General features: G+C 67.2%; 209 protein-coding genes, 1 tRNA gene and 3 pseudogenes (1 of these 213 running past the window's edge). 98 read left to right on the forward strand and 115 right to left on the reverse strand.

The genetic code is table 11. The features are described from left to right. Nucleotides 1–174: 174 nt before the first annotated feature. The 3 genes from SI859A1_RS14905 to SI859A1_RS14915 all read left to right on the forward strand — a co-directional run bounded on the left by SI859A1_RS14905 (nt 175) and on the right by SI859A1_RS14915 (nt 5405). Nucleotides 175–1365 (forward strand): efflux RND transporter periplasmic adaptor subunit, encoded by a 1191-nt coding sequence (locus SI859A1_RS14905; protein ID WP_009210546.1) that lies wholly within the window; start codon nt 175–177, stop codon nt 1363–1365. 152 nt (nt 1366–1517) lie between these two features. Then, nucleotides 1518–4697, forward strand: coding sequence for an efflux RND transporter permease subunit (locus tag SI859A1_RS14910; protein ID WP_009210547.1), 3180 nt, complete (start codon nt 1518–1520; stop codon nt 4695–4697). Between the two features lie 81 nt (nt 4698–4778). Further along, a complete protein-coding gene (locus tag SI859A1_RS14915; protein ID WP_009210548.1) occupies nt 4779–5405 on the forward strand; it encodes a TetR/AcrR family transcriptional regulator in 627 nt (208 codons plus the stop codon). A gap of 165 nt (nt 5406–5570) precedes the next feature. Here the strand turns inward: SI859A1_RS14915 and SI859A1_RS14920 are convergent, their stop codons facing one another. Next, nucleotides 5571–6299: a GntR family transcriptional regulator gene (locus SI859A1_RS14920; RefSeq protein WP_050767555.1), complete on the reverse strand. Its 729-nt coding sequence runs from the start codon at nt 6297–6299 to the stop codon at nt 5571–5573. Between the two features lie 312 nt (nt 6300–6611). On the opposite strand from SI859A1_RS14920, the gene SI859A1_RS14925 reads away from it, so the two are divergent. From SI859A1_RS14925 to SI859A1_RS15015, 19 genes are all read left to right on the forward strand, one after another. Next, nucleotides 6612–7844 carry a branched-chain amino acid ABC transporter substrate-binding protein gene (locus SI859A1_RS14925; protein WP_009210550.1) on the forward strand — a complete coding sequence of 411 codons (1233 nt, stop codon included), beginning with the start codon at nt 6612–6614 and terminating at the stop codon, nt 7842–7844. 74 nt (nt 7845–7918) lie between these two features. Then, the gene (locus tag SI859A1_RS14930; RefSeq protein WP_040325875.1) at nt 7919–8860 is read left to right on the forward strand and encodes a branched-chain amino acid ABC transporter permease; all 942 of its coding nucleotides are present in this window, start codon (nt 7919–7921) and stop codon (nt 8858–8860) included. Nucleotides 8861–8864: 4 nt separating this feature from the next. Further along, nucleotides 8865–10148 (forward strand): branched-chain amino acid ABC transporter permease, encoded by a 1284-nt coding sequence (locus SI859A1_RS14935; protein ID WP_202797892.1) that lies wholly within the window; start codon nt 8865–8867, stop codon nt 10146–10148. Then, nucleotides 10145–10912: an ABC transporter ATP-binding protein gene (locus SI859A1_RS14940; RefSeq protein ID WP_009210553.1), complete on the forward strand. Its 768-nt coding sequence runs from the start codon at nt 10145–10147 to the stop codon at nt 10910–10912. The genes SI859A1_RS14935 and SI859A1_RS14940 overlap by 4 nt, the downstream gene beginning before the upstream one ends. Next, the gene (locus SI859A1_RS14945; RefSeq protein ID WP_009210554.1) at nt 10909–11619 is read left to right on the forward strand and encodes an ABC transporter ATP-binding protein; all 711 of its coding nucleotides are present in this window, start codon (nt 10909–10911) and stop codon (nt 11617–11619) included. The genes SI859A1_RS14940 and SI859A1_RS14945 overlap by 4 nt, the downstream gene beginning before the upstream one ends. Before the next feature lie 39 nt (nt 11620–11658). Continuing rightward, nucleotides 11659–12447 carry an SDR family oxidoreductase gene (locus SI859A1_RS14950; protein ID WP_009210555.1) on the forward strand — a complete coding sequence of 263 codons (789 nt, stop codon included), beginning with the start codon at nt 11659–11661 and terminating at the stop codon, nt 12445–12447. A gap of 23 nt (nt 12448–12470) precedes the next feature. After that, entirely contained in the window at nt 12471–13406 is a 936-nt protein-coding gene (gene kce, locus SI859A1_RS14955) for a 3,5-dioxohexanoate:acetyl-CoA acetone transferase (RefSeq protein ID WP_009210556.1), read from the forward strand. 23 nt (nt 13407–13429) lie between these two features. Continuing rightward, nucleotides 13430–14338 carry an SDR family NAD(P)-dependent oxidoreductase gene (locus SI859A1_RS14960; RefSeq protein ID WP_040326620.1) on the forward strand — a complete coding sequence of 303 codons (909 nt, stop codon included), beginning with the start codon at nt 13430–13432 and terminating at the stop codon, nt 14336–14338. Nucleotides 14339–14880: 542 nt separating this feature from the next. Beyond that, nucleotides 14881–15981, forward strand: coding sequence for a MurR/RpiR family transcriptional regulator (locus SI859A1_RS14965; RefSeq protein ID WP_244401020.1), 1101 nt, complete (start codon nt 14881–14883; stop codon nt 15979–15981). 140 nt (nt 15982–16121) lie between these two features. Then, on the forward strand, nt 16122–17279 hold the full coding sequence (locus SI859A1_RS14970) for a mandelate racemase/muconate lactonizing enzyme family protein (RefSeq protein WP_009210559.1): 1158 nt from the start codon (nt 16122–16124) through the stop codon (nt 17277–17279). A gap of 19 nt (nt 17280–17298) precedes the next feature. Then, entirely contained in the window at nt 17299–18078 is a 780-nt protein-coding gene (locus tag SI859A1_RS14975) for a creatininase family protein (RefSeq protein WP_244401022.1), read from the forward strand. 3 nt (nt 18079–18081) lie between these two features. Next, the gene (locus SI859A1_RS14980; protein ID WP_009210561.1) at nt 18082–19620 is read left to right on the forward strand and encodes an ABC transporter substrate-binding protein; all 1539 of its coding nucleotides are present in this window, start codon (nt 18082–18084) and stop codon (nt 19618–19620) included. A gap of 60 nt (nt 19621–19680) precedes the next feature. Beyond that, a complete protein-coding gene (locus SI859A1_RS14985; RefSeq protein WP_009210562.1) occupies nt 19681–20622 on the forward strand; it encodes an ABC transporter permease in 942 nt (313 codons plus the stop codon). Continuing rightward, complete coding sequence (locus SI859A1_RS14990; RefSeq protein ID WP_009210563.1) at nt 20622–21488, forward strand: ABC transporter permease; 867 nt, start codon at nt 20622–20624, stop codon at nt 21486–21488. Before SI859A1_RS14985 ends, SI859A1_RS14990 begins: the two co-directional genes overlap by 1 nt. A 1-nt stretch (nt 21489) precedes the next feature. After that, nucleotides 21490–22539 carry an ABC transporter ATP-binding protein gene (locus SI859A1_RS14995; protein ID WP_009210564.1) on the forward strand — a complete coding sequence of 350 codons (1050 nt, stop codon included), beginning with the start codon at nt 21490–21492 and terminating at the stop codon, nt 22537–22539. Further along, entirely contained in the window at nt 22536–23549 is a 1014-nt protein-coding gene (locus SI859A1_RS15000) for an ABC transporter ATP-binding protein (RefSeq protein ID WP_009210565.1), read from the forward strand. Before SI859A1_RS14995 ends, SI859A1_RS15000 begins: the two co-directional genes overlap by 4 nt. Beyond that, entirely contained in the window at nt 23546–24010 is a 465-nt protein-coding gene (locus SI859A1_RS15005; protein ID WP_009210566.1) for a RidA family protein, read from the forward strand. The genes SI859A1_RS15000 and SI859A1_RS15005 overlap by 4 nt, the downstream gene beginning before the upstream one ends. A 207-nt stretch (nt 24011–24217) precedes the next feature. Further along, nucleotides 24218–24733: a FecR domain-containing protein gene (locus SI859A1_RS15010; RefSeq protein WP_009210567.1), complete on the forward strand. Its 516-nt coding sequence runs from the start codon at nt 24218–24220 to the stop codon at nt 24731–24733. Between the two features lie 46 nt (nt 24734–24779). After that, nucleotides 24780–26600, forward strand: a complete 1821-nt coding sequence (locus SI859A1_RS15015) for a CHASE2 domain-containing protein (RefSeq protein WP_161600140.1) — start codon at nt 24780–24782, stop codon at nt 26598–26600. A 141-nt stretch (nt 26601–26741) separates the two neighbouring features. On the opposite strand, the gene SI859A1_RS15020 is transcribed toward SI859A1_RS15015, so the two are convergent. Beyond that, nucleotides 26742–28364, reverse strand: a complete 1623-nt coding sequence (locus tag SI859A1_RS15020) for an ABC-F family ATP-binding cassette domain-containing protein (protein WP_009210569.1) — start codon at nt 28362–28364, stop codon at nt 26742–26744. A 257-nt stretch (nt 28365–28621) separates the two neighbouring features. Next, the gene (locus SI859A1_RS15025; RefSeq protein ID WP_009210570.1) at nt 28622–29527 is read right to left on the reverse strand and encodes an AraC family transcriptional regulator; all 906 of its coding nucleotides are present in this window, start codon (nt 29525–29527) and stop codon (nt 28622–28624) included. A gap of 98 nt (nt 29528–29625) precedes the next feature. Here SI859A1_RS15025 and SI859A1_RS15030 point away from each other — a divergent pair, with 98 nt between their 5' ends. Continuing rightward, nucleotides 29626–30381 (forward strand): SDR family oxidoreductase, encoded by a 756-nt coding sequence (locus SI859A1_RS15030; RefSeq protein ID WP_009210571.1) that lies wholly within the window; start codon nt 29626–29628, stop codon nt 30379–30381. A 170-nt stretch (nt 30382–30551) separates the two neighbouring features. Here the strand turns inward: SI859A1_RS15030 and SI859A1_RS22170 are convergent. Beyond that, nucleotides 30552–30844: pseudogene (locus tag SI859A1_RS22170) on the reverse strand (IS21 family transposase); the annotation flags it as partial. A 187-nt stretch (nt 30845–31031) separates the two neighbouring features. Between SI859A1_RS22170 and SI859A1_RS15040 the strand changes: the two are divergent. From SI859A1_RS15040 to SI859A1_RS15055, 4 genes are all read left to right on the forward strand, one after another. Further along, nucleotides 31032–31499 carry an Rrf2 family transcriptional regulator gene (locus SI859A1_RS15040; protein WP_009210572.1) on the forward strand — a complete coding sequence of 156 codons (468 nt, stop codon included), beginning with the start codon at nt 31032–31034 and terminating at the stop codon, nt 31497–31499. After that, nucleotides 31489–32385, forward strand: coding sequence for an NAD(P)/FAD-dependent oxidoreductase (locus SI859A1_RS15045; RefSeq protein ID WP_009210573.1), 897 nt, complete (start codon nt 31489–31491; stop codon nt 32383–32385). The genes SI859A1_RS15040 and SI859A1_RS15045 overlap by 11 nt, the downstream gene beginning before the upstream one ends. A gap of 8 nt (nt 32386–32393) precedes the next feature. Continuing rightward, nucleotides 32394–33152, forward strand: a complete 759-nt coding sequence (locus tag SI859A1_RS15050) for a methyltransferase domain-containing protein (RefSeq protein ID WP_009210574.1) — start codon at nt 32394–32396, stop codon at nt 33150–33152. Between the two features lie 191 nt (nt 33153–33343). Further along, on the forward strand, nt 33344–33961 hold the full coding sequence (locus SI859A1_RS15055; RefSeq protein WP_202797871.1) for a class I SAM-dependent methyltransferase: 618 nt from the start codon (nt 33344–33346) through the stop codon (nt 33959–33961). Between the two features lie 142 nt (nt 33962–34103). Here SI859A1_RS15055 and SI859A1_RS15060 read toward each other — a convergent pair whose 3' ends face one another. Continuing rightward, nucleotides 34104–34994: a LysR family transcriptional regulator gene (locus SI859A1_RS15060; protein WP_009210576.1), complete on the reverse strand. Its 891-nt coding sequence runs from the start codon at nt 34992–34994 to the stop codon at nt 34104–34106. 103 nt (nt 34995–35097) lie between these two features. Between SI859A1_RS15060 and SI859A1_RS15065 the strand changes: the two genes are divergently transcribed. The 3 genes and pseudogenes from SI859A1_RS15065 (at nt 35098) to SI859A1_RS21045 (ending at nt 37208) form a co-directional block, all read left to right on the forward strand. After that, nucleotides 35098–35838, forward strand: a complete 741-nt coding sequence (locus SI859A1_RS15065; RefSeq protein WP_040326624.1) for an SDR family oxidoreductase — start codon at nt 35098–35100, stop codon at nt 35836–35838. A 119-nt stretch (nt 35839–35957) separates the two neighbouring features. Continuing rightward, complete coding sequence (locus SI859A1_RS15070; protein WP_040325879.1) at nt 35958–36170, forward strand: tautomerase family protein; 213 nt, start codon at nt 35958–35960, stop codon at nt 36168–36170. 80 nt (nt 36171–36250) lie between these two features. Then, nucleotides 36251–37208: pseudogene (locus SI859A1_RS21045) on the forward strand (IS630 family transposase). A gap of 269 nt (nt 37209–37477) precedes the next feature. On the opposite strand, the gene SI859A1_RS15085 reads toward SI859A1_RS21045, so the two are convergent. From SI859A1_RS15085 to SI859A1_RS15145, 13 genes are all read right to left on the reverse strand, one after another. Continuing rightward, nucleotides 37478–38086 (reverse strand): dihydroxyacetone kinase subunit L, encoded by a 609-nt coding sequence (locus SI859A1_RS15085; protein ID WP_040325880.1) that lies wholly within the window; start codon nt 38084–38086, stop codon nt 37478–37480. Between the two features lie 10 nt (nt 38087–38096). Then, nucleotides 38097–39050, reverse strand: coding sequence for a dihydroxyacetone kinase subunit DhaK (locus tag SI859A1_RS15090; RefSeq protein ID WP_244401024.1), 954 nt, complete (start codon nt 39048–39050; stop codon nt 38097–38099). Nucleotides 39051–39121: 71 nt separating this feature from the next. Next, nucleotides 39122–40135 (reverse strand): ABC transporter permease, encoded by a 1014-nt coding sequence (locus tag SI859A1_RS15095; RefSeq protein WP_009210580.1) that lies wholly within the window; start codon nt 40133–40135, stop codon nt 39122–39124. After that, nucleotides 40135–41622 carry a sugar ABC transporter ATP-binding protein gene (locus tag SI859A1_RS15100; RefSeq protein ID WP_009210581.1) on the reverse strand — a complete coding sequence of 496 codons (1488 nt, stop codon included), beginning with the start codon at nt 41620–41622 and terminating at the stop codon, nt 40135–40137. The genes SI859A1_RS15095 and SI859A1_RS15100 overlap by 1 nt, the downstream gene beginning before the upstream one ends. A gap of 65 nt (nt 41623–41687) precedes the next feature. Next, a complete protein-coding gene (locus SI859A1_RS15105; RefSeq protein ID WP_009210582.1) occupies nt 41688–42680 on the reverse strand; it encodes an autoinducer 2 ABC transporter substrate-binding protein in 993 nt (330 codons plus the stop codon). 45 nt (nt 42681–42725) lie between these two features. Further along, nucleotides 42726–44222 carry an FGGY-family carbohydrate kinase gene (locus SI859A1_RS15110; RefSeq protein ID WP_009210583.1) on the reverse strand — a complete coding sequence of 499 codons (1497 nt, stop codon included), beginning with the start codon at nt 44220–44222 and terminating at the stop codon, nt 42726–42728. Further along, a complete protein-coding gene (locus SI859A1_RS15115; protein WP_009210584.1) occupies nt 44219–45328 on the reverse strand; it encodes a M42 family metallopeptidase in 1110 nt (369 codons plus the stop codon). Before SI859A1_RS15115 ends, SI859A1_RS15110 begins: the two co-directional genes overlap by 4 nt. After that, complete coding sequence (locus SI859A1_RS15120) at nt 45325–46314, reverse strand: ABC transporter permease (protein WP_009210585.1); 990 nt, start codon at nt 46312–46314, stop codon at nt 45325–45327. The genes SI859A1_RS15115 and SI859A1_RS15120 overlap by 4 nt, the downstream gene beginning before the upstream one ends. Before the next feature lie 5 nt (nt 46315–46319). Beyond that, a complete protein-coding gene (locus SI859A1_RS15125) occupies nt 46320–47129 on the reverse strand; it encodes a BtpA/SgcQ family protein (RefSeq protein ID WP_009210586.1) in 810 nt (269 codons plus the stop codon). A gap of 51 nt (nt 47130–47180) precedes the next feature. Further along, the gene (locus tag SI859A1_RS15130) at nt 47181–47957 is read right to left on the reverse strand and encodes a DeoR/GlpR family DNA-binding transcription regulator (protein ID WP_009210587.1); all 777 of its coding nucleotides are present in this window, start codon (nt 47955–47957) and stop codon (nt 47181–47183) included. Nucleotides 47958–48393: 436 nt separating this feature from the next. Further along, nucleotides 48394–49386, reverse strand: a complete 993-nt coding sequence (locus SI859A1_RS15135; protein ID WP_009210588.1) for an SLAC1 anion channel family protein — start codon at nt 49384–49386, stop codon at nt 48394–48396. 200 nt (nt 49387–49586) lie between these two features. Next, the gene (locus SI859A1_RS15140; RefSeq protein ID WP_009210589.1) at nt 49587–50201 is read right to left on the reverse strand and encodes a pyridoxamine 5'-phosphate oxidase family protein; all 615 of its coding nucleotides are present in this window, start codon (nt 50199–50201) and stop codon (nt 49587–49589) included. 184 nt (nt 50202–50385) lie between these two features. After that, nucleotides 50386–51405 carry an alpha/beta fold hydrolase gene (locus SI859A1_RS15145; protein WP_009210590.1) on the reverse strand — a complete coding sequence of 340 codons (1020 nt, stop codon included), beginning with the start codon at nt 51403–51405 and terminating at the stop codon, nt 50386–50388. A 355-nt stretch (nt 51406–51760) separates the two neighbouring features. Between SI859A1_RS15145 and SI859A1_RS15150 the strand changes: the two genes are divergently transcribed. Next, nucleotides 51761–52687 carry a LysR family transcriptional regulator gene (locus tag SI859A1_RS15150; protein ID WP_009210591.1) on the forward strand — a complete coding sequence of 309 codons (927 nt, stop codon included), beginning with the start codon at nt 51761–51763 and terminating at the stop codon, nt 52685–52687. A gap of 360 nt (nt 52688–53047) precedes the next feature. Here the strand turns inward: SI859A1_RS15150 and SI859A1_RS15155 are convergent. Beyond that, nucleotides 53048–53122, reverse strand: a tRNA-Gln gene (locus SI859A1_RS15155). Nucleotides 53123–53393: 271 nt separating this feature from the next. Between SI859A1_RS15155 and SI859A1_RS15160 the strand changes: the two genes are divergently transcribed. Next, nucleotides 53394–54620: a DUF3616 domain-containing protein gene (locus SI859A1_RS15160; RefSeq protein ID WP_009210592.1), complete on the forward strand. Its 1227-nt coding sequence runs from the start codon at nt 53394–53396 to the stop codon at nt 54618–54620. Next, a complete protein-coding gene (locus SI859A1_RS15165) occupies nt 54613–55515 on the forward strand; it encodes an MBL fold metallo-hydrolase (protein ID WP_009210593.1) in 903 nt (300 codons plus the stop codon). The genes SI859A1_RS15160 and SI859A1_RS15165 overlap by 8 nt, the downstream gene beginning before the upstream one ends. A gap of 28 nt (nt 55516–55543) precedes the next feature. On the opposite strand, the gene SI859A1_RS15170 is transcribed toward SI859A1_RS15165, so the two are convergent. Together SI859A1_RS15170 and SI859A1_RS15175 are read right to left on the reverse strand one after the other, a co-directional pair. After that, nucleotides 55544–56452 carry a DUF1499 domain-containing protein gene (locus SI859A1_RS15170; RefSeq protein ID WP_040325881.1) on the reverse strand — a complete coding sequence of 303 codons (909 nt, stop codon included), beginning with the start codon at nt 56450–56452 and terminating at the stop codon, nt 55544–55546. An 81-nt stretch (nt 56453–56533) separates the two neighbouring features. Beyond that, entirely contained in the window at nt 56534–58162 is a 1629-nt protein-coding gene (locus SI859A1_RS15175; protein WP_009210594.1) for a fatty-acid--CoA ligase, read from the reverse strand. A gap of 159 nt (nt 58163–58321) precedes the next feature. Here SI859A1_RS15175 and SI859A1_RS15180 point away from each other — a divergent pair, with 159 nt between their 5' ends. Together SI859A1_RS15180 and SI859A1_RS15185 are read left to right on the forward strand one after the other, a co-directional pair. Further along, complete coding sequence (locus SI859A1_RS15180) at nt 58322–58726, forward strand: hypothetical protein (protein ID WP_050767556.1); 405 nt, start codon at nt 58322–58324, stop codon at nt 58724–58726. 183 nt (nt 58727–58909) lie between these two features. After that, a complete protein-coding gene (locus SI859A1_RS15185) occupies nt 58910–60703 on the forward strand; it encodes an SLC13 family permease (RefSeq protein WP_009210596.1) in 1794 nt (597 codons plus the stop codon). On the opposite strand, the gene ppdK is transcribed toward SI859A1_RS15185, so the two are convergent. From ppdK to SI859A1_RS15200, 3 genes are all read right to left on the reverse strand, one after another. After that, a complete protein-coding gene (gene ppdK, locus SI859A1_RS15190) occupies nt 60700–63363 on the reverse strand; it encodes a pyruvate, phosphate dikinase (RefSeq protein ID WP_009210597.1) in 2664 nt (887 codons plus the stop codon). The genes SI859A1_RS15185 and ppdK overlap by 4 nt on opposite strands. Nucleotides 63364–63659: 296 nt before the next feature. Then, nucleotides 63660–64433, reverse strand: a complete 774-nt coding sequence (locus SI859A1_RS15195) for a DsbA family protein (RefSeq protein ID WP_009210598.1) — start codon at nt 64431–64433, stop codon at nt 63660–63662. A 123-nt stretch (nt 64434–64556) separates the two neighbouring features. Further along, entirely contained in the window at nt 64557–65075 is a 519-nt protein-coding gene (locus SI859A1_RS15200) for a DUF721 domain-containing protein (protein ID WP_040325883.1), read from the reverse strand. 251 nt (nt 65076–65326) lie between these two features. Between SI859A1_RS15200 and mutY the strand changes: the two genes are divergently transcribed. Beyond that, the gene (mutY, locus tag SI859A1_RS15205; RefSeq protein ID WP_009210600.1) at nt 65327–66433 is read left to right on the forward strand and encodes an A/G-specific adenine glycosylase; all 1107 of its coding nucleotides are present in this window, start codon (nt 65327–65329) and stop codon (nt 66431–66433) included. Beyond that, nucleotides 66430–67056, forward strand: coding sequence for an HAD family hydrolase (locus tag SI859A1_RS15210; protein WP_009210601.1), 627 nt, complete (start codon nt 66430–66432; stop codon nt 67054–67056). Before mutY ends, SI859A1_RS15210 begins: the two co-directional genes overlap by 4 nt. Before the next feature lie 33 nt (nt 67057–67089). Here the strand turns inward: SI859A1_RS15210 and SI859A1_RS15215 are convergent, their stop codons facing one another. After that, a complete protein-coding gene (locus tag SI859A1_RS15215) occupies nt 67090–68229 on the reverse strand; it encodes a site-specific DNA-methyltransferase (protein WP_009210602.1) in 1140 nt (379 codons plus the stop codon). Between the two features lie 199 nt (nt 68230–68428). Between SI859A1_RS15215 and SI859A1_RS15220 the strand changes: the two genes are divergently transcribed. After that, entirely contained in the window at nt 68429–69115 is a 687-nt protein-coding gene (locus SI859A1_RS15220) for an HAD family hydrolase (RefSeq protein WP_040325884.1), read from the forward strand. Between the two features lie 12 nt (nt 69116–69127). Here the strand turns inward: SI859A1_RS15220 and SI859A1_RS20445 are convergent, their stop codons facing one another. Beyond that, complete coding sequence (locus SI859A1_RS20445) at nt 69128–69784, reverse strand: hypothetical protein (RefSeq protein ID WP_009210604.1); 657 nt, start codon at nt 69782–69784, stop codon at nt 69128–69130. A 159-nt stretch (nt 69785–69943) separates the two neighbouring features. On the opposite strand from SI859A1_RS20445, the gene thrC reads away from it, so the two are divergent. The 4 genes from thrC to SI859A1_RS15245 all read left to right on the forward strand — a co-directional run bounded on the left by thrC (nt 69944) and on the right by SI859A1_RS15245 (nt 76280). Next, nucleotides 69944–71353, forward strand: a complete 1410-nt coding sequence (thrC, locus tag SI859A1_RS15230) for a threonine synthase (protein WP_009210605.1) — start codon at nt 69944–69946, stop codon at nt 71351–71353. Next, nucleotides 71350–72666 (forward strand): M16 family metallopeptidase, encoded by a 1317-nt coding sequence (locus tag SI859A1_RS15235; protein WP_009210606.1) that lies wholly within the window; start codon nt 71350–71352, stop codon nt 72664–72666. Before thrC ends, SI859A1_RS15235 begins: the two co-directional genes overlap by 4 nt. A gap of 7 nt (nt 72667–72673) precedes the next feature. Continuing rightward, nucleotides 72674–73297, forward strand: coding sequence for a GNAT family N-acetyltransferase (locus SI859A1_RS15240; RefSeq protein ID WP_009210607.1), 624 nt, complete (start codon nt 72674–72676; stop codon nt 73295–73297). Nucleotides 73298–73391: 94 nt separating this feature from the next. After that, nucleotides 73392–76280 (forward strand): EAL domain-containing protein, encoded by a 2889-nt coding sequence (locus SI859A1_RS15245; protein ID WP_040326629.1) that lies wholly within the window; start codon nt 73392–73394, stop codon nt 76278–76280. A gap of 12 nt (nt 76281–76292) precedes the next feature. On the opposite strand, the gene SI859A1_RS15250 is transcribed toward SI859A1_RS15245, so the two are convergent. Beyond that, nucleotides 76293–76901: a YqgE/AlgH family protein gene (locus tag SI859A1_RS15250; RefSeq protein WP_009210609.1), complete on the reverse strand. Its 609-nt coding sequence runs from the start codon at nt 76899–76901 to the stop codon at nt 76293–76295. A 193-nt stretch (nt 76902–77094) separates the two neighbouring features. Here SI859A1_RS15250 and SI859A1_RS20450 point away from each other — a divergent pair, with 193 nt between their 5' ends. Both SI859A1_RS20450 and SI859A1_RS15260 read left to right on the forward strand, forming a co-directional pair. Next, complete coding sequence (locus SI859A1_RS20450) at nt 77095–77913, forward strand: protein-disulfide reductase DsbD domain-containing protein (protein ID WP_050767557.1); 819 nt, start codon at nt 77095–77097, stop codon at nt 77911–77913. Between the two features lie 79 nt (nt 77914–77992). Continuing rightward, complete coding sequence (locus tag SI859A1_RS15260) at nt 77993–78478, forward strand: peroxiredoxin (protein ID WP_009210611.1); 486 nt, start codon at nt 77993–77995, stop codon at nt 78476–78478. A 63-nt stretch (nt 78479–78541) separates the two neighbouring features. Here the strand turns inward: SI859A1_RS15260 and rnhA are convergent, their stop codons facing one another. The 11 genes from rnhA to coxB all read right to left on the reverse strand — a co-directional run bounded on the left by rnhA (nt 78542) and on the right by coxB (nt 87898). Next, nucleotides 78542–79003, reverse strand: coding sequence for a ribonuclease HI (gene rnhA, locus SI859A1_RS15265; protein ID WP_009210612.1), 462 nt, complete (start codon nt 79001–79003; stop codon nt 78542–78544). Further along, entirely contained in the window at nt 79000–79980 is a 981-nt protein-coding gene (locus tag SI859A1_RS15270) for a homoserine kinase (protein ID WP_009210613.1), read from the reverse strand. The genes rnhA and SI859A1_RS15270 overlap by 4 nt, the downstream gene beginning before the upstream one ends. Before the next feature lie 2 nt (nt 79981–79982). Next, nucleotides 79983–80948 (reverse strand): 4-hydroxy-3-methylbut-2-enyl diphosphate reductase, encoded by a 966-nt coding sequence (gene ispH / locus SI859A1_RS15275; RefSeq protein ID WP_050767726.1) that lies wholly within the window; start codon nt 80946–80948, stop codon nt 79983–79985. Nucleotides 80949–81144: 196 nt separating this feature from the next. Next, nucleotides 81145–81945, reverse strand: a complete 801-nt coding sequence (locus tag SI859A1_RS15280; RefSeq protein WP_009210615.1) for an SURF1 family protein — start codon at nt 81943–81945, stop codon at nt 81145–81147. Then, nucleotides 81935–82324, reverse strand: coding sequence for a DUF983 domain-containing protein (locus tag SI859A1_RS15285; RefSeq protein WP_040325885.1), 390 nt, complete (start codon nt 82322–82324; stop codon nt 81935–81937). Before SI859A1_RS15285 ends, SI859A1_RS15280 begins: the two co-directional genes overlap by 11 nt. A 121-nt stretch (nt 82325–82445) precedes the next feature. Then, nucleotides 82446–83321 (reverse strand): cytochrome c oxidase subunit 3, encoded by an 876-nt coding sequence (locus SI859A1_RS15290; protein WP_009210616.1) that lies wholly within the window; start codon nt 83319–83321, stop codon nt 82446–82448. A gap of 113 nt (nt 83322–83434) precedes the next feature. Beyond that, a complete protein-coding gene (locus SI859A1_RS15295; protein WP_009210617.1) occupies nt 83435–84058 on the reverse strand; it encodes a cytochrome c oxidase assembly protein in 624 nt (207 codons plus the stop codon). Beyond that, a complete protein-coding gene (locus SI859A1_RS22330; protein WP_040325886.1) occupies nt 84055–84189 on the reverse strand; it encodes a cytochrome c oxidase system small membrane protein in 135 nt (44 codons plus the stop codon). Before SI859A1_RS22330 ends, SI859A1_RS15295 begins: the two co-directional genes overlap by 4 nt. 1 nt (nt 84190) lies before the next feature. Beyond that, nucleotides 84191–85099 (reverse strand): heme o synthase, encoded by a 909-nt coding sequence (locus tag SI859A1_RS15305; RefSeq protein WP_050767727.1) that lies wholly within the window; start codon nt 85097–85099, stop codon nt 84191–84193. A 258-nt stretch (nt 85100–85357) separates the two neighbouring features. Continuing rightward, nucleotides 85358–86959, reverse strand: coding sequence for a cytochrome c oxidase subunit I (gene ctaD / locus SI859A1_RS15310; protein ID WP_009210619.1), 1602 nt, complete (start codon nt 86957–86959; stop codon nt 85358–85360). Nucleotides 86960–86986: 27 nt separating this feature from the next. Continuing rightward, nucleotides 86987–87898 carry a cytochrome c oxidase subunit II gene (coxB, locus tag SI859A1_RS15315; protein WP_009210620.1) on the reverse strand — a complete coding sequence of 304 codons (912 nt, stop codon included), beginning with the start codon at nt 87896–87898 and terminating at the stop codon, nt 86987–86989. Between the two features lie 362 nt (nt 87899–88260). On the opposite strand from coxB, the gene SI859A1_RS15320 reads away from it, so the two are divergent. The 3 genes from SI859A1_RS15320 (at nt 88261) to SI859A1_RS15330 (ending at nt 91073) form a co-directional block, all read left to right on the forward strand. Then, complete coding sequence (locus SI859A1_RS15320; protein WP_009210621.1) at nt 88261–88773, forward strand: invasion associated locus B family protein; 513 nt, start codon at nt 88261–88263, stop codon at nt 88771–88773. Between the two features lie 123 nt (nt 88774–88896). After that, on the forward strand, nt 88897–90312 hold the full coding sequence (gene tldD / locus SI859A1_RS15325) for a metalloprotease TldD (RefSeq protein WP_009210622.1): 1416 nt from the start codon (nt 88897–88899) through the stop codon (nt 90310–90312). 56 nt (nt 90313–90368) lie between these two features. Then, the gene (locus tag SI859A1_RS15330; protein ID WP_009210623.1) at nt 90369–91073 is read left to right on the forward strand and encodes an NAD-dependent deacylase; all 705 of its coding nucleotides are present in this window, start codon (nt 90369–90371) and stop codon (nt 91071–91073) included. An 18-nt stretch (nt 91074–91091) separates the two neighbouring features. On the opposite strand, the gene pdxH is transcribed toward SI859A1_RS15330, so the two are convergent. Continuing rightward, nucleotides 91092–91715 carry a pyridoxamine 5'-phosphate oxidase gene (gene pdxH / locus SI859A1_RS15335; protein WP_040325887.1) on the reverse strand — a complete coding sequence of 208 codons (624 nt, stop codon included), beginning with the start codon at nt 91713–91715 and terminating at the stop codon, nt 91092–91094. A 73-nt stretch (nt 91716–91788) separates the two neighbouring features. On the opposite strand from pdxH, the gene SI859A1_RS20455 reads away from it, so the two are divergent. From SI859A1_RS20455 to SI859A1_RS15355, 4 genes are all read left to right on the forward strand, one after another. Continuing rightward, entirely contained in the window at nt 91789–92226 is a 438-nt protein-coding gene (locus SI859A1_RS20455; RefSeq protein WP_050767559.1) for an RT0821/Lpp0805 family surface protein, read from the forward strand. Nucleotides 92227–92354: 128 nt separating this feature from the next. Further along, on the forward strand, nt 92355–93323 hold the full coding sequence (locus tag SI859A1_RS15345; protein WP_009210625.1) for a DnaJ C-terminal domain-containing protein: 969 nt from the start codon (nt 92355–92357) through the stop codon (nt 93321–93323). A 134-nt stretch (nt 93324–93457) separates the two neighbouring features. Continuing rightward, the gene (fabI, locus tag SI859A1_RS15350; protein WP_009210626.1) at nt 93458–94282 is read left to right on the forward strand and encodes an enoyl-ACP reductase FabI; all 825 of its coding nucleotides are present in this window, start codon (nt 93458–93460) and stop codon (nt 94280–94282) included. Nucleotides 94283–94319: 37 nt separating this feature from the next. Beyond that, the gene (locus SI859A1_RS15355) at nt 94320–94913 is read left to right on the forward strand and encodes a histidine phosphatase family protein (RefSeq protein ID WP_009210627.1); all 594 of its coding nucleotides are present in this window, start codon (nt 94320–94322) and stop codon (nt 94911–94913) included. Nucleotides 94914–94920: 7 nt separating this feature from the next. Here SI859A1_RS15355 and SI859A1_RS15360 read toward each other — a convergent pair whose 3' ends face one another. Further along, nucleotides 94921–95169, reverse strand: coding sequence for a DUF1344 domain-containing protein (locus SI859A1_RS15360; protein WP_040325888.1), 249 nt, complete (start codon nt 95167–95169; stop codon nt 94921–94923). Nucleotides 95170–95389: 220 nt separating this feature from the next. Here SI859A1_RS15360 and aroC point away from each other — a divergent pair, with 220 nt between their 5' ends. From aroC to dxs, 4 genes are all read left to right on the forward strand, one after another. Next, a complete protein-coding gene (aroC, locus tag SI859A1_RS15365) occupies nt 95390–96484 on the forward strand; it encodes a chorismate synthase (RefSeq protein WP_009210628.1) in 1095 nt (364 codons plus the stop codon). A gap of 77 nt (nt 96485–96561) precedes the next feature. Beyond that, on the forward strand, nt 96562–97488 hold the full coding sequence (locus SI859A1_RS15370; RefSeq protein ID WP_009210629.1) for a histone deacetylase family protein: 927 nt from the start codon (nt 96562–96564) through the stop codon (nt 97486–97488). Between the two features lie 65 nt (nt 97489–97553). Then, the gene (locus SI859A1_RS15375) at nt 97554–97826 is read left to right on the forward strand and encodes an exodeoxyribonuclease VII small subunit (protein WP_009210630.1); all 273 of its coding nucleotides are present in this window, start codon (nt 97554–97556) and stop codon (nt 97824–97826) included. Nucleotides 97827–97981: 155 nt separating this feature from the next. Continuing rightward, a complete protein-coding gene (gene dxs, locus SI859A1_RS15380; protein WP_009210631.1) occupies nt 97982–99898 on the forward strand; it encodes a 1-deoxy-D-xylulose-5-phosphate synthase in 1917 nt (638 codons plus the stop codon). 35 nt (nt 99899–99933) lie between these two features. On the opposite strand, the gene SI859A1_RS15385 is transcribed toward dxs, so the two are convergent. Both SI859A1_RS15385 and SI859A1_RS21050 read right to left on the reverse strand, forming a co-directional pair. After that, a complete protein-coding gene (locus tag SI859A1_RS15385) occupies nt 99934–100197 on the reverse strand; it encodes a BrnA antitoxin family protein (protein WP_040325889.1) in 264 nt (87 codons plus the stop codon). After that, nucleotides 100160–100450: a BrnT family toxin gene (locus SI859A1_RS21050; protein WP_081451414.1), complete on the reverse strand. Its 291-nt coding sequence runs from the start codon at nt 100448–100450 to the stop codon at nt 100160–100162. The genes SI859A1_RS15385 and SI859A1_RS21050 overlap by 38 nt, the downstream gene beginning before the upstream one ends. 145 nt (nt 100451–100595) lie before the next feature. Here SI859A1_RS21050 and SI859A1_RS15390 point away from each other — a divergent pair, with 145 nt between their 5' ends. The 3 genes from SI859A1_RS15390 to SI859A1_RS15400 all read left to right on the forward strand — a co-directional run bounded on the left by SI859A1_RS15390 (nt 100596) and on the right by SI859A1_RS15400 (nt 103291). Continuing rightward, entirely contained in the window at nt 100596–101360 is a 765-nt protein-coding gene (locus tag SI859A1_RS15390; RefSeq protein WP_009210633.1) for a TlyA family RNA methyltransferase, read from the forward strand. Further along, a complete protein-coding gene (locus SI859A1_RS15395) occupies nt 101357–102583 on the forward strand; it encodes a class I SAM-dependent RNA methyltransferase (RefSeq protein WP_009210634.1) in 1227 nt (408 codons plus the stop codon). The genes SI859A1_RS15390 and SI859A1_RS15395 overlap by 4 nt, the downstream gene beginning before the upstream one ends. A 63-nt stretch (nt 102584–102646) precedes the next feature. Further along, nucleotides 102647–103291 carry a DedA family protein gene (locus tag SI859A1_RS15400; RefSeq protein ID WP_009210635.1) on the forward strand — a complete coding sequence of 215 codons (645 nt, stop codon included), beginning with the start codon at nt 102647–102649 and terminating at the stop codon, nt 103289–103291. 42 nt (nt 103292–103333) lie between these two features. On the opposite strand, the gene SI859A1_RS15405 is transcribed toward SI859A1_RS15400, so the two are convergent. Continuing rightward, the gene (locus SI859A1_RS15405; protein WP_009210636.1) at nt 103334–104074 is read right to left on the reverse strand and encodes a crotonase/enoyl-CoA hydratase family protein; all 741 of its coding nucleotides are present in this window, start codon (nt 104072–104074) and stop codon (nt 103334–103336) included. A gap of 10 nt (nt 104075–104084) precedes the next feature. Then, entirely contained in the window at nt 104085–105881 is a 1797-nt protein-coding gene (locus tag SI859A1_RS15410; protein ID WP_009210637.1) for an acyl-CoA dehydrogenase family protein, read from the reverse strand. Between the two features lie 147 nt (nt 105882–106028). Here SI859A1_RS15410 and SI859A1_RS15415 point away from each other — a divergent pair, with 147 nt between their 5' ends. Then, the gene (locus SI859A1_RS15415) at nt 106029–106871 is read left to right on the forward strand and encodes a fumarylacetoacetate hydrolase family protein (RefSeq protein ID WP_009210638.1); all 843 of its coding nucleotides are present in this window, start codon (nt 106029–106031) and stop codon (nt 106869–106871) included. Between the two features lie 17 nt (nt 106872–106888). Here the strand turns inward: SI859A1_RS15415 and SI859A1_RS15420 are convergent, their stop codons facing one another. From SI859A1_RS15420 to purD, 5 genes are all read right to left on the reverse strand, one after another. Continuing rightward, the gene (locus SI859A1_RS15420; RefSeq protein WP_009210639.1) at nt 106889–108760 is read right to left on the reverse strand and encodes an acetyl-CoA hydrolase/transferase C-terminal domain-containing protein; all 1872 of its coding nucleotides are present in this window, start codon (nt 108758–108760) and stop codon (nt 106889–106891) included. Then, entirely contained in the window at nt 108760–110859 is a 2100-nt protein-coding gene (locus SI859A1_RS15425; RefSeq protein ID WP_009210640.1) for a 3-hydroxyacyl-CoA dehydrogenase NAD-binding domain-containing protein, read from the reverse strand. The genes SI859A1_RS15420 and SI859A1_RS15425 overlap by 1 nt, the downstream gene beginning before the upstream one ends. A gap of 68 nt (nt 110860–110927) precedes the next feature. Next, nucleotides 110928–112211: an acetyl-CoA C-acetyltransferase gene (locus SI859A1_RS15430; protein WP_009210641.1), complete on the reverse strand. Its 1284-nt coding sequence runs from the start codon at nt 112209–112211 to the stop codon at nt 110928–110930. Continuing rightward, the gene (locus tag SI859A1_RS15435) at nt 112211–114481 is read right to left on the reverse strand and encodes an acyl-CoA dehydrogenase (RefSeq protein WP_009210642.1); all 2271 of its coding nucleotides are present in this window, start codon (nt 114479–114481) and stop codon (nt 112211–112213) included. The genes SI859A1_RS15430 and SI859A1_RS15435 overlap by 1 nt, the downstream gene beginning before the upstream one ends. A gap of 182 nt (nt 114482–114663) precedes the next feature. Then, nucleotides 114664–115932 carry a phosphoribosylamine--glycine ligase gene (gene purD / locus SI859A1_RS15440; protein ID WP_040326636.1) on the reverse strand — a complete coding sequence of 423 codons (1269 nt, stop codon included), beginning with the start codon at nt 115930–115932 and terminating at the stop codon, nt 114664–114666. A 264-nt stretch (nt 115933–116196) separates the two neighbouring features. Between purD and ubiA the strand changes: the two genes are divergently transcribed. Further along, the gene (gene ubiA / locus SI859A1_RS15445) at nt 116197–117204 is read left to right on the forward strand and encodes a 4-hydroxybenzoate octaprenyltransferase (protein ID WP_040326637.1); all 1008 of its coding nucleotides are present in this window, start codon (nt 116197–116199) and stop codon (nt 117202–117204) included. Between the two features lie 60 nt (nt 117205–117264). On the opposite strand, the gene SI859A1_RS15450 is transcribed toward ubiA, so the two are convergent. The 8 genes from SI859A1_RS15450 to SI859A1_RS15485 form a co-directional block, all read right to left on the reverse strand. Next, on the reverse strand, nt 117265–117834 hold the full coding sequence (locus tag SI859A1_RS15450) for a DUF6101 family protein (RefSeq protein ID WP_009210645.1): 570 nt from the start codon (nt 117832–117834) through the stop codon (nt 117265–117267). Between the two features lie 170 nt (nt 117835–118004). Next, complete coding sequence (locus SI859A1_RS15455; protein ID WP_009210646.1) at nt 118005–119438, reverse strand: FAD-binding oxidoreductase; 1434 nt, start codon at nt 119436–119438, stop codon at nt 118005–118007. A gap of 85 nt (nt 119439–119523) precedes the next feature. Beyond that, a complete protein-coding gene (locus tag SI859A1_RS15460) occupies nt 119524–120492 on the reverse strand; it encodes an L-threonylcarbamoyladenylate synthase (RefSeq protein ID WP_009210647.1) in 969 nt (322 codons plus the stop codon). A 194-nt stretch (nt 120493–120686) separates the two neighbouring features. Continuing rightward, nucleotides 120687–122213: a glycoside hydrolase family 25 protein gene (locus SI859A1_RS20460; RefSeq protein ID WP_009210648.1), complete on the reverse strand. Its 1527-nt coding sequence runs from the start codon at nt 122211–122213 to the stop codon at nt 120687–120689. Nucleotides 122214–122612: 399 nt separating this feature from the next. Continuing rightward, nucleotides 122613–124787, reverse strand: coding sequence for a glycine--tRNA ligase subunit beta (gene glyS, locus SI859A1_RS15470; RefSeq protein WP_009210649.1), 2175 nt, complete (start codon nt 124785–124787; stop codon nt 122613–122615). A gap of 213 nt (nt 124788–125000) precedes the next feature. Continuing rightward, nucleotides 125001–125444, reverse strand: coding sequence for an endonuclease domain-containing protein (locus SI859A1_RS15475; RefSeq protein WP_081451415.1), 444 nt, complete (start codon nt 125442–125444; stop codon nt 125001–125003). A gap of 34 nt (nt 125445–125478) precedes the next feature. Continuing rightward, a complete protein-coding gene (gene ypfJ / locus SI859A1_RS15480) occupies nt 125479–126375 on the reverse strand; it encodes a KPN_02809 family neutral zinc metallopeptidase (protein WP_009210650.1) in 897 nt (298 codons plus the stop codon). Between the two features lie 115 nt (nt 126376–126490). After that, a complete protein-coding gene (locus SI859A1_RS15485; RefSeq protein WP_009210651.1) occupies nt 126491–127441 on the reverse strand; it encodes a glycine--tRNA ligase subunit alpha in 951 nt (316 codons plus the stop codon). A gap of 251 nt (nt 127442–127692) precedes the next feature. Between SI859A1_RS15485 and SI859A1_RS15490 the strand changes: the two genes are divergently transcribed. Further along, the gene (locus SI859A1_RS15490) at nt 127693–129492 is read left to right on the forward strand and encodes an ATP-dependent nuclease (protein ID WP_040326640.1); all 1800 of its coding nucleotides are present in this window, start codon (nt 127693–127695) and stop codon (nt 129490–129492) included. A gap of 142 nt (nt 129493–129634) precedes the next feature. On the opposite strand, the gene SI859A1_RS15495 is transcribed toward SI859A1_RS15490, so the two are convergent. The 5 genes from SI859A1_RS15495 to SI859A1_RS15515 form a co-directional block, all read right to left on the reverse strand. Beyond that, nucleotides 129635–130804, reverse strand: coding sequence for a zinc-dependent alcohol dehydrogenase (locus tag SI859A1_RS15495; RefSeq protein ID WP_009210653.1), 1170 nt, complete (start codon nt 130802–130804; stop codon nt 129635–129637). Nucleotides 130805–131032: 228 nt separating this feature from the next. Further along, complete coding sequence (locus SI859A1_RS15500) at nt 131033–131227, reverse strand: hypothetical protein (protein WP_081451416.1); 195 nt, start codon at nt 131225–131227, stop codon at nt 131033–131035. A 131-nt stretch (nt 131228–131358) separates the two neighbouring features. Then, the gene (locus tag SI859A1_RS15505) at nt 131359–132234 is read right to left on the reverse strand and encodes a S49 family peptidase (protein WP_009210654.1); all 876 of its coding nucleotides are present in this window, start codon (nt 132232–132234) and stop codon (nt 131359–131361) included. 88 nt (nt 132235–132322) lie between these two features. Continuing rightward, nucleotides 132323–133084, reverse strand: a complete 762-nt coding sequence (locus tag SI859A1_RS15510; protein WP_040325890.1) for an SAM-dependent methyltransferase — start codon at nt 133082–133084, stop codon at nt 132323–132325. A gap of 31 nt (nt 133085–133115) precedes the next feature. Continuing rightward, the gene (locus SI859A1_RS15515; protein ID WP_024349950.1) at nt 133116–133334 is read right to left on the reverse strand and encodes a putative signal transducing protein; all 219 of its coding nucleotides are present in this window, start codon (nt 133332–133334) and stop codon (nt 133116–133118) included. Nucleotides 133335–133628: 294 nt separating this feature from the next. Here SI859A1_RS15515 and SI859A1_RS15520 point away from each other — a divergent pair, with 294 nt between their 5' ends. The 4 genes from SI859A1_RS15520 to moaB all read left to right on the forward strand — a co-directional run bounded on the left by SI859A1_RS15520 (nt 133629) and on the right by moaB (nt 138096). Further along, entirely contained in the window at nt 133629–134588 is a 960-nt protein-coding gene (locus tag SI859A1_RS15520; RefSeq protein ID WP_081451485.1) for a polyprenyl synthetase family protein, read from the forward strand. A 207-nt stretch (nt 134589–134795) separates the two neighbouring features. After that, complete coding sequence (locus SI859A1_RS15525; RefSeq protein ID WP_148233865.1) at nt 134796–136613, forward strand: tetratricopeptide repeat protein; 1818 nt, start codon at nt 134796–134798, stop codon at nt 136611–136613. Nucleotides 136614–136630: 17 nt separating this feature from the next. Beyond that, the gene (locus tag SI859A1_RS15530) at nt 136631–137554 is read left to right on the forward strand and encodes a 4-(cytidine 5'-diphospho)-2-C-methyl-D-erythritol kinase (RefSeq protein ID WP_009210658.1); all 924 of its coding nucleotides are present in this window, start codon (nt 136631–136633) and stop codon (nt 137552–137554) included. Then, nucleotides 137551–138096, forward strand: coding sequence for a molybdenum cofactor biosynthesis protein B (moaB, locus tag SI859A1_RS15535; RefSeq protein ID WP_009210659.1), 546 nt, complete (start codon nt 137551–137553; stop codon nt 138094–138096). The genes SI859A1_RS15530 and moaB overlap by 4 nt, the downstream gene beginning before the upstream one ends. A gap of 9 nt (nt 138097–138105) precedes the next feature. On the opposite strand, the gene SI859A1_RS15540 is transcribed toward moaB, so the two are convergent. Next, nucleotides 138106–138642, reverse strand: a complete 537-nt coding sequence (locus SI859A1_RS15540; protein WP_009210660.1) for a glycosyltransferase family protein — start codon at nt 138640–138642, stop codon at nt 138106–138108. A 125-nt stretch (nt 138643–138767) separates the two neighbouring features. Between SI859A1_RS15540 and SI859A1_RS15545 the strand changes: the two genes are divergently transcribed. Then, nucleotides 138768–139925: a PA0069 family radical SAM protein gene (locus tag SI859A1_RS15545; protein WP_009210661.1), complete on the forward strand. Its 1158-nt coding sequence runs from the start codon at nt 138768–138770 to the stop codon at nt 139923–139925. A 96-nt stretch (nt 139926–140021) separates the two neighbouring features. Beyond that, nucleotides 140022–140729 (forward strand): ribonuclease HII, encoded by a 708-nt coding sequence (locus SI859A1_RS15550; protein WP_148233866.1) that lies wholly within the window; start codon nt 140022–140024, stop codon nt 140727–140729. 122 nt (nt 140730–140851) lie between these two features. Here SI859A1_RS15550 and SI859A1_RS15555 read toward each other — a convergent pair whose 3' ends face one another. The 6 genes from SI859A1_RS15555 to SI859A1_RS15580 form a co-directional block, all read right to left on the reverse strand. Next, the gene (locus SI859A1_RS15555) at nt 140852–141331 is read right to left on the reverse strand and encodes a F0F1 ATP synthase subunit B (RefSeq protein ID WP_009210663.1); all 480 of its coding nucleotides are present in this window, start codon (nt 141329–141331) and stop codon (nt 140852–140854) included. A 10-nt stretch (nt 141332–141341) separates the two neighbouring features. Next, a complete protein-coding gene (locus SI859A1_RS15560) occupies nt 141342–141944 on the reverse strand; it encodes a F0F1 ATP synthase subunit B (protein ID WP_009210664.1) in 603 nt (200 codons plus the stop codon). A 74-nt stretch (nt 141945–142018) separates the two neighbouring features. Then, nucleotides 142019–142246: a F0F1 ATP synthase subunit C gene (locus SI859A1_RS15565; protein WP_024349941.1), complete on the reverse strand. Its 228-nt coding sequence runs from the start codon at nt 142244–142246 to the stop codon at nt 142019–142021. A gap of 81 nt (nt 142247–142327) precedes the next feature. After that, nucleotides 142328–143092 carry a F0F1 ATP synthase subunit A gene (locus tag SI859A1_RS15570; protein WP_009210665.1) on the reverse strand — a complete coding sequence of 255 codons (765 nt, stop codon included), beginning with the start codon at nt 143090–143092 and terminating at the stop codon, nt 142328–142330. Between the two features lie 133 nt (nt 143093–143225). After that, nucleotides 143226–143618 (reverse strand): AtpZ/AtpI family protein, encoded by a 393-nt coding sequence (locus tag SI859A1_RS22175; protein ID WP_009210666.1) that lies wholly within the window; start codon nt 143616–143618, stop codon nt 143226–143228. A gap of 42 nt (nt 143619–143660) precedes the next feature. Further along, the gene (locus SI859A1_RS15580) at nt 143661–144710 is read right to left on the reverse strand and encodes a TerC/Alx family metal homeostasis membrane protein (protein WP_244401029.1); all 1050 of its coding nucleotides are present in this window, start codon (nt 144708–144710) and stop codon (nt 143661–143663) included. A gap of 363 nt (nt 144711–145073) precedes the next feature. Here SI859A1_RS15580 and SI859A1_RS15585 point away from each other — a divergent pair, with 363 nt between their 5' ends. Beyond that, complete coding sequence (locus SI859A1_RS15585; RefSeq protein WP_040325892.1) at nt 145074–147569, forward strand: heavy metal translocating P-type ATPase; 2496 nt, start codon at nt 145074–145076, stop codon at nt 147567–147569. Between the two features lie 60 nt (nt 147570–147629). Here SI859A1_RS15585 and mmsB read toward each other — a convergent pair whose 3' ends face one another. From mmsB to SI859A1_RS15600, 3 genes are read right to left on the reverse strand one after another with little or no spacing between them, the layout of a single operon-like run. Further along, entirely contained in the window at nt 147630–148493 is an 864-nt protein-coding gene (gene mmsB, locus SI859A1_RS15590; protein ID WP_009210669.1) for a 3-hydroxyisobutyrate dehydrogenase, read from the reverse strand. Beyond that, a complete protein-coding gene (locus SI859A1_RS15595; RefSeq protein WP_009210670.1) occupies nt 148490–149572 on the reverse strand; it encodes an enoyl-CoA hydratase/isomerase family protein in 1083 nt (360 codons plus the stop codon). Before SI859A1_RS15595 ends, mmsB begins: the two co-directional genes overlap by 4 nt. Further along, entirely contained in the window at nt 149569–150711 is a 1143-nt protein-coding gene (locus SI859A1_RS15600; RefSeq protein ID WP_040325893.1) for an acyl-CoA dehydrogenase family protein, read from the reverse strand. Before SI859A1_RS15600 ends, SI859A1_RS15595 begins: the two co-directional genes overlap by 4 nt. A gap of 300 nt (nt 150712–151011) precedes the next feature. Between SI859A1_RS15600 and SI859A1_RS15605 the strand changes: the two genes are divergently transcribed. Next, the gene (locus SI859A1_RS15605) at nt 151012–151227 is read left to right on the forward strand and encodes a hypothetical protein (RefSeq protein WP_148233867.1); all 216 of its coding nucleotides are present in this window, start codon (nt 151012–151014) and stop codon (nt 151225–151227) included. Nucleotides 151228–151376: 149 nt separating this feature from the next. On the opposite strand, the gene SI859A1_RS15610 is transcribed toward SI859A1_RS15605, so the two are convergent. The 3 genes from SI859A1_RS15610 to SI859A1_RS15620 all read right to left on the reverse strand — a co-directional run bounded on the left by SI859A1_RS15610 (nt 151377) and on the right by SI859A1_RS15620 (nt 154625). Continuing rightward, complete coding sequence (locus SI859A1_RS15610) at nt 151377–152387, reverse strand: aldo/keto reductase (RefSeq protein WP_009210673.1); 1011 nt, start codon at nt 152385–152387, stop codon at nt 151377–151379. A gap of 76 nt (nt 152388–152463) precedes the next feature. After that, nucleotides 152464–153648 (reverse strand): CaiB/BaiF CoA transferase family protein, encoded by a 1185-nt coding sequence (locus SI859A1_RS15615; protein ID WP_009210674.1) that lies wholly within the window; start codon nt 153646–153648, stop codon nt 152464–152466. A 5-nt stretch (nt 153649–153653) separates the two neighbouring features. Next, nucleotides 153654–154625: a hydroxymethylglutaryl-CoA lyase gene (locus SI859A1_RS15620; protein WP_244401031.1), complete on the reverse strand. Its 972-nt coding sequence runs from the start codon at nt 154623–154625 to the stop codon at nt 153654–153656. A 267-nt stretch (nt 154626–154892) separates the two neighbouring features. Here SI859A1_RS15620 and SI859A1_RS15625 point away from each other — a divergent pair, with 267 nt between their 5' ends. From SI859A1_RS15625 to SI859A1_RS15635, 3 genes are read left to right on the forward strand one after another with little or no spacing between them, the layout of a single operon-like run. After that, a complete protein-coding gene (locus tag SI859A1_RS15625; protein ID WP_009210676.1) occupies nt 154893–155867 on the forward strand; it encodes a Bug family tripartite tricarboxylate transporter substrate binding protein in 975 nt (324 codons plus the stop codon). Continuing rightward, nucleotides 155854–156315, forward strand: a complete 462-nt coding sequence (locus tag SI859A1_RS15630; protein WP_050767560.1) for a tripartite tricarboxylate transporter TctB family protein — start codon at nt 155854–155856, stop codon at nt 156313–156315. Before SI859A1_RS15625 ends, SI859A1_RS15630 begins: the two co-directional genes overlap by 14 nt. A 30-nt stretch (nt 156316–156345) precedes the next feature. Next, a complete protein-coding gene (locus tag SI859A1_RS15635; protein ID WP_009210677.1) occupies nt 156346–157878 on the forward strand; it encodes a tripartite tricarboxylate transporter permease in 1533 nt (510 codons plus the stop codon). Nucleotides 157879–157911: 33 nt separating this feature from the next. Here SI859A1_RS15635 and SI859A1_RS15640 read toward each other — a convergent pair whose 3' ends face one another. Then, nucleotides 157912–158601: a GntR family transcriptional regulator gene (locus SI859A1_RS15640; protein ID WP_009210678.1), complete on the reverse strand. Its 690-nt coding sequence runs from the start codon at nt 158599–158601 to the stop codon at nt 157912–157914. Between the two features lie 88 nt (nt 158602–158689). Next, on the reverse strand, nt 158690–161794 hold the full coding sequence (locus tag SI859A1_RS15645; RefSeq protein WP_040325895.1) for an FAD-binding and (Fe-S)-binding domain-containing protein: 3105 nt from the start codon (nt 161792–161794) through the stop codon (nt 158690–158692). Between the two features lie 158 nt (nt 161795–161952). Here SI859A1_RS15645 and SI859A1_RS15650 point away from each other — a divergent pair, with 158 nt between their 5' ends. The 7 genes from SI859A1_RS15650 (at nt 161953) to SI859A1_RS15680 (ending at nt 168678) form a co-directional block, all read left to right on the forward strand. Further along, the gene (locus SI859A1_RS15650) at nt 161953–163149 is read left to right on the forward strand and encodes a pyridoxal-phosphate-dependent aminotransferase family protein (RefSeq protein ID WP_202797872.1); all 1197 of its coding nucleotides are present in this window, start codon (nt 161953–161955) and stop codon (nt 163147–163149) included. A gap of 65 nt (nt 163150–163214) precedes the next feature. Next, a complete protein-coding gene (locus SI859A1_RS15655) occupies nt 163215–164186 on the forward strand; it encodes a TRAP transporter substrate-binding protein (protein WP_040325896.1) in 972 nt (323 codons plus the stop codon). A 143-nt stretch (nt 164187–164329) separates the two neighbouring features. Further along, the gene (locus SI859A1_RS15660) at nt 164330–164860 is read left to right on the forward strand and encodes a TRAP transporter small permease (RefSeq protein WP_009210682.1); all 531 of its coding nucleotides are present in this window, start codon (nt 164330–164332) and stop codon (nt 164858–164860) included. Further along, the gene (locus SI859A1_RS15665) at nt 164860–166140 is read left to right on the forward strand and encodes a TRAP transporter large permease (protein ID WP_009210683.1); all 1281 of its coding nucleotides are present in this window, start codon (nt 164860–164862) and stop codon (nt 166138–166140) included. The genes SI859A1_RS15660 and SI859A1_RS15665 overlap by 1 nt, the downstream gene beginning before the upstream one ends. Nucleotides 166141–166144: 4 nt before the next feature. Next, a complete protein-coding gene (locus SI859A1_RS15670) occupies nt 166145–166927 on the forward strand; it encodes an enoyl-CoA hydratase/isomerase family protein (RefSeq protein ID WP_009210684.1) in 783 nt (260 codons plus the stop codon). After that, nucleotides 166927–168141, forward strand: a complete 1215-nt coding sequence (locus tag SI859A1_RS15675; RefSeq protein ID WP_009210685.1) for a CaiB/BaiF CoA transferase family protein — start codon at nt 166927–166929, stop codon at nt 168139–168141. Before SI859A1_RS15670 ends, SI859A1_RS15675 begins: the two co-directional genes overlap by 1 nt. Before the next feature lie 168 nt (nt 168142–168309). Next, nucleotides 168310–168678, forward strand: coding sequence for a YbaN family protein (locus SI859A1_RS15680; RefSeq protein WP_040325897.1), 369 nt, complete (start codon nt 168310–168312; stop codon nt 168676–168678). Between the two features lie 25 nt (nt 168679–168703). Here the strand turns inward: SI859A1_RS15680 and SI859A1_RS15685 are convergent, their stop codons facing one another. The 5 genes from SI859A1_RS15685 to SI859A1_RS15705 all read right to left on the reverse strand — a co-directional run bounded on the left by SI859A1_RS15685 (nt 168704) and on the right by SI859A1_RS15705 (nt 174879). Beyond that, a complete protein-coding gene (locus tag SI859A1_RS15685) occupies nt 168704–169960 on the reverse strand; it encodes an NAD(P)/FAD-dependent oxidoreductase (RefSeq protein ID WP_009210686.1) in 1257 nt (418 codons plus the stop codon). Between the two features lie 167 nt (nt 169961–170127). After that, nucleotides 170128–171084, reverse strand: a complete 957-nt coding sequence (gene egtD, locus SI859A1_RS15690; RefSeq protein ID WP_040325898.1) for an L-histidine N(alpha)-methyltransferase — start codon at nt 171082–171084, stop codon at nt 170128–170130. A 2-nt stretch (nt 171085–171086) separates the two neighbouring features. Then, complete coding sequence (egtB, locus tag SI859A1_RS15695; RefSeq protein WP_009210688.1) at nt 171087–172355, reverse strand: ergothioneine biosynthesis protein EgtB; 1269 nt, start codon at nt 172353–172355, stop codon at nt 171087–171089. A gap of 207 nt (nt 172356–172562) precedes the next feature. Further along, nucleotides 172563–173390 (reverse strand): alpha/beta fold hydrolase, encoded by an 828-nt coding sequence (locus tag SI859A1_RS15700; protein ID WP_009210689.1) that lies wholly within the window; start codon nt 173388–173390, stop codon nt 172563–172565. Nucleotides 173391–173535: 145 nt separating this feature from the next. Then, nucleotides 173536–174879, reverse strand: coding sequence for a L,D-transpeptidase family protein (locus tag SI859A1_RS15705; RefSeq protein ID WP_009210690.1), 1344 nt, complete (start codon nt 174877–174879; stop codon nt 173536–173538). A 454-nt stretch (nt 174880–175333) separates the two neighbouring features. Between SI859A1_RS15705 and SI859A1_RS15710 the strand changes: the two genes are divergently transcribed. After that, nucleotides 175334–175573, forward strand: a complete 240-nt coding sequence (locus SI859A1_RS15710; protein ID WP_009210691.1) for a DUF3297 family protein — start codon at nt 175334–175336, stop codon at nt 175571–175573. A gap of 54 nt (nt 175574–175627) precedes the next feature. On the opposite strand, the gene SI859A1_RS15715 is transcribed toward SI859A1_RS15710, so the two are convergent. The 3 genes from SI859A1_RS15715 to SI859A1_RS15725 all read right to left on the reverse strand — a co-directional run bounded on the left by SI859A1_RS15715 (nt 175628) and on the right by SI859A1_RS15725 (nt 176869). Further along, complete coding sequence (locus SI859A1_RS15715; protein ID WP_040325900.1) at nt 175628–176068, reverse strand: hypothetical protein; 441 nt, start codon at nt 176066–176068, stop codon at nt 175628–175630. A gap of 79 nt (nt 176069–176147) precedes the next feature. Next, complete coding sequence (locus tag SI859A1_RS15720) at nt 176148–176507, reverse strand: hypothetical protein (protein ID WP_040325901.1); 360 nt, start codon at nt 176505–176507, stop codon at nt 176148–176150. A 26-nt stretch (nt 176508–176533) separates the two neighbouring features. Next, the gene (locus SI859A1_RS15725) at nt 176534–176869 is read right to left on the reverse strand and encodes a hypothetical protein (protein WP_040325902.1); all 336 of its coding nucleotides are present in this window, start codon (nt 176867–176869) and stop codon (nt 176534–176536) included. 276 nt (nt 176870–177145) lie between these two features. Between SI859A1_RS15725 and SI859A1_RS15730 the strand changes: the two genes are divergently transcribed. Next, complete coding sequence (locus SI859A1_RS15730; protein ID WP_009210693.1) at nt 177146–177517, forward strand: PRC-barrel domain-containing protein; 372 nt, start codon at nt 177146–177148, stop codon at nt 177515–177517. Nucleotides 177518–177589: 72 nt separating this feature from the next. Here SI859A1_RS15730 and clpB read toward each other — a convergent pair whose 3' ends face one another. The 6 genes from clpB to SI859A1_RS15760 all read right to left on the reverse strand — a co-directional run bounded on the left by clpB (nt 177590) and on the right by SI859A1_RS15760 (nt 187617). Beyond that, nucleotides 177590–180214, reverse strand: coding sequence for an ATP-dependent chaperone ClpB (gene clpB, locus SI859A1_RS15735; RefSeq protein ID WP_009210694.1), 2625 nt, complete (start codon nt 180212–180214; stop codon nt 177590–177592). Nucleotides 180215–180488: 274 nt separating this feature from the next. After that, entirely contained in the window at nt 180489–181493 is a 1005-nt protein-coding gene (locus tag SI859A1_RS15740) for a DUF4167 domain-containing protein (protein ID WP_050767561.1), read from the reverse strand. A 356-nt stretch (nt 181494–181849) separates the two neighbouring features. Further along, nucleotides 181850–182746 (reverse strand): peptide chain release factor N(5)-glutamine methyltransferase, encoded by an 897-nt coding sequence (gene prmC / locus SI859A1_RS15745; RefSeq protein WP_009210696.1) that lies wholly within the window; start codon nt 182744–182746, stop codon nt 181850–181852. Next, the gene (prfA, locus tag SI859A1_RS15750; protein ID WP_009210697.1) at nt 182739–183818 is read right to left on the reverse strand and encodes a peptide chain release factor 1; all 1080 of its coding nucleotides are present in this window, start codon (nt 183816–183818) and stop codon (nt 182739–182741) included. The genes prmC and prfA overlap by 8 nt, the downstream gene beginning before the upstream one ends. A gap of 86 nt (nt 183819–183904) precedes the next feature. After that, the gene (ptsP, locus tag SI859A1_RS15755; protein ID WP_040325903.1) at nt 183905–186148 is read right to left on the reverse strand and encodes a phosphoenolpyruvate--protein phosphotransferase; all 2244 of its coding nucleotides are present in this window, start codon (nt 186146–186148) and stop codon (nt 183905–183907) included. A gap of 215 nt (nt 186149–186363) precedes the next feature. Continuing rightward, nucleotides 186364–187617, reverse strand: a complete 1254-nt coding sequence (locus SI859A1_RS15760) for an aspartate kinase (protein WP_009210699.1) — start codon at nt 187615–187617, stop codon at nt 186364–186366. Between the two features lie 254 nt (nt 187618–187871). On the opposite strand from SI859A1_RS15760, the gene ubiG reads away from it, so the two are divergent. Together ubiG and SI859A1_RS20465 are read left to right on the forward strand one after the other, a co-directional pair. Continuing rightward, complete coding sequence (gene ubiG / locus SI859A1_RS15765) at nt 187872–188621, forward strand: bifunctional 2-polyprenyl-6-hydroxyphenol methylase/3-demethylubiquinol 3-O-methyltransferase UbiG (RefSeq protein WP_009210700.1); 750 nt, start codon at nt 187872–187874, stop codon at nt 188619–188621. A 144-nt stretch (nt 188622–188765) separates the two neighbouring features. After that, nucleotides 188766–189116: a hypothetical protein gene (locus SI859A1_RS20465; RefSeq protein WP_009210701.1), complete on the forward strand. Its 351-nt coding sequence runs from the start codon at nt 188766–188768 to the stop codon at nt 189114–189116. Between the two features lie 33 nt (nt 189117–189149). Here SI859A1_RS20465 and SI859A1_RS15775 read toward each other — a convergent pair whose 3' ends face one another. From SI859A1_RS15775 to SI859A1_RS15790, 4 genes are all read right to left on the reverse strand, one after another. Next, nucleotides 189150–189626: a DUF1178 family protein gene (locus tag SI859A1_RS15775; RefSeq protein WP_009210702.1), complete on the reverse strand. Its 477-nt coding sequence runs from the start codon at nt 189624–189626 to the stop codon at nt 189150–189152. Then, nucleotides 189623–190501 carry a carbon-nitrogen hydrolase family protein gene (locus SI859A1_RS15780; RefSeq protein ID WP_009210703.1) on the reverse strand — a complete coding sequence of 293 codons (879 nt, stop codon included), beginning with the start codon at nt 190499–190501 and terminating at the stop codon, nt 189623–189625. The genes SI859A1_RS15775 and SI859A1_RS15780 overlap by 4 nt, the downstream gene beginning before the upstream one ends. A 61-nt stretch (nt 190502–190562) precedes the next feature. Next, nucleotides 190563–190820 carry a glutaredoxin 3 gene (grxC, locus tag SI859A1_RS15785; RefSeq protein ID WP_024349899.1) on the reverse strand — a complete coding sequence of 86 codons (258 nt, stop codon included), beginning with the start codon at nt 190818–190820 and terminating at the stop codon, nt 190563–190565. A 40-nt stretch (nt 190821–190860) separates the two neighbouring features. After that, entirely contained in the window at nt 190861–191610 is a 750-nt protein-coding gene (locus tag SI859A1_RS15790; RefSeq protein WP_009210704.1) for a ComF family protein, read from the reverse strand. A gap of 162 nt (nt 191611–191772) precedes the next feature. Here SI859A1_RS15790 and SI859A1_RS15795 point away from each other — a divergent pair, with 162 nt between their 5' ends. Continuing rightward, nucleotides 191773–192669 carry a methyltransferase domain-containing protein gene (locus SI859A1_RS15795; RefSeq protein WP_009210705.1) on the forward strand — a complete coding sequence of 299 codons (897 nt, stop codon included), beginning with the start codon at nt 191773–191775 and terminating at the stop codon, nt 192667–192669. Between the two features lie 50 nt (nt 192670–192719). On the opposite strand, the gene SI859A1_RS15800 is transcribed toward SI859A1_RS15795, so the two are convergent. Continuing rightward, nucleotides 192720–194276: a winged helix-turn-helix domain-containing tetratricopeptide repeat protein gene (locus SI859A1_RS15800; protein ID WP_009210706.1), complete on the reverse strand. Its 1557-nt coding sequence runs from the start codon at nt 194274–194276 to the stop codon at nt 192720–192722. 166 nt (nt 194277–194442) lie between these two features. Between SI859A1_RS15800 and SI859A1_RS15805 the strand changes: the two genes are divergently transcribed. After that, nucleotides 194443–194676: a tautomerase family protein gene (locus SI859A1_RS15805; RefSeq protein ID WP_040325904.1), complete on the forward strand. Its 234-nt coding sequence runs from the start codon at nt 194443–194445 to the stop codon at nt 194674–194676. 154 nt (nt 194677–194830) lie between these two features. Here the strand turns inward: SI859A1_RS15805 and SI859A1_RS15810 are convergent, their stop codons facing one another. From SI859A1_RS15810 to SI859A1_RS15840, 7 genes are all read right to left on the reverse strand, one after another. Continuing rightward, nucleotides 194831–195586 (reverse strand): pseudouridine synthase, encoded by a 756-nt coding sequence (locus SI859A1_RS15810; protein ID WP_009210708.1) that lies wholly within the window; start codon nt 195584–195586, stop codon nt 194831–194833. Then, nucleotides 195583–196509 (reverse strand): class I SAM-dependent methyltransferase, encoded by a 927-nt coding sequence (locus SI859A1_RS15815; protein WP_009210709.1) that lies wholly within the window; start codon nt 196507–196509, stop codon nt 195583–195585. The genes SI859A1_RS15810 and SI859A1_RS15815 overlap by 4 nt, the downstream gene beginning before the upstream one ends. Nucleotides 196510–196665: 156 nt before the next feature. Further along, a complete protein-coding gene (locus SI859A1_RS15820; RefSeq protein ID WP_050767562.1) occupies nt 196666–196977 on the reverse strand; it encodes a hypothetical protein in 312 nt (103 codons plus the stop codon). A gap of 136 nt (nt 196978–197113) precedes the next feature. Then, the gene (locus tag SI859A1_RS15825) at nt 197114–197527 is read right to left on the reverse strand and encodes a (deoxy)nucleoside triphosphate pyrophosphohydrolase (RefSeq protein WP_009210710.1); all 414 of its coding nucleotides are present in this window, start codon (nt 197525–197527) and stop codon (nt 197114–197116) included. Next, nucleotides 197524–198324, reverse strand: coding sequence for a GNAT family N-acetyltransferase (locus SI859A1_RS15830; protein WP_009210711.1), 801 nt, complete (start codon nt 198322–198324; stop codon nt 197524–197526). Before SI859A1_RS15830 ends, SI859A1_RS15825 begins: the two co-directional genes overlap by 4 nt. Next, nucleotides 198293–199540, reverse strand: coding sequence for a bifunctional glutamate N-acetyltransferase/amino-acid acetyltransferase ArgJ (gene argJ, locus SI859A1_RS15835; protein WP_009210712.1), 1248 nt, complete (start codon nt 199538–199540; stop codon nt 198293–198295). Before argJ ends, SI859A1_RS15830 begins: the two co-directional genes overlap by 32 nt. 15 nt (nt 199541–199555) lie before the next feature. Further along, nucleotides 199556–200440, reverse strand: a complete 885-nt coding sequence (locus tag SI859A1_RS15840; protein WP_040325906.1) for a peptidylprolyl isomerase — start codon at nt 200438–200440, stop codon at nt 199556–199558. A gap of 304 nt (nt 200441–200744) precedes the next feature. Here SI859A1_RS15840 and secA point away from each other — a divergent pair, with 304 nt between their 5' ends. After that, nucleotides 200745–203474 (forward strand): preprotein translocase subunit SecA, encoded by a 2730-nt coding sequence (gene secA, locus SI859A1_RS15845; RefSeq protein ID WP_009210714.1) that lies wholly within the window; start codon nt 200745–200747, stop codon nt 203472–203474. 267 nt (nt 203475–203741) lie between these two features. Here the strand turns inward: secA and SI859A1_RS15850 are convergent, their stop codons facing one another. From SI859A1_RS15850 to SI859A1_RS21870, 4 genes are all read right to left on the reverse strand, one after another. Continuing rightward, a complete protein-coding gene (locus tag SI859A1_RS15850) occupies nt 203742–204698 on the reverse strand; it encodes a L,D-transpeptidase family protein (protein ID WP_338024723.1) in 957 nt (318 codons plus the stop codon). A gap of 347 nt (nt 204699–205045) precedes the next feature. Further along, nucleotides 205046–205996 carry an acetyl-CoA carboxylase carboxyltransferase subunit alpha gene (locus tag SI859A1_RS15855; protein ID WP_009210716.1) on the reverse strand — a complete coding sequence of 317 codons (951 nt, stop codon included), beginning with the start codon at nt 205994–205996 and terminating at the stop codon, nt 205046–205048. A 180-nt stretch (nt 205997–206176) separates the two neighbouring features. Next, the gene (locus tag SI859A1_RS15860; RefSeq protein WP_009210717.1) at nt 206177–207163 is read right to left on the reverse strand and encodes a site-specific tyrosine recombinase XerD; all 987 of its coding nucleotides are present in this window, start codon (nt 207161–207163) and stop codon (nt 206177–206179) included. Beyond that, nucleotides 207160–207330, reverse strand: coding sequence for a hypothetical protein (locus SI859A1_RS21870; RefSeq protein WP_085931400.1), 171 nt, complete (start codon nt 207328–207330; stop codon nt 207160–207162). The genes SI859A1_RS15860 and SI859A1_RS21870 overlap by 4 nt, the downstream gene beginning before the upstream one ends. A gap of 170 nt (nt 207331–207500) precedes the next feature. Between SI859A1_RS21870 and SI859A1_RS15865 the strand changes: the two genes are divergently transcribed. The 3 genes and pseudogenes from SI859A1_RS15865 to SI859A1_RS15875 form a co-directional block, all read left to right on the forward strand. Further along, nucleotides 207501–208082 (forward strand): shikimate kinase, encoded by a 582-nt coding sequence (locus SI859A1_RS15865; protein WP_009210718.1) that lies wholly within the window; start codon nt 207501–207503, stop codon nt 208080–208082. Further along, nucleotides 208079–209230, forward strand: coding sequence for a 3-dehydroquinate synthase (aroB, locus tag SI859A1_RS15870; protein ID WP_009210719.1), 1152 nt, complete (start codon nt 208079–208081; stop codon nt 209228–209230). Before SI859A1_RS15865 ends, aroB begins: the two co-directional genes overlap by 4 nt. After that, a pseudogene (locus SI859A1_RS15875) lies at nt 209227–210483 on the forward strand (HlyC/CorC family transporter); the annotation flags it as partial. The gene aroB and the pseudogene SI859A1_RS15875, both read left to right, overlap by 4 nt. Nucleotides 210484–210859: 376 nt before the next feature. On the opposite strand, the gene SI859A1_RS15880 reads toward SI859A1_RS15875, so the two are convergent. Next, nucleotides 210860–211162: a BolA family protein gene (locus SI859A1_RS15880; RefSeq protein ID WP_009210721.1), complete on the reverse strand. Its 303-nt coding sequence runs from the start codon at nt 211160–211162 to the stop codon at nt 210860–210862. Nucleotides 211163–211304: 142 nt separating this feature from the next. On the opposite strand from SI859A1_RS15880, the gene SI859A1_RS15885 reads away from it, so the two are divergent. The 4 genes from SI859A1_RS15885 (at nt 211305) to SI859A1_RS15900 (ending at nt 216022) form a co-directional block, all read left to right on the forward strand. Beyond that, nucleotides 211305–211934 carry a J domain-containing protein gene (locus tag SI859A1_RS15885; RefSeq protein WP_009210722.1) on the forward strand — a complete coding sequence of 210 codons (630 nt, stop codon included), beginning with the start codon at nt 211305–211307 and terminating at the stop codon, nt 211932–211934. Between the two features lie 162 nt (nt 211935–212096). Continuing rightward, a complete protein-coding gene (gene cobS, locus SI859A1_RS15890; RefSeq protein ID WP_009210723.1) occupies nt 212097–213083 on the forward strand; it encodes a cobaltochelatase subunit CobS in 987 nt (328 codons plus the stop codon). Between the two features lie 6 nt (nt 213084–213089). Then, nucleotides 213090–215000 carry a cobaltochelatase subunit CobT gene (gene cobT, locus SI859A1_RS15895; RefSeq protein ID WP_009210724.1) on the forward strand — a complete coding sequence of 637 codons (1911 nt, stop codon included), beginning with the start codon at nt 213090–213092 and terminating at the stop codon, nt 214998–215000. Next, nucleotides 215000–216022, forward strand: a complete 1023-nt coding sequence (locus SI859A1_RS15900; protein ID WP_009210725.1) for an esterase-like activity of phytase family protein — start codon at nt 215000–215002, stop codon at nt 216020–216022. Before cobT ends, SI859A1_RS15900 begins: the two co-directional genes overlap by 1 nt. 6 nt (nt 216023–216028) lie before the next feature. Here the strand turns inward: SI859A1_RS15900 and SI859A1_RS15905 are convergent, their stop codons facing one another. Both SI859A1_RS15905 and rpmB read right to left on the reverse strand, forming a co-directional pair. Next, nucleotides 216029–216721, reverse strand: coding sequence for a queuosine precursor transporter (locus tag SI859A1_RS15905; protein WP_009210726.1), 693 nt, complete (start codon nt 216719–216721; stop codon nt 216029–216031). Between the two features lie 105 nt (nt 216722–216826). Next, nucleotides 216827–217123 carry a 50S ribosomal protein L28 gene (gene rpmB / locus SI859A1_RS15910; protein WP_009210727.1) on the reverse strand — a complete coding sequence of 99 codons (297 nt, stop codon included), beginning with the start codon at nt 217121–217123 and terminating at the stop codon, nt 216827–216829. A 231-nt stretch (nt 217124–217354) separates the two neighbouring features. On the opposite strand from rpmB, the gene SI859A1_RS15915 reads away from it, so the two are divergent. Together SI859A1_RS15915 and yddG are read left to right on the forward strand one after the other, a co-directional pair. Further along, entirely contained in the window at nt 217355–218137 is a 783-nt protein-coding gene (locus SI859A1_RS15915; RefSeq protein ID WP_040325907.1) for a DUF3108 domain-containing protein, read from the forward strand. A 127-nt stretch (nt 218138–218264) separates the two neighbouring features. Continuing rightward, on the forward strand, nt 218265–219149 hold the full coding sequence (gene yddG, locus SI859A1_RS15920; protein ID WP_009210729.1) for an aromatic amino acid exporter YddG: 885 nt from the start codon (nt 218265–218267) through the stop codon (nt 219147–219149). Here the strand turns inward: yddG and SI859A1_RS15925 are convergent. Continuing rightward, nucleotides 219146–219598, reverse strand: coding sequence for a cupin domain-containing protein (locus SI859A1_RS15925; protein WP_009210730.1), 453 nt, complete (start codon nt 219596–219598; stop codon nt 219146–219148). The genes yddG and SI859A1_RS15925 overlap by 4 nt on opposite strands. Beyond that, entirely contained in the window at nt 219598–220368 is a 771-nt protein-coding gene (gene gloB, locus SI859A1_RS15930; RefSeq protein WP_040325908.1) for a hydroxyacylglutathione hydrolase, read from the reverse strand. The genes SI859A1_RS15925 and gloB overlap by 1 nt, the downstream gene beginning before the upstream one ends. A 328-nt stretch (nt 220369–220696) precedes the next feature. On the opposite strand from gloB, the gene SI859A1_RS15935 reads away from it, so the two are divergent. Beyond that, complete coding sequence (locus SI859A1_RS15935; protein ID WP_009210732.1) at nt 220697–221311, forward strand: class I SAM-dependent methyltransferase; 615 nt, start codon at nt 220697–220699, stop codon at nt 221309–221311. A gap of 19 nt (nt 221312–221330) precedes the next feature. Here the strand turns inward: SI859A1_RS15935 and SI859A1_RS15940 are convergent, their stop codons facing one another. The 3 genes from SI859A1_RS15940 to metX are packed head-to-tail and all read right to left on the reverse strand — an operon-like array spanning nt 221331 to nt 223884. Further along, on the reverse strand, nt 221331–221999 hold the full coding sequence (locus SI859A1_RS15940) for a YoaK family protein (RefSeq protein WP_009210733.1): 669 nt from the start codon (nt 221997–221999) through the stop codon (nt 221331–221333). Nucleotides 222000–222046: 47 nt separating this feature from the next. Then, on the reverse strand, nt 222047–222700 hold the full coding sequence (gene metW / locus SI859A1_RS15945) for a methionine biosynthesis protein MetW (RefSeq protein ID WP_085931401.1): 654 nt from the start codon (nt 222698–222700) through the stop codon (nt 222047–222049). 2 nt (nt 222701–222702) lie between these two features. Next, on the reverse strand, nt 222703–223884 hold the full coding sequence (metX, locus tag SI859A1_RS15950; RefSeq protein WP_009210735.1) for a homoserine O-acetyltransferase MetX: 1182 nt from the start codon (nt 223882–223884) through the stop codon (nt 222703–222705). A 244-nt stretch (nt 223885–224128) separates the two neighbouring features. Between metX and pheA the strand changes: the two genes are divergently transcribed. Together pheA and hisC are read left to right on the forward strand one after the other, a co-directional pair. After that, on the forward strand, nt 224129–224926 hold the full coding sequence (gene pheA / locus SI859A1_RS15955; protein ID WP_009210736.1) for a chorismate mutase: 798 nt from the start codon (nt 224129–224131) through the stop codon (nt 224924–224926). 163 nt (nt 224927–225089) lie between these two features. After that, nucleotides 225090–225308, forward strand: the beginning of a protein-coding gene (gene hisC / locus SI859A1_RS15960) for a histidinol-phosphate transaminase (protein ID WP_040325910.1). The gene runs 879 nt beyond the window's last position; 219 of the gene's 1098 nt are visible here — the first part of the coding sequence; it begins with the start codon at nt 225090–225092; its stop codon lies beyond the right edge, outside the window.

Raw genomic sequence — 225308 nt, forward strand, 5'->3', positions numbered from 1 at the left:
CAGAAACCATCCCGACGCCCCGCCCTGATGCTCCGCCATCCTCCGGCGGTCCGTCGCCGCGAGGAGCGTGACGCACAAGTCGACGTGCTGCCCCGCGTTCCCATCGAAAGCAGACGGTCAGGCGAGGGATTGCCGGACCGCACCTCATCTCAAAATCCTTCGCAAGAGGTTCCAATGACACGGACAGTCTTTCGGCGGCTCCTCTGGAGCTCGGGCCTGGTGGTCGCCATCGCAATGGGTGCGACGACCGCGGCGATGAACGAAACAGGTCGCGCGACGGCCGGTGAATCGGCAGCCCCCGCCGCCGCCGCGGTGAAGGTTTCCGTCCAGGAGGTGACACCGCGATCCGTGACGCTCTGGAAGGAGTATTCCGGGCGGCTGGAAGCGGTCGACCGGGTCGAGATCAGGCCCCGCGTCGGCGGCGCGATCCAGTCGTTTCATTTTCGCGAGGGCGCGCTCGTCAAGGCAGGCGATCTCATCGCGACGATCGACCAGGCGCCCTACCAGGCCGCCGTTGCAAGGGCTCGTGCCGATGTCGAGGCGGCCGAGGCGCAGGTGAATCTGGCAGCGCTGGAAGTCGGCCGCGCCAAGTCACTGGTGACCTCTCGCGCCGTCTCGCAGAGCACCCTTGACCAGCGTTCCAGCACCTTGGCCCAGGCGGTCGCCAACGCCGATGCGGCAAAGGCCGCCCTCAGAACCGCCGAACTCGACCTCGGCTACACCGAGGTCCGGTCGCCGATCGATGGCCGGATCGGCCAGATCAAGGTGACTGCAGGCAATCTGGTGGCGGCGGGTCTCTCCTCCGCCGTCCTGACGACGGTGGTCTCGGTCGATCCGATCTATGCCGGTTTCGACGTCAATGCCGGCGATGTCGCGGAGATCCTCTCCGCCCTGCCCGACCAGGACGGCCCGCTTCCCGCCTATGGCGACATCCCGGTCGAGGTGCAGAGGTTCGATTCCGAGGGGGCGCATTCGGCCGTTCACGGCCGTGTGCAGCTCATCGGCAACGAGGTCGATCCGCAGAGCGGCACCTTGCGGATCAGGGCCGCGCTCGACAATCCGAAGGGATCGCTCATCCCCGGCGAATTCGTGCGGATCCGGCTCGGGCAACCCCGGCCGCAGGACAGGCTGCTGATCAGCGAGCGCACCGTGGGCACCGACCAGGACCGCAAATATGTCCTGGTCGTCGGCGAGGACAGGACGGTCGAGTACCGGACCATCCGGCTGGGTGCCTCGGTGGATGGGCTGCGGGTGGTCGAAGATGGCCTGAAGCCCGGCGAGCAGATCGTCGCCGAGGGAATCCAGTCCCTGACCCCGGGCACGCTCGTCGATCCCCAACCCGTCACGCTCGCCTCTGCCGAATAAGTCGTGACGGTCGAGGGCGGCCCGGCTCTTCCCCCGTAGCCGGGCCGCCCGTCCACCAGTGCCTTCAAGATCCGCCGGCCGCCGTGACACCCCGCTTTGCCGGGCCGGGCGCTGCTGCTGAAACGCCATCGCCGTCAGACGGAGAGCCCCACATGAACATCTCGAACTTCTTCATTGATCGCCCGGTCTTTGCAGGCGTGTTGTCGGTTCTCATCCTGCTCGGCGGTCTGCTCGGCATGCAGGCCCTGCCGATCTCCGAATATCCCGAGGTGGTACCGCCCTCGGTCGTGGTCCGGGCGCAATATCCCGGTGCCAATCCGAAGGTTATCGCGGAGACCGTCGCGACGCCGATCGAGGAGGAGATCAACGGCGTCGAGGACATGCTCTACATGTCCAGCCAGGCGACCGCGGACGGCGCCCTCACCCTGACCGTCACGTTTCAGCTCGGCACCGATCCCGACCGGGCCCAGCAGCTCGTCCAGAACCGCGTCAGCCAGGCGGAACCCCGGCTCCCGGAAGAGGTCCGCGCGCTCGGCATCACGACGACCAAGAGCTCCCCGGACCTGATGATGGTGGTGCATCTGGTCTCGCCGGATGGCCGCTACGACATCAAGTATCTGCGCAACTACGCCGTCATCAACGTCAAGGACAAGCTGGCGCAGATCGCGGGAGTCGGCGACGTCCAGGTGTTCGGTTCGGGCGACTATGCCATGCGTGTCTGGCTCGACCCGCAAAAGGTCGCCGAGGAGGGCCTGTCGGCGAGCGACGTGGTGGCCGCGATCCGCCAGCAGAACGTCCAGGCCGCAGCCGGCCAGATCGGTGCGCCGCCGACCAGCGGCAACATCGAGCTGCAGCTGTCCGTGAACGCGCAGGGCCGGCTGAACACGCCCGAGGCCTTCGGCGACATCATCATCAAGACCGCCCCGAACGGCGCCGTCGTCCGCCTGCGCGACGTCGCCCGGGTCGAACTCGGCGTCTCCAGCTATTCGCTGCGCTCCCTCCTCAGCAGCGAGCCGGCCGTCGCCCTGCCGATCTTCCAGTCGCCTGGCTCCAACGCGATCGCCGTCTCCGACGCCATCCGCGCGACGATGGACGAGCTGCAGGCCAACATGCCGCAAGGGGTCGAGTACGAGATCGTCTACGACACGACCCAGTTCGTGCGCGCCTCGATCGAGGCCGTCGTGCATACGCTGCTCGAGGCCGTCGTGCTCGTCGTGCTGGTGGTCATCGTCTTCCTGCAGACGTGGCGTGCCTCGATCATCCCGCTGATCGCCGTCCCGGTGTCGATCATCGGCACGTTCGGCGCGCTCTACCTGCTCGGCTTCTCGATCAACGCGCTCAGCCTGTTCGGCCTGGTGCTGGCGATCGGCATCGTCGTCGACGACGCGATCGTCGTCGTCGAGAATGTCGAGCGCAACATCGAAGAGGGCCTCGCGCCCCGCGCGGCGACCTACAAGGCGATGCGCGAGGTCTCCGGCCCGATCATCGCGATCGCTCTGGTCCTTGTCGCCGTCTTCGTTCCGCTGGCCTTCATTTCCGGTCTCACGGGGCAATTCTACCGACAGTTCGCCGTCACGATCGCGATCTCGACCGTGATCTCCGCGATCAATTCGCTGACGTTGTCGCCGGCACTCGCGGCCCTTCTCCTGAAAGGACACGACGCCCCGAAGGATCCCCTGACACGGGCCATGGATGGCGTCTTCGGGTGGTTTTTCCGCGGTTTCAACCGCACCTTCGCTTTCGGCTCACGCGCCTATGGCAACTCCGTCGGACGATTGCTGTCGAGAAAGACGATCGTGATGGGCGTCTACCTCGCCCTCGTCGGCGCGACCGCGTTCATGTTCAACCAGGTGCCCGGCGGCTTCGTGCCGGCGCAGGACAAGGGCTACCTCGTCGGCTTCGCCCAGTTGCCCGATGGCGCCAGCCTCGACCGGACAGAGACAGTCATCCGGGAGATGAGCGACATCGCCCTCGATGAACCGGGCGCCAGCAGCACCGTCGCCTTCCCGGGTCTGTCGATCAACGGCTTCACCAACAGCCCCAGCGCCGGCGTCGTCTTCGTCACCGAAGCGCCCTTCGAGGACCGTGAAGGCCTGCCGGGCGGGGCCATTGCGGGCTCGCTCAACCAGAAATACGCCGCCCTTCGCGAGGCGACGATCGCCATGTTCCCGCCGCCGCCGGTGCAGGGCCTCGGCACCATCGGCGGCTTCAAGCTGCAGCTCCAGGACCGCGCCGGCCGCGGCTACGAGGCGCTGAGCCAGGCGACGAACGCCTTCCTGGCCGAGGCTCGGGCGACGCCCGAGCTCGCCGGCATGTTCTCCAGCTATCGGATCACCGTTCCGCAGCTCTTCGCCGATCTCGACCGGACCAAGGCGCATCAGGTCGGTGTCTCGGTGACGGACGTCTTCGACACGCTGCAGATCTATCTCGGATCGCTGTACGTGAACGATTTCAACGCCTTCGGCCGCACCTACTCGGTGCGCGTCCAGGCCGATGCCGGTGCTCGCAGTCAATCCGACGATATCGCCCGTTTGAAAGTGCGCTCGTCGAACGGCGCCATGGTGCCGCTGTCGGCGCTGATGACCGTGAAGCCGTCGGCCGGGCCTGAACTGGTGAGCCGTTACAACGGGTTCCTCGCCGCAGATATCAATGGCGGCCCTGCCCCCGGCTATTCGTCCGGCGAAGCGCAGGCCGCGGTCGAGCGCGTCGCGGCCAAGACACTGCCCAACGGCTTCGGCTTCGAGTGGACGGACCTGACCTACCAGCAGATCATTGCCGGCAATTCGGGCCTGATCGTCTTTCCGCTGGCCCTGCTCCTGGTCTTCCTGGTTCTGGCGGCTCAGTACGAGAGCCTGACCCTGCCCATCGCGATCATCATGATCGTGCCGACGGGAATTCTCGCTGCGCTGGTCGGCGTCTGGCTCGACCAGGGCGACAACAACATCTTCACGCAGATCGGCTTCATCGTTCTGGTCGGCCTGTCCGCCAAGAATGCCATTCTGATCGTCGAGTTCGCCCGCGATCTGGAGATGTCCGGCATGGCGACCCGCCAGGCGGCGGTGGAGGCGAGCCGGCTGCGGCTGCGCCCCATTCTGATGACCTCGATCGCCTTCATCATGGGCGTCGTGCCCCTGGTGCTGTCGACAGGCCCGGGCGCCGAGATGCGCGCGGCCATGGGCGTCGCCGTCTTCGCCGGCATGCTGGGCGTCACGGTCTTCGGGATCTTCCTGACGCCGGTATTCTACGTGCTGGTGCGCGCTCTGGCCGGTTTCCGGCCGCTGACAAGGGCCGAGACGGCGACTGTCGATGCAGCGCCGGTCACCCCGCAATAACAAGCCTGGCCCGTCGTTTTGAGGACGGCGCAGAGTTTCCTATATGGAGGCAAGGAAATCTACGGATCGGGAGGATATGAAATGGCCAGGGGCCGCCCCAGGGAGTTCGACGTCGACGAGGCTCTGGACAAGGCGATCCTCTTGTTCTGGCGACAGGGCTACGAGGGCACGTCGCTGGCCGACCTCATCGAAGCCATGGGCATTACCAAGCCAAGCCTCTATGCCGCCTTCGGCAACAAGGAAGAGCTGTTCCGAAAGGCGGTCGATCGCTACGCCGAACGGCGGATCGCCTACATGGATACGATCCTCGATCAGCCCTCGTCCCGGCGCGCCATCGAAGGCTTCCTGATGCTGTTTACCGGAGCGGAAGCGCCCGACGGTACGCCCAGCGGCTGCCTGATGGTGCAGGGAGCGCTCGTCTGCAGCCCGGACGGCGATTCCGTCAAGGATGATCTGCAGTCGCGCCGGATGTCGAATCTGAAGCGGCTGTGCGAACGGCTGGAGCGCTGGAAGGCCGACGGCGACCTCCCGGTCGATACCGACACAGACAGCCTCGGCCGCTATGTGATCACCGTCGCCAACGGCCTCGTGGTGCAGGCCAATGGCGGCGCCGGACCAGAGCAGCTCAGGACGGTCGTCCGGCAGTTCATGCAGTCGTGGCCCGGCAAGCCGGATGACGCAGGAGCGCCGTCCATCTGCGCGGCTTGAACAGCAATCGACGGCGTTCGGGTCAATGGCGTCGATGCGTCCCCTGGCCGCTGCGGTGTCCCGGCCGTTTGCGCGGCCGGAGCGCAGGCGGATTCGACGATCATCGCTGCAATCCGGCGGGCAATCTTGGATCTGACGCATCTCGATGACGTTCGGCCGCAAGCGTCAGGCCGGCGCAGTACCTCCGCTCGAGGCTGATTTGAAGAAGCGTCTGATGGCCAGATGCGCCGAGCGGATATCGAGATTTATGGCCCATCGCGCGGCCGCGCGGTCCCGCTGTGCAATGGCGTCGATGGCGTCGTCGTGAATGCGGATACCGGTGTTGAACAGCCGATCGAACAGCACCTCGTCCCGTCGCGCCGATGCAACGATCGGACCGGTCCGCAGCCAGAGCGTGGAAATGATGTCGAGCAATTGCGGATAGCCTGCCGCACGGTAGACTTCGAAGTGGAACGACTGGTTGCCCGCGAGCGCCGCCTCGAAGTCGCGCGCTTGCAGCGCCTCCCCGATGCTCGCGTTGTGTCGCTTGAGCGATTCGATCAATGCCGGATCCTTCGGGAGGCTTGCCGCGCGTTCGGCCGCATAGCCTTCGAGTTGCATGCGGATGCGAATATAGTTTTCGTGATCCGACGCCAGATACGGAAACACCCGAATGCTGCGCGGCCCCGATTGTTCGAAGGCGCGCTCGGCGATCAGTCGCGCCACCGCGTCGCGCACCGGCATCGGGCTCGTCCCGAGCACTTCGGCAAGGCCGCGGATCGAAACCTGTTCGCCGGGAAGAAACTCACCCTTGAGGAGCCCCAGCCGAAGGCTCTGGTAGACGCGCTCCTGCACCGTCGTGACGTCGACAGGTTCGAGCGTAGACTTTTTCTGCGACGTATCGAAGATGTTCACCTGCTCGGGGCCTCGTTGGCTGCATCGAAGAAGGACAGTGCATTCCATGCGGAAGCCGCTGTCCGGACGGGGAAACTCCAGACCGCAAAGAGTCCTCCTCCCGAAGCCTACGTTCTAGACATCGCGCGGACAAAAGCCAGAACTGACTCCGCCGCGGTCATTTGATGTGATCACACATCAAATATCTTTACGCGTCGACAGGAATCTGATTTGCTCCCGGTCAAGTGCCCGAGGAAAGCCTCGCGTGACCCTCGATCGAGAGGGCCATGCGGCGTTGGCACGACGACGAACAACTCTGGGAGGAGAACCAACATGAAACGTCTCGCTCTATTCGTGGTCACGTCCGCAGCGACGCTGGGCGCGACGGCCCTGCACGCCGAGCCCCTGAAGATCGGCATCATCGAGAGCCTGTCAGGCGCTCAGACCTCGACCGGCCGGCTTTATGCCAACGCGGTCAAATACGAGATCGGCCGGATCAACGATGCCGGCGGCTTCAACGGCGAACCGATCACCGTCACCGAGTACGACAATGCCGGGGGCGCGCCCGATGCCGCCAACAAGTTCCGGCAGGCCGTTGCCGACGGGGTCGACATCATCTTCCAGGGGGCGTCGTCGGCCATTGCCGGTCAGCTCACCGAAGATGTGCGCAAGCACAATCTGCGCAATCCCGGCGAGGAGGTGATGTTCATCAATCTCGGCGGCGAGGCGATGGAACTGACCGGCGACAAGTGCCAGTTCTACCACTTCCGCTTCACCACCACCGCACCGATGCGGGTGAACGCGTTGGTCAGCGCGATGAAGGAAGCCGGTGACCTCGGCACCAAGGTGTATTCGATCAACCAGAACTATTCCTGGGGCCAGGACGTGCAGGCGGCCGTCGCGGCGGCGGCTCAGACCGGCGGTTACGAAGTTGTCGACGAAGTTCTGCACGACGTGAACAAGATCCAGGATTTCGCGCCCTTCGTCGCGCGCATCAAGGCGGCCGATCCGGACACGCTGTTCACCGGCAACTGGTCGAACGACCTGCTGCTCCTGATGAAGGCCGCCGGCAACGCCGGGCTCGACGTGACCTTCGCCACGGCGTTTCTGGACCAGCCCGGCAACATTGCCAATGCCGGCAACACGGCGCTCGGGCACTACATCGCCAACAACTACGACAACGCCGCCGGCAGCGCCGAATTCGCCGAAGCCTACAAGGGCGCGACGGGCCACTATCCGATCTTCGTCGAAGCTCACACCGTCTTTGCGGTGGCGGCGCTCCAGCAGGCGCTCGAAACGCTCGACTTCGGCGGCGGCGACATCGACGTCACGGACATCGCCCTGGCTCTCGAGGACACGACCTACGAAACCCCGATCGGCCCGGTCTCGGTCCGCAAGGAGGATCACCAGACGATCCGTCCGGTGGTGGTTTCCAAGGTCGTCGAGAACGCGAAATACCCGGCCGACGATACCGACATGGGCTTTCAGACCGTGAAGATCGTTCCTGCCGAGGAGGCGATCTATCCGGTGCAGGAAAGCTGCAAGATGGAACGTCCGGAAGGCTGAACCACGCCTTGCCGGGGTTCGGCCAGCCTTCGGGCCGGCCGGACCGTCCCTGCCGTTCCCAAGTCGGAAGTCATATGGAATTCGCGATCATCTCCGCGCTCAACGGCGTGACCTACGGGCTGTTGCTGTTCATGGTCTCGGCCGGCCTCACGCTGATCTTCGGCATGATGGGTGTGCTGAACTTTGCCCACGCCTCCTTCTACATGCTGGGCGCCTACGTGGCCTATGCCGTCTCGTCGGTGTTCGGCTTCTGGGTCGGGCTTCTCGTGGCGCCGATCTTCGTCGGCATCGTCGGCATGGGCGTCGAACGCTTCCTGCTGCCAAGGGTCCATGCCCACGGCCACGCACACGAGTTGCTGCTGACCTTCGGCCTGGCGCTGATCATCGAAGAACTGATCAAGCTCTTCTTCGGCGACTTCCCCGTGAATTATCAGATGCCCGGGGGGCTGCGCTTCTCCGCCTTCAGCATCTTCGGCTCCGACTATCCCTTCTACCGCCTGTTCATCGGTGCCATCGCCGTCGTGATGTTCACCGTGCTGTGGCTGCTCCTGACGCGGACCCGCACCGGGATCGTAGTGCGTGCCGCCGAACGGCTGCCTGCCATGGCCGGGGCGCTGGGACATAACATCCCGATGGTCTTCATGTTCGTCTTCGGCACCGGAGCGGCGCTGGCCGGGCTTGCCGGCGCCGTGGCGGGAGCCTTCTACCCGACCAATCCGAATATGGGCCTCGAACTCGGGGTGATCGTCTTCGTGGTCGTCGTGGTCGGCGGGCTCGGCTCGCTCAAGGGTTCGCTTCTCGCCTCGCTGCTGATCGGCCTGTTCTCCTCCTTCGCGGTCGGCCTCGACTGGTCGCTGGCAAGTCTGTTCGGCCTTGTCGGCCTCGGCGAGTGGGCCCGGTCGCTGGGCGGGCTGATGACGCTCGAGCTGTCCTCGATCAGCGCCACCATCCCCTTCGCACTGATGCTGATCGTCCTGCTGGTCCGCCCGGCAGGCCTCATGGGCGAGCGCAACTGACATGATCTCCATGCGCAACACTTCCATCCTGGCCGGCATTCTCGCACTGCTGATCGTCGTGCCTCCCTTTCTGGACATCAGCTGGCAGAATGCGCTGGTGAACGTCCTGATCGCCAGCCTGTTCGCGCTGGCCTTCAACCTGCTCATCGGCCAGGCCGGGCTCCTGTCCTTCGGCCATGCCGCCTATTTCGGCGTCGGCGCCTTCGCGGCGCTGCACCTCATGATCGCGGTCGAGGACGGGCTTCCCCTCCCGACCCCGCTCCTGCCGTTCGCCGGCGCGGCCGCCGGCCTTCTGGTCGGACTGATCGCCGGTTACTTCTCGACGATGCGTTCGGGGGTCTATTTCGCACTCGTAACCCTCGCGATCGCCGAGCTCTTCCATTCCCTGGCGCCGCGTCTGCAGGATCTGTTCGGTGGAGAATCCGGCATTTCCTCGATGCGGATGCCCTGGCAGGGCCTTACCTTCGGCTCGTTGCTCGAAGTCTATTATCTGACGCTCGGCTGGGTGGTGATCTGCGGGCTGGGGCTCTGGGCCTTCACGCGGACGCCCTTCGGCCGGCTCACCCTCGCCCTGCGCGACAACGAGCAGCGCGTGCGCTTCCTCGGCTACAACGCGCATGCTTCCAAGGTGGTCATCTTCGCCGTCTCGGCGATGGTGGCCGGCGTTGCCGGTTCACTGCAGGCGATCTCGAACGAGACGGCAAACTATTCGCTGTTTGCGACCGATGTCTCGGCGCAGGTGGTGCTGCAGACCTTCGTCGGCGGCTCCACGGTGTTCTTTGGGCCTGTCATCGGCGCGACGGCCTTCACGTTGTTCTCGTTTCTGGTCTCGGATCTCACCCGCTCGTGGGTGTTCTACCAAGGGCTGATCTTCGTGCTGGTGATGCTGTACATGCCGACCGGCATCGGCGGCGTCGCCTATGACCATATCCGCAACCGCAAGCGGCTCGACTGGTCGCTTCTGGCCGGCCCCTATCTCGTGGCGCTCGCCGGCGGCCTGCTGATCACCGCCGGCATCGTCTTCCTCACCGAGACCGTGGCGGTGCTCTTCGGCGAGGATTATGCCCGCAGCCGAGAAGCGGCCGAAGGTGCCCTGCCCGCCTTCGAACTCTTCGGCATCAGCTGGAATCCGGCCGGCATCCTGACCTGGCTGATCCCGCTCGCCCTGCTGGTGGTCGGCGGCACGATCCTCATTCGCACCCGCCGGCGGATCGACATCCTCTGGAACCGCTCGGACGCAAGCAACAGGACGGCGGCCGTGCCAAACCCGCTGGGAGGTGGCGAATGACCGCGACGACGAAAGACCAGCCGGCGCTGCGGCTGGCGGGCGTGACCAAATCGTTCGGGCCGATCGAGGTTCTGCAGGGCCTGAACCTCGACATCAGCCCCGGCGAGCGCCATGCCGTGATCGGCCCGAACGGCGCCGGCAAGTCCACTCTGTTCAACCTGATCTCAGGTATGTTCGAGCCGTCCGCGGGCGACATCTCCCTGCACGGCAAGAGCATCGCGGGACTGTCGCCGCACCGGATCAACCGGGCTGGGCTGGCGCGCTCCTTCCAGATCACCAACATCTTCCATCGGCTCAGCGTCTTCGAGAATCTGCGCATCGGCGTCCTCGCACGCCACGGCGTGCGCTTCGGCCTCTTCCGCCCGGTGGCGAAGATGCGGATGGTGAACGAGGAGACCGCCGACGTCCTCGCGCGCGTTGGCCTTGCGTCCCGCCGTGACGATCTCGCCGGAGACCTCAGCTATTCCGAACAGCGTGCACTGGAAATCGGCATGACGCTGACCACCGGTGCCGATGTCATCCTTCTCGACGAGCCAACCGCCGGCATGTCCAGAGAAGAGACCGCGCAGGCGGTCGAACTCATCCGTTCGGTGACCGAGGGCAAGACGCTGCTGATGGTCGAGCACGACATGAGCGTCGTGTTCAGCCTCTGCGACCGGGTCTCGGTGCTGGTCTACGGCAACATACTCGCCACCGACATCCCCAAGCGCATCAGCGAAAATCACGGGGTGCAGGAAGCCTATCTTGGCGAGGAAGCGGCATGAGCCTGCTCGAGGTGAAAGGCCTTCACGCCCATTACGGCAAGAGCCACATCCTTCACGGCATCGACATGGTCGTGCCGGAGGCCGCCATCGTCTCGCTGCTCGGCCGCAACGGCTCGGGACGCTCGACGCTGCTGAAGGCGCTGATGGGGCTGGTTCCCCCCAGCGCCGGAACGGTGACGCTGGACGGGCGGGCGCTCGCCGGGCAGCAGCCTTTCGAGATCTGCCGACAGGGCATCGGCTACGTGCCCGAGGAGCGGCTTGTTTTTCCCAACCTGACGGTCGAGGAGAACCTCGCCATGGGCGTTCAGAAGGGCACGCCGGGGGCGCACCGCTGGTCGGTCGCGGAGATGTACGACTATTTTCCCCGGCTGAAGGAGCGGCGCGCGATCCGCGCCGGCTATCTCTCCGGCGGCGAGCAGCAGATGCTCACCATCTGTCGCTCGCTCCTGGGCAATCCCCGCGTGCTGCTGATCGACGAGCCGACCGAAGGTCTCGCGCCGAAGATCGTCGACGTGGTGATGGAGGTCATACTCGACATCGGCCGTCGCGGCGTCGCAGTGGTGCTGGTCGAGCAGAAGCTGACCATCGCGCTCAAGGTCGCCCAGAAGGTTCTGGTGATGGGTCATGGCGAACTGGTCTTCCGCGGCACGCCCGCCGAACTCGAAGCGGCGCCGGACGTGCGCCGCAACTGGCTCGAGGTGGGCTGACATGGCGGCCCTCCCCCAAAATCTGCGACTGGACGAAGCATGAGCATGATCGAACGACTGCAGCCGCCGCGCGGCTTGCGGGTCCTTATCACGGCCGGCGCCTCGGGCATCGGCGCCGCCATCACACGTGCGTTTCTCGAAACCGGGGCGAAGGTGCTGATCTGCGACATCGACCCCGCCGCCTTGTCGGCGTTCGCGGAGGCACATCCCGATGTGATGACCCTGAAGGCCGACGTCTCGGACGAGAAAGAGGTCGATGCCTTGCTCGATGCCGCCGCCCAGCAACTGGGCGGGCTCGACGTTCTGGTCAACAATGCCGGCATCGCCGGTCCGACCGGTGCCATCGACGAGATCCCCCTCGAAGAGATCCGTCGCACCATCGACGTTGACCTGATGGGCCAGTTCCTGGTGCTGCGCCGGGCCGCTGCGCTGCTGCGTGAGAGCGATGCCGGCGTGATCATCAACATCTCCTCTGTCGCCGGACGACTCGGCTACGCGCTCCGTACGCCCTATTCCGCGGCAAAATGGGGGATCGTCGGCCTGACGGCGAGCCTTGCCAAGGAGATGGGACCCGACGGCATCCGCGTGAATGCGATCCTGCCCGGCGTCGTGCGCGGCCCCCGCATCGAAGGCGTCATCCGCGACCGCGCCGAAGCATCCGGCGTCAGCTATGCGGCGATGGAGGCGCAATATCTCGCCAATATCTCGCTGCGCCGCATGGTTGAGCCCGAGGATGTCGCCGGCACCGCGCTGTTCCTCTGCTCGCCCGCCGGGGCGAACATTTCCGGCCAGGCGATCAGCGTCTGCGGCAACGTCGAAAACATCTGATCGTCAGGAGAGCGAAAACACTCATGGCAAAGCCGTCTCGCAAGGTCATCATCACCTGCGCCGTCACCGGCGGCATTCACACGCCGAGCATGTCCCCGCATCTGCCGGTGACCGCAGACCAGATCGCCGAGCAAGCGATCGGCGCGGCCGAAGCCGGCGCCGCGATCCTGCATCTGCACGCCCGCCATCCTGAAGACGGGCGCCCCACGCAGGACCCGGAGGCCTTCGCCCGCTTTCTGCCGCGCATCAAGCAGAGCACCGACGCTGTGCTGAACCTCACCACCGGCGGCAGCCCCGTCATGCAGGTCGAGGAACGTCTGCAGCCGGCGCTGACGTTCCGCCCCGAGGTCGCATCGCTGAACATGGGGTCGATGAATTTCGGCCTGTTCCCGATGCTCGGCCGCTACGAGAACTTTCAGCACGCCTGGGAGCCCGAATATCTGGAGAAGACCCGCGACGTGGTTTTCCGCAATACCTTCAAGGACATCGAGTACATTCTCGAATCCTGCGCGGACAACGGGACCCGCTTCGAGTTCGAGTGCTACGACACCAGTCATCTTTACAATCTGGCACATTTCCTCGACCGCGGACTGGTGAGCGGGCCGCTCTTTGTGCAGTCGGTGTTCGGCATTCTCGGCGGCATCGGCACCCATGCCGAGGACGTCGCGCATATGCGCCGCACCGCCGACCGGTTGTTCGGCGATGAATATGTGTGGTCGGTGCTCGGCGCCGGGCGCCACCAGATGCCGATCACCACGCTGGCTGCGGCCATGGGCGGCAATGTCCGCGTCGGGCTCGAGGATTCGCTCTGGGACGGCCCGGGACGGCCCGCAGAATCGAACGCTGCGCAGGTGCTTCGTGTCAGGCAGGTGCTGGAAGGACTGGGCCTTGAGGTCGCAACGCCGGCTCAGGCCCGCGCCATGCTGGCGCTGAAGGGCGGCGACCAGGTGAACTTCTGAGCCCCACGAGACGGGAAATGAGCATGACGAACGAATTTGACGGACGCGTGGCCATCGTCACCGGGGCCGGGACCGGGCTCGGCCGCTGCCATGCGCTGGCGCTGGCCCGCGCCGGCGCATGCGTCGTCGTCAACGACATCGCCGGCAGGGACGGAACGGCGGGTGCCGCGGCGCATGCGGTGGTGGCGGAGATCGAAGCCATGGGCGGCGAAGCCGTGGCCGAGCCCGCCGATGTTTCCTCCTTCGCCGAGGTCGAGGCGATGGTGGCGCGCGTCGTCGCGCGATGGGGACGGGTCGACATCCTCGTCGCCAATGCCGGCATCCTGCGCGATCGCTCCTTCGCCAAAATGGAAATGGCGGATCTCGAGAAGGTCGTGGCGGTGCATCTCGTCGGTTCGGCCCATTGCTGCCGTGCGGTCTGGGCACTGATGCGCCAGCAGGGCTACGGGCGCATCGTCTTGACCACGTCGAGTTCCGGCCTCTACGGCAACTACGGCCAGGCCAACTACGCCGCCGCCAAGGCCGGGATGATCGGGCTGATGACGACGCTGCAGCAGGAGGGGGCGAAATACGGCATCCACGTCAACTGCCTCTCGCCGATCGCTGCGACGGGCATGACCGAGGGCCTGCTGTCCCCCGACGATGCCGCGCAATTGACGCCGGAAGCGGTCTCGCCGGCCGTGCTCTTCATGGCTTCGGAGGCGGCACCGAAAAAGACCATCATCGGCGCGGGGGCCGGTGTCTATTCGGTCGTCCACGTCGTCGAATCGGAGGGCGTATACCTGCCGCCAGAGGCCCGCGATCCGGCCGACTTCCAGAAGGCCTTCGCGACGATGTCCGACCTCTCGACCGCCCGTCCGGTCGACACCGGTTTCGATCAGGCGAAGCGCTTCACCGCCACGGCGAACCGCACCCGCTCGGTGCCTGCCTGAAGCCAAGCCCAGCCGGCTGGTCGCTGATCTCCGCGGCAGTGCCGCCTTGATGGCGGACTGCCGGAGCCGCCACGTCAAGGACGACCAGCGATCAGTCCCTGATCCGCGGGCCCGCCAGTACTCATCCCAGGCGCCCGTCGCGATCTTCGGCCGGTAGACGCACGAAGACGGCATCGCCGCCACCGAAGAGCAACGCGGCGGAACAGGGGCATGATCCAGAGTGCCGTGCTGCGGTATCGCAAGCATATCGGTCGCCCAAGGTCCGGGGAGGCGCTGCCCTCCCTCGCAGCGAGACGTCCTCTTTCGCCGTGGCAGGGCGGCGGCAGTGTGCCCCGCACCGGCACCACCCGGAGTGCCTGTGAGACCATATCTTCTCACACCCGCGAGGGGCGTGGCAGCCGCCGGAAGGTTCTCGCACCGTCGGCTTGCGGCGCCGCGATACAAGGCTTTGCCAGCGGCGTTTCGGAACCGTTGCAGAAACACCTGCACCGCTGAAGGGGCGCGTCGCTGCCGCGCAGCGAGGCGGGCGAGACACCAGCCATATGCGCGTTGCCGCCGGCCGCCAAGCGCAAGATCCCTATCGTTGCGCATCGTGGGACAGACCCATTGCTCGCGCTGCAAATTTTCCCACGGCCGACGCTGTCCGTCAGGGCGATTGGAATCTCTGTGCTTCCAATATAGGTCTGGACGACTTTCGGATCGACGCGAGCGGGGAAGCACCTTTGATGAAACAGAGGCGAGAAACCGGCGAATCGAAAGCTCTTCCCCCATCGAGCCTGATCGATCGCATGCGCCAGGAACTTCCGGCCATGAAGCGTGCCGACAGGGCCGTTGCGGATGCGCTGCTGGAGAACATCGACGCTGCCACCCGCAGCAGCGTGAAGGCGGTGGCCGGCCGGGCCGGTGTCAGCGAACCGAGCGTCATCCGCTTCGCCCGCCACATGGGCTGCGAGGGGTTCAGCGATTTCAAGATCCGGCTCGCTCAGGATTACGCCATCGGCCGCATGTATCTTTCGGCGGACTACCAGCACCCGGCAAAGACGGGCAGCGACGTTGCCGGGCACGTCTATGAGGCGACCAGCCAGGCTCTCGCCAGCGCCTTCGCGCAGCGTGATCCCGCTGCTCTCGATCGAGCTGCCGATCTGATCGACGGATCACGACGGGTCTTCTGCTTCGGGGTCGGCGGCAGTTCAGCCAATGTGGCAGCGGAGGCCGAGAACCGGCTGTTCCGGCTGGATCTGGCAGCCAGCGCGACCGCCGATGCCTACAAGCAGCGCATTACAGCGGCGACCGCCGGGAAAGACGATGTCTTCCTGATGTTCTCTGTGACCGGTCGTCCGCGCTCGTTGATCGAAAGCGCGCGATCGGCCAAGCAATGCGGCGCCTCGATCATCGCGGTGACCACGGCCGGAACGCCATTGGCAATCGAGGCAGACGTCCTCATTCCGCTCATCGCCTTCGACGAGGAGAAGTTCTTCTACATGCCGAACCGTGGGAGATACGGCCAGCTGTTCATCCTGGACTGCCTCGCGACGCTCCTCGGCGGCCGCCGGATGAAGCACATCTCCTCCAAACTGTGGAATGCGCGCACGATGCTCGCCGACCTGAACGGCGAAAGCGAAAACCAGCCAGTCGGCGACTAAAATGTAGTGATTCGCAATTCTCCGGGGAATCAAGGCCGGAATTCCTCCCGTGAAGGGCGAAATGCGGGCGATAGCGAGGCCTTGTTGACAGCATATGTAGTTTTGGTACAAATTCCGTCTGAACGCAGACGGAGACCCTCGTGGACGGCATCGCATCGCGCCAAGCGCACATCATCGGGTTCGAATTTGATGAGGTCGTTGTTCCGGCCCATCCCGGCGTCATCAATTCCGAAACTCTCGCCAAGCCGCTGCACATGCTTCCTGTCGGCGGCAAGGAAAGCTGGAGCGTGCAGTTCGACGAACTGCCCAAGCTGATCCTTCGCCTGCATCTTTCCGACGGTACGATGGGTCTCGGCGAGTTCTACCGCGACCATGAATGGACGCGCGTCGAACAGATCGCCGACAATCTCATGGGGCGCTCGCTCGACCAACTGATCTTGCAGAAGCTGCCGATCCCGCTGTGCCGCGAATATGACGGGTTCGAATGCGCGATCTGGGACGCCTACGCCAAGCAGCTCGGGGTTCCCCTGCATCGCCTTCTCGGCGGCGCATTGCGCGACAAGATCGCAGTCAGCGCCTGGTCCAGTCATCGCACGCAGGACGAGATCGGCCCATGGGTCCGCCAGTATCAGGACCAGGGCTTCGAGGTCATCAAGTTCAAATGTGACCTCGAGGACGACGTGCCGGGCTGGTGCGCGAGGATTGCCGAGCACGCTCCGGGCATGAAGATCATCTTCGATCCGAACCAGCGCTGGGAGAACCCGGGCAACGCGCGGCCGATCATCCGCGAGATCGAGAAGATCGGCAACGTGCTCGTTCTCGAGGATCCGATCCCGCGCTGGATGATGCTGGACTACAAGGAACTGCGGCGCTTTTCGTCGATCCCGATCGCGCTGCATGTCTCCCTCCCCTACATCTATCAGGGGCAGCGTCCTTATGATGCCATCAACGCCATTGCCCACGGCGCCGTCGACGGGTTCAACTTCAACGGCGGACTGGCAGGGTTTCAGCAGCTCGACCATATTGCCCGCACGGCGGGGCTTTACTGCTGGCACGGCTCCGAGGTCGATCTCGGCATCCTCGAGGCCATGTACGTCCACCAGTGCTCGGCCGCTGCGAGCTGCGTCTGGCCCGGCGATATCTTCGGCCGGATGATCCGGTCGCACGATCTGCTCGAGACGCCGCTGAAGGTCGAGCCCCCCTTCATCCACGTGCCGACCGATGGTCCGGGTCTCGGCGTAAAGCTGAGTGAAGCCGCCCTCGAACGTTTCGGCATCTCCAAGCGCAGGATCGATTGATCCGATGCGCTGGGAACGTTTGACCACACGCGAAATCCAGGACCTGCCGCGGACCATTCCGGTCATTGTCAATGTCGCGGCGATCGAGCAGCACGGCCCGCATCTGCCGCTCGACACCGATGCGGTCATCGGCGCGGCGTTTCTCGATTCCTTGGAAGCGCGAGCCGGCGACGAAGTCCTGATCCTGCCCCAGGTCAAGGTCTGCTGCTCCGAGCACCATATGGATTTTCCCGGTACGCTCAGCATCGGGCACCGCAGTTTCCTCGATTATGTCGGCGCCATTCTCCAATCCGTCGTCCGGCACGGCTTCCGCAATCTCGTGATCTTCAACAGCCATGGCGGCAACCAGGCCATCGGCCAGGTCCTGCTCGAGGAATTCGGCGCCTCGCATCGCGATTGCCGGATCGTGATGCTGACGTGGTGGCGGCTGGCGGGTCCCGAAATCTCGCAGATCCGCGAAAGCGGCTTTGCCGGCGCCAATCACGCCTGCGAACTCGAGACATCGCTGATGCTGCATGTCGATCCGGCGTCGGTTCGCCAACCCGACCATCTTCCGCCCATGAGCTACGTTCCGACCCACGGCTGGGCCAATGCGGACATGATCCTGCCGGCCCGCGGCGCGCTGTTCCGCTCCATGGCCGAGATGTCCGACGGGCTGGGCGCCGTCGGCGACGCATCCCTGGCGACGGCGGCCAAGGGCCAGGCGATCATCGAAGCGGTCACCGAACAACTCCTTGCAGTCGTCCGTGACCTGTCGGTCGCGTCTTCCACAGCAGATCTGAAAACCGAAGGAGACTGAGATATGTTGAAGACATTGGCACGAAGCTGCCTTGCGGCGACCATGGCGTTTGGGGGGCTCGCCGCGTCTAGCGCGGCGGTGATGGCGCAGGACAAGCCCGGCGGCATCATCACGGTCGCCACGATCGGCGAGCCGAACACGCTCGACCCGATGGCCGCGACGGGCGACCTTCTGGGCATGGTCACCCAGCATTTCCTCGAGACGCTCTACACCTTCGACAAGGAATGGAACGTCACCCCGCTGCTGGCGGCCGACATGCCGGAAATTTCCGATGACGGAAAGATCGTGACGATTGCGCTGCGCGAGGGGATCAAGTTCCACAACGGCAAGACGATGACGGCGGACGATGTCGTCGCCTCGCTGGAGCGCTGGCTCAAGATCGCATCGCGCGGACAGCTCGTCGCCGACAAGGTGGAGAAGGTCGAGGCGGTGGACGCCAACACCGTCAAGATCTCGCTGAGCGCCCCCTTCGGCCCGCTGCCGGCGCTGCTCGCCTTCAACAATTCCGCCGCCGTGATCCTGCCGAAGGAAATCCTGGCCGAACCGCTGATCGAATTCATCGGCACCGGACCTTTCATGCTGAAGGAACGGCGCCCCGATCAGTACATCCAGTTGGTGAGCTTTCCCGACTACAAGCCGCTGGACGGCGACGCGGACGGCTTCGGTGGCCGCAGGGAGGCGCTTCTCGACGAGGTGCGGTTCGTGCCCGTCCCCGACGCCAACACCCGCGTGGAAGGGGCCGTCGCCGGCCAGTACGATTTCGCCGAACTGCTCCCCGTCGAATCCTACGACCGGCTGACCGGCCAGACCGAGCCGATGCTGACGGAATCCTTCGGGTGGCCGATGTTCATCATGAACACCAAACAGGGTGTCATGACGGATCAGGACATGCGCAAGGCTGTCCAGTCCTTGCAGAACTCCGACGATTTGATGCTCGCAGCCTTCGGCGAGGAGCGCTTCTTCAAGGTCGACGGAGCGATGTATCCAGAGGGCTATGTCTGGCGCAACGAGGCGGGCGTCGAAGCCTATAACCAGGGCGATGTGGAACAGGCCAAGAGCCTGGCCGAGAAAGCCGGATACGACGGCGAACCGATCCGCATTCTCACGAGCCGACAGTACGAGTTCCACTACAAGATGGCCCAGGTCCTGGACGCCTATCTGAAGTCCGCCGGCCTCAAGTCCCAGCTGGACGTCGTCGATTGGGCGACCCTCGTGCAGCGGCGCGCGGATCCGGCGCTGTGGGACATCTTCATCACCCACAGCCCCTTCCTGCCGGATCCGGCGCTGATCGCGCCGCTGCCGGCAAGCTATCCCGGCTGGTGGTCGACGCCGGAAAAGGAAAAGCTCCTGACGGCACTCAACACCGAAACCGACCTTGAGAAGCGCCAGGCGATCTGGTCCGACATCCAGGGCCTGATCTACGAGCAGGCCCCGTTCTACAAGGTCGGCGATTTCGCGGCACTCGCGGCCAAGTCGCCGAAGGTCGAGGGCTTCGAGGCATCGCCCTGGCCCTATTTCTGGAACGTGTCGATCAAGCAGTAACCCGATTCCGGCGGGCGCACAGCGTCCGCCGGGCCCGCCCCGATGTCACCGGAAAGCGCGATGGCCAGCTACGTCCTCAAACGATTCACCGGCATGATCGTCGTCCTCTTCGTCGTGGCGACCATTGTCTTCGTGATCGTGCGCATCGCACCGGGCGACCCGGCAGCCGTCATGCTCGGTCCCGATGCGACGCCTGCCGACATCGCGGCGCTACGCGACCGGCTTGGTCTCAACCAACCCCTCCTCGTCCAGTTTGGCGTCTATCTCGGCCAGATCCTCACCGGCAATCTCGGCGATTCCATCTTCCTGAACATGCCGGTGTTGACGGCCCTGGGCCAACGCGCCGAGCCGACCTTCTTTCTCACCCTGTTCTCGATCCTCATCGCCACCGTCATTGCCCTGCCCATCGGCATCCTGTCGGCCTATCATCGCGGCAGCCTGTTCGATCAGGCGTCAACGACGCTCGCCATGTTCGCTGCGAGCGTTCCGAGCTTCTGGCTGGCGCTCATCCTGATCCAGGTGTTTGCCGTGCGTCTGGGCTGGTTCCCCGTCGCCGGCTACGGCGGTCCCGATACGACGCTGTTCGAGCGGTTGCATCATCTGGTCCTGCCGGCCGTGACACTCGGCGTCGTCAGTTCGGCGCTGATCCTGCGCTTCACCCGTGCCTCCATGCTGGATGTCCTCGATGACGACTACATCCGCACCGCCCGATCGAAGGGCATGGCGGAAACGCCGGTCATCCTCAAGCACGCCTTCAAGAATGCCCTGATCCCGATCCTCACGGTCATCGGCATCACGGCCGCCCTTCTGATTTCCGGGGCGATCGTGACGGAAACGGTATTCGGCCTTCCCGGCGTCGGCAATCTCGTCGTGTCGGCGGTCATGCGCCGGGACTATCCGGTGATCCAGGGAGCGCTTCTCGTTGTCGCCGCACTCTATGTCCTGATCAATTTTGCCATCGACATGCTCTATCTCGTCATCGATCCCAGGGTGCGGTTCTGATGGCCGTTTCCGTCGCCGCACGAAGCACCCGGATCGCCGGCATTGCGAAGATCCTGCGCGAGCGCAAGCCGCTCGCCCTTGGTGCAGCGCTCCTCCTGATCATCGTGGTCCTGTGCGTATTCGCTCCGCTGTTCGCGCCTTACGATCCCAACAAGCTGTCGATCGCCAATCGCCTGATCGCACCGGGAGCGGACCATTTTTTCGGCACCGACGAATTTGGCCGCGACGTGTTCACCCGCGCGATCTATGCCGGCCGGACGTCGCTGATGATCGGAGCGGCTGCCACGATCTTCGCCTCGGTGATCGGCATCGCCCTCGGGCTCGTGGCGGGCTTCTTCCGCCGCACCGATGTCGTCATCGCCCGGGTCATCGACGCGATGATGGCCTTCCCGGACATCCTTCTCGCCATCGCGCTTGTCGCAGCCCTCGGCCCCTCGGCGGCCACCGTCATCGTCGCTCTGGGTATCGTCTACACGCCGCGCCTGGCCCGCATCGTGCGCGCCTCCACCTTCGTCATCCGCGAACTGCCCTATGTGGAGGCCGCCCGAGCCCTTGGCGTACCGACCTGGCGCATTCTCTATCGCCACGTCCTGCGCAACCTCTTGTCCGTCATCATGGTCCAGGCGACCTTCATCTTTGCCTACGCGATGCTGGCGGAGGCGAGCCTGACCTTCCTCGGTGTCGGCGTCAGCCCGGACATTCCCACCTGGGGGACGATGATCTCGGCAGGGCGCCAGTATGTCGGTCAAGCCGACTGGATGACCGTCTTCCCGGGCCTTGCCATCATCCTGTCCGTGATGTCGCTCCAGCTCGTCGGCGACGGCTTGCGCGACCTTCTCGACCCCCGCCTGCGCAAGGATCTCTGACATGACGCAGATGAACGCGGAGCCGATGAACCCGGTGCCGGCGTCTTCGGACGCCGTCACGCTGAAGGTGACCGGCTTGCGGACCCATTTCCGGATCGGTTCGACCATTGCAAAGGCCGTGGACGACGTCGATCTGACAGTCCGCCAGGGCAAGACCCTCGCCGTCGTCGGCGAATCCGGCTCCGGCAAATCGGTGACCAGCCTGTCGATCATGCGGCTGCTTGCCCCTTCGGCGAGGATCGTCGACGGGACGATGACCTTCAAGCGACGCGATGGCAGCGTCGTTGATCTGGCCCGGGCCAACAATCGCGTGATGCGCAAGATCCGAGGCGGGGAGATCGCGATGATCTTCCAGGAGCCGATGACGAGCCTCAATCCGCTTTATACTGTCGGCGATCAGATCATCGAGATGATCCGCCTGCACGAGACGATCTCGCGTGCCGACGCCCGCAGCCGGGCCCGCCGCATGCTCGAACTGGTCGAGATCGCCTCGCCGGAGCAGCGCCTCGACGATTATCCGCACTCCATGTCCGGCGGCATGCGCCAACGGGTGATGATTGCCCTGGCTCTCGCCTGCGACCCTTTCCTCCTGATCGCCGACGAGCCGACGACGGCGCTCGACGTGACAATTCAGGCGCAGATCCTCGAGCTTCTGCGACGGCTCCAGCACGAAATGGGCATGAGCATCCTGTTCGTGACCCACAATCTCGGCGTCGTGGCCGAGATCGCCGATGATGTCGCCGTCATGTATGCCGGCAAGGTGGTCGAGCAGGCACCGGTCAGGTCGCTCTTCAAGATGCCGCGTCATCCTTATACGAAAGGGCTGATCGCCTGCATCCCGGACCCCGCACGCGACCGGGACGAAACGGGACGGCGGCGCCTGCTCAGTCCGATCCCCGGCTCCGTTCCCAGCGTCACCAACCTTCCCCGCGGTTGCGCCTATGCCGATCGCTGCCCTCTGACAGTCGATAGATGCCGCGTGGAGAGCCCGCCGCTGATCGCGGTGGAGACGCTGCATTCCACCCGCTGCTGGAGGCACGAAGACGTATGAGTGCAACCGATCAGACGAACGAGACGCTCCTGTCGGTGCGCAATCTCGTCAAGACGTTTCATATCGGGAAGGGGCTCGTCCAGGCCATCGCCGGCGTGTCCTTCGATGTCAGACGTGGCAGGACCACCGGGATCGTCGGCGAATCCGGCTCGGGCAAGACGACGATCGGGCGCTGCATCATGCGCCTGGTCGAGCCGTCGGGCGGCGAAGCGCTGTTCGAGGGAGAGGATCTCTTCCAGGCCTCGAACAAGCGTCTTCGCGATCTGCGCAAACGCCTGCAGTTCATCTTCCAGGACCCCTATTCCAGCCTGAACCCGAAGATGAAGGTCGCCGACATCATCGGCGAGGCGATCGACACGCACCGGATCGCCAAGGGCGGCGCCAGGCGCCAGATGATCGGCGATCTTCTCGAACGCGTTGGGCTCGATCGGGACCATGATCGCCGCTTCCCGCACGAATTCTCCGGCGGCCAGCGCCAGCGGATCGGCATTGCCAGGGCCCTGGCAGTGCAGCCCGACCTGATCGTCGCCGACGAGCCGATCTCGGCGCTCGACGTGTCCGTTCAGGCGCAGATCCTCAATCTCTTCCAGTCGCTTCAGACCGAGCTGGGACTGACGGTCGTGTTCATCTCTCACGATTTGACCGTCGTCGAATATCTCTGTGACGACGTCGTCGTCCTCTATCTCGGGCGCGTCATGGAGAGCGGCCGGGCCGAAGACATCTACGGCAACCCGCGTCACCCCTACACGCGGGCGCTGCTGTCGAGCTCGCCGCTTCCCGATCCCGAACGCCGTCGCGAGCGCATCGTCCTGAAGGGCGACATTCCCAGCCCGCTCGCGCCTCCGTCGGGCTGTGTCTTCCGCACACGCTGCCCCGCCGCGATCGACGCCTGCGCAAAGACGGTTCCGCCGATCGAGGAAGTCGGCGAACACCACACCGTCGCCTGCATCAGGCACCGAGACTTGCCGGCCTGGCTGCCTGCACAGAACCAAACGAAGGAAATCGCATGACGCCCGAAGAAAAGCTCGCCGAACTCGGCCTTACCCTTCCGCCTGTGGCCGCGCCGATCGCCAATTTCGTCACCCACGTCGAAGATGGATCGCTCCTCTATCTGTCCGGTCAGGGGCCTCGCGATCACAACGGCCAGTTGGCGACCGGAAAGGTCGGCGCTGGCGTTTCCGTCGAGGAGGCCTACGCGCACGCGCAACTGACGGGCCTCAATCTCCTCGCTGTGATGAAGCATGCCCTCGGCGATCTCGGCCGCGTCGAGCGCGTGGTCAAGCTTCTGGGCATGGTCAATGCCGATCCGCTTTTCTGCGACCACCCGAAGGTCATCAACGGGTGCTCAGACCTGATGGTCAACGTCTTCGGCGACAAGGGCCGCCACGCACGATCCGCGGTCGGCTTCGGATCGCTTCCGGGCCAGATCACCGTAGAGATCGAGGCCATTGTCAGGTTCAGGAAGGACTAGTACCGGTCGGCGGCTGTGTGCGGCTCGGGAACGCGGCGGCCCGGTTTTCTACGCTTTCATTGACCGGGGTCCATTCGAAGCCGGGGAATTCCAATCTGGAAAAAAGCAGCGCTTCCGCCTTGAAGTTAGCCGGATATGGGCAGAAGCAGGAAGACGTAACCTAGCGTAACCGGTCTGACCGGGCAGGCAGCCATCAGGAGACGTCGAATGCAAGTCTCTCGTTCCCGGACGTTCGCGGCGGTGGCAGCCCTTTTCCTCATGACGTCTCCGGCAGCCGTCGCACAGCAGGATCGGGCCTGCACATCCGTTACCCTGGATGATCCGCCGCGCACCATGATCCGGTGCCCCGGCGGATTGCTCATCGAGGCCGAGGCCACCGCGAGGCTGCAGATCCTTGCGCCGTCGTCGGGCGGACCGCCCCACGCGGTCCGTCTCGATACGAAGGCGGTTCTGATCGACTTGAAGACCGCGCGGCCTTTTCAGATCATGACGCCCCACGCGATCGCCTCGGTGCGGGGCACCGTCTATGCGGTCGATGTCGGCCCTGGCACGACCGCTGTTTTCGTGGCCGAAGGACAGGTGCAGGTTGGTCGGCGCAGGGGGCCGGGCGCCGTTCTCCTGGGACCGGGCGAAGGCGTTGACGTGAGTCCCGGCGCCCCCTTGGCAGTTCGCCGCTGGCCACAGGAGCGGGTTTCCCGCCTGCTTTCCCGCTTCGGGCGATAAACCGTTGCAGCGGCGGGTGCGAACTCCGCTAACGACTATCGCCCTGGTGGCCCTCGCAGCCATCGCCTGGGCCGGATGGCTCGGCACGCTGCACGTTGCGGGACAGCGCAGCGTCGTCGATCTCGTCGAAGCGCCGCTGACCGATCTCCGGCTTGTCCTCACCGGCCCTCGGAAGGCGCCGGACGATGTCGTGATCGTCGCGATCGATGACGCGACGGTCGCGGCCGAAGGTGGCTATCCCCTCGAGCGCGAACGCCTCGCCATGCTGATCCAGGCAGTCGCCGCCGCAGGCGCGAGAACCTTGGCTCTCGACATCCTGCTGGTCGATCCGGCGGATCCGGACGCGGATGACGCGCTGGCCGCGGCACTGGCCACCATTCCCAGCGTAATCGCATCTGCCGGCCAATTCCGTCAGGGTGGCCCGCAGGCGCTGCTGGCTCCCATGCCCGACAGCGATCTGTGGCCCTTGCCGAAATTCGAGCGCGCCGCGGCAGTGGGCCTTGCCAACGTCGCTGCGGACGCAGGCGGGACGCCACGCCACCTGCCGCTGCTGTTCCAGACACCGCGCGGCCTTGTTCAGGGGTTCGCCCTGCGGGCCGCCGCGCTCCACCGACGCGCGGAGACCATTCTGTCGGCCGATAGCGTCACCATCGGTGACGAGCCGGTTCCCCTCGACACGCGCTGGCACTTGCCGCTGCGGTTCTTCGGACCGGCGCGGTCGATACGGACAATCAGCGCGCAAGACCTTCTTGCGGGCCAGGGCCCACCCTTGACCGGCCGTCTCGTGGTGATCGGGGTCACCGCGACCGGTGTGGGCGACAGCTTTGCGACCCCTTTCGACCCGGTTACGCCCGGTGTCGAGATCCAGGCGACCGGCATCGCGCAATTGCTGAGCGGCCAAGGTCTCGCCCGCAACGCGGCAATCCGCCAGGCTGACGCGTCACTGGCCTTGATGCTGGCCCTGAGCGGCGTTCTTCTCGTCCTTTTGCTGCCGCTGACGCAAGGCCTGCCTCTGGTCTGCCTGGCCCTCCTGGCGGTTCTGGCAGGTGCGGTCATCCTTTTCGCGAGCGGCATCTGGATGAGCGCCGCGTTACCGTTCGTCGCCACGGTTCCTCCCATCGCGGTAGCGAGCTTCGTCCGCCAGTTGCACGAGCGCAGGCAGGCGCGGACTGTACTTGCGGCAGAGACCGCCCTTCGTCGCTTCCAGCCCGCCCTGCTTGCCGACCGTATCGCAACGGATCCGGGCTATCTGAAGCAGCCGGTGGAACAAGCGGCTGCGGTCCTCTTTCTCGACCTTTCCGGCTTCACCCGACGGAGCGAAGACCTCGGCCTTGCCCGCACACAAACGTTCCTGAAGCAGTTCCACACTCTCGTCGTCGACACGGTCGCCAGGCATGAAGGAATGGTGATGAACTTCATGGGAGACGGCGCAATGGTCGTCTTCGGCATTGTCGAAGACGCCGCCGACCCGGCCGGCCGCGCCTTCGCGGCGGGCGTCGCGCTCGCCGACAGCACCCGTGACTGGCTGGCAGAGCAGCCGCAGGCAGAGCCCGGCGACCTCGGCTTGCGGCTCGGCCTGCATTACGGTGCGGTCGTGCTGGCGCGTCTCGGCCATGACGCCCACCAGCAGATCAGCGTCAGCGGCGATACCGTCAATCTGGCGAGCCGGCTGATGGAAGTCGCCAAGGCCGAGCGTGCGGTCTTCGCCGTCTCCGCTGCGGCGATCGATGCGATGGAAGGCAGCAGCGAAGACTCCACCCCTCCCGACACCGTTCGCAGGCAGAGAATTCGCGGCCACAGCCAGACGATCGACGTGGCGCTTTGGACGCACCCGAAGCGCCAGGATAAGCGCTCCGGCACAAGCTGATCTGTCCTGCAGCGCGATGAAAGGCGCGGACGAGATCAACGACGCTACCGCAGAGCTACACCACGGATGGGGACACGACCGCCGACCAACTTGCCCGCTGCAGAGCTTCTCCTGCCTGAATTGCTCGGAGCGATACGGGGCTCAGCTCCGCAGCCCCGGCGCCTCCTGGCCGGTGCGCTCGACATATTCGGCATAGCCGCCCCCATAGAGATGCGGCCCCTCCGGCGTCAGCTCCAGCACGCGGTTGGAGAGCGCCGCCAGGAAATGGCGGTCGTGGCTGACGAAGAGCATCGCGCCTTCGTAGCGCGACAGCGCCTCGACCAGCATCTGCTTGGTGGCGATGTCGAGATGGTTGGTGGGCTCGTCCAGGACGAGGAAGTTCGGCGGGTCGAACAGCATCCTGGCCATGACCAGCCGGGCCTTCTCGCCGCCTGACAGCACGCGACACTTCTTCTCGATCTCGTCGCCGTAAAAGCCGAAGCAGCCCGCCAGCGAACGCAAAGGCGCCTGGCCTGCCTGCGGAAAGCTGTCTTCCAGCGTCTGCAGAACGGTACGATCGCCTTCCAGCAGTTCCATGGCGTGCTGGGCGAAATAGCCCGTCTTGACGCTCGGACCCCGGGTCACGTGGCCGGTATCCGGCTCCGAGGCACCGGCGACCAGCTTGAGCAGCGTCGATTTGCCAGCGCCGTTGACGCCCATCACGCACCAGCGCTCGCGCCGGCGCACCTGGAAGTCGAGGCCGTGATAGATGGTGCGATCACCGTAGCTCTTGTGGACGCCCCTGACGGTTGCGACGTCCTCGCCCGAGCGCGGCGCCGGCTGGAACTCGAAGCGCACCGTCTGCTGGCGCTTGGGCGGCTCGACGCGCTCGATCTTGTCGAGCTTCTTGACCCGGCTCTGCACCTGCGCGGCGTGGCTGGCGCGCGCCTTGAAGCGCTCGATGAAGGCCACTTCCTTCGCCAGCATCGCCTGCTGCCGCTCGAACTGCGCCTGCTGCTGCACCTCGGCAATGGCGCGCTGCTGGCAATAGAACTCGTAGTCGCCCGAATAGGAATTCAGCGCGCCGCCGTCGATCTCGATGATCTTGTTGACGATGCGGTTCATGAATTCGCGATCGTGCGAGGTCATCAGGACGGCGCCGTCGAAGCCCTTCAGGAAGGTTTCGAGCCAGATCAGGCTTTCGATATCGAGATGGTTCGATGGTTCGTCGAGGAGCATGATGTCGGGGCGCATGAGCAGGATCTTTGCCAGAGCCACGCGCATCTTCCACCCGCCGGACAGCTCGCCGACATCGCCATCCATCATCGCCTGGCTGAAGCCAAGGCCGTCCAGCACCTCGCGGGCGCGCCCGTCCAGCGCATAGCCGTCGAGTTCGTCGTAACGCTCCTGCGCTTCGCCGTAGCGGGTGATGATCTCGTCCATCTCGTCGGCGCGGTCCGGATCGGCCATGGCCGCCTCCAACTCGGCCATCTCGGCGGCCAGGGCGCTGACCGGCCCCACCCCGTCAATCACCTCGACCACCGCGCTGCGGCCCGCCATGTCGCCGACATCCTGGCTGAAATAGCCGATGGTCACGCCACGATCGACCGAGACCTGACCTTCGTCCGGCAGTTCCTCGCCGGTCATCATGCGAAACAACGTCGTCTTGCCCGCACCGTTCGGGCCGACAAGGCCGACCTTTTCGCCGCGCTGTAGTGCGGCCGACGCCTCGATGAAGACGATCTGCTTGCCGTTCTGCTTGCCGAGGCTTTCAAGGCGGATCATGCGGGAAATTCCAGGTCGGAGCGAGGGAGGAGCCGCCTCAAACCATCCCACCCGCCGCCGTGCAAGGGGCCGCGACGCCACCGGCCGGTTTTGCTGACGCTCGTACGGCTTTGGACCTTCGACGCAGCCTCAGCCGTGGAAGCTGGAGGACCATTCAAGAGACAATGAAGGGCTATGGCCGGGAGCGGACGGGCAGCAAACTACCGTCGTTGACGCCGTGCCGTTAGCGCCTCGAGATCGGCCATCGGACTGGCGGCCTAGCCAGCCTCCAAGGTGCCCTGGCGAGCAAACTGCATCGGCGAGACACCGACAAACCGGGTGAACGCGACGCTGAAGGAACTGGCGGATCCATAGCCCACCGTCTCGGCAACCGTCTTTACACCCCCCTCGCCGCGCCTCAGCATGTTCCGCGCGAGCGCCATTCGCCAGGACAGCAGATACTCCATCGGCGGCACACCGACTTCCCTTCGAAACCTGTCGAAGAAGACCGAGCGTGACATGGACGCCTCCCTGGCCAATCGCTCCACGGTCCACCCATGACGCGGATCGGCGTGGATGCAGCGTATGGCGCTTCCCAGCCGGGCATCGGCCAGTCCGCGGAGCAATCCCGGCGGCGCAGCATTGCTCGACGCCGCCCGCAACGCCTCGATGAGCAGCACCTCAAGCAGGCGTGTCAGGACCATCTCCCGGGCGGGCCGGTCGTCCTGTGCCTCGTTCCTGACGAGTTGCACGAGGGTCGCAATCCGCTTCAGCCCGCGCACATGGATGAGCTCCGGAAGGAGGGACAGGAGCAGCCCGGCATCCGGCGAGCCGAAGGCAAGGCGGCCGGCCAGCATGCGCATGTCCGTCGGGCCCGACGGATCGCCGTGCCTCATCTCGTCGTCCAGCATCGTATGGACCGACTGCCCCTTGGGCGGACCTCCATCGACGCTGCACATCGTGAAGTCGCGGGCCGCGGGGACAAGAACGAAGTCATTCTCCTGCAGCTCGAGCCACGGCCGCCCTTCCAGCGACATGAGCACGGCTCCCTCCAGGATCACGCAGAACAGAGGATCGTTCGTCACCGCCACGTCGATCCGCCACGACCCCGCGCCGCTCGCCTGTTTGGAGAAAGGCAGGCTCGGCTGGAGCAAAGCCACCACCTCGGCGAAGGGATCGGTCAATTCAGGACGCTCGCGAATGCTAACAGGACTATCTGTGATAGATGGTCCGCAGTGCGACGTCCATATGTCTCCCGTGCACAAGCACTGAAGGAGACACCATGAACACCGTCCTCATCACAGGCTGCTCGTCCGGTTTCGGGCTCGACATCGCCAGGCATTTCCTCGCCCAAGGCTGGAAGGTCGTGGCCACCATGCGCACCCCGCACGAGAGCGTCCTGCCCGCCTCGGAACAACTCCGTATCCTCGCCCTCGACGTGCGGAGCGACGAGAGCGTCCGGCAGGCGGTCGAGGCTTCAGGTCCGATCGACGTCCTGGTCAACAATGCGGGGATTGGCTGGCTGAATGCGCTGGAAGGCACGCCAATGGACATTGCCCGGGACATCTTCGAGACCAACACGATCGGGACCATGCGGACCATGCAGGCTGTCCTGCCGCAGTTCCGCGAGCGTCGGTCTGGCACGATCGTCAACGTGACTTCGACCGTCACGGTAAAGCCGCTGCCATTGCTGTCCGTTTACACGGCCAGCAAGGCGGCAGTGAACGCCTTCACCGAATCCGTCGCGCTGGAGTTGGAACCCTTCGGCGTCACGGTCCGCATTGTGCTGCCGGGTCTCGCGCCCGAGACGAGCTTCGGACAGAATGCTTTCGGACGCATCGAGGAGGCTGGCGGGTTCCCCGAGCCCTATGCGGACTACACGAACGCGGCCGTTGCGCAAATGCGGCAGCACTCCGGCCCCGTCACCAGGTCGACGGATGTGGCAGAAGCCGTATGGCGCGCCGCCACTGATCCGACCTGCCCGATGAAGCTTCCGGCAGGTGCCGACGCTGTGGCCGCGGCCGACTGGGACGCCTGAATCCGCTTCGGCAGGGTCTGCCGCCATGTCGATGTCTGGTCCCCAACAGGGACCAGACATCTTTATCGAGCCGAGCCACGAGAGCGGGCGAGGATGTTTGCCACGGTACGGGCGGGAGGCCTTGCGCAGCCGCCCTGGGCGACTAGAACATAGCTCGGCAGCACCGCCAGGCCGCGACAGCCATGTTCGTCGCGCAGATGCTCGAAGATCCGCTCGGCCGTGTGCCGCTGCTTGACCGGCGCCGTGCCGTCCGCCGCCAGAATCGCATCGATCACCGGCAGCAGCGCTTCCAGCTTCGGCCCGGCAAGCGGCTTCACCCGCCTTAGCCTGGAGGTAGCGAGAACCGACACATCTTCGGGACCGTCTCGCGGCTCAGCCCAAACCCCGGGGCCGCATATCGCTGGCTGTTGCGCTCGACAAGCACGCAATGGCGAACGGCGGCGTAATCTTCCCCGGCGAACATTCCCGGCCGCTTCCGAAAAGGAAATCAGCCTGACCACCGGCCAGATTCTACTCCGGCCGCCGCAGCATCAGCGTCGCGGCTCCTTGGCCCCCCTCTCTCCCCGCTCGGCACAAACCTTGCAGAAGGAGAGGTCCATGGCGTGGGCCATCTCTTGACGCGGAGGCCATCATGTAACATATGAAGTTCCATGAAACGAGATAGCCGACTTTCGGGCGTCCTGCACGTCCTCCTCCACATGGCCGAGACCGACGGCCCGGTCACTTCCGAGCAACTTGCAAAGGCGATGCAGACCAATCCGGTCGTCATCCGCCGGATCATGGCCGGACTGCGGAACCAGGGTCTCGTGCGTTCCACGAAGGGGCATGGCGGCGGCTGGACCATTGCGAAGGAGCTCAGCACCGTGACGCTCCGCGATATCTACGAGGCGCTCGGGTCGCCCGAATTCTTCGCCATGGGGAACCGGACCGAGGCGCCGGGATGCCTCGTCGAGGAAGCGGTCAACGCGGCGATGGACGACACCTTCGCGCGCGCCGAAGCGCTGCTTCTGGAACGGCTGGGCGAGGTGACGCTCGCCGCTCTCAGCGCTGATTTCCACACCCGCGTGACCAGGCGCGCCACCCATTGCGAGTTCGAGGACGCCCCTCATGCAGCTTGACGCGATCGTTGTCGGGGGAAGCTTCGCCGGCCTGTCCGCAGCCACCTACATCGCCCGCGGCCGCCGCACTGTTGCGGTGATCGACGCGGGTTCACCTCGCAACCGTTTCGCCGCCCGCTCCCATGGCTTCATCGCGCAGGACGGTACAGATCCCCGGTCCATCCTGTCGGCCGCGCGGGCGCAGCTTGCGGCCTATCGCGGCGTCTCGCTGGTGGAGGCGACCGCGCACGATGCACGCCCGACCGACGGTGGTTTTGCTGTCGTACTCGAAGACGGCGAGATCCTGGAAGCCGCGAGGCTTGTGCTCGCCTTCGGCGTCTCCGACCTGTTGCCGGACGTTCCGGGGCTGCGCGAGCGCTGGGGGCACACGGTGCTCCATTGTCCTTATTGCCACGGATACGAGTTTGCCGGGCAGCGCCTTGGCGTCCTCCAGACGGCTGCCCATTCGACGCATCAGGCGATGCTGATCGCCGAATGGGGACCGACGACCCTGTTCCTGGACGGCAGCGAGATGCCGGATGCGGAGACGCGGGACGAGTTGACGCGACGCGGCATCCGGATCGAGCCGGCGCCCGTGCTCTCGCTGGAGGGCGATGCCCGCACCCTCTCGCATCTGGTCCTCGGCGATGGTCGGGAGGTGGCGATGGATGCGCTGTTCATCGCGGCGCCGACACGGCTGAACAGTGACCTGGCGGACCGGCTGGGTTGCGCAATCGATGGCGGACCGTTCGGGTCGTTGATCCGGACGAACGCCGACAAGCTGACGAGCGTACCCGGCATCTATGCCGCCGGTGACATCGCCCGGGCGCAGCACAGCGTCACCTGGGCGGCCAGCGACGGTGTCACCGCGGGCGTGGCACTGCACCGCTCGCTCGTCTTCGGATAGGCGGCGGCATGGCGATCGGCGGCGACTTCACGCGTCGGCTCCTGCTGGACGCAGGGATCGAAAGGGGCATGCGGGTGCTCGACGTGGGGTGCGGGACCGGGGACGTTTCCCTCATCGCCTGTGAACTGGTCGGGACCACCGGACACGTCCTCGGCATCGACCGCGATGCGCGGATGGTCGATGCGGCCCGCGACCGCACCCGGGGCGCCGGGCTGGTCAACCTCCATGTCGAAGTGCGGGGCATGGATGAGTTGCCTGCTGGCTCCGGCCCCTTCGACGCGATCGTCGGAAGGCGCGTGCTGATGTACCAGCCGGATGTCGTTCGCGCGGTCCGCGGACTCGCCGCCCTCCTGCGGCCCGGCGGCATTGTCGCCTTCCACGAGCATGCCGCAGGTGACCCCATGGCGAGCGGCGACCTGCCGCTTCACCGCACGGTTCAGTCCTGGCTGCGGGAAACCGTCCGGCGGGAAGGCGGCAACGTCCTGATGGGGCTCGACCTCCACGAAGTGCTGACCCGAGCGGGTCTGTTGGTGAAGGGCGTTCGCGCCGAAGCGATCGTCCAAACGCCGACACAGCCTTACCCGCTTGCAGCGATCGCCTGCTCGATCCTTCCAAGGATCCTCGAGCGAAAGGTCGCCACGGCCGACGAGATCGACATCGAGACCCTTGCGCGACGCCTCGACGCCGAACGCCTGGGCTCGCCGGCAACCTATGTCGGCGACACGATGTTCGGCGCATGGGCTCAAAAGGCGCACCAATCGGAATGAGATCCCGCATCCGCGACAAACCGGGACAAGCGTCCCGCATTTGGTAACACCCTCCTTTCGGAACCTCATCCCACTCGCACGCACCACGGCGACAATCGCAAAGCGAGCGTCATCATGAGATCTGGAGTTGCCGCTTGTCATCGTTCTCTGATCCCGAAGCGGTTGCGCGATATGCCGAAGGTCCGGTGCGGATGGTACCGGGCTTCCAGCACCTGCAACGCATGGCGGCGCTCCTTCTCGCGGAGCGAGTCGACGCCAACGGCCATGTGCTGGTTCTGGGAGCCGGTGGCGGGCTTGAGCTGAAGGCATTCGCCGAGTTCCAGCCCGGTTGGCGGTTGGATGGCGTCGATCCCTCGGCGGAGATGCTGGGGCTGGCGAGACGGACCCTCGGCCCCCTCGCCTCGCAAGTCCGGCTGCATGAAGGCACCATCGACGTGGCGCCCGAGGGCCCTTTCGACGGTGCCACATGTCTGCTGACCCTGCACTTCCTGCCACGGGAGGAGCGCTTGCGGACCCTGATCGCCATCCGCAGGCGGCTCAGGCCCGGCGCTCCCTTCGTCGTTGCCTATCACAGCTTTCCGCAGGATCTGGAAGGCAAAGCGCTCTGGCTTGAGCGTTTTGCAGCCTTCGCCATCGCCTCCGGTATGCCGTCGGCGCAGATGCGGGGCGCAATCACGGCGATCGGCAATCGTCTGCCCGCCTTGTCGCCTGAGGAAGATGAAACTCTACTCCGGGATGCCGGCTTCGAGGATGTCGCTCTCTTCTACGCCGGGTTCACGTTCAGAGGCTGGGTCACCTACGGCCCGTGACCCAGGGCTGCCCCGGGTTTTCAGGTTCTCGGGCGGATCCACTCCATCAAGGGCATTACGGGCACGAAGCGCGACATCGCCCTGTCGACCTGCCTCGAACGGAAGCAACCGGATTGTGAGTGATCGAACCACTTGACCGAGATCACAGGGCCTTCTTGAACCTCGACGATGCCCAGTCGAGAAACACGCGAAGCCGCGGCGCCAGTTGACGGTTTTGCGGGTAGAGGGCGGACAATGGCGTTGGCGACGGGGGGAAATCCGTCAGCACCTCCACCAATCGGCCTGACGCCAGGTCGTCGGCAAAGCGGTACCGCGGCGCCTGGACAAGGCCAAGGCCAAGGCGGGCGAGATCGGCCATTGCATCGGAATTGCTGACAATGACGCGGCTGGGCAGGCGCACAGGGCGGACAATGCCATCCATCGTGAACTCCAGCGGGAGGATGCCTCCGGTTCTCGATGAGACGAACCCGACTGTCTGGTGCCCATGCAGATCGTCGGGTGTGGCGGGCATGCCGTGGCGCTGGAGGTAGGTGGGGCTCGCTACGGTAATCTCTTCGATGGTGCCGAGGCTTCGCAGGATCAGCCGGCTGTCTTCGGGGTGTCCGGCGCGGATGACGCAGTCCACGCCCTCTCGTACGAGATCGACCAGTCGGTCGCCCTGACCGAGATGGAGATCTATCAGCGGATAGCGGTTCAGGAACTCCGGCAAGCCGGGAAGCAGGAACGTCCGCGTCAGACGACTGTGGGCATCGACGCGCAACGTCCCACGCGGTTCCGCCCCGCGAAAGGCGCCCTCCGCCTCGTCGAGATCTGCGAGGATGGTGATGCAGCGACGATAGTAACTCTCCCCGTCAAGCGTCGGCGCAACGTGGCGCGTCGTCCTGTCGAGAAGCCGCGTGCCGAGATACGTCTCGAGGCTCTTCGTGGCTTCCGTCGCCGTCGACCGCGGCAGGCCGAGATCGCTGGCTGCCGACGTGAAGCTGCCACGCTCCACGATTCGAACGAAGAGGCGGATGCGGTCGAGATGATCCATCCCGTATTGTTCGCTCGATCCGAATGCACTTGGCAAGTTGCGGCTCATGATCGCCGAGCCTCGACCCGTTAGATCTTTGGTCGATGTCGAGGAGAACAAAGTGATGAGCGAACTTGATCAACGTGTGGCCATCGTCACCGGAGCATCCCGGGGCATGGGGGCAGCCGCCGCAGGGCGACTGGCAAAGGGCGGCATTGCTGTCGTCGTCAACTATGCCCGCGCTCGCGTGGAGGCTGAGACCCTGGTCGGCCAGATCGAGGCAGCAGGCGGCCGCGCACTCGCCGTGCAGGCGGACATTGGCGAGCCGAGTGGAGTGCGCACCCTCTTTGATGCGGCCGAACAGATGTTCGGTGGTGTCGACATCCTCGTCAACAATGCCGGCATGATGAAGCTTGGGCGCCTGATTGAGGTCGAGGATGTCGACTTCGACGTTCAAGTGGCGCTGAACCTCGGCGGTGTCTTCAGGGGTATGCGAGAAGGCGCACGCCGTCTTCGGGATGGCGGGCGCATCGTCAGCATCTCCACCAGCGTCGTCGGACTCTACCAGCCCGGCTACGGCGTCTACGCCGCGACCAAGGCCGCGGTCGAAGCGATGACCCATGTTCTTGCAAAAGAGCTTGGTGGACGCGGCATCACCGTCAACGCCGTCGCACCCGGGCCCGTCGAGACGACGTTCTTCCTCGCAGGCAAGAGCGAGGAGCAGGTACGGGCGATCGCGGGGGCAAATCCTTTTGGACGCCTCGGCCAGCCGGACGACATCGCCGATGTGGTTGCCTTCCTCGCCAGCCCGCAAGGCCGCTGGATCAGCGGCCAGATCATCCGCGCCAACGGCGGCGTCGTCTGACCGTTGCATTCGTCTGGCCGAGCCCCATCCGCGATTCCGGAGTGAAAGGGCGAACAGCCCGTTCCCAAGCCCCTGAACCCACGCGCTTCATCCGAAGCCAAACCCGAAAGGAAACTTCCATGCCCTTCGCCAACATCAAGGTTCCCCAAGCAGCGTTGTCTTCCGCCCAGAAGGCGGAGATCGTGCACCGCGTGACCGACCTCTTCGTCGACTACTTCAGCGAAGCAGTGCGCCCCCACACGATGGTCCTCATCGAAGAAGTCCCGGATGGCGGCTACGGCCGGGCAGATGAGGTGTTCATCATTCCAGAAGCCTACCGAGCCGGCCACTAGAGCGTCGGACTGAATCTCAGAATCCCCGGCCCGCTTCCCTTTAAGCCTTCACCGTGATTCCCTCGTGTTGGAGGTGGATCATGAGCAAAAGCTATTCGATTGATCTGCGTGAACGGGTCGCCGGCTTCATCGACAAGGGTCAGTCTCGTCGGGCGGCGGCTCGCCATTTTGGCGTTAGCGAGAGCTTTGCGATCAAGCTGGACCAGCGGCGGGTCCGGTCAGGATCGATCGCACCGCACAAGCAGGGCCGCCCTCGCGGTAGCGGAAAGCTGGAGGTGTTTGAGGCCTTCCTGATCGGCGCCGTCGAAGCCAAGCCCGACATCACCATGCCGGAACTGGCCGCGCTGCTGATGGAGGTGCACAGCGTGACCGCCGCCCCGGCGGTGCTGTCGCGCTTTCTGTGCCGGCGCGGCTTCACATATAAAAAAATGCCTGATGGCGTCGGAATGCGCACGCGCCGGCGTGCGTGAGGAGCGCCGGGTCTGGAAGACCAAGCGCCAGCCCCGGATGCGATTGGCGCCGCAGCGTCTGGTGTTCATCGACGAGACGTCGGTGACGACCAAGATGGCCCGGCTGCGCGGCCGTAGCCGGCGCGGCCGGAGACTGCGCGCCGACGCACCCTTCGGCCACTGGGGCACCCAGACCTTCATTGCCGGCCTGCGCTGCCACGAACTAACCGCACCCTGGGTCATCGACCGGCCGCTCAACCGATCCGCCTTCGACACCTACATCGAGACCCAGCTCGCGCCGACGCTGCGCAAAGGCGACATCGTCATTCTCGACAATCTTGCTGTCCACAAAAGTCAGCGGGCGGCCGAGTGCCTTCGACGAAGAGGCGCCTGGTTCCTATTCCTGCCACCCTATTCGCCGGATCTGAACCCGATCGAGATGGCGTTCTCAAAGCTGAAGGCACATCTGCGCAAGGCTGCCGCCAGAACATTCGACGATCTCTGGAAGGCCATCGGCGATATCTGCGGCCTCTTTGAACCAGAAGAGTGCTGGAACTACCTCAAGGCCGCGGGATATGCGTCTGATTAAGCGTCCGACGCTCTAGCCCGAATTGTATGACCATCCCAGATGGGGATCCTTGCCGATCCGGTTGTAAATGGTCATCCAACGCCAACGCATTCCCGGCGGACGCGCGCCGACATCAAGCATCGAGCGGTGGGCGCGCAGATAGGCGGCATGAGGTAGCAGAAGCCACATGATCGGCGGCTCGTTTCCGCAGCCGTTCGTTCGTTTCCGTGTCTCGGAGGCTGCATCAGGTCCCTGCGAGCATCAGCCCGGCTCACTCGGGAAGAAGCGCATCAACACTCCTCGGCTGTAGCGGCTTCGATGATCCGCAAGAGTGCGAGTTGCCCCGGGTCATCCAACTCGGCGCTCTTTTCCGCGAACATCCTGGCGCGGCCGAGCTTGCATGGCCTGCCGCGGAAATCATGCAACGTGTCTTTGGCTGCGTCCAACGCGGCCCTGGCCATTAGGTCCGGTGGCACCCCGTCGAGGGCCCTGGCGACGCGATCGAGGCTGTCGAGGACCGTCTTGTCTCCCAGATTGCCCTTCCCCCGCGCCATCATCGCGTCCCTCGCCGCGGCGATCAGTCCGGCCAGGTCTTCGGGCTCGATGGCATGCGAGCCCTTTGCAGATTTGGCCGCAGCCATGAACCCCGTCGCGAGAAGGGTACCGTAGGACGAGGCCGACACGCGCTGAAATGCCTTTGCGCATTCCAGCAACGCCATGCCCATGTCCTCCGGCAACGTCGCCTCGGCCGCCTCCGCGAAGCCTCGGGATACGGTGATGCCGAGGTCGCCATCACCCAACTGACCATCGGCAGCGTTGAGCTCGTCCGCAAAGGCTGCCGCCTTCGTCGCCACGCGCGTCAGCGCAGCGTGCATAACGCCCCGGTCGATCTGCGTCATGGCATCCTCCTCAGACTTGCCAGTATGCACAGGCCGCCGGCGCCTTCAGATACCGTTCGAGTTCCTCGTCCAGCGCCAGGGTCGTGATCGTTGCGCCGGTCATCTCCATCGAAGTCGCATAGCGTCCGACCAGCGGCATGACGATCTCCGCGCCCAGATCATCGAAGCGCTGCTTCACCCGCCGGTACATGATGTAGAGTTCCTCCAGCGGCGTGGCGCCCAGCGAGTTCACCAATACGGACAAACGATCGCCCTTGCCGAACTCATGATCCGCCAGGATGCGATCGATCATTTCGTCGGTGATCGCATCAGCCGGTTTGAGCTTGTCGCGCCAGATACCTGGCTCGCCATGGATGCCCATTCCCATTTCCATCTCGTCCTCGCCGATCGCGAAGGTGGCCTTCCCGGCCTGGGGCACGATGCAGGGGCTGAGCGCCATGCCGATGGAACGACAGGAATCGGCCGCCTTCTGCGCGATCCGAGTGACCTCGCCGAGGTCGGCCCTCGTATCCGCGGCGGCGCCGGCGATCTTGAAAGCGTAGACCATTCCCGCGACACCCCGGCGTTTCTCGGCCTCCTGCTTCGGTGCCGAGACAACGTCGTCAGCCAACAATACCGTGGCGGTTGCGATATCGTCTTCCATCTCGACCATCTCGCCGGCCATGTCGAAATTCATGACATCGCCGCCGTAATTGCCATAGAGCCGCAGGACACCGGCTCCGCCATTCGCATGCCGGATGGCGCTCGCCATCTGTTCGGCCGAGGGAGACGCAAAGACATCTCCGACCGCGCAGGCATCGAGAAAGCCCGGGCCGACATAACCGGTGAATATCGGCAGATGGCCGGAGCCGCCCCCCGTGACGATCCCCACCTTTCCCTGGACCGAGCCGCCCGCGCGGACGATGACCCGCCGATCCGGCTGCTCGTAATATTCCGGATGTGCCGCGGTGAAGCCCGACAGCATCTCGTCGACATAGGATTCGGGCTGATTGAGGATCTTCTTCAAGGCTTCGTCTCCCTCCCTGGAGCGTTGGCTCAGACGGCGGCTCGAGCAAGGCGCTCGCGGTGTTTGGCGAAACGGTCGATCACGATCGGCAGTCCGGTGCCGAGGATGATCAGGATACCGACCACGACCTTCTGCCAGTAGGACGGAACGCCGGCACTGATCAGCGATGTGTTGATCATGGTGATCACCAGAGCACCAAGCAACGTGCCCACGACGGTTCCATGCCCGCCGCTGATCCGGGCTCCGCCCAGAACCACGGCTGCGATGACATTCAGCTCGATACCGACGAGATCGAAGGGATTGGCCATGCGTGAGAGCGTCATGTGCGTCATGCCGGCCAAGCCCGCGATCGTGCCGGCGATGACGTAGATCCAGATCTTCACACGCGACACGTTGATCCCGATCCGACGCGCGCCCTCCTCCGAGCCGCCGATCGCATAGATGGTACGACCAAACCGCGTGAGATTCATCAGGACCCCCACGGCGAGCGCCGCAAGGATGAGCACGACGAAGGACAGCGGCAACGAGACCAACTGTCCGACCGCATTTTCCATGCGGACGATCATCGTCCGGGCAAAAGAGATTACGTTGCGCGGGACAGTCGTGATGTAGGTCGTCCCGACAAAGGTCAGAAGCGCACCGCGAAACAGGCTCAGGGTCCCGAGCGTGACGATCAGAGTCGGAAGCCCGAGACCACCGATAAGCAAGCCGTTGACGAGGCCTAGGGACGCGCCGATCAGGGCGCTGATCACGAACAAGCCGAGCACCGGCATCGGGATGTCGATCCCGAGTACCAGGGTCATCGTCGTGTACATCGCGAAGGCACCGATGGCGGTGAAAGAGACGTCGATCCCGCCGGAGGCCAGCACCATCATCACGCCGAGGGCGAAAATGCCGGTGACCAGCGAGTTGCGCATCAGATCGACCAGCGTCGCCAGCGACAGGAAATCGGGATTGAAGCCGCCGATGACGAGCGCGAACAGGATCGCGGCGATCAACACCACGCCTTGCGGCGAAGCCAGTGCGTTCGATACCAGCCGCATCAGGCCTGCACCTCCTTCGTCACTTCGGCATTGAGGCGGTCCTCATCGACGGTGGCCGCGTCGAAACGAGCGGTGATCCTGCCCTTGACCATCACCAGGATGCGATCGGAAAGGGCCAGCGCCTCACCGATGTCGTCGGTGATCACCATCACCGCCATTCCGCTGCGGCTGAGCGAGAGCAGGATTTCGTGGATCTCCCGCTTCGAGCCGATATCGACCCCGACCGTGGGTCCGTTGAGGATCATCAGCCGCGGGGTGCGTTCCATCCAACGTGCGAGCACGACGCGCTGCTGGTTGCCGCCGGACAGGGTGGCCACGGTCGGCTCGACCCCCTGGGTCTTGATCCGCAGCTTTTCGACGGCTGCGCGGGCGCGCTGGCGCAATCCCCTGCGCGAAACGAAGATATTGTCCTCCAGAGTCGCGACGGTGATATTGTCGGCGATAGATTGGTCCAGAAACAGGCCTTCCGTCAGCCGATCCTCGGGCACATAAGCGATGCCTGCAGCCATGGCATCGCGCGGGCCTGAGAAGGCTGTGGGCATTCCATCGACAACGATGTCGCCCTCGTCCGGCGACAGCATGCCGAAGAGCGACAGCGACAGCTCTGTCCGACCCGAGCCCAGCAACCCGACCAGAGATACGATCTCTCCGGGCTTCAGCTCCAGATCGACATCGGCATACTCGCCCTTGCGCGAAAGGTTGCGCGCCGACAGGAAGACCGGTGCATCCCTGACCGGCTCTCGCTCCATGCGTTGTGTCTCGACCTTGCGCCCGGTCATGTCCCGTCCGAGCCGCGTGGCGTCGAAGGCACCGACCGGGCCTTCCGACACGATGCGTCCGTCCCGCAACACCGTGATCGTGTCACAGAAGGCGAAGACCTCCTCGGTCTTGTGGCTGACGAAGAGGAACGCAACCCCGTCCGCCTTGAGCGACGTGATGATCTCGGACAAGCGCCGCACCTCGCTGCGGGTCAGCGCGGTCGTCGGCTCGTCCATCACGATTATCCGCGCTTCGTTGGCCAGCGCGCGGGCAATCGCGACCAGTTGCTTGGACGCGACAGGCAGCAACTCAACGAGCATCGCCGGATCGAGCTCGACTCCCATGCGGGCCAACGTATCGACCGCGATGCGGCGGTCAGCCCCGGCGCGGTGCCAGCGCTCGCCGGATGCGGCGGCGCGCAGGAAGGCAATATTCTCGGCCACCGTCAGGTTCGGGAACAACGAGAAATCCTGGTAGATCACCGACAGCCCGGCCGCGATCGCTTCCGTTGAATCGCCGTGCATCCTGCGGCCAGCGATCGTCACCTCGCCCGCGTCAGCCGCTACAATGCCGGACAGAATCTTGATGAGCGTCGATTTTCCGGAGCCATTTTCGCCGGCGATACAGCGCACTTCCCCCCGTTCGAGACGAAGCCCCACATCTTCCAGCACGCGTACCGGTCCATACGCCTTGCTGATTCCGGTCATCGACAGGAGGGGGTCGGCCATCGCAGATCACGCTCGCATACACGTTCAGAGCGGGCTGCCCGGACCCCCGGGCAGCCCGTCGACAATCAGAAATCGTAATCGTTCATGTTGTCAGCGGTCACGTCGACCCACGCCTGGCCGTAGATGACCTTTCCATCCACCCGAACCTCGTTGTAGCCCTCGACCCCGAGATCGGCCCCCGTCTCGATCGTTTCGCCGTTCATTGCCTTCGCCGCGACGACGTTCATGGCGTAGCCGGCCTTGGCCGGATCCCAGAACGAAATCATGTCGATATCACCGGTTTCGAGATACGGGCCCGATACCGACGGCAGACTGGTTCCGACAATCGAAATCTGATCGTTGAGCCCGGCTTCCTCGACAGCCAGCGCCGCACCGACCACGTCCTCGCCGGCAGAGCCCTGCATGCCCTTGATGTTGGGGTAGGTGCGCAGCAATTCGCGCATCTTGGCATAGGCCTGCTGCTGCTGTTCGGCGGATTCCTGCTTTCCGCCGACCAGGGTCATGTTCGGGTAATTCGCTTCCTGGTAGGCAATCGCCGCGTCGACCCATGCATTGTGGGTCACCGAGGTCAGATAACCGACGAAGACAGCATATTCCCCCTCGCCGCCCATCTTCTGGGCGAGAGCTTCCATCAGATGCTCGCCATAGGCCTTGTTGTCGAACGCCTCGAGATCGTAGGTGATGTTCTCCAGCGTCGCGCCTTCATGACCGACAACGACAATATTGTTGTCGAGGGCACGCTTGAGCACCGGCTCGAGGGTCTGGGGCGAATTGGGTACCACGTTGATCGCATCGACGCCGCGGGCGATCAGATCCTCGATCAACTGGACCTGCAGGGCCGCGTCGGCAGTTGCCGCGCCGACCTGGGTGGCGTCATTGCCGGTTGCCTCGGCGTACTCGCGAACACCTTCTTCCATGCGGTTGAACCAAGCGATGCCGGACAGCTTGACGACCGTCACCATCTCGCGTGCGTCCTGGGCGCCAACCATTCCGGCAGCGCCAATAAGGGTCGACGCAGCGAGCGCCCCCATCAGTGCAGTTCTGAACTTGCCTGCCATGCTACTTCTCCCTGTTGGGCACCGGAACCGATGCCGTGGCCTCCCTCAAGCGCCAGCCTGCATGAGGTCCTTCGTGCGCTCGTAGAGTTCGCGATAGGTGCGGAATCCCGCCGCGTAGAGCGGGGCATGTTCAGTGCGGGGAACGATCGCCCCGGTTTGCGGATTCCATCTGTCGATATCCGCCTCGACAAGATCTCCCACGCCGAGGCCGGCAAGAAAGGCGCTGCCGAGACTTGCGCCGACCGTTTCCCGGCGCAGCAACTGATCGGTGCCGCAGATATCCGACACGGCCTGCGACCAGACGGCGTTCTTGGTGCCGCCGCCGACAGCCGCCAGGATGGATGGCGGGTGGTCACTCTCGACATAGGTGTCGATTACGTGGCGAACGCCATAGGCGATCCCTTCGAGCACGGCCCGGAACAGGTCCCCGCGCTCGTGAGTCAGGTCGAGGCCGAAGATGATGCCTTTGGCGTGGGGATCGTGAATCGGTGTCCGTTCGCCGGAAAAATAGGGCAGGATGATCAGCCCCCGCGAGCCCGGGGGGGATTGCGCCGCTTCGGCCGCCAACGCGCCCATGGCCGTCTCCGACGGCAAGTCGCGGGCGAAGCGGTTGCGGAACCATTGGGTCAGCGTTCCGCTCGTCGCCAGACCGGACATCAGGGCATGGCGGCCGGGAAACAGCCAGGGCGCGTACCACAGCCGCGGATCGCGCGCCCGGTCCTCCGTCACCTGGATGATGAAGACCGTCGAGCCGTACATCATCATGGTCTCGCCCGGTCGGGACACCCCAACGCTCATCGCTTCGGCGGCAGCATCGATCGTCCCGGCGATGACCGGGGTGCCGACAGCCAGACCCGTGGCTTCTGCGGCAGCAGGCGTAACCCGCCCGGCAATTTCGGTCGTCCACAGCAGTTCGGGCATCCGTTCACGCTCGACGATGCCGTCCATCAGGGTATCCGACCAGTCCTGATGTTCCACGTCGTAAAGCGGCTGAAAGCTCCCGGCAGAATAATGGTCGATCACGCGGCGCCCGGTCAGCCGCTCGACAAGAAACGTCGTGGAATTCACGAAGCCGTCGGCCTGTGCGTAGATCTCCGGACGGTGACGCTTCAGCCAGAGGATCTTCGGGCCAACCGATTGCGAGGTCAGCGCATTCCCCGTGCGCTCGAACAGCGTGTCCAGACCGATGCGCTCGTTCAGCTCGGCGATTTCGGCGTGGGCGCGCGTGTCGACCCCATACAACACGGCGTTCATCAGCGGGTTGCCGAAACGATCGACCGGCAACATGCACGGACCAATTCCACTGGCGCCGACTGCCCGTATAGCCGTTGCAGGCAGATCGGCCTCGGCAAGCAGTTCCCGGGAGATCGCGGCGAACTCTCCCCACCAGTCCGATTCCGGGTCGTGTTCGGCCCAGCCCGGACGCGGCACGATCAGTCGGTGCGAACGGCGCGCCTGGGCGAGGATCCGACCATCCCCCACGACGAGGACGCCTTTCGTCTCGAAGGTTCCGACGTCGATGCCGAGATAGGTGCCGCTCACGTGTAGACATCCCGATCAAGGGGGAAGTCGACCCCGATACGCCGGATGGCGCCGACCACCAGTTCGGTCAGACCGACGAGATCGTTCAGATCGCAGACCTCGAGCGCGGTATGGGTGTAGCGGCTTGGAAAACACAGATCGATGCAGGCAACGCCCTCGCCGACAAGCTGGACATAGGACGAGTCCGTCAACGCGCCGACATGCGCGGTGCGCTGAAGCGGAATCCCGTCCTCCCTGGCGGTCGACGCCACCAACGCCGTCAGCGCCGGATGCGGAATCGTGCCGTTGAGCGTGCCGCGACCATGGAAGGAATAGAGGCTCATGGCAGGCCCACCGCCCAGTCGCACCTCTCCCCGATGCGTCATGTCCGGCGTGTCCGCCGTCAGCGCGAGATCGAGCTGGATCGCAATATCCGGGCGGAGCGCCTGAGCTGCTACCATTGCGCCGCGCAGGTTGAACTCCTCCAGTACCGCGAATACGAAATGCACGGTGGGGCGTGGCGAGATGTCCTTCAACAGCCGGGCTGCTTCCACGACCACCGCACAGCCGGCGCGATCGTCGACCGACGTGCCGGCGATCCGATCGGCATTCAGATGCATGACCCTGGGCTCGTAGACGACAGGCGTCCCGATCTCGATCCCCAGCGCCCGCACCGCGTCCGCCGTGTCGGCCCCCACGTCGATGAACAGGTCGGCATAGGGCGTGACCTTGTATTTCTCTTCCGGCGGCGTCGCGTGGTGGCTCTTGTTGGCGACGATACCTGAGACATCCCGCCCCTCGCCGACACAGAAGCGTACGGCCTGAGCCGCCAACGCCTTTTCGGGGACCCCGCCGAGCCGCTCGACACGGATCAGGCCGCTCGGCTCGATCTTGCGGGTTACGAACCCCAACTGATCGGTATGCGCGAAGAGCATGATGCTCGGGGCCCCCGCCTCGCCTTCGATCGTCGAGATGAGATTTCCGAGCCGATCGGTGCGAGAGGTCAGGCCGAATTCCGCCAGTGCGTCGGCCGTCCTGCGACGGACCCTGTCTTCGTGGCCGGACAGTCCGGGTACCAGCATCAGGTCGTGAAGGATTGTCCGCAGTCTGGTCTTGAGGTCAGTCATGTCGAAGTCGCCTTGTCGGGCCTCGGCCGGAACCTTGCGAGACCAGCGCCTTCGAAGAGTGCTCTGACGGTCATTACGAGGATCAGCAGGCCACCGAAGAACAGGTCGCGTGCGAAGGCCGAGAATGCGAGAAAGTTGAGGCCGGAGGAAATCAGCTGCAGGCTGATCACCGCCAGAACGATGCCGGTGACCGAACCCGATCCGCCAAACGGACTGACGCCGGCAAGGATGTTGATGAGAATAACGAGGAGCAGGTACGACCCGCCGTAATCCGCATTGGCGGAGTTGACCCGTGCAAGGATCACGAGGCCGGCGAGGGCCGCGATGAAGCCGGACATTCCGTAGATCTTCAGGATCAACGACGTTTCCGGCATGCCGGCGAAGCGGGCCGCCACCGGGTTGGCGCCGAACAGTCGCGCGCGCATGCCCGAGGGGGTCAGCCGCAGATACAGGCCGAGGCCCACGGCGGCCAACGCGAAGACCAGCAGCGGAACCGGGAGGAAGCCGCCGATCGAGGCGTTGCCGAAGGCGCCGTACCATGAAGGTATGCCGGTAATGGCGGGCCCGCCGGTCACCACAATGCCGATCCCGCCGTAGAGCTGCAGGGTGCCGAGCGTCGCGAGAATGGGCGGGAGGCGGAGATAGGCGACCAGGCAGCCATTGAGCAGGCCGCAGAGAATGCCGATCAGCAGCGCCGCGGGAATTGCCAGCCAGGCGAATTCCGGCCCCGCGCGCAGCAGAAGCGCGGCCACGATCGATGCGAGATTGGCCATCGCCACGACCGACAGGTCGATGCCGCCCGACAGCATGGTGGGCAAGACCGCCAGAGCCAGAAGACCGAATTCGGGAAACTGCGACCCCATCGAATTGAGGTTGGCGAAGCTCAGGAAGTTCGGTGCGAACAAAGACAGCGCCGCGAAGATCACGAGCGCCAGCGCGCCGAGCCCGAAAAGATACGAGCCGTGACTGTCGCGACGCACGCTCATCGCGCTCACTCCCCCCTTGCGACCTTTGCGAGCCGCATGAATTCGGCGGCCCGGTCAGCATCCACCGGTTTCCAGGTATCGCCGTCTATCTTCAGCGAAGAGCCCACGATACAGCCATCAGCGACCTTGAGAACATCGGCGACCGTCGCGTGCTTGACGCCGGTATTGGCAAGCACCGGCGTTGTCGGAAGCACACCCTTCACGGCGATGAGGTCAGTCATTTCGGCCGCTTCGCCGGTGATCGCGCCGGACACGAGGATCGCATCCGGGATCGATGAGAACACGGCCGAACGCGCCCGATCCGCCAGTTCACGACGATCCAGCGAATAAGCGAACTCCGCGCAAACATTGGCGAACATTGCAAGGTCCGGCCGGCGCAGTCTATCACGATACCGCATCGCAGCGCCGGCATCTGGGGTCCAGGGCCCCATGTCGGACGCATAGGTTCCGGTCAGGATCTCGCGCAGGAAGGCGGCACCCGTTGCTGCGGCCAGCGCGACGCTCGCCATCGGATCCCACAGAACGTTGACGCCGAACGGTTTCTCGATCTCCGGCCGCAGCCGTCCGATCACCTGGGCCATGGTTGCCGTCGACGCCGTATCGACCTTCAGTTCGTACGGGCGGTCATTCTCGTTGCCGAACATCACCGCATCGACATCGGCAGCCTGGAGTGCCTGCAGGTCACGTCGCGCCGCCTCGACGATCGCCTCGATCCCCCCTGCGGGATCGTACAGGGGCGTCCCCGGAAGCGGCAGCAAATGCACCATCGCAATGACGGGCTTGCGTTCGCCGAATAAGGTCCTGAACTTGTTCATTGGTCGGCCCGGTGTCCTGTGCTGGGCAAGACGGCTGTCGCCGTGATTGCGTTAGTGAAGTTCGATCCTGTCGAACGACGAGCGATAGGGGTCGAGACGACCGGCGGCCTTGCGATCCGTAATCAGGGTCTCGATTGCATCGAGGCCGCAGACCGGAACCGGCGCGCGCGTCCCCAGTTTGGAATGATCGGCGAGAAGGATCGTCCGGGCGGCGCAGCCGATGCCGCCCTGCTTTACGGCCGCTTCCTCCGGGGTGGAATTCGAGACGCCGGCCGGGTCGAGCGCATCCGCCGACATCAGAAAGAGATCGCAGACCAAGTCGCGCAGCGCGCGCAACGACCACTCGCCGATCAGACTGTAGTAGCCGTTCCTCACTTCGCCACCGAGAAGAGACACCCGGGTTTCGCCAACAGCGACGGCTTCCGCGATCTTGAGATCCATCGCGAAGATGCGCACGGGGCGGCCGGCAAGCACGCGAGCCGCCGCAAGGGTTGTCGTGCCCGAATCCACCAGAACGCGTTGTCCATCCTCGACCCGGCGGGCGGCGGCGGCTCCGATACGCGTCTTGGCTGCCTGATGCGTGCGCAGCTTCTCCATGAACAAGGGCTCTGTCGGCCCGCCCTGTCCTGGCGCCATCGCGCCGCCGTGCGTCCGCACGATCAGCCCGGCTTGCGACAGCACTTCGAGATCCCGGCGCGCCGTCGGGCCGGAAACGCCAAACGCATCGATCAGCTCTCCAACCGTCATGCGACCACGTGCGGCGATGAGTTCGGCCATGCGCCGGTGGCGATCTTGCGGGAAACGGATCTGGCGTGCCGGCTTCTGCATGCCATGATCATTAATGATCACTTTGCCAGCGTCAAGTCTCGCGTGGCGTGGGCGAAAGAGGCATGAAACCGCTTGAGGGAATGCGCCTGATCGAGGCCTGCGGGCTCGCTGGCACGCCGTCTCGGCCCTCCTCCTCTGCGGCCCTATCTGCTCAGATCGTCGGGTCATGCTGTTGGACGAAAAAAGCTTCCGATGCTGCTCGCCGGGTCGAGCGGGGGAAACCAGCGCATCGCGCCCGCGCCGGATTGGCCTGGAGGAACTCGCGAACGGCGACGACCGCGCGACCAAAATCACGAGGAGGCGCAACACCGTATGGAACGAGTGATCGCCTGGAGAAGGGTCAAGCGTGCCGCTCCTCTTCGACATCGTTCCTTGCTCGCAATTGGGCTCGCGGGGACCTCGTTACTCAAGATTGCCTTCATCGGCTGTCGGCATTTCAGCTGCTCATGGCAGCGAGTTCTCCGCGCGCCATCCCCCAAAGCGTGCGCGCCAGCAGCGCCAAGACGGCAAGCGTTGCGAACCCCAGGAGGAGCAGGGCGATCACATCGGCTACGCTGCTCGCCGCGGCCGTTGCGAAGCGGATTCCGGCAATGGCGGTGGCTGCGAGCGGGAAGCTGATCGCCCACCACGAAACATTGAAGGGGCAACAGGTCGCCGCGTGACGCAGCCTCCCCACAAGCACGACAAGCATAAAAAGCGAGAGGACGTAGAGCGATTCCGCCAACAGATCGATCTGCCCAGTGGTGACGACATAGGTGGAAAAGCCGACCGCGAAGGGCGCGATCAGGATCATCAGCGAGGGCTGCAACGCCGGCGGCAGAGGCTCCTCGAACAGGAGGCGGGAGAAAACCAGCGTGAATATCGGGATGGCGAAGAACAGCCCGACCGCCAGACCCAGCACCATCACGCCGTGCATTGGCGGAAGCCCCAGCGATGGCAGCGCCAGCGGCAGATCGAGCATGCCGACCACCGGTACGATCCATGCGGGTGTCGCGTGGGCGACGACCTGGCGGTCGCTCATCCAGCGGCTGACGATAGTCCAGGCAAAGACAACCATCCCGACGGCGCCGATCAACCAGATCGCTTGGGCGAGCAGCAGGGAGTACGGCGCCAACACGATCGGGATCAGCAGCAAACTGATGAAGACCGTCCCGAACAGATTACCTGCGACGGGGTGACGGAACTCGGCCACGACGGCGGCGGGCGCCGTCATCACTTTCGCCGCGTAGCCGATCACGAGCGCGGCGAACGTCAAGAGCGCTACGAGGCCGATCGTGTCTGCGATCAAGGGGGGCGCCTCGTATCGGATCTGCGCTTGGCGCCACGCCACGCTCAGTCCGGTGAGCCCCATCGTCGAACCGAACAGTCCGACGGGCAGGAAAGCAACGATCGATCGGTGAGGCTGTCTCGATATCACCGTCTCAGTCATGGCCGGAACGCCTTGAGAAGCGGGCCTGTGATGGCGCCAGCGGCGCCACGAGCGGGCCGGTGGGCGGCGAAAGCGCCGGGACGGACCCAGGCACGAGACCCCAAGGAAAGGCACCCGGTCGTTCGATCGAGGCTTCGTCGGCAGCAGCAGACATGCCAACCTCCTGCGGGTTCACCGTTCGAGACCCGTTTCCGGGCTGTTCAGCCATGACGGGCGCGGAGCGCCGCATTTTCCGCCTCGAGTCCGGCCAGTCTGGCATGGAGCGGCTCCATCACTTCGGCGAGTTGTTCCCCGGTAAAGCGCGGCGTAATGTGCTGCGCACAGTTCCAGTCGAACGCGGCGAGCCGCAGCCGAAACAGTCGTTCCGGTCGGCCTCGATAGTCCGGGTCCTCGACCTGCGCCCGCAGGGCCGGGTCGCTTTCCAGCGTGACGACTTGCGCATGGGCGTAGATCTTGAGCCGCGTGCGATGAGGATAATCGACCAAGAACAGGCAGACGCGGTCGTTCGCGGCGACATTGCCCCTGCTGATATACTGGCGATTGCCGCGATAGTCGGCGAAAGCCAGCGTTCGTTCGTCGACCACTTTCAGAAAGCCAGGCGGTCCGCCCCGGTGCTGGACATAGGGCCATCCGGTCTCCGAAACGGAAGCGAGGTAAAAGCTGTCACGCGCTTCGATGAAGCGTTTCGTCGACTCGTCGAAGCGATCGAATTCCCGGTGGCCCGTGAAATTCTGCCACATCTCGGCAACGCCGTTCTCCTCCTGCGCGGAGCGAACGGTGGGCGTCACCGCAATGTCGAGAAATCCGTAGGCCATACTGCCTCCTTCGAAGAAGCGGACGACGATCGACAATCAGGCGCCGGTCAGGCGCCGGTCGCGGACCGGGCGACCGAACGTCCGGCGGCCGGTGCAAAAGCCGAACGACCTTGAGCCAGTTCGTTCGTCCCGATGGCGCCGGGCCCTCGCGACGCTTCGCGTTGGCGAAGCGTCGCAGTCGACCTTATCCGACCTCCCGGTCGAGAAAGTCGCGGATCAGCGGGACCATCTCGTCCGCCCTGTCCTCCAAGGCGAAATGACCTGAATCGATCAGATGGAACTCGACCTCCGGAAGATCGCGCTTGTAGGGATGCGCGCCGACGGCCGGAAAGATCGTGTCGTTCTGGCCCCAGACGATCAGGGTCGGTGGCTGATGCTCGCGAAAATAGGCCTGCACCTGCGGATAAAGCGGCAGGTTGGTCCGGTAATCGTAGAGCATGTCCATCTGCACCTCGACATTGCCCGGGCGATCGAGCAGCGCCTGGTCGTGCACCCAGTTGTCGGGGGAGACGCGACGAGTATCCTTGACGCCGTCGAGGTACTGGAACTTTGTGATCTGCGGCGTCACAAGGACGTGGAGCGCCTCGCGGTGGGGCGTCGAGGGGTCGGCCCAGTAGGTCTTGATCGGATCCCAGAAGTCGGTCAGTCCTTCTTCGTAAGCATTGCCGTTCTGGACGATCAGGGCCGTCACCCGCGCGGGATGGGCGAGCGCCAGCCGCCAGCCGACGGGGGCGCCATAATCCATGACGTACATGGCGTAGCGGGTCACCGCGAGGCGCTCAAGCAGGCCGCCGACGAGTTCGCCGAACCGGTCGAAGGTGTAGTCGAATCCGTCGCGGTCAGGCATGTCGCTCTGGCCGTAGCCGGGATAGTCCGGAGCAATGACGCGGTAGCGGTCGGCAAGCGCCGGAATAAGGTTGCGGAACATGTGCGACGACGTCGGGAAGCCGTGCAGGAGCAGGATGACCGGAGCGTCAACAGGTCCAGCCTCGCGGTAGAAGATGCCGATGCCGTCAATGGTCTCCGTCTTGTAGTGGGTCGTGGGGATCGGCGATACGACAGCCCTGATGCCGCCGCCTTCCGACGTCCCGGCCGCGGAGGCGACACGCGGCGCGGCGGTGCCCGCAACTGCCATCGTGAGCCCCAGAAGGAGGCTTCGACGGTCGACGGCGGGACGGCTGTCGGTGGTGCGCTCGACGTTCATGTCATCCTCTCGGTTAGCGATGGAAACTGGATCCGGGCACAAGCGAACGAGGCGGCGACGGTCATCACCGACGCTCCCGATGAAATGTACGGCGCGCATGCATGCAGCCGGCCCGGGCAGTGCAGGCGTCGTTGCGAATTGCGCAGCCAGGGCGGAAGTCTGATGCCTGCGTCGACTTGGGTGGCGAAAGTGTTTTCGAAGATGTCAGGGGACAACCCAGCCAGCCGGCCGAGCAACCGCTTCAACGTGCTGTTTGACTTGCTTGCCTGCCGTGCGGATGATGAGCGATTGCGACAGCGGGCCGCAACCCGTAAATCTGAAAATCAGCTTCTCGAAATCGGAAGGTTAGCTGCTGATGGATCGGCTGAAGTCGATGTCGGTCGTCATCGCGGTCGCGGACGAAGGCAGCCTCTCTGCCGCTGCGAGCAAGCTGGCGATGCCGGTCGCGACCGTCAGTCGCGGGCTTGCCGAACTGGAAGCTGCCTTGAACACCCAGCTGTTCACGCGCTCCTCGCGCCATCTGAAGCTGACCGACGCCGGCAGATCCTATGTCGAAGCCTGCAAGCGGATCCTCGAGGACGTCGAGGGGGCCGAGCGTGACGTCTCGGGCGAATATCGCACGCCCAGCGGCGATCTGGCGGTCACCTCGCCTTGGGGGCTGGGCCACATGCATCTGCTGCCGATCGCCTGCGCCTTCATGGCCGAGCATACCGCTATCAACCTGCGGCTCATGCTGACCGACCGGATCATGCGGCCGATGGAGGACCATATCGACGCCGCGATCCGGATCGGGCCGCTGGCCGACAGCAGCATGATTGCGACGCGGCTCGGCTCGGTTCGCATCGTGCTCTGCGCAAGCCCCGAATACGTCGCGGATCGGGGCCGTCCGGAAGACCCGAAGGACCTGATCGCGCATGACTGCATCACCATCGACGATTTCGGGGCGCCGGGGTCGTGGAAATTCTTGCGGCAGGAGACGATCGTCGCAGAGCCGATCCGGTCACGGCTGACAGTGAACACGTCGGAGGCGGCCGTCGCGGCGGCCATCGCCGGGGCCGGCATCGCCCAGGTGATGGGCTACAAGATGGAAGCAGCGAGGCAGGCCGGCTCTCTCGTCATCCTGTTGGAGGAATTCGAGCAACCGCCACTGCCCGTCCACGTCGTCTATTCAGGGCGCAAGCCGATGCCCTTGAAGCTGCGCGCCTTCCTCGATTGGGCGACGCCGCGATTGCGCGCCAAGCTCGCCCAACCGCCCGACCCACGGAAGCCGCGCGGCGCGTGAAGCGATCGGACGCTTCGTCGAGGGGGCGGGACGTCGCCATGGCACTCTCCGCGCGAAGTGCATGCGGAGGGAGAGACGGCGCCGCAAGGGATGGATGTCAACTGGATCACGCGCCGAGCCCGCGACCTGAGCCACCTTGTTCGAAGGCTCAACTCAGCAAGTTCCAACCCGGTTCGCTCCACGAATTGCTCAGCTAACTGCTTCCACCGGTAGTAAACAGTGCCGGGACGTTCGAGACCTGTCGCGACCCCATTTCCGCACTCCGTGTCACACGGTTGCGCCACAGTCTTGTGTCCCAGCGGGGACGCGCTTCCCCAGCCTGGAACGCCGAGTCAAGAATTTCAAAGGGTTGAATGGTTCTGGCTGGGGCGGCAGGATTCGAACCTGCGAATGGCGGCACCAAAAGCCGCTGCCTTACCACTTGGCGACGCCCCAAGGCGCATGGCGGTCCTATAGCCTCTGGCCGGCGTCCATGCAACGACCCGTCGCGGGGGTCCGCACGCGGTGGGGCGCGCCGGATCGTCGCCGGGCGATGGGGGCCGTTTCGGCGTGCGGCGATGGCGGCCGTGGCGCCATCGCCGCGGCGCGATAGCCTGGACCGGCGGGCCGTTAGCCAGCCGTTGTCCCGCGCAATGACTTCCGCCGCCCTTGCTTGCTGCGCTCCCCGCGCGATGTCCTCAAGCATCCGCAACGACGAGACGCTGTCATGGCCAAGAACCGGCGCCCCCGCCTGCCCGCCGCCCAGGCAACCGCGATCGACAAGTCCATGGCCCTCGACCGGTCGCGGTCCGGCACCGTCGATCTCACCTTTCGGGCGATCGACGAGCTGGCCCATGTCCACGACCCGATCTGGGAGGACGTCTCGGCACTGGCGGTGATCGGCCGCTCGATTTTCTGCACCTGCGACGAGACCGCGACCATCGAGCGGGTGGTGCTCGACGAGGCCGGGACGAACGCCGCCGGGCACGCGAACTTCCCGCTCGGCGAAGCCTTCGAGCTGCCCGACGGGCCGTCCGGCGAGATGGACATCGAAGGCCTGGCGATCGCCGACGGCTATCTGTGGATCTGCGGCTCCCATTCGCTGAAGCGCGACGATCCCGAAGAGGGTGGCCTGGCGGACATGGAGGACATCGACTGGGACCCCAACCGGGGCTTTCTCGGCCGCGTGCCGCTGATCGATCGCGGCGACGGGGTGTTCGAGCCGGTCGCCACCATCGATGCGCTGGACGGCGTGCCGGGGCGGCGCGCGGCGATGGTGAAGATGTCGAAATCGTCCAAGACGCCGATCCGCAAGATGCTGGCGAAGGATGCGCTGATCGGGCCCTTCGTCGATCATCCCTGCAAGGAGAACGGCCTCGACATCGAGGGCCTGGCCGTGCAGGGCGACACGGTGCTTCTCGGCCTGCGCGGGCCGGTGATCGGCGGCCATGCGATGATCGTGCGGCTGGAGATGCAGGAAACCGGATCCGGCACCCTCAAGCCCCGCAAGCTGGAGAACGGCCAACGCTACCAGTTGCAGGCCGTCGATCTCGACGGACAGGCGATCCGCGACCTCGAATGGCGGGGCGACCGGCTGCTGATCCTCACCGGCGCGACCACCGATCTGGAGGCGATGCAGTCGGTGGTGCTCATCGACGACTACGATCCGGGCCGGCCGGTCTACCCGGCCGGGCTGCTGGCGCGGATCCTCGACCTGCCGGTGATCCGCGGCTCCGACCATGCCGAGGGCCTTGCCACGATCGGGATCGGCGGGCAGGACAGACTGCTGGTGGCGTATGACTCGCCGCAGGAAACGCGGACCGACGCCGCCCGGCGCCGCCTGACGACGGATCTGTTCGAGATCGCCGAAGCGGCGGCGCAATCCGATCGCCCTGCCCCGGCGGCGAAGAAGGGCGGCAAGAAGCGAAAGGCCCGATCGCGCCAACATGCCTGAGTTCCAGACGGATTTCGATCCCGCCTATGGCCGGCTGGTCCCGGTCGCCGCCGTTATCGGCCGGGTGACGGCCAACAATCCCAGCGCCTTCACCTTTGCCGGCACCAACAGCTACGTCGCCGGGCGGACAGGCTGCTTCGTGGTCGATCCCGGGCCGGACGACGATGCCCATCTGGATGCGCTGGTCGCGGCCATCGCCGGCCGGCCGGTCGAGGCGATCCTGCTGACCCACACCCACCGCGACCATACCGGGCTCGTGCGGCGGCTGGCCGCCCTCACCAAAGCGCCGATCGTCGGCGGCGGACCGCACCGCGCCTCACGCCCGCTGCGCGACGGCGAGGCCCACCGGCTGGAAGCGGCCGGCGACACCGATCTCGCCTTCGACCGCATTCTTTCCGACGGCGAGGAGCTGACGCTCGGCGGCCTGCCGGTCTCCGTCGTTGCGACGCCGGGCCATTGCGCCAATCATCTGGCTTTTGCGGTCGGTGAGGATGGCGTGCTGCTCTCCGGCGATCACGTCATGGGCTGGTCGACCTCCATCGTTGCGCCGCCCGATGGGGCGATGCGCGACTACATGGCGTCGCTCGAACGCCTGCTGGCGCGGGACGACCAGCTCTATCTGCCCGGCCATGGCGGCGTCATCGCCGCGCCCAAACCCTTCGTGCGCGGGCTGATCGGCCATCGCCGCATGCGCGAGACCGCCATTGTCAGGCGCCTTGCCGAGGGCGACCGGACGATCCCGGAGATCGTCGCGGCGCTCTACAAGACGGTGGATATCCGCCTGCACGGGGCGGCCGGCCTGTCGGTGCTGGCGCATCTGGAAGATCTGGTCGCGCGCGGCGTCGTGGCCTGCGACGGGCCGCCGACACTGGCGACGATCTACACCGCCGCCTGAGACGGCGGAGCCGCGACCGGGGCGCCGCTCAGCCGGCGTCGATGGTTTCCAGGCCCGACATGGCGAGATCGAGATCGGCCAGGAAGGCCTCGATGAAGCGGCGGTTCTGGCCGAGATCCAGCCCGGTGGCGCGCGAGACGGCGCGCAGGTCGACGAAGGTTTCCCCGCCCTCCTGCACCAGCCGGATCGTCACGTCGCTCGGCAGGGCGAACACACGGTCGCGCGCCACCGCGGCGACGCGGTACTGGTCGCTGTCGGGACGGTCGAGCCCGTCATCGGCGACCATCGCGTCGATGCCGGCCCGCGGCGTCGGCAGCGGGACCGCGCCGGTGCTGACGCCGAGATCGTCGGATTGCCGCTCCGCCTCCGCTCCCGCCAGAGCCGGGTCGCCGACAATGACGTCCTCTACCGTCCAGCCGTGATCGGCCAGCACCGTGCGCGCGGCCTGGTAGACCCGCGGGGCGTCGGCGAGATAACGCCGGCCGGGCACCACGCTGGGCATCTCCGTCGGTGCGGCGAAGGCCGATGCGGGGGCGGTCGACGACGCGGCGGTGGCCTCGGGGGCAAAGCCGTCCGTGAAGGCGGCATTGGCCTGCGGATTGACGCGGGCGAGATAGGCGCCGGTGGCGAAGGGGGACAGCGCGATCAGCGACAGGACGAAGCCGGCGAACACCTTGTGTCCGCCGCGCACGCCGGTGAACCAGACGCGCAGCAGGCCGTAGCAGGCCACCACGAGGGCAAGCGCGGAAAGCCCGCCGACCAGAAGCAGCAGCCCGATCAGCGCCTGCGGCACGATCCAGCCGAGACGATAGAACACCACCGCCGCCACCATCAGCGCGATGGCGAAGGCGGCGAGCCCGCGGGCGAGCCCGGCGAAGCGCAGCCGCTTCTGAAGATAGTGGCCGGAAACCGGCAGGCGTCCGTAGATCGAATTCATGGGCGGGACCTTGGCAGGGGTTCCGCGAACATAGAGGAAAGCCCGGGCGGCAGAAAGACCGCCCGGACCGCTCTCACCCGATCAGATGGTCGGCAGGCGATAGTCGCGGAACTGGTCGCGCAGCGTCATCTTCTGGATCTTGCCGGTCGCCGTATGCGGGATCTCGTCGACGAAGGCGACGTCGTCGGGCATCCACCATTTGGCGATCTTGCCGTCCAGATAGGCGAGGATGTCCTCCCGGGAGACATTGCGGCCTTCCTTGCGCACGATGACCATGAGCGGGCGTTCGTCCCATTTGGGATGGGCGAGGCCGATCACCGCGGCCTCTGCCACGTCCGGATGGCCGACCGCGAGGTTTTCCAGGTCGATGGTCGAGATCCATTCGCCACCGGACTTGATGACGTCCTTGGCGCGGTCGGTGATCTGCATGTAGCCGTGCTGGTCCATATGGGCGACGTCGCCCGTGTCGAACCAGCCGTCCTCGTCGAAGGCCTCCGCGCCGGTGCCCTTGTAGTAGGACGAGGCGACCGCCGGGCCGCGCACCTTCAGCCGGCCGAAGGTCTTGCCGTCCCAGGGCCGCTCGACATTCTCGTCGTCGGTGACCTTCATCTCGACGGCGAAGGGCGGATGGCCCTGCTTCTCCTCGATGTCGAGCAGCGCGTCGCCGGTCAGGTCCTGATATTCCGGCTTGATGGTGCAGAGCGAGCCGAGCGGGCTCATCTCGGTCATGCCCCAGGCGTGGATGACCTGCACGCCGTAGACTTCCTGGAACTTCTGGGTCACGGCGCGCGGGCAGGCCGACCCGCCGATGACGACCTTCCTGAGGTCCGGCAGTTCGCCGCCGACCTTCTCCAGATGCTGCAGCAGCATCAGCCAGACCGTCGGCACGGCGGCGCTGAAGGTCACCTTCTCGGTGGTCAGGATCTCGTAGACCGAGGCACCGTCCATCCTGGCGCCCGGCATGATCATCGCCGCGCCGGCCATCGGGCAGGAGAAGGCGAGACCCCAGCCATTGGCGTGGAACAGCGGCACGATCGGCAACACCCGGTCGCGCGACGACAGGCCCATGGCGTCGGGCTGCTGGGCCATCATCGAATGCAGGAGGTTGGAGCGATGGGAGTAGAGAACGCCCTTCGGATTGCCCGTCGTGCCGGAGGTGTAGCACATGCCGGCGGCGGTGTTCTCGTTGAACTCCTTCCAGGCGAAGTCGCCGTCGGCCTCGGCGAGCCAGTCCTCATAGGCGACGACATTGGCGAGCTTGGTCTCGGGCAAGTTCGCGGCGTCGGTCAGCACGACGATCTTCTCGAGGCTCGGCACGTTTGGCGCGATGGCCTCGAGGATCGGCATGAAGGTGATGTCGGCGAAGATGATGCGGTCTTCGGCATCGTTCATGATCCAGGCGATCTGCTCGGGAAACAGCCGCGGGTTCAGCGTGTGATAGATCGCGCCGATGCCGACGATGCCGTACCAGCATTCCAGATGGCGCCAGGTGTTCCAGGCCATCGTCGCGACGCGGTCGCCGAGCCTGATGCCTTCGCGATCGAGCCGCTGCGCCAGCTTCATGGCGCGGGCCCGCACCTCGCGGTAATTGGTCCGATGCATCGGCCCCTCGACCGAACGGCTCACCACCTCGCGCAGCGGGTGATAGGTTGCGGCGTGGTCGATCACCTTCGAACAAAGCAGCGGCCACTGCTGCATCAAACCCTGCATTCCGTCCTCCCTGACTCCGGACCGAAACATGGGCCCGCGCGTCAATCTCGGTAAAGGCAAGCCGGATGTCCAGCGTCGGCGGACAGCGCTTGCCATAGTTCAGCCGTCTCGCCGCGTGACCATCTCCGGCAAGGGACGAACGGATTGAGTGGTGGTGCCATGCAGATTGCAGAACAGACCGTCGCGGTGCCGGACGTCGACGGCGACAGCTTCAGCGCCGTGGAGTTCGAGCTGGCGCTCGACATGCAGGACCTGACCGAGTTCGACTTCGCCGACTGCGTGCGCGCGGCCGCCGGCAGCGTGGGCGGGGAATTCCTCTTCGACATGCCGGCCGACGGGACGCTCGACAATGTCTCGCGCATCGCCGCGGTCCGGGTCGAGAGCCAGAACCGCGACCGTATCGCCTTCGCGGTCCTCAACGACGAGGGTACCGAGATCCGGGTCCCGGACGACGACGAGGTGGACGAGCGCCTGCGCGGATTTGCCCGTGCCTTTGTCGGCGTCCTGACCCACATCCGCGACGACCTGCCCTTCGGCTCGGTCAGGCCCGAAGGCACGGCCTGACCCGGCGCTCCGGTCGCCGCTGCGGTGTCGCGCCGCGGCGTTTCGGGCGGGCCCGGGCCGATCATCGGCGGGCTTTGCGCGGGCCAAGATGACCGCGTGATCAGTATATCGTCGGGCTGATCATACGCCCCCCTTGCAAAAGCTTCCGGCTCCTGCAGATCAGCGTTCCTGAACCACGATTGCATGGGTTATATGGACGCCTTCCTGACGGATTATTCCGCATTCATCGGCCTTGCGATCGTCGCATTGGTCTTCGTGGCGTTCGCCCTGGAACTCTATCCGCCGGAGGTCATCGCCACGGGCGGCGCGGTCTCCTTCCTCGTCCTCGGCTATATCGAGGGCGACCAGTTCACCTCGGTGTTCCAGAACCCGGCGCCGATCACCATCGCCGCGATGTTCGTCCTGTCCGGCGCGCTGGTGCGAACCGGCACGCTGGAGGGGGCGGCCGGCTGGCTGGTCACCAGCGCCGAAAAGCGGCCACGCATCACCCTGGCGATCATGGGTATCGGGGTGCTCGTCGCCTCCGCCTTCATGAACAACACGCCGGTGGTCATCGTCTTCATCCCGATCATGACCGAGCTGGCGCGCAAGATGGGCGTCGGCTCGACGAAGCTGTTGATCCCGCTGTCCTTCATGACCATCCTCGGCGGCACCTGCTCGCTGATCGGCACCTCGACCAACCTTCTGGTCGACGGCGTCGCGCGCGGCCAGGGACTGGAAGCGTTCTCGATCTTCGAGATCACCCCGATCGGAATCGTGACCGCGATCACCGGCATCCTCTACCTTCTGTTCGTCGGCTCCAGACTGCTGCCCGACCGCACCTCCGCCGAAGACGTTCTCGGCGGCTCCGATGCCGACATGTATTTCACCGAGATCGTCGTGCGCGAGGGCGCCAGCACCATCGGCAAGACGCTGGGCGAATCCGCCTCCTTCTCGGCGCGGGGCGTCCGCCCGGTGGCGATCCGGCGCGGCTCGGAGACCATCCGCAAGGGGATCGCCGAAGTGGTGATCCAGAAGGCCGACCGGGTGATCCTCTTCGCCTCGCCCGAGGAATTGCTGACCCTGCATTCCAACGAGAATTTCCGCGTCGCGCGGGTCACCGCCGCGGCGGCCGAAGACGAGGAACGGGTCGTCGTCGAGGCCACCGTCGCGCCGCATCGCCGCGGCATCGGCCGCAAGATTTCCGAGCTCGTCGATATCTCCGGTTCGGGCGTGCATATTCTCGGCGTGCAGCGCCATCGCCACGTGCCCGGTCCCTCGCTGCACGACACCAAGCTGCGCCCGGCCGACCGCCTGCTGCTCGAAGGCCGGCCCGACGCCATCGCCCGCATCGCCGAATCCAACGATCTGATCGGCGTCGATCTCAGCGAGGCGCGCCCCTATCGCCGGCGTAAGGCGCCGCTGGCCATCGGCGCGCTGCTGGCAGTCGTGGTGCTCGCCGCCATGGGCATCGCCAGCATCCAGATCCTCGCCTTCGTCGCCATCGCGACACTGCTGCTGGTCCGGGTGCTGGATGCCGACGAGGCCTGGCGCTCGATCCACGGCGACATCCTGATCCTGATCTTCGCCATGCTGGCGATCGGCCTCGGCATGCAGAACGCCGGTGCGGTCGAGCTTCTGGTCGAGCTGGTCGAGCCGCTGCTGCAGGGGGCCTCACCCTTCCTGGTGCTGCTGATCATCTATGCGATCTCGTCGGTTCTCACCGAGATCGTCACCAACAACGCGGTCGCCGTCGTCGTCACGCCGGTGGCGATCAGCCTGGCGACATCGCTGGGCATGGACCCGCGCGCGGCGGTGGTGGCGGTGATGTTCAGCGCCTCGGCGTCCTTCGCCACGCCGATCGGCTACCAGACCAACACGCTGGTCTATGCGGCCGGAAACTACCGCTTCACCGACTTCGTGAAGATCGGTGTGCCGATGAACGTCATCGTCGGGTTTACCACCTGCGTGGCGATCTACTTCTACTACGGCGTCTAGCGGCGGGCCCGGCCGCGCCGCGAGCGTTCGTCGCGGATGGTCGCCTGGGCCGCGGCGAGTCGCGCGATCGGCACGCGGAAGGGCGAACAGGAGACGTAGTCGAGCCCGGTCTGCTCGAAGAAGGCGATGGAGGCCGGATCGCCACCCTGCTCGCCGCAGACGCCGAGCGAAATGTCCGGCCGGGTGCGCCGCGCCTTCTCCACGGCCAGCGCGATCAGCTCGCCGACGCCCTCGACGTCGATGGTCTGGAAGGGATCGCGCTCGATGATGCCCTGGCGGACATAGGTCGACAGGAAATTGCCGGCGTCGTCGCGCGAGATGCCGTAGACCGTCTGGGTCAGGTCGTTGGTGCCGAAGGAGAAGAAGTCGGCGATCTCCGCGATGGTATCGGCGCGCACGATGGCGCGCGGCAACTCGATCATCGTGCCGACCGAATAGGTGATCTCGCAGCCGCGCTCGTCCATGACGAGGGCCGCGACCTTGTCGATGCGCCCCTTCACGAAGTCGAGTTCCTTGCGCAGACTGACCAGCGGCACCATGATTTCCGGCACCACCGCCTCGCCGGCCTTCTCACCGGCGTCGATGGCCGCCTCGAAGATCGCCCGCGCCTGGGTCTCGACGATCTCCGGATAGGAGATCGCCAGCCGGCAGCCGCGATGGCCGAGCATCGGATTGAACTCCTGCAGGGCGGCAATGCGCTGGCGCACGACGGATTCGTCGACGCCCAGCATCGACGCCGTCTCGGCGATCTCGCCGTCGCTCTGGGGCAGGAATTCGTGCAGTGGCGGGTCGAGCAGGCGGATCGTCACCGGCAGGCCGGCCATGATCTCGAACAGTTCGGTGAAGTCGGAACGCTGAATCGGCAGCAGCTTTTCCAGCGCCGCGCGCCGGCCGGTCTCGTCGGAGGCGAGGATCATCTCGCGCATCGAGCGTACCCGGTCGCCTTCGAAGAACATGTGCTCGGTGCGGCAGAGCCCGATCCCCTCGGCCCCGAAGGCGCGCGCCGAGCGGGCCTCGATCGGGGTCTCGGTATTGGCCCTCACCCGCATGCGGCGGGCCCGGTCGGCGTAGTCCATCAGCGTCGCGAAATCGCCGGTCAGCGCCGGTCGCAGCAGCGGCACGGCCCCCTCGATCACCTCGCCGGAGGTGCCGTCGATGGTGATGGTGTCGCCCTCGCGCAGCACCTTGCCGGCGGCATGCAGCGTGGCCGTGCCGGCATTGATGCGCAGCGCGCCGGCGCCGGTCACGCAGGGCCGGCCGATGCCGCGGGCGACAACCGCCGCGTGGCTGGTGGTGCCGCCACGGATGGTCAGGACGCCCTCGGCCACATGCATGCCGTGGATGTCTTCCGGATAGGTCTCGTTGCGCACGAGGATCACCGGCCGTTCCTCGTTGGCCAGTTCCTGGGCGCGCTCGGAGGTGAAGACGATCTCGCCCGTCGCCGCGCCCGGCGAGGCAGGCATGCCGCGGCCCAGTACGACGAGGTCGGAGGTCCGCTCGAAGGTCGGATGCAGCAATTCGTCGAGCGAATTCGGATCGATGCGCAGGATCGCCTCGGCCTCGTCGATCAGCCCCTCGTCGACGAACTGCACGGCGATGCGGATCGCCTCCCCCGCCGTGCGCCGCGCCACCCGCGACTGCATCAGGAAGAGTTCGCCGTCGCCGACCATGAAGTCGACCTCGACGACATCGCCGACATGCGCCTCGATGCGGCGCACATGCTCGGTCAGTTCGGCCATGTCAGCGGGAAAGCGCTCGGCGTCGCCTGCCGACAGGGTTCCCAGATCGAGCACCGGCGGCTTCTCGCCGATCTCGCGCGCCCGCGGCGCCACCAGCCCGAATTCGCCCGACAAGCGGGATTCGCCGGTGGTTAGGTCGCGGGAGACGGCGCGCCCGGTGCCGGAATTGTGGTCGTGCTCGTTGAAGATCATCGCATGGGCGGTGATCGCCAGGCCGGCATTTTCGGGAATGCCCTGGATCAGCCGGTGCGACGTCGCCAGCGGGCTGCGCCAGGTCGCATAGGCGGCCTCGATGACGGCGGAGAGCTGTTCGAGCGGGGTCTGCGGCACGACGGCGCCGATCTCGGCGTCGAGATAGGTCTGGTAGCGCGCGATCAGCGCGCGCCAGCCGGCCCGGTCGCCCGGTTCCTCGGTCCAGCCCGCCTCGGCGGCTTCCGCGTCGGCGATGTCCTCGAACTCGGCCGGATCGACCGCCAGCACCAGATGGGCATAGCTTTCGATGAAGCGGCGATAGCTGCGATAGGCGAAGGCCGGGTCGTCCAGCTCGGCCGCGAGAATATCCACCGTGCGGTCGTTGAGGCCGACATCGAGCACCGATTCGGCCAGGCCCGGCATCTGGGCGCGGGCGCTGGTGCGCACGGCCAGGAGCAGCGGGCGCGTGTCGCCGTCGAAGCCCCGGCCGGTGACGCCCTCGAGCCATTCGATCGCCATGCGCAGATCGGCGCGCAGTTCCTGGGGCAGGCCGTCGCCGCCGCTCTGCACCTCGCGCCAGACCGAAGTGGCGAGGGTGAAGCCTGGCGGCACCGGCACGTCCAGCGACGCCAGCAGCGCCAGATTGGCACCCTTCAGCCCCAGGGCCTCGGACGCGTCGGCCGTGCGATCGGCCGCTCCGCGCCGGAATGTGAATATCCGTTTGGGCATCGAACGCGGTCGACCGTCCCCCTCGAGCTCGACGGGTCCTTTGCGGACCGCGTCACGTTTCTGGTCGGCGCGGCGTCTGCGCCTGCGCCTGCGGGGAGACGACGTCCGCCCCGCCACCGCGCGCCGCAAGCGGGAGCGGCAATCCCGCCGGTTCGCACCCCTCCCGCGAACCTTCGTTCATGTCTAGAAGAAATCCAATGCCCCGCCAATTGCTGCGACGCAAAAAAGCCCGCCGCGGCGGGGATGCCGCGGCGGGCCGGTCAGGCGAGGTCCAGCGAGGCTGGACGGCGCATGGCCTACATGCGGGCGCGGATGGCGGCCGCCATCTGCTCGGCGCTGAGCGCGCCGGAGAACTTGTCGCCATTGATGAAGAAGGTCGGGGTCGCGTTGACGCCGAATTCGTTCTGACCCTTCTGCTGGATCTCGACGATCTTCTCCTGCATCTCCTTGTCATTCAGGCAGCTGGTGAATTCGTCCTGGCTCATGCCGGCGAGCTTGGCAATCTTCAGGAGCGCGGCCGAGGCGTTGTCGGCGCGGGCCCAGTCATCCTGCTGGCTGAACAGCACATCGATCATCGCCGTGCGCTTGGCGTCGTCGCCGGTGCAGCGGGCCAGCATGAAGCCGGCGAGCGCGCGCGGATCGAAGGGGAATTCGCGGATGATCAGCTTGGCCTTGCCGGTGTCCAGGAAGTCCGTCTTGATCTGCGGATAGGAATTCTCGTGGAAGTCGGCGCAGTGGCTGCAGGTCATCGACGCGTATTCGACGATCGTCACCGGCGCATCGGCATCGCCGATCACCACGTCGGGCAGCGGGCCCTCGGCCATCAGGTCGGCGACGTCCACGGAACCGCTGGATTCGGGCGCCTCGACGGCCGGCGTCGCAGGCGTTGCCGGCGCGGTGTCGGCCTGGGCCATCAGCACGGCATCGGAATTGGGCAGAACGGCGCTGGCCGCGGTGCTCTCCGCCTCGTCGGTGCAGCCGGCGATCGCGAGCAGCCCGGCTCCGGCGAGGAAGGCGGCAATTCGGGGCGCCTTCGCCAGGCGGGTACGGGCGGTCAGCGGATGTTTCATCGATGGAGCCTCGCTTGCAGAAAGAAACGCGTTCTCACCGGGATGTACGGGAGAAATGCGGCATTTCCAATGCCTGCGGGTCTCGGGCCTCCGCCTCGCCGTGGTCGGCGAGGCGCGCGGGATTCAGGCTTTCGAGCGGCGCAGGGTGGTCTCGGCGAAGTCGCGCAACGCCTTCTGCAGCCGGGGATCCTCGATCCGGGCGACCATGTCGGCGACGCGCTGATGCTCGACGGGGGCAAGATCGCGCAGCTTCGGCTTGCGGTCCGGTCGCTGCTGGTTGACGGCTTTTTGAACGATCTTGATCCGCGCCACGGCGGCAAAGCCGAAGAAGGCGTTGACCCGCGCCAGCAATTCGCCGGTCTGGTGCTGCAGCCGCAGCGCCGCCGCCGCCTCGCAGGCGATGACCAGCGTCGCCGGTTCGAAGGGGTCGCCCTCGTCGCGCCGGGCCGGCCAGACCAGCTTTTCCGGCCGTGTCAGATCGCGCAGGCCCGGCCCGGTGATCTCGCCCCAGGCGGCGACCAGCCCGGTGGTCATGCCGGCCTTGCGGCGCAGGATCGGGTCCATCAGGCCGCCGACGAGATCGGCGACGGGTTGCGGGGTGCCGGTGCGGCGCCTGGCGCGCGGGTCATAAGGCGATGTCACGGGACGACCTTTCCGGATCGATGTCTGCGGGGATCGAATATGCGGCAACAGGGCGTGTTGCCGGCAGGGGCCCAGCGCCGAACGGATAGCATGGAACGGCGTGGACGTCGCCAGAGTGACCAGCGCCCGGCTTGCGACAGACGGCCGGCTCGCATTCGCCGCGCCGGGCCGCTACATCGCGCAGAGCGTGGCCTCTAGGGGCCCGCCGCCGATCTTCCGGCCCGCCATCCAGACAGAGCGTCAATCTGCCCATGCCCGCCGATCTCCGTCCGTTCGCGGATCATCTCCTTGCCTGGTACGACCGCCATGCGCGGGTGCTGCCCTGGCGCGTCTCGCCGCAGGACCGGGCGCGCGGCATCCGGCCGGCGCCCTACCGGGTCTGGCTGTCGGAGATCATGCTGCAGCAAACGACGGTGGCGGCGGTGAAGGCGTATTTCGCCAAGTTCACGGCGCGCTGGCCGCATGTCGCCGATCTCGCCGCCGCGCCGCAGCCGGCGGTTCTCGGCGAATGGGCCGGCCTTGGCTATTACGCCCGCGCCCGCAATCTGCATGCCTGCGCGATCCGCGTCAGCGAGGAGTTCGGCGGCGCCTTTCCCCAGACGGCGGCTGCGCTGCGGACCCTCCCGGGCATCGGCGACTATACCTCCGCGGCAATCGCCGCGATCGCCTTCGACGAGCCGGCGGCCGTCGTGGACGGCAATGTCGAGCGAGTCGTCACCCGGCTGTTTTCCATCGAAACGCCCCTGCCCCAGGCCCGCAAGGACATCCGGCTGCGCACCGCGGAGCTGACGCCGCAGGAGCGGCCCGGCGATTTCGCCCAGGCGATGATGGATCTCGGCGCGACCATCTGCACGCCGAAACGGCCGAGCTGCATGGTCTGCCCGGTACGGCCCATGTGCCGCGCCAGCGCCGAGGGCCGTGCGGAAGACTTTCCGGTGAAGAAGCCGAAGGCGGCGGTCCCCGAGCGCAAGGGCGCGGCCTTCGTTGCGACGCGGCCGGCGGACGGCGCGGTCTGGCTGCGCCGACGCGACGCGCCTGGCATGCTGCAGGGCATGAGCGAACCACCGGGCACCGGCTGGCACGCCAAGGCCGACGGCGCGACCGGCGCGAATGCCGCGCCGTTTGCCGCCGACTGGCGCTTCTGCGGCACGGTGGCGCACAGCTTCACCCATTTCCGGCTCGAACTCGAGGTCTACCGGGCCGAACTCGCCGGCGATCCGCCGGCCGAGGGCTGGTGGTGCCCGCCGGAGGCGCGCGGCGCCGAAGCCTTGCCGACCCTCATGCAGAAGGTGCTGGTACGCGCCGAGGCCAGCCCGCCGGAACCCGCCGCCACACCGAAACGGAGACTGAACCGATGATCCACCAGCATGTCGTCTTCGACATCGGCAAGGTGCTGATCCATTACGACCCGCACATCCCCTTCCGCGACATCATTCCATCCGACGAACGCCGGCAGTTCTTCCTCGACGAGGTCTGCTCGCACGACTGGAACCTGGAGCAGGATCGCGGCCGGCCGTGGGAGGAGGCGGAGGCCGAGGCGATCTCCCGCCATCCCGAGATGGCCGAGGAAATCCGCGCCTTCCGCCGCAACTGGCACCGGATGGTGCCGCATGCCTATGAGGGCAGCGTCGCCCTGCTCCATGCGTTGATCGACGCCGGCGTCGACGTGACGCTGCTGACCAACTTCGCCTCCGACACGTTTCGCGAGGCGCAGGCAAAGTTCCCGTTCCTGACGGCGACCCGCGGCGTGACCGTGTCGGGCGACATCCGGCTGATCAAGCCGGACCCGGCCATCTACGAGCACCATGCGCGCAGCTTCGACCTGGCGCCGGAGCGCACCCTGTTCATCGACGACAGCCTGCCCAACGTCGACGCCGCCCGGGCGGCCGGTTGGAGCGCCATCCACTTCATTGATCCGGACCAGCTTGCCCGGGATCTGGCAGCAGAAGGCCTGCCGGTCGAAGCGGCCGGCAGGCCCTGAAACGTCAGACGTGAAATAGAGGCCTGAAGGCGGTCATACCGCCGCGACGGCCATCTGGTCGCGCATGGTCTGGCGCAGCGTGTCGATGGGCGTGAGGCCCTTCTTGGAATCGATGTGCCAGAAGGTCCAGCCATTGCAGGCGTCGAGCCCCTGCACCTTGGCACCGATGCGATGGATCGAGGCGGCGTCCTCGCCAATGGCGATGGTGCCGTCGGCCCGTACCCGCGCCGTCCAGCGGCGCTTGGCGTCGGTCAGCTCGGTGCCCGGCTGGACCAGCCCGGCTTCCAGCAGGCTGGCGAAGGGAATGCGCGGCTCGGCGCGCTTGCCGGCCGAGACCTTGAGAACCGTCGGGTCGAGCGCTTCCACCGCGGCGATGCGGGCTTCGGCCGCCTCGATATAGACGTCCTCACGTTCGATGCCGACATAATGGCGGCCGAGACGCTTGGCGACGGCGCCGGTCGTGCCGGTGCCGAAGAACGGGTCGAGCACCACGTCGCCGGGCTTGGTCGAGGACAGGAGCACGCGGGCGAGCAACGCTTCCGGCTTCTGGGTCGGATGCGTCTTGCGGCCCTCGGCATCCTTCAGCCGCTCGCCGCCCGAGCAGATTGGGAACAGCCAGTCCGAGCGCATCTGCACGTCGTCATTGGCCGACTTCATGGCGTCGTAATTGAAGGTGTAGCCCTTGGCATTGGCGTCGCGCGACGCCCAGATCATCGTCTCGTGGGCGTTCTGGAACCGGCGGCCGCGGAAGTTCGGCATCGGGTTGGTCTTGCGCCACACGACGTCGTTCAGCATCCAGAAGCCCAAATCCTGCATCATCGCGCCGACGCGGAAGATGTTGTGATACGAGCCGATCACCCAGATCGTGCCGTTCGGCTTGAGCACCCGGCGCGCCGCCAGGAGCCAGGCGCGGGTGAAGGCGTCATAGGCCTGGAAGCTCTCGAACTGGTCCCAGTGATCGTCCACCGCATCGACCTTGGACTGGTCGGGCCGGTGCAGATCGCCGCCGAGCTGCAGATTGTAGGGCGGGTCGGCGAAGATCACGTCGACGGAATTTTCCGGCAACGCGGCCATCTGCGACACGCAGTGCCCCTTGTGGATCCGGTCCAGCCAGGCGGGTTTTCCCGCTTCGCAATTAACCACCTTGAGGGACGCGGAACGCTTGTAAGCCATCTTCACCACCGGACTACGCAGGACATTGAACCGACGTCATGGTTACCGAACGACGTAAACAATCGGTGAAATCCTGCCTTTGTCGTGGCCTCGTGCTCGTGCTACCGGACCCCTCGCACCATCTGCGCCCCGCGCAACCTTCGACGCAGTCGGCGTTCGCGCCGCCGCCCCTTCGCCAAAACTTTCTTCGGAGCCCCCCATGTCCGAACCCCTGCTCGTGATCTTCGACTGCGACGGTGTCCTCGTCGATTCGGAGGTGATCGCCGCGCAGGTGCAGGCCGAGATCCTCGCCGAGCACGGCGTCGAGATCGATGCCGGCGAACTCGCCATCCGCTTTGCCGGGCTGACCTGGCCGGTGATCCTGAAGCGCCTGTCGGACGAACTGGGCCGCAGCTTTCCCGAGGATCTCGTCGCTCGCGTCAATGCCGAGGTGGACCGGCGGCTGGAATCCGACGTGGAGGAGATCGCCGGCGCCCGCATGGCGCTGGACCAGCTGACCCTGCCGCGCTGCATCTGCTCGAACTCGACGTCGCAGCGTCTCGAGCTGGAGCTCGAGCATGTCGGGCTGTGGGACTATTTCTTCCCGCATGTCTTCAGCGCGCCCGAGGTCGGCACGCAGAAGGTCAAGCCGGAGCCGGACGTGTTCGTCTATGCCTGCGAGCAGTTCGGCGTGGCGCCGCGGGCCGCCATCGTCATCGAGGATTCGGTCCATGGCGTGACCGCGGCCGTCGCCGCGGGCTGCCGCGTCGTCGGCTTCACCGGCGCCGGCCACACCTTCCCCGGCCATGCCGACGCCCTGACCGAGGCGGGCGCCGAGACGGTGATCAGCCGGCTCGGGGAATTCCCCGCCGTGGTCGCCGCCTTTGCGAGCTGGCAGGACGCCTGAACGGCAGGCGCGCTATTCCGGCGCGCCCTCGTCGAAGCCGGCGAAGATCACGATGCCGGCGGTCGGCGCCGGATCGATGAGCACCGACTCGTCGACATAGGTGAAGGTCTGGGCGCCGCCATTGCGGGTGATCGCGACGCTCTGCTGGCCGAGCTCGGAATAGACCACGTCGTTGCCGCGCAGCACCGCGACGCGGATCGGCAGGCGCACGCTGCGGTCCTGGGCCACGGCCCCGGGGGTGATGCGGCCGAGCACGCCGATCTTCATCAAGAGCTTGCCGTCGACGATGCGGCAGTCGCGGGTGGTGTCGGCGATGTTGGCGACGTAGTCGACCTCGGAGCCGATGGTCTTGCGCAGGATCGCAGTGCCTTCGCGAAGGGTCACTTTCGGGCAGTAGCGGGCCTCGCCGCCCTGGTCGAACTGGCTCGATGCGGTGACCGAGGACGGCGGAACGGCCAGCGCCCCGGCATCGCCCAGATCGGCCTCAGGCGTGGTGGAATTGCAGGCGGCCAGCAGTGCCAGCGCACCGCCGAGGGCGAGGCCACCGGCCAGCCGGCGCAGCGCCGGGAGACGGCGGCGGGCCACGGTGCCGGGACCCTGCACGGAAATGCCCTCGTCGATGGCGTTGCGTTCACCATTGGTCGCTATGGGGGGCACTACCATATGCATCGCTCGGTCCTTCCGTTATCGTGGCGCGCCGTTCTATATCAGCCGCCCGTCGGTTAGGCGACCGACAGCGGAACATGGCGGAGCGCCGACCGGCACACGGTGCGCTCGGCCGAACAGATTGCCGGGAGCGATCCCGGTCCGAAGCGAAGTGGAGACGAAGTGAAATATGTGAGTTCGCGGGGAGAGGCTCCTGTCCTCGGTTTTGCCGACACACTTCTGGCAGGTCTCGCGAATGACGGCGGGCTGTATGTCCCGGAGACCTGGCCGCAGATTTCGGCGGACACGATCCGCGGCTTCGCCGGCCGGCCCTATGCCGAGGTCGCCTTCGATATCCTCCTGCCCTTCGTCGGCGAGGACATCGCCCCGAACGATCTGAAGCGCATGGTCGACGAGGCCTATGCAACCTTCCCGCATCCGGCCGTCGCCCCCCTCGTCCAGCTCGGCCCGTCGCATTTCGTGCTGGAGCTCTTCCACGGCCCGACCCTGGCCTTCAAGGACGTGGCGATGCAGCTCATCGCGCGGCTGATGGACCATGTCCTCGCCCAACGCGGCCGCCGCGCCACCATCGTCGGCGCCACTTCGGGCGACACGGGCGGCGCCGCCATCGCGGCCTTCGCCGCGAGCCAGCGCACCGACATGTTCATCCTGTTCCCGCATGGCCGCGTCTCGCCGGTGCAGCAGCGCCAGATGACGACCTCGGGCGCCGACAACGTCCACGCCGTCGCCGTCGACGGCACCTTCGACGACTGCCAGGCGCTGGTGAAGGCGATGTTCAACCACGCCTCGTTCCGCGAGAAAGCGGCGCTGTCGGGCGTGAACTCGATCAACTGGGGCCGGATCATGGCCCAGATCGTCTATTACTTCACCGCCGCCGCCAGCCTCGGGGCGCCCGAGCGGGCCGTCTCCTTCACCGTGCCGACCGGCAATTTCGGCGACATCTTCGCCGGCTACGCCGCCAAGCGCATGGGCCTGCCGGTCGAGCGGCTGGTGATCGCCACCAACGAGAACGACATCCTCGTGCGCACGCTCGATCGCGGCCGCTACGAGACCACCGGCGTCCACGCCACCACCTCGCCCTCGATGGACATCCAGGTGTCGTCGAATTTCGAACGGCTGATCTTCGAGGCGAGCGGGCGCGACGGCGACATGGTGCGCGGCCTCATGCAGCAGCTGGCCCAGTCTGGCAGCTTCACCCTGCCCGAGGCGGTTCTGGCCGCGATCCGGGCCGAGTTCGATGCCGGCGCGACGGACCAGGCCGCGACCGCCGACATCATCCGCCGCACCCTCACCGGGACCGCCTATCTCCTCGATCCGCACACCGCCGTCGGCGTCGGCGTGGCGGAAAGCCGGCTCGGCCGCGAGGCGATGATCACGCTCGGCACCGCCCATCCGGCGAAGTTCCCGGACGCGATCGAGAAGGCCGTCCAGATCACCCCCGCGTTGCCGCCCAGCCACGGCGACCTGATGCAGAAGCGCGAGACCATGGATCGCCTGCCGAACGAGATCGGCGCCGTGGAATCCTACATCCTCGCGCGCACGCGCGCCGTCGACCAGGGAGCCGAAGCATGAGCGTCGAGGTCACCAAGCTTTCGAACGGACTGACCATTGCGACCGAGACGATGCCGCACCTGGAGAGTGCCTGTCTGGGCATCTGGGTGAAGGCCGGCGCCCGCGACGAGGCGCCCCAGGAGCATGGCATCGCCCATCTTCTGGAGCATATGGCGTTCAAGGGGACGAGCCGGCGCAGCGCCCGGCAGATCGCCGAGGAGATCGAGGATGTCGGCGGCGAGATGAATGCCGCGACCAGCGTCGAGACCACCTCCTACTACGCCCGCGTCCTGAAGAACGACGTGCCGCTGGCGCTCGACATCCTGACCGACATCCTGATCGATTCGCGCTTCGACGAGCAGGAGCTGGAACGCGAGCAGCAGGTCATCCTGCAGGAGATCGGCGCGGCCGAAGACACGCCCGACGACATCGTCTTCGACCATTTCCAGGAAGCGGCCTTTCACAAGCAGATCATCGGCCGGCCGATCCTGGGCACCCGCGAGACGGTGAAATCCTTTTCGCCCGACGATCTGCGCGGCTATCTCGCCCGGCACTATTCGCCGGACAAGATGATCGTCTCGGCGGCCGGCGCCGTGTCGCACCGCGCCATCGTCGACCAGATCGAGGCGGCCTTCGGTGGAACGGCCTCCGTGTCGCCGCTGCCGCTGGAATCCTCGCCGCGGCAGGCGGCGTCCTATACGGGCGGCGAGTTCCGCCAGGAGCGCGACCTGATGGACGCGCAGATGGTGCTCGGCTTCGAGGGCCGCGCCTATTACGCCCGCGACTTCTACGCCTCGCAGGTGCTGTCGCTGATCCTCGGCGGCGGCATGTCCTCGCGCCTGTTCCAGGAGATCCGCGAGCGCCGGGGCCTGTGCTACGCGATCTACGCCTTCCACTGGAGCTTCTCCGATTCCGGCATCTTCGGCATCCATGCCGCGACCGGCGAGGAGGAACTGGCGGAACTGGCGCCGGTGATCGCCGACGAGCTGACGCGGGCCGCGGCCGGCATCTCCGAGCCCGAGGTCAACCGCGCCCGGGCGCAGATGCGCGCCAGCCTGCTGATGTCGCAGGAAAGCCCGGCCGCCCGCGCGGCGCAGATCGCCCGGCAGATGCTGTTCAACGGCGCGACGATCACCAACGAGGAACTGATCGCGCGGCTCGAGGCGATCACCGCGCCGCGGCTCGCCGATCTTGCCGAGCGTACGTTCGTGGGCACCGTGCCCACCCTCGCCGCCATCGGGCCGGTGTCCCGTCTGCCGAGCCGCGACGTCCTTGCCGAACGGCTTGCCGGCGCGTCGTCCGGCGCCGAGGCGAGGGTCGCGACCAGCCACTGATCCGCCAATGAGGATCCTGGAGCATCTCGCCGGGCCGCCCGTCCCCGCGTTGCACGGCGAGGGCATCCTTCTGCGCATGCCCCGACGCGGCGACTATGCGGCGTGGCGGGACCTGCGCGGTGAAAGCCGCAATTTCCTGAAACCCTGGGAGCCGCTCTGGGCCGCGGACGAATTGTCCTGGGAGGCGTATCGCCAACGCCTTCGCCGCTATGCGCACGATGCGCGCGACGGCGTCAGCTACACCTTCTTCCTGTTCGACGCGTCCGGCCGCACGCTCTACGGCGGCACCACGCTCAGCCAGATCCGGCGCGGCGTCGCCCAGTCGGGCACGCTCGGCTACTGGATGGGCGAGCGCCATGCCGGCGCCGGCCTGATGGCGCGGGCGGTCGAGCAGATGAAGCTGTTCGCCTTCGACGTGCACCGCCTGCACCGGATCGAGGCGGCCTGCCTGCCGCGCAACAAGCGCTCCATCGGGCTTCTGGAGAAATGCGGTTTCGTCCGGGAGGGTCATCTGCGAAGCTATCTGAAGATCGCCGGACGCTGGGAAGACCATTATCTTTATTCGCTTCTGGCCGAAGAATGGTCGTCTTCGCAGCCCAGGGCTCGCATGGGCGCGGCCGTGGTGCAATAAACGCGAGGCGCGGGCGGGGGTGAGTCGGAATGCAAGGTCGGGGCACAACGTGAAGGCGAAAGCCATCAGCAATCGGAAAAGCGGCGTCGGGCCGATCGGTCTGGCCGCACGGTGGTTCCTGTCGCTGGCCTTCGTCCTCGTTGCGCTCATCGTCTCGGCGCCGCCGTCCCTGGCGCTCGAAGCCGTCAGCATCTCGCGCGGCGATACTGCCATCGACATGCTGCCCGCGGTCGACGTCTACCGCGGCAAGGGCCGCGCCTTCCAGGTCGCGACCGTCCCCGGTGCCGACGGCATCGTGCGCCGCATCGAGATCGAGGCGCAGTCGGCGCAGGCGTCCGGCGACTGGGCGGTCTTCGCGCTCGCCAACAACACCGACAAGCAGATCGACCGGCTCGTCGTCGCCCCGCATTTCCGGCTGGTGGGCTCCGGCGTCGTCTGGCCCGATCTCGGCTCCCAGCGCATCGCCTCGATCACGCCCAGCCAGGGCTTTGCGCTGGAGCGCCAGCCGAGCACCGACGCCGACGTCTTTCTGGTAACCCTCGATCCCGGCGCGATCGTCACCTTCGTCGCCGAACTGGCCTCGCCGAACCTGCCGGACCTGCGCCTGTGGGAGCCGAACGCCTACAAGGACACGGTCAACGCCTTCACGCTCTATCGCGGCATCGTCCTCGGCATCGCCGGCCTCCTGGCGGTGTTCCTGACCATCCTGTTCGTCGTCAAGGGATCGGCGATGTTCCCCGCCACCGCGTCGCTGGCCTGGGCGGTGCTGGCCTATATCTGCATCGACTTCGACTTCTGGCAGAAACTGGTGCCGATCCTGCCCGGGCAGGAACGGGTCTGGCGGGCCGGCACCGAAGTGTCGCTGGCCTTCACGCTCGTCCTGTTCCTCTTCGCCTATCTCAATCTCAATCGCTGGCACGGCGTGCTGTCGATCTTCACCATCATGTGGCTGGCCGCGCTCGGCACGGTCGGCGTCGTCGCCGCCTTCGACCCGGTGGTGGCCTCGGGCATCGCCCGCATCTCGCTGGCCGCGACGGCCGTCCTCGGCCTCGGCATCATCGGCACGCTCGCCGTGCAGCGCTCGGACCGGGCGATCATGCTGATCCCCACCTGGTGCCTCGTCATCCTCTGGGTGTTCGCCGGCTGGTCCACCGTGACCGGCCGCATCGACAACGACATCATCCAGCCGGCGCTGGGCGGCGGCCTGGTGCTCATCGTTCTTCTGATCGGCTTCACGGTCATGCAGCACGCCTTTGCCGGCGGCGGCTTCGCGCAGGGGCTCCTGTCGGACCTGGAGCGCCGCTCGCTGGCGCTCGCCGGGACCGGCGACGCGATCTTCGACTGGGACGTCAGCCGCGACCGCATCTTCGCCGGCGCCGACGGCGACACCTTGGCCGGCATGCCGGTCGGCACCATGAACGGGCCGGCGCGCGACTGGCTGCCGGTCCTGCATCCGGACGATCGCGACCGCTTCAAGGTCACGCTCGACACCATCCTCGAACATCGCCGCGGCCGCATCATCCAGGATTTCCGCCTGCGCGACGAGGACGGCCATTATCACTGGGTCTCCCTGCGCGCCCGCCCGGTGCTGGGCAGCGACGGCGAGGTGGTGCGCTGCGTCGGCACGCTCAAGGACGTCACCGATGCCAAGAAGGCCGAGGAACGGCTGCTGCACGACGCGCTGCACGACCAGCTGACCGGCCTGCCGAACCGCGAATTGTTCCGCGACCGGCTGGAGGCCATCGGCGTCCTGGCGATGACGCGGGCCGACGTGCAGCCGACGATCATCGTCATCGACCTCGACCGCTTCAAACAGGTCAACGACGATTTCGGCATCGCCACCGGCGACACCATCCTCCTGACCATAGGACGCCGACTGAAGCGCCTCTTAAAACCGCAGGATTCGCTGGCCCGGCTCGGCAGCGACCAGTTCGGCCTGATCCTCCTGTCGGAAACAGAAGTCACCGCGGTGGCCGATTTCGCCGAGGGTCTGCGCAACGCCATCAAGGCGCCGATCGCCTTCGCCAATCGCGAGATCGTCCTGACCGGTTCGATCGGCCTGACCGGCTGGACCGAAGCCTCAACCTCGGACGAGGCGCTCAAGGAAGCCGAACTGGCCATGTATCAGGCCAAGCGCAATGGCGGCGACAGCATCGAGCCGTTCCGGCCGGCCTATCGCAGCGTCGGCTATGGCCGCCTGGAGCTCGAGTCGGATCTGCGCCGGGCCTTCGAGCGCAACGAGCTGTCCCTTGCCTTCCAGCCGATCGTCACGCTGGAAAGCGAAGACATCGCCGGCTTCGAGGCGCTGCTGCGCTGGGAACATCCGCGGCGCGGCGCGATCTCGCCGGCGGAATTCGTGCCCATCGCCGAGAGCACCGGCCTGATCGTCCAGCTCGGCCAGTTCGCGCTGGAGGAGGCCTGCCGCCGGCTCGGCGACTGGCAGCGCATGACCGGCGACGAGAACCTGTTCGTCTCGGTCAACATCTCCAGCCGCCAGCTCATCCGCCAGGACCTGATCGGCGACGTGAAGACCGTGCTCGAGCGCTACCGGATCTCGCCGAACAGCCTCAAGCTGGAGCTGACGGAATCGCTGGTGATGGACAATCCGGAGCGTTCCGCCCAGCTCCTGACGCGCCTGAAGGCGCTCGGCGTCGGCCTGTCGCTGGATGACTTCGGCACCGGCTATTCGTCGCTCGCCTATCTGATGGGCTTTCCGTTCGACACGCTGAAGATCGACCAGTCCTTCCTGAAGAACAACAGCCAGCCACAGCGGCCGATCATCCTGCATTCGATCGTTACCATGGCCCACGATCTGGGGCTGAAGGTCGTCGCGGAGGGCATCGAGAGCGATGCGGACGTCATGCAGCTGCGCCAGCTCGGCTGCGAATACGCCCAGAGCTTCAAGTTCTCGCCGCCGCTCGGCTCCGATCAGGTGCGCAAGATCCTCGACGACCGGGCAGTCGGCCTGAAGCGCGCCAGCTAGGGCGCACCCGGCTCAGGCGTGGCCGGCCTCGCTGGCCAGGAATGCCGGCTCGATGCCCAGCAGCCCCAGCGCGCGGCCGTATTTGCTGTCCAGCTCGACGTCGAAGACGATGTCGAGATCGGCCTTGCAGGTCAGCCAGCCATTGGCCGCGATCTCGCTCTCGAGCTGGCCCGGCGACCAGCCGGCATAGCCGAGCGCCATGATCGCCGTCGTCGGCCCGACGCCCTTGGAGATCGCCTTGAGGATGTCGATCGTCGGGGTCAGCGAGATGTTGTCGTCGACGGCCACGGTGGATTCGGAATCGTAATCGTCCGAATGCAGGACGAAGCCTCGCCCCTTCTCGACCGGACCGCCCATGCAGACGCAGATTTCCTGTCCGGACTTGGGCAGTCGGATATCGCGCTCGCTGGCAACGATGCCGAGCTGGGTCAGGAGTTCGCCGAAGCCGACCGGCTGCGGCTTGTTGATGATGAAGCCCATCGCGCCGCTCGGCGAATGGGCGCAGACATAGATCACCGCGCGCGCGAAGCGCTCGTCGCCCATGCCCGGCATGGCGATGAGGAAATGCCCTTCCAGGGAAGAGTCCGTCGAATTTCTGCCGATTTCGGTTTCGAGATCCATGGCATCCAGATGCTTGCGGGGCTTTCACGATAGATGGCATCGCGGCGATGTCAAAACCAGAGCGTCGCAGCACGGCCCGGTTTGCCGGTCGGTGTCGCGGCTTGTTGAATGGCCAGCGCCGTTTGCCCGCGCTAACCAGCAGGGCGGGCGGGCCATGCGCCGCAAATCGTTCCAAGGCAAAAGGACACCGCAGATGAGATGGATTGCGCGGATCGCGGGCGGCCTCGCCGCGATGGCCATGGGTGCGGCAGCGGCAAAGGCAGACCCGGCGTCGACCTATGCCAGCGAGCAGGTGACGCTCCGGCTCGTGGCCGGTGAAGCTGCGCCGGACGGCACCGTTCGCGGTGCGCTGCTCGTCGATCTCGCGCCGGGCTGGCACACCTACTGGCTCGACCCGGGCGCCTCGGGTATCCCGCCGCGCATCGACTTCACGGCCACGGATAATCTGGCGAATACCGATCTGAAATTTCCGGCGCCGCTGCGCTTCGGCGAGGGCATCGCCCGCGCCAATGGCTACGAGAACGCCGTCGCCATCGGCTACGCACTTACGCCGCGGCCCGGCACCGCCCTCGATACGGTGACCGCCAGCCTCGCCATCGGCGTGTGCCAGGACATCTGCATCCCGGTGCAGGCGGAGCTCGCAGCCGACACCGGCTCAGCCTCTACAGACACCGTCGAAGCGACCTTCGCCGCCCTGCCCGCCCGCGACGGCCCGCTCGGGCGGATCAGTTCGGCCATTCTGCCCGCTGGCGGCGACATGCTCACCGTCGCCGTGGAGACGACGCTCGACGCGCAAGGCGCCGATCTCTTCGTGCGCGGGCCGGACGGCTGGTATTTCGACGAGCCCGAAACGCCCGTGCGCAACGGCGACAGCCTCGAATTCCGCGTGCCCGTCGTCGGGCGCCCGCGCGGCGCGACGGACGGGCCCGCAACGGTCGACATGGTGGTCACCGGCGCGAGCGGCGACTTCGCCGCCGATGCCGTACCGGTCACCGCCGATACGCCCGGTTGAACGGCTCGACAAAGCGCTCCGCCTCGCCTCATATGGCGCCGGGCCGTAACGCCACGCATTTCACGAAGGGAACGACCAGATGACCATCGGTATCGGCGACAAGCTTCCGAACGCGACACTGAAGACCAAGACCTCCGACGGTCCGGCAGACCTGTCCACCGACGAGATCTTCGCCGGCAAGAAGGTTGTGCTGTTCGCCGTGCCCGGCGCCTTCACGCCGACCTGCTCGATGAATCACCTGCCGGGCTTCCTGACCCACAATGACGAGATCCGCGCCAAGGGCGTCGACACCATCGCCGTCGTCGCGGTCAACGACATCTTCGTCATGGGCGCCTGGGAGAAGGCCAACGAGGCGGCCGGCAAGATCCTGTTCCTGTCCGACGGCAATGGCGAGTTCACCAAGGCGCTCGGCCTCGACATCGACCTCTCGGTCGCCGGCCTCGGCCTGCGCTCCAAGCGCTATTCGATGATCGTCGAGAACGGCGTCGTGAAGTCGCTGAACGTCGAGGAATCGCCGGGCCAGGCCGAGCGCTCGACCGCCGAGGCCGTTCTCGAGCAGCTCTGATCCGAACAGACCCGTCCCCGCCGCCAGCGCTGCGGGGACGGACGCGGACTTACTGCGTCGCGCCTATGCGCTGCGCTTGCGGCGCTTGAACGGCTCCATGCCGTCGCGGGCCAGCTGGTCGGCGCGCTCGTTCATCTCGTCGCCGGCATGGCCTTTCACCCAGTGGAAGGTGACGTCGTGGCGCCCCTTCTCCTCCTCGAGCTTCTGCCAGAGTTCGGCATTCTTCACCGGCTTCTTGTCGGCGGTCTTCCAGCCATTGCGCTTCCAGCCGTGGATCCACTTGGTGATGCCGTCGCGCATATATTGCGAGTCGGAATAGATATCGACCGGGCAGGACCGCTTCAGGGCCGTCAGCGCCTCGATCACCGCGAGCAGTTCCATCCGGTTGTTGGTGGTGTGCTCCTCGCCGCCCTTCAGTTCCTTCTCGTTGCCGTTGAAGCGCAGGATCGCGCCCCAGCCGCCCGGCCCCGGATTGCCCGAACAGGCACCGTCGGTGTGGATCTCGACCCGTCCCTCGGCGCTCATGCCGTCACCCGCTCGTCGTCATAGCCATAGTCCGAGACGCTCTTCACCGACCGGTGGAAGCGCAGCTTGCCGAGATATTCCATCGGGTCCTTCTTGGTCACGAAGGAATCGTCGGGCACCGTCAGCCAGTCGTAGAGCCGGGTCAGCAGGAAGCGCAGCGCCGCTCCCCGGCACAGCACCGGCAAGGCCACCAGCTCCGCCGCGCTCAGCGGCCGCACGCTGGCATAGCCGCCGATCAGCGCCCGGCCCTTGGTGATGTTGAAGCTGCCGTCCTGCTCGAAGCACCAGGCACAGACGGCGATCGCCAGATCGTAGGCGAGAAGGTCGTTGCAGGCGAAATAGAAGTCGATCAGGCCGGACAATTCGCCCGACAGGAAGAAGACGTTGTCGGGGAAGAGATCGGCGTGGATGACGCCCTTCGGCAGATCGGCCGGCCAGTTCGCCTCGACGAAATCGAGCTCCGCGCCGATTTCCGCGGCAAGCCCCGCCTCGATGCCGTCGACCCGGTCGCCGCAGCTTTCGAACAGCGGCCGCCAGTCGGCAACGGCGAGGCCGTTGCGGCGGTGGAGCGGGAAGTCGGCGGCCTTGCCGTGCATGCCAGCCAGCGCTGCGCCGACGGCGCGGCAATGCTGGGGCGCGGGACGGCGGGTCCACATGCCTTCGAGAAAGGTGAAAATCGCCGCCGGGCGGCCCGACAATTCGCCGAGGGACTCGCCGCCGCGCGTGTGCACCGGCAGCGGGCAGGACAGGCCCCGCTCGGCCAGATGCTCCATCAGCCCGACGAAGAACGGCAGGTCCGATCGGTTCACCCGCTTCTCGTACAGCGTGAGGATGTAGGTGCCCGCCGTGGTTCGCAGCAGGAAGTTGGAATTCTCCACCCCCTCGGCGATGCCCTTGTAGCTCAGCAGTTCGCCGATGTCGTAGGCGCCGATGAACTCGGCGAGCTGCGGCTCGGAGACGTCCGTATAGACAGCCATGCTCAGCCCTGCCCGTTGACGAAGGCCATGTCGACGGGCGTCAGCGGCGTCTGGCGCAGGCTGCGCATGACGGGGAAGTTCTCGTTCTCCTCCGCCGTGCGCACGAGCTCGATGGTCACGTCGTAGCGGTCGCGGAAGGAATCGACGATGGCGTCGACGAGGATTTCCGGGGCCGAGGCGCCAGCCGACATCGCCACCACCCCGCCGGGCTTCACGCAGTCCCAGGGCAGGTCCTGCGGTCCCTCCACCAGCGCGCCCTGCATCGCGCCGGAGCGCTCGGCGACCTCGACGAGGCGGAGCGAGTTCGACGAGTTCGGCGCGCCGACGATGAGAAACAGGTCGGCGCCCGGCGCGGCCGCCTTCACGGCGTCCTGGCGGTTGGTCGTGGCGTAGCAGATCGATTCCGACGAGGGCGCCTGCATCTGCGGGAACCGCGCCTGCAACACCGCGATGATCCCCGCGGTGTCGCCGACCGAGAGCGTGGTCTGGGTCACGAAGCCCAGCGCCTCCGGATCAGCCGGCACATATTCGGCCGCGTCGGCCTCGGTCTCGATCAGCGTGACGCTGCCCTCTGGCAACTGCCCCATCGTGCCGATGACCTCCGGATGACCGCGATGCCCGATCAGCAGCACATGGCGGCCGAGCCGCGTGTGGCGCATGGCCTGCTTGTGGACCTTGGAGACCAGCGGACAGGTCGCGTCCAGGTAGAGCAGATCGCGGGCTTCGGCGGCGGCCGGCACCGACTTCGGCACGCCATGGGCCGAGAACACCACCGGCTGGCCGTCATCGGGGACCGAATCCAGTTCCTCGACGAAGATGGCGCCCTTGCTGCGCAGCCCTTCCACGACATAGCGGTTGTGGACGATCTCGTGCCGCACATAGACCGGCGCGCCGTATTTCTTCAGCGCCAGCACGACGATCTGGATGGCCCGGTCGACGCCGGCGCAGAAGCCGCGCGGCTCGCACATGCGGATCGTCAGCTTCGGTTTGGTGGCTGTTGCGGACAAGAAGAGCTCCGGGCTGTTCGGCAGGGCGAATGTCGCGCCGAATGAAGGGATGCGACGCATGGGTGTCAAGCCTCGCGGCGCTTGTGGCGCAGCATTGCGGCACGCAGACGATGGGCCTTAAGGGACGGCACCAGCATGTCGCCGGCGGCCGCCTGGCTCAGCGCGCTTCGCGCCTGGCAGCACGAAGATCGCCGACGATCAGCATCCCCGTCATGACGATCAGCACCAGCGCCAGCCCGTACCAGGTGATGGCGTATTGCAGGTGATTGTTCGGGATGTCGATGACGGTGGTGCCGCCGATGGGCCCACCATCCGGCGTCTCGGCCCGCCCGGCATCGACGAAGAACGGCAGCACCGTGACCCCGGCATCCAGCGTCAGCCCCTCGGCCATGGCATCGATGTCGCGCCAGAAGAAGGTGTCGTTGCCCGGCTCGTTGTCCGGCACGAAATAGCCCGGCGTCTCGCGCGGCGGGTCGCGCGCGAGCCCCGTGACCGACACCACGCCCTCGCTTTGCCCCTCGGCACGGCTCGCCGGATCGCGCATCTCGTAGGGCACATAACCGCGATTGACGAAGACGACCGCGTTGGCATCGGTCATAAGCGGCGTGAAGACGTTCCAGCCGGGTTTGCCCTCGAAGGTCGTCAGCATGAAGCGCTCGCCCTCATGCAGGAACCGGCCGGTGACGGTCACCGGCGTGTAATCCACATCGCCGGTGTCGGCGAAGCGGGCACGCAGCGTCGCCAGATCGATCGGCTCGGCATGGACGCGGGCGTCGATACGCTCCAGCATCGCCTGCTTCCATTGCATCCGCTCGACCTGCCACGAGCCCAGCCCGAGGAGGATCGCGATCCCGACGAGGCAGGCGAGAAGCGCGAACCAGAACTTGCCGCGCGACATGCGGCGGGGAACGTATCCGACGCCGCCTGCGCCGATGGACGATGCGGAATCAGACATCATCGCGAAGCCGGCCTTCCGAGGCGTTGTGGCGATACTGCATGGCGATCATCAGGCCTTTCAGCGCACGCAGGAGCGGCAGGGCCAGCCCGAGGATCAGCGGCAACCACAGGAGAAAATGCAACCAGAGCGGCGGATCGTAGGCGACCTCCACCCACAGGGCCATGCCGACCACGATGAAGCCGACGATCAGGATCACGAAGACCGCCGGGCCGTCGCCCGGATCGATGAAGCCGTAGTCGAGGTCGCAGTTCGAGCAGCGCGGCGCCACCGTCAGGAAGCCGGCGAACAGCTTGCCGTCGCCGCAGCGCGGGCAGCGACCGAGGACACCGGCCTTCACCGGGTCGGCTGCTGTCTCGGGGCGTCCGCCTGTGTCGCTCAAATGCTCACTCCGTCATGGCTGGCCGGGACTTGCCGCGCGCGCCGCAAGCGCGCGCATGGTCCTGAAACGAAGAAGGCGGCACATCGCTGCGCCGCCCCCGGAAACTCTGTCGTCGCGCCGATTACTCGACGTGGATCGCGGCGCCCCAGCTGCCCCACACATAGATGCAGAAGAAGAGGAACAGCCAGACGACGTCGACGAAGTGCCAGTACCAGGCGGCCGCCTCGAAGCCGAAATGCTTCTGCGGGCTGAACTGGTGCTTCACGGCGCGCAGCAGGCAGACCGCCAGGAAGATCGTGCCGACCAGCACGTGGAAGCCGTGGAACCCGGTCGCCATGAAGAAGGTCGAGCCGTAGATCGAGCCGCCGAAGGCGAAAGGCGCGTGGGCATATTCGTAATACTGGACGTAGGAGAAGATCACGCCGAGCACCACGGTGAGGGCAAGCCCCCAGATGAGGCCCTTGCGGTCGTTGTGCAGCAGCGCGTGGTGCGCCCAGGTCACGGTCGTGCCCGACAGCAGCAGCGTGATCGTGTTGAACAGCGGCAGGTGCAGCGGATCGAGGACCTCGATGCCCTGCGGCGGCCACTGACCACCCAGCACTTCCGTGCGGGCCGCCTGGATCGCCTCGTTCGGGAACAGGCTGGCGTCGAAGAACGCCCAGAACCAAGCCACGAAGAACATCACCTCGGAGGCGATGAACATGATCATGCCGTAGCGCAGATGCAGCGAGACGGCGCGGGTATGCGCGCCCTCCTGGCCTTCCTTGATGGTGTCCGACCACCAGCCGAACATCACATAGAGGACGATCGCGAGACCGAGGAAGAAGATCCACGGGCCGGCGAAATCGATGCCGAACATGACGAACTGACCGCCGGACGCATAGCGCATGAAGCCGACGAGACCGATCATCATGATGAAGGCCCCGGCCGAGGCTATGAACGGCCACGGGCTCGGATCGATGATGTGATAGTCATGCTTGGCGTGCGTGTCGGCCATCGCGGGTCCCCGGTCTCGTTCTGAATGCCCTGCGGTCTGCTTAGCGAAACTCGCTCGGCAACTCCAGCATCTGATTGGTCTTTTCGACAGTCACCGCGATCGCCCGCGGCTCTCTAGAGTTGATCGGTCGTCGGTGTTCTCGTCGTCTCGCTCTTGCTGGCGGCCACCGGGGCCTCCGCTTCGTCGAGCGGGAAGAAGGTATAGGACAGGGTGATCCCCGGCGCGTCCTTGAGTTCCTCGGCCTCCAGCATGTCCGGATCGACATAGAAGACGATCGGCATGTCGGTCTCTTCGCCCGGCTGCAGGATCTGGTTGTCGAAGCAGAAGCAGGCGATCTTGTTAAAGTAGACGCCGGCCGCCACCGGGGTGACGTTGAAGGTCGCCTGGGCCCGAACCGGCTTGTCCGACAGGTTCTTGACGTGGAAGCTGGTCTCGCGGGTTTCGCCCAGCTTGACGGTCACCTCGCGGTCGTTCGGACCGAACTTCCACGGCAGGCCCGGCGCGACATTGCCGTCGAACCGAACCAGCACCGTCTGGTCGATCACCTGGCTCGGCGCGGTCTCGGCGCGCTGGGTGGTGCCGCCATAGCCGGTGACCTGGCAGAACAGGTAGTAGAGCGGCACCGAGGCATAGGCGGCGCCGACCATGCCTACCGCGAAGGCGGCGCAGGCAACGGCGATGACGAGGCCGCGGCGCCGTGCCGGCTGCGCGGATGCGTTGTGCTGGGTGTCGGTCATGTCGACAGCTTCGCGAGAGTGACGAAATAGAAGATCACCACCAGCGAGATCAAAACGATGCCGATGGCGATGGAGCGATTGCGCCGGGCGCGCTGCTGCGCCTCGGTCAGGCGGATGCGATCATCGTCCATCTCAGTACCACCCCGCCGGCAGCAGCGACCGTGCGACGGCTTCGCCGAGCAGGATCACGAAGAGCGCGAACAGATAGACGATCGAGAAGGCGAACAGCTTCTTGGCCGGCAGCATCTTCTCGTCGCCGTCCGGCATCCGGAACGTCGCATAGGCGTGGCGCAGGAAGTTCGCGCCGAGCAGCACCGAGGCGACACCGTAGACCGGACCGGCGAAGCCGAGCAGCCAGGGGGCGATGCCGACCGGCACGAGGACCAGCGAATAGAGGAAGATCTGGAGGCGCGTTGCCCGCTCGCCGGCGACGTTCGGCAGCATCGGCACGCCGACGCTGCCGTAATCCTTCAGCTTGAACATGGCCAGCGCCCAGAAATGCGGCGGCGTCCAGAGGAAGATGATCAGGAACAGGACGATGCTCTCGATCGCCACGCCACCGGTTACGGCGGCCCAGCCGACCATCGGCGGAAACGCCCCGGCCGCACCGCCGATGACGATGTTCTGCGGCGTCGAGCGCTTCAGACCCATCGTGTAGATCACGGCGTAGAAGAAGATGGTGAAGGCCAGGAGCCCGGCGGCGAACCAGTTGGACGCCAGTCCCAGCATGGAGACGGCCAGCAGCGACAGGATCAGGCCGAAGGCCAGCGCTGCCTCGCGATCGATGCGGCCCGCCGGGATCGGCCGGTTGGCGGTGCGCGTCATCACCGCGTCGATATCGGAATCGTACCACATGTTCAGCGCGCCCGAGGCGCCCGCCCCGATGGCGATCGACAGGATCGAGATCACCGCCAGCGTCGGGTGGATGGCGCCGGGCGCCAGCGCCATGCCGGTGATCGCGGTCAGCACCACGAGCGACATCACCCGCGGCTTCAACAGGGCGATGTAGTCACGCGGCTCCGCCATGCTGATCGCCGGCATCGCGTTGGTGTGATTTGCGTCGAGAAGCGTCAAGTCGAACCTCGAACCCGTTCGGCGCGATCCTGGCCCCGTCTGGAGCCGGTCGTCATGCGAACCGTTGCGTCGTTCTGCCATCGGCCTTGTTCCACATCCGTCGGGATGCCGCGCCGTGGCTTGCAGTCGCGGCTCCCGGACTGCGGAACCGTCAGACGATCAGGCATCCCGGATACAGGAATCCGGGATGCCGATTGATGTGCGGGAGACTGCCTGCGATGGGTCTCAGCGGACCCGCGGCAGCTCTTCCCACTGGTGGTACGGCGGCGGCGAAGGCAGCTGCCATTCCAGCGTCGTCGCACCCTCGCCCCACGGGCTCGGACCGGCGATGCGCTTCTTGGAGAAGGCCTCGAACACACCGTACAGGAACACCAGGACGGCGAAGCCCGAGAGATACGAGCCCATCGAGGACACGTAGTTCCAGCCGGCGAAGGCTTCCGGATAGTCGACATAGCGGCGGGGCATGCCGGCTGCACCCAGGAAGTGCTGCGGGAAGAACACGATGTTCACGCCCACGAAGGTCAGCCAGAAGTGCAGCTTGCCGATCGTCTCGTTGTACATGTAGCCCGACATCTTCGGGAACCAGTAGTACCAGGCCGCGAAGATCGCGAAGACGGCACCCAGCGACAGCACGTAGTGGAAGTGGGCGACGACGTAGTAGGTGTCGTGCAGCACGCGGTCCATGCCGGCGTTGGCCAGCTTCACACCCGTCACACCGCCGACGGTGAACAGGAAGATGAAGCCGATCGCCCACAGCATCGGGGTCCGGAAGCTCAGCGAGCCGCCCCACATCGTCGCGATCCACGAGAAGATCTTGATGCCGGTGGGAACCGCGATGACCATCGTCGCGAAGACGAAGTAGCGCTGCGTGTTGAGCGAGATGCCGGTGGTGTACATGTGGTGGGCCCACACGACGAAGCCGACGACACCGATCGCGACCATGGCGTAGGCCATGCCGAGATAGCCGAAGACCGGCTTCTTGGAGAAGGTCGAGATGATGTGGCTGACGATGCCGAAGCCCGGCAGGATCAGGATGTACACTTCCGGGTGACCGAAGAACCAGAACAGGTGCTGGTACAGGATCGGATCACCACCGCCGGCCGGCGAGAAGAACGTCGTGCCGAAATTGCGGTCGGTCAGAAGCATGGTGATCGCGCCGGCCAGAACCGGGAGCGAGAGCAGCAGCAGGAACGCCGTCACCAGCACGGACCAGGCGAACAGCGGCATCTTGTGCAGCGTCATGCCGGGGGCGCGCATGTTCAGGATCGTGGTGATGAAGTTGATCGCACCGAGGATCGACGAGGCGCCCGCGATATGCAGCGAGAAGATCGCCAGATCGACGGCCGGCCCGGGGTGACCCGAGGTCGACAGCGGCGGATACATGGTCCAGCCCGTGCCGGCGCCGTTCGAGCCCGGCGCGCCTTCGACGAACATCGACAGGATCAGCAGCGGGAAGGAGAAGGCGAGCAGCCAGAACGAGATGTTGTTCAGCCGGGGGAACGCCATGTCCGGCGCGCCGATCATGATCGGCACCATCCAGTTGGCGAAGCCACCGATCAGCGCCGGCATGACCATGAAGAAGATCATGATCAGGCCGTGGCCCGTCGTGAACACGTTGTAGAGCTGCGGGTCGCCGAAGATCTGCAGACCCGGCTCCTGGAGCTCCATGCGCATGGCGATCGACAGCGCACCGCCGATGATGCCCGCGCAGATCGAGAAGATCAGGTAGAGCGTCCCGATGTCCTTGTGGTTGGTCGAATAGACCCAACGCCGCCAGCCGGACGGCATGTGCGCGTCGTGGGCATCGTGAGTGGCACCATATGCCATATCGAGCTCCCTCAAACCCTGTTCGTGTTAGCGGCCGGCCACGGCGACGGAGTCGCCGGACTGGATCCGCGCCGTCAGCTGTGCATTGGCGTCCTCGAGGCTGCCCGACGCGGTGGAGTACCACGCGGCGAACTGCTCCTTGGACACGACGCGCACGGCGATCGGCATGTTGTAATGGGACTGGCCGCAGAGCTCGGAGCACTGGCCGTAGAAGATGCCCTCGCGCTGCGCCTCGAACCAGTATTCGTTGAGGCGGCCCGGCACGGCATCGACCTTCACGCCCATGGACGGCAGGGCGAAGGAATGGATCACGTCGGCCGAGGTCGAGATCAGGCGGATGACGGTATCGACCGGCACCACCATCTCGTTGTCGACGGCAAGAAGGTGCGGATAGACGTTGCGATCAGCCTTGCCGGTGGTGTCGCGGTCGTCATCGAGCAGCGGGTAGGATTCGAAGGAAACCGTCTCGGCCTCCGCTTCGGCCGACACTTCGGACGGCTGGTACTCGTAACCCCAGTACCACTGGTAGCCGGTCGCCTTGACGGTCAGCTCCGGCTCGCTCGGCGGATTGTACTGCGCCGTCAGAAGCTGGAAGGACGGCACTGCCAGGAACAGCAGGATAATCACCGGCGCGAGCGTCCAGACGACCTCGATCATGGTGTTGTGGCTGGTGCGCGAGGCAACCGGGTTTCGCGAGGCGCGATAGCGGAACACCACCCAGGCCAGCAGCGCGGCGACCAGGATGGTGATCGGGATGATGAAGGCGAGCGTGTAGTTGCTGAACCAGTGGATCTGCGCCTCGATGGGAGACAGCGCTTCCTGCAGTCCCATCTGCCAGGGGTGGGGCTGACCCGGGATCAGGTCACTCTCCTGTGCGACAGCCGTTCCGGCAGTCCCCATGGATGCCATCGCGGCAAAGATCGATCGTTTCACTCGCATTGTCTCCCTGCGCGCTCGTGCGTCAGTGGTGGGAACCGGCGTTTCGGGGACGAATAGCGCCTGCCGCCATCCGGCGCCAGCACCGGCATCCCGCGAAATCGGAAGAATCTTCGGCTCGCCGCTTAAAACCACGAAACCCGACGCGCCGCAACATCTTAGAACCATCGCAAGCTTGCGGCATTTTTGCGCTGGACCCGGCATTCCGGCGCCTTCATGGCATCGTCGCGCGGACGATTCGCATTGCCGCGACCGGGCCGGTTTGTCGCCGCGCCGGCCCGTTCTCCTCGACGGACGCTGTCCGGTAACCATTTGTTTGCTATAACGCCGGCACATTCCAATCCAGTCTCGAACCGGATGACCCGATGATCAGAACCCTTCAGACGGCGGCTGCGGCCCTCGCCCTTTGCGCCGCCAGCCTTCACCCGGCCTTCGCCCAGTCCGGCGCGACCGGCACCGTGAAGTCCCAGCACGGCGCCTGGGCCATCGTCTGCGACCAGCCGGCGGGCGCCTCGGGCGACCAGTGCGCGCTCCTGCAGAACGTCGTCGCAGAGGACAGGCCGGAGATCGGCCTGTCGATCGTCGCCCTGAAGACGGCCGACCAGCAGGCCCGGATCCTGCGCGTCCTGGCGCCACTCGGCATTCTGCTGCCGAACGGTCTCGGCCTCTATGTCGACGGCAAGGATATCGGCCGCGCGCAGTTCGTGCGCTGCTTCGACGACGGTTGCTATGCCGAGGTGATCCTCGCCGACGAACTGCTGAAGACGCTGTCGGGCGGCGCCACCGCCACCTTCATCGTCTTCCAGACCCCCGAACAGGGCATCGGCATCCCGGTCGATCTCAACGGTTTCGCCGACGGCTTCGCCGCCCTCCCCTGACGCCTCAGAAGACACGTTTGTGCGCCCGGCGCGGACCGCCGGCCACCGCGTCGCGCGGCGCCCCTGTTGGCAGGCGGCGCCGCGACGCTTATCTGCGGGGCCTGTTGCCAGAGGAGTCCTGCCATGTCCGTGTCGCTGATCGAGCGCTTCGACATCTCGCGCGCCGAGATCGACGCGATTCTCGGGGAAACCCTGTCCGGTGCCGATGATGGCGAACTGTTCCTCGAATACCGCGAATCGGAATCGCTGGTCTTCGACAATGGTCGCCTGAAGGCCGGCAATTTCTCCACCGACCAGGGCTTCGGCCTGAGGGCGGTGGCCGGCGAGGCCGTCGGCTACGCCCATGCCGGCGACTTTTCCGATGCCGCGCTGAAGCGCGCCGCACAGGCGGTGTCCGCCGTGAAGACCGGTCGCAATGGCACCTATGCCGAAGCGCCGGCCGGCACCAACCACAAGGTCTATGGCGACGAGAACCCGATCCCCTCGCCGGGCTTCGAGGCGAAGGTCAGGCTGCTCCAAGATATTGACGCCTATCTGCGCGGCCAGGGCGACGACGTGCGCCAGGTCTCCGTCACGCTCGGCTCGCAATGGCAGAATGTCGAGATCCTGCGCGCCGACGGCCGGCTGGTGAAGGATGTGCGCCCGCTCGTGCGCATCAACGTCTCCGTCGTCTGCGGCGAAGGCGACCGGCAGGAATCGGGCTCCTTCGGCGCCGGCGGGCGGACCGGCTTTTCGGAATTCTTCGTCACCGAGAACTGGCAGGCCATCGCCGACAAGGCGATCGCCCAGGCCCGCGTCAATCTGCGGGCGGTCGCCGCGCCCGCCGGCACCTTCGACATCGTGCTGGCCTCGGGCTGGCCCGGCGTCATGCTGCACGAGGCGGTCGGCCATGGGCTGGAAGGCGACTTCAATCGCAAGAAGACCTCGGCCTTCTCCGGCCTGATGGGCGAGCAGGTCGCCGCGAAGGGCATCACCGTGGTCGACGACGGGACGGTGGCCGAGCGCCGCGGCTCGCTGACCATCGACGACGAGGGCACGCCCTCCAACCGCACGGTGCTGATCGAGGACGGCAAACTGGTCGGCTACATGCAGGACCGCCAGAACGGCCGGCTGATGGGCATGGCCTCCACCGGCAACGGCCGGCGCCAGTCCTATGCCCACGTGCCGATGCCGCGCATGACCAACACGATGATGCTGGATGGTCCGCACACGCCGGAGGAGATCCTTGCCTCGGTGAAGGACGGCATCTATGCCGTCTCCTTCGGCGGCGGGCAGGTCGACATCACCTCGGGCAAGTTCGTCTTCGGCTGCACCGAGGCCTACCGCATCCGCGACGGCAAGGTGGCCGAGCCTGTGAAGGGCGCCATGCTGATCGGCAACGGCCCGGAGGCGATGCACCGGGTCTCGATGGTCGGCAACGACGTGGCGCTGGATACCGGCATCGGCATGTGCGGCAAGAACGGCCAGGGCGTGCCGGTCGGCGTCGGCCAGCCGCATCTGCGCATGGACCGCATGACGGTGGGCGGCACCGAGACCTGAGCCGCCGCCGTCGTCTCGCAGCCCTTCCGATCGCGCCCCGATAGCGGACGAGTGCCATGCAGTTCCAGTCGATCCTCATCCTGACAGGTGCCGGCATCTCGGCCGAATCCGGCGTCGACACGTTTCGCGACGTCGGCGGGATCTGGTCGAAGGTCCGGCTGGAGGACGTGGCGACGCCGGAGGGCTTCGCCCGCGACCCGGCCATGGTCCATGATTTCTACAACCAGCGGCGGGCCGGGCTCGCCGGCGTAAAGCCCAACCCGGCCCATCACGCTCTGGCGCGGCTGGAGCGAGAGTTTTCCGGCAGCGTCACGGTGGTCACCCAGAACATCGACGATCTGCACGAGCGGGCCGGCTCGCGCGGCGTGATCCACATGCATGGCGAACTGGCGAAAGCGCTCTGCGCCCGCTGCGGCACACGCGGCCCGTCGCCCGATCAGCTGTCGACGGAGCTGGCCTGCCGCCAGTGCGGCAGCCTGGCGGGCATGCGGCCGGACGTCGTCTGGTTCGGCGAAATGCCGTACCACATGGACATGATCTACGACCGCCTGGCCGCGGCCGACCTGTTCGTGTCGATCGGCACCAGCGGCGCGGTCTATCCCGCCGCCGGCTTCGTCGAGGACGCGCGGGCCAATGGCAGCCGCACGCTGGAGCTCAATCTCGAGCCCTCGGCCGGCACCATGCTGTTTTCCGAAGCGCGGCACGGACCGGCCAGCCGCCTCGTCCCCGACTTCGTCGACGAGCTGCTGGCGCGACGCTGAGCCGCAAGCCGTCCGCCCTTACGGGTAGAGCCGTTCCACGTCCCAGCCGTCGCCCGGCTCGCCGCGCCGCGTGAAGACGGCGCGGTCGTGCAGGCGGAACTGGCCGTCGTGCCAGAATTCGATCTGGGTCGGCATCAGGCGGAAGCCCGACCAGTGCGGCGGCCGCGGAACCGGGCCGTCGCCATATTCGGCGCCAAGCGCGGCGACCTTCTCCTCCAGCACGGCCCGGCTTGCCAGCGGGCGCGACTGGTCGGAAGCCCAGGCACCGATGCGGCTTCCCTGCGGGCGCGAGGCGAAATAGGCGTCGGCCTCGGCGTCCGAGACGATCTCGACCGGACCGCGCACACGCACCTGCCGGCGCAGCGACTTCCAGTGGAAGCACATCGCCGCCTTGCGGCTGGCCAGAAGCTGGGCCCCTTTGGCGCTCTCGAAATTCGTGTAGAAGACGAAACCGCGCGCGTCGAACTCCTTCAACAGGACCATGCGCACGTCCGGCAGGCCGGATGGGTCGACCGTCGCCAGCGCCACCGCGCCGGGATCGTTGGGCTCGCTCGCCTCGGCGTCTTCCAGCCAGGCCGAAAACAGCGCGATCGGATCGTCGCCGACGGGTCTTTCACCAAGAGTTAAGGCTTCGCTAGCCATTATCGTCATGATCCTTTGCATATGACATCGTCGCAACGATTCGCGGCGCGGCGCCGTAACAGATAAGAGATCGATGGCATCGTTCCAAATTCTCCTGGCCGGCCTGCTTGCGCTCGCGCTCGGCGGATGCGTGGTCGCCGGCCCGAATGCAGCCGACATGATCGACGACACGCTGATCACCGGCTCGATCACGCCGCCCCCTGCCCCCGCGGCCACGGCCGACAATTCGGCGATCCCCGACCTCGAGCGCCTGTCCGACCGGCGCACGGTCCGCAACGCGGTGTCGACCGCCGACATCGAGGCGGCGGCCAAGAGCTATCCCTGGGCCAATCCGCAGACCGGCACCAATGGCGTGATCAGCGCCCTGCAGGAGGTGCGCAACGGCTCGCGCATCTGCCGGACCTTCCAGACCTCGCGCCAGCGCTTCGACGGCGTCGCGCTCTACAATGGCGAGGCCTGCACCACCGGTGCCGGCGAATGGGCCCTGGTGCGCTTCGACGAGAACGGCTGAGGCGACACCGCCGCCGATCCGGGCCCTCGACCCTTAAATTTCACGATGGCATCCACCATATAGGCGCAGGGCGCGGTCCCGCCGCGTCACATTCGCCCAGCCATCATTCGTGAAGGACCCATTGCGTCATGCGCGACCCTTACGCCGTCCTCGGCGTTGCCAAGACAGCGAGCGAAAAGGAGATCAAATCCGCCTTTCGCAAGCTCGCCAAGCAATATCATCCGGATGCCAATGCCAGCGATCCGAAGGCTGCGGCGCGTTTCAACGAGGCCAATCAGGCCTATGAGATTCTCGGTGACAAGGACAAGCGCGCGCAGTTCGACCGAGGCGAGATCGACGCCGAGGGCAAGGCGAAGTTCCAGGGCTTCGGCGGCGGTGGCGGCAGCCCGTTCGGTGCCGGCGGCTTCGGCGGCGGGCGCGGCCAGCGGCCGGGCGGCTTCGACTTCCGCTCGACGGGCGGCCCCGAGGATCTGGGCGGCGACGGCCTGTTCTCGGACTTCTTCGAGCAGGCCTTTGCCGGCGCGGCCGGCGGCCGTCGTTCGGCCGGACCCGGCTTTGCCGGCGCCCGCAACGCCAGCACCAGGGGCGAGGACATCAACGCCAATCTGAAGGTGAAGCTGGCCGACGTCGTTTCCGGCGCCAAGGTCGAGGCGATCTTCCCGACCGGCAAGCGGCTGGCGATCCGGCTGCCGGAAGGCGTCGAGGACGGCCAGACGATCCGCCTCAAGGGTCAGGGCCAGCCGGCCCCGGTGCCCGGCGGCAAGCCGGGCGACGCGTTGGTCACCGTGCAGTTCGCACCCCATCCGCGCTTTCGCATCGATGGCCGTGACCTGATCCACGATCTGCCCGTTCCGCTGAAGACCGCGGTGCTCGGCGGCAAGGTCGAGGTCGAGACCCTCGACGGCCGCATCGCGCTGACCATTCCGGCCTGGACGAATTCCGGCAAGACCTTCCGCCTGCGCGGCAAGGGCCTGACGACGAAGGCCGGCGGACGCGGCGATCTGATGGCGTCGGTGCGCATCATGCTGCCCGAGGGTGACGCCGATCTCGCCGCGCTATTCCGGAAACAGGCCGAGCGCGAAGACGCCATCGGCTGATCGGCCACGGTCGCCCGGCAAACGACGCCCCCGCCGGACGGGGCGGCGCAAGCGTGCTTGAAGGCCCGGCGGGGCTATGCCATACCCGCCGCCGCCAAAGCATTGTTTGCACGCTGTCTTGAGGGAGTCGCGCCATGGCCGAATCGAAGGGTCTGATGACCGGCAAGCGTGGCCTCGTGATGGGCGTCGCGAACAACCGCTCGATTGCCTGGGGCATCGCCAAGGCGGCCCGCGAGGCCGGCGCGGAACTCGCCTTCACCTATCAGGGCGACGCGCTGCGCAAGCGGGTCGAACCGCTGGCCAAGGAGCTCGACGCCCTGGTCGTCGGCCATTGCGACGTCAGCGACGCCGCCTCCATCGATGCCTGCTTCAAGACCATCGAGGACGAATGGGGCAAGCTCGACTTCCTCGTCCACGCCATCGGCTTTTCCGACAAGGACGAGCTGACCGGTCGCTATGTCGACACGAGCGAGGCGAATTTCTCCAAGACCATGCTGATCTCGGTCTATTCCTTCACGGCGGTCGCCCAGCGCGCCGAGAAGCTGATGACCGATGGCGGCTCGATGCTGACCATGTCGTATTACGGCGCCGAGAAGGTGATGCCGAACTACAATGTCATGGGCGTCGCCAAGGCGGCGCTCGAGGCCAGCGTGCAGTATCTGGCGGTCGATCTCGGCCCGAAGAACATCCGCGTCAATGCCATCTCCGCCGGCCCGATCAAGACGCTGGCCGCCTCCGGCATCGGCGATTTCCGCTACATCCTCAAATGGAACGAGTACAATGCGCCGCTGCGCCGTACCGTGACCATCGACGAGGTGGGCGATGTCGGCCTCTATTTCCTGTCGGATCTGTCGCGCTCGGTGACCGGCGAAATCCACCATGCCGATTCGGGCTACCACGTGGTCGGCATGAAGGCCGTCGACGCGCCCGACATCTCGGTGGTCAAGGACCTGCCGTAAGTCGGTCCCTCTCTCCGACGCCATGGCGGATGCTGCGATGATTTCGACCGAACTCTATCTCTGCCGCCACGGCCAGACCGACTGGAACGCCGAGGGGCGGCTGCAGGGTCAGGAAGACATTCCGCTCAACGCCCTCGGCCGCGAGCAGGCCCGGCGCAATGGCCTGTGCCTGCGCAACATCCTCGGCGCCGGCGCCTCCGGCTTCAGCTTCCTGTCGAGCCCGCTCGGCCGCGCCGTCGAGACGATGCGGATCATCCGCACCGAACTGGACCTTCCCCCGGACGATTTCGAGACCGATCCGCGCCTGGTTGAGCTGCATTTCGGCGACTGGCAGGGCTCCACCCTCGACGAGGTCCGCAAGAGCGATCCGGAGGGGCCGAAGCGGCGCAAGGCCGACAAGTGGAATTTCGTGCCCCCGGGCGAGAAGGCCGAATCCTATGCGCTGCTGGCCGAACGGGTGCGCCCCGTCTTCGAAAACCTGTCGCGGCCGACCATCGTGACCGCCCATGGCGGCGTGTCGCGCTGCATCCTGCGCATGTATGGCGGCTTCGACGACCGGGCGGCCGCCCGCGGCGACATCGCCCAGGACCGCATCCTGCACTGGCTCGACGGCGGGCTGACCTGGGTCTGAGCGCTGCTCAGCCGGCGTCGACGATGCGCAGGGTCTCGGTCTCGCCGAAGATCAGCACGACGTCCATGCCGGGCTCGACGACGTCGTAGTCGAAATTCTCCGGCAGGCGGTAGGTGACGCCGTCGCTGAGCCGCAACTGGGCGTGCTCGCGGTCGATCGCCTCGATGGTGCCGTCGACTTCTTCCGCCATGGCCGGGATCGTCATCGCCACGGTGAGAAAGGACGTCGCGAAGAATGCGAGAATCTGCCTGGTCACTGTATGGTCCTTCCACCTTTCGCCGCGACCGCCATCATGGCGCGCGGCGTTCTCGCTGCCCCTCTCCGGGGCGTCTGTCAGCTGCGATGTTTGGCCCCGATTGTGTCAATTCTCGTGCGCGGAAATTACAATTCGTTTCGATCCGTTGCATTTGACGGATTTGGTTAAGCTAACGTAAGCGAGGCGTCCTCCAGGCCTCTTCTCCTTTCGGCGGAATTCCATGTCCCACAACAGCTTCGGTCATCTCTTTCGCGTCACCACCTGGGGCGAGAGCCACGGGATTGCGATCGGCTGCGTGGTCGACGGGACGCCGCCGGGAACCCGGTTCTCGGAAGCCGGCATCCAGGCCTATCTCGACAAGCGCCGCCCCGGCCAGTCGCGCTACACCACACAGCGCCAGGAGCCCGACCAGGTGCGGGTGCTGTCCGGCGTCATGCCGGGCGAGGCCGAAGGCGAACTCGTCGCCACCGGCACGCCGATCGCGCTGGAGATCCAGAACACCGACCAGCGCTCGAAGGACTATTCCGACATCGCCCGGCGCTACCGGCCCGGCCATGCCGACATCACCTACGACATGAAATACGGCGTGCGGGACTATCGCGGCGGCGGCCGGTCCTCGGCCCGCGAGACCGCCACCCGCGTGGCTGCCGGCGCCGTCGCCCGGCAGATCGTGCCGGGCCTGACGGTCCGCGCGGCCCTCGTCCAGATCGGCACCATCGCCATCGACCGCAGCCGCTGGGACTGGGACGAGGTCGATCGCAACCCGTTCTTCTGCCCGGACGCCGAGACCGCCGAACGCTGGGCCGAGCATCTGGACGCCGTGCGCAAGAGCGGCTCGTCGGTCGGCGCCATCGTCGAGGTGGTCGCCGAGGGCGTGCCCGGCGGCCTCGGCGCGCCGATCTACGCCAAGCTCGACGGCGACATCGCCGCCAACCTGATGTCGATCAACGCCGTGAAGGGCGTCGAGATAGGCGACGGCTTCGCCGCTGCCACCCTGTCGGGCGAGGAGAATGCCGACGAGATCCGCATTGGCCCCGACGGCGCGCCGCAATTCCTGACCAACCATGCCGGCGGCATCCTGGGCGGCATCTCCACCGGCCAGCCGGTCGTGGCGCGCTTCGCCGTCAAACCGACCTCGTCGATCCTCACCCCGACCCGCTCGGTCGATGCGGACGGCAACGAGGTCGACGTGATGACCAAGGGCCGCCACGATCCCTGCGTCGGCATTCGCGCCGTGCCGATCGGCGAGGCGATGGTCGCCTGCGCGGTGGCCGACCATTATCTGCGCCATCGCGGCCAGACCGGACGGGGCTGACACCTCCACGCTCCCGGCACCGGCCGGATCGTCAAACAAATCGTTGAACAGGTCCGCGAGGACGCTAAGGTCGCCCCATGCGGACACGTCTCTATCATCACCCCATCTTCGCCGAGCATCTGACCGGTCCCGGCCATCCCGAGCGCCCCGAACGCATGCAGGCGGTCACGGCCGCGCTCGAGGACGAGGCGTTCCAGCATCTCGACCGGGCCGAGGCGCCGGAAGGGTCGCTGGAGGCGATCTATCGCTGCCATCCGGAGGATTACGTCCGCAAGGTCGCGACGACGATCCCCGAGGAAGGGCTGGTGCGCGTCGACAACGACACCATCGTCAGCCCGAAGAGCTTCACCGCCGCGCTGCACGGCGTCGGCGCGGCGACGGCGGCCGTCGACGACGTGATGACGGACGAATGCGACAATGTCTTCGTCGCGGCACGGCCGCCCGGCCACCATGCCGAGCGCCAGACGGCGATGGGCTTCTGCCTGTTCAACAACGCCGCCATCGCCGCGCGCCACGCCCGGACGGTGCACGGCCTCGACCGCGTCGCCATCGTCGACTGGGACGTCCACCACGGCAACGGCACCCAGGACATCTTCTGGGAGGACCCGTCGGTCATGTACTGCTCGACCCACCAGATGCCGCTCTATCCGGGCACCGGTGCCAAGGGCGAGACTGGCCAGGGCAACATCGTCAACGCGCCGCTGTCGGCCGGCGACGGCAGCGACGTCTTCAAGGACGCGTTCCGCTCGCGGGTGCTACCGGCGCTGCGGGACTTCCATCCCGACCTCGTCATCATCTCGGCCGGCTTCGACGCCCACCACCGCGATCCGCTGGCCAATCTGCAGCTGACCGAGGCGGATTTCGACTGGGCCACCGCCGAACTGATGGCACTGGCCGACCGGGCCTGCGACGGCCGGCTTGTGAGCCTTCTCGAAGGCGGTTACGACCTGCACGGCCTTGCGGTCTCCACCACCGCCCATGTCAAGCGGATGATGACCGGCTGATCACGACCTCTCTTCGACGAGAGGCCCGGCACCGGACATTCGGAAACACCAGACAGACGGACACCATGCCCGAACGCGACGACGCCCCGCTCCCGACCGACGATTCCGACATCGCTGAGATGAGCTTCGAGAATGCCCTTGCGGCACTGGAGCGCATCGTCTCGGATCTCGAACGCGGCGATGTGCCGCTGGACCGCTCGATCCGCATCTACGAGCGCGGCGAGAAGCTGAAGAACCATTGCGACCGGCTGCTCTCCGTGGCCGAGGACAAGGTCGAGAAGATCAAGCTCAACCGCGCCGGCAAGCCGGTCGGCACCGAGCCGCTCGACCCCGATTGAGACCCTTCACCGAAGGGCAAGGCAACCGGACGTTCCCTCCGGCCGTTGTCCGCTCGTGTTTGCGGCCAGCGGGTTGAACCTCGCGTTTTGGAACCGATGTAAAGTGTTTCGCGCCGCTGGCGCGTGCATCTGACAGGCAGTGAAAGGTCCCGCCAGTGTCTTCGAAGTCGGTAACGCCACTGCTCGACCAGATTTCCTCCCCCGCCGATCTGCGGACCCTGAAGGAAGGCCAGCTCCGACAAGTGGCCGACGAACTGCGCACCGACCTGATCGACGCGGTTTCCAAGACCGGCGGGCATCTGGGCGCCGGGCTCGGCGTCGTCGAACTGACCGTGGCGATCCATCACGTCTTCAACACGCCCGACGACCGACTGATCTGGGACGTCGGCCATCAGGCCTATCCCCACAAGCTTCTCACCGGGCGCCGCGACGGCATGCGCACCGTGCGCCAGGAAGGCGGCCTGTCGGGCTTCGCCAAGCGCACCGAGAGCGAATACGACCCGTTCGGCGCCGGCCATTCCTCGACCTCGATCTCCGCCGGCCTCGGCATGGCCGTGGCGCGCGACCTGTCGGGCGGCAAGAACAACGTCATCGCGGTGATCGGCGACGGCGCGATGAGCGCCGGCATGGCCTATGAGGCGATGAACAATGCCGGCGCGCTCGACGCACGGCTGATCGTCATCCTCAACGACAACGACATGTCGATCGCCCCGCCGACCGGCGCGATGAGCGCCTATCTGGCGCGGCTCGTCTCCGGCAAGACCTATCGCAGCCTGCGCGACCAGGCGAAGTCGATCAGCCAGCACCTGCCCGGCTTCTTCCGCGAGGGCGCCCGGCGGACCGAGGAATATACCCGCGGCTTCTTCACCGGCGGCACGATGTTCGAGGAGCTCGGCTTCTACTATGTCGGTCCGATCGACGGTCACGACCTCGACCATCTCTTGCCCGTCCTGAAGAACGTCCGCGACGCCAAGACCGGGCCGATCCTCGTCCATGTCGTCACCAAGAAGGGCAAGGGCTACGGCCCGGCCGAGAACTCCGCCGACAAATATCACGGCGTGTCGAAGTTCGATGTCATCACCGGCGCCCAGGCCAAGTCCAAGGGCAATGCGCCGAGCTATACCGGCGTCTTTGCCGACAGCCTGATCCAGGAGGCGCAGGACGACGACAGGATCGTCGCCGTCAACGCCGCCATGCCGAACGGCACCGGGCTCGACAAGTTCGCCGAGATCTTCCCCAAGCGCACCTTCGACGTCGGCATCGCCGAGCAGCATGCCGTCACCTTCTGCGCCGGACTCGCCAGCGACGGCTACAAGCCCTTCGCCGCGATCTACTCGACCTTCCTGCAGCGCGCCTACGACCAGATCGTCCACGACGTGGCGATCCAGAAGCTGCCGGTGCGCTTTGCCATCGACCGGGCCGGCTATGTCGGCGCCGATGGGCCGACCCATGCCGGCTCCTTCGACACCGGCTTCCTGTGCCCGCTGCCGGGCATGGTGGTGATGGCTGCCGCCGACGAGGCCGAGCTGCGCCACATGGTGCGCACCGCCGCCGTCTACGACGAAGGCCCGATCTCCTTCCGCTATCCGCGCGGCAACGGCACCGGCGTTGACATGCCGGAACGCGGCCAGGCGCTGGAAATCGGCAAGGGCCGCATCGTCAGGGAGGGCACCAAGGTCGCCATCCTGTCCTTCGGCACGCGCCTCGCCGACAGCGTCGCCGCAGCCGAAGAGCTGGAAACCTTCGGCCTGTCGACAACCGTGGCCGACGCGCGTTTCGCCAAGCCCCTCGACACCGAACTGATTGGTCGCCTCGCGCGCAATCACGAGGTGCTGATCACCGTCGAGGAAGGTGCCAGCGGCGGCTTCGCGTCGCAGGTGCTGGAGCATCTGGCGGCCCGCGGCCTGCTCGACCACGGCCTGAAGATCCGGCCGCTGATCATGCCCGACCGTTTCCTCGACCACGCCGCGCCGGAGACGATGATCCGCCAGGCGGCACTCGACCGGCAGGGCATCGTCGACACCGTCTTCCGTGCCCTTGGCACCGAAGCCAGCCGCGTCCTGCAGGCGTAGGCGCGGACGGCTCCCTCTCCGCGCCCTGCCTACGATCAGCGACTGCTTTTCAGGGCCCGCGCGTAGCTTTCCAGCACTGCGTTCATCCGGGTCTGGTATCCCTTGCCCTCGGCCTTAAACGCCTCGAGCACCGATTTCTTGACCCGCAGGGTGACCGGCTGGGTCAAGTCCGGCTCGACGAGCACGGCCTTCTCCCAGAACGCGTCGTCGAGCTCGGGGACGTCGCTCGTATCGATGGCGTCATCGTCCAGTTCGGCCAGATCAGTGGGTGACAGCTCTGTTTCGTAGCGCTTCTTCATAGCGGTCCCGTTCTCTGCGCTTGGCAGGGCGCGCGGAAATGATGCGGGTTAGCCCGGCGCGATCGGTGTGAACAACGACGATGATGAGAACGCCGTCGATCCGTCCGATACTGACCTGACGAACCTCGCCATAGTCACGCCGGTCGTCGATCACCGACAGGACCGGCCCCTGAAATATCCGGCTTGCCGTGCTGAAGCTCAGTCCGTGCTTACCGATATTCGCTTGGTTCTTGGCTTCATCCCACTCGAACATCGCCCCCTCAAGTTAGGACATTTTGTACATACAATCCAGTGTAGCTATGGATCACTCGCCCACAAAGTCTGCGCGATCACGCGGATGCGCGCCAGCGCCATCGAACATGCTTGCCATTTGCCGCCGCTGGCCGCATGACCTGCCGATGGCCTCCACCGAAGAACAACATCTGTCGCGCGTCCGGCTCGACGTCCTCGTCAGCGACCGCGGTCTCGCCGCCAGCCGCGCCCGCGCGCGCGACGCAATCATGCGCGGTCACGTCAAGGTCGACGGGCAGACCGTCACAAAGCCGAGCCTCAACGTGCCGCCCGAAAGCGAGATCACGCTGGACGACCCGGCCGCCGACTATGTCTCGCGCGCCGGGCTGAAGCTGGAAGCCGCGCTCGATCAGTTCGCCATCCCCGTCGAAGGCCGCATGGCCGTCGATCTCGGCGCCTCGACCGGCGGCTTCACCGAGGCGCTGCTGCGCCGCGGCGTCGCCCATGTGGTCTCCATCGATGTCGGCCACGGCCAGATGCATCCGCGCATCGCCGCCGATCCGCGTGTCACCGCGATCGAGGGCCTGAACGCCCGCGACCTGACCCGCGAGGATATCGGCGGCCGCGCCTTCGATCTGCTCGTCGCCGATGTCAGCTTCATCACCCTGCGGCTGGCCCTGCCGCCGGCCCTGGAACTGGCCGAGCCCGGCACGACCGGCGTCTTTCTGGTGAAGCCGCAATTCGAGGCCGGTCGCGAGGCGATCGCCAAGAACGGCCTCTTGCGCGATCCCGACAGCGCGCCGCTGGTGGCCGAAGCCGTGCGCGACTGGCTCGCTGCCCAGCCCGACTGGCAGGTGAAGGGGCTCGCGCCCTCGCCGATCCCCGGCGGCGACGGCAATCACGAATTCCTGCTGATCGCCGAAAAATCATGAGCCTGGAACTGACCATCGACCGGCTCGGGGCGCAGGGCGACGGGGTCGCCGACACGGCCACGGGGCCGGCCTTCGTGCCGTTCACCCTGCCGGGCGAGCGGGTGGAAGCGACCGAAGCCGGGCGCCGCTTCCGGCTCGACACTATCCTCACCCCTTCGCCGCAGCGCCAGACGCCGCCCTGCCCGCATTTCGGCACCTGCGGCGGCTGCGACCTGCAGCACGCCGACGATGCGCTCTACACCGCCTTCAAGCGCGACGTGGTGGTCGACGCCCTGGCGCGTGCCGGCCTCGAAACCGAGATTGCGGCGCTGGTGGCCTGCCCGCCGGCCTCGCGTCGCCGGGTGGCGCTGTCGGCGGTCGGCGCCGGCAAATCCGTGCATCTCGGCTTCAATGCGGCCCATTCGGACCAGATCGTGCCGATCGAGGTCTGCCCGATCGCCCTGCCCGCCATCCAGCGGGCCCTGCCCGCCCTGCAGCGGCTCGCCGCCCTGCTGGCCGATCGCAGGACACCGCTGAAACTCACCGTGACCGTCACCGATACCGGCCTCGACGTGGCCGCGACCGCGGCGCCCAAGCTGGCCGAAGGCAAGCGGCGTCAGGCCATCGCCCTGGCCGTCAGCGAAAGCTTCGCACGGCTCACCGTCGACGGGGAGATCCTCGTCATGACGCGGCCGCCCTCGATCAGCTTCGACGGCATCACCGTCGAACTGCCGCCCGGCGCCTTCGTCCAGGCCGTTGCGGCGGCCGAAACCGCGATGGCGTCGCGGGTGACGAAACATCTGGCCGGCGCCAAGCACGTGGCCGATCTCTTCTCGGGCTCCGGCACCTTCGCGCTGAGGCTTGCGGTCCAGTCGCGGGTCCATGCCGTCGAATCGGAGGCCGCGCCGCTCGCCGCGATGACCGCCGCCTGGCGCACTCGTCCCGGCCTGAAGCCGCTGACGACCGAACGCCGCGACCTCTATCGCCGGCCGATCCCGGCGAAGGAACTGAAGGCCTATGACGGCCTGGTCTTCGATCCGCCGCGCGCCGGCGCCGAGGCGGTGTCGCAGGAGATCGCGGCCTCGAAGATCAGCCGCGTCGCCGCCGTGTCCTGCAACCCGGTCACGATGGCCCGCGACCTGCGCATTCTCGTCGACGGCGGCTTCCGCCTCGTCGAGGTGACGCCGGTGGACCAGTTCCTGTGGTCGCGGCATGTCGAGGCGGTCGCGCTCTTGGAGCGCTGACCGGCCCCGCGCGCCCGCCGCGATCCCTTTGATTCTCCGCGACCGAGCGACTAAGCCCCTGCCATGACCGGATATCTCACCCAGTATGGCTACGCCTTCCTGTTCGTGGTCGTGCTGTTCGAATCCACCGGCATTCCGCTGCCGGGCGAGAGCATTCTGGTCGCCTCCGGCATGCTGGCCGGCGAAGGCACGCTGAACATCTGGGCGGTGCTGTTCGCCGCCTTTGCCGGATCGATCGTCGGCGACAATCTCGGTTATGTCGTCGGCCGCCGCTACGGACGGCGGATCGTCGTGCGCTGGGGCTCGCGCTTCGGCCTCGGCGAGAAGCGCTTCGCCATGGTCGAGGAACGGTTCAAGAATTATGGCTTCGCCGTCGTGCTGGTCGCCCGCTTCGTCATCATCCTGCGCCAGCTCAACGGCTTCGTCGCCGGCACGATGCGGATGAGCTGGCCGATCTTCCTGTTCTACAACTGCATCAGCGCCGCCCTGTGGAGCGCCGCCTACGGTGCCGGCGCCTATCTGTTCGGCTCGGCCTTCCGGCACTTCTTCGAGGCCTATTCGACCTGGCCGATCTTCGTCATCGCGGCCCTCGTCTGCGTCATCGGCATGGTGGGAACCTACAAGTTCCTGTTCGCCGAAGAGGACGAGGCGACGCCGGCCGAAGACGCCAGCACCGCCGACGATTCCCCGCTCCGCGGCAAGTCCTGACGGGCCCCGCGGCCACGCTCCGCCTAGCGGGGCGCTGACCCGTTAGCGCGACATGAAGGCCATGAAGGCAGCGCGGGCTTCGTCCGAGGTCAGCCGCTCGGAGAAGTGCTCGATCTCCCGCTCGATCCGCGCCACGATGTCCTTGCGGTCACCGCGCAGAAGTTCGCGCGCGATGGCCACGGCCCTGGGCGGCTTCTGGGCCAGCCGCTCGGCGGTCTCGCGGGCCACCGCCTCGACGTCGTCTTCCACGACCTTGTAGACGATCCCCGCCTCACGGGCGGCTTCCGCATCGAAGGTGTCGCCCAGCGCCAGCAGGGCGAAGGCTCGCTGGTCGCCCATGATGCGCGGGCCGATCAGACTGGACCCGGCCTCCGGCGTCAAGCCGAGATCGATGAAGGGCGTGCGGAAGACCGAGCGCGACGAGGCGAAGGCCATGTCGCAATGCATCAGCAGCGTCGTGCCGATGCCGATCGCCAGACCGTCGACGGCGGCGATCATCGGCTTGGGCGCGGTCGCAACCGTTGTCAGGAACTCGTGAATCTCGGTGCGCTGCAACCCGCCCTGCGCCAGCGTCAGGAAATCCTTGATGTCGTTGCCGGCCGAAAAGGCACCGGGCACGCCGCAGATCAGGATCACCCGCACCGCCTCGTCGCCGGCCGCGCCCTGAAGCGCGGCGGTGATCGTGCGGTACATGTCCAGCGTGATGGCGTTCTTCTTGTCCGGCCGGTTCAGGCGGATGGTCAGGACGCCGTTTTCGGTCGTCGTCTGGATCAGATCGGTCATGGTCGCGGTCCTACTGCAGGATCGAATGGGCAGCCGCGAGGCTGGCGGCGCCGCCGACGACCTGCCGCTTCAGGGCACCGGTCTCCGACAGGAGGTTCTCCGCCATGAAGCGGGCCAGATGGGCGCGCTCGGTGCGGGTCGTGTCGGCCAGCGCCGCCTTGGCGAGATAGACCGCGCCGGCGGTCAGGCCGAACAGCCGCAGATAGGGCGTCGCACCGGCAAGGGCGGTGTCCATGTCCTTGGCGGCCGTGGCGTTCGACAGGAACTCCGTCGTCTCGCGCAGATCGGCCATCGCCGCGGCGAGCGCGTCGCCTGTGGCGCCAAAGGCCGCCTCGTTCTGGCCGCGCACCGCCTCGATCGTCTCGTCCAGCTCGGCGAAATAGCGGCGCACCGCCTCGCCGCCGGACTGGCCGATCTTGCGGGCGACGAGATCGATCGCCTGGATGCCGTTGGTCCCCTCGTAGATCGGCGCGATGCGGGCGTCGCGCAGCAGCCGGGCGGCGCCGGTCTCCTCGACGAAGCCCATGCCGCCATGCACCTGGATGCCGAGCGAGGCGACCTCGACGCCGACATCGGTGGAGAACGCCTTGGCGATCGGCGTCAGGAGGTTGGCACGCTCCTTCCACGCCGCGGACGCCTCGGCGTCGCCGCGATGCGCCTTCGCCATGTCGGTCGCATGGCCGCAGGCATAGGTGATCGCCCGCACCGCGCCGGTCAGCGACTTCATCGTCAGCAGCATGCGGGCGACATCGGGATGGTCGAGGATGGGGCTCATCTGGCCGCCCGCTTCCGGGTTCTTCGCCAGCCGGGTCGCGCGGCCCTGGCGGCGCTCGCGGGCGTAGTCGAGCGCCTTCTGGAAGGCGGCTTCGGCGACGCCGATGCCCTGCACGCCGACCAGCAGCCGGGCATTGTTCATCATCGTGAACATGCAGGCGAGACCGCGGTTCTCCTCGCCGATCAGATAGCCGACCGCGCCGGCCTCCTCGCCGTCGACGCTGCCGTCGCCGTAGATCATCGTGCAGGTGGGCGAACCGTGAATACCGAGCTTGTGCTCGACCGAATGGCAGAAGGCGTCGTTGCGGCGTCCGAGCGAGCCGTCTTGGTTGACCAGGAACTTCGGCACCAGGAACAGCGAGATGCCCTTCACACCGGCCGGTGCATCCGGCAGGCGCGCCAGCACCAGATGGACGATGTTGTCGGTGAAGTCGTGCTCGCCATAGGTGATGTAGATCTTCTGGCCGAAGATCCGGTAGCTGCCGTCATCGGCGCGTTCGGCCTTGGTCTTCAGCGCCGACAGGTCCGAGCCGGCCTGCGGCTCGGTCAGGTTCATCGTGCCCATCCAGGCGCCGGTGACCAGCTTTTCCAGATAGGTCGCCTTCAGTTCGTCCGAGCCGTGCGCCTCCAGCGCTTCGACCGCGCCGACGGTCAGCGTCGGTCCGATGGCAAAGCCCATCGAGGCGGAGTTCCACATCTCGAAGACGGCGGCCGACAGCGAGGTCGGCAGGCCCTGGCCGCCATATTCCTCCGGCCCGGTCAGAGCGTTCCAGCCGCCGGCAGACCAGTTCTCGTAGAGCGCCTTCCAGCCGGTCGGCGTCGTCACCACGCCGTCCTTCACCGAGGTCCCCTCGCGGTCGCCGACATCGGCCAGCGGCGCGATCTCCTCGCCGGCGAAGCGTCCGGCCTCTTCCAGCACGGCGTCCAGCAGGTCGGGGGTCAGCTCGCCCAGGAGGCCCTGTTCCATCGCCGCTTCCAGTCCCGCGACCTTTTTCAGCGCGAAGGCGATGTCATCGACCGGTGCCTTGTACATGGTAGATCTCCTCATGCTCGAACCGAGCGGATTGCGACGGAGGCAGGGCTCTCGACGCAATTACCTTTTACGTAATCGTCAATCAACAGGAGCGGAACCGAAAGCCGCCCGAACCATTCTACTGGCATCACTCGAAGGGAGATTTGCATGCGGTTCGTGCGGTATGGTGACCGGGGCTCTGAACTTCCCGGTCTGCTCGACGACGACGACCGTATCCGCGACCTCTCCGAGCATCTCTCCTCCCAGACCAGCGAGTATCTCGATCCCGACCGCCTCGCCGCGGCCGGCCGGCTCGATCCCGCGTCGCTTCCACTGGTGGCCGAAGGCGTGCGCCTGTGCAAGCCCGTGCGGCGCATCGGCAAGATCGTAGGCGTCGGGCCGAACTATCACGACGCGGCGGCCCAGGCCGGCTTCAAGGTCAATCCCGAACCGACGCTGTTCCTGAAGGCCGCCACGGCGGCCTGCGGGCCGAACGACCGGATCGAACTGCCGAAGCTGGCGACCCGGGTCGACTGGGGCGTCGAGCTGGCCGTGGTGATCGGTCGCACGGCCAAATATGTCAGCGTCGAGGAGGCGATGCGCCATGTCGCCGGCTTCACCCTCGCCAACGACGTCACCGAACGCAGCTTCCAGCTCCAGCGCGGCGGCCAGTGGTCGAAGGGCAAGTCGCACGACACCTTCGCGCCGCTCGGGCCCTGGCTGGTGACGCCGGATGCGATCGGCGACCATGACGCGATCGATCTCTGGCTCGACGTGAACGGCGAACGCCAGCAGAGCGCCAGCACCGCCGGCATGATCTTCAAGGTGCCGTATCTGATCTCCTACATCTCCCGCTTCATGCGACTGGAGCCGGGCGACATCATCCTGACGGGCACGCCGGGCGGCGTCGGCCTGTCCTACGATCCGCCGCGCTTCCTGAAGGCGGGCGACCGCGTCACCGTCGGCGGCACCGGCCTCGGCAGCCAGTCCTCGCTCTGCGTGGCGGTCTGACGCGCAAGGTGGTTCCGTCACGACCAGGGCCGGCCCAGCGGGTCTTCGCGCGTCGCACGCAGCGCGCCGGCCAGAACCGCCGATAGCCCCCTCGCCTTCCACCCCGACGGGTCGTCCAGCCCCATCCGTGCCAGCGCTGCCTCTTCGCGCGGATCGGGCGTCATGCGCCAGCCGGCCAGTGCCAGACGCGCGAGGGCCAGGCGATCGGCCTTGGCCGATTTCAACAGCTTCAGTGCCGGCACGAGCCGCCGCTCCTCGGCGGTCAGCGCGGTGCCGAACGGATAGGCCGGCAGCCTGTCGGCATAGGGCCGCAGGGCCTCGACCACGGCTGCACGCGTGTTGCGACGCGGCGGTGCGTAGCCGGCCTCCAGCTTCGTCGCGGCGATCGCCGCCTTGGCCAGCCCGGCCTGGAACCGCCCGTCGGCCAGCCCGATCATTGCCGCAACGGTGTCGCGGTCGGTGCGGCCGCGCAGGTCGGCAACGCCATATTCGGTGACGACGATGTCCTTCAGATGCCGGGGAATGGTGGTGTGGCCATAGGCCCAGAGGATATTCGAGGGCCCGCTTGCACCGCGGGTGGACGGCAGGCCGATGACCGAGCGCGCATCGGGCAGTTCAAAGGCCTGGGCGACGAAATTGTACTGGCCGCCGACGCCGGAGACGACCCGGCCGTCGTCGAGCTGGTCGGAGCAGATGTCGCCCAGCGGCGTCGCCAGCATCGCGGCGTTGAAGAAGCGCGCGTTGCGGCGATCGGCGGCGTGGATCGCGCGGTCTTCGGCCGGCAGCGCGTTGACGAAGGAGATCTCACGCATCGACAGGAGCGCGCGGCGCTCCGGCGCCATCTCTCGCAGCCGGGCATAGAAACTCTGCGGGCCGACGAAGAAGCCGCCATGCAGGATCTTGCCGTCGCTGGCCGGGCGCCGGAGGATGCCGGCCTCGAACAACTCCAGGAGCCCGTCGACGAACATTTCCGACAGGCCGTAGAGCCCTTCGCGGAACGGCTCGGTCTGGGGCTCGAGGCTCTCCGGCCAGTTGCTGAGGGCTGCCAGCATCGCCCGGAATGTTGCCGGATCGCGATGGCGCAGGATGAGCGCATGGGTGAGCGCGTCGCCGATCCCGCCAATGCCGATCTGGATCGTGCCGCCATCCTTCACCAGCGCCGCGCTGTAGAGGCCGATGGCATATTCGGCCGGGCCGATCGGCTGCTTGGGCACCGAGAACAGGCGCGCCGCTTCGACGTCCTCGCCTTCCAGCAGGCAGTCGAACCGCTCGGTCGGCAGGGCCGCCGGACCGTCCATGAAGGGCAGGTTCGCATTGGCCTCGCCGACGAAGAGGATCGGCTGGCCCCGCTCGCGCGCGGCGTCGAGCGCCGGCAAGAGATCGAGCGTCATGTCGGTGTTGGAGGACAGCGACCATTGGCTGCGATCGGCCGACGGCGCGACCATCTGGCCGATGACATTGACGCCGCTCGCCAGGATGTAACCGGCGGCATGGGTGTAGTTCGCCGTGACGTAGTTCTCCTGGGCGTGGCGGTTGCCAAGCAGCGCGCCGGCCTGAAGGAAAAACTCGACCACCCGCACATTGGGCGGCAGCGCATCGTTGCGGCGGTCCGCGACATAGTCGAGCCGGGTCACGCCGTCGTAGAGGCGTTTCGCCATCGGCCCGGCAAAGCGGCCCTCCAGCCCCTCGCCGCCCGAGGGCGGGTCGAGGGACAGGGCCGTCTGGATGGTCAGGTCGACCTGCGGGTCGCGCAGCGCCCGGCGGTAGAGCGCATTGGCGACATGGTTCGCCTTGCCGAGGCCGAGCGGCAGCGCCAGCACGATCGTCTTGCCGACCGCCGCGATCACGGCGTCGGCCAGCGCAGCGGCCTCGGTGAAGCGTTGCGTCATCAGCTCTTCAGGCGCTGCCAGCCCTCGTCCGGCGCAAAACGCGGCCCATGCTTGTCGGCCAGTTCGTTCATCCGGGCGACGATCTCGTCGACGCCGCGCTGCTTCGCGTAATGGATCGGGCCGCCGCGGAAGGGCGCAAAGCCGGTGCCGAAGATCATCGCGCCGTCGGCGACGTGCTCGCTCTCCACCACGCCCTCGCGCAGGCACGCGACGACCGCGTTCAGCATCGGCAGGATCAGCCGGTCGAGCATGTCCGGATCGTCCTTCGAACCGTCCGGCAGCCCGTCGAGGCGCTGCTTCTGCGGCTCGCCGTCCTCGTCATAGGCATAGAGCCCCGCGCCGGTCTTGCGGCCGAGCTTGCCTTCGTCGACCATGGTCTGCAGCCAGCCGGGCGAATCCGGAAACGCCGTGTCGAGGCGTTCGCGCAGGGAGGCGGAGACGTCGAGGGCGATGTCGAGCCCGACCTGGTCGGTCAGCTCGACCGGGCCCATGGGCATGCCGAATCGTTCGGCGCAGGCGTCGATGCGCTCCTTCGGAATGCCCTCGTCGACCATGATCAGCGCCTCGGCCATGTACGGCGTCAGCGAGCGGTTGACGAGGAAGCCCGGCGCCGAGGTGACCGGGGCCGGCAGGCGCGACAGCTCCGCCGCGAAGGCGGTCGCCCGGCGCGCCGTCTCGGAGCTGATCGCATCGTGGCTGACGATCTCGATCAGCTGCATGCGCGAGACCGGATTGAAGAAATGCAGTCCGACGAGGCGCGAGGGATCGGCGAGACCCGCGGCAAGATCGGCCAGCGGCAGTGCCGAGGTGTTGGTCGCCAAGAGCGCCCCCTCCTTCAGCTGCGGTTCGATCTCCGCATAGATCTTGCGCTTCAGCTCGATCTTCTCGGGCGCCGCCTCGATGACGATGTCGGCGCGGCCGATGCCGTAGCCCATCGGGTCCGGCACCAGCCGATCGAGCGCATCGCGCACTTTCAGCGGGTCCTTCAGGGTCGCCTTCAGCATCTTCTGCGCCGCCCTGATCGCCTTGCCGATCGGTGCCGTCGCCACGTCGCCCAGCGTCACGGAAAAGCCCTCGCGCGCCGCCCAGGCGGCGATGTCGCCGCCCATGGCGCCGGCGCCCACCACGTGAACGTGCCGGATCCCGGATGCCCCCTCCTTCAAGCCGCGCATGGTCTCGCGCAGGAAGAACACCCGCACGAGGTTCTGGGCGGTGTCGGTCTCGATCAGCTCGGCGAAGCTGTCGATCTCGCCCTCCTGCATGGCCTTGGCGTCGCCGCCATGGGCCTCCCACAGATCGATCAGCCGGTAGGGCGCCGGATAGTGCTCCTGCGGCGCCTTGGCGGCGGCGCTCTTGCGCATCTGCTTGGCGGCCAGCGAGCGCGCCGGCTTCACCGAGAAGGCGTGCCCCTTCAGGCTGCGGCTCGCGGTCGGCAGATCGTTGTAGAGCGCGGCCTGCACGGCCGAGGCGACGTGGCGCTCCTCGACCACCGCGTCGACGAGGCCGATCGACTTCGCCTTCTTCGCCGGCATCGACTTGCCGGTCAGCATCATGGTCATCGCCTCGACCGGATCGGCGATGGCGGTCGAGCGGTAGGTTCCGCCGAGCCCCGGATGCAGGCCGAGCATGACTTCGGGAAAGCCGAGGCTGGCATCGGCGACGGCAATCCGCCGGTCGCAGGCCAGCGCCAGTTCCAGCCCGGCGCCGAGGCAGTGGCCGTGAATGACCGCGATGGTCTTGGCCTTCACCTTCGCCAGCCGGTCGAGGACGAGATGGGCTTCCTTGAGCATGCCGCGGATCTCGCCGGTCGAGGCGCCGGCGAATTGCTGGATGTCGGCGCCGGCGGCAAAACCCGACGGCTTGGCCGAGCGGATGACGACGGCCGAGGGGCGCTGGTCGATGATCTGGTCGACGTGGTGCGACAGTTCCTCGATCACGCTGCGGTCGATGGTGTTGACCGACTTGCCCGGGCGGTCGAGCACCAGCCAGTAGACGTAGTCGTCGTCCGTGGCGGCGCGCCAGTTGCCGGTCTGCTCCGCGTCACGCACCGGCCCGAGTTCGAGGGCGCGTTCGGATAGTGCCTTCAGCATTCTGCCCATGGGTGTGCTCTCGTCTTTCGTCGAATGTCAGGCGCCCGGACCGGTTCGCGGTCCGGCGGCGGGGCGGGTCAGGCCGCTTCCAAAAGCATGGCGCCGCCGAGGCCACCGCCGATGCACTCGGTGGCGATGCCGCGCCTGCGACCGAGCCGGCGCATGGCATTGGCCAGATGCAGGGTGATGCGGTTGCCGCTGGTGCCCACCGGGTGGCCGAGCGAGATGGCGCCGCCATCGACATTGATGTTGGCGTGGTCGATGCGACCGCCGCGCCCGTCGAGGCCGAGAACGCCGTCGGCGACCTTCGGATCGTCGAAGGCGGCGATGCAGGCCAGGACCTGCGCCGCGAAGGCCTCGTTCAGCTCCCACAGATCGACGTCGGCCACGCCCATTCCCCGCCGCTTGAGGATCGGCGCGGTCGAGACCACCGGGCCGAGCCCCATGATCGACGGGTCCAGTGCGCCCCATTCGGAATCGACGATCCGCGCCAGCGGCGTCAGGCCTTGGCGCTCGACGGCTTCCTCGGACGCAAGGATCGTCCAGGACGCGCCATCGGTGATCTGCGAGGCGTTGCCGGCCGTCACCTTGCCATAGGGGCGCTCGAAGACCGGCTTCAGCTTCGCGAGGCTCTTGGCGGTAGAGCCCGGCCGCACGCCGTCGTCATGGTCGAAGACCTCGCCGTCGCGCGAGAAGGCCGGCAGCATCTCGTCCTTCAGCCAGCCTTCCTTGGTGGCGTGGGCCAGCCGGTTGTGGCTCTCGGCGGCATAGCTGTCGGCGTCGCGCCGCGAGATGTCGAAGAGATGCGCCAGGATCTCGGCGGTCTGGCCCATGTTGAGATCGGAGATCGGATCGGTCAGGCCCCGCTCCAGCCCGATCACCGGCTTCAGGAATTCGGGCTTCAGGCCGGTGAAGGCCTTCAGCCGGTCGGTGGTCGAGCGGGCCCCGTTCAGCCTGGCGAACCAGTCCACCGCGCCGCGGCGGAGCACCAGCGGCGAATGGCTCAGCGCCTCGGCGCCGCCGGCCAGCACCATGTCGGCCTTCCCGAGCTCGATGGTCCGGAACGCCGTGTCGATCGACTGCATGCCCGAGCCGCAATTGATCTGCACGGTGAAGGCCGGAATCTCCTCCGACAGGCCGAGCCGCAGGGCGGCCACCCGCGCCGGGTTCATCTCGTCGGCCACGACATTGACGCAGCCGAGGATGACGAGGTCGATGGCGTCCGGCCCGAAGGGCTGGCGCAGCATCAGGGGCCGCCCGCACTGGACCGCGAGATCGACGGGAGAGAACGGTCCCGGCTTGCCCCGCGCCTTGATGAAGGGCGTGCGCGCGCCGTCGACGAGATAGACGGGTCTGGTCATTATTCGGCTGCCTCGCGGTGGGTTTCGTCGCCTCCGGTGCGGTTTCGGTCGTGCTGGGAGGCGATCGGGGACACGTCGGCCATCGGGAATGCGTCGACGGCCACGACCTGGTCGACCGCCGCCTTGGCCTCGGCCAGACGGTCGAATTCGGCATCGGTGATGATTCCGGCGTCCCGCGCCTCGGCCGGATCGCGCATCTTCGCCTCGCGCATCTTCTTCTCGATGGGCGCCGCCTCGGTGACGAGTTCGAAGGCGAGTTCCAGATCCTTGACCGGATGCTCGGCATGGCCTTCGCCGAGATAGAGATCCGGGGTCAGGCGATCACGCTGCGAGGACGGCCGCATCAGGATCGCGGCGACCTCGCCGGTCAGTTCGTCCGACGGCTCCTGGAAGGGCACGCCCAGCGGGAAGGCCAGAACCCGGGTCACGGCCGCGGCCCAGCGGGCGGGCAGATTGTCGAGCACGCCCTCGAAGGCGAGCGACATCCGGTTGTATCCCTTCTGCATGATGAACTCGACGATCGGACGGTCCACCTCCGGGCGGCCCTCGACCTCGAAGCGCTTCAGGACCGCGCCCAGCAGATAGAGCTCGGACAGGATGTCGCCGAGCCGGGCCGACAGCATCTCCTTGCGCTTCAAGGCGCCGCCGAGCGTCAGCAGCGACAGGTCGGCGACCAGCGCGAAGGCCGAGGCGAAGCGCGAGAGCTGGCGCCAATGGCCGATGAAGGCGGCATTCTTCGGTGCCGGGGCGGCCATACCGCCGGTCCAGCCACGCACGAAGCAGCGGAACGCATTGGTCAGCGAATGGCCGACATGCTTCCAGAAATGCGTGTCGAACTCCTTCAGCCCGCGATCCTCGTCCTCGTCGGACAGGGCCAGCAATTCCTTCAGCATGTAGGGATGGGCACGGATAGCGCCCTGCCCGAAGATCATCAGATTGCGGGTCAGGATGTTGGCGCCCTCGACGGTGATGCCGATGGGGACCGACTTGTACTGGGCGCCGAGATAGTTCTTCGGCCCGTCGATGATGCCCTTGCCGCCATGGATATCCATGGCCCGCTCGACGGATTCGCGCATGCGATAGGTGGCGTGGGCCTTCATGATCGCCGACACGACCGAGGGCTTGTGGCCCTCGTCGAGCGCCGCAACGGTCAGACGCCGCGCGGCGTCGATCAGATAGGCGTTGGCGGCGATTTCGGCGAGCGGCTGCTGGATGCCCTCGAACATGCCGATCGGCACGTTGAACTGGGTGCGCACGCGGGCATAGGCGCCGGTGGTGCGGGCGCAGAAAGCAGCCGCCGCGGCCGATTGCGACGGCAGCGAGATGCCGCGCCCGGCGGCCAGCGCCGTCATCAGCATGGTCCAGCCCTGGCCGATCTGCTCAGCGCCACCGAGGATCCAGTCCAGCGGAATGAACACGTCCTCGCCGTAAAGCGGGCCGTTCTGGAAATAGGTGGAAGCGGGAATATGCCGGTCGCCGGTGCGGACCCCGGGCGTGTCGGTCGGGATCAGTGCCACCGTGATGCCCAGATCCTCGCCGCGTCCGAGATGGTTCTCGGGGTCGAACATCTTGAAGGCGAGGCCCATCACCGTCGCGACGGGACCGAGCGTGATGTAGCGCTTGTGGAAGTTGAGGCGTATGCCGAGTTTGCGCTCGCCCTCGTGCTCGCCATATTCGACGACGCCGCGATCGGTCATCGCCGCCGCATCCGAGCCGGCTTCCGGCGAGGTCAGGCCGAAGCAGGGAATCTCGCGGCCGTCGGCCAGTCGCGGCAGCCAGTGATCGCGCTGCTCCTGCGTGCCGAAATGCAGCATCAGCTCGCCGGGTCCGAGCGAGTTGGGCACCATCACCGTGACGCCGGCGACGACGCTGGCCGAGGAAACCTTGCGCACGACTTCCGAATGGGCGGTGTTGGAAAAGCCGAGGCCGCCATATTCCTTCGGGATGATCATGCCGAAGAACTTCTTGCGGCGCATGAAGTCCCAGACTTCGGGCGGCAGGTCGCGGTCCTCCCAGACCAGCTTCCATTCGTCGATCATGGCGCAGAGTTCGTTGACCGGGCCGTCGATGAAGGCCTGCTCGTCAGGGGACAGCCGCGCCGGCGGCATGGCGACCAGCTTGTCCCAGTCGGGATTGCCGGTGAAGAGCTCCCCGTCCCACCAGACCGTGCCGGCGTCGATGGCCTCGCGTTCGGTGGCCGAAATCGGCGGCATCACCGTCTTCGCCCATTTGAAGATCGGCCGCGTCAGCTTTTCCTGACGAAAGGACATGGGGTGCGCTCCCGGTTCGAAACTCCTGTGCGCCTAATGTATGGTCGCGCCGATGGTTTCCCAGCCATGCATGTGCATTGCCGCATGCGCGGACGCGGCGACGCGTCACCGCGCCCTTCGACAGGCGCGGCGACAGCGGATGGGATGTGCGTTCGGAATTCTGCCGAGACCGTGGCCTGCGGTCAGGACTCGGTCATGATGGCGCGGTGGCCAATGTCGGAGCGCCAGAAACCCTCGGTCCAGTCCACCGCCTCGACACCCTCATAGGCGCGGCGGGCCGCTTCCTTCACCGTGGCGCCGGTGGCGGTGACGTTGAGGACGCGCCCGCCCGTCGCCACCAATCCGCCGTCGGCCAGGGACGTGCCGGCCTGGAAGACCCGCATCGAGGCGTCGGGCGCCGGCAGGCTGCGGATCGCGGTACCCTTGGCATAGGTCCCGGGATAGCCGTCGGCGGCCATGACCACCGTCAGCGCCCGCGCGTCGGACCATTCGGGGCGGACGCCGGAGACGTCCCCCTCGGCGGCGGCCAGCAGGATCGGCAGGACGTCGCTCTCCAGGCGCATCATCAGCACCTGGCATTCGGGATCGCCGAAGCGGACATTGTATTCGATCAGCTTCGGGCCGGTCTCGGTCAGCATCAGGCCGACATAGAGAACGCCCCGGAACGGCGTCCCGGCCGCCGTCATGCCGGCCAGGGTCGGCTCGACGATCTCGCGCATGACGCGCTTGGTCACCGCGTCGGTCATCGGCAGGGCCGGCGAATAGGCGCCCATGCCGCCGGTGTTCGGGCCGCGGTCGCGGTCGAAGGCGCGCTTGTGGTCCTGGGCCGTACCGAAGAACAGCGCCCGCTCGCCGTCGCAGATGCAGAAGAGGCTCGCCTCCTCGCCCTCGAGGAATTCCTCGACCACCACTTCGGCGCCCGGGCCACCGAAATCGCCCTCGAAGCAGGCGTCGACGGCGGCGATCGCCTCTTCCTTGGTCTCGGCGACGGTCACGCCCTTGCCGGCCGCCAGGCCATCGGCCTTCACCACGATCGGCACGCCGCCGGCATTGATGTAGTCGCGGGCCGCGGCGGCATCGGAAAAGCGCCGGTAGCGGGCGGTCGGGATGTCGTGCAGCGTGCACAGATCCTTGGTGAAGCCCTTCGAGCCCTCGAGCCGCGCGGCGGCCTTCGACGGACCGAACACCTTGATGCCGGCCTCGCTCAGCGCATCGGCCAGACCGTCGACCAGCGGCTGTTCGGGTCCGACCACGACGAGGCCGATCGCATGGTCGCGGCAAAAGCCGGTGACGGCTGCCGCATCGGCGACGTCCAGGGCGACGATCTCGGCATGTTCGGCGACGCCCGGATTGCCGGGCGCGGCGAACAGTTTTCCCAGCTCCGGCGACTGGGCGATCTTCCAGGCGAGCGCATGCTCGCGGCCACCCGATCCGATGAGAAGAACATTGATCGTCATGCAGTCCTGCCAGCGTCTTTGTCGCGCGGGCGGAGATCGGCAAGTCCCCGCACCGGACGCGATGAATTTCCACGAGATTTCACGACGGACGGACGGTCCTTGATCTTGGCAGACCTGTCCGTTCCGGCCGCGCTCGACAGCCGACGGTGCGGATTACGTTTCAGTTTGCCCCGCGGTCAAGTTCCCGACGCGAGAAAGTCACATGGGAGATCGTCGAAAAAACTTGACTGCGGCATTTTTGCGGACATGGTCGGGAACATGTCGAATCTCAAAGGCACCCTCGTCGACAAGGCTGATCGCGTTGCCGACGCGCCGTCGAACAACTGGGTCTATCGCACGCTGCCGCGCGGCGCCTGGCCGTACGCGCAGCTCGCCCGCTGGGACCGCCCCATCGGCTGGCAGCTGCTGCTGTGGCCATGCTGGTGGTCGGCCGCACTGGCGCCGCAGGCGGTGGCCGCCGGCGCGGTGCATACGGGGCTGCCGAGCCTGTGGCACCTGGCGCTGTTCCTGATCGGCGCCATCGCCATGCGCGGTGCCGGCTGCACCTATAACGACCTCGTCGACCAGAAGATCGACGACATGGTCGCGCGCACCCGCTCGCGCCCGCTGCCCTCCGGCCGGGTCACGCGGCGCCAGGCGAAGATGTTCCTCGCCCTGCAGGCCGCCGTCGGCTTCCTGGTGCTGATCCAGTTCAACAATTTCGCCATCCTGCTCGGCATCGCGTCGCTGGGCACGGTCGCCATCTACCCGTTCCTGAAGCGCTTCACCGACTGGCCGCAGCTTGGCCTCGGCCTCGCCTTCTCCTGGGGTGCGCTGATGGGCTGGGCCGGCTATTGGGGCACGCTGTCGCTGGCGCCGGTGCTGCTCTATACCGGCAGTATCCTGTGGGTGATCGGCTACGACACGATCTACGCCCATCAGGACAAGGAGGACGACGCGCTGGTCGGCGTGCGCTCCACCGCAAGGCTGTTCGGCGAGCGCACCAAGGGCGCGCTGACGATCCTGTATCTGGGCACGCTGGCGCTGTTTCTCGCCGCCTTCGTCTCCACCGGGCAGGCCAGTGGCGGCGGGGTCAGCTGGCCGGCCTATGCGGGCCTGGCGATCGGCGCCTTCCAGATGATCTGGCAGATCCGCACCCTCGATATCGACGATCCGGATCAGTGCCTCGGCCTGTTCAAGTCGAACACGATCTTCGGCTGGATCGTCTTCTTCGGCCTGATCGTGTCGGCGCTCTGGTCGCTGTCCTTCCCGATCCCGGCAACCTGAAACGCCGCGCATCCCCGAAGGATGCGCGGCGCTCGACCTGTTGCCGTCGTCTGCCGACGATCAGTGGCGGGCGATGATCTCCTCGCCGCTGACGATCATGCGGATGCCGAGGCCCGGCTTGCGACGGGCGAGGAAGCGCGGCCGGCGCTGGCGGTTCGGCGAGCGCCGACGCGGTGCCGGTGCGGCCGCCTTGATCTTCCCCAGCGTCTCTTCGAGACTCTGGATGGTGCCGTCGGCCTCGACCATCAGCATCGGCAGGCCGAACAGATCGGCCCAGCCGCGCCAGTCGGCGGCCACGTCGTAAAGGTCGCTGGCCACCAGAAGCGGCACGGTGCATTTGGGATCGTGGTGATGCAGCTCGAGGGTAACGGTCACCTCGCCGTCGCCGTTCTCCATGGCGCGGGCCGCGACGCCCTTGAAGGCGCGGGCCGGCAGCGCGATGGACACCGGAATGCCGGACTGATCGAGCTTGCGATGGACGACAGCGCCCCGGCGATCGACCTTGTAGGTGACCATTTCCCCGTCCTCGACCATCTCGATCGTCTGGCGACGGTCTGAGGCAGCGGGATCGAGGCGGACCGGAACGGTGGCCCAATTGGGCCGGGCTGCTGTGTTCGGAGCGATGCTCATGGATTGACGCCTTCTGCCTCTGTCGAGAGCCGATGTTTCGGTCTCTCCCTGTCAGCCGATGTCTCCCGGCTTTGATATGACGACAGTAGGATGCGCATCTTGAAGTCGCGCTAAGAAAGGCGGTTAAGTGTTCCTCACTCCGACGAGGGTTACCAAGACGAAAACTTGAATCAAACCTGAACGAGCTTACCGGGGTTCAAGATGTTGTTAGGATCGAACGCCGTCTTGAGCCGCCGCATCAGCTCGATCTCGGCGCCCGCCTTGGTGCGGGCCAGCTCGTCGCGCTTCAGCTGGCCGATCCCGTGCTCGGCCGAAAACGTGCCGTCCATCTCGGCGACGATGCCATGGACGAGGTCGTTCATCTCGTGCCAGCGGGCGAGGAAGGCATCGGCGTCGGCGCCCACCGGCTGCGAGATGTTGTAGTGGATGTTGCCGTCGCCGAGATGGCCGAAGGCGACGATCCGCGCGCCGGGAATGGCGTCCAGGACGGCCGCGTCGGCGGCGGCGATGAAGTCCGGCACCCTGGCCACCGGCACCGCCACGTCGTGTTTGATCGAACCGCCTTCCGGCTTCTGCGCCCAGCTCATCTCCTCGCGCATCATCCAGAAATTCTCGGCCTGGGCCAGCGACTGGGCGATGGCGGCGTCGGCGACGATCTCCGCCTCGAAGGCCGCGGTCAGGACGTCCTCGAGCGTCGCGGCCGCCTCTTCCTGCGACCGGCCCGAGGAGACCTCCATCAGCACATACCAGGGATGCTGCGATTCCAGCGGATCGCGGGCGCCCTGGGTGTGGCGCAGCGTGAAGTCGAGGCCGATCCGCGGGATCAGCTCGAAGGCGGTGAGCTGCTGGCCGGCCTGCCGCTCGGCAAGCTTCAGAAGGTCCAGCGCCGCTGCCGGCGAGGCGAGGCCGACATAGGCCACCTCGCGTCCGGCCGGCTTGGGAAACAGCTTCAGCACCGCCGCGGTGATGATGCCGAGCGTGCCCTCGCCGCCGATGAACAGATGGCGCAGATCGTAGCCGCGATTGTCCTTCTTCAGGCGGCGCAGGCCGTGAATCACCTCGCCCGATGCCAGCACCGCCTCGACGCCGAGGCAGAGTTCGCGGGCATTGCCATAGGCCAGCACCCCGGTGCCGCCGGCATTGGACGACAGATTGCCGCCGATCTGACAGGAGCCTTCCGAGCCGAGCGACAGGGGGAACAGGAGCCCGGCATCGTCGGCCGCCTCCTGGGCGCGCTTGAGGACGACGCCCGCCTCCACCGTCAGGGTTCGCCCGACCGGGTCGACGTCGCGGATCCGGTCGAGCCGGGAGAGATTGACCAGCACCTCGCGCTTGAAGCGCGGCGACTGGGCGCCGACGAGGCCGGTATTGCCGCCCTGGGGCACGATCGCCGTGCCGGTCTCGTTGGCAAGGCGCAGGATGGCTGACACCTCCTCGACGCTGCCGGGGCGCAGGACGAGGGCCGTCTGTCCGGTATACAGGTCGCGCGGTTCGTGCAGATAGGGCGCCATCATGTCCGGCGCGCGCAGCGCGTTGGCGTCGCCGACAATTGCGGCGAACCGGGCAAGAAGGGCTTCGGGAAGGGCGGCATCGATCTCGTTCATGCCATGTGAATAGCCCGCACGGCGTGATCCGTCGAGACGGAGTCGCCGTAGCGCGAGGGGTGACCGGGATCGAAGCGTAGTGCCGTCAGCCGCGCGGCGCGGCGGCCCGGCGCAGGCGGTCGTTGATCGCCTCGCCGAGACCCGATTGCGGGATCGGCGCCACGGCAATGGCGGTGATCTCCGGCGCATCGAAACCCGCCAGCGCCGCAAAGAGCCCGGCCGCCGCCTCGCGCAGATCGCCGGAGGGGCTGAGATTGACGATCGCCGCCGCCCGGTCCTGCCCGGCGACCGGCGCGGGTCCGAAGGCGATGAGATATTCGCCCGGCGCCACGTCGGTCGCGTCGAGCCGCACCCGGCCGGACGGCGCGTAATGCGACGTCAGCTGGCCCGGCGCGTTGATCGCCGCATCGCCGGCCGGATCGACCACCGGCAGGCCGGTCGCCCGCGCCAGTTCCGCCCGGCCGACGCCCCCGGCCCGCAGCAGGACCAGCCGATCGGCCTCGGGCAGGACGATGGTCGATTCGACCCCGACCTCGCAGGGCCCGCCGTCGAGGATCAGCGGCAGACGTCCGCCGAGGCCGCGCAGCACCTGGCCCGCATTGGTCGGGCTGACCCGGCCGGACGGATTGGCGCTGGGTGCGGCGAGCGGCCGTCCGAGTGCGGCGGCCAGCCGTCCGGCAATGCCCTGCGGCGCCCGGATGGCAACGGTGGCAAGGCCGGCCGTTGCCAGCGGATGCACGGGCGAGCCCTCTTTCAGCGGCAGGACCATGGTCAGCGGCCCCGGCCAGAAGGCTTCTGCGAGCATCGCGGCGACCGGGCCGATCTCGGCCAGCGTCGCGGCCATGGCGAGGTCCGGCACATGGCAGATCAGCGGGTTGAAGCGCGGCCGGCCCTTGGCCTCGAAGATCCGCGCGACGGCGGCGCCGTCGGTCGCGTCGGCGGCAAGGCCGTAGACGGTCTCGGTCGGAATGCCCACGAGTTCGCCCGCCGCCAGCAGCGCGACGGCACGGCGCGCCGCATCGGGCGCATCGGCGGAGAGGAGTTCGGTCTTCACGGTCAGGACCGATTGCAGAAGCGGAGCGGAAAGGAAAGAGCCGCAGGCGCGATCAGGCGGCACCGATGCAGTGCGAATGGCCGGGTGTTACGCGGTGCCACTCCGTCACTCGCGCTGGCAGGCCGCGCGTCGGACAGCGATTCCGGCACTGGCCGGTCGTCGCTTCTGTCCGGGGCGGCTGCCCGAAGCCGGTCTCAGCGTGTGGCGGCGAATGCGCTCAGGATGCGGCGCTCGGGGCGCTCCAGGCCGGCATAACGCTGGGTTTGCGGCACGACGCGGCTGCCGCGCTCGGAGGCGTCGGGGCCAAGCTGCGAGAGAACCCGCGCCGGCATCGGCAGGGCGTTGGCCCGCTGGGCGGCCGCCGCCGATTCGACAATGGCGAGGAAGCGCGAGCGCTGCTTCGGATCGAGCCCGGCGCGGCGATCGGCGTTCGGCATCTCGTCGAGCTGCGGCGCGGACACCCCTTCCGGGCGCGTGGCCGCTTCGGCGCGGCCGATGAACAGGCGGTCGATCTCGTTCGCTGCATAGGCGATCGCGCCCTTCAGCGTCTCGACATGGTCGCCCAGTTGCTCGACCGCCGCCGTATCGAGAACGGCACCGGCCAGCGCAGCGCCCGGCTCGGCGACCACGCGCTTGGGACCGTCCTGCTCCTTGCGGGCGACCTCGGTCAGGATCTTCAGCGGATCGAGCGTGGCATGGACCTCGCTTGGCCCGTAGGCGGCCGCCAGGGTCCCTGCCACCGGCGCGGACGGGGCACCCTTGGCCTTCGCGACTTCGGTGCGCGGCTTGGCGGCCTTGGCGATCTCGGCCTTGGTGCCTTCGTCGAGCGAGGCCACCAGCATCGCCGGATCGGTCTCCTGCGGCGCCTTCGGCTTGTCGATCAGTTCGGCGAAGGGCCAGGCCGCCTTCAGGCCGGCGACGTCGAGCGACGAGACATTGACGTCGATGTCGGTCTTGGCGCCCTTCACCCGGTAGGGGCAGCTGCGGCTGTTGCAATTGTGCATGGAGGAGAACTGCCACAGGGCGTAGCTCGGCCAGGTCTCTTCCGGGAACTTGCCGGTGATGTCCTCGCGGTAGCGGGCGTACCAGAGCGGCAGGCGTGACAGCAGCGGATATTCCGCCTTGTTCTGGGAGATGTAACGCGCCGTCGAACCGTTGGTGTAGAGGACGGGATAGCGGCCGGTGCGGATCTTGATCTGGTCGGCGAAGATCTCGGCGTCCGACAGGCTCATCCACTCGTCGTTGTTGTCCTCGATGTCGAGGGCGATCAGATCATCCTCGGCCGGCTCGGCGAAGTCGACGAAATGGTCCGCCTGCTCGCGCGGATTGCCCGGACGGCCGAGATGGTAGGCGCCCCACAGGAGCCCCTTCATCTTCGCCATCTCGCGGCGGGTCATGTAGAGTTCCTTGGTAACGGAGTACTTCCACCACCGGTTCTTGCAGAGCTTGTAATCGTCGCCGCTGGCCTTGCCGCAGCTCCATTCGGGCGGCAGACCGTCGGAGGCCTTGTTGATGAAGCCGGCGATCCGGTCATCGGAGGCGAGTTCCGTCCAGTTGATGGGATTGAACTCGTAGGCGTCGATGACGAGAGCGTTGTCCTTGGATTTCCAAGGCGCATTCCATTCTGCCTGTGCAGCGGTCGCGCTGACCAGCATGACGCCGGCAGCAAGAGTACAGGCGAATTTCAGGGCAGCCGCAAAGGCGGCGCTCGTCTTCGTCATTCGGTGGTTTCCCCTCGAAGTCTCTTGCAGTCGGATGGGCCGGGAGGCGATCCCCTGAGCATTCGCTCCAATCCGCCAATCGGCTCTGTCAGACCCTTCTCATCGAATTCTGGCAGGTTCCGGGCATTCCGATCACGAAATGTTACAACCTGCGGCGCGCTGTCCGAATTGCTGCGGGAATGCAAGCAATTTGCCACAAGTCTTCATGTTATCGAAGCTTATGTTTACCCGAGGGTTAACGGCGCGGCTGCGCCGGGCCTGGCGGGCCTGAAAACTGCTGCTCTCTCGCCCAATGCCGACCTGCGCAAGGCGCAACGCAAAAACGGCGCCCGCGTGAAGATGCGGACGCCGTCTGGTGTCGTGTCAGGCCTTGAGAGCCGCCTCCGGCGGCGAAGTCGGTCAGCCGGAGATGCGCGAAAAATCCGCGACGCGACGCGTTGCCGCACGGATGCGGTCGAGCAGCGCCAGACGGTTGGCCCGCACCGCCTCGTCCTCGGCATTGACCAGCACTGTCTCGAAGAAGGCGTCGACGGGAATGCGCAATTCGGCCAGCGCCGTCATGGCATGGGCGTAGTTCTCGACCGCCAGGGCCGCGTCGAGTTCGATCTCGGCCCTGTCGATGGCGCCGGCCAGCACCTTTTCCTCGTGCTCGCTGAGGAGATCGAGCGACACGGCGTCGGCGACGCGGGTGCCCTTCTTCTCCTCGGCGGCAAGGATGTTGGCGGCGCGGCGGGTGCCGGCGAGAAGGTTCTGCCCGTCCTCGGTGTCGAGGAAGGCGCCGAGCGCGGTCACGCGGCGGGTGACGTCGAGGAGGTCGTCGCCGCGATCGCCGCCCGATCCGCCGGACAGCACCGCGTCGACCAGATCGTGGCGGGCGCCGGATTCGCGCAGCTGCACCTTCAGCCGGTCATGGAAGAAGGCGAGGAGATCGCTCGCCGGCATGAAGCCGCCGAGCGCCATGACCAGTTCGTTGTCCAGCACCAGCCGGATCACGCCCAGCGCGGCACGGCGCAGCGCATAGGGGTCCTTCGAGCCTGTCGGCTTCTCGTCGATCGCCCAGAAGCCGACCAGCATGTCCAGCTTGTCGGCCAGCGCCACGCAAATCGCCACTGGATCGGTCGGCACGGAATCCGTCGGGCCGAGCGGCTTGTAATGCTCTTCGAGCGCCGCCTGCACCGACGGGTGCTCGCCCTGCAGCGCCGCGTAATAGCGGCCCATCAGCCCCTGCAGCTCGGGAAACTCGCCCACCGCCTCGGTGGTCAGATCCGCCTTGGCGAGCACGGCCGCGCGCGTCACCAGGGGCTTCAACTCGTCCGCCGACACTGAAGCGCCGCCGAGCGTCGCGCCGTCCGGATAGACGGTGGCGGCGATCTCCCGCGCCAGCGCCGCGATGCGGCCGACGCGTTCGCCCTGGGTGCCGAGCCTGGCGTGGAAGGTGACGCCCAGCGCGTCGAGCTTGGCCATGCGCTGATCGAGCGGCTTGGCCAGATCGAGCCTGAACTTTTCGGCCGCGGGGGCCAGCGCGTCGCGGCCGGGAAGATCGGCCTGGTCGGTCTGCCAGAAATACAGCGCGTCGGAGAGGCGCGCGCGGACGACCTTGCCGTTGCCGCGGGCGATCTCGGCGCCGCCGTCGCTGGCGGCGATGTTGGAGACCAGCACGAACTGGTTCGACAGCGTGCCGTCGCCGCCCTGCCGGCGGGTGACGAAGCACTTCTGGTTGACCTTGATGGTCAGCTGGATGACCTCGGGCGGGATCTGCAGGAAGGTTTCCTCGAACTCGCCCATCAGCGTCACCGGCCACTCGACCAGGCCGGAGACCTCTTCGAGCAGCGCCTCGTCGGGCACCACTTCCAGCCCGCGGGCAAAGGCCAAATTCTCGGCGTCGTGGCGGATCATGTCCTTGCGCCGCTCGGCATCCAGAACCACGAAGGCCTTCTCCAGCCCGGCGACATAGTCGTCGAAGCGGCGGACGCGGAACTCCTCGGCCGCATGGAAGCGATGGCCGCGCGTGACATTGCCGGCCCGGATGCCGTCGACCTCGAAATCGACGACGACGGGCTCCTCGGTCTCGGGGCCGAAGGTGCACAGGATCGACTGCAACGGACGCACCCAGCGCAGGCTGCCGGGCTCGCGCGAGGCCGGGCCCCAGCGCATGGATTTCGGCCAGGGGAAGCCGCGGACGATGCCGGGCATGACCTCGGCGATGATCTCTTCCGCCGGCCGGCCGGGCTTGCGGATGGTGGCGACGTAGAAATCGCCCTTCTTGGGATCGGACTGGATCGTCGCCTCGTCAATCGAGGCGAGGCCGGCGCCGCGCAGGAAGCCCTGGATGGCCTTTTCCGGCGCGTCGGTGCGCGGGCCCTTGCGCTCATCGACGACGTCCCTGGAGCGGGCGTCGACGCCGCGCACGTCCAGCGTCAGTCGCCGCGGCGTCCAGTATTCGCGGCAGCCCTCATAGGTCAGCCCCGCCTCGACCAGCGCGTCGGTGACGAGTTTCCTGAGATCGCCCGCCGCCTTGCGCTGCATGCGCGCGGGGATTTCCTCGGAGCGAAGTTCGAGCAGAAGGTCGGGCATGGGCTCGGCTTATCCTCGCCCTCCCCTCGATGGGGAGGGTCGGCGCGTGTGCGCCGGGGTGGGGTGGCAGGAACGACCGGTCCCCATCTGCCGCCTGCGCGGCCCCCGCAAGAGGAGGCTGGGGGCAAGATCATCGATCGTCCCACGTTCGGCGTCGCTCTTCGACCACGGCTCGGATCGTGTCAAGGATGGCAATGCGCGCGCTCACCCCTGTCAGGAGCTGCCGGGCTTCGGCCGCGGACGCGGCTTGCCGACACGCGCCGGTCTGGGCGGCTCCTCGCCGGGAGGCAGCAGCCGCCGCGCCGCCACCTCAGCGCGTATGCCGTCGAGCACCGCCGCGGCATCGGCCCGCACGGCGCTGTTGGCAAAGCGCAGCACCAGATAGCCGCGGTCCGCCAGCCAATCGTCGCGCACGGCGTCCTTCTCCGCCTGTTCGGGACGGTCATGCTGGGCGCCGTCCACCTCGATGACCAGGCGCAGGCGATGGGAGACGAAGTCGGCCAGATACGGCCCGATCACCACCTGCCGATGAAAGTGCGCTCCCTCCACCGGGATCAGGCGAATGCCGCGCCAGAGGCTCTCCTCCAGCGCGGTGGTCTGCGAAGCGATGGCGCGGCGTGCGCGATGCGCCTTCGCCTCAAGCCGCGTCATCGCCATGGCGGCGAGCCGTCAGTTGCGAACGCGGCCGTCCTCAGATCGCGCCGTCCATCGTGTCGCAGGCGCCGAAATCGCCGCTCTCGAAGCCGCGACGGAACCAGGTCTGGCGCTGTTCGGACGTGCCGTGGGTGAAGCTGTCCGGCACCACCGTGCCCTGGCCGCGCTTCTGCAGCGTGTCGTCGCCGATCTGTTCGGCGGCGTTCAGCGCCTCTTCGATGTCGCCATCCTCGATGTATCCGGCCTGGCGGGTATCGTGCCCCCAGACGCCGGCATAGCAGTCGGCCTGCAACTCCACCCGCACCGACATGGCATTGGCCTCGGCCTCGCTCATGTTCTGGCGAGCCTGGTTGAAGCGCGGCAGCACGCCGGTGATGTTCTGGATGTGGTGGCCGACCTCGTGGGCGATCACATAGGCCTGGGCGAAGTCGCCCGGCGCGTTCAGCTGGTTGCGCAGCTGGTCGAAGAAGCTCAGGTCGATATAGAGCTTGCGGTCCGACGGGCAGTAGAACGGGCCGCTGGCCGAGCCGGCAATGCCGCAGGCCGATTGGACCCGGTTCTCGAACAGGACGAGCGTCGGCGCCGGATAGGTCTCGCCGGCCGCCTGGAAGCGCTGGGTCCAGACATCCTCGGTGTCGGCCAGAACCGTGGCGACGAAATCGTCGGTCTCGTCCGCCGTGCCGGCAACGCCTGGACCGGACCGGTTGGTCTGGACGCTACCGCCTCCCCCGCCGCCGCCGGCCATGCCGAGCAGCTGCATCGGGTTGATGCCGAAGCCCAGCCAAAGGACCAGCGCGACGATGATGATGCCGATGGTGCCGCCACCGCCGGCCCGCACCGGCAGGCGCATGCCACCGCCGCGTCCGCCGAAGCCGCCGCCCGAGCCGCGCCTGTCCTCGATATTGCTGGATTGCCTGCGTCCGCGCCACTGCATGCGATCGACCTCTCATTCGGCGACAATCTCCTGATCGGAGACGCCGGCCCCTGTCACTTGTCAGCGATATAACGGCCGAAACCGGAATTGGTACGTCGCGACAGAGTTTCGCCGATCAGGCAGCCGCGATCGCCGCAGCCGCTCCACCCGCTTCGGTCATGAGGAACGCCTCGCCGCAGGCCTTGGCGAGGGTGCGCACCCGCAGGATGTAGCTCTGGCGCTCGGTGACCGAGATCACGCCGCGCGCGTCGAGCAGGTTGAAGACGTGGGAGGCCTTGATGCACTGGTCGTAGGCCGGCAGCACGCAGCGATGCAGCGGGCTCGCCCCGTCCGGCGCACCGGCGGCGAGCACCGCCAGGCATTCGGCCTCGGCGTCCTCGAAATGCTTCAAGAGGACAGCGGTGTTGGCGATCTCGAAATTGTAGCGGGAATATTCCTGCTCGGCCTGCAGGAAGACGTCGCCATAGGTGACCTTCTCGTCGCCCTCGCGGCCGTTGAAGTTGAGGTCGTAGACGTTGTCGACGTTCTGGACGTACATCGCCAGCCGCTCGAGCCCGTAGGTCAGTTCGCCGGCCACCGGGGCGCATTCGATGCCGCAGACCTGCTGGAAGTAGGTGAACTGCGACACTTCCATGCCGTCGCACCAGCATTCCCAGCCAAGGCCCCAGGCGCCCAGCGTCGGGCTCTCCCAGTCGTCCTCGACGAAGCGGATGTCGTGCAGGCCGGTGTCGATGCCGATCGCCTGCAGCGAGCCGAGATAGAGCTCCTGCAGGTTCGACGGGTTCGGCTTCAGGATCACCTGATACTGGTAATAATGCTGCAGCCGGTTGGGGTTCTCGCCATAGCGGCCGTCCTTGGGCCGGCGCGAGGGCTGCACATAGGCCGCGTTCCAGGGCTTCGGCCCGAGCGCGCGCAGGGTCGTCGCCGGATGGAAGGTGCCGGCCCCGACCTCCATGTCGTAGGGCTGCAGCACCACGCAGCCGTAATCGGCCCAGTAGCGGTGCAGCGTCAGGATCAGCGCCTGGAAGGAACGGCGCGGGTCCATGTGGGGAGGCAGGTCAGACATTTCAGAATAGTCCGGCTAGGCCGACGGATCGGCGGCGTGCGAAATGGGCTTGGACGCGAGTTGCCACGGCGGCAAGAGGACGGTCAAGGCTGGCTTGAAGGAGCGGCGGCTAACTGCGTGCCGTTCCTAAATGGCGTCCTAATCACGTGGTCCGTCTCGCCCCGCGATGGAACTGTGTACAAAGCGAACAAACTACCGATGGTATGTGGCCGGCACTGGCTTTGACGCTTACCGGAGTGCTAGCTAGCGAGATGCTTGAGCTTGATCACTTCGTCGGTGTTGATTTCTATCGTTTCAAAGCGCTGAAGAGCTTCAGGCTCGACTTGCGCCATTTCAACATCCTCGTTGGCCCCAACAACGCAGGTAAGTCCACCGTGCTGGCTGCCTTCAGGATGCTAGCGCATGGAATGCGCCGCGCCGAGAGTCGAAAGGCTGAACTGGTGCACGGCCCCAACGGCATGACAAAGGGTCATGGCATTGATTTAACGCAGATATCTGTCGCAGAAGAGAACCTGTTTTATGATTACAACGATGAAGAGCCTGCTTGGGTGCGTTTTAGGCTCGGGTCGGGAAATAGTTTAACACTCTACTTCCCCGAGCATGGTGTCTGCCGGCTCATACCCGACGCCCAAGGGCGCTCCTATGCCTCACCTGCGTCATTTAAGAATCAGTTCCGTTGCCCCATAGGCTTTGTCCCGATCCTAGGTCCTGTGGAGCAGTTTGAGGAACTCAATGAAAGAGAGACGGCGAGGCGCGCACTCTACAATTATAGAGCAGCCCGCAACTTCCGCAATACATGGTACCACTACCCAGATGGGTTCAGTGAGCTTCGCGCGCTTATATTGAGAACGTGGCCAGGGATGGATGTTGCTGTACCTGAGGTGAACCACTCGCATGCCAAACCTAGGCTCGAAATGTGGTGTCCTGAAGCGCGGCACCCGCGCGAGATCGCATGGGCAGGCTTTGGATTTCAGGTGTGGTGCCAGATGCTCACCCATGTTGTGCGATGGCGAACCGCTTCAATATTTCTCATAGATGAGCCCGACATATACCTGCATTCGGATTTGCAGCGACAGCTATTGGCAATTTTGAAGGAGCTGGGCCCCGACATCGTACTTGCGACCCACTCGACCGAAATAGTAACCGAGGCTGACACCGAGGATATTGTTCTGATTGATAAGCGTCGACTACGGTCTCGCAGATTACGACAACCCGATCAGCTCGGGAATGTATTTAAACTGTTAGGGTCTAGTGTTAACCCAGTTCTTACCCAAATCGCGAAGACGCGACGTGTGCTGTTTGTGGAAGGTGACGACTTCAAACTCATCGCGCGCATCGCCAGAAAACTAAACTATTCACGCGTCGCGAATAGAAGCGACTTCGCTGTAGTAAAAATCGAAGGATTTAATCCTGATCGTATAAAAATACTAAAGCAAGGCATGGAGGAGACGCTAGGGGTCAATGTCGAGGCAGCGGTGATACTCGACAGTGATTTCCGATCCGATGAGGAGTGCCACTACATCGCCACCGAATGCAGGAAGCATTGCCAGTTTGCCGTCGTTCATACTCGCAAAGAGATCGAAAACTTCTTGCTCGTGCCTGCCGCAATTGACCGCGCGGCGGCTGCCAAACTGGCGTCCAGAAGCCGGAGAGGCGACCAAGCCGTTGAAGCCGTGCCAATTGCTGAGACCGCGCTTGAACAATACGCCAAGGAGAAGAGGCACTATGTAGTGGCTCAACGACTTGCCGCTGCCAAAAAATTTGATCGTGAGTCACGCCTCAGAACTTACGAAGAAAAAATTAACGAGCGCGAGTTGAGGAAAATAGATCAAACCTGGGAAGCCCTTGATGGTAGGCTCTCACTTATTGGAGGAAAGGAAGCTTTCTCATTCGTGACGAAAGAAATACAAGAGCGCCTCGGGGTCTCGATAACTCCGGCATCAGTCATAGATGCGATGCGGATCGAAGAAGTACCTGACGAGATGATGAGTCTTGTTAGCAAGATCGCAGAATTCTCTGATAAAACACCCTCAAAAGATATCGAAAATTGAATTTCCTTACTCCTTGCGCACGACGATGCCGAATCCCCCGAGACTTCATAATCGACGGCGAAGCCGACAAGATTTCGCGTAACAGATAGATAGAAGAAACGGGCGAGCCATCCCGCAAGGACGGCCCGCCCGCCGATCCGCCTTACGGCGTCAGCACCACCTTGGTGCAGTTGTCGGTCTTGTCGCGGAAGGTCTTGTAGAGCTCCGGACCGTCCTCCAGCGTGCCGCGATGCGAGATGAAGGAGGTGGTGTCGAACTGGCCCTGCTGGATGCGCCCGAGCAGGTCGTCGGCCCATTTGTTGACGTGGGTCTGGCCCATCTTGAAGCTCAGCGACTTGTTCATCGCCGCGCCGAAGGGGATCTTGTCGACGAGGCCGCCATAGACGCCCGGCACCGAGATCGTGCCGCCCGGACGGCAGACATAGATCATCTCGCGCAGGACGTGCGGGCGATCGGTCTCGGCCATGATCGCCTGCTTGGCGCGGTCGAACAGATGCTCGGCCTCGTAGCCCGAATGGGCCTCCATGCCGACGCAGTCGATGCAGCATTCCGGGCCCTTGCCCTGGGTCAGGTCGTTCAGCCGCTCGACGGTGCTCTCTTCCTGGAAATTGATGGTGATGGCACCCATCCGCGCGGCGATCGCCAGCCGCTCGGGCACTTCGTCGATCACCACCACCTGCTTGGCGCCCTGGATGATGGCGCTCTGCAGGGCGAAGAGACCGACCGGACCGGCGCCCCAGATCGCCACCGTGTCGGTGGGCTGGATGTCGCAGTTCTTGGCGCCCTGCCAGCCGGTCGGCAGGATGTCGCCCAAGAACAGGACTTCCTCGTCGCTGAGGCCTTCGGGCACCTTGACCGGGCCGAAATCGGCGAAGGGCACGCGGACATATTCCGCCTGGCCGCCGGAATAGCCGCCGGTCAGATGCGAATAGCCGAACAGGCCGGCGGTGGTGTGGCCGAACATCTTGGCGGCCGTCTCGGCATTGCGGTTGGACCGCTCGCAGACGGAGAAATTGCCGCGCCGGCACTGGTCGCATTCGCCGCAGACGATGGTGAAGGGCACGACGACCCGGTCGCCGACCGCCAGCTTCCTGTTGTCCTTGCCGACCTCGACCACCTCGCCCATGAATTCATGACCGACGATGTCGCCGGATTCCATGCCCGGCATGAAGCCGTCGTAGAAATGCAGGTCGGAGCCGCAGATGGCGCAGGCCGACATCTTGATGATGGCGTCGCGGCCATGCTCGATTTCGGGATCGGGCACCGTCTCGCAGCGCATGTCGTGCTTGCCGTGCCAGGTGATGGCTTTCATGGCGGAACTCCGGGATCATCGCGTTCGTGGGATGACCGGGTAAGTCCCCCATGCGACGCCGAGTTCCGAGGCCGGCGGGCTGCGAATAGGCAGCCACCTACGCAACCTTCGGGCTGCGCGGGGTCGGCTAACCGGGGCGGGACGGGACAGGCAGGGACGCGTCAACGCGTACCGCAGCGCCGGACGGTGCCACGACGAGGCTGACCAGGACCCGCGTTGGTGCGGATTTCAGTCCTTCTTGATGCGGTAGACGCCGTCGGGGCCACGCACCAGCGTGCCCTGCGCGCCCGTGCGGCTCTCGGCCTCCGAGCGACGATTGTTCTCCGACACCTGTTCGGCATCGCGCTTCATCTGCTTGTAGCCGAACAGCGCGGCGGCCCCCACGAGACCCAGAAGTAGTAGCTGCGGCATGTAGGCGATCATCGCTCCGTTCCCCGACAATTATGCGCCGTGGCCACGACCTTGGCAACCAAAAGCGGCAGGATCACAGCGGCCCGCCTTCACATTCACGGCGAGGCGGCCGTGATCGTCGGGACGCGCCGCCCGGTGCCTGTTCACAGGCCGAAACGGGCCCAGAGCGCCCGCTCCTCGGCGACGCCCATCGCCTCGCGGGCAAAGCCCGCACCGATCGCGGCCATCCCGTCGCCTGCCGCCATGCCGGCGTGAACGCCCGGCTGCGGGCGCCCGAACAGGGTGCGCTTGGCCTGCACCAGTTCCAGCTTCACCTTCTTGCCGAAGCGGGCGCGCAGCGTGCCGCGCAGATCGCCCAGCCGGTCGACGAGGCCGAGTTCGAGGCCGCGCAGGCCGGACCAGAACAGGCCGGTGAAGAGGTCGTCGTGATCGGCGAGCTTGGCGCCGCGGCTGTCCTTGACGAGGTCGATGAAGGTCTTGTGCACCTCCAGTTGCAGCGACTTCAGATGCTCGACATCCTCCGGCCGCTCGGGCTGGAACGGGTCGAGGGTCGCCTTGTTGCTGCCGGCGGTGTGGACGCGGCGCTCGATGCCCAGCTTGGCGATCGCCTCGACGAAGCCGAAGGAGCCGGAGACGACGCCGATCGAGCCGACGATGGAGGACGGATCGGCGATGATCTCGTCGCCGGCGCAGGCGATCATGTAGCCGCCGGACGCCGCCACATCCTCGACGAAGACCAGCACCTGCTTGTCCTTCTCCTCGGCAAGATCGCGGATGCGCTGGTAGATCAGCCGCGACTGGACGGGCGATCCGCCGGGCGAATTGATGACAATCGCCACCGCCGGCGCCTTCTTGTGGGCGAAGGCCTTGGCCAGGAGCGGTGCGGCCGAGGCCAAGGACAGGGACGGCCGCAGCGCGGTGCCTCCCGAGGAGATCATGCCGCTGAGCCGCACCACGGGAATGACCGTGTGATCCGGGCGCAGGCGGGCGGGAACGAGTTTGGTCAGACGGTTCGCCAAGAGGATGGGCCTTTGTCGCAGAACAGGATGCCCTTCATGTAAGCGTCCCGCACCGCTTCGCAACGCGGGCGTGCAGCGTCAGCCGCGACTAGAGGCCAAGATCGGCGGTCCCCTCCGCCACCGCCGTCGCGAACTCGGTCAGCGTGCCGTCCGGCCGATGCAGGATGCGCGCCGGCAGGAGGCTCAGCGGCGCCCGCGATCCCTTGCGGCCGAGCACCAGCAGCCGCGGCGCCGGCGCCTCGGCGCGCGCATGGATCGCCAGCAGCCGCAGCGCCCCGATCCGTCCGTCGCAGGCCGCCAGCAGCGTCGGCAGCGCGTCGGTGCGCACGATGGTGGCGAAGCGGCCGCCGTGGCAGAGCAGCGCGGCACAGGCGCGCACCCAGCGGGCGAGGAAATCGCCGTCCGCCGCGCTCATCGCCGCGGCGCGCAGCGGATCGGGCGAGATCCGGTGGTCGTGCGGATGGTAGGGCGGATTGGTCAGGACATGGCCGAAGGTGCCGTCGCCGAGCCCCGCCGCCGCGCGCGCCGTGCCGCCGGCCAGGATGTCGGCCTCGACGAGCCGCAGGCGCCCGGCCAGTTCGGAATTGGCCGGCAACTCCAGTCCGCGCCGGGCGAGATCGGCCATGACCGGGCTGTTTTCCACCAGCGTGACGTCGATGGCGGCGTTGCGGCAGGCCGCGGCCAGCCCGACGGCCCCGGCCCCCGCGCCGATGTCGGCCAAGCGCCCCGTCGCGGTCGCCGGCAGGGTCGCGGCCAGCAGCAGCGCGTCGAGGCCGGAGCGATAGCCGCGGCCCTGCGGCTGCAGCAGGGCGAAGCGGCCGCCATAGAAGCGGTCGCAGCGGGTCGCCATGTCGGCCCCGCAGGACGCAGGTGATTCCGGCTCAGGAGAGTTCATGACCGAGGTCGGCATCCTTGAGGATGCGGCGGGCCTGATCCATGCGATCGGTGTCCACCAGCACGCGGCGCGGCAGCACGCCGATCGATCCATCGAGGATACTCATATGGACATCTGCGAGGAAATGCGGAATGTCCGCATCCTTCAGCAGTGCATCGACGAAGGACAGCAGCACCGCATCGTTGGACCGCATGAGTTCCTGCATGAATGGCTCCGCGAATCTTGACGACCGAAGCCGACGAACGGGACGGCCGATGACGACCGCAACGCCCCTTAACTGCCTGAAGAGCGCCGGCCATAGCAAGCGCTCGAGCCGCGAAGCCGCCGCGCCGCAGGCGACGCACCGTCGCGCGGCCTTTATAACCGCGATCGGGACGCCATCTGTGCCCTCGACAAGCCGCCTCGCCCGTGCGAGCGCAGCGACGCAAACCCACGGAGTAGCATTGTGAGCCTGGCCAGCCCCGTCGAGCGGACCGACAGCCGCGCCTCGATCGAGCCGATGATCGCGGTCACGGCGCCGGACATGGCTCGCGTCAACGACCTGATCCTCGCCATGGCCGGATCGAACGTCGAGCTGATCCCGGAAATCGCCGAGCATCTGATCTCGTCGGGCGGCAAGCGGCTGCGACCGATGCTGACCATCGCATCCGCCCTGGCCCACGACTATCGCGGCGACGCCCATGTGAAGCTCGCCGCCAGCGTCGAGTTCATGCACACGGCGACGCTGCTGCACGACGACGTGGTCGACGAGAGCGACCTGCGGCGCGGCAAGAAGACGGCGCGCACCATCTGGGGCAACCAGGCCAGCGTGCTGGTCGGCGACTTCCTGCTTGGCCAGGCGTTCAAGACCATGGTGGAGGTCGGCTCGCTGACCGCCCTCGACATCCTGTCCACCGCCTCCTCGGTCATCGCCGAGGGCGAGGTCTGGCAGCTGTCGGCCGCCAAGCACATGACCACCAGCGAGGCGGACTATCTCGCGGTGATCGACGCCAAGACGGCGGCGCTGTTCGCGGCGGCCGCCGAAGTCGGCCCGGTCATCGCCGGCGCCGGCGAGGCCGAACGCACCGCCATGCGCGATTACGGCCGCAGCCTTGGCCTTGCCTTCCAGCTCGTCGACGACGTCCTCGACTATGGCGGCACCGCCGCCGCGCTCGGCAAGAACACCGGAGACGATTTCCGCGAAGGCAAGATCACCCTGCCCGTCATCCTCGCCTATCAGGCCGGCGACGACACCGAGAAGGCGTTCTGGCGCGAGGCGATGGAGGGCGGCCGCAACGACGACAAGGCGCTGGCCCGCGCCACCGCGCTGATCCACCAGCACGGCGCGCTCGAGGAGACCGTCCAGCGCGCGCGCCAATATGGCGAGGCCGCCTACGCCGCCGCCAGCGGCCTGCCGCAGAGCCCGAGCCGCGACGCGATGCTGGGCGTCGTGGAATTCTGCATCGACCGGGTGAGCTGACCCATCGTCGCGAGGGCCGAGCCTTCCGCCTCGGGTCGCATTCCCGCCAATCTCTGCGTCCAGAACGGGCGGGACTTGCATTGGCCTTTGGCTTGGCTTCACCTCGGCGAATCGGCCAGACAGGTGACCGGCATCACATTCGACCACGAAACGCGGCGTTCGATCGTCTGCGGGCGTGCCCCGGGAAGAGGATTTCACGTGCACAGAATGCGGCTTCTGAGACTTCTCACCGTCACGCTCATGGCGGGTGCCACCGCGGCGCCGGCCTTCGCCGCAGCGGATACGGCAGCGAGCGAACCGGCCCCGATCACCGCCCAGTCCCTGTCCGGCGCCTATCTGGCCGCCAAATCCGCCCAGATCGGCGGCGACATGGCGACGGCCAGCGATCTCTTCGTCCAGGCCCTGTCGATGGACCCGACCTCGCAGCTGCTCCAGCAGGACGCGATGTTCGCCTTCCTCGCCGATGGCCGCTTCAAGGAAGCCGTCGATATCGCATCGAAGCTGCGCGACGTGCCCGAGGCCGGCAAGGTCGCGCGGATCGCGCTGGGCGTCGATGCCCTGTCGAAGGGCGCCTTCGACGCCGCGATCGCCGAATTCGACGTGGTCGATCCCAGTGACCTCGACGCGCTGCTGCTCGGCGAGTTGATGGCCTGGGCCGATGTCGGTGCCGGCCGCGTCGACGAGGCGCTGCTGCGCATCGACAATCTGCAGGGCGCGCCGTGGTTTTCGGTCTTCAACGCCTATCAGAAGGGCCTGATCGCGGTCGTGGCCGGGCGCACGGATGTCGCCCGCCGCGCGCTGCACCTCGTCGTGGACGACCAGAACAATGCCCGCACCTCGCCCGACGCCTATCTCGGCGCCGCCGAGGCGCTGGCGCGCCTGGAAGTGCGCGACGGCAAGACGGACGCCGCACTGGCAGCGCTCCAGACCGGCCTCGACCTCGTGCCGACCTACGACCCAGTGCTGCATCTGAAGGCCCGCATCGAGAAGGGCGAGACCATCGAGCCCGCCGTGGCCAGTGTGCAGGAGGGCGCGGCCGAAACGCTGTACATCCTCGGCCAGGCGATCAATCGCGGCGACGGCCAGCAGGTCGCGCTCCTGTATTTCCAGATGGCGCGGGCGCTGGCGCCGCGGAACCCGTCGCTGCTCACCGCGCTCGGCGGCATTGCCGAACGCTCGGAGCGGCTGGAACAGGCGATCGCCTTCTACCGCGAGATCCCCGAAAACTCCGCCTATCGCCGCACGGCAGAGCTGCAGATCGGTCTCGACCTCTGGTATTCCGAGCAGAAGGAGGAGGCCAAGGCGCATCTGGAGCGTGCCGTGCGCAGCTATCCGGAGGACCCGAAGGCCCACACCGCGCTCGCCGACGTGCTCGCCGCCGACAAGGATTACGCGCCGGCCGCCAAGGCGCTCGACAAGGCGATCGAACTGACCGAGGCGACCGGCGAGGCGAGTTGGAACCTCTATTACCAGCGCGGCATCGCCTTCGAGCGGACCGACCAGTGGGACAAGGCGGAAAAGGATTTCCGCAAGGCGCTGGAACTGTCGCCCGACCAGCCGCAGGTGCTGAACTATCTCGGCTATTCCTGGGTCGACAAGAACGAGAACCTCCAGGAAGGTCTCGACATGATCCGTAAGGCGGTCGAGCTGCGGCCGAATGACGGCTACATCATCGATTCCCTCGGCTGGGCCTATTACCGTCTCGGCCGCTACGAGGAGGCCGTCGAGCAACTCGAGCGGGCCGTCCTGATCACGCCGATGGACCCGACCATCAACGACCATCTCGGCGACGCCTACTGGCATGTCGGCCGCAACCGCGAGGCCCGCTTCCAGTGGGAGCGCGCCCTGATCGGCCAGCCCGAGCCGGAAGAAGACGTCAAGGCAACGATCCGCGACAAGATCGAGGACGGCCTGACCCCGGCCAACGAGCGGGCCGAGGCCGAGGATGGCGACGACAGCCGCAAGGCCGCGGCCGCCGTGGCTCCGGCACCGGCGGGCGACGCGCCCGCCACCAAGGTCGAGTGAGCGACAGCCCGGCGGACATGACGTTGACGCTGGCGGAGCCGCTGCGTCTGACCGCGCCGGCCAAGGTCAATCTCGCCCTGCATGTCGTCGGGCGGCGCCCTGACGGCTATCATCGCCTGGAAAGCCTGATCGCCTTTGCCGGCGATGCCTGCGACGTCCTGACGGTCGCGGCAGCGCCCGAGGGCGCCGACCGCCTGGTCATGGCCGGGCCGTTCGGAGCAAGCCTGCCGACCGACGCGGACAATATTCTTCACCGCACCATCGCCGTCGCCCGTCAGGTGCTGGCCCATGCCGGCCTGCGGCTCCCGCCCCTCACCCTCACGCTGGACAAGCGCCTGCCCGTCGCCGCCGGGATCGGCGGCGGCTCGGCCGATGCGGCAGCGCTCCTGCGGATGATCGGCGACGCGGTGCCCGCCGTCCGCGATGCCCTGCTCGCCAGGGCGACCACGCTCGGGGCGGACGTTCCCATGTGCATTGCGGGCCGTGCCGCGCGCGTCTCCGGCATCGGCGAGAAGATCAAGCCCCTCGCGAACCTGCCGGCCCTGCACATGCTGCTGGTCAATCCCGGCGTGCCGGTCTCGACACCCGCGGTCTTCGCCGCGCTGGAACAGCGTGACAACGCGCCGTTGCCGCCGGTCCCGGCGCAGGGTTTCCGCACCGCCGCCGAACTGGTCGCCTGGCTTGATGGCACCCGCAACGATCTCGCCGCACCGGCGGAGCGGCTGGCACCGCAGATCGTCGCCGTCCGCGACGCGCTGGCCGGCGACGGCGCGCTGATCGCCCGCATGTCGGGCTCGGGCGCGACCGTCTACGGGCTGTTCGAAGACGACGCCCGGCTGGCCCGCGCCCGCAGCCGGATCGCCGCATCCCATCCCGAATGGTGGCTCTCCGGTGCCCGGCACCCCGCCACCCCCGCAGACCTGACATTGGAGGCCCCATGAGCGACGAACGCTCCTTCATCGCGCTGTCCATCGCGATCCTCACCGTCTCCGACACCCGAAGCCTCGACGAGGACCGCTCAGGCTCGCTGCTGGTGGAACGGCTGACCGAGGCCGGACACCGGGTCGCGGACCGGCAGATCGTCACCGACGACGTGCCGGCGATCCAAGAGGTCGTCCAGGGCTGGTGCAAGCGCGACGACGTCGATGTGGTGATCACCACCGGTGGCACCGGCTTCACCGGCCGCGACGTGACCCCCGAGGCGCTGGAGCCGCTGTTCGAAAAGCGCATGGACGGCTTCTCGGCGGTCTTCCACCGCATCTCCTACGACAAGATCGGCGTCTCGACGATCCAGTCGCGGGCGACCGGCGGCGTCATCGACGCCACCTTCGTCTTCGCCCTGCCCGGCTCGCCTGGCGCCTGCCGCGATGCCTGGGATCATATTCTCAAGGCGCAGCTCGACTATCGCCACAAGCCCTGCAATTTCGTCGAGATCATGCCACGTCTGGACGAGCATCTGCGTCGCGGCGGCCGGACCGCCTGAGCCGCACGGTCAGCTCGCGGGCCGGCCCCGTACCGCAGGGCGGATGAAGGCCCGCATCCGGGTCACCGCGACGCCCTTGGCGACCTCCTCGAGGCTGAAGGCGAGCTTCGACAGGCCGATCGCCTGGCGCTTCTGCACCAGGAACCCTTCGGCCATCGCCGTGCGGATCTGGCGCAGCCGGGCAAAGAAGCCGGGCTGGTCGTTCGGCGCCCGGCGGAAGCGCGCCGCGGGCGTCTTCGCCCGTCCCGCGCCCACCATGTCGGCATGCTCGACCACGGCCTCCATCCAGCCGGGCAGAAGCCGCGCGCCTGGTTCCAAGAGCAGCAGCCAGTCGCCGCGCGCCGTCTCGATGGCGTCGCGGAAATCCTCCGCCGCGACGATCCGGCACCCGGCATGGTCGGAAACCTTGCGGGCATTGTCCCCCATGCCGCGATCGACCAGCACGACCTCGCGCACCAGCCCCTCGACGGCGCCGGGTATCAGTGGCGCGAGGGTCGCCGCCAGCCAGTGATCCTCGGGTCCACAGTCGATGAAAACGCTCAGCATCCCTTTCGTCTAGCCGAGCCCATCGGCGCTGACCAGATCGGAACGTTTTTGTTCTTGTCTTGTTCTCTTAACAGGTTTAGGACATCAGTCACAGAACGTAGCCGGAACACGGGGAGAGCAACGTCATGCAGGACATCGCCAAGGCCGATCGCGCCGCCTTCTCCGCGCCGGACGGCGTCGACATCGCCAACCACATCATCGGCGAGGCCGGGCTGCGCATCGGCTTCGAGCGGCGGCGTGGCCGCGGCGCCGGGCTCAATCCCAGCGGGCGCTTCGAGCCGTTCAAGCGGCAGGCCGTCGACGATGGCTGGAACACGCTGGACGAGCTGCCCGCCTTCAAGACCGACGTGCAGGTCGAAAAGCCAAAGACCATCATCAGCCGCAACACCTCGCCGGACATCTCCTTCGACCGCTCGATCAATCCGTATCGCGGCTGCGAGCATGGCTGCGTCTACTGCTTCGCCCGTCCGTCCCACGCTTATATGGGGCTGTCCGCCGGCCTCGATTTCGAATCCAAGCTCTTCGCCAAGCCGAACGCCGCCGAGCTCCTGGAACGCGAATTGTCCAAGCCCGGCTATCAGGTGAAGTCGATTGCGATCGGCACCAATACCGATCCCTACCAGCCGATCGAAAAGAGCTGGCGGGTGATGCGCGAGATCCTCGAGGTGCTGGAGGCGGCCAACCATCCGGTCGGCATCGTCACCAAGTCGGCGCTGGTCCTGCGCGACATCGACATCCTGTCGCGCATGGCGGCCAAGGGGCTGGCCAAGGTGGCGCTGTCGGTGACCACCCTCGACCGGACGCTGGCGCGGGCGATGGAGCCGCGTGCCGCAACCCCGACCAGGCGGCTGGAGGCGGTCAAGGCGCTCAGCGAGGCCGGCGTGCCGACCATGGTGATGACCGCGCCGATCATTCCAGGCCTTACCGATTCGGAGATCGAGCGGCTCCTTGAAGCGGCGCAGACCGCCGGTGCGAGGGAGGTCGGCTACGTCCTCCTGCGCATGCCGCTGGAAGTCTCGCCGCTGTTCAAGGACTGGCTGCTGCGCCACTACCCGAACCGCTACCGGCATGTCCTGTCGCTGCTGCGCTCGATGCGCGACGGCAAGGATTACGACGCCGAATGGGGCAAGCGGATGCGCGGCACCGGGCCCTATGCCTTCCAGATCCGCCGGCGCTTCGAGATGGCGGCGCGCCGGCTCGGCCTGAACGAGAGCCGCACGCAGTTGCGCTGCGACCTGTTCACACCGCCGCGTGGCGCAGGCGTCCAGCTCGCCCTGCTCTGACGCGGAGGGCACCCCATCGTCCGGCCTCCCCCCTCGGCCGGATGGTCTCGCCGGTTTGCCACCCCGAACACGGCGAGGCTTGTGGAGAATCGGAGAATGCGCGAGTCTCGCCGCAACATGGCTCGCCGTTCCTCCGATTCTCCCGTTCGCGCAAAGAAACCCGCGCGCCGCCCCGCCGTCGCGGCCGGGCCCGACTTCTCGCGCGAGGCCGGGCTTCTGGCCGACGGCAAGCGCTTCGTCGCCGGCATCGACGAGGCCGGACGCGGGCCGCTGGCCGGGCCGGTGGTCACCGCCGCGGTGATCTTTCCCACCCGCGACTTTCCCGACGGGCTGAACGATTCCAAGAAGCTGACCGCCGAGGACCGCGAACGACTGTTCGCCGAGATCGTCGCCAAGGGCTGGGTCGGGATCGCCTCGGCCAGCGCCGACGAGATCGACCGCTTCAACATCCGCGGCGCGACGCTCATCGCCATGCGGCGGGCGCTGCACGCCTTGCCGCAAGCCCCCTGCCATGTCCTCGTCGACGGGCGCGACGTGCCGCCGGCGCTGCGCTGCGCCGGCACGGCCGTCATCTCCGGCGACGCCCTCAGCCTCAGCATCGCCGCCGCCTCGATCGTGGCCAAGGTGACGCGCGACCGGATCATGGCGCGGGCCTGCCGGGCCTATGAGGGCTACGGCTTTTCCCGCCATATGGGCTACGGCACGCCCGAGCATCTCGGCGCCATCGCAAGGCTCGGCCCGACGCCGATCCACCGGATGAGCTTCAGCCCGCTGCGGCGCGACCTGCTCGACGCCGCCGAATAGGCTGGACGCTCGGCGCGCTGCACTCAGCCTTCCGATGACCGCACAACGAAAAAGGGCCGCCGATGGCAGCCCTTTGAACGTTCCGTCGCGATACTGGCCCCGGATCGGGACCGCGGCCTCGCTCAGTTGAGCCGGCTGCGAACCTCGGCGATGGAGGATTCGGTGAACTGACCGGCATTGCCGCCCGAATTGCGGTCGGAGATGATCTTGGCAGCGGCGGCCACCGCCACGTCGATCGCCGTCGCGCGAACTTCGGCGATGGCGTCGGTCTCGGCCTGCGAGATCTTCGTCTCGGCCATGGCCGTGCGACGCTCGACATATTCCTCGTTCTTGCGGCGCGTATCGGCGAGCATCAGCTCCGCCTCGCGCTTGGCGGCGGCGACGATCTCCTTCGCCTCCTCCTCGGCCTCTTGGCGGCGGCGCTGATACTCGGCCAGCTGCTGCTTGGCCTCTTCCTTCAGCTCGCGCGCTTCCTCGATCTCGTTGCGGATCCGGTCGGCCCGCTGATCGAGCGTGGAACCGACCTTCGCCGGCGCCTTCAGATACCAGACGATGGCCAGGAAGATGATGAGGGCGGCAAACGCCCAGAATGAGTTGTCCATGGTCGGCTCCTCAGCTGCGAACGGCGGTCACGGCGCTGGCGACCTCCTCGCGGGAGACCTCCAGGCGAATGACGTCGCGCAGAATGGCGTCGGCGGTGGTCTCGGCGATCTGGCCGACATCCTTCATCGCCTCGTCGCGGACGGCGGCGATGCGCAGCTGCGCGGCTTCCAGCTTCTCGTCGAGCTCGGCGTCGAGGCGCTGGCGCTCGGCCTCGGCGTCGCTGCGCGCCGCTTCACGGGCGTCGTGGCCGATCTTGTGGGCGCGGTCGCGGGCCTCGGCGAGCTCCTGCTCGTAGGCTGCCTTGGCCTCGTCCGAATCGGACTTCATCCGCTCGGCGGCTTCCAGATCGAGGGCGATCCGGTCGCGACGGTTCTCGAGCGTTCCGGCGATCCGCGGCAGGATCACCTTCTTCAGAACCAGATAGAAGATTCCGAAGGTGATCGCGAGCCACAGGATCTGCGACGGGAAATATTCGGCATTGAAAGGCGGGAAGCCGCCATGCTCGCCTTCTACATGGATCGTTTCGCCATGCATCTCGGCGGTGTCGCTCGCAGGCGGCAGTTCCACGGCATCGAGCGAATCGGCCTGTGCGTAGGCTTGGGTGACGAACATCGAGGGCTCCCGGCATAGGGGACCGGCGACAGAAGCTGCCGCCGGCCGGTCTTCTTACCTGCGCTGGACGCCGATTAGACGGCGAAGAGCAGCAGCAGGGCGATGAGCAGCGAGAAGATGCCCAGGGCTTCCGTGACGGCGAAGCCGAAGATCAGGCGGCCGAACTGGCCGTCGGCAGCCGACGGGTTGCGCAGTGCGCCGGCGAGGTAGTTCGCGAACATGTTGCCCAGACCGAGGGCGGTCATGCCCATACCGAAACAGGCGAGGCCGGCACCGATGAACTTTGCTGCTTCCGCTTCCATGTCGAAACTCCTTTTGAAACTGTTCGATTGCGGGTGGTTGCGGCGGCTTCCACGCCGCCCCGTTGTATCCTGGAACTTGTCTTAGTGGCCTGGATGGATCGCGTCGTTGAGATACATGCAGGTCAGAACCGCAAAGACGTAGGCCTGCAGTGCGGCGACCAGGAATTCGAGTGCCGTCAGCGCGACGGTCATGAGCAGCGGAAGGATCGCACCGGCAATCCCGAGCGCGCCGAAGGCGCTCAGCGACACCACGAAGCCGGCGAAGACCTTCAGCGTGATGTGCCCCGCCAGCATGTTGGCGAAGAGACGAACCGAGAGCGACACCGGTCGCGACAGGAACGAAACCACCTCGATCACCACGACGAGCGGCAGCACGGCGGCCGGCACGCCCTCGGGCACGAAGAGTTTGAAGAAGTGCAGGCCGTGCTTCATCAGGCCGTAGACCACCACGACGCCCATCACCAGGAGGGCCAGCGCGAAGGTCACGATCAGATGGCTGGTCACCGTGAAGAAATACGGGATCATGCCGAGCAGGTTGGCGACCAGGATGAACATGAACAGCGAGAAGACGAACGGGAAGAAGCGCATGCCGCCGGAGCCCGCCGCGTCGCGCAGCATGTTGGCGACAAACTCGTAGGAGAGCTCGCTCACCGACTGCATGCGGTTCGGCACAAGGCCGCGCCCGCGGGTCGAATAGTACAGGAAGGCGGTCGCCACAGCGACCGTCACCACCATGAACAGGGCGGAGTTCGTGAACGAGAAGTCCAACCCGCCGATCTCGATCGGAACAATGTTGGAAATCTGGAACTGGTGGATTGGATCTGTCGGGTTCGTCGCCAAACTCACTGGTCCTTCGTCATCTCGTGGCAGGCCCTGGCGCGGGCCGTCCTGCCCATAGCGTCCCGGACTGCGCTTCGCAACACCCCGTTGTCAGATTGCCCCCTGCAAACGCACGCGGAACGGGCACGAAGGCGCCGGTTCAGGCCGGGCCGCGGCCATGGGGCGGCGTTGTGCCCGAAACGCCACGGATGACATTGAGCACGCCGGCGGCGAATCCGATCATCAGGAAGACGATCAGGCCGAAGGGCGTCGTGCCGGCCAGCTGGTCGATCAGATAGCCGATGCCGACGCCCACGAGGATACCCGCGACGAACTCGCTGGCGATCTTGAGTCCCTGGGCGACACCCTGCATGCCGCTGCTGCGGTCGGCCGGCTCGTCGCGCAGCTGCGGCATGCGCTGGCGCTGCTCGGCAAGACGCCGGGCCAGCGCCGCGCTGCGGGCATCGAGATCGGCCGCGCCGGGACCGGCTGCGACCGCAGGCCGCGCCGCGGCGGTCGGCTCGCCGGCCTCGCCGTGTTTCGGATCATCCATCGGACGCCGTTCCCCTGTTCGAGCCGCGGCGGACGGGCAAGCTCAATTCTCCTCGCCCGGCCGGTTGGCCGCGCGGTTGGCGACCATGCCCGAGCGTATCAGGCTGGCCACGGTCGTGACCACGAGAATCCCGACGATGACCGCCAGCGAGAAGCCGGTCGAGATATGCGGCAGGCCCTCGATGGGCTGGCCGTCATTGATGAAGCCCAGCGTATTGGCCTCCATGGCATGAATGATCAGCTTGACGCCGATGAAGCCCAGGACGAGCGCCAGGCCGAAACCGAGATAGACCAGCCGGTCGAGCAGTCCGCCCAGCAGGAAATAGAGCTGCAGCAGCCCCAGCAACGCGAAGGCGTTGGCCGTGAAGACGATGTAGGGCGCGTCGGTCAGGCCGTAGATCGCCGGGATCGAATCGAGGGCGAAAAGCAGGTCGGTCATACCGAGGGCGACGATCACCACGAACATCGGGGTGAAATAGCGCAGGCCGTCGCGGCGAATCGTCAGCGCGCCGTCGGCGAATTCGGTGGTGGTCCGCACATTGCGCTGGAACCACTTCACCACCGCGTTGGGCTCGTATTCCTCGTCGGTGCTGTGGCTGTGGGAGAAGCTCTCCACCGCCAGCTTGTACGCCGTCCACAAGAGGAAGGCGCCGAACAGGTAGAACACCCAGGAGAAGCGCTCGATCGCGGCCGCGCCCACGGCGATGAAGATGCCGCGCATGATCAGCGCCAGCACGATGCCGATCAGCAGCGCCTTCTGCTGGTGAACCCGCGGAACCGCGAAGCTCTTCATGATGATGACGAAGACGAAGAGATTGTCGACCGACAGGCTCTTCTCGGTGATGAAGCCGGCGAAGAACTCCACCCCGTGGGTCTTGTCCCAGAAATACCAGACGCCGAAGCCGAAGAGGATCGCGAGCGCGATGTAGAAGATCGACCAGCCCCCTGCTTCCTTGAAGCTCGGCTCGTGCGGCTTGCGCACATGGGTCATGAAATCGAAGATGAACAGGCCGGCGATGCCGCCGATCGTCGCCACCCAGATCCAGAGCGGCATTTCCTCGGCCACCATGCCGCCTATCGCAGTCGATTCCACCAAAATTTTCCCATCCGGGCGTCGGGTGTCCCGGTCTCGAATTGTCTTTCGCCAACGTCGTCCGCCGGCGTGGGCAAGCTGCCGGTGGCTTGCGGCGGGCGGCAGACATGCGTCACCGCTCGCGCGGCGATCACCGTGCGTCGCCGCTAGGTGGGTAAGCCGCTGCGCCGTTCAAAGACCGTCGTGCAGAAATATCGCGTGTGAGATCAAGCGGCCCGTCGCCCGTTGGGATCGGGAGACGCCAACGCTGGCGAGGCGACGCGGCTTCGACCGGACGCCCGTCCCCCTTGACCTTCCAGTGGCTGGAATCTCCATCTTGTGGTCAATCCGCCTGCGGGCGGCCATTTCTCGCAGCGAGCTCCCATGTCCGAGACCAGCACCGCCTGTCATCACCCGCATCACGATCACGGTCACAGCCATGACGACGCCAGCGGGGCCGTCACCCGCGATCCGGTCTGCGGCATGCTGGTCGATCCCCAGGCCGGCAAGCCGAAAGCGGAGCATGACGGCCGAACCGTGCTTTTCTGCTCGCAGGGGTGCCACGACAGATTCGTCGCCGCGCCGCAGGATTACCTGACGGCGACGGACCCGGTCTGCGGCATGAGCGTCGAACGCATCGATGCCCGCCACATGGCCAAGCATGGCGGCGAGCGGTTCTATTTCTGCTCGGCCGGCTGCAAGACGCGGTTCGAGGCCGATCCTGACGCCTTTCTCGGCGACCGCCCGGCGCCCGAACCGATGCCGGAAGGCACCCAGTACACCTGCCCGATGCATCCGGAGATCGTCCAGGACCATCCCGGCGACTGCCCGAAATGCGGCATGGCGCTGGAGCCGATGGGCGTGCCGACCGGCGAGGAAGGCCCCAATCCGGAACTGATCGACTTCACCCGCCGGCTCTGGGTCAGCGCGCTCTGCACCATCCCGCTGTTCATCGTCTCGATGGGCCCTATGGTCGGGCTGCCGGTCCGCGACTGGATCGGCGAGGAGCTGGCGGTCTGGCTGGAATTCGCGCTGGCGACGCCGGTGGTGCTGTGGGCGGCCCTGCCCTTCTTCAAGCGGGGCTGGGCGTCGATCGTCAACCGCTCACCCAACATGTGGACGCTGATCGCCATCGGCGTCGGAGCGGCCTATGGCTACAGCGTGGTGGCCACCCTCCTGCCCGGCCTGTTCCCCGCATCCTTCCGCCAGGACGGTGTCGTGCCGGTCTATTTCGAGGCCTCGGCGGTGATCGTCGCGCTGATCTTCGTCGGCCAGGTGCTGGAGCTGAAAGCGCGCGAGCGCACCGGCTCGGCGATCCGCGCGCTGATGGACCTGGCGCCGAAGACTGCCCGCCGCATTGCGGCCGACGGAACCGAGGAAGACGTGCCGCTCGACGCGCTGTCGTCCGGTGATCGCCTTCGGGTTCGCCCCGGCGAAAGCGTGCCGGTGGACGGCACGCTGGTCGAGGGTCGTTCCTCGGTGGACGAATCGATGATCACCGGCGAGCCGGTGCCGGTCGAAAAGAACCCCGGCGACACGGTCACCGGCGGCACGCTTAACCGCAATGGCGGCTTCGTCATGGAGGCCGAGGCGGTCGGCGCCGACACCACCTTGTCGCGGATCGTCGAGATGGTCGCCAAGGCGCAGCGCTCGCGTGCGCCGATCCAGGGGCTGGCCGACCGGGTCGCGGGCTATTTTGTCCCGGCCGTGGTGCTGTCGGCGATCGTCGCCTTCGTCGTCTGGGCGCTGGTCGGGCCGCAGCCGGCCATGGTGCACGGGCTGGTCGCCGCCGTCTCGGTGCTGATCATCGCCTGCCCCTGCGCACTGGGGCTCGCGACACCCATGTCGATCATGACGGCCACCGGCCGCGGCGCCTCGGCCGGCGTCCTGATCAAGGACGCCGAGGCGCTCGAGCGGTTCGCCAAGGTCGATACGCTGGTGGTCGACAAGACCGGCACGCTGACCGAGGGCCGGCCGCAACTGACCGACGTGGTCGTGCTTGAGAACGACGAGACGGCGTTTCTTTCGACTGCCGCCAGCCTTGAGCGCGGCTCGGAACATCCGCTGGCCGAGGCGATCGTCGCCGGTGCGCAGGAACGCGGCGCCGAACTGTCGGAGGCCACCGGCTTCGAAGCGGTCACCGGCAAGGGCGTGCGGGGCGAGGTGCGCGGTTCGGCCGTCGTTCTCGGCAACCGGGCGATGCTCGCCGCCGAGGGCGTCGATGCCGCTGCCCTCGACGATGACGCGCGGACCCTGGAGACCGACGGCAAGACGGTGATGTTCGTCGCCATCGACGGCCGGGCGGCGGGGCTCATCGCGGTCTCCGACCCGATCAAGCCGACGACGGAGGCCGCCATCCGCGCCCTGCACGAGAGCGGCATGCGGATCGTCATGGCGACCGGCGACAACGAGCGCACGGCCAAGGCCGTCGCGTCGGCGCTCGGCATCGACGAGGTGCGGGCCGGCCTGTCGCCGCAGGACAAGCAGGCGCTGGTGGAGGAGTTGCGCAATGGCGGTGCGAAAGTCGCGGTCGCCGGCGACGGCGTCAACGACGCGCCGGCGCTGGCGGCGGCTGATGTCGGCATCGCCATGGGCACCGGCGCGGACGTCGCCGTGGAAAGTGCCGGCATGACGCTGGTGAAGGGCGATCTCAACGGCATCGTGCGGGCCCGGCATCTCGCCCGCGCCACGATCCGCAACATCAAGCAGAACCTGTTCTTCGCCTTCGTCTACAACACCGTCGGCGTGCCGGTTGCCGCCGGCGTGCTCTACCCAATCTTCGGCGTACTGCTGTCGCCGATGCTCGCCGCGGCGGCGATGAGCCTTTCCTCCGTCTCGGTGATCGGCAACGCGCTGAGGCTGCGCACGCTCAAGCTGTGACGCCGGCCTCTGGCCCAGACGCGCGGCAGGCCTGACCGACGGACCTGCCGCGCTGCGGCGCTACTGCTTCGCCAGCTTGTCGAGGATCGCCGAGAAGTCGCGGCCCTTGCCACCGCCGGACTCGACGAAGGCCGCGTAGATGTCGCGGGCGTGGCGGCCGAGCTCGGTGGTCGCGCCGGCGGTCTCCGCGGCGGTCTGCGACAGGTTGAGGTCCTTCAGCATCAGATCCGCGGCAAAGCCCGGCTTGTAATCGTTGTCGGCCGGGCTCTTCGGACCGATGCCCGGCGCCGGGCAATAGGTGTTGATCGACCAGCAGGAGCCCGACGAGGTCGAGGCCACGTCGAACATCGCCTGGCGATCGAGGCCGAGCTTGTCGGCGAGGTGAAACGCCTCGCAGACGCCGATCATCGAGATGCCGAGGATCATGTTGTTGCAGATCTTCGCCGCCTGGCCGGCGCCGGCTTCGCCGCAATGTACCGCCTTCTGGCCCATGATGTCGAAGAGCGGCTTGCCCTTGGCAAAGGCCGCGTCGCTGCCGCCGACCATGAAGGTCAGCGTGCCGGCCGCCGCGCCGCCGGTGCCGCCGGAGACCGGCGCATCCAGCGACAGGAGGCCGGCCTCGCGCGCCATGTCGTGGGCGGCGCGGGCGCTGTCCACATCCACCGTCGAGCAGTCGATCAACAATGCCCCGGCCTGGGCCTGGCGCACGATGTCGGCATGGACGGCGCGCACGATGTCGCCATTCGGCAGCATGGTGATCACCGCCTCTATGCCCGTGACCGCCTCGGCGAGCGTTGCGGCGGGGGCGACACCCTCGGCGGTCACGCCGGCCGCGTCGTAGCCGCTCACCGCATGGCCGGCCTTCGCCAGATTGGCCGCCATCGGCGCACCCATGTTGCCGAGACCGACGAAACCGATCTTCATGGCCGTTTCTCCCCTGCCTGTTCTCCGAGTGTCAGTTCGTGCTCGCCCAGCGGTGCCAGCATCGCGGCGACCCGCGCCTGCGGCAGATCCTCGATCCGCGCCGGCGACCATTTCGGCGCGCGGTCCTTGTCGATCACCGCGGCGCGAATGCCCTCCAGCAATTCGCCCTCGTCGATCGAGCGGTAGGTGAAGCGGTATTCGTTGCGCAGCGCCGCCTCGATGGTCGGCTCGGCGCGCGCCGCCCGCACCAGTTCCAGCGTCGCGCCGACCGAGATCGGCGAACCCTTGCGGATCAGCGCGGCCGTGCGCTGCGCCCATTCCCCGCCATCGAGGGCGAGGCGCTGCAGGATGTCGGCCGCGTCGACGCCCGAGAACGCTGCGTCGATCGCCTCGGTCTGCTCGGCCAGCGTCGACAGCGGCGGCGCGTCGGCAAAACGCGCGATCACCTGCGGATCGCCGCTTTCGACCAGCGCCGCGGTCAGCCCGGCGAGATCGTCCGAACGAATGCAGTTGTCGGCAAAGCCGGCGGCGATCGCCTCGCCCGGCCCCATGCGGAAACCGGTCAGCGCCAGATATTCGCCGAGCCGGCCGGGGGCGTTGGCGAGGATCAGCGTCGCGCCGACATCGGGCACGAGGCCGATGGCGCATTCGGGCATGGCGACCATCGAGCGCTCGGTGACGACGCGGTGGCTGGTATGGCCGCCGAGGCCGACGCCGCCGCCCATGACGATGCCGTCCATCAGCGCCACGACCGGCTTGGGATAGCGGGCGATCTTGGCGTTCAGCCGGTATTCCTCGGCCCAGAAACGGCGGGCCGCGGACAGATCCCCGGCGCGGCTGTCGTGATAGATCTTCTGGATGTCCCCGCCGGCGCAGAAGGCCCGGTCGCCGGCCGCATCCATGATCACGAGATCGATGGCCGGGTCCGTGGCCCAGCCGTCCATCGCCGCCTCGATCGCCAGCGACATGGCATGGGACAGGGCGTTGAGGGATTTCGGCCGGTTGAGGGTGATGCGCCCCGCCCGCCCCTCGGCGCGAATCAGGACGTCGTCATTGGCTGCGTTGGTCTCGATGCTCATGAATGCTCCGCCAGGAGTGCGCGTGCGGTGATCATCCGCATGATCTCGTTGGTGCCTTCCAGGATCTGGTGGACCCGGAGATCGCGCACGATCTTCTCGATGCCGTAATCGGCGAGGTAGCCGTAGCCGCCATGCAGCTGCAGGGCCATGTTGGCGACGTTGAAGCTGGCGTCGGTGACGAAGCGCTTGGCCATGGCGCAATGCTTGGTCGCGTCGGGCGCCTTGGTGTCCAGCTTCCACGCCGCCTGGCGCAGGAAGATGCGCGCCGCCTGCAGCTCGGTCTCCATGTCGGCCAGCCGGAACTGCAACGCCTGGAATTCGGTAAGGCTTTTCCCGAAGGCCTGGCGGTCCTGCATGTAGGCGATGGACTTGTCGAGCGCCGCCTGGGCCGCGCCCAGCGCGCAGGCCGAGATGTTCAGCCGGCCGCCGTCGAGGCCCATCATGGCGTAGGCAAAGCCCTTGCCCACTTCGCCGAGGAGGTTGCCGCCGGGCACGCTGCAGCCGTCGAGGCGCACCTCGGCGGTCGGCTGGGCAACCCAGCCCATCTTCTTCTCCAGCGCGCCGAAGGACAGGCCCTCGGTGCCGTTTTCGACGAGAATGGCGGAGATGCCCTTCGGCCCCGCGTCGCCGGTCCGTGCCATCACCACATAGAGGTCCGAGAAGCCCGCCCCGGAAATGAAGCTCTTGGTGCCGTTGAGGACGTAGCCGTTGCCGTTCGGCTTCGCGCTGGTCCGCAGCGCGGCGGCGTCGGAGCCCGAACCCGGCTCGGTCAGGCAGTAGCTCGCGACCTTCTCCATCGACGCAAGCTTCGGCAGCCATTCGGCCCGCTGCTCCTCGCTGCCGAAGCTGTCGATCATCCAGGCGACCATGTTGTGGATCGACAGGAAGGCCGAGACCGACGGGTCGCCATAGGACAGCGCCTCGAAGATCAGGGCCGCGTCGAGCCGCGACAGGCCGGAGCCGTAGTCGTCGCGCACATAGATCGCCGCCATGCCGAGCCCGGCCAGTTCGGTCAGCACCTCGCGCGGCAACGCCTTCTCGTCTTCCCAGCGGGCGGCATGCGGTGCCATCTTCTCGGTGGCGAAATCCCGCGCCATGGTGAAGATCTGGCTCTGCTCGTCGGTGAGCGCAAAATCCAAGACGATTCTCCCGAAATCCCGGCCTGTGGCCGTCGGCCGCCTTGCGGCGGACTCCTCCCCAACTGGTCTAGAAGCCTGCCCGACGCGCATCAAGCGCCGAAATGCCCGGCGGTCGTCGGGGCGCACCGCGCCGGGTCGCGCATGCGGTCACGCCGGTCACTTGATGGTTGCGTATAGCAACGACCCTGCCATCTGAAACAAATAACTGTCGCCTATGAACTATAAGAATGGCGACAATGGAATTGACTCCGGTCGATCTTCGTGGGTCAAATAGAAGTGTCCCAGTCGGAGGTAACTCGGATGACCGCCCACGAATTTTGTGCGTGGCTGGACCATATGTGGTTCTCCCACGACGATGCCGCGACACGCCTCGGCCTTCCTGCCGAACAGATCGCCGCTTTCGAACGTGAGGGGGCGCCGGGCACCGTCGGCCTTGCCTGTGCGGCGATCGCGACGGGTCTGGCGGCATGGCAGCCGCCACGCCGTGGCGGCCGGCAGAGCCAGCAGGCCGCCTGACCTCTCTCTCCCCGCATCGATCGCGGCCTCGCCGCGCCCTGCCCCGTCCGCGCTCCCGTTGCCATCAGCCGGCCCGCCGGACTGCTGTGACCGGCGCAGGGTGACAGCGGCGATGCCCGGCACGGCACCAGCCGCCGATAGCCCTGCCGCTAGAAGCGCAGCACGCGGCCGCGATACGGATAGCGCGGATCGCTGTGGCCGACGACGGGCGTATGGCCCGACGCACAGAGCCCGCTCAGGAACGCCTCGTCGTCCGCGTCGTAGCGGGCGCCCACAACGCCGAGATAGCCGTCGAGTTGCGCGAGACTGCGCGGTCCCATCAGGATGCTCGACACGGCGGCATTCGCCAAGAGCCAGTTCAGCGCCATGGCGCCCGGATCGCGGCCGGACTGCTCGGCATAGTCGGCCGCCTTGTTGGCCGCCTCGATCGTGCCCGGCAGGAACTCCGCCTCCAGCATGCGCTTGTCGCCGCGCGCGGCACGGGAATCGTCCGGCACGCCGCCGCGATACTTGCCGGTCAGGATGCCGCGACCGAGCGGCGAATAGGGCACGACGGCGATGCCGAAATGATGGCAGGCGGGCAGATAGTCCGGCTCCGCCGTGCGGTTGAGCATGTGGTAGTAGGGCTGCGCCACGACCGGCCGCGCCACGCCCAGCCTGTCGGCGATGCGGACCATGTCGGCGATCTTCCAGCCGCGGAAATTGGAAAAGCCCCAGTGGCGGATGGTGCCCTTGGCGATCAGCTCGCCCAGCGCCCCGATCACCTCGTCCAGCGGCGTCGTCTCGTCGTCCAGATGCAGGTAATAGAGGTCGATCGTCTCGGTCTGCAGCCGCTCGCGCGACATCTCGGCGGCCCGGGCGATCCAGGCCGGCGACAGCCCGCCCGATCCCTCGACATCGGTGACCGGGTTGCCGACCTTGGTCGCCAGCACGCAGTCGGCGCGGCGCTCCTTCAGGAGGCGGCCCAGCATCGCCTCGGATTTCCCTCCGGTATAGGAGTCGGCGGTGTCGATGAAATTGCCGCCGACCTCGAAATAACGGTCCAGCATCCGCGCCGCTTCGGCCTCGTCGGTCCGGTCGGCGAACATCATGGTGCCGAGGCAGAGGCGCGCCACCTCCGGTCCGCCGCGGAACAGGGGAATCGTCGGGATCGTCGTCATGGGTGGTCCTCCAGAGTTGTGCGGTCAGCCGCGCGTTCGCCGCTCGGCGACGAACGACCGCACCGGCAGCCAGCGTTCAGACGACGCCGTCCGCCCGCAAGCGTGCGATGTCGGCGGCATCATAGCCGGCTTCGGCCAGCACCGCCTCGGTATCCTGCCCGAGGTCGGGCGCCGGATGGCGCACCTGCGACGGCGTCTTGGCGAATTTCATCGGGAAGCCGGTCATCCGCACAGTGCCATGGCCGGGATGGGGAACGTCGAGAACCATCTCCTGCGCGGCGACCTGCGGGTCCGCGAACACCTCGCCAAGGGTCTGGACCCGGCCGCAGGGCACGCCTGCCGCGTTGAGCCGCGCGATCCAGACCTCCTGGGTCTCGTGGCACATGGCGTCGTCGATCAGGGCGTTCAGTGCCGCGCGGTTGGCCACCCGGTCGGCATTGGTGGCAAAGCGCGGCTCGTCGAGAAGCCCGATCAGCCCGATCGCGTCCAGAAAGCGGCGCAGGGTCGGGGCGGTCGAGGGCGCCACGGCGACATGGCCGTCGGCGGCGCGGAACAGCCCGTAGGGCGAGGCGATGGGATGGTCGTTGCCGGTCGGCGCCGGCGTCTTGCCGGTCGCCAGTTGGGCCGCCGACAGATAGGCCAGCATCGACATCATGCCGCCCATCATCGAGGCCTCGACCGCCTGCCCCTCGCCGTCGCGGTCGCGGACGCGCAGGGCTGCGACGATGGCGAAGGCGGCATAGAGGCCGGCGATCAGGTCCGTCAGCGGCGGCGCAGCCCGCATCGGCCCGCTTTCCTGCGAGCCGTTCACCGACATGAAGCCCGACATCGCCTGGGTGATGAAGTCGAAGGCCGGGCGGTCGCGATAGGGGCCGGTCGAGCCGTAGCCATTGACGGAGCCGACCACGAGCCGCGGATTGATCGCGTCCAGTGCCGCGCGGTCGAAGCCCATGGCGGCCAGAACGCCCGGCCGGTAGTTTTCCACCAGCACGTCAGCGTCGGCGAGAAGCCGGCGCAGCACCGCCTTGCCGGCGTCGCTCTTCAGGTCGAGCGTCATGGAGCGCTTGTTGCGGTTGAAGCTGGCGAAGTACCAGGACATGCCCTCGACGCCCGCGCCGAGGCCGCGGACATGGTCGCCCAGCCCCGGCGATTCGACCTTGATGACGTCGGCGCCGAGATCGCCGAGCAGCATCGAGCAGAACGGGCCGGACAGGATGCGCGTCAGGTCGACGACGCGGATACCGGCGAGCGGCTGGTCCATGCCGGTCAGCCCGCCGCCGTGGCGACGTCGTCGACGCCGTGCCGGGTCAGCCGCGGCCCCGCCTTCATGACCTGACCCGGCAGTTCACGGCCGAGGCTCGTCTGGGTGAGCCGGGCGACGTCGATCAGTTGGTCCAGGTCGATGCCCGTCTCGTAGCCGCTCTCCTGAAGCAGATAGACCAGATCCTCGGTGCAGATGTTGCCGCTCGCCCCGGCCGCGAAGGGGCAGCCGCCGAGCCCGCCGATGGATGAATCGTAGCGCGTCACGCCCTCGGCGAGCCCGACCATGACATTGGCCAGGCCGACGCCACGGGTGTTGTGGAAATGCAGGGTGACGGTCATCTCGGGCACGGCCGCGCGCAGGGCCGCGAGGAGCGCCGACACATTGGTCGGCGTCGCCATGCCGGTCGTGTCGCCGAGATTGAGATCGACGATCCCCAGATCGCGGTAGAATCTGGCGATGCGGACCACCTGCTCCGGCGCGACGTCACCTTCGAAGGGGCAGCCGAAGGCGGTGGCCACGTCGCCCTGGACCCGCTTGCCGGCGGCGCTGGCGATCTCGACGACGGCCGGAAACCGTGCCAGCGTCTCGTCGATGGAAGCGTTGACGTTCTTGCGGCTGTGGGTCTCGGAAGCCGAGCAGAAGACGCCCATCACGTCGAGCTGGGTCTCGGCCGCGCGTTCGGCGCCGCGGGCATTGGGGACGAGGGCCGTCAGCACGGTGCCCGGCCTGCGCTTCACCCCGGCCAGCACCTCGGCGGCGTCGGCCAGCTGCGGCACGGCACGCGGCGAGACGAAGGAGGTCACCTGCACCTTGCGCAGGCCGGCGTCGATCAGGCCGTTGACGATCTCGATCTTGCGCCCGGTCGGGATGAACGACTTCTCGATCTGAAAGCCGTCGCGCGGGCCGACCTCGCAGATCTCGATCCGCGTTCCCTGCCTCGCCGGCATCGTCGACACATGGCGTGCTTCGACCATCAACCCGCTCCGTTCCTGTTTCGCTGGTACCACGGCTCCCATACGCGACGGGCCCGGCGAAAGTAAATTTCGAAATCTCATGCTGCATCGCAGCAGGTTTTTCTTTCGCGTCGCAGCACAAGAGAGCCTCGTCCCAGCCTTGACCGGCCGAATGCTTCGGTGTCATCCACTAGGGAAGGCACACGGGAGAATGCCGCTGTCGGCACGATCTCCTGTGGCCGAAAGAATGGCGGGGACGCAAGAACTGCCGCCTGAGGGAGGGAAATCATGTTTCTGAAACGTTTGTTGATGGCCGCGGCCGTGGCGGCGGTCGCCTTGCCCGCTGCCGCATTCGAGCCGTCGAATGTCGAATGCATCGCGCCGGCCAATCCGGGCGGCGGCTGGGACTTCACCTGCCGGACCGTCGGGCGCATCCTGCAGGAAGAGAGTCTCGTGCCGGGCGCCGTCCAGGTGACCAACATGCCGGGTGCCGTCGGCGCCGTGGCCTTCGCCAATGTCGCCTCCAAGCGCAATGACGACCCCAATCTGATCGTCGCGACCTCCACCGTCGGCATCACCCAGATCGCCCAGGGCAAGTATCCGGCCGGCATCGACCAGATGCGCTGGCTGGGCATGCTCGGCGCCGATGTCGGCACGATGCTGGTCAACAAGGAGTCCAAATACGATTCGCTCGACGCCGTTCTCGCCGCGGTCAAGGAAGACCCGGCCGGCGTCGTGGTCGGCGGCTCCTCCTCGATCGGCGGCTGGGACCATCTGCGCTTCCTGATCCTCGCGCAGGAAGCCGGCGTTCCGACCGACCAGCTCAAGGACATCCGCTGGGTCGAGTTCTCCGGTGGCGCTGACGCCGTCACCCAGTTGCTCGGCGGCCATATCGACGTCGTTTTGACCGACATCGGCGAGATCGGCGGCTTCATCCAGTCCGGCGACGCCAAGGCGCTCGCGGTCATGTCCGACGAGCGGCTGCCGGCCTATCCGGACATCGCCACCGCCAAGGAGCAGGGCATCGATGCGGTCGGCTACAACTGGCGCGGCTTCTACATGGGCGGCGGGGTTCCCGACGACGCCTATGATTTCTGGGTCGAGAAGATGAAGGCGCTCTACGATTCGGAAGGCTGGCAGACGGCGGCGACCGAGTCCGGCCTGACGCCGATCTGGCGCGGTGGCGAGGAGTTCAACACCTTCGTCCGCGAGTCCGAGAAGAAGGCAGCCGAGATTTCGAAGGCCATCGGTGTCATCAACTAGACCGACCACGAGCCTGCGGCTCAGTGACCGTATCGCGGGGGCGATTCTGCTCGCCCTCGCGATCTGGTACTGGATCGCCGCCGGCGGCTACAGCGTCGCCTACGGCGATCCGGCCGGCCCGAGCCTGTTTCCGCGCATGGTCGCGGTGCCGCTGGGGCTGTTCGCGGCCTTCCTGATCGTCAAACCGGATCCCGATCCGGTCTGGTTTCGCTGGCCGCATGTCTGGGGCCAGATCGCCATGCTGGCGGTCCTCATCGTCTATCCGCTCATTCTCGAGCCGGCGGGCTTTCCGCTGTCGACGAGCGTTGCGGCGGTGCTTTTGGCGCGCATCCTCGGCGCCAGCTGGCTGCAGGCCGTCATTGCCGGACTGGTGATCGGTTTCGGCCTGTTCTTCCTGTTCGACGGCGTCTTCGGCCTGCCCCTGCCGACGGGACCGCTCTTCGGTTAGTCACCGCCTGGCCGGTGCCAAGGAGATCACGTGGAAATTCTTGGCTTTCTCGCCGACGGTTTCGCCACCGCCCTGACCCCGACCAATATCGGGCTGGCGCTGTTCGGCTGCTTCATCGGCACGATCATCGGCGCGCTGCCCGGCCTCGGTCCGGTCAACGGCGTGGCGATCCTGATCCCGCTGGCCTTCTCGCTGCAGCTGCCCGCGGGCTCGGCGCTGATCCTGCTCGCCTGCGTCTATTACGGCTGCATGTATGGCGGGCGTATCTCTTCGATCATGCTCAACATCCCCGGCGACGAACCGGCGATGATGACCTGCCTCGACGGCTACCCGATGGCGCAGCAGGGCAAGGCGCCCGAGGCGCTGGCGATCTCCGGCATCGCGTCCTTCGTCGGCGCCGTGACCGCGACCATCGGCCTGGTACTGTTTGCCCCGCTGCTGGTGCAGTTCGCCATCCGCTTCGGCCCGGCCGAGTATTTCGCGCTCTATGTCATGGCCTTCGCGACGATCGGCGGCATCACCGGCGCCAATCCGGCCAAGACGCTGCTGGCGGCCGGCATCGGCCTGGCGCTGGGCACGGTCGGGATCGATCCGCAGAGCGCCGTGCCGCGCTACACCTTCGGCAGCTTCCATCTCTATGACGGCTTCCATGCCATCGTCGCCATCGTCGGCCTGTTCGCCATCTCCGAAGCGCTGATCCTTCTGGAACACGGGATCGGTGGCCATTCCGGCGCGGTGCCGGTCAACCGCGCCTTCGCCCGCTGGCCCGATATCCGCAAGTCGCTGGGCGCGATGTTCCGCGGCTCCGGCCTCGGCTTCATCTCCGGCATCCTGCCCGGCGCCGGGGCGTCGCTCGGCTCGTTCATCGCCTACACGCTGGAGAAGCGCTATTCGAACAGCGACGACACCTTCGGCAAGGGCGATCCCCGCGGCGTCGCCGCACCGGAAGCCGGCAACAATGCCGCGGCCGGCGGCGCGCTGGTGCCGATGCTGGCGCTCGGCGTGCCGGGCTCGGGCACGACGGCGGTGCTTCTGGCGCTGCTCATCTCGCTGAACATCACGCCGGGGCCGCTGCTGTTCCAGAACCAGCCGGACATCGTCTGGGGGCTGATCGCGGCGCTGTTCATGGCCAACGTCTTCCTCTTGATCCTCAACCTGCCGCTGGTCGGGCTGTTCACCCGGATGCTTTCCATCCCGATGTGGGCCCTGATGCCCTTCGTGGTGATGATCTCCTTCGTCGGCATCTATTCGATCAGCCATTCCACCTTCGACCTGCAGGTCATGGTCGGCTTCGGCGTGCTCGGCTTCGTGCTGCGCAAGCTGGAGATCTCGGTGGTGCCGGTGGTGCTCGGACTGCTGCTCGGCGGCGAGATGGAAAGCATGCTGCGGCGGGCGCTGGCGATCTCCGGCGGCGATGCCGGCATCCTCGTGTCGAGCTGGATCTCGATCGGGCTCTACACGATCACCGGCTGCTTCCTGCTCATTGCGGTGGTGCTGGCGGTGCGCAAGCCGCGTCGGCCGGCCGTGCAGCCTGCAGCCGACGCCGATTATGTCGGCGACTGACCGGCAAGCATGCCGCGCGGCGGTGACGGCGTCCTAGCCGGCGGCCGCCTCGGCCTCGGCATGGGCGAGCAGCGATTCCAGCTTGTGGGTCAGATGCGCCTTCATCAGGCTGCCCAGCAACGGCCCGTCCCGCGCCTCCAGCGCGGCCTGGATGCCCTCGTGCTCGCGGGTCGCCGTCAGCCAGCGCTCGGGCGTCAGATTGGCTTGGTAGCGCGCCCGATAGACCCGCCGCGCCACCATGGCATGATGCTGGGAGAGCGTCGGATTGGCGGCGGCGGCCAGGATGGCGCTGTGGATCGCCTGGTTGATCTCGAAATAGGCCGGCCGGTCCTGCGCCTCATAGGCGGCGGCGAGCCGACGGGTGAGATCGGCGATCGCCACGACCTCGGCCTCGGAAGCGCGCTCGGCCGCCAGCTCGCCGGCCAGTCCCTCCAGCGCCGCGACCAGCGGAAACAGTTCGGTCAGTTCGTTCATCGTCTCGCCCGAGACGACGGCCCCGCGGTTCGGCACCAGTTGCACGAAGCCTTCGTGGGCGAGCACCTTCAACGCCTCGCGCACCGGCGTGCGGGAGACGCCGAAGCGCTCCGTCAGCGCCTTTTCGGGCACCTTCTCGCCGGCCTGGAGTTCGCCCTCCATGATCATCCGGCGCATCCGGTCGGTCAGTTCCACGGCCAGCGCGGGGCGCGAGAGCGGCGCGTCGAAATCGGTATCGGCAAGGCTCATGCGTCGTGTCCCGTCGTGGAATGACCGGCCCCGCAGATACGGGCCGGATCGAGCGCCGGCTGCCGGGAGCCAACCCGAACCGGCGCCATTACGGCGCAGCTCCATGGAGCGCGCCTGCCAGCACTTCCGCCACATGCACGGCGCGGCGTGCGGCGCCGTCGGCGATCTGGTGCCGGCAGGAGGTGCCGTCGGCGACGATCACCGCATTGGCCGGTGCGGCGCGCACCGCCGGCAGCAGCGACAGCTCGCCCATGGCCAGTGACACGTCGATGGTCTCGGCATCATAGCCGAAGGCCCCCGCCATGCCACAGCACGACGATTCGATCACCTTCAGGTCGAGGCCGGGGATCATCCGCAGCGCGCCCTCGACGGCCGACATGGCGCCGAAGGCTTTCTGGTGGCAGTGACCGTGCAGATAGGCCTCGCGGCCGATGCCGTCGAGAGGCAGGGACAGGTGCCCGGCCTTGTCCTCGCGCATCAGGAACTCCTCGAACAGCATGGCCGACGCCGCCACCGCTTCCGCCGCTTCGCCCGGCACCAGCGCCAGGAACTCGTCGCGCAGGGTCAGGATGCAGGAGGGCTCCAGCCCGACGATCGCCTTCCCGGCCCGCACATGTGGCAGTAGCGCGTCGATGGTGCGCTGCGCCTCGGCCTTCGCGCGGTCGGCCATCCCGGCGGCGAGATAGGTCCGCCCGCAGCACAGCGGCCGCTCGTTCCGCCCAAGGCGGGCGGTCTCGACCTGATAGCCGCCCGCCTTCAGCACCTTGACCGCGGCGCGCAGCACCTGCGGGTCGAACCAGCGGTCGAAGGTGTCGGCGAAGAGGACGACGCCGGTCACCCGGTCCGGATGCGGCGCCGGGCCGGTGCGCTCCACGCCGCGCCGATCGGCGCGGTTCGCCGTCGCCGTGTCGCCGCCGGCGCCCTCCGGGTTGAGGACGATCCCGTCCCCTCCCCCGCCGATATTCTCCGTCGAAGCCGCCGCGTCCTGCCGGGCGGATGCTTCGGCCCCGGCCGCCGCGCCCGCGGCATGGCCCTCGGCATCGCGGAACCAGTCCCTCCGGAAGGCCGGCAGCGACCGTCGGGCGGAAAAGCCGGCCATCTTCTCCGATAGGGCCGCGAAGGCGGGGACGCGGTCGCGCAGGCCCATCAGCCAGCCCATCCGGGCAGCGGCCGGCGCATAGCGCGGCAGGTCGGCAATCAGCCGGTCCTTCAGCGAGAAGCCGTTGGTCTTGCCGCGCTGGTAGAGCACCTCGGCCTTCATCTTGGCCATGTCGACGCCGGTCGGGCATTCGCGCCGGCAGGCCTTGCAGGAGACGCACAGTTTCAGCGTCTCGGCCATCTCGTCGGAGGCGAGCGCGTCCGGGCCGAGCTGGCCGGAGATCGCCAGTCGCAGCGTGTTGGCGCGGCCGCGGGTGACGTCGCGCTCGTTGCGGGTCACCCGGTAGCTCGGGCACATCACCGCCCCGGCCGATTTGCGGCAGGCGCCGTTGTTGTTGCACATCTCCACGGCGCCCTGCAGGCCGCCGGAGGCGCCGGGCCAGGCCGACCAGTCGAAGGCCGTCTGGATCTCGTCCACCGCGTAGCCCGGCGGATAGCGCAGCAGGCTGCGGTCATCCATCTTCGGCGGCGCGACGATCTTGCCGGGGTTGAGCCGCGTATGCGGATCGAAGGCGGTCTTCACCTCTTGGAAGGCGGCGACGATGCGCTCGCCGAACATCTGGGTGTGGAATTCCGAGCGCACCAGCCCGTCGCCGTGTTCGCCCGAATGCGAGCCCTTGTATTCGCGGACCATGGCGAAGGCCTCCTCGGCGATCGCCCGCATGGTCTTCACGTCCTTGTCGAGCTTGACGTTGAGGACCGGGCGCACGTGCAGGCAGCCCTCGGAGGCATGGGCATACCAGGTGCCCTTGGTGCCGTGCTTCTCGAAGATCGCCGTCAGCCGGTCGGTATAGTCGGCCAGATGCTCCAGCGGCACGGCGCAATCCTCGACGAAGGAGACCGGTTTGCGCTCCTCCTTCATCGACATCATGATGTTGAGGCCGGCGGCGCGCAGCTCGGCGATCGCCGCCTGCAGCTTCAGATCGGCGACCGGCACGACGCCGCCCTCGTGATCGCCGCCGCGGCCGAAGCCATAGCCGAGATCGCTCATCACGTCCTTCAGCGCCGCGAGGCTGGCCGCGTTCTCCTTCGCGGTATCGGCGAATTCCACCAGCAGCAGCGCCGCCGGATCGCCCTCGACGAAGGCCTCCAGCGTCGGCACGAACATGTCGATGCGGCGGGCGAGCCCGATCATGGTCGCATCCACCAGCTCGACCGAGGTCGGCTTCAGGGCGACGATATGCTGGGCCGCCTCCATCGCCGCGCGGAATGTGGGGAAGTGGCAGGCGCCGAGGATCTTGGTCGCCTTGGGGAGCGGCGACAGCCGGATCTCGATGGCGGTGGAAATGCCCAGCGTGCCTTCCGAGCCGACCAGCAGATGGGCGAGGTTGATCGGGTCGTCGGAGGGCACCAGCGCGTCGAGATTGTAGCCGCCGACCCGGCGCTGCACCTTCGGGAAGCGCGCCGCGATCTCGCCGGCCTCGCGGCGGCCCAGCGCCAGCATGGCGGCGACGAGTTCGCGCGGCGGCTCATTGGCGACGTTCTGGTCGAGTTGCGCGAAGCGGCCGGCGGTACCGTCGGCAAGGATCGCGTCGATGGCGATGACGTTGTCGCGCATCGTGCCGTAGCGCAGCGAGCGCGAGCCGCACGAATTGTTGCCGGCCATGCCGCCGATGGTGGCGCGCGAAGCGGTGGAGACGTCAACAGGAAACCACAGGCCGTGCGGCTTCAGGAGCCGGTTGAGATCGTCGAGGACGATGCCCGGCTCGACCACCGCGCGCCGGCCCGCGACGTCCAGATCCAGGAGCTTGTTGAGATGCTTCGACGTGTCGACGATCAGGCCGGAATTGACCGTCTGGCCGCATTGCGACGTGCCGCCGCCGCGCATGGTCAGCGGCAGGCCTTCCTCGCGGCAGGCGTCGAGCGCCGCCGCCACGTCGTCGCCGGTGCGGGCGACGACCACGCCGGCGGGCATGATCTGGTAGATCGAGGCATCGGTGGCGTAGCGCCCGCGGTTGAAGCGGTCAAAATAGACGTCGCCGGCGATCTCCCGCTCAAGCCGGCGACTCAGGCCCGGCCGGATCATTTCCCCCATGTGTTTTGACCCCTCCCGGCCGCGACATGCAGAATGTCGCTTGACACGCATAATGAATTCATAATCCAATTGGACCTGAAAACTGGCACGTCGGCAAGAGCGTGCGACAAGGAAACGGACCGGCCGACAAAGCGTCGCGGTCCCCGGGAGACGCCATCGTGACCTACAAAGCCGGCCGGCATTTTCTGCAGATTCCAGGACCGACCAATGTGCCCGACCGGGTGCTGCGCGCCATGGACATGCCGACGATGGATCATCGCGGTCCCGAGTTTCAGGAGATGGCCAAGCGCGTCCTGACCGGCATCCGCACGATCTTCCAGACCAAGAACCCCGTCGTCATCTATCCGGGCTCGGGCACCGGCGCCTGGGAAGCGGCGCTGGTCAACACGCTGTCGCCGGGCGACCTCGTGCTGATGTACGAGACCGGCCATTTCGCCTCGCTGTGGAAGAAGCTGGCCGAGCGGCTGGGCCTGCGGACCGAGTTCATCGCCGGCGACTGGCGCCACGGCGCCGACGCGGCGGCCATCGGCGAGCGGCTGAAGGCCGACAGCGGCCACGAGATCAAGGCGGTCTGCGTCGTCCACAACGAGACCTCGACCGGCTGCGTGACGCCCGTCGGCGACGTCCGCAAGGCGATCGACGCGGCCGGCCATCCGGCGCTGCTGCTGGTCGACACCATCTCCTCGCTCGGCTCGGTCGACTACCGGCACGACGAATGGGGCGTCGACGTCACCGTCGGCGGTTCGCAGAAGGGCCTGATGCTGCCGCCGGGCCTGTCCTTCAACGCGCTCTCCGACAAGGCGATCGCGGCGCAGGCCTCGGCCAAGCTGCCGCGCTCCTACTGGGCCTGGGACGAGATGCTGGCGATGAACCCCAACGGGTTCTTCCCCTCGACCCCGGCGACCAATCTTCTCTACGGCCTCGATGCGGCGATCGAGATGCTGCACGAGGAAGGGCTGGGCAACGTCTTTGCCCGGCACCAGCGCCATGCCGCCGCGACGCGGGCGGCCGTCGAGGCCTGGGGGCTGGAAGTCCTCTGCGCCGATCCGGCCCAGCATTCGGGCGCGCTGACCGCCGTCCTGATGCCGGACGGCAAGGGCGCCGACGCATTGCGGAAGGTCATCCTCGAGCGCTTCGACATGTCGTTGGGAGCCGGCCTCTCGAAGCTTGCCGACAAGATCTTCCGCATCGGCCACCTCGGCGACTATAACGACCTGACCCTGATCGGCACGCTGGGAGGCGTCGAGATGGGTCTGCAGGTCGCCGGGGTGGCGCACAAGGCAGGCGGCGTTCAGGCTGCGATGGCCGTGCTGGCACAGTCCGGTGCAGCCGAAGCGAGACAGGCCGCGGAATAGGCGGTACGCAGAACGACCACCGGGCGGTTGAGGAGCTGCCCAAAATGAAAACTGGGAGGAAACCAATGAACATTCGCAGCTTGATGCTGGGCGTTGCCGCCGTGGCCCTGATGGGCTCGGCCGCCGGCGCGCAGGAAGTCCTAAAGATGGGCCATGTCGGCGATCCCGGCTCGCTCTACGAGGCGACCGCCGAGAACTTCGCCACCTGCGTCAAGGACACCGGCACGGCCACCGTCGAGGTCTACGGTTCCTCGCAGCTCGGCAATGACGAGGAGATGCTGCAGAAGCTCAAGCTCGGCCAGATCTCCATGTCGCTGCCGTCCTCGATCATGAGCTCGGTCTCGCCGACCTTCGGCGTGTTCGAGATGCCGTATCTGATCAAGGATCGCGAGCACATGAAGAAGGTTCGCGACACGATGCGCGACATCTTCGTGGACGCGGCCGGCGAGCGCGGCTACCGCATCCTCGGCTTCTGGGAGAACGGCTTCCGCAACGTGACCAACAACGTGCGGCCGGTGAAGGTGCCGGCCGACCTCGAGGGCATCAAGCTGCGCACTCCGAAGGGCGAATGGCGCGTCAAGATGTTCCAGAGCTACGGCGCCAACCCGACGCCGATGGCCTTCTCGGAAGTGTTCACCGCCCTCAAGACCGGCGTCATCGACGGCCAGGAAAATCCGCTGGCCCAGATCTATTCCGGCAAGTTCCAGGAAGTGCAGAAGTACCTGTCGATGACCGGCCACGTCTATTCGCCGGCCTATCTCGCCACCTCCTCGCGCAACTGGGATTCCTGGAGCGACGAGATCAAGACGGCGGTGCAGGATTGCGCCACCAAGGCGAGCGACTTCGCCTACGAGCAGTCGGCCAAGATGGATGCCGACCTGATCGGCGAGATCGAGAAGGCCGGCGTCGAGGTGAACGAGGCCGACAAGGACGCCTTCATCGCCGCGTCCAAGCCGATCTACGAGGAATTCGGCCAGCAGGTCGAAGGCGGCCAGAAGCTGGTCGAGGACATCCAGGCGCTGGCGTCCGGCAACTGATCGCCGACGCCTGAAGGGCGGACCGTCCGTTCGTCCTTCGACATGGGGTGCCAGCCGGCCTTCGGCGGCCTGGCTGGCACCACGTCCCCATCTCATTTCCTTCAATTCATGAACGCAGCGCCCCTCGGGCGCGGGAGGCGGCATTGCGCCTGACGGCGAAGATACTGGGCGAATTCCTGACCTGGCTGGTCATCGCCCTCATGGTCACCCTCACGACGGTGGTCATCGTCGCGGTCGTCTATCGCAAGATGGGCGCCTCGCTCTCCTGGTATGATGAGGTGGCCTCCGTCCTCCTCGCCTGGATCACCTATTACGGGGCCGCCCTGGCGGCCCTGAAGCGCGGCCATATCGGCTTCGAGGACGTGCTCCTCGCGCTGCCGCCCAAGGCCCGCTCGATCGCCGTCTTCGCCGCCGAGGGACTGGTGCTGTTCTTCTTCGCGCTGCTCGCCTGGGCGGGCATGGAGGTCCTCACGGTTCTCGAGGGCATGACGCTGGTCAGCCTGACCTGGGTGCCGGTATCGGTGACGCAGTCGATCATCCCGATCGGCGCCATCCTGTTCATCATCTGCGAGATCCTGAGTTTCCCGGATTATTACCGCGACGTCATGGCCGGCTGCTCGGTCGAGCACGCCATCATGGCCCATGACGCCACGCCAGAGAGGGATCGGACCTGATGCTGCTGTTTTCGATCTTCCTCGCCCTGGTGGTGATGGTCTGCATCAACGTGCCCATCGCCGTGGCACTGGCGCTGTCGGCGGTCATCGCCATCGCGGCCACCGACGGCACCGGCGCGCTGGTGACCATCGCCCTCGACATGTATGCGGGCGCCAAGTCCTTCTCGCTGATCGCCATCCCGATGTTCGTCTTCGCCGGCGCGATCATGAACGCCACCGGCATCACCCGGCGCCTCATCGCCTTCGTCTCGGCGATCGTCGGCTTCGTGCGCGGCGGCCTGTCGATGGTCAATATCGGCGTGTCGCTGTTCTTTGCCGAAATCTCCGGCTCCGCCGTCGCCGACGTCGCGGCGATCGGCTCGATCCTGATCCCCGAGATGAAGAAGCGCGGTTATCCCGCGCCCTTCGCCGCGGCGGTCACCTCGTCGGCGGCTTCGCTGGCGATCATCATCCCGCCGTCGATCCCGATGATCCTCTACGGCGTCGCCTCGGGCGCGAGCATCGAGCAGCTCTTCGTCGCCGGCGTCGTGCCGGGCCTGATCGGCGCGGGCGGCCTGATGGGCGTCGCCTATTTCTTCGCCCGCCGCTACAACTTCCCGACCGAAGCGGCCTTCAACCTCGGCCGGCTGCGGACCTCCTTCGTCGAGGCGCTGCCCTGCTTCGCGCTGCCGATCATCATTCTCGGCGGCATCTTCGGCGGCTTCGTCACCGCCACCGAGGGCGCCGGCCTCGCCGTCGTCGCGGCAGTGCTGGTCGGCCTGTGGTACCGCGAAGTCGACTGGGCGCAGCTCAAGGAAGCCACCCTGGAGGGCGGCATCCAGACCGCCGTGGTCATGCTGCTGGTCGCCTCGTCGATCCTCATGGGCTCCTACCTGACCACGGCCCGCGTGCCGCAGGAACTGGCCGGTGCGATCCTCGACCTGACGACGAACCAGTACCTGATCCTCCTGATCCTGAACGTCTTCTTCCTGATCATCGGGTTCTTCCTGCACTCGTCCGCGGCGATCATCCTCGTCGTGCCGATCATCGTCCCGCTGATCCAGCAGGCCGGCATCGACCCGGTGCATTTCGGCCTGGTCGTGACGCTGAATCTCGCCATCGGCCAGCAGACGCCACCGGTCGCCTCGGTGCTGATCACCGCCTGCTCCATCGCCAAGGCCAACATCTGGGAAGTATCGAAATGGAACCTGCCGTTCATCGGCGTGCTCCTGTTCGTCCTGCTCCTGTGCACCTACGTGCCGGCAGTCCCGATGTTCCTCGTCGAATATTTCTACAGGTAGCCTCATGAGCAACGACGAACTCCTCTACGAGGTCCGCGACGGTATCGGCTGGATCACGCTGAACCGGCCCCAGGCACGCAACGCGCTGACCTTCGCCATGTACGACCGCCTCGCGGAGATCTGCCGCGAGACGAAGCTGGGCGGCGCGGTGAAGTGCCTTGTCGTCACCGGCGCCGGCGACAAGGCTTTCGCCGCCGGCACCGACATGACCCAGTTCCGCGGCTTCGACACCGAGCAGGACGCCCTTGACTACGAACACCGCATCGACGTCGTCCTCGGTGCGGTCGAGGCCTGTCCGGTGCCCACCATCGCGGCGATCGCGCGGGCCTGCACCGGCGGCGGCGCCGGCATCGCGGCGGCCTGCGACATCCGCATCGCCACCGCCGACCTGAAGTTCGGATTCCCGATCGCCCGCACGCTGGGCAATTGCCTGTCGATCGCCAATCTGTCGCGGCTGTCGACGCTGATGGGCGCCGGCCGGGTCAAGGAGATCATCTTCACCGCCCGCCTCGTCGGCGCGGAAGAGGCGCTGAATGCCGGGCTGATCGCCGAGATCGTGCCCGACCACGCGGCGCTGATCGCCCGCACCGAAGAACTGGCGGCGCTGCTCGCCACCCATGCGCCGCTGACGCTCTCGACCACCAAGGAGGCCCTGCGCCGCCTGCGGGTCCAGGGCGCCGAGACCGACGACCGTGACCTCGTCGTGCAGGCCTATATGAGCGAAGACTTCAAGGAGGGCATGGAAGCCTTCCTCGGCAAGCGCAAACCCGAATGGAAAGGCCAGTAATGGCACAGGCGAAAGGCCCGCTCGACGGCATGAAGGTCATCGAGCTCGCACATATCATGGCTGGCCCGGTCTGCGGGATGATGCTGGCCGACATGGGCGCCGACGTGATCAAGGTCGAGAAGCCCGACGGCGACGACACGCGGCGCTTCCTGCCGCCGGACATCAACGGCGAATCCGCCGCCTACATGATGATGAACCGCAACAAGCGCGGAATCGTCCTCGACCTGAAGTCCGAAGACGGCAAGGCGGTGCTGCGGCGCATGCTGGAGACGGCGGACGTCGTCATCGAGAATTACCGCATGGGTACGATGGAGAAGCTCGGGCTCGGCTACGAGGAGCTGAAGGCGGTCAATCCCGGCCTGATCTATTGCGAGATCTCCGGCTTCGGCCGCACCGGCCCCTATGCCAATCGCGGCGGCTTCGACCTGATCGCCCAGGGCATGAGCGGCCTGATGTCGATCACCGGCGAAGGCCCCGGCCGCCCGCCGGTCAAGTCCGGCGCCCCGGTCTCCGACATCACCGCCGGCATTCTCGGCGCGCTCGGCTGCGCCGCCGCCTATGCCCGCAAGTTGCAGACCGGTGAGGGCCAGAAGGTCGACACCTCGCTGTTCGAGGCCGGCATCACCCACACCTACTGGCAGTCGGCCATCGCCTTCGCCACCGGTGCCTCGCCCGGCCCGCTCGGCTCGGCGCATCCGCTGAACGCGCCCTATCAGGCCTTCCAGACTGCCGACGGCTGGATCAATCTCGGCGCGGCGAACCAGAAGAACTGGGAGCGCATGCTCGCCGTGATCGGCGCCGAGGAACTGGCGTCGGACCCGCGCTTTGCCAACAATCACGGCCGCATGCAGAATCTGCCGGCGCTGGAGGAGATCCTCAACGGGCATTTCTCGCAGCGCAGCTCGGCAGAATGGCTGACGCAGCTCGAAGAGGCCGGTGTGCCGGCCGGGCCGGTCCTCGACATCTCCGAGATGCACGAGGACCCGCAGACCCTGTCGCGCGAGATGGTGGTAGAGACCGAGCATCCGACCGCCGGCCGGGTGAAGGCGATCGGCCTGCCGATCAAGTTCTCCGACACGCCCGGCGGCGTCACCCGCCCGGCCCCGCTGCTCGGCGAACACACCGCCGAGGTGCTGCGCGAGGCCGGCTACGACGCGGCCGAGATCGACCGCATGCTCGGCTCCGGCGCGGTCCGCAGCGCCAAGGCCGGCTGACCGGCCACGAGAGGCAAAGACAGCGCGCGGCGGCCTCACAGGTCGCGGCGCGCGTCTTGACGTGCACCGCCTTGAGGCTAGCTCGCAACGGATCACCCGCCCACGGGAGGCACACCGCCCGTAGCGGTCGGCGAACCGGCTCCCCGGTCATCCTGTTCTGGCGCCGTCATGCGACCCTTCGCCAAGCCCTTCTATCTGGTTCTCGGCTACAGCTGCGTCGTGCTGGGCGGGCTCGGCGTCGTGTTGCCGCTGCTGCCGACGACGCCCTTCCTGCTCCTGGCGGTGTGGTGCTTTGCCCGCTCGCATCCCGATCTTGCCCGCCGGCTGGAGGCGCATCCGCGCTTCGGGCCGACGCTGGTCGACTGGCGCGAACACCGGATCATCCCGCGCCGGGCCAAGATCGCCGCCGTCGCCGCGATGCTGGCGTCCTTCGTGCTGGCCTTCGTGACCGTCGGCCACCCGATCGTCCTCGTCAGCCTGGCGCTGATCATGGGCACCGTCAGCGTCTACATCCTGACGCGGCCCTCAGGCCGATAGGCGCACGGCGCTCGACCCGACCCGATCAGGCCGAGGCGACGCTGCGGTCGCGTGATCCCGCCTGCCCCTTGGCCAGCGCCCGCAGGTCGAAGCCGCTGTCGCGCAGCTCGTCCACCCCGACCGGTGCCTCGCGGCCGAGCAGCTTGCGGGCGGCCATGTGCTCGCCGGGGGCGTTGATGGTCTCGACCGAGGCCAGTTGCCCGTCGCGATAGCCGATGATGACGGTGACCAGCTCTTCCTGCCGGATCGTCTCGAAGCGGTCGGCGCCGCTGGTCAGCCCGGCGATCTGCAGCTTCAGCGCGCCCTGGTCGCTCCAGAACCATGGCACCGCATGATAGGCCGCCGCCGTGCCGTGGACGATCCGCTTCGCCAGATGGCGCGCCTGGTCCATCGCCGCCTGCACCGATTCCAGCCGCAGATGGGTGCCCAGCGGCCCCGGCACCGAAGCGCAGTCGCCGATGGCCGAGATCGCCGGATCGCCGGTCGCCAGCGTCTCGTCGACGACGATGCCGTTCGCAACCACGAGGCCGGCTGCGGCAGCGAGTTCGCCATTCGGCGCGACGCCCGTGGCGACGAGAACCAGATCGCCCTCGATGCCCGTCCCGTCCGCCAACGTCACGCCGACGACCCGCTCGGCCTCGTCATCGATGCGCGCCACCTTGGCGCCGAGCCGGATGGCGATGCCCGCGGCGCGGTGGTGCGCCAGGACGAAATCCGAAATCGCCGGCGAGACGGCGCGGGCCATCAGCCGGTCGGCGGATTCCAGCACTGTCACCCGCGCCCCGGCAAGCCGGGCCATGGCGGCGAACTCCAGCCCGATGAAGCCACCGCCGACGACGATGGCGTGGCGCGTGTCGGCGAGGCGCCGGCGGATCGTCTCGGCATGGGCGAGCGTGCGCAGCTCCACGACATCGCTGTGCGTGCCGCCGGCGATCGGCGGACGCACATTGCGGGCGCCGGTGGCCAGAACCAGCTGATCGTAGCCATGGGTGGCGCCGTCGTCGGTGGCCACCGTGCGGGCGGCCCGGTCGATCGACGCGACGCGGGTGGCGTCGCAAAGGGTAATGGCGTTGCGCTCGAAGAAGCTCTGCGGCTTGAGGACCAGGCGTTCGGGATCGCCCTCCTTCATGTAGCCCTTGGACAGAGGCGGTCGCTGATAGGGCAGACCCGGCTCGTCGCCGATCAGCGTGATCGGCCCCTCATGGCCCTCCTGCCGCAGGCTGGCCGCGAGCTGGATCGCTGCCTGGCCGCTGCCGACGATGACGATGCGTTCGCCGCTCATGTCCCGCGTCCTGTCATGGTTCGTCAAAGGGGCGCTCCGACGACCGCGCGGCCACGAACCCGCCCCGGAGGCGGGTCTACGACAAAAGACGCCCGGCGGTCGAGCCGGGCGTCGATCGGTGAGCAGGTCGCCGCAGGATGGACGGCGTAGGTCAGGCGTCGGAGGGTCTAGACCGCCGACAGGCTGACAAGGGCGAACAGCCCGTGCGGATCGGTCCAGACCTTGTCCAGCGACCAGCCGGATTCGTCGGCCATCCCGGCCAGCGCCTCGACATCGTATTTGCGCGAGCTTTCGGTGTGGATCGTTTCGCCCGCCTCGAAGGCAAAGGAGCGGCCGGCAACGGACAACGTGCAGGCGTCGCGGGCGACGAGATGCATCTCGACGGCCGAGGCCTCGCCGTTCCAGCGCGCCTCGTGGGCGAAATTGTCGAGCGGCAGGTCGGCGCCCAGTTCCCGCTGCATACGCTCAAGTATGTTGATGTCGAAGGCGGCCGTCACGCCGGCCGCGTCGTCGTAGGCAGCCAGCAGCGTGTCGATGTCCTTCTTCAGATCGACGCCGAGCACGGCAACGCCGTCCTCCCCGACATGCCGGCGCATCCGGGCGAGAAAGGCCAGCGCCTCCCTGCGACCGAGATTGCCGAGGGTCGAGCCGGGGAAGAACCCGCCCCGGCGCCCGTCCTGGGGCAGGTCCCCGGGCAGGTCGAATTCGGCGGTGAAGTCGGCGACCACCGGCTCCACCGCAAGGCCGGGAAACCGCTTCCTGATCCGCTCGGCCGAGGCTTCCAGAAAATCGCCGGAGATGTCGATCGGAACATAGAGGCGCGGAGCTGCCAGCGCCGCCAGAACGATCTCCGTCTTGATGCCAGCGCCGGCGCCATATTCGATCAGCACCGCCTGCGGCCCGAAGACGGCGGCGATCTCCCCGGCCTGCTCCTTCAGGATGCCGGTCTCGGTCCGCGTCGGATAATATTCCGGCAGCGCCGTGATCTCCTCGAAGAGCTCCGAGCCACGGTCGTCGTAGAGCCAGCGGCTCGGCAGCGTCTTGGGCGTGCGCGACAGGCCGTCGAGAACGTCGGCGCGAAAGGCCTCGCGCTGCTGGGCCAGCGTGTCGATGCGGTCCAGCATGCTCACGCGTCCTCGGCGAGGCGCAGGCCGGAGAACTGCCAGCGGGCGTCCGGCGGGAAGAAATTGCGATAGGTCGTGCGGATATGGTTTTCCGGCGTGGCGCAGGAGCCGCCGCGCAGCACGAACTGGCCGCACATGAACTTGCCATTATACTCGCCGACCGCCCCCTCGACCGGCTTGAAACGCGGATAGGGCGAGAACGGGCTGCGGGTCCATTCCCACACGTCGCCATACATCTGGCGCAGGCCCTCGCCCGGCGCCGCGGGCTTCGGCCGCAGCCGGCCGGACCCGGCGAAATTGCCCTCCACCGGCAGGCTCGCCGCGGCATTCTCCCATTCGAATTCGGTCGGCAGGCGCTTGCCGGCCCAGGTCGCGAAGGCGTCGGCCTCGAAATAACTGAGATGCGTCACCGGCGCGTTCAGATCGAGCGGCTGCGCGCCGCGCAGGGTCATGGTCCACATCTCGCCGTCGCGCTCGTGCCAGTAGAAGGGCCTGGTCCAGCCCTCGCCGAGGATCGTTCCCCAGCCGGCCGACAGCCACAGCAGCGGATCGCGGTAGCCGCCATCCTCGACGAAGGCGAGATATTCGCCATTGGTCACCAGCCGGTCGGCCAGACGGTAGGGTTCGAGCAGCGCGCGGTGGCGCGGCCCCTCGCAGTCGAAGGCGAAGCCGTCGCCCTCATGGCCGATCTCGACGATGCCGCCGTCGAAGCCGATGAAGCGCACCTCGCCCGGATCGGCCGCGACGCCCAGTGGCTGCGGGTCGCGATAGGCCGGCTTCAGCGGGCTCTGGTCGAAGAGGTGCAGGATGTCGGTCAGCAGCAATTCCTGATGCTGCTGCTCGTGGTGGCAGCCGAGCTCGATCAGCTCGGCGACATCCGGTGCCGGACCGCGCTCCATCAGCGTCTCGATCGCGGCGTCCACATGGGCGCGATAGGCGAAGATCTCGTCCAGCGCCGGCCGCGTGATCATGCCCCGCCGCGGCCGCGGCTGCCGCTCGCCGATGGTCTCGTAATAGGAGTTGAAGAGATAGTTGTAGCTGTCGTCGAAGACCTCGTAGCCGGCGAGATTCGGCTTCAGCACCATGGTCTCGAAGAACCAGGTCGTGTGGGCCAGGTGCCATTTGGCGGGGCTCGCGTCTGGCATCGACTGGACGGTCGCGTCGGCGTCCGACAGCGGCGCGCCGAGGGCGCGGCTGTCCTCGCGCACGGCACGGTAGCGGGCCGCGAGCGCGGAGACGTCGGTCAGCGATTTGCGGGAAACATGGGCCATGTCGAACCTCTTCGAACTGGTTCCGGCCGCCGGTTCGCCCTGAAGGCAGGCCGCCGGACAGCCGCGTTCGAGAAGACCTAGCTTTCGTCCATGACCCGGCAACGACGATCACGTCTTATCTATCGAGCCGGCCAACGACCCTTCCGCTATACCATTGCGGCGCTTCCGGTGGCTCGAGGGCCGGCGGCGGGCACTATGCCGCAGCGGTCAGTTCCGGCCGGGCACAGCCAGAAACTCAGCGAGAACGCGGTTGAAGACGGCCGGATTGTCGAGATTGGCAACATGCCCCGCCTCCAAGACCACGCTCATGGCATTGGGTGCCTCGGCGACGATGTCGGCGGCCTGTTCGCGGATCGTCGTTGCGTCATGCAGCGTGTCGATGACCAGGCACGGGCAGTGGATGCGGCCGAGATCCAGCGGCCGGCTTTCGACGATGGCGCGGTAGGTGGCGACGATGGCGTCCGGCGACATCGCCCGGAAGCCGGCGATGAAGTGCCGGCGCGCGTCCCGCCCGACCCAGAACGGCCCGACGAGGCGTGCGGCCAGCGCCAGGCCGATCCGCGCCGTGCGGGCCTGGCCGAGGATGTGGAACGTCGGATGCAGCAGGCGTTGCGGGTCGAGCCAGTCGACGAGCCGGCGCACCCAGCCGATGCCCGACAGGGAGCGGGGCGTATTGGCGAGAACCAGCGCGGTCACCCGGTCCGGCGCGCGCGCCGCGATCTCCAGCGCCACCATGCCGCCCAGCGAGACGCCGCAGACGGCAAAGCGGCCGATGCCGAGACGGTCGAGTAGCGCCAGACAATCCATCGCCATGCGGTCGATGGTCAGACGCTCACCGCCGAGCGGCGTTGCGCCATGGCCGCGCAGATCCGGCACGATGACGCGATGCCGATCGACCAGCGCTTCCACCTGCCCGGCCCAGACCGCCCGCGTCTGCACCGCGCCATGCAGGAGCAGCACCGGCACGCCGGCATTCACGCCACACGCCGGATGATCGTCGTGGACAATGGCGATGTCGCCGATGTCGGTCGACACGGGCAGCGCGCGCCCCAGGTCTTCGGACGCAGGCTTGCTGTCCGTTGCGGCGTGGTCAGCCAGGATCGCGGTCATGTTGCGAGCAGCCAGGTCGAGGGCCGGACCGGAGGCTTTGCGGCCACCAGTGCCGTCGTCATGGCCGTGCCTATTCGGCGAACTCCACCGTCACGCCCGCCTTCACCATCTTGGCGAGCTCGGTCGCGTCCCAGTTGGTCAGGCGGACGCAGCCATGACTGTTGGTCTTGCCGATCTTGGAGGGTTCCGGCGTGCCGTGGATGCCGTAGGTCGGCTTCGACAGCGCGATCCAGATCGTGCCGACCGGACCGTTCGGGCCCGGCGGAATCGTCAGCACCTTGTCGTTGGAGCCCTGCTTGAAGTTGACCTTCGGATTGTAGGTGTAGTTCGGATCGAAGGCGATGCGGTTGACCTGCACGACACCCGACGGGGACGGCGTGTCGGACGAGCCGATGGTCGAGGGATAGGCGGCGATCAGGCTGCCGTCGGCCGCATAGGCGCGCACCTGCTCGCGGCCCTTGTCGGCGATGATCTTGGCGACCTCGCCCTTCACGTTCTCGCCGGTCGCCGCGACCTTGATGCGGGTGCCCTGGCGATTGAAGTCGGCGCCCGGGTTGATCTTGCGCAGGAACTCCTCGTCCATGTGGAAGCGCTCGGCCAGCCGTTCCGAGACGCGCTCGAAGCTCATCTCGGGAAGCTGCGCCTTCTCACCGTAGTCGGACGGGATCGCCGCCACATACGGACCGGCCACGTCCTCGGCGGTGATCTCGTAGGTGGTGATCGCCGGCCCGCCGGTGGCGTCCAGTTCCTCGGCCAGCGCCTTGGCGTCGCCGGTCGGCAGGCTGCGGCCGAACTTCTCCTCATAGGCGGCGACCGCCTTGTTGACGTTTGAGCCCATGCGGCCGTCGATGACGCCCGGCGACATGCCGGCGCGGTCGAGCAGGATCTGCAGCGCGGCGATCTCGGCCTCGGCGTTCTTGCCCTTCGGCGCCTCGACCGGCGGGGCGGGATCGGATTCCGTGATGGTGCGACCTTCGGCCGGCGCCGTGCCGGCGGCGCCCGGATCGGTCAGCAGGTCGTCGACGCTGGTCTGGGTGTCGGCGGTGCCGGCGGGCGGATAGTCCGGACCCTGGACGGGCGGAAGCTCGGCTTCGCGGCGCGGTTCGCTCCCCGCGTCCGGCAGCGGCGCGGCCTCGATCGGCCCGTCATAGCGCGGCTCGTCGCGATAGACCGGATCCGGGCCGTAATCGCGTTCGCGATCATAGCCGTCATCGGCATAGGGATCGGCCGAGCGCGGGCCGAAATCGACGCGCCCCTCCAGCGTCACGCCCGGCGGCGGCGGCGCGTCGATGATGGCGCCGCCCCGTTCGCCGAAGCGCGCCCGGCGCTCGCGGAAGCGCTCGCGGCGCGGCTCCTCGATGGCGATGATGCGGCCGGTGGAATCGATCACCACCCGGCGGCCGCTCTCGTCCACATAGACCTCGGCGACGTCGCCATACTGGTCGTATCCCTGGGCCAGACGGATCTCGCCCGACTGGGCCTGCGCCCCGGTCGCCGCGGTCGTCAGCGCAAGCGTCGACAGACAGAGTGCCACGATAGGCTTCATCTTGCTTTCTCCAGCACAGCCTGGTCCCGCCGGCGCACCATGCACCGCCGGGACGCCCCGTCGCATCCACCGCCGGACGACCATCCGGACGCGGATCCTGCTCTCCAGGCCTTTATCCCGCACTATCCGACATGGCGGATGAACCGGACATGAAAATGGCGAAACCTCACGCAAGTGTCAGTTGTTCTGAAGAAAGCGCCTCCCTCGCCCCCGGATCGGCCGCCGCGGAGCGTCGTTGTGCCGGTCCCCACTTGGGCGCGCGGCCGCAAGCGTTTATGTGCAAGCATCACATGCGCGCCAGCGCCAACATCAGGATACGACCATGAGCGACACCCTTCCCGACCGGCTGTCTTCCGACCCGTCCAGCGAGTTCCACGACGCCGACCTGCTGACGCGGGGTGTGGGCGTGCGGTTCAAGGGCGAGGAACGCACCAATGTCGAGGAATACTGCATTAGCGAAGGCTGGATCCGCGTCCAGGCCGGCAAGGCGAAGGACCGCCGCGGCCAGCCCCTGACCATCAAGCTGAAGGGCCCGGTCGAAGTCTATCTGAAGGACGACTGACCGCATCCGGCCGGTTGAGGCGACGCGGGCTGCAGGGCCCGCGGCGCCGGGCGGTCAGTTGTTGATGGTGATGATCGCCCAATGGGTCCGGCTGCACGCATTGTCGTCGCAGACGGACGCCATCCAGACTTCGCCATTGCCGAACATCACCCCTTCCGCATTGACGAACAGATCCTCAAAGCTCTGGTCCGCAACCATCGCCTGCGTTTCGGCCATGACGAGGCGGTCGTAATTGTCGACGAGATCACGGGCTTCGATCAGCTCGTATTCCTCGCCATTGGCGCGGACCGTCAGCGGATAATCGGCAAGCTGCGCCACGGTGACGGGATCGCCGAACCGCATCGCCTCGGTCAGAAGGTCGAAGGCCTCGGCAAAGCCTGCGGCATCGCCCTGCAGCGCCTCGATCCGGGCGGACACCTCTTCATGGCTCTGCGCGAGCGCCGGGCCGGTCATCAACACGGCGGCAAGACACAGAAACCAGACCCGCTTCGTCATCCCGCAACTCCCTTTGCGATGACTCCGGCGGGACCGCGTGGTGATGCGCAGTCCCGCCGAAGCGTTCACGGCCCGCCGCCTATTGCGGCTGCCATTCCTCGGTCCCGAGCGTCTTGGCGCCGATATAGCTCCACACGCCCATCCATTTCCCACCTTCGCGATACATCAGCGCGACGCCGCTCTCGCCATCCTGAAGATAGCCGATGGCCATGACGTCATCGTCGCCGATCCCGGTGCCCTGCAGCTTGGTGCCGTCCTGCAGCGTATAGGTGAGGGTGAAGGTGTCCCCGACCTTGGCCACGAGAACGCTGGCATCGTAGGTCGTGCCGTCGGGGTTGGTGCCGGCGATGGTGTAGTGGCCGGACGGATCGGCCAGGGCCGGCGCCGCCCCGGCCAGAAGCGCGGCGGCCAGTGTCAGACTGCGTATGGACGTCCACATCGCGTTTTCTCCCAAAACCCGACCGGTCAGTCGGTGAAATCGAAATCCGAAATCTCGCAGACGTCGACGCCGGCCTTGGTGGCGTCGGTGCCGTCGCTGAAGGTGGCCTTGAAGTCGAACATGCAGGCGCCGGTCCCGTCATCGACGGTCACGAGCACCGCCTCGCCCGGCTCCAGAACGTCGACGCCGAGGATGTCTTCCTCCCAGGCATTCGTCCCGGTGTTGGACGCGTAGAACTCGATCATCGCGACGCTGGTCGCATTGGTGACGGTCACGTCACGGTTCTCGGCATGGGCGGATACGGCGGCAAGACACACGGCGCCGACGGCCACAGCGAGGACGGGGCGGAAACAGAACTGCATTTTCGGGTATCCTGAACGGACGAGGCGCCTCGCCCGGCGGGCGTGCGCGGGCGCACACGCGCCCGGCATCACCATACGCCCGGCCATGACGCTGAGGAAGATGGAGACGATCGCCATTCTTGTCTGGCCGTCCCAATCTTCGGGCGTTTCGTCCCCTTGCGGCAGGGCGGCGCGCCGGGCGCGGGCCGATCGGAACCGCGCCTTGTGCGAAGCCGTTGCGCCGACAGGACGTTTGGATGGAGAGCGATCATGTCATCGACCGAAGGCCGCCATATCATGGCCAGCGAGGAGACCGACAACGAGGTCGGCATCAACAATATCGAGGCGAGCCGGGTGGAAGGTACCGCCGTCTACAACACAGACGGCGACCATCTCGGCCATATCCAGGATCTCGTCATCGGCAAGCGCGACGGCCAGGTGAAATACGCCATCCTGTCCTTCGGCGGGTTCCTGGGGATCGGCGAGGACTATCATCCGCTGCCCTGGCACGTGCTGAAATACGACGCGCGGCAGGGCGGCTATGTCGTCGGCATCACCCGCGAGCAGCTCGAAGGCGCACCGCGCTTCGCCTCGGACGCTTCGCCGGGCTGGAACGATCCCGACACCGGCCAGCGCATCGACGATTACTGGCGTCCCGCCTACATCTGACGCGACACCAGGGTTGAAACGACAAGGGCGGCCCGCCGGGCCGCCCCTTTTTCATCTTCGGTCCAGCGCCGGTCAGGCCGCGACCCGGTCTCCCGGCGCGCCGGCCTTCGAGCCGACCACGTGGAAGATCAGATGGTCGCCGCCCCCGGCGATCTTGATCACGCTCTCGTCGCGGACCTCGCCGAGCAGGATCTTCTCGGCCAGCGGGTCCTGCACCTCGCGCTGGATCACCCGCTTCAGCGGCCGTGCGCCATAGGCCGGATCGTAGCCCCGCTCGGCCAGCCATTCGCGACCGGTCTCGTCGAGTTCGACCCGGATCTTGCGATCCGCCAGAAGCTGGTCGAGCCGCTTCATCTGGATGTCGACGATCGCGCCCATCTCGGAGCGATGCAGCCGGTGGAAGAGGATGGTCTCGTCCACACGGTTGAGGAATTCCGGCCGGAAGGCCCGCTTGACCACCTCCATCACCTGGTCACGCGCCGCCTCGGCATCCTCGTCGTCGCGCAGGGCGGTCAGGAACTCGGCCCCCAGATTGGAGGTCATGATGATGATCGTGTTGCGGAAGTCGACCGTGCGCCCCTGCCCGTCCGTCAGCCGCCCGTCGTCGAGCACCTGCAGGAGCACGTTGAAGACGTCGGGATGTGCCTTCTCGATCTCGTCGAACAGCACCACCTGATAGGGCCGCCGCCGGACCGCCTCGGTCAGGCTGCCGCCCTCCTCGTAGCCGACATAGCCCGGAGGCGCGCCGATCAGCCGCGACACCGAATGCTTCTCCATGAACTCCGACATGTCGAGCCGCACCATCGCGGTCTCGTCGTCGAACAGGAAGGCGGCCAGCGACTTGGTCAGCTCGGTCTTGCCGACGCCCGTGGGGCCGAGGAAGATGAACGAGCCGATCGGCCGGTTCGGGTCCTGCAGGCCGGCCCGCGCCCGGCGCACCGCCTTCGACACCGCCTGCACCGCTTCGCCCTGGCCGACGACCCGCGTCTGCAGCGCGTCTTCCATGCGCAGCAGCTTGTCGCGCTCGCCCTCGAGCATCCGGTCGACCGGAATGCCCGACCAGCGCGAGACGACATGGGCGATGTGGTCGGCGGTGACGGTCTCCTCGACCATCGAGCCGGCGGTACCGGCCCCATCCTGCGCCTCGGCCTCCTTGAGCTGCGCCTCCAGCTGCGGGATCTCGCCATAGGCGAGCTCGCCGGCCCGCTGGAACTCGCCCTTGCGCTGGGCGACGGCCAGTTCGTTGCGGACCTCGTCGAGGCGCTTCTTCAGGTCGGCGGCAAGCCCGAGCTTCGACTTCTCGGCCTGCCAGGTCGTGGTGATCCGGTCGGATTCCTCCTCCAGATTGGCCAGTTCGCCTTCCAGCCGCTCGAGCCGGTCCTTCGACGCGTCGTCACTCTCGCGGCGCAGCGCCTCGCGCTCGATCTTCAGCTGCATGATGCGGCGGTCGATCTCGTCCAGCGCCTCGGGCTTGGAATCGACCTGCATGCGCAGCCGCGCCGCGCCCTCGTCGACCAGGTCGATCGCCTTGTCGGGCAGGAAGCGGTCGGTGATGTAGCGGTTCGACAGCTGCGCCGCCGCCACCAGGGCGCTGTCGGAAATGCGCACCTGATGGTGCTGCTCGTATTTCTCCTTCAGGCCGCGCAGGATCGAGATCGTGTCCTCGACGGTCGGCTCGGAGACAAACACCGGCTGGAAGCGCCGGGCCAACGCCGGATCCTTCTCGACATGCTTGCGATACTCGTCGAGCGTCGTCGCGCCGACGCAGTGCAGCTCGCCGCGCGCCAGCGCCGGCTTCAGGAGGTTGGAGGCGTCCATCGCCCCGTCGCCCTTGCCCGCGCCGACCAGCGTGTGCATCTCGTCGATGAACAGGATGATGTTGCCGGCCGCGGCCGTCACCTCGGACAGGACCGCCTTCAGCCGCTCCTCGAACTCGCCGCGATATTTCGCGCCGGCGATGAGCGAACCCATGTCGAGGGCCATCAGCTGCTTGTCGCGCAGGCTTTCCGGCACGTCGCCATTGACGATGCGCAGCGCCAGGCCTTCGGCGATGGCAGTCTTGCCGACGCCGGGCTCGCCGATCAGCACGGGGTTGTTCTTGGTGCGCCGGGACAGGACCTGAATGGTACGGCGGATCTCGTCGTCACGGCCGATCACCGGGTCGAGCTTGCCTTCGCGCGCCGCCGCCGTCAGGTCGCGGGCGTATTTCTTCAGTGCGTCGTAGCCGCTCTCCGCCGACGCGCTGTCGGCGGTGCGGCCCTTGCGCAGCGTTTCGATGGCCGCGTTCAGGCCGTTCGGCGTAACCCCGGCATTGGCGAGGATGGTCGCGGTCTTGGTGGCCTTCTCGATGGTCATGGCCAGAAGCAGGCGCTCGACGCTGACATAGCTGTCGCCGGCCTTCTTGGCGATCTCCTCGGCGGTGGCGAAGATCTTCGCCAGCGGCTGGGCGAGATACATCTGCGAGCCGCCGCCCGACACTTTCGGCATGGCGTCGAGGGCCGCCTCGACGGCGATCCGAACCTCCTGCGGGCGTCCGCCGGCCTTCTCGATAAGGCCGGCCGCCATGCCTTCCTCGTCGTCGATCAGGACCTTCAGCAGGTGCTCGGGCGTGAATTGCTGGTGATCGCGCGAGACCGCCTGGGTCTGCGCGGCCTGGATGAAGCCGCGAACGCGCTCTGTGTATTTCTCGATATTCATGGATCGCTTCTCCTATCGGCGAACCACCCCGCAGGCGTCGTCCGCACGTTCCTGGAGTCCGGCCCCCGTTCCGGCAGGCCGCCCGCTGAATATATGGGTGAGGCGCAACTCACCCGGAAGGGCCAGACGCACGACTGTTGCAAAAATGTTTCGCCCACCGCCATGCGCCAGATCAAGGCGCCGGCCCGCCGCTCCGGCAGGCGCCCACGAAAAAGGGCGCCGCGTAGCTCGCAGCGCCCTTTGTCTCGGTCTCGCATCGGTTGCCCGACGATCGTCAGCCGTTGGAGGCCAGCAGGAAGTCCGGCAGGCCGTCGTTGTCGCCGCCCGCCTTGGTCTCGCCGTCGGCGCCGTCTTCCGGCTTCTTCTTGCGCGGCCGTCCGGGACGGCGCTTCACCGGTGCGGCATCCGCTTCGGGCGCATCGGCCGGAGCCGCCGCCGTGACGGGACGCTCGCCGGCATCGGCAGCCTGCGCCGGTGCGGCGGGTGCTGCGGTCTCGTTCGTCACGCCATCCTCGTCGCGCGGGCGACGGGTGCGGGCGCGGCGACGCGGCCGTTCGTTCTGCTCGTCGGAGGATGCGGTCTCGGTGCGACGGCCGTCGGCATCGCTGCCATTGCCCTCGGCACGTGCCGGACGCTCGCGGCGCTCGTCGCCCTGCGACGACCCGCGGTCCGCCTCGTCGGCGACCATCGGCTGCGGGCCGGTGCCGTTCGGCTCGGACCGGTCACGCCGATCGCGATTGCCGCGATTGTCGTCCTGCTGACGATTGTCGCGGTTGCCGCGGTTGTTGTCGTCGCGGTTGCGGTTGCGATTGCCGTCGCGGTCGCGATTTCCATCACGGTCGCGGTTGCCATCACGGTCGCGATTGCCGTCGCGATCCCGGTTGTTGTCGCGGTCGCGGCTGCGGTTGCCGTCGCGGTTGTCGCGATTGCCCCGGTTGCGCTCGCCGTCCGCGTCGTTGTCGCGGTCGTCCCGGTCGTCGCGATAGCTGGAATTGTCCTGCTGATCGTCGTCGTCGTCGTCGCTGGAATCGTCGCGGTTGTCGCGGTCGTCACGCGGCTGGAACTGCGCCTGCGCCGCCGCCACGATGCGATTGTAGTGCTCGGCGTGCTGCAGATAGTTCTCGGCCATGACACGGTCGCCGGCTCCCGAGGCGTCACGCGCCAGGGTCGAGTATTTCTCGGCGATATGCTGGGCGGTGCCCCTGATCTTCACGTCCGGGCCATTCGACTCGTAGCCACGCGAAAGCGGGTTCGGGCCCTTGCGACCGCGTCCGCGCATACGGTTTTTCTGCTGCTGTCCTGGCCTCATGAACTTCCTGTCTTTTTGGATGCACCGGTCGTGCCGGTATGGCTGTTGCCCAAAGACGCGGATCACGCGTCTGCTCGAGGTGCAGCCTGCCGCAGCAATGCCGCCAACTAGAGGTTTTGTCGGTTGTGGCTGGCGATACCCTCGCGCCGGCTTGTACGGACGACCTACCGGTCACCACGAGCATTCCTCGGGTCGCCTGGCGGCGCTGCCTGAGGGATGTCCCCCTCGGATGTTCCGTATTCGTCAGACCCTAGAGGGGAAACCGCACTGCCACAAGTGTTTTTTGTCTGCATACCCTGCGATTGCGGCGCCGGCTGAAAACTTGGTTACACCGAACCCGCGCCGCCGATCGCCAGCCGCAGGGTCAGGACCCGGATCACGCCGCCGAGGTCCCGGGTCTCCGCATCGAGGATGAAACCTTCGGCTGCGAAGATCGCCGCCACGTCGCGCTCCTGGCCGACGCCGATCTCGACGATCACCAGTCCCTGCGGCCGCACGACCCGGCGGGCGCCGGTCGCCAGCGCGCGATAGGCGTCGAGCCCGTCCGCGCCGCCATCGAGGGCGAGCAGCGGGTCGTGGTCACGCACCTCGCGCGACAGGGCTGCGATATCGTCGTGCGGAATATATGGGGGATTCGACACCACGAGTTCAAGCGGTCCCCCGATCGCGTCCAGATAGTTCGCCCGCACGGCCAGCATCCGGTCGGCGACGCCGGCCACGATCGCATTGCGCCGCGCGGTCCGAAGCGCGCCATCCGAAATGTCGAGCGCGACGGCTTCGGCCTCGGCGAACAGCGCCAGCAGCGAGACCGCGATGGCGCCGGTGCCGGTGCCCACGTCGGCGAAGACGCAGCGGCCCTTGCGCGCGACGATCGCCGCCATCGCCTCGCGGGCCTCCTCCACCAGCACCTCGGTGTCGGGCCGCGGCTCCAGCGTTTCGGGCGACAGCACGAAGTCATGCTCGTAGAAGGCCCGCCGGCCGATGATGCGATGCACCGGCTCGCCGGCCGCACGCCGCGCCAGGACTGCGTCGAAGCGGGCCGCGTCCGCCGCCGACACCACCGCGCCCGACGCCGAATGCACCTCGCCGGGGCGCCGGTCGCAGATCTCGGCCAGCAACAGCCGCGCGTCGAGATCGGGCGTGTCGCAGCCGGCGGCGCGCAGCCGCGCCTGCCCAGCGCGCAGGCAGTCGCCGAGCGTCGGCCCGCCCGGTTCGTCAGGCATCGACGCCGACGGCGGCCAGCAGATGCGCCTGATGGTCGGCGATCAGCGCGTCGACCAGTTCGTCCATCTCGCCCTCGATCACCCGGTCGAGCTTGTAGAGCGTCAGGTTGATCCGGTGGTCGGTGACGCGCCCCTGCGGGAAGTTATAGGTGCGGATGCGCTCCGAACGGTCGCCGGAGCCGACCTGGCTCTTGCGGGCAGCCGAGCGTTCGTCGTCGGCGCGCTGGCGTTCCATGTCGAACAGCCGCGCCTTCAGCACCTGCATGGCGCGGGCGCGGTTCTGGTGCTGGGACTTTTCCGACGACGTCACGACAATGCCGGTGGGCAGATGGGTGATGCGCACCGCCGAATCGGTGGTGTTGACGTGCTGGCCGCCGGCGCCGGAGGCGCGCATCGTGTCGATGCGGATGTCCTCGGTCTTCACCTCGACGTCGATGTCCTCGGCTTCCGGCAGCACCGCGACGGTGGCCGCCGAGGTGTGGATGCGGCCGCCCGATTCGGTCTCAGGCACGCGCTGCACCCGGTGGACGCCGGATTCGAACTTCAGCCGCGAGAACACGCCGACGCCGCGGATCGCGGCGATCACTTCGCGGTAGCCGCCGACCTCGCCTTCGCTGGCCGAGATGATCTCGACCTTCCAGCGGTTCATCTCGGCATAGCGCTGATACATGCGGAAGAGATCGCCGGCGAAGAGGCCGGCCTCCGAGCCGCCGGTGCCGGCGCGGATTTCCAGGATCGCGCCCTTCTCGTCGGCGGCGTCCTTGGGCAGCAGCAGGATGCGGATCTCGGCGGTCAGCGTCTCCAGCTGTTCCTTCAGCTCGTCGATCTCGATTTCCGCCAGTTCGCGCATGTCGCGCCCGGCCGCCGGCTCGTCGAGGATCGCGCGAGCCTCGGCCAGTTCCTGCTCGGCCTTCTGATAGGTGCGAATGGCCGCGACCACTTCCTCCAGCCCGGAATATTCGGCGGCCAGCTTGGTATAGACCTCGTGCTCCGGCCCCTTCGACATCTCGTGCTCGAGCAGCGCGAAGCGATTGAGGATTTCGTCGAGGCTGGATTTCGGCAGGGTCGCCATGGGGTCCTGAACAGATGCGGGGAAGAGGATGCGGCCCTCGTATCGACGAGGCCGCGACGGTGATCCGGGTCGGCGGGCCGGATCAGCTAATACGGAATGCCCTGCGCCTTGGCGAAGTCGACCAGTGCCCGCCGCGGCGCGTCCGACGGGTGGCTGCCGTCGAGATAGGCGGTCACCAGCTCGGTCACCCGGCCGACATTCATCTCGACGATCGCCGCCTTCACCGGCCCGATCGAGGGCGGTGCCATGGATATGGACCGGAAGCCGAGGCCGATCAACGCCATCGCCGACAGCGGCCGGCCGGCCATCTCGCCACACAAGGTCACCGGCACCGAATGGCGGATGCCGGCATCGACGATCAGCTTCAGCGCCCGCAGGAAGGCCGGCGACAGATCGTCGAAGCGGTCGGCGACGCGGGCATTGCCGCGATCGACGGCGTTGAAGAACTGGAACAGGTCGTTGGACCCCACTGACACGAAGTCGAGGAGCTGCATCACCTCGTCGAGCTGGAACAGGATGCCCGGCACCTCGATCATCGCGCCGATCTTCAGCCGCTCGGGCATGACATGGCCGAAGCGGGTGAGGTGCTTGTATTCGCGGCTGATCAGGTCGCGCGCCAGATGCAGCTCCGACACGTCGGTCACCATCGGGAACATGACCCGCAATTCCCGGCCGGCCGCCGCCTTGAGCAGCGCCCGCAGCTGGGTCCGCATCAGGCCCGGCCGGTCGAGCGCCAGGCGCAGCGCCCGGTAGCCCAGCGCCGGATTGTCCTCGGGGAACTGGTTCAGATAGGGCAGCACCTTGTCGCCGCCGACATCGAGGGTGCGGAAGGTGACGGGCCGGCCGCCGGCCGCGTCCAGCACCGCCGAATACAGCCGCTCCTGGTCGCTGGCCCGCGGCATGGTGGAGGCGACCATGAACTGCAGCTCGGTGCGGAACAGGCCGATGCCCTCGGCGCCGGCCTCGTCGAGCTGCGGCAGGTCGACCAGGAGGCCGGCATTCATCTGCAGGTCGATCTTGACCCCGTCGCAGCTGACCGACGCCATGTCGCGCAGCGACCGGTAGCGCTCCTGGCGCTTCTCGCGGAACTTGGCCTTGTCGGAGAACAAAGCTTCCAGATCGGCCTGCGGGCGCAGATGCACGCCGCCATCCTCGCCGTCGACGATGACCGAATCGCCGCTCTCCGACATGGAGACCGCGCCCTTGACCTGGCCGACGACGGGAATGCCGAGGGCCCGCGCGACGATGACGACGTGGCTCGTCGCCGCGCCCTCTTCCAGGACGAGGCCGCGGATTTGCTCGCGGCGATAGTCGAGCAGCTCCGCCGCGCCCATGGAGCGGGCGACGATGATCGCGTCGTCGGGCGTTGCCTGCCCGTCATGGCCGATGAGCTGGCGCAGCAGCCGGTTGGCGAGATCGTCGAAATCGTGCAGCCGCTCGCGGATATACGGATCGGTCATGTGCATCATGCGCGCCCGCATGTCGCTCTGGACCTTCTCCACCGCCGCTTCCGCCGTCAGGCCGTTGCGCACCGCCTCTTCCAGCCGCCGCACCCAGCCGCGGTCGTGGGCGAACATGCGATAGGCTTCCAGCACCGCCCGGTGCTCGCCCTCGCCGGCCACTTCGCGGCGCGACAGCATGTCCTCGATCGACAGCCGCAGGACGCCCAGCGCCTTGGTCAGGCGCTCGACCTCGATCTCCATGTCCTCGTTGAAGAGGTTGGTCACGACGACGCGCGGCTCGTGCAGGATCACCCGGCCAAGGCCGATGCCGTCGGACAGCGGCACGCCGGTAAACGACACCGAGCGGGACAGGTCGAGGGCGACGCCGGGCCGCGACAGGCCTTCCAGGCTGCCGGCGGCGATCATCTCGGCGACCACCATGGCGACGGTTTCCAGCGCCTCGGATTCCTCGTCGCGATAGACCCGCGCCGCCTTGTTCTGGACGACCAGCACGCCGAGCGTGCGGCCGGCGCGCAGGATCGGCACGCCGAGGAAGGAGTGATAGATCTCCTCGCCGGTCTCCGGAAGATAGGTGAAGGCGGGGTGCTTCTGGGCTTCGGGCAGGTTCAGCGGCCGCGCCGTCGCGGCGATCGTGCCGACGAGGCCCTCGCCGAGCTTCAGCTGGGCGAGATGGACCGAACCGGGGTTCAGACCCTCGGTGGCGTAGAGTTCCAGAATGCCGTCGGCGCGCAGGACGTAGAGCGAGCAGACCTCGGCCACCATGTTCTGGGCGATCAGGCGGGAAATCTGGTCGAGACGCGACTGCGGGTCGAGAGGCTCGACCATGAGCTCCCGGATGCGGCGCATGAGAACGCGCGGCCCTGACATGTCGCTTCTGTTCAACGCGATGTCCCGTTCCAGGTGGCCGACGCCCGCCCGGATGATTCCGGTCGGCCGCGCGATCCCCTTCCCCGTATCAGATCACATAAAGCTGCCCCGACAGAACCCAATCGGAAGGCAGCAATAGGTTTTCCCCTTCGCGGCCCGGTTGCGCGCCCGTCACGCCGGCACGCAAGGCCGGGCAGTCCGGCGACCCTTTAGGTCTATGCCTTGTCGAGACCGTAGACCGAATGCAGCGCCCGCACGGCCAGTTCGGTGTAGTCGCCGTCGATCAGGATCGAGATCTTGATCTCCGACGTGGTGATGGCGCGGATGTTGACGCCGCGATCGGCCAGCGCCTTGAAGGCGGTGGCGGCAACGCCGGTGTGGCTGCGCATGCCGACGCCGATGACCGAGACCTTGGTCAGGCCCTGCTCGCTCTGAATGGCGTCGTAGCGCATCTCCGTCTTGGCCTTCTCGAGGACGGCGGTCGCCTTGTCGAGATCGCCGGCCGGGACCGTGAAGGTCATGTCCGTCGAGGTGCCGGCCTCGGAGATGTTCTGGACGATCATGTCGACATTGACGCCGGCTTGGGCGAGCGGCCCGAAGATGGCCGCGGCGACGCCCGGCTGGTCCTCGACCCGGCGCAGCGAGATCTGCGCCTCGTCCTTGGCGTAGGCGATGCCTGTGACGACCTGCTGTTCCACGATTTCATCCTCGTCGCAAATGAGGGTCCCCGGCGGGTTGTCGAAGTCGCCCATGCCGGGCGCGTCCGGGTCCTCGAAAGAAGAACGCACGAAGGTCCGCACCTTGTGGACCATGGCCAGTTCCACCGAGCGCACCTGCAGCACCTTGGCGCCGAGCGAGGCCATCTCCAGCATTTCCTCGAAGGAGATGCGGCTCAGGCGCCGGGCCTTCGGCTCGATGCGCGGGTCGGTGGTGTAGACGCCGTCGACGTCGGTGTAGATGTCGCAGCGATCGGCCTTGATCGCCGCGGCCACCGCAACGGCCGAGGTGTCCGAACCGCCGCGCCCGAGCGTGGCGATGCGGTTGTCGGGCGCGATGCCCTGGAAGCCGGCGAGCACCGCCACCTGGCCCTCGGCGAAGCGCCGGACGATCTCCGACGAATCGATCTCCTGGATGCGGGCGGCGCCATGGGCGCCATCGGTGCGGATCGGCACCTGCCAGCCCTGCCAGGAGCGCGCGTTGACGCCCATCGCCTGCAGCGTGATCGCCAGGATGCCGGCCGTCACCTGCTCGCCGGACGCCACCACGGCGTCGTATTCGCGCGCATCGTGGATCGGCGAGGCCTCGCGGCACCAGCTGACGAGTTCGTTGGTCTTGCCCGACATCGCCGAGACGACCACGGCCACGTCGTGGCCCGCGTCGACCTCGCGTTTCACATGACGCGCGACGTTGCGGATGCGGTTGACGTCGGCGACGGAAGTGCCGCCGAATTTGAGGACGAGTCGGGCCATGGGATCGGCATTCGGTGGTTCGACGAGATGTCTGGTGAACTGACCCCGAACGGTCCGGCGTCGCGAAACGGCCGGACATGTCCGAAGGACCCAGCACGCGGCGGGCGGGGGTTCCCTAGCCGATGCGACCTCAAACCGCAATGTCGCCGCGCCTTGCGGACACCATCTCGCATCGCCTCCGCCGCGCCGTCACGCTTGACTTTGGCCGGTCGGAGCGAACATGCCGAACCACCACGACAGGCAACGAGGACGAGATGAGCGCACCCGACGGAACGACGATCGACGCGGCCGAGGTCGAGCGATTCTCGCGCCTGGCCCAGGAATGGTGGAACCCGGTCGGCAAGTTCAAGCCGCTGCACAAGTTCAACCCGGTGCGGCTGGAATATATCCGCGAACAGCTGGCGATGAATTTCGACCTGGACCTGTTCGCCGACAAGCCCTTCGACGGCCTGTCGGTGCTCGACATCGGCTGCGGCGGCGGGCTGATCTGCGAACCGATGGCCAGGCTCGGGGCAACGGTCGTCGGCGCCGATGCCTCGGAGACGAACATCGAGGTCGCCAGGCTGCACGCCGCCGAGAGCGGGCTTGCCATCGACTACCGCGCCACCACCGCCGAGGCGATCGCCGCAGGCGGCGAGACCTTCGACGTGGTGCTGGCGCTAGAGATCGTCGAGCACGTCTCCGACGTCGACCTCTTCCTGACCTCCTGCGCGGCGATGGTGAAGCCGGGCGGGCTGCTCTTTGTCGCCACCATCAACCGCACCTTCAAGGCGCTGACCTTCGCCATCATCGGCGCAGAATACGTGCTCGGCTGGCTGCCCAAGGGCACCCATCAATACGAGCGGCTGGTGCGGCCGAAGGAGATCGGCGATCCGGTCGAGGCGGCGGGGCTGTCGATGATCGACGAGGTCGGCGTCGTCTATCACCCGCTCGCCGACGCCTGGAAGCGGTCGCGCGACACCGATGTCAACTACATGGTCCTCGCCCGCCGCCCCTCGGCCTGAGGAGCGCGGAGCCGGCCTCACGGATCCGTGTTCAAGCTGGAGACAAGGCTCGAATGCGATGCTCGTCCTGCGGGCGTCGTGAGCGCACCGAGGCATGCATCATGGAGCTGAGAACCAGCACGTGTAGAGACCCAAGAGGACGTCATGGTATCGCCGAGATCAGACAGCATTCCCAATGAGGCCAACTGTCCTGTCCATCTGGAGATCCTGGCCCTCCTGCTGCGCTCCGACGACGCGACGAAGCAGGCGCTGATCCGCGAGATCCCGGGGCCGACCCGCGCCCGCCTTGCCTTCTTCTGCTACAACCGCGTGCATCTGCGCGGCCTCGCCTTCCAGATCACCGCGCTGTGCGAACTGGCCGACCTGCGGACCATCGCCGGCGCCAAGGGCGACCTGCTCTACAGCCAGGCCACCGAGCAGGGCCTGTTCGAGGATGGCGAAGGCGGCCCGCGGCGGCACAAGGGCGTGACCCTGGCGCGGACCGCACGCGGCTGAGGCCGACAGGCGGTCTTCAGTTCCTGTCTTCGGTCAGTTCTTGTCTTCGGGCAGCGGCGGCAGCGGCAGCGCCGCGATCCCTTCCTCACCGAGGCTCTTGACCTCCTGCGGCGACGCCTCGCCGTAGATCTGGCGCTTCTCGCTCTCGCCGTAATGGATGCGGCGCGCTTCCTCGGCGAATTTCGGCCCGACATAATCCGACTTGGCGCGCAGCTCCCGCGCGATCGCCTGCAGCTTGGCATAGACCGCCGCCGCATCGCCGCCGGCATAGCGGGCCTCGGCCGGCGCCGCCGGGCCCTCGGCCACGGCCGGCGCCCGATCGCCCACCGTGCCCTGACGCCCGGATTTGGCGACCGCCGGCTTCATCAGCGCCTTGGACACATCCGTCGATCCGCAGACCGGGCAGGACACCAGCCCGCCCGCCGCCTGGCGCTCGAAATCCTCGCCGGAGCGGAACCAGCCGTCGAAGGCATGAGAGGCGGGCTGACAGCGCAGCGCGAAACTGATCACTCGGCCGCCTCGCGGGCACCGGTCACCGCCACCTCGGCATCGCCGACGGTGAAGTTGCGGGCATTCTTCAGATTCGGAACCTTGCCGCGCGCGGCGGCGACGGCCGCCGTGTCGATATCGGCGAAGGCGACGCCCGGTTCGTTGCCTTCTACCTCGGCGATCACCGCGCCCCAGGGATCGACGATCAGCGAATGGCCGTAGGTCTCGCGCCCGTCCTCATGGCGGCCGCCCTGCGCGGCGGCGATGACGAAGGCCCCGTTCTCGATGGCGCGGGCGCGCAGCAGCACATGCCAGTGGGCCTCGCCGGTCTGGCGGGTGAAGGCGGCGGGCGCGGTCAGGATCTCGGCACCCGCAAGAGCCTCCTCGCGGAAGAGATGCGGAAAGCGCATGTCGTAGCAGATGGCGAAGCCGAGCCGCGCGGTCCCGTCGGTGAAGGCGAGATCGGCCAGCACCGCCGCGCCGCCGGGGCGATAGGTGCGCGATTCCCGCCAGCTCTCGCCATTGTCGAGATCGACGTCGAACATGTGGATCTTGTCGTAGCGCGCGACGCGCTGGCCGTCCGGCGCAAACAGCAGCGCCCGGTTGGCGACGCGCCCGTCTTCCAGCGCCACCGCGATCGATCCCAGATGCAGGTGAATGCCGTGACGCCGCGCAAGCTCGCTGGCCGTGGCCACGAGGAGATCGTCGTCTTCCGTCCGCAGCCGGTCCATCAGCGCCCCGCGGTCGCGCTGCAGCATGCCGGTCATCTCCGGCGATTGGACGTAGTGCGCGCCGCCCGCCACCGCCTCGCCCACCAGCGCGTCCAGCGCCGCGGCGTTGTCGGCCGGCTCGCGGCCGGAGCGCATCTGCAGGACCGCGGCGCGGAAGGTCGTCATGGCATTCCCTTCACAAGGCTCGCCCTTCAAAAGGCCGGCCCTTCAAGAGGCTGGCGACCCGTCAGGCGGCCAGCAGCGGATCCAGCTTGCCGGCGCGCTCCAGCGCGTAGAGTTCGTCACAGCCGCCGACATGGGTGTCGCCGATGAAGATCTGCGGGAAGGTGGCGGCGCCGTTGCCGCGCTCGCGCATTTCCTGGCGCAGCTGCGGCGAGGACGAGGCGTCCTTCTCCTCGTAGGCCACGTTCTTCTGGTCGAGAAGCTGCTTGGCGCGCGAACAGAAACCGCAGAGCTGTCGGGTGTAGATCGTCACATTCGGCATGGAGTGTCATTCCCAGCTGGTTGAGGACCAGCATATGGCTTCACTCGGTGCCGGTCGCAACCCTTGCGAAGGTGAGCACGTCGACGTCGCGGGCCCCGGCCCGCTTCAGCGCCCGGGTGGCGCTCGCGACGGTGGCGCCGGTCGTATAGACGTCGTCGACCAGCAGCACCCGCTTCCCGTCCAGCTCGTCGCGGCGGGTCTCCACCACCTGGAAGGCGCCGCGGACATTGGCGCGGCGCTGGGCGGGGCCGAGCCCGACCTGGCTGCGCGTCGCCTTCACCCGCTTCAGCGACAGCGGCGAGAAGGACAGCCTGGCGCCGCGCGCCACCAGCCGGGCGATCTCCGCCGACTGGTTGAACCGCCGCCGCCACAGCCGGCCCGGATGCAGCGGCACCGGCACCACGACCTCCGCATCGGCGATCAGCTCGGCGCCGGCGCGGGTCATCCAGCCGGCCATCAACGGCACCAGGTCGGTGCGGTCGGCATATTTCAGCGAGCTGACGAGGCGCGCCGCCAGATCCTCGTAGAGCACCGCGGCGCGCAGCCGGGCGAAGGGCGGCGGCTCGGCGATGGCCTCGGCGGAGAGGAACCCCTTGCCCAGATCATAGGCGAAGGGTAGCCCGAGAACCTCGCAATAGGGACGTTCGATGAAACGCAGCTTCGGCCAGCAGGCGCAGCACACCGTGCCGGAACCGGTGACCGCCGCCTGGCAGCCGGGACAGACCGGCGGAAAGAGCAGCCGGCCGATGGAGCCGGTGATCGCCGCCGAACCGCGCCTGAATAAGCTCATCGTTCCGCCCGTCCCTGGTGCGCAGTGCCCGCAGGGCGGATCGGCTTCCTCCTCGTTACGCGAAGCCGGTCGCGCCTCCCTGTGCTTGACGATACTCCACCTGCGACAAGCTACAAGCGCCTGTCGCCACCTGCGACCAGATTGACCAGAGCCGAGAAGCCCATGCCCGACGCTCCCGACCACATCGTCTTCGACCGGGCGCTCCTCGACCGCCGCCGCGGGCGCTGGCACGCCGCCGCGACCTCCGACAGCCCGCGCTTCCTCCTGAAGGCCATCGCCGCCGAGCTCGCAGACCGGCTGTCGCTGGTCGACCGCCGGTTCGAGACCGCCGTCGATCTGGGCGGCCATACCGGCGAAATGGCAACATTGCTGGAGCAGGGCGGCCAGACCGGCCGCGTCCTGCGCATCGAGCGCCTGCCGTCCCTTCTCGGAGACAGCGCCATGGCCGTTGTCGGCGACGAGGAAATGCTGCCGCTGGCAGCCGACAGCGTCGACCTGATCGTCTCGACCCTGTCGCTGCACCTGACCAACGACACGCCCGGCGCCCTCGTGCAGCTGCGGCGCGCGCTGAAGCCCGACGGCCTCTTCCTCTGCGCGCTCTTGGGCGGCGGCACCCTCAACGAATTGCGCGCCTCGCTGTTTGCGGCCGAGGCGGAACTCCTCGGCGGCGTGTCGCCGCGCGTTGCGCCCTTCGCCGACGTGCGCGATGCCGGCGGCCTCCTGCAGCGGGCCGGCTTCGCCCTGCCGGTGACCGACCAGGACCGGCTGACGGTGCGCTACGATTCCCTGTTCGAACTGATGGCCGATCTGCGCGCCATGGGCATGGCCAATATGCTGGTCGAGCGCTCCCGCCGCCCCGCCTCGCGCCGGCTGTTCCTGCGCGCCGCCGAAATCTATGCCGAACGCTTCTCCGATCCGGACGGCCGCATCCGCGCAACTTTCGACATCATCTACCTCTCGGGCTGGCGCCCGCATGAAAGCCAGCAGAAGCCCCTCAAGCCCGGCAGCGCCAGGGCAAGCCTTGCGGACGCCCTGAAGGATCGCTCCGACAAGCTGTAAACTGCGACGGCGTCGCGGGCACCGAGGCAGCCCTCGGAGATGGCGTCCTTCTAGAAGCCGTGTTGCCGAAGGGCGTGGGCGATGCCACGCTTCAGCGATCCGTCCTTGTAGGGAAAGGCGGCGAAGAAATGCGCCCGCGAGAGGCCGCTGCGCCGGCTGCGGACGTCCCGCGCCCAGGCGGCCGCTTCCCGGCTGTCGCCGTTCAATTCGCGCGCCACCAGCGCGATCAGGGCGATCAGCACATGGGCGCCGGGCGCCCGCGCCGCCCGATCGGCCCAGACCGCTGCCTCGGCGGTCTCGCCGCGAGTGAGACAGATCAGCGCCCGCGTCCCGAGCATGGCATAACGGAACGGGTCCAGCGGGCTCAGCGTCAGCGCGCGATCGACATTGTCGCTGCCGTCGAGATTGCGTTCGGTGATCGTATCGGCCCATGCACGCGCATAGAAACCCTGCGCATAATTCGGGCTGAGCTCGGTCGACCGGTCGAGCCATGGCAGGCTGGCGTCGATGTCGCCCACCAGCCAGAATGCCCTGCCCAGGGCGAAATTCGCGAAGGGATCGACCGGGTCCAGCTCGACACTGCGCTCGGCGCATCGCCGGGCCTCGGCCTGGTCGTGCTCGCGGTCGCCATAGCGCAGGAACGCTCCCTGGAAATTGGCCGAAGACAGGCCTGCATGTCCCCGTGCGAAGCGCGGTTCCTTCTCGACCGCCAGCGCGAACAGGCTCGTCGCGGCCGCATTGTCCTGTCGGTTGAAGCGATAGAGATGCTTCAGCCCGAGATGGTAGGCCGCCCAGGCGTCGAGGTTCTCGGGGCCCGAAAGGGTCGCCAGACTGGCCTCGTTCAGCGGGATCCGGACCTCCAGGGCGGCGACGACACCCGCCACCACTCGTGCCCGCACGGCATGGACATCGTCGATCCGGGCGTCGATGTGATCGCCCCACAGGATGCTGCCGCTGCGCGTGTCGACCAGTTCGACGATGATCGTGATCGAGGAGCCGAAGATCTCGACGATCCCCGACAGGCAATAGCCGACATTCAGGAGACGGCCGATCTCGTCGACATCGACCTTGGGCCTCCGGAACCGGAAGGACGAGCCGCGGGCGATGACGTCGAGCCAGCGCAGCCTCGAGAGCGAGGCGATGAGATCATGCGCGACCGCCTCGCCGATGGCCCCATAGGCCCTCGGGGTGCCGATCGCGCGGAACGGCAGCACGGCGATCGACGGCCGGCCGGCGGGCAGGCCACGTGTCGCGCTGTCCACCGGGTCGGCGGCGGGCATGGCGGCTGGCGGCGCGACGACGATCGCGACCTCGCCGACGAAGCGGATGCCGCGCCCGTGCAGCGTGCGGATCAGGCGCTGCTGGCGGCCGTCGTCGCCCAGCGCCCGCCGGGCCGACTTGATCCGGCTGGACACCGCGGCGTCGGACACGGCCCGTCCGTCCCAGATCTTCTCGACGATCTCCTCCTTGGAGACCATGCGCTCGGAATTCTCGACGAGAAGCAGCAGCAAGGCAAAGACCTGCGGCTCCACCGCGACGCGCTGGCCGTCGCGCCGCAATTCGCCCTTCATGGGCTCGAGTTCGAACGGTTCGAAGACGTATCGCATCGACCTGCCTTGCGGGCAGCGTAACCCGGCAGGAAGCCTAGCACATCTCCACGAAATCTCCGGACGCTCTCCACGCGGCCTTCCAGCATCGGCGCGCGGGGCGCGCTAAGCCGTGTGGGTCGGCCCGATCCGAGTGCAGCCGACGCCCAAGCAATGGAGAACGGATATGCCGCTTGTCGATATTCAACTCATCAAGGGCGTCTTCACGCCGGAACAGAAGAAGGAGATGATCGAAACGGTCACCGAGGCCATGGTCAGGATCGAGGGCGAAGCGATGCGCGGCGTCACCTGGGTCCGGATCCAGGAGCTGGCCAGCGGCGAATGGGGCATCGGCGGCAAGGCGATCTCGGCCAACGACGTCTTGGCGATGCAGTCCGCGAGCGCGCTCGAACACGCCTGACGCAGGACGACGCCCAGCCGCGACAGGACAGCATCGCTGCCGGCGGTGCTGTCCTTACATGCCAGGGTCGAAGCGCGGAATCCGATCATACTGGCGATCCGGCCGGCTCCCGTGGCGGGCGCGGTTCCGGTCCGGCCGTGCCCGCGCGCAGCGATCAGCCGTCGCTTCGGCGTCCGCCGTCGAAGATCGCGGCCAGATCGGCATCGTCCAGCCGGCGGATCGCGCCGGGTGCGAGGTCGGCCGGAAGGCTCAGGCCGCCGACGGATTCGCGGTGCAGCGCCTCGACATGGTTGCCCGTCGCCGCGAACATCCGGCGCACCTGATGGTAGCGCCCCTCGTGAACCTCGAGCAGCGCTTCCTGGGGGCCGACGACCTCCAGCTCCGCCGGCGCCAGCGGCTTCTCCTCGCCCTCCAGCATCAACGTGCCCGCGGCGAAGAGCGCAGCCTCGTCGCCGGTCATCGACCGGGCCAGATGGACGCGATAGCGCTTGGCGACATGCCGCTTCGGCGAGATGATGCGATGCAGGAGCTTGCCGTCGTCGGTCATCAGCAAGAGGCCGGACGTCTCCTTGTCGAGCCGGCCGACCGTCGAGATGGCGGGGTCGCGCCGGCGCCAGCGCTGCGGCAGGAGATCGTAGACCAGCGGCCCCGCCTCCTTGTGCGAGCAGGTCACGCCGAGCGGCTTGTGCAGCATCAGCGCGAAGCCGGGCAAGGGATCGAGCGCCTCGCCGTCGACAACCAGCCGCGTCTCCAGGTCGGGCGTCAGCGCGATCCGCTTGTCGGCGTCGTGGAAGGCTGCGCCGTCGAGTTGGATGCGGCCGTTCCTGGCCAGCATCTGGATCTCGCGCCGCGAGGCGTAGCCCATATTGGCGAGCAGCCGGTCGAGCCGCGATGTCGGCGTCTTGGTCACTTGCGCGCCTCGAAGATCTTGTAGCCGGCCTCGTCGGCCAGCGGCTTCACGCTCCTGAAGGCCGTGCGCAGCACCTCCTCGTAGGGCATGTGCCGGTTGGCCACGAGATACAGCGTGCCGGACCGCCGCAGCATCCGCCCCGCTGCCGTAATGAAGGCCTGGCCGAGCCCGCGATCCTCGATCCCCTCGCTGTGGAAGGGCGGGTTCGAGACGATGAAGTGGAGATCGCTCAGCGCCGTTTCGCGGGCGTCGGCCCAGACGAAGCGCGCCCGCGGATCGGTGACGTTGACCTTCGACGCCTCGACGGCGCGGCGGTCGATCTCGACCAGCGTCAGCTCCTCGACCGCCGGGGAAGCCAGGACGGCCTGCGACAGGACGCCCAGCCCGGCGCCGAGATCGGCGCCGCGCCCGGCCAGCTTCGGCAGATGGCGCAGCAAGAGCGACGTTCCCGGATCGACCCGGTTCCACGAGAAGATCCCCGGCTGGGAGCGCAGCCCGATCTCCCCGACCGTGACAGGCGCGCCCGCCGCGATCGCGTCCTGAAGACCGTGCAGCGTCTCCGGCCGCACCAGCGAACAGACGCGCTGGCGCGACTTGTAATGCTCGGCGACGTCGCACCCGAAGGCTTCCAGCTCGCCGCGCAGGCGCTGACCGCCCTTGTCCTTGGCCGCCAGCACCGTCATCGCGCCACCGGGGGCCAGCGTGCGCAGGGCATGGGCCAGCACGAAGCGCCGCTCGATGGAGCCGGGGGGCGCGGCGATCACCAGTTCGGCGAAGGCCGCGTCGGGCTGGGCCTCCAGCGTCTCGGCGCCGGGCCGCAGCGGCGACAGTTGCACGGCGCCGGCCGGCACGTCCACGAGACCGGAAAGCGGCGCGCCATAGACGGCGCTGCGCAGCGAGGGGGAAGGATCAAGTTTCGTCACCGCCGTGCCATAGCAGCTTTGGCGCTCCGGCAAAAAGCGGTTTGGCGACAGATCGGCCCCGGGGCGACGGGTCTCGATCGGTTGGATCGCATCGAAAGCACGGCGGAGACATCCTGCCGTCCCTGCACCGCGCCTCCGTGTGCGCGCCAAATACCCTCAGCAGCTGCCGAGGCGGCGGCCGTCGGCGTAGATCACGCACGGGGCGGCATCGACCGGCTGCAGGACGCTGCGGCGCAGGGTGTATTCGCTGGACTTCGCGACGGAGCCCGTCGCCATCATGTCGAGATCGGGACGATTGTCGCCGGCCACATAGCTGGCGCTGCGTTCGGCGATCGGCGGCACCAGCAGCGACAGGAACACCGCCAGTGCGCCGAACAGCAGCGTGGCGCGGAACAGACCGGTGCCCGTCGCCGGGGTGTCCGACGCCGGCTCCTCGATCCGATCCTCGTGCCTGTCGATCGTGCGCATGGTCCCCTCGCAAGGCGGAAGTGAGGGTCCGATCATGCCAGCGGATGGTGAAGGAGCCCTTAAGCCGGGAATGCACGCCGCCGCGCACGCTGCCACCCGGCGCGTTGCCGGCCCACCGAAGCGCTGGCGGGACGGCTCAGAGCAGCTCGATCAGATGCGGGATCAGCGGCTCGTCGGCCGGCGGCATCGGATAGTCGCGCAATTGCGCCGGCCGGACCCATTTCAGCCGCTGGCCCTCGCGCGGCATGGCGATGCCCTCGTAGCGCCGGCAGACATAGAGCGGCATCAGGAGGTGGAAGTCGTCATAGGAATGGCTGGCAAAGGTCAGCGGCGCCAGGCACGCCGCCTTCGTCTCGATGCCCAGTTCCTCGCGCAATTCGCGGATCAGCGTCGCCTCGGGCGTCTCGCCCGGCTCGAGCTTGCCGCCGGGAAACTCCCACAGGCCGGCCAGCGCCTTGCCGGCAGGCCGTTCGGCGATGAGGATGCGGCCGTCGGAATCGACCAGCGCGCAGGCGACGACCAGCAGCAGGCGCTGCCCCGGCCCGCTCACGCGCCGCCGCCCGGCGGGGCGCGGTAGACGTAGCGATAGGCCTCGTTGAAGCCGAGCGAGCGATAGAGCGACAGGCCGGCCGCGTTGTCGGCCTCGACCTGCACCCAGGCGGTCCTGGCACCCTTGTGGGCGGTATAGCGCAGCGCCGTCTTGACGAGGTCGCGGCCGACGCCGCGCTGGCGCTCCGTGCGATGCACGGCGACGTCGAGCAGTCCAGCCAGGTCGTTGTCGTGGATCGCCAGCGCCACGGCGACCGGCGAGCCGTCCTTGTTCTCGCGGATGAACAGGCCCGTCGGCGGCCGGATCGATTCCAGCACGCCGGTCAGCCCCGAGCGCAGCGCGGCCGCGCGCTCATGCACCGCCAGGCTCGCCTCGACATAGCGGTTCATGTCGCGGATCGGGATGCGATCCACCTGCCCGGCGAGGTCGAGACTGCCCAGATCGGCGGTCATCACCAGGGATTCGTCGAAGCGCGACCAGCCCTTCTCGTCGAGATGGGCGACGAGGTCGGGCGGGGCCAGCGGCGACTGGCGGACCATGATCGAGCGGCCATGCTCGGCAAAGGTCTTGGCCGCCCGCTGCAGCCGCGAGGGAATGTCGGAATTGTCGGACGGATCGAGCGGATTGACGGAGTTCAGCCGCTTGGCCGGGAACGAGGCGGTGACCCGCACCGCCCAGGTGCCGTCGAACCCGGTCGAGGAAGCGGGCCAGGCGCGAAAGCCCGCCGCCTCAAGGCGTCGCACCACGGCCAGCTGCCGCATCTTCTCAGCTTCGGTAATCGCCATTGATCGCGACATATTCCTTGGTGAGATCGCAGGTATAGACGGTCCAGCGCCCCTGCCCGAGGCCGAGATCGACCCGGATCGGAATCTCGGCGCGGCGCATGACGGCCGCAGCGGCATCTTCCGAATAATCCGGGTCGCGCTCGCCGTCGACGGCGACGCGGATGTCGCCGAAATGGATCGCCAGCCGGTCGCGGTCGGCTTCCTCGCCGGCCTTGCCGACGGCCATGACGACGCGGCCCCAATTGGCGTCCTCGCCGGCGACGGCGGTCTTGACCAGCGGCGAATTGGCGATCGACAGGGCGATGCGCTTGGCCGCCGCGTCGCTGGTCGCGCCCTCGACGGTGACCTGGATCTCCTTGCGGGCGCCCTCGCCGTCCCGCGCCACCTGCCGGGCGAGATCGAGAAGCAGCTCGCTCAGCGCCACCCGGAAACCGTCGAGCCGCGGATCGTCGGCGGTCTCGATCGTAGCGCCGCCACGCGCCGCGGCCGCGCCGGTGGCGAAAAGCAGCAGCGTGTCGGAGGTCGAGGTGTCGCTGTCCACCGTCACCGAATTGAAGCTCGGCGCGACGGCTTGGCTCAGCATCGCCTGCAGGGCCGGCGCGGCGATCGCCGCGTCGGTCGCCACGAAGGACAGCATCGTCGCCATGTCGGGGGCGATCATGCCGGCGCCCTTGGCGATGCCGTTGATCGTCACCGTCACCCCGTCGACCGCCACCTGCCGGGTGGCGAGCTTGGGATAGGTGTCGGTGGTCATGATCGCGTCGGCCGCAGAGCGCCAGCCATCGGCGCCCGCCGTTTCCGCGAGACCTGCCAGGAGGCCGGTGAACTTGTGGGCGTCGAGCGGCTCGCCGATCACCCCGGTCGAGGCGAGAAACACCTCGCGCGGCGTCGCACCCACGGCGTCGGCGGCCGCCTCGGCGGTGGCCTCGGTCGCCTGCCGGCCGCGCCGGCCGGTGAAGGCGTTGGCATTGCCGGAATTGACCACGACGGCCCGCGCCGTGCCGCCGCCGAGGCTCGCGCGGCAATGGTCGACCGGCGCCGAGGGACAGCGCGAGGTGGTGAAGACGCCCGCCACCGCGGCCGGCGCGTCGAACACCATCATCAGGACGTCGGTGCGCCCCTTGTACTTGATCCCCGCCGCGGCCGTGGCGATGCGCATGCCGTCGATCGGCGGCAGCGCGGCCAGTTCCGTGGGGGCGAGAGGCGAGACCGGGGTGGACTGGGCCATGGGATCGCCGACCGCCTACTGCTCGGCGGGCGCGGCCGGAGCGGCCGCGGGATCCATCGACTTCTCCAGCGCCTCGACCTGGCTCTTCATCGCCGGATCGACATATTCGACCGGCAGGTCGTCGCGGGCCTTCTGGACGAGGCCCATATATTTCTCGCGCAGCACGACCTGGCGGACCTGGTCCTTCACCGCGTCGAATTCGGGCTTCGGCGCCTCGCGCTTCTCCTCGACCTTGATCACGTGCCAGCCGAACTGGGTCTGGACCGGCTCCTTGGTGTAGGTGCCCGGCTCCATGGTGAAGGCCACCTTCTCGAACTCCGGCACCATCTGGCCGGCGCTGAAGAAGCCCAGGTCACCGCCCTCGGGGCCCGAGGGACCGGTGGAGCTTTCCTTGGCGAGTTCGACGAAGTCGGCGCCGCCGTCGAGCTTGGCGATCACCGCCTCCGCCTCTTCCTTGGTCTTCAGGAGGATGTGCCGGGCATGGACCTCCTCGGTCGCCGGCATTGCCGCGACTTCCTTCTCGAAGCGGGCCTTCAGCTCTTCCTCGGTGATGTTGGCGACGCCGTTGCGGGCGAAATAGGCGTTGTGCAGCGTGCGCTCGCGCAGGAAGTCGATCTGGGCGGCGACCTCGGGATCGTCCTGCAGCGCCTCGGCCTCGGCCTGGCGCGCCAGCACCTTGATGTCGATCAGCGCCGACAGGACGGCGAGCTTGCGCTGGTCGGCCGGCAGGCGGGCGAACTGCTCGCCGACCTCGGCCGCGGCCGCCTTCAGGTCGCGCTCGGTGATCTCTTCCGATCCGACCCGGGCGACGACGTCCTCGTCGGCGGCATGGGCAGCGGTGCCGAAAGCGGCGAAGACCAGCGCGCCGGCCAGAAGGGTCGAACGAAAAGCGGTGTTCATGGCAAAGAACGTCCTTGCGATAGCGTTGGATGGGCAGTCCGAGGGAACGGGAGAGACGGCCGAAGGTGCCTGCGGCAAGAGATGCAGCCGCTTCTGTTCGTCCCGCCTCGACGGCGCGGTCGCCTCCCGGGCGCGCCGTTGACATCGGTTTGGCCCCCTCTTATCTCTCGCGCCAACCGAAAGTCCAGCCGACTTCCGCAAAGTTTGAAGCCTCCCGAAATTCTGCAAGTTGGTAGGATCGGTGGCATCGGCCTGCAAGCCGGCCACGGCATCGACGGTGCGATATCTTTTGGAAGGACCGGTTATGGTCAGTATTGGCGGGCTCGCCCGTAAGTTGTTGGGTTCGGCGAACGACCGGGTCGTTCGACGCTACGACGCCCGGGTCAAGGCGGTCGCGGCACGCGAAGCCGACATCGCCGCACTCACCGACGACGAGCTGCGGGCACAAACCGAGACGTTCCGCAGCGAGATCGCCGCCGGCAAGACCGTCGACGATCTGTTGATCGAGGCCTTCGCCGTGGTGCGCGAGGGCGCCAAGCGTGCTCTCGGCATGCGCCATTTCGACGTTCAGATGATCGGCGGCATGGTGCTCAATTCCGGCGCCATCGCCGAGATGAAGACCGGCGAGGGCAAGACCCTCGTCGCCACCCTCGCCGTCTATCTGAACGCGCTCGAGGGCAAGGGCGTCCACGTCGTCACCGTCAACGACTACCTCGCCCGCCGCGACGCGGAATGGATGGGACGTCTCTACCGCTTCCTCGGCCTGACCGTCGGCATCATCGTCCACGGCATGTCCGACGAGGAGCGCCGTGCGGCCTATGCCTGCGACGTCACCTACGCGACGAACAACGAGCTCGGCTTCGACTATCTGCGCGACAACATGAAGTACGAGCGCAGCCAGATGGTCCAGCGCGGCCATCGCTACGCCATCGTCGACGAGGTCGATTCGATCCTGATCGACGAGGCGCGCACGCCGCTGATCATCTCCGGTCCGCTCGACGACCGGTCCGAGCTCTACATGACGATCGACGGGTTCATCCCGCAGCTCGACAAGAGCGACTACGACATCGACGAGAAGCAGCGCACGGTGACCTTCACCGAGGACGGCACCGAGAAGCTGGAGCGGCTTCTGGAGGCTGCCGGCCATCTCGTCGGCGATTCGCTCTATGACATCGAGAACGTCGCCATCGTCCACCACGTCAACAACGCATTGAAGGCCCACGCGCTGTTCCAGCGCGACAAGGACTACATCGTGCGTAACGACGAAGTGGTCATCATCGACGAGTTCACCGGCCGCATGATGCCGGGCCGGCGCTTCTCGGAAGGCCTGCACCAGGCGCTGGAGGCCAAGGAAGGCGTCACCGTCCAGCCCGAGAACCAGACGCTGGCCTCGATCACCTTCCAGAACTATTTCCGCATGTACGACAAGCTGGCCGGCATGACCGGTACGGCCCAGACGGAAGCCGCCGAATTCGGCGACATCTACGGCCTGGACGTCATCGAGATCCCGACCAACCTGCCGATCCAGCGCATCGACGAGGACGACGAGGTCTATCGCACGGTCGAGGAGAAGTTCCGGGCGATCAGCCGCGAGATCCAGGACTGCGCCAAGCGCGGCCAGCCGATCCTCGTCGGCACGACCTCCATCGAGAAGTCCGAGCTTCTGGCCGAGCGCCTGCGCCAGGACGGGCTGAAGGACTTCCAGGTCCTCAACGCCCGCTACCATGAGCAGGAGGCCTATATCGTCAGCCAAGCCGGCGTGCCGGGCGCGGTGACCATCGCCACCAACATGGCCGGCCGCGGCACCGACATCCAGCTCGGCGGCAATGCCGAGATGCGCATCGATCGCGAACTCGCCGACATGGCCGAGGGACCGGAGCGCACCGCCAAGGAAGAGGCCATCAAGGCCGACATCAAGCGGCTGAAGGAAAGCGCCATCGAGGCCGGCGGCCTCTACGTGCTGGCCACCGAGCGCCATGAAAGCCGGCGCATCGACAACCAGCTGCGCGGCCGTTCCGGCCGCCAGGGCGATCCGGGCCGCTCCAAGTTCTACCTGTCCCTGCAGGACGACCTGATGCGCATCTTTGGGTCCGACCGCATGGATTCGATGCTGACCAAGCTGGGTCTCAAGGAGGACGAGGCCATCGTCCATCCGTGGATCAACAAGGCGCTGGAGAAGGCCCAGAAGAAGGTCGAGGCCCGCAATTTCGACATCCGCAAGAACCTGTTGAAGTACGACGACGTGATGAACGACCAGCGTCGCGTCATCTTCGAGCAGCGCATCGAGCTAATGGATTCCGAAGAGCTCGACGAGGCCGTGGCGGACATGCGCCACGCCACGATCGACGGCATCGTCTCGCGGCACATTCCGGAAAAGGCCTATCCGGAGCAGTGGGAGACCGAGGCTTTGAAGGCGGAGGCGCTGGAATTCCTCAATCTCGACCTGCCGATCACCGAATGGGCGAACGAGGAAGGCATCGCCGAGGACGACATCCGCGAGCGTATCCGCGACCATGCCGACCGCGCCGCCGCCGAGAAGGCCGAGCGCTTCGGCCCGCAGGTAATGACCTATGTCCAGCGCAACATCGTCCTGCAGACGCTGGACGCCCTGTGGCGCGAGCATCTGGTCAATCTCGACCATCTGCGTTCGGTCGTCGGCTTCCGCGGCTACGCCCAGCGCGATCCGCTGAACGAGTACAAGTCGGAATCCTTCGAGCTGTTCGAGGCGATGCTGGGCAATCTGCGCGAGCGCACCACCTCGCAGCTCACCCGGGTCGAGATCGTCCAGCCCGAGCAGCGCCAGCCGGCGCCCCAGGTGCCGGCCATGGAGGCACATCACTTCGACGCCACCACCGGCGTCGACGAGATGGGCGACGGCGCCGAGCGGCTGACCGCCAACTTCACCCCGGCCGCCGCCGACGGCCTGCGCCGCGATCCGGAAAACCCGGACAGCTGGGGCCAGGTCGGCCGCAATGAGCCCTGCCCCTGCGGCTCGGGCAAGAAGTTCAAGCACTGCCACGGCGCCTTCGTCTGAGGCAGACCGCAGCGACAGCATCAAGGCCGCCGGATCCGAAAAGGTCCGGCGGCCTTTTTCATGCCCGGGCGCAGGGGCGCTCTTTCGTCGCGCCGGTCGCGGTACGGACCCGATCAGGCCTCCGGGCTCTGGCCAGACCACCGCCGCGCGCGAAGGCGAACGCAAGGCCTCCCGCCCGGACACGAAAAAGCCCGCGACGGGTGCCGCGGGCTTTTCCTGACCGGATGGTCCGGCAGGGCCTGATCGCCCCGCCGTCGTCCGGCTGCGCTATTTCAGGAAGCTCGAGAAGATCGAGCCGCCGCCGCCGCCGCCACCGCTGACGCGGTTGCCTTCGCGGTCGTAGCCCTCGCGGCGATGCTGCTCCTGGGCATAGGCCTCGGGCGTGATCGGCTGGCCGGAGCGATAGCTGAAGGTCGAGGTCTCGGCGAAGTCGCTCGGCGAGAAGCTCGAGGCGATCTTCTCCTCCTCGGCATGGTCGGCTTCCACCTTGGCGACGACCTGCGCCGGCAGGGAGAAGTCCGGGCAGGCGCCCGTGGCGGACAGACCGGCGACCGTCTCGGCGCTCTGGTCGAAGACGTAGCGGCGGTCGCAGACGCCGACATTGGGCTGCTGGCGGGTCATCTCGAAATAGTCCGAGCCCTTCTTCAGCATCTTCCAGAAGTCGTAATGCTCGGAATTGCGGTGCCGCGCCATGTTCTTCGGCGTCATGCGGAAGGGATAGGCCTGGATCTGGAAGGCGCGCTGGCCGCCCTCGAAGGAATGGCGGGCGAGCGAATAGATTTCCTGCACCTGCTCGTCGTCCATGGCGTAGCAGCCGGACGAGTTGCACGAGCCGTGGATCATCAGATGCGAGCCGGTCCGGCCATTGGCCCGGTCATAGGTGTTCGGATAGCCCATGTTCAGGGCGAGATGGTAATTGGAATTCGGGTTCAGCTGCGCCGGCGTCACCGTGTAGAAGCCCTCCGGCGCCTGACGGTCGCCTTCCTGCTTCTTCGGGCCGAGCTTGCCGGACCAGGCGCAGATCTCGTAGGTCTTCAGAAGCGCGTAGGTGCCGTCGGTCTTCTGCTTCCAGACCTCGAGGTCCGACTCTTCCTTGTAGAGGCGGACGAGGATCGGCGACTTGACGCCCATTCCGTTCGACTTGATCGCCTGCACGAGAGCGGCCGGCAGCGGCGCTTCGGCGGGCAGCAGATCTTCGTACTGGCAGGCGGAAACTGCGAACATGGCTGTCGCAAGCGCGGCGGCCGTCACGAGGCGTCGAAACAACATCCCCTCATCCCCATCGCATTGACGGCACATCGGCCGTCCCCACTCGGACCGGCGCCTGCGAAGCGCCCGGACCATCGCGGCGGCCATATCCCAAGTCGGATATCCCGTCGCATGCCTTTCCCCGTTCTGCCGCAACCGTCGTTAAGCAATCGTTAATGTTCAAAATCAGATCGATTGCCGGCGACAGGCCGGACGACGACAGGTTGCGTTGATTTCGCCCCTCACCTTACGTCGTCCGGGAGCATCCTTGCAGAGCTTGAGGCCCAATGGAACGGGAGGGCGTTGCCGCCCGGCAACAGGCTTTAGAGATTCCGCCCGATGGCGAGGAACTTTTCGCGGCGCTGGCGGCGCAGGCCGTCGCCGTCGAGCTCGGCCAGCTCGGCGAAGGCGGCGCGCACGCGCGCGGCGGCGGCCGCGATGCCCTCGGCGGGCGCCCGGTGGATGCCGCCCAGCGGCTCCTCGATGATGCCGTCGATGATGCCGAAGCCGGCGAGATCCTGCGCCGTGATCTTCATCGCCTGCGCCACGTCGCGGGCCCGGGTCGCGTCCCGCCACAGGATCGAGGCGCCGGCCTCCGGCGAAATCACCGAATAGATGGCGTGCTCCAGCATCAAGACCTTGTTGGCGGTGGCGATGGCGATGGCGCCGCCCGAACCGCCCTCGCCGATGACCAGCGAGACCATCGGCACGCGCAGATTGAGGCAGGCCTCGGTGGAGCGGGCGATCGCCTCGGCCTGCCCGCGCTCCTCGGCGCCGATGCCCGGATAGGCGCCGGCGGTGTCAACGAAGGTCAGCACCGGGATCTGGAAGCGCTCGGCGAGTTCCATCACCCGCACCGCCTTGCGGTAGCCCTCGGGCCGCGCCATGCCGAAATTGTGCTTCAGGCGGGTCTGGGTGTCGGAACCCTTCTCCTGGCCGATGACCGCGACGGACTGGCCGTCGAAGCGGCCGAAGCCGCTGATGATTGCGTGGTCTTCGGCATAGAAGCGGTCGCCGGCCAGCGGTACGAAGTCGGTGATCAGGGCGGCGATGTAGTCGAGGCAGTGCGGCCGGTCGGGATGGCGCGCGACCTGGGTCTTCTGCCAAGGCGTCAGCTTGCGATACAGATCGGCCAACGCCTCGCGGGAGCGCTTCTCCAGCCGCTGGATCTCGTCGGTGACGTCGACGGCGTCCTTGCCCTCGATCTTCTTGAGTTCCAGGATCTGGCCTTCGAGATCAGCGACAGGTTTTTCGAAATCGAGATAATTATGCATGGGTGCGCGGCGTCGAGCCGTCCTTCGAGATTTTGGCGACCGGACGCGACGGCCGACTGACCGCAGGGCGCGCGGCGCACGCGGGTCTGGCCCGCCTGCGCCCCGCCCGCGGCGCAACGTCTGTGTTGCGGCGGAAACTGGCCATGCGCCGCACCCTTGTCAAGAAAACCGTGCAGCGCATCAATGCCGGCTCTCGTCCGACAGGGGATGATGGTCGGTGACCAGCCGGATCAGCCGCTCTTCCAGGACATGGGTGTAGATCTGCGTCGTCGAGATGTCGGCATGGCCGAGCAGTTCCTGCACCGCCCTGAGATCGGCGCCGTTCTGCAGGAGATGGCTGGCGAAGGCGTGGCGCAGCACATGCGGCGAAATCCGCTCGGCGGGGATGCCCTCGCGGGCCGCCAGTGCCTTCAGGTCCCGGGCGAAGGCCTGGCGGGTCAGGTGGCCGGTCTCCGACACGGCCGGGAACAGCCAGCGCCCCTCCTCGCTGACGCCGGCAAGTTTCATGGCCTCGGCGAAGCGGATCAGCGCGTCGCGCGCCGCCTCGCCGATCGGCACCATGCGCTCCTTGTCGCCCTTGCCGCGCACCACGATCATGCGCTGGCGGCCCCGCAGCACGGCCCGCGGCAGGCTGACCAGTTCGGAGACGCGCATGCCGGTGGCATAGAGCAGCTCGACCAGCGCATGCATGCGCGCGGCGCGCACCAGACCGGCGGGCGAGCGTTCGGGATCGACCGCCTCGGCGGCGGCCCGGTCGAGCAGCCGGTCGACCTCGTCCTCGCTCATCACCTTGGGCAGCGGCCGCTTGCGGCGGGCCCCCTCGATCGGACCGGTCGGATCGTCGCCGCGCCGGCCCTCCACATAGAGGAAGCGGTAATACTGGCGCAGTGCCGACAGCCGGCGCGAACGGCTGGTCTCGGCAAAGCCGCGCGCGGCCAGCCGGCCGACATAGGCGCGGATGTCCTCGGTGGTGGCGGTCATCAGCGAGCCGCCCTGCCCGGCCATGAAGCCGGCGGCGTCCTCCAGATCGCGGCGATAGGCGGCGACGGTGTTGTCGGCCGCGCCGCGCTCGACCGCCATCATCTCCAGAAAGGTCTCGATGTCGGCGCCCTCGCGGGCCGAAAGCCCCGTGGCGGCGGGCGCGCCGGGGGCCGGCGCCGGGCTCATGGCCGCAGGCCGCCGCCCGTGCCGGCGGGCTCGGCGGATGGCATCGGGATCTCCACGGTGGTTTCCCGGCGGGTCGGATCGACGAAGTAGACGAGCGCCGCCATGATGCCGTAGATGATGGCCGCAAGGATCAGGAGCGTCGTCAGGAGGCGGACGAGGGTCGGCATCGCGGTCTGGCGAACTCACCTTGGTGTGGGCGTCCCTTGCAATCGCCCGCTTCTAACGCGAACGGGACGCAACGCAAGCGAGACGGGCAGCCCCTCACGGGGTAAACGGCGAACTTTAAGATTTCCTCATGTTTGCATACGGCAAGGGTGGGACGGCTGCGAAAGGCGCAATGAGAAGCGAATTGCCATCGGGCGGAACCGACACCATCCAGGACCGCCTGGGCACGCGTTCCGTCACCCTCGTGGGCCTGATGGGCGCCGGCAAGACCACGGTCGGACGCCGGCTCGCGGCGCTTCTCGACCTGCCCTTTCACGACACCGACCACGAGATCGAGCTGGTCTCGCGCATGTCGATCCCGGAGCTGTTCGAGTCCTATGGCGAGCCGGAGTTCCGGGCGCTGGAGGCGCGCGTCGTCGGCCGCCTCACCGCCGAAGGGCCGCAGGTCGTGGCCACCGGCGGCGGCGCCTACATGCACGAGGAGACCCGCAGCCTTCTCAAGCAGTCGGCGATCACCGTCTGGCTGAAGGCCGATCTCGACACGCTGATGGATCGCGTCCGGCGCCGGGCCAACCGCCCGCTGCTCAAGCAGGACGATCCGCGCGCGGTGATGCGCGGCCTGATCGAGACCCGCTATCCCATCTATGCCGAAGCCGACATCACCATCCCGACGCGCAACGTGAAGCGGGACGTGATCGCCCAGGAAATCATCGAGGCGCTGGACCGCCACCTCGCCACGGAGACCGACCGATGAGCAGTGTTCCCGCCGCCACCGCCGACGCGCCGGCCGCGCCCCGCAGCCACGTCCGGGTCGAGCTCGGCGCGCGCGGCTACGACATCGTCATCGGCCCCGGCCTGATCGACGCCGCCGGCGAGGAGATCGCCCGGCGCCTGCCCGGCGTGCGCGCCGCCATCGTCACCGACACGACGGTCGCCGGCCTGCATTACGAGCGGCTGTCGATCGCGCTGAGGGCCGCCGGCATCGACCATGTACAGATCGTCGTGCCGCCCGGCGAAACGACCAAGTCCTTCGCGCAGCTCACCGACGTCGTCGACCAGATCATCGGCGCGCGCCTCGAGCGCGGCGACGTGGTCATCGCGCTCGGCGGCGGCGTGATCGGCGATCTCGCGGGCTTCGCCAGCGCAATCGTGCGCCGCGGCATGGGCTTCGTGCAGATGCCGACGACGCTCCTGGCGCAGGTGGATTCCTCCGTCGGCGGCAAGACCGGCATCAATTCGCCGCGCGGCAAGAACCTGATCGGCGCCTTCCACCAGCCGGCCCTCGTTTTGTCCGACACCGCCCTCTTGGACACGCTGAGTCCGCGGGAATTCGCCGCCGGCTACGCGGAGATCGCCAAGATGGCGCTGATCGACCGGCCGGACTTCTTCGCCTGGCTCGACGCCAACCGCGAGGCCATCTTCACCGGCGGGCCCGAGCGGGTCGAATCGGTGCGCCAGAGCTGCATCGCCAAGGCCGCCGTCGTGGCCGCCGACGAACGCGAGGAAGGCAGCCGTGCGCTGCTCAATCTCGGCCACACCTTCGGCCACGCGCTGGAAGCAGCGGTCGGCTACGACGCCAAGCGCCTCGTCCATGGCGAGGGCGTCGCCATCGGCACCGTGCTGGCGCATCGCTTCTCGGCCAAGCTCGGCCTCTGCCTGCCTGCCGATGCCGAGCGCTGCGAAGCACATTTCGCCGCCGTCGGCCTGCCGACCCGGATTTCCGAGATCCCCGGCGCGCCGCTCGACGTGGCGACGCTGATGGCCGGGATCGGCCAGGACAAGAAGGTCCGGCGCGGCAGCCTCACCTTCATCCTCACCCGCGGCATCGGCCAGGCTTTCATCGCCAGCGACGTCGCGCCGGCCGGCGTCGAGGCCTTCCTGACTGAAGAGTTGACCCGATGAGCGTGACCCTCTGGATCCTTCTCGGCATCGTCCTGGTCCTCGTCGCCATCTCGGCCTTCTTCTCGGGCTCGGAGACGGCGCTGACCGCGGTCTCGCGGGCCCGGCTGATGAGCTACGAGAAGAACGGCGACGCCCGCGCCACGCTCGTCCAGACGCTGATCGAGAAGAAGGACCGGCTGATCGGCGCCCTTCTGATCGGCAACAACCTCGTCAACATCCTCGCCTCGTCGCTGGCGACCACGGCCTTTCTCGGCCTGTTCGGCCAGGCCGGCGTCGTCTACGCAACGATCGGCATGACCGTAATCGTGGTGATCTTCGGCGAGGTGCTGCCGAAATCCGCGGCGATCGCCCGGCCGGACGGGTTCTCGCTGGCCGTCTCGCGGCCGGTGAGCTGGGTGGTGGCGCTGCTCGGCCCGCTGACCCGCGTGGTCAACTGGATCGTCCGCCGAATCCTGGCGCTGTTCGGGGTGAGTCTCGAATCCGGCGCCTCGCTCCTGACCGCCCACGAGGAACTGCGCGGCGCCGTCGAGGTGCTCCACCGCGAGGGCTCGCTGGTCAATGCCGACCGCAACCGGCTCGGTGGCCTGCTCGACCTGCACGAGTTGGAAGTCTCCGACGTCATGGTCCACCGCACCGCCATGCGGCAGGTGAATGTCGATGACGGCCCGATCGAGGTGGTGCGGCAGATCCTGGAAAGCCCCTATACCCGCATGCCGGTCTGGCGGACCCATTACGACAACATCGTCGGCGTGGTGCATGCCAAGGACATCCTGCGGGCGCTGCACGAGGTCGACAACGACCCGGCCAAGGTCGACATCCTCAAGATCTGCGCCCAGCCGTGGTTCGTGCCCGAGACGACGACGCTGCAGGACCAGCTCAACGCCTTCCTGCGCCGCAAGACCCATTTCGCCATCGTCGTCGACGAATATGGCGAGGTCGAAGGCCTGATCACCCTGGAGGACATTCTCGAGGAGATCGTCGGCAACATCGCCGACGAGCACGATGTCGACATGCAGGGCGTCAAGATCGAGGCCGACGGCTCGGTCATCGTCGACGGCCAGGTGCCGATCCGCGACCTCAACCGGGCGCTGGACTGGAACCTGCCGGACGAGGAGGCGGTGACCATCGCCGGGCTGGTCATCCACGAGACGCAGACGATTCCGGAAGAGCGGCAGGCCTTCACCTTCTTCCACAAGCGCTTCACCGTCCTGAAGCGCGAGAAGAACCGCATCGCCAAGCTGCGCATCCGGCCGGCCACCATCCTGGTTCCGCCCAAGAAGGGGGGCCATCATGCACTGGCGAGCGGCGAGGCCGTCGCACTGCTCGAACCCGAGATCGACGATTACGACTACGGCATCGAGACGGTCGAGCCGGACGCGACGGATTTCGAGACCGGCGAGGTCGGAACCGAAGCGGCGGATCGGGACGAATGGTCCCCCGGACCGCGCCCGGTCGACGCCGACCTGACGAACACCGACGACATGCCTGCATCATCCGACGCCGCCGATACGGTCTCCGATCCCGAGGCGACGCGCCGCGACTGAGCGGCGCAGCCTTCCGGCGGCAGAGACGCGGGCCCGGCGTCGGGTTTCCCGTCAGGCGCCGCGCTTGCCGCACTCCCGCATGCGATCAGCGGCGACGCGCCTCGCCCGGCGCTGAAACCTCGATGGCAAGGGCGTGGACGCCGGCGTCCAGCTCATCCTGCAGGACGCGGTTGATCGCCCGGTGGCGCGCCACCCGGCTCTGGCCGGCAAAGGCCGCGCTCACGAGTCGCACCCTGAAATGGGTCTCGCCCGATCCGTCGAACGTGGCGTGATGGTCGCTATCGGCGTGGTGGTGACCAGCATGCAGATGGCTCTCGTCGATGATCTCCAGATGCTCCGGCGCAAATGCCTCGGCCAGCTTGGTCTCGATCTTCGCCCTGGTGTTCATGGCAGTCACTCTCCTGTAGTAGCGGTCGCCGCACCGCGCCAAGCGAAGCTTGCGCGAAGCAGGCGGACCCTCTGCATTTTCGGGCTTTTTCCGGGATGTCAATTCTTGTCCGCACCGGTCCCGGGCACCATTATTGGACGCGATGAAACTCGACTCCGAATATTTCGATGCGATCCGCGTCAAGGGGAAGCGCAAGACCAAGGGCAAGGCGGAGCCACGCCGGGCCGAGGTCTGCGCGTGGGAAGGCTGTAACGAGCCGGGCTCCTACAAGGCGCCGATGGGCCGTGACCACGAAGGGCAGTACCTGCATTTCTGCGTCGATCACGTGCGCCAGTACAACAAGTCCTACAATTATTTCTCCGGTCTGAACGACAAGGACATCCAGCAGCACCTCAAGGATTCCATGACCGGACACCGGCCGACATGGACCATGGGGCATAATGGCACGGCCGCCGGCAACGGCGCCAAGGCGGCCAGCGCCGCGCGGGCCAAGCGCTGGAACAGCCGCATGCGCGACCCGTTCGACCTGTTCCCGGAGGAGGGCGGCGGGCGCCCGCAGCCGCGGCGCCCCAAGGTCCGGTCGCTGGAGCACAAGGCGTTCGAGACGCTGGACCTCACCGACGAGGCGAGTGGCGAAGCGATCCGCACGCGCTACAAACAACTCGTCAAGCAGCTGCATCCCGATGCCAATGGCGGCGACCGCGGCACCGAGGACAAGCTGCGCGAAGTGATCCAGGCCTACAAACTTTTGAAACAGTCAGGTTTTTGCTAAGCGCGAGGGGAACGCGCCGGCCACCCCGAAAACCAGCGTGCGCAAACGCCATGCGGCGATGATCGCGGAGCCCGTCGAGGCCCCGCCCTCTCGCCCGCAAACCGACAGTGATGACTTGGTCCCCGAGGCTCGCCGGAGAGCTGCCGGACCGTTGGAGGTAGTATGAGTGCAGCGGAACATCACGTGGCCCCCCTGCCCGATACCACGGTCTCGGTGCGTGACACCTTCGGGTTCGACAGCGACCTGACGGTCCCGGCCTTTTCCGCGTCCGACCCGCACGTTCCCGAGATCGACCCGGACTATCTGTTCGACAAGCCGACGACGCTGGCGATCCTCGCCGGCTTCGCCAAGAACCGGCGCGTCATGGTCTCGGGCTATCACGGCACCGGCAAGTCGACCCATATCGAGCAGGTCGCGGCCCGCCTCAACTGGCCCTGCGTGCGCGTCAATCTCGACAGCCATGTCAGCCGCATCGATCTGGTCGGCAAGGACGCCATCGTCGTGCGCGACGGCATGCAGGTCACCGAGTTCAAGGACGGCATCCTGCCCTGGGCCTACCAGAACAACGTCGCGCTGGTGTTCGACGAATACGACGCCGGCCGCCCGGACGTGATGTTCGTCATCCAGCGCGTGCTGGAATCCTCCGGCCGGCTGACCCTGCTCGACCAGAGCCGCGTCATCCGCCCGCACCCGGCTTTCCGCCTGTTCGCCACGGCCAACACCGTCGGCCTCGGCGACACGACCGGCCTCTATCACGGCACCCAGCAGATCAACCAGGCGCAGATGGACCGCTGGTCCATCGTCACGACGCTGAACTATCTGCCCCACGACCACGAGGTCGGGATCGTCGTCTCCAAGGCCAAGACCTACGCCACCAAGGAAGGCCGCGACACCGTGTCCCAGATGGTCCGCGTCGCCGACCTTACCCGCTCGGCCTTCGTCAATGGCGACCTGTCGACGGTGATGAGCCCGCGCACGGTGATCACCTGGGCCGAGAACGCCGAGATCTTCGGCGATCTGGGCTTTGCGTTCCGGCTCACCTTCCTGAACAAGTGCGACGATCTGGAGCGCCCGCTCGTCGCCGAGTTCTACCAGCGCGCCTTTGGCGAGGAACTGCCGGAGAGCGCCGCCAACCTCGTTCTGGACTAGGCGGCCATGGCCAAGATCGGCGACAACACGCGTCCTGCGGACCGCAAGCCGGCCGATAGCGAGCCGTTCCGGCGCGCCGTCGCCGGCTGCCTGCGGGCGATCGCCGGCGACGGCGAGCTCGAGGTCACCTACGCCTCCGAGCGTCCGGGCCTCAGCGGCCAGCGCGCCCGCCTGCCGGACCTGCCCAAGCGCGTCTCCAGGACCGATCTCGGCGTCACCCGCGGCCTGTCCGACGCCATGGCGCTGCGCAAGGCGCGCCACGATTCCAGGCTGCATTCCAGCCTGTCGCCGGACGGCCGCAGCGCCCGCGCCGTCTACGACGCCGTCGAGCAGGCCCGCTGCGAGGCGATCGGCGCCAATGCCATGCGCGGCGTCGGCGACAATCTCGCGACGATGCTCGAGGACAAGTATTTCCGCTCCAACCTCGCCGACGTCACCGACCGCGCCGAGGCGCCGATCGAGGACGCCGTGGCGCTGATGGTGCGCGAGAAGCTGACCGGCCGCCCGATCCCGCCCAGCGCCGCGGCGCTGGTCGACGTGTGGCGCGACTTCATCGACGAGAAGGCCGGCACCAAGTTCCACCGGCTGAGCGAGACCGTCGGCGACCAGCAGGCCTTCGCGCGGGCGATGCGCGACATGCTGGTCTCGCTGGAGATGGCCGAGAGCCTCGGCGACGAGGACGAGAGCGACGACACCGACAGCGAGGAAGAGCAGGGCGACAACCAGACCCGCGATTCCGACGAGGGCGGCTCCGAGAAGGAGAGCGGCACCGACGAGGCCGAGGCCCAGGAGAACGAGAGCGAAGGCGAGAACCAGGAGGCGGCCGAGGCCGAATCCTCCGAGGCGACCGCCGACGATCCCTCCGACGAGGACAGCCAGGACACCGAGACGCCAGGCGAGTCGCGTCGCCCCAACCAGTCGCAGCACGGCTTTAATCTCGACAGCGACTACAAGGTCTTCACCCAGGCCTTCGACGAGACCATCGGCGCCGAGGAACTGTGCGACGAGGCCGAGCTCGACCGGCTGCGCGCCTTCCTCGACAAGCAGCTCTCGACCCTGCAGGGCGTCGTCGGCCGCCTGGCCAACCGGCTGCAGCGCCGGCTGATGGCCCAGCAGAACCGCTCCTGGGACTTCGACCTGGAGGAAGGCTATCTCGATCCCGCCCGGCTCAGCCGGATGGTCATCGACCCGATGCAGCCGCTGTCCTTCAAGATGGAGCGCGACACCGATTTCCGCGACACGATCGTGACGCTGGTGATCGACAATTCCGGCTCCATGCGCGGCCGTCCGATCACCGTCGCGGCCACCTGCGCCGACATCCTGGCGCGCACGCTGGAGCGTTGCGGCGTCAAGGTCGAGGTGCTGGGTTTCACCACCCGCGCCTGGAAGGGCGGGCAGGCGCGCGAGGCCTGGCTGAAGGCCGGCAAGCCGCAGAAGCCCGGCCGCCTCAACGATCTGCGCCACATCATCTACAAATCCGCCGATTCGCCCTGGCGCCGCTCGCGGCGCAATCTCGGCCTGATGATGCGCGAGGGCCTGCTGAAGGAAAACATCGACGGCGAGGCGCTGATCTGGGCCCACAACCGGCTTCTCGCCCGGCCCGAGCAGCGCCGCATCCTGATGATGATCTCCGACGGCGCCCCGGTGGACGATTCGACCCTGTCGGTGAACCCCGGCAATTATCTCGAACGCCACCTGCGGGCGGTCATCGAGCAGATCGAGACGCGCTCGCCGGTCGAGCTCCTCGCCATCGGCATCGGCCACGACGTCACCCGCTACTACCGGCGCGCCGTGACCATCGTCGATGCCGAGGAACTGGCCGGCGCCATGACAGAGCAGCTCGCCGACCTCTTCGAGGACGAGAAGGCCGGCGGCCGGCGCGGACAGCGGCGCCGCGCAGGCGGCGCCGGACGCTGATGGGCGGGCGCAGCCGGCGCTTCGGCATCGCGGCGCTCTGCGCCCTCTTCCTGGGCACCACCGCCCCCGCCGCCCCGGGCAGCAGCCTCGACATCGCCGCCAAGCCCGTCGCGCAGTTCGACAAGAATTCCGAGCGCATCCGCTTCGGCGCGCTCGACTTCGTCGGCGGCTTTTCCTTCTGGTCCGATGACAGCCGGCTGATGGGGCTCTCCGCCTTTCGCTTCCGCGACCGGGGCAGCCGCTTCCTCGCGGTCTCCGACACCGGCTACTGGCTGGGCGGACGCATCGCGCGGGACGCCGCCGGCCGCCCGGTCGGCATCGCCGAGGCGACCCTCGACCCGATCCTCGGCCCCGACGGCCAGGCCCATCGCCGCAAGGGCGATGCCGACGCTGAAGGACTGGCGATCGACGGCGACAGGGTCGTCGTGTCCTTCGAGAGCGATCACCGCATCGCCGCCTTCGCTGCCGCCCCCAGCATGGCGGCAAGCCGGCCGTCGCCGCTCGCCCTGCCGATCCCGCGGCGCGAATTGCGCAGCAACAAGGGGCTGGAGATGCTGGCGGTCGCACCGCCGTCCGGGCCGCTGGCCGGCGCGCTGGTGACGGTGAGCGAGCATTCCATCGACCCCGCCGGCAATCTCTTCGCCGCAATCCTCGACGGCCCGCGATCGGGTCTCTTCACGGTGCGCAAGGATACCGACTGGGAGGTCTCGGACGGCACGTTCCTGCCAGGCGGCGACCTCCTGCTCCTGGAGCGGCGCTACAATGGCTGGGTCGGCGGGCTCGGCATCCGGATCCGGCGGGTCGCGTCGGACGCCATCCGTCCCGGCGCCCTCGTCGACGGGCCGGTGATCGCGTCCTTCGATCTCGGCCAGGAAATCGACAACATGGAAGCCATCGACGCCTGGACCGACGAGACCGGTGCGACCCGGCTGACGCTGATGTCGGACGACAACGGCTCGTATTTCCAGCGCAACATGGTGCTGGAATTCCGCCTCGCCGAGGGCGAGGCACGCACCCACTGAGGGGTGTCAGATGCCGGCGGCCGCCACCGACCGGGCCGGCATGAAGTGCTGCATGATGATCCGGTACGGCACCAGCGCGAACACCGCGATGAACAGCTTCACGGTGAAATCGCCGATCGCCCAGGACACCCAGCGCGGGGCCTCCACGGCCATCAGGCCGAGCAGCGGCGCGCTTTCCAGCGCGAAGCCGTCATTGGGGCCGAGGAACAGAAAGACCGGCGCGAACGCGACGGTGAAGAAGGTGATTGTGTCGACCACCGAGCCCGACAGCGAGGACGCCGCCGGCGCCCGCCACCAGCTCTCCTGGCGCAGGCGGTTGAACACCGCGATGTCGAGAAGCTGCGCGGCCAGGAACGCCCCGCCCGAGGCGACGGCGATGCGCAGCAGTCGCTCGGCGGCCGTCGCATATTCCAGGAAACCGAGATCGTAGAGCACCGGCGGCACGACGATCGAGCAGGCGACCGCGGCGGCAAAGCCGATATAGACCACGCGGCGGGCGATAGCCGGGCCATAGCGACGGTTGGTCAGGTCGGTGACGAGAAACGCGAAGGCGTAGGTGAAGGCGCCATAGGTCAGGATGTCGGCCAGCTGCAGCGAGCCGATCTGGGCGAAGACCGGGAACTGCACCGCGACGTTCGACGCGAGCACGATCGCCGTCATGGCGATGACGGGAAGCAGATAGATGCGCAGGAGTTGCATTTTTTTAACCTGGGTGATGGAACCAGTTTGTGCCGGGCGCCCGAAGGCGACCGGCCCGGATATGTCGGATGTCAGGAGCGCTCGCGCGCCCCGTTCAGCGCCTGATCAGGCGGCTGCCGTCTCGGCGATCTTCTTGGCGATCTGGCGCTTCAGCAGGCGGGCGCGCTGCGACAGCTCGGCCGCGTCGGCCTTGGCCAGGAACGCGTCGAGACCGCCGCGGTGCTCGACCGAACGCAGCGCATGCGCCGAGATGCGCAGGCGATAGCGCTGGCCCATCGCGTCGGAGATCAGCGTGACCTGGCACAGATTCGGCAGAAACTTGCGACGCGTCCTGTTGTTCGCGTGGCTGACATTGTTGCCGGACTGGACAGCCTTGCCAGTGAGTTCGCAGGCGCGTGACATCGGATCACCTTTCAGATTAACGTAACGCCCGACCGAGACGCGCCACCGCAACGGCGCGATCATCGACATCGGGTATGACCGGAAATTCGAACGGGTCTATAGTCCGGGCCGGACGATGCGTCAAGCCGCGAGACGCGGCGACGTGCCCGCCCGATCGCCACAAATTCGCACCGTTTGTCCCGTCTGCCCGGAAGCTGCCCGTTCCCCATCGCCGCGAGAGGCCTTCGCTCCATGATGTCCCGACCGATTCTCGCCATCACCGCCCTTGCGGCGACGCTCGCCGCAGGCCTCGTTCCGGTTCGGGCCGAGCAGACGGTCACGACGCGCTACGGCGTCTCGATCATCGGCCTGCCGGTCGGCAAGGCGAGCTTCGACACCACCATCGACGGCAGCCGATTCTCGGTGAAGGGCACCCTGTCCTCGGCCGGGCTCGGCAGCCTCGTCTCCAACACGCGCGGCACCAGCCGGGTCGCCGGCAAGGTGACCAGCCGCGGCTTTGCGGCCGAAAGCTACGGCCTCGACTATACCAGCGACGCCAAGCGCTGGTCGAGCGACGTCGCCTTCAGCGGCGGCCGCGTGACCTCCGCCAGGGTCGGCCCGAAGCGCGCCAAGGCCAAGCCCGACTATGTGCCGGTGCAGCGCGCCCAGCTGCGCTCGGTGGTCGACCCCTTGAGCGGGCTGATGATCAAGACCGGCGACGCCGCCTCGGTGTGCCGCCGGACCCTGCCGCTCTATGACGGCTGGTCGCGGCTCGACCTGAAGCTGTCGCCGGCCGGCACGCGCCGCTTCGACATGCCCGGCTTTTCCGGCAATGCCGCGGTCTGCAAGCTGCGGATCGACCCGGTCAGCGGCTACGACAGATCCTCCAAGGGGCTGAAGTTCCTGAAAGGCCAGACGCTGGAACTGTGGTTCGCGCCGATCGCCCGCGAGGACGTCTACGTTCCGGTCTATGCCCATATCCCCACCACGGTCGGCCCGCTGACCCTCTCGGCCCTGTCGGTCTCCGTCGATTGATACGTCCCTGGCGCGGCCCCGCCGCGCCTCGCCACTTCGTCTGGACCGCCGGCCAGATCCGCGCCCATGCCATTGACCCGCCACACACGGGGCGAGCATAGATCGCCGCGGCAAGCGGGAGCGGGACATGGGCACGACACTGGGTTTTGCGGCGGTCCTGATGTGGGCTGTCCTGGCGCTGCTGACGGCGCGCAGCGGCGCGGTCCCGCCGTTCCAGCTGGCGGCCATGACCTTCCCCATCGCCGCCGTCATCGGCGTCGTCGCCCTGAGGCTGCGCGGCGGCAGCCTCGCCGTCTTCTGGCAGCGGCCGGCCGTATGGCTCCTCGGCGTCGGCGGCCTGTTCGGCTACCACGCGCTGTACTTCGCCGCCCTGCGCAACGCGCCGGCGGCCCAAGCCGGCCTGATCGCCTATCTCTGGCCGCTGCTGATCGTGCTCGGATCGGCCGCTCTGCCCGGCGAACGCCTGCGCTGGTTCCACATCGTCGGCGCCCTCTGCGGCCTTGCCGGCGCAGCATTGATCGTCACCGGCGGCGGGGCGCTGGCTTTCTCTCCCGACTATGCGCTCGGCTACGGCCTTGCCGGGCTCTGCGCCCTTACATGGTCCAGCTACTCGCTCCTGTCGCGGCGCTTCGGCGACGTGCCGAGCGACGTGGTCACCGGCTTCTGCGCCGTCACGGCGGTGCTGTCGCTCCTCGCCCATCTGGCCTTCGAGACCACGGTCTGGCCGCAGACCGGCGGCGAGTGGATCGCGGTGCTGCTGCTCGGCCTGCTGCCGGTCGGCGGCGCCTTCTATGTCTGGGACTACGGGGTCAAGCACGGCGACATCCAGGTGATCGGCGCGGCGAGCTATGCCGCGCCGCTCCTGTCGACGCTGGTGCTGATCGCGGCGGGCGAGGCGGCGCTGTCGGGCACCATCGTCGTCTCGGCGATCCTGATCACGCTGGGGGCCTGTCTTGCCGCGCTGCCGCTGTTCCGGCGGCTGCTACGGCGCGGCAAAGCGGTGGCGCGCTAGTTTCCGGAGGGCTTGCGCGGCGTCGGCCGCCAGTTCTCCGGGGCCATCTCGAAGGACGCGAAGTCGAAGCCCGGCGCCACGGTGCAGCCGACGAGGGTGTATTCTCCGAGGCTCGTCGCGGTCTGCCAGCAGCCGGCCGGCACGACGAATTGCGGCCGCTCGCCGGCCTCGACATCAGGACCCAGCCGGTGCGCCGAGGCGTCGTGGCCGTTCTGCGAGATGGTGATCACCAGCGGCGCGCCGCCATACCAGTGCCAGACCTCGGCGGCGTCGGTCACCCGGTGCCATTCCGAGGTCTCGCCGGCTTCCAGCAGGTAGTAGATCGCGGTGGAGGCGGCGCGACCGCCCTCCCCTTTGGCCTCGTCGCGGAAGGTCTCGCGATACCAGCCGCCCTCGGGATGCGGCTTCAGGTCGAGCGTGCGGACGAGGTGCAGCGCTTTCAGGCTCATCAGTAACCATCCCGCTTCTTGCGGATGGCCGCGAAGACCTCCGCCGGTTGTGCGTCTTCCATGCCCATGGCCGCCTTCAGCTCCGGGTCGTCGGCCCGCAGGAACGGATTGGTCTTCTTCTCGCGTCCGAGCGACACCGGCAGCGTCGGCTTGCCCTCGACCCGCAGATGCTCGACCTCCTTCACCCGCTCCTGCAGCGCCAGGTTCTGCGGATCGATGTCGATGGCGCAGCGGGCGTTGGTGGCGGTGTATTCGTGGCCGCAATAGAGCATCGTATCGTCCGGCAGGGCGCGCAGCCGCTGCAGCGAATCCCACATCATCGCGGCATCGCCCTCGAACAGGCGGCCGCAGCCGAGCGAGAACAGCGCGTCGGCGGCAAACAGCGCCTTGGCGTCGGGCATGTAGTAGGAGACCTCGCCCAGCGTGTGGCCCGGCGTGTCGATCGCCTCGACGCGGATGCCGCCGACATCGAGCGTGTCCCCGCCCGACGCGGTCCGGTCGATGCCGGGAATGCGGTCGCGCTCCTTGGCCGGGCCGATGATCTCGACCTGGAAGCGCGCCTTCAGCGCCTCGTTCGCCTCGACATGGTCGCCGTGATGATGGGTCGTCAGGATGTGGGTCAGCGTCCAGCCGGTCGCCTCCAGCGCATCGAGGATCGGCTGTTCCTCCGGCGCGTCGATGGCGATCGTGGTGCCGGTGTCCTTGTCGTGCACCAGCACGCCGAAATTGTCGCTCCGGCAGCCGAACTGGCGGATCTCGATCGAAGCCATAAGCACTCGTCCCCCTCTGATTGATGCTGCCCTGCGAGTTAGGGCAGCATGGCGCGATGTCAGCCGCCATCGGCGCTCGCCCCCGCGCCGATCGCGCGACGGGAGTTTCGAGCCAGCTTGCAATCGTTCTATGTAAGGATCGCGGGATCGCTGGCGGGACCGACGCCGAACCGGAGAGCACACACTGACGACCAATGCCGACATCGTCGACCTGCGCGACTTCTACGCCTCGCCCCTGGGCGCGGCGGCCGCGCGGGCCGTCTCGCTGGCGCTGACGCCGCTGTGGCGGCCGATCTCGCAGGAGCGGCTGGTCGGCCTCGGCTATGCGGTGCCCTATATCGACCGCTTCGCCGCCGACGCCGAGCGGGCGCTGGCCTTCATGCCGGGCGCCCAGGGCGGGCAGGTCTGGCCGGCCGGCGCCGCGTCGCTGACCGCGCTGATCGGCATCGAGGACCTGCCGCTGGGCGACGCCTCGGTCGACCGCATCCTCATCGTCCATGCGCTGGAATTCGCCGAAAGCCCGGAGACGATGCTGGCCGAGGCCTGGCGGGTGCTGGCGCCGGGCGGGCGCATCGTCATCGTCGCCCCCCACCGCCGCGGCATCTGGGCGCGCTTCGAGCATACGCCTTTCGGCTCGGGCCGGCCGTGGTCGCGCGGCCAGCTGACCCGCCTGTTGCGCGCCACCATGTTCACGCCCACCGCCTGGTCGCAGGCGCTGCTCTTCCCGCCCTTCCGGCGGCGGTCCATGCTCGGATTCGCCACGCCGCTGGAGCGGGTCGGCCGCGATCTGTGGCCGGTCTTTGCCGGCGCGGTGATCATCGAGGCGACCAAGCAGCTCTACCGCGGCGTGCCGGTGACCTCGATGGCGCGCGAACGCCGCCGGGCGATCAAGCCGGTGCTGGTGCCGGCCGGGGCGGGCGCGGGCGCCCGACTGTTCCGCTAGCCGCCACGCCGGCGATGCCTCAGCCGGCCGGCCGGATCATGTCGCGCAGCGGCTCCGCCGGTCCCATGCGATGGGCAAGCCAGGCGAGGAAGGCCGCGACGAGCACGGCGGGGACGAGGCTGACCGCCTCGAAGGCGCCATGCGCCAAGGCGCCGAGGGTGGCGCCCGCCAGAAGGCCGGTCCACAGCAGGATATACGGCACCCAGCCGAAGCGTTTGCCGCCGAGGCAGGCATTGGCGATGTGCTGGCCCAGCTTGACCAGCGTGCCGGTCATGTAGCTGACGCCGATGCTAACCTCGCCATTGCGCTGGAAGACGCAGTTCACCGTGCCCATCGCCGCCGCCAGCGTCAGCGACGCGTAAGGCCGCCCGACGGTCGCGTCGAGGCCGGCGGCCACCGCCAGGAGCACCGCCACCTGGATCAGCACGGCGGCCTTGCGGGCGGTTCCTGCCCTGTGCGCCGTCAGGGAGCCGGCGACCACGCCGCCGACAAAGGCCGCGACGATCGCCAGCGCCAGCCCGGCAATGCCGGAGAGCTCCGCGACCCCCACCGCCAGCCGGGTCGAATTGCCGCTCATGAAGGAGACGAACAGCCCGCCGAGCTTCAGGAAGCCGATCGCGTCGACATAGCCGGCGAGCGCCGCAAGGCAGGCGGCCAGGAACCAGCGGCGCGAATCGTAACGGGTCATGCGCCTGCCTGCCCCCGCCTCACCATCGACCGGCCCCCATCCTCACCCTAGCGCTTCAGGACGAACACCGCCTGCTGGCCGAACAGGTTCCAGAACGCCCAGGGCAGCTGCATGCCGATGCGCTGGCCGGTGGAGTTCAGCGCCATGGCCGTCTCCACCGTCGCGCCGACCTCCTCGGCGAGGGCGACGAAGTCGCGGATGGTGCAGAAATGGATGTTGGAGGTGTCGTACCAGGCCTGATGCAGATTGCGGGTCACCGGCATGCGGCCGCGCAGCGCCACCCAGTAGCGGATCGACCAGTGGCCGAAATTCGGGAAGGACACGATCGCCCGGTTGCCGATGCGCAGGAGCTCCGACAGCACCAGCTTGGGATTGCGCGTCGCCTGGATGGTCTGGGACAGGATGACATAGTCGAAGGCGTCGTCCGGATAATGGACGAGATCGCGGTCGGCGTCGCCCTGGATCACCGACAGGCCGCGCGCGACGCATTCGTTGACGCCGGGCTGGCTCAGCTCCATGCCGCGGCCGTCGACCTGCCGGCGCTGCTCCAGGAGCGCCAGCAGCGCGCCGTCGCCGCAGCCGATGTCGAGCACCCGGCTGCCCGGCGTGACGAGGTCGGCGATGATCTCCAGGTCGACGCGCGTCGCCGCGTCCTTGGACACGCTTTCGCTGGTCGGCAGGGGTGCGTCGGCAAGCGCCATGGTCAAAGTCCCCGCGCCGTTGCGGCCGACGACACGAAGCCGTCGATGGCCGCGAAGAATTCCGGCTCGTCCAGGAGGAAGGCGTCGTGGCCGCGGTCGGTGTCGATCTCGACGAAGGAGACCGAGGCGGCGGCGGCGTTCAGGGCATGCACCACGGCGCGATTCTCCTCGGTCGGAAACAGCCAGTCGGACGAGAAGGAGACCATGCAGAACCTTGTCTTCGACCCGCGGAAGGCGTTGGCCAGCCGGCCGTCATAGTCCCCGGCGATGTCGAAATAATCCATGGCGCGGGTCATGTAGAGATAGGAATTGGCGTCGAAGCGGTCGACGAAGGTCATGCCCTGGTGGCGCAGATAGCTCTCGATCTGGAAATCGGCGTCGAAGCCGAATCCGAGCTGGTCGCGGTCCTGCAGGTTGCGGCCGAATTTCCGCTGCAGGGCCATCTCCGACAGATAGGTGACATGGGCGGTCATGCGCGCCACCGCGAGCCCCTTGTGGGGCCGCTTGCCGAACTCGAAATAGCGCCCGCCCTGCCAGTCCGGATCGGCCATCACCGCCTGCCGGCCGACCTCGTGGAAGGCGATGTTCTGCGAGGAATGGCGGGCGCCGGTGGCGATCGGCAGCGCGGCGAAGACCCGCTCGGGATAGCTCACCGTCCATTGCAGCACCTGCATGCCGCCCATCGAGCCGCCGATGACGGCGAACAGCGTGTCGATGCCCAGCCGCTTCACCAGCATCGCCTGCGCCCGCACCATGTCGCGAATGGTGATCACCGGCAGGCCGAGGCCGTAGGGCTTGCCCGTCGCCGGGTCGATCGAGGCCGGGCCGGTCGAGCCCATGCAGCCGCCGATCACGTTGGAGCAGATGACGAAGTATTTCGACGTGTCGATCGGCTTGCCCTCGCCGATGATCGAGGACCACCAGCCGGGCTTGCCGGTCACCGGCGAGCGGCTGGCCGGATAATGGTCGCCGGTCAAGGCGTGGCAGACGAGGATGGCGTTCGACTTGTCGGCGTTCAGCGTGCCGTAGGTGTTGTAGGCGATCTGGAAGGGCGACAGGTCGCGGCCGGCGTCCAGATGCAGCGGCTCGTCGGGGCCGAAACGGGCGACCGGGCTCGAGGGTTCGTTGGCCTCGCGGCTGCCGAGGGAATAGTCGAGCTGTTCGCGGGAAGGTTCGGCGCTCATGGGTCTTACCGGCTGCTTGATCGCTGGCGCGAAAGGGCGGGCTGTCCGGCACGTCTCGTGGTGCCGGCGCGTCGTTCGCTGCCACAGATACGCACTGGGAGGCGTCGCGGCAATCGCGGCGACGCGGCAGCCATGCTCTCGGGCCGGTTGCCGGATCACTTTGCCAAGTGCGCGGCGGCCCGATACAAGCCGGCAGATCGTGAAGTATGGCGCGCGAGGGGCGCCGGAGGGGAGTGCCAGACAGATGAACGGACCCGCCAAGGCCGACCCGTCGCGGCTTGCCGAACTGAGAGCCAAGATCGACGCCATCGACGAGTCCGTGCACCGGCTTCTGATGCAGCGTGCCACCGTCATCGACGAGCTGATCGAGGTGAAGGGCACGGCCCGCAACGGCGCCGCCTTCCGGCCCGGCCGCGAGGCCGAGATGATGCGCCGGCTGGCCGGCCGTCACCAGGGCCATCTGCCGCTGACCGCCATCGAGCATCTGTGGCGCGAGATCATCTCCACCTTCACCGCCCTGCAGGCGCCGTTCGCCGTGCATGTCGCCGACGAGGGCGATGTGGTCGCGGCGGTCGAGACGGCGCGCTTCTATTTCGGCTTCTCCGTGCCGATGACCATCGACGGCTCCAGCCAGGACGTGATCGCGGCGATCGAGGACGGCGGCGACCGCCTCGGCATCGTGCCGATCGGCACGGCCGGCCGGCCCTGGTGGCAGGGCTTCCGCTCGGCGCAGATCGTCGCACGACTGCCCTTCTTCGACGCGCCGGGCCGCCCCGCCGGCACGCCCTGCCTCGTCGTCGCACCGCCGCTGGCCGATCCGGTCCAGCCGGAAGTCGCCTGCTACTGCGTCGACGGACTGACCGGCATGGCGACGCCGGGCGACGGGGTGACGGTGATCGCCGAGGCGCCCTACGGCGCCGACCGCTTCAGCGCGCTGGTCGCCACCACCGGCGGCGAGGACGCGGTGAAGGCGGCGATGGGCGACGGTCTCGACATCCGGCCGGTCGGGGGCTATGCGGCTCCTTTCCGGCTGCCATCCTGACGACCATCGCGCCCACGCGCCCGGGCCGCCCGGGACGGCCGGACCGATCCCCGGATCGCGGCGCCTCCTGACGGGGCGTCCTCCGGGTCGTTGAATTGACGCGTCGGGCCCGCCGGAGCTGATCCGGCGCCAGGGCCGACGCCGCAGCGAAAGAGTGCGGACGATGAGACCCGTTCCGACCAAGGGCGTCCTCGACATCGAGGCCTATGTCCCCGGCAAGAGCAAGGCGCCGGCCGGCGTGACGCTGCACAAGCTGTCGTCGAACGAGACGCCGCTCGGACCGCCGCCGGCGGCGCGCGAGGCGGCCGCGGCCGCGCTGACGCAGCTCGAGGTCTATCCCGACGGCCAGTCCTCCGCCCTCAAGGACGCCATCGCCGAGGTC

Source organism: Aurantimonas manganoxydans SI85-9A1 (assembly GCF_000153465.1).
Classification (GTDB): domain Bacteria; phylum Pseudomonadota; class Alphaproteobacteria; order Rhizobiales; family Rhizobiaceae; genus Aurantimonas; species Aurantimonas manganoxydans.

Excerpts from the sequence above, each read along its gene's own strand:
- SI859A1_RS15680 (WP_040325897.1), top strand. The coding sequence starts at position 168,310 with ATGCGACCCTTCGCCAAGCCCTTCTATCTGGTTCTCGGCTACAGCTGC.
- SI859A1_RS14925 (WP_009210550.1), top strand. The coding sequence starts at position 6,612 with ATGAAACGTCTCGCTCTATTCGTGGTCACGTCCGCAGCGACGCTGGGC.
- SI859A1_RS15760 (WP_009210699.1), bottom strand. The coding sequence starts at position 187,617 with ATGGCCCGACTCGTCCTCAAATTCGGCGGCACTTCCGTCGCCGACGTC.
- SI859A1_RS15020 (WP_009210569.1), bottom strand. The coding sequence starts at position 28,364 with ATGATCCGCCTTGAAAGCCTCGGCAAGCAGAACGGCAAGCAGATCGTC.
- SI859A1_RS20450 (WP_050767557.1), top strand. The coding sequence starts at position 77,095 with ATGAGATGGATTGCGCGGATCGCGGGCGGCCTCGCCGCGATGGCCATG.
- SI859A1_RS15685 (WP_009210686.1), bottom strand. The coding sequence starts at position 169,960 with ATGAGCGGCGAACGCATCGTCATCGTCGGCAGCGGCCAGGCAGCGATC.
- SI859A1_RS14945 (WP_009210554.1), top strand. The coding sequence starts at position 10,909 with ATGAGCCTGCTCGAGGTGAAAGGCCTTCACGCCCATTACGGCAAGAGC.
- SI859A1_RS15405 (WP_009210636.1), bottom strand. The coding sequence starts at position 104,074 with ATGACCGATCTGATCCAGACGACGACCGAAAACGGCGTCCTGACCATC.
- ctaD (WP_009210619.1), bottom strand. The coding sequence starts at position 86,959 with ATGGCATATGGTGCCACTCACGATGCCCACGACGCGCACATGCCGTCC.
- SI859A1_RS15270 (WP_009210613.1), bottom strand. The coding sequence starts at position 79,980 with ATGGCTGTCTATACGGACGTCTCCGAGCCGCAGCTCGCCGAGTTCATC.
- SI859A1_RS15420 (WP_009210639.1), bottom strand. The coding sequence starts at position 108,760 with ATGACGCAACGCTTCACCGAGGCCGCTGCGCTGGCCGACGCCGTGATC.
- argJ (WP_009210712.1), bottom strand. The coding sequence starts at position 199,540 with ATGGCCCAGTCCACCCCGGTCTCGCCTCTCGCCCCCACGGAACTGGCC.
- SI859A1_RS15385 (WP_040325889.1), bottom strand. The coding sequence starts at position 100,197 with ATGAAGAAGCGCTACGAAACAGAGCTGTCACCCACTGATCTGGCCGAA.
- SI859A1_RS15710 (WP_009210691.1), top strand. The coding sequence starts at position 175,334 with ATGAGCGACACCCTTCCCGACCGGCTGTCTTCCGACCCGTCCAGCGAG.
- rpmB (WP_009210727.1), bottom strand. The coding sequence starts at position 217,123 with ATGTCACGCGCCTGCGAACTCACTGGCAAGGCTGTCCAGTCCGGCAAC.
- SI859A1_RS15560 (WP_009210664.1), bottom strand. The coding sequence starts at position 141,944 with ATGTTCGTCACCCAAGCCTACGCACAGGCCGATTCGCTCGATGCCGTG.
- SI859A1_RS15345 (WP_009210625.1), top strand. The coding sequence starts at position 92,355 with ATGCGCGACCCTTACGCCGTCCTCGGCGTTGCCAAGACAGCGAGCGAA.
- SI859A1_RS15880 (WP_009210721.1), bottom strand. The coding sequence starts at position 211,162 with ATGAACACCAGGGCGAAGATCGAGACCAAGCTGGCCGAGGCATTTGCG.
- SI859A1_RS14980 (WP_009210561.1), top strand. The coding sequence starts at position 18,082 with ATGTTGAAGACATTGGCACGAAGCTGCCTTGCGGCGACCATGGCGTTT.
- SI859A1_RS15165 (WP_009210593.1), top strand. The coding sequence starts at position 54,613 with ATGCCTGAGTTCCAGACGGATTTCGATCCCGCCTATGGCCGGCTGGTC.
- SI859A1_RS15040 (WP_009210572.1), top strand. The coding sequence starts at position 31,032 with ATGAAACGAGATAGCCGACTTTCGGGCGTCCTGCACGTCCTCCTCCAC.
- SI859A1_RS15320 (WP_009210621.1), top strand. The coding sequence starts at position 88,261 with ATGATCAGAACCCTTCAGACGGCGGCTGCGGCCCTCGCCCTTTGCGCC.
- SI859A1_RS15130 (WP_009210587.1), bottom strand. The coding sequence starts at position 47,957 with ATGCAGAAGCCGGCACGCCAGATCCGTTTCCCGCAAGATCGCCACCGG.
- SI859A1_RS15375 (WP_009210630.1), top strand. The coding sequence starts at position 97,554 with ATGCCCGAACGCGACGACGCCCCGCTCCCGACCGACGATTCCGACATC.
- SI859A1_RS15905 (WP_009210726.1), bottom strand. The coding sequence starts at position 216,721 with ATGCAACTCCTGCGCATCTATCTGCTTCCCGTCATCGCCATGACGGCG.
- SI859A1_RS15605 (WP_148233867.1), top strand. The coding sequence starts at position 151,012 with ATGACCGCCCACGAATTTTGTGCGTGGCTGGACCATATGTGGTTCTCC.
- ispH (WP_050767726.1), bottom strand. The coding sequence starts at position 80,948 with ATGTGCGAGCCGCGCGGCTTCTGCGCCGGCGTCGACCGGGCCATCCAG.
- glyS (WP_009210649.1), bottom strand. The coding sequence starts at position 124,787 with ATGCCCGACCTTCTGCTCGAACTTCGCTCCGAGGAAATCCCCGCGCGC.
- kce (WP_009210556.1), top strand. The coding sequence starts at position 12,471 with ATGGCAAAGCCGTCTCGCAAGGTCATCATCACCTGCGCCGTCACCGGC.
- SI859A1_RS15210 (WP_009210601.1), top strand. The coding sequence starts at position 66,430 with ATGATCCACCAGCATGTCGTCTTCGACATCGGCAAGGTGCTGATCCAT.
- SI859A1_RS15855 (WP_009210716.1), bottom strand. The coding sequence starts at position 205,996 with ATGCATAATTATCTCGATTTCGAAAAACCTGTCGCTGATCTCGAAGGC.
- SI859A1_RS20445 (WP_009210604.1), bottom strand. The coding sequence starts at position 69,784 with ATGCATATGGTAGTGCCCCCCATAGCGACCAATGGTGAACGCAACGCC.
- SI859A1_RS14990 (WP_009210563.1), top strand. The coding sequence starts at position 20,622 with ATGGCCGTTTCCGTCGCCGCACGAAGCACCCGGATCGCCGGCATTGCG.
- SI859A1_RS14965 (WP_244401020.1), top strand. The coding sequence starts at position 14,881 with ATGCGCGTTGCCGCCGGCCGCCAAGCGCAAGATCCCTATCGTTGCGCA.
- SI859A1_RS15370 (WP_009210629.1), top strand. The coding sequence starts at position 96,562 with ATGCGGACACGTCTCTATCATCACCCCATCTTCGCCGAGCATCTGACC.
- SI859A1_RS15800 (WP_009210706.1), bottom strand. The coding sequence starts at position 194,276 with ATGCGATACGTCTTCGAACCGTTCGAACTCGAGCCCATGAAGGGCGAA.
- SI859A1_RS15500 (WP_081451416.1), bottom strand. The coding sequence starts at position 131,227 with ATGATCGCCTACATGCCGCAGCTACTACTTCTGGGTCTCGTGGGGGCC.
- SI859A1_RS14985 (WP_009210562.1), top strand. The coding sequence starts at position 19,681 with ATGGCCAGCTACGTCCTCAAACGATTCACCGGCATGATCGTCGTCCTC.
- SI859A1_RS15805 (WP_040325904.1), top strand. The coding sequence starts at position 194,443 with ATGCCGCTTGTCGATATTCAACTCATCAAGGGCGTCTTCACGCCGGAA.
- SI859A1_RS15295 (WP_009210617.1), bottom strand. The coding sequence starts at position 84,058 with ATGACCGACACCCAGCACAACGCATCCGCGCAGCCGGCACGGCGCCGC.
- SI859A1_RS15150 (WP_009210591.1), top strand. The coding sequence starts at position 51,761 with ATGGATCGGCTGAAGTCGATGTCGGTCGTCATCGCGGTCGCGGACGAA.
- SI859A1_RS14930 (WP_040325875.1), top strand. The coding sequence starts at position 7,919 with ATGGAATTCGCGATCATCTCCGCGCTCAACGGCGTGACCTACGGGCTG.
- SI859A1_RS15720 (WP_040325901.1), bottom strand. The coding sequence starts at position 176,507 with ATGTGGACGTCCATACGCAGTCTGACACTGGCCGCCGCGCTTCTGGCC.
- SI859A1_RS15540 (WP_009210660.1), bottom strand. The coding sequence starts at position 138,642 with ATGCTGAGCGTTTTCATCGACTGTGGACCCGAGGATCACTGGCTGGCG.
- ubiG (WP_009210700.1), top strand. The coding sequence starts at position 187,872 with ATGAGCGCACCCGACGGAACGACGATCGACGCGGCCGAGGTCGAGCGA.
- SI859A1_RS15655 (WP_040325896.1), top strand. The coding sequence starts at position 163,215 with ATGAACATTCGCAGCTTGATGCTGGGCGTTGCCGCCGTGGCCCTGATG.
- SI859A1_RS15925 (WP_009210730.1), bottom strand. The coding sequence starts at position 219,598 with ATGAGCCTGAAAGCGCTGCACCTCGTCCGCACGCTCGACCTGAAGCCG.
- SI859A1_RS15900 (WP_009210725.1), top strand. The coding sequence starts at position 215,000 with ATGGGCGGGCGCAGCCGGCGCTTCGGCATCGCGGCGCTCTGCGCCCTC.
- SI859A1_RS15430 (WP_009210641.1), bottom strand. The coding sequence starts at position 112,211 with ATGACCAGACCCGTCTATCTCGTCGACGGCGCGCGCACGCCCTTCATC.
- yddG (WP_009210729.1), top strand. The coding sequence starts at position 218,265 with ATGGGCACGACACTGGGTTTTGCGGCGGTCCTGATGTGGGCTGTCCTG.
- ptsP (WP_040325903.1), bottom strand. The coding sequence starts at position 186,148 with ATGTCAGGGCCGCGCGTTCTCATGCGCCGCATCCGGGAGCTCATGGTC.
- metW (WP_085931401.1), bottom strand. The coding sequence starts at position 222,700 with ATGGCGCTTGCCGACGCACCCCTGCCGACCAGCGAAAGCGTGTCCAAG.
- SI859A1_RS15290 (WP_009210616.1), bottom strand. The coding sequence starts at position 83,321 with ATGGCCGACACGCACGCCAAGCATGACTATCACATCATCGATCCGAGC.
- ypfJ (WP_009210650.1), bottom strand. The coding sequence starts at position 126,375 with ATGCAGTGGCGCGGACGCAGGCAATCCAGCAATATCGAGGACAGGCGC.
- SI859A1_RS15455 (WP_009210646.1), bottom strand. The coding sequence starts at position 119,438 with ATGAACGAGATCGATGCCGCCCTTCCCGAAGCCCTTCTTGCCCGGTTC.
- SI859A1_RS15740 (WP_050767561.1), bottom strand. The coding sequence starts at position 181,493 with ATGCGCGGACGCGGTCGCAAGGGCCCGAACCCGCTTTCGCGTGGCTAC.
- SI859A1_RS15510 (WP_040325890.1), bottom strand. The coding sequence starts at position 133,084 with ATGGCGACCCGCTGCGACCGCTTCTATGGCGGCCGCTTCGCCCTGCTG.
- prmC (WP_009210696.1), bottom strand. The coding sequence starts at position 182,746 with ATGCCTGACGAACCGGGCGGGCCGACGCTCGGCGACTGCCTGCGCGCT.
- SI859A1_RS15490 (WP_040326640.1), top strand. The coding sequence starts at position 127,693 with ATGCTTGAGCTTGATCACTTCGTCGGTGTTGATTTCTATCGTTTCAAA.
- SI859A1_RS15615 (WP_009210674.1), bottom strand. The coding sequence starts at position 153,648 with ATGGACCAGCCGCTCGCCGGTATCCGCGTCGTCGACCTGACGCGCATC.
- SI859A1_RS15070 (WP_040325879.1), top strand. The coding sequence starts at position 35,958 with ATGCCCTTCGCCAACATCAAGGTTCCCCAAGCAGCGTTGTCTTCCGCC.
- metX (WP_009210735.1), bottom strand. The coding sequence starts at position 223,884 with ATGAGCGCCGAACCTTCCCGCGAACAGCTCGACTATTCCCTCGGCAGC.
- SI859A1_RS15620 (WP_244401031.1), bottom strand. The coding sequence starts at position 154,625 with ATGGTCGAAGCACGCCATGTGTCGACGATGCCGGCGAGGCAGGGAACG.
- SI859A1_RS15085 (WP_040325880.1), bottom strand. The coding sequence starts at position 38,086 with ATGACGCAGATCGACCGGGGCGTTATGCACGCTGCGCTGACGCGCGTG.
- SI859A1_RS15780 (WP_009210703.1), bottom strand. The coding sequence starts at position 190,501 with ATGACGACCTTCCGCGCCGCGGTCCTGCAGATGCGCTCCGGCCGCGAG.
- egtD (WP_040325898.1), bottom strand. The coding sequence starts at position 171,084 with ATGCTGGACCGCATCGACACGCTGGCCCAGCAGCGCGAGGCCTTTCGC.
- SI859A1_RS15415 (WP_009210638.1), top strand. The coding sequence starts at position 106,029 with ATGCGGTTCGTGCGGTATGGTGACCGGGGCTCTGAACTTCCCGGTCTG.
- SI859A1_RS15065 (WP_040326624.1), top strand. The coding sequence starts at position 35,098 with ATGAGCGAACTTGATCAACGTGTGGCCATCGTCACCGGAGCATCCCGG.
- clpB (WP_009210694.1), bottom strand. The coding sequence starts at position 180,214 with ATGAATATCGAGAAATACACAGAGCGCGTTCGCGGCTTCATCCAGGCC.
- SI859A1_RS15550 (WP_148233866.1), top strand. The coding sequence starts at position 140,022 with ATGCGCGAGTCTCGCCGCAACATGGCTCGCCGTTCCTCCGATTCTCCC.
- SI859A1_RS15530 (WP_009210658.1), top strand. The coding sequence starts at position 136,631 with ATGACGTTGACGCTGGCGGAGCCGCTGCGTCTGACCGCGCCGGCCAAG.
- SI859A1_RS15000 (WP_009210565.1), top strand. The coding sequence starts at position 22,536 with ATGAGTGCAACCGATCAGACGAACGAGACGCTCCTGTCGGTGCGCAAT.
- SI859A1_RS15425 (WP_009210640.1), bottom strand. The coding sequence starts at position 110,859 with ATGGGCAGAATGCTGAAGGCACTATCCGAACGCGCCCTCGAACTCGGG.
- SI859A1_RS15390 (WP_009210633.1), top strand. The coding sequence starts at position 100,596 with ATGGCCTCCACCGAAGAACAACATCTGTCGCGCGTCCGGCTCGACGTC.
- grxC (WP_024349899.1), bottom strand. The coding sequence starts at position 190,820 with ATGCCGAATGTGACGATCTACACCCGACAGCTCTGCGGTTTCTGTTCG.
- SI859A1_RS15640 (WP_009210678.1), bottom strand. The coding sequence starts at position 158,601 with ATGAGCCTTGCCGATACCGATTTCGACGCGCCGCTCTCGCGCCCCGCG.
- SI859A1_RS15135 (WP_009210588.1), bottom strand. The coding sequence starts at position 49,386 with ATGACTGAGACGGTGATATCGAGACAGCCTCACCGATCGATCGTTGCT.
- SI859A1_RS15185 (WP_009210596.1), top strand. The coding sequence starts at position 58,910 with ATGGGTTATATGGACGCCTTCCTGACGGATTATTCCGCATTCATCGGC.
- SI859A1_RS15545 (WP_009210661.1), top strand. The coding sequence starts at position 138,768 with ATGCAGGACATCGCCAAGGCCGATCGCGCCGCCTTCTCCGCGCCGGAC.
- ubiA (WP_040326637.1), top strand. The coding sequence starts at position 116,197 with ATGTCGAATCTCAAAGGCACCCTCGTCGACAAGGCTGATCGCGTTGCC.
- SI859A1_RS15260 (WP_009210611.1), top strand. The coding sequence starts at position 77,993 with ATGACCATCGGTATCGGCGACAAGCTTCCGAACGCGACACTGAAGACC.
- SI859A1_RS15055 (WP_202797871.1), top strand. The coding sequence starts at position 33,344 with ATGGTACCGGGCTTCCAGCACCTGCAACGCATGGCGGCGCTCCTTCTC.
- coxB (WP_009210620.1), bottom strand. The coding sequence starts at position 87,898 with ATGCGAGTGAAACGATCGATCTTTGCCGCGATGGCATCCATGGGGACT.
- aroC (WP_009210628.1), top strand. The coding sequence starts at position 95,390 with ATGTCCCACAACAGCTTCGGTCATCTCTTTCGCGTCACCACCTGGGGC.
- SI859A1_RS14915 (WP_009210548.1), top strand. The coding sequence starts at position 4,779 with ATGGCCAGGGGCCGCCCCAGGGAGTTCGACGTCGACGAGGCTCTGGAC.
- SI859A1_RS15235 (WP_009210606.1), top strand. The coding sequence starts at position 71,350 with ATGAGCGTCGAGGTCACCAAGCTTTCGAACGGACTGACCATTGCGACC.
- cobS (WP_009210723.1), top strand. The coding sequence starts at position 212,097 with ATGAGTGCAGCGGAACATCACGTGGCCCCCCTGCCCGATACCACGGTC.
- SI859A1_RS15565 (WP_024349941.1), bottom strand. The coding sequence starts at position 142,246 with ATGGAAGCGGAAGCAGCAAAGTTCATCGGTGCCGGCCTCGCCTGTTTC.
- SI859A1_RS15665 (WP_009210683.1), top strand. The coding sequence starts at position 164,860 with ATGCTGCTGTTTTCGATCTTCCTCGCCCTGGTGGTGATGGTCTGCATC.
- SI859A1_RS15410 (WP_009210637.1), bottom strand. The coding sequence starts at position 105,881 with ATGTACAAGGCACCGGTCGATGACATCGCCTTCGCGCTGAAAAAGGTC.
- SI859A1_RS15145 (WP_009210590.1), bottom strand. The coding sequence starts at position 51,405 with ATGAACGTCGAGCGCACCACCGACAGCCGTCCCGCCGTCGACCGTCGA.
- SI859A1_RS14995 (WP_009210564.1), top strand. The coding sequence starts at position 21,490 with ATGACGCAGATGAACGCGGAGCCGATGAACCCGGTGCCGGCGTCTTCG.
- SI859A1_RS15395 (WP_009210634.1), top strand. The coding sequence starts at position 101,357 with ATGAGCCTGGAACTGACCATCGACCGGCTCGGGGCGCAGGGCGACGGG.
- SI859A1_RS15515 (WP_024349950.1), bottom strand. The coding sequence starts at position 133,334 with ATGCAGGAACTCATGCGGTCCAACGATGCGGTGCTGCTGTCCTTCGTC.
- SI859A1_RS21870 (WP_085931400.1), bottom strand. The coding sequence starts at position 207,330 with ATGCCGACCCTCGTCCGCCTCCTGACGACGCTCCTGATCCTTGCGGCC.
- SI859A1_RS15355 (WP_009210627.1), top strand. The coding sequence starts at position 94,320 with ATGATTTCGACCGAACTCTATCTCTGCCGCCACGGCCAGACCGACTGG.
- SI859A1_RS15860 (WP_009210717.1), bottom strand. The coding sequence starts at position 207,163 with ATGAGCCCGGCGCCGGCCCCCGGCGCGCCCGCCGCCACGGGGCTTTCG.
- SI859A1_RS15820 (WP_050767562.1), bottom strand. The coding sequence starts at position 196,977 with ATGCGCACGATCGACAGGCACGAGGATCGGATCGAGGAGCCGGCGTCG.
- SI859A1_RS15010 (WP_009210567.1), top strand. The coding sequence starts at position 24,218 with ATGCAAGTCTCTCGTTCCCGGACGTTCGCGGCGGTGGCAGCCCTTTTC.
- SI859A1_RS15495 (WP_009210653.1), bottom strand. The coding sequence starts at position 130,804 with ATGAAAGCCATCACCTGGCACGGCAAGCACGACATGCGCTGCGAGACG.
- SI859A1_RS15180 (WP_050767556.1), top strand. The coding sequence starts at position 58,322 with ATGCAGATTGCAGAACAGACCGTCGCGGTGCCGGACGTCGACGGCGAC.
- SI859A1_RS15305 (WP_050767727.1), bottom strand. The coding sequence starts at position 85,099 with ATGCCGGCGATCAGCATGGCGGAGCCGCGTGACTACATCGCCCTGTTG.
- SI859A1_RS15140 (WP_009210589.1), bottom strand. The coding sequence starts at position 50,201 with ATGGCCTACGGATTTCTCGACATTGCGGTGACGCCCACCGTTCGCTCC.
- SI859A1_RS15915 (WP_040325907.1), top strand. The coding sequence starts at position 217,355 with ATGATGTCCCGACCGATTCTCGCCATCACCGCCCTTGCGGCGACGCTC.
- SI859A1_RS15170 (WP_040325881.1), bottom strand. The coding sequence starts at position 56,452 with ATGAATTCGATCTACGGACGCCTGCCGGTTTCCGGCCACTATCTTCAG.
- mutY (WP_009210600.1), top strand. The coding sequence starts at position 65,327 with ATGCCCGCCGATCTCCGTCCGTTCGCGGATCATCTCCTTGCCTGGTAC.
- egtB (WP_009210688.1), bottom strand. The coding sequence starts at position 172,355 with ATGGCCCATGTTTCCCGCAAATCGCTGACCGACGTCTCCGCGCTCGCG.
- SI859A1_RS15330 (WP_009210623.1), top strand. The coding sequence starts at position 90,369 with ATGCAGTTCCAGTCGATCCTCATCCTGACAGGTGCCGGCATCTCGGCC.
- SI859A1_RS15830 (WP_009210711.1), bottom strand. The coding sequence starts at position 198,324 with ATGTCGCGATCAATGGCGATTACCGAAGCTGAGAAGATGCGGCAGCTG.
- secA (WP_009210714.1), top strand. The coding sequence starts at position 200,745 with ATGGTCAGTATTGGCGGGCTCGCCCGTAAGTTGTTGGGTTCGGCGAAC.
- SI859A1_RS15670 (WP_009210684.1), top strand. The coding sequence starts at position 166,145 with ATGAGCAACGACGAACTCCTCTACGAGGTCCGCGACGGTATCGGCTGG.
- SI859A1_RS20465 (WP_009210701.1), top strand. The coding sequence starts at position 188,766 with ATGGTATCGCCGAGATCAGACAGCATTCCCAATGAGGCCAACTGTCCT.
- aroB (WP_009210719.1), top strand. The coding sequence starts at position 208,079 with ATGAGCAGTGTTCCCGCCGCCACCGCCGACGCGCCGGCCGCGCCCCGC.
- pdxH (WP_040325887.1), bottom strand. The coding sequence starts at position 91,715 with ATGGCTAGCGAAGCCTTAACTCTTGGTGAAAGACCCGTCGGCGACGAT.
- SI859A1_RS15485 (WP_009210651.1), bottom strand. The coding sequence starts at position 127,441 with ATGTCTGACCTGCCTCCCCACATGGACCCGCGCCGTTCCTTCCAGGCG.
- pheA (WP_009210736.1), top strand. The coding sequence starts at position 224,129 with ATGAACGGACCCGCCAAGGCCGACCCGTCGCGGCTTGCCGAACTGAGA.
- SI859A1_RS15525 (WP_148233865.1), top strand. The coding sequence starts at position 134,796 with ATGCGGCTTCTGAGACTTCTCACCGTCACGCTCATGGCGGGTGCCACC.
- SI859A1_RS15595 (WP_009210670.1), bottom strand. The coding sequence starts at position 149,572 with ATGAGCATCGAGACCAACGCAGCCAATGACGACGTCCTGATTCGCGCC.
- SI859A1_RS15095 (WP_009210580.1), bottom strand. The coding sequence starts at position 40,135 with ATGCGGCTGGTATCGAACGCACTGGCTTCGCCGCAAGGCGTGGTGTTG.
- SI859A1_RS15125 (WP_009210586.1), bottom strand. The coding sequence starts at position 47,129 with ATGAACAAGTTCAGGACCTTATTCGGCGAACGCAAGCCCGTCATTGCG.
- rnhA (WP_009210612.1), bottom strand. The coding sequence starts at position 79,003 with ATGAGCGCCGAGGGACGGGTCGAGATCCACACCGACGGTGCCTGTTCG.
- SI859A1_RS15005 (WP_009210566.1), top strand. The coding sequence starts at position 23,546 with ATGACGCCCGAAGAAAAGCTCGCCGAACTCGGCCTTACCCTTCCGCCT.
- SI859A1_RS20460 (WP_009210648.1), bottom strand. The coding sequence starts at position 122,213 with ATGACGAAGACGAGCGCCGCCTTTGCGGCTGCCCTGAAATTCGCCTGT.
- SI859A1_RS22330 (WP_040325886.1), bottom strand. The coding sequence starts at position 84,189 with ATGGACGATGATCGCATCCGCCTGACCGAGGCGCAGCAGCGCGCCCGG.
- SI859A1_RS15280 (WP_009210615.1), bottom strand. The coding sequence starts at position 81,945 with ATGATGTCTGATTCCGCATCGTCCATCGGCGCAGGCGGCGTCGGATAC.
- SI859A1_RS15045 (WP_009210573.1), top strand. The coding sequence starts at position 31,489 with ATGCAGCTTGACGCGATCGTTGTCGGGGGAAGCTTCGCCGGCCTGTCC.
- SI859A1_RS15160 (WP_009210592.1), top strand. The coding sequence starts at position 53,394 with ATGGCCAAGAACCGGCGCCCCCGCCTGCCCGCCGCCCAGGCAACCGCG.
- SI859A1_RS15585 (WP_040325892.1), top strand. The coding sequence starts at position 145,074 with ATGTCCGAGACCAGCACCGCCTGTCATCACCCGCATCACGATCACGGT.
- SI859A1_RS15060 (WP_009210576.1), bottom strand. The coding sequence starts at position 34,994 with ATGGATCATCTCGACCGCATCCGCCTCTTCGTTCGAATCGTGGAGCGT.
- mmsB (WP_009210669.1), bottom strand. The coding sequence starts at position 148,493 with ATGAAGATCGGTTTCGTCGGTCTCGGCAACATGGGTGCGCCGATGGCG.
- SI859A1_RS15090 (WP_244401024.1), bottom strand. The coding sequence starts at position 39,050 with ATGCTGTCGGGCTTCACCGCGGCACATCCGGAATATTACGAGCAGCCG.
- SI859A1_RS15795 (WP_009210705.1), top strand. The coding sequence starts at position 191,773 with ATGCCCGACGCTCCCGACCACATCGTCTTCGACCGGGCGCTCCTCGAC.
- SI859A1_RS15220 (WP_040325884.1), top strand. The coding sequence starts at position 68,429 with ATGTCCGAACCCCTGCTCGTGATCTTCGACTGCGACGGTGTCCTCGTC.
- SI859A1_RS15555 (WP_009210663.1), bottom strand. The coding sequence starts at position 141,331 with ATGGACAACTCATTCTGGGCGTTTGCCGCCCTCATCATCTTCCTGGCC.
- SI859A1_RS15885 (WP_009210722.1), top strand. The coding sequence starts at position 211,305 with ATGAAACTCGACTCCGAATATTTCGATGCGATCCGCGTCAAGGGGAAG.
- SI859A1_RS15120 (WP_009210585.1), bottom strand. The coding sequence starts at position 46,314 with ATGAGCGTGCGTCGCGACAGTCACGGCTCGTATCTTTTCGGGCTCGGC.
- SI859A1_RS15675 (WP_009210685.1), top strand. The coding sequence starts at position 166,927 with ATGGCACAGGCGAAAGGCCCGCTCGACGGCATGAAGGTCATCGAGCTC.
- SI859A1_RS15645 (WP_040325895.1), bottom strand. The coding sequence starts at position 161,794 with ATGGGGGAAATGATCCGGCCGGGCCTGAGTCGCCGGCTTGAGCGGGAG.
- SI859A1_RS15725 (WP_040325902.1), bottom strand. The coding sequence starts at position 176,869 with ATGCAGTTCTGTTTCCGCCCCGTCCTCGCTGTGGCCGTCGGCGCCGTG.
- SI859A1_RS15115 (WP_009210584.1), bottom strand. The coding sequence starts at position 45,328 with ATGACTGACCTCAAGACCAGACTGCGGACAATCCTTCACGACCTGATG.
- SI859A1_RS15400 (WP_009210635.1), top strand. The coding sequence starts at position 102,647 with ATGACCGGATATCTCACCCAGTATGGCTACGCCTTCCTGTTCGTGGTC.
- gloB (WP_040325908.1), bottom strand. The coding sequence starts at position 220,368 with ATGGCTTCGATCGAGATCCGCCAGTTCGGCTGCCGGAGCGACAATTTC.
- SI859A1_RS15100 (WP_009210581.1), bottom strand. The coding sequence starts at position 41,622 with ATGGCCGACCCCCTCCTGTCGATGACCGGAATCAGCAAGGCGTATGGA.
- SI859A1_RS15240 (WP_009210607.1), top strand. The coding sequence starts at position 72,674 with ATGAGGATCCTGGAGCATCTCGCCGGGCCGCCCGTCCCCGCGTTGCAC.
- SI859A1_RS15215 (WP_009210602.1), bottom strand. The coding sequence starts at position 68,229 with ATGGCTTACAAGCGTTCCGCGTCCCTCAAGGTGGTTAATTGCGAAGCG.
- SI859A1_RS15250 (WP_009210609.1), bottom strand. The coding sequence starts at position 76,901 with ATGGATCTCGAAACCGAAATCGGCAGAAATTCGACGGACTCTTCCCTG.
- SI859A1_RS15840 (WP_040325906.1), bottom strand. The coding sequence starts at position 200,440 with ATGAACACCGCTTTTCGTTCGACCCTTCTGGCCGGCGCGCTGGTCTTC.
- SI859A1_RS14910 (WP_009210547.1), top strand. The coding sequence starts at position 1,518 with ATGAACATCTCGAACTTCTTCATTGATCGCCCGGTCTTTGCAGGCGTG.
- SI859A1_RS15175 (WP_009210594.1), bottom strand. The coding sequence starts at position 58,162 with ATGCAGGGTTTGATGCAGCAGTGGCCGCTGCTTTGTTCGAAGGTGATC.
- SI859A1_RS14940 (WP_009210553.1), top strand. The coding sequence starts at position 10,145 with ATGACCGCGACGACGAAAGACCAGCCGGCGCTGCGGCTGGCGGGCGTG.
- SI859A1_RS22175 (WP_009210666.1), bottom strand. The coding sequence starts at position 143,618 with ATGGATGATCCGAAACACGGCGAGGCCGGCGAGCCGACCGCCGCGGCG.
- SI859A1_RS15625 (WP_009210676.1), top strand. The coding sequence starts at position 154,893 with ATGTTTCTGAAACGTTTGTTGATGGCCGCGGCCGTGGCGGCGGTCGCC.
- SI859A1_RS15730 (WP_009210693.1), top strand. The coding sequence starts at position 177,146 with ATGGCCAGCGAGGAGACCGACAACGAGGTCGGCATCAACAATATCGAG.
- SI859A1_RS15940 (WP_009210733.1), bottom strand. The coding sequence starts at position 221,999 with ATGACCCGTTACGATTCGCGCCGCTGGTTCCTGGCCGCCTGCCTTGCG.
- SI859A1_RS14950 (WP_009210555.1), top strand. The coding sequence starts at position 11,659 with ATGAGCATGATCGAACGACTGCAGCCGCCGCGCGGCTTGCGGGTCCTT.
- SI859A1_RS15865 (WP_009210718.1), top strand. The coding sequence starts at position 207,501 with ATGAGAAGCGAATTGCCATCGGGCGGAACCGACACCATCCAGGACCGC.
- prfA (WP_009210697.1), bottom strand. The coding sequence starts at position 183,818 with ATGGCGACCCTGCCGAAATCCAGCCTCGACGAAATCCTCAATCGCTTC.
- SI859A1_RS15450 (WP_009210645.1), bottom strand. The coding sequence starts at position 117,834 with ATGAGCATCGCTCCGAACACAGCAGCCCGGCCCAATTGGGCCACCGTT.
- cobT (WP_009210724.1), top strand. The coding sequence starts at position 213,090 with ATGGCCAAGATCGGCGACAACACGCGTCCTGCGGACCGCAAGCCGGCC.
- fabI (WP_009210626.1), top strand. The coding sequence starts at position 93,458 with ATGGCCGAATCGAAGGGTCTGATGACCGGCAAGCGTGGCCTCGTGATG.
- SI859A1_RS15715 (WP_040325900.1), bottom strand. The coding sequence starts at position 176,068 with ATGACGAAGCGGGTCTGGTTTCTGTGTCTTGCCGCCGTGTTGATGACC.
- SI859A1_RS15475 (WP_081451415.1), bottom strand. The coding sequence starts at position 125,444 with ATGGCGATGACGCGGCTTGAGGCGAAGGCGCATCGCGCACGCCGCGCC.
- SI859A1_RS21050 (WP_081451414.1), bottom strand. The coding sequence starts at position 100,450 with ATGTTCGAGTGGGATGAAGCCAAGAACCAAGCGAATATCGGTAAGCAC.
- SI859A1_RS15030 (WP_009210571.1), top strand. The coding sequence starts at position 29,626 with ATGAACACCGTCCTCATCACAGGCTGCTCGTCCGGTTTCGGGCTCGAC.
- SI859A1_RS14960 (WP_040326620.1), top strand. The coding sequence starts at position 13,430 with ATGACGAACGAATTTGACGGACGCGTGGCCATCGTCACCGGGGCCGGG.
- SI859A1_RS20455 (WP_050767559.1), top strand. The coding sequence starts at position 91,789 with ATGGCATCGTTCCAAATTCTCCTGGCCGGCCTGCTTGCGCTCGCGCTC.
- SI859A1_RS15195 (WP_009210598.1), bottom strand. The coding sequence starts at position 64,433 with ATGAAACATCCGCTGACCGCCCGTACCCGCCTGGCGAAGGCGCCCCGA.
- SI859A1_RS15610 (WP_009210673.1), bottom strand. The coding sequence starts at position 152,387 with ATGACGACGATCCCGACGATTCCCCTGTTCCGCGGCGGACCGGAGGTG.
- moaB (WP_009210659.1), top strand. The coding sequence starts at position 137,551 with ATGAGCGACGAACGCTCCTTCATCGCGCTGTCCATCGCGATCCTCACC.
- ppdK (WP_009210597.1), bottom strand. The coding sequence starts at position 63,363 with ATGCCCAAACGGATATTCACATTCCGGCGCGGAGCGGCCGATCGCACG.
- SI859A1_RS15050 (WP_009210574.1), top strand. The coding sequence starts at position 32,394 with ATGGCGATCGGCGGCGACTTCACGCGTCGGCTCCTGCTGGACGCAGGG.
- SI859A1_RS15790 (WP_009210704.1), bottom strand. The coding sequence starts at position 191,610 with ATGAGCTTATTCAGGCGCGGTTCGGCGGCGATCACCGGCTCCATCGGC.
- SI859A1_RS15435 (WP_009210642.1), bottom strand. The coding sequence starts at position 114,481 with ATGTCCTTTCGTCAGGAAAAGCTGACGCGGCCGATCTTCAAATGGGCG.
- SI859A1_RS15105 (WP_009210582.1), bottom strand. The coding sequence starts at position 42,680 with ATGGCAGGCAAGTTCAGAACTGCACTGATGGGGGCGCTCGCTGCGTCG.
- SI859A1_RS15850 (WP_338024723.1), bottom strand. The coding sequence starts at position 204,698 with ATGTTCGCAGTTTCCGCCTGCCAGTACGAAGATCTGCTGCCCGCCGAA.
- tldD (WP_009210622.1), top strand. The coding sequence starts at position 88,897 with ATGTCCGTGTCGCTGATCGAGCGCTTCGACATCTCGCGCGCCGAGATC.
- SI859A1_RS14905 (WP_009210546.1), top strand. The coding sequence starts at position 175 with ATGACACGGACAGTCTTTCGGCGGCTCCTCTGGAGCTCGGGCCTGGTG.
- SI859A1_RS15520 (WP_081451485.1), top strand. The coding sequence starts at position 133,629 with ATGATCGCGGTCACGGCGCCGGACATGGCTCGCGTCAACGACCTGATC.